Annotated in this window: 173 protein-coding genes, 4 tRNA genes, 1 other RNA gene and 1 pseudogene (1 of these 179 cut by a window edge); 116 read left to right on the forward strand and 63 right to left on the reverse strand. The window is 68.5% G+C overall.

Annotated elements, in window-relative coordinates; genetic code table 11:
- From EOD42_RS14010 to EOD42_RS14245, 46 genes are all read left to right on the forward strand, one after another.
- Positions 1-387: the 3' portion of a hypothetical protein gene (locus EOD42_RS14010; RefSeq protein ID WP_127788157.1), read on the forward strand. 84 nt of this gene lie to the left of the window's left edge; the window shows 387 of its 471 coding nt (coding positions 85-471); its start codon lies off the left edge, out of view; its stop codon occupies positions 385-387.
- Between the two features lie 26 nt (positions 388-413).
- On the forward strand, positions 414-683 hold the full coding sequence (locus EOD42_RS14015; protein WP_127788158.1) for a hypothetical protein: 270 nt from the start codon (positions 414-416) through the stop codon (positions 681-683).
- Positions 684-749: 66 nt separating this feature from the next.
- Positions 750-2,495 carry a phage portal protein gene (locus EOD42_RS14020; protein WP_127788159.1) on the forward strand — a complete coding sequence of 582 codons (1,746 nt, stop codon included), beginning with the start codon at positions 750-752 and terminating at the stop codon, positions 2,493-2,495.
- A gap of 2 nt (positions 2,496-2,497) precedes the next feature.
- A complete protein-coding gene (locus EOD42_RS14025) occupies positions 2,498-2,710 on the forward strand; it encodes a hypothetical protein (protein ID WP_127788160.1) in 213 nt (70 codons plus the stop codon).
- A complete protein-coding gene (locus EOD42_RS14030) occupies positions 2,707-4,278 on the forward strand; it encodes a hypothetical protein (RefSeq protein ID WP_127788161.1) in 1,572 nt (523 codons plus the stop codon). The genes EOD42_RS14025 and EOD42_RS14030 overlap by 4 nt, the downstream gene beginning before the upstream one ends.
- Positions 4,278-6,470: a phage minor head protein gene (locus tag EOD42_RS14035; RefSeq protein WP_127788162.1), complete on the forward strand. Its 2,193-nt coding sequence runs from the start codon at positions 4,278-4,280 to the stop codon at positions 6,468-6,470. The genes EOD42_RS14030 and EOD42_RS14035 overlap by 1 nt, the downstream gene beginning before the upstream one ends.
- Before the next feature lie 26 nt (positions 6,471-6,496).
- Positions 6,497-6,691: a hypothetical protein gene (locus EOD42_RS14040; RefSeq protein ID WP_127788163.1), complete on the forward strand. Its 195-nt coding sequence runs from the start codon at positions 6,497-6,499 to the stop codon at positions 6,689-6,691.
- A 94-nt stretch (positions 6,692-6,785) separates the two neighbouring features.
- Positions 6,786-7,511, forward strand: a complete 726-nt coding sequence (locus EOD42_RS14045) for a hypothetical protein (protein ID WP_127788164.1) — start codon at positions 6,786-6,788, stop codon at positions 7,509-7,511.
- Between the two features lie 11 nt (positions 7,512-7,522).
- The gene (locus EOD42_RS14050; RefSeq protein ID WP_127788165.1) at positions 7,523-8,161 is read left to right on the forward strand and encodes a hypothetical protein; all 639 of its coding nucleotides are present in this window, start codon (positions 7,523-7,525) and stop codon (positions 8,159-8,161) included.
- Positions 8,161-8,340 (forward strand): hypothetical protein, encoded by a 180-nt coding sequence (locus EOD42_RS14055; RefSeq protein WP_127788166.1) that lies wholly within the window; start codon positions 8,161-8,163, stop codon positions 8,338-8,340. The genes EOD42_RS14050 and EOD42_RS14055 overlap by 1 nt, the downstream gene beginning before the upstream one ends.
- A complete protein-coding gene (locus EOD42_RS25980; protein WP_164867942.1) occupies positions 8,340-12,977 on the forward strand; it encodes a hypothetical protein in 4,638 nt (1,545 codons plus the stop codon). Before EOD42_RS14055 ends, EOD42_RS25980 begins: the two co-directional genes overlap by 1 nt.
- Before the next feature lie 167 nt (positions 12,978-13,144).
- On the forward strand, positions 13,145-14,527 hold the full coding sequence (locus EOD42_RS25985; RefSeq protein WP_164867943.1) for a hypothetical protein: 1,383 nt from the start codon (positions 13,145-13,147) through the stop codon (positions 14,525-14,527).
- A gap of 217 nt (positions 14,528-14,744) precedes the next feature.
- Positions 14,745-16,220, forward strand: coding sequence for a hypothetical protein (locus tag EOD42_RS14080; RefSeq protein WP_127788170.1), 1,476 nt, complete (start codon positions 14,745-14,747; stop codon positions 16,218-16,220).
- Between the two features lie 77 nt (positions 16,221-16,297).
- Entirely contained in the window at positions 16,298-16,753 is a 456-nt protein-coding gene (locus EOD42_RS14085; protein ID WP_127788171.1) for a hypothetical protein, read from the forward strand.
- A 3-nt stretch (positions 16,754-16,756) separates the two neighbouring features.
- Positions 16,757-17,299: a hypothetical protein gene (locus EOD42_RS14090; protein WP_127788172.1), complete on the forward strand. Its 543-nt coding sequence runs from the start codon at positions 16,757-16,759 to the stop codon at positions 17,297-17,299.
- A 26-nt stretch (positions 17,300-17,325) separates the two neighbouring features.
- Positions 17,326-17,922, forward strand: a complete 597-nt coding sequence (locus tag EOD42_RS14095; RefSeq protein ID WP_127788173.1) for a hypothetical protein — start codon at positions 17,326-17,328, stop codon at positions 17,920-17,922.
- Positions 17,922-18,419, forward strand: a complete 498-nt coding sequence (locus tag EOD42_RS25990) for a hypothetical protein (RefSeq protein ID WP_164867944.1) — start codon at positions 17,922-17,924, stop codon at positions 18,417-18,419. The genes EOD42_RS14095 and EOD42_RS25990 overlap by 1 nt, the downstream gene beginning before the upstream one ends.
- The gene (locus EOD42_RS14105; RefSeq protein WP_127788174.1) at positions 18,416-18,835 is read left to right on the forward strand and encodes a phage tail terminator-like protein; all 420 of its coding nucleotides are present in this window, start codon (positions 18,416-18,418) and stop codon (positions 18,833-18,835) included. The genes EOD42_RS25990 and EOD42_RS14105 overlap by 4 nt, the downstream gene beginning before the upstream one ends.
- Positions 18,832-19,131: a hypothetical protein gene (locus EOD42_RS14110; RefSeq protein ID WP_127788175.1), complete on the forward strand. Its 300-nt coding sequence runs from the start codon at positions 18,832-18,834 to the stop codon at positions 19,129-19,131. The genes EOD42_RS14105 and EOD42_RS14110 overlap by 4 nt, the downstream gene beginning before the upstream one ends.
- A gap of 29 nt (positions 19,132-19,160) precedes the next feature.
- Positions 19,161-20,381 (forward strand): phage tail tube protein, encoded by a 1,221-nt coding sequence (locus tag EOD42_RS14115; RefSeq protein WP_127788176.1) that lies wholly within the window; start codon positions 19,161-19,163, stop codon positions 20,379-20,381.
- 43 nt (positions 20,382-20,424) lie between these two features.
- Positions 20,425-20,838 carry a hypothetical protein gene (locus EOD42_RS14120; RefSeq protein WP_127788177.1) on the forward strand — a complete coding sequence of 138 codons (414 nt, stop codon included), beginning with the start codon at positions 20,425-20,427 and terminating at the stop codon, positions 20,836-20,838.
- Complete coding sequence (locus EOD42_RS26725; protein ID WP_456308110.1) at positions 20,778-21,185, forward strand: phage tail assembly chaperone; 408 nt, start codon at positions 20,778-20,780, stop codon at positions 21,183-21,185. The genes EOD42_RS14120 and EOD42_RS26725 overlap by 61 nt, the downstream gene beginning before the upstream one ends.
- Positions 21,185-24,985, forward strand: coding sequence for a hypothetical protein (locus tag EOD42_RS14130; RefSeq protein ID WP_127788179.1), 3,801 nt, complete (start codon positions 21,185-21,187; stop codon positions 24,983-24,985). The genes EOD42_RS26725 and EOD42_RS14130 overlap by 1 nt, the downstream gene beginning before the upstream one ends.
- 1,136 nt (positions 24,986-26,121) lie before the next feature.
- Positions 26,122-26,541, forward strand: a complete 420-nt coding sequence (locus tag EOD42_RS14135) for a hypothetical protein (RefSeq protein ID WP_127788180.1) — start codon at positions 26,122-26,124, stop codon at positions 26,539-26,541.
- A complete protein-coding gene (locus tag EOD42_RS14140) occupies positions 26,538-26,759 on the forward strand; it encodes a hypothetical protein (protein ID WP_127788181.1) in 222 nt (73 codons plus the stop codon). The genes EOD42_RS14135 and EOD42_RS14140 overlap by 4 nt, the downstream gene beginning before the upstream one ends.
- Positions 26,760-27,121: 362 nt before the next feature.
- Positions 27,122-27,355 (forward strand): DUF1902 domain-containing protein, encoded by a 234-nt coding sequence (locus EOD42_RS25995; RefSeq protein WP_164867945.1) that lies wholly within the window; start codon positions 27,122-27,124, stop codon positions 27,353-27,355.
- A 13-nt stretch (positions 27,356-27,368) separates the two neighbouring features.
- A complete protein-coding gene (locus tag EOD42_RS14150; protein ID WP_127788183.1) occupies positions 27,369-27,563 on the forward strand; it encodes a type II toxin-antitoxin system HicA family toxin in 195 nt (64 codons plus the stop codon).
- Between the two features lie 128 nt (positions 27,564-27,691).
- Entirely contained in the window at positions 27,692-28,120 is a 429-nt protein-coding gene (locus EOD42_RS14155) for a phage tail protein (protein ID WP_127788184.1), read from the forward strand.
- The gene (locus EOD42_RS14160) at positions 28,120-29,400 is read left to right on the forward strand and encodes a phage minor tail protein L (protein ID WP_127788185.1); all 1,281 of its coding nucleotides are present in this window, start codon (positions 28,120-28,122) and stop codon (positions 29,398-29,400) included. Before EOD42_RS14155 ends, EOD42_RS14160 begins: the two co-directional genes overlap by 1 nt.
- Positions 29,400-30,134, forward strand: coding sequence for an NlpC/P60 family protein (locus EOD42_RS14165; protein WP_127788186.1), 735 nt, complete (start codon positions 29,400-29,402; stop codon positions 30,132-30,134). The genes EOD42_RS14160 and EOD42_RS14165 overlap by 1 nt, the downstream gene beginning before the upstream one ends.
- Positions 30,131-30,838 carry a tail assembly protein gene (locus EOD42_RS14170; protein ID WP_127788187.1) on the forward strand — a complete coding sequence of 236 codons (708 nt, stop codon included), beginning with the start codon at positions 30,131-30,133 and terminating at the stop codon, positions 30,836-30,838. The genes EOD42_RS14165 and EOD42_RS14170 overlap by 4 nt, the downstream gene beginning before the upstream one ends.
- Before the next feature lie 40 nt (positions 30,839-30,878).
- Positions 30,879-34,778, forward strand: a complete 3,900-nt coding sequence (locus EOD42_RS14175) for a host specificity protein J (RefSeq protein WP_127788188.1) — start codon at positions 30,879-30,881, stop codon at positions 34,776-34,778.
- A gap of 11 nt (positions 34,779-34,789) precedes the next feature.
- Entirely contained in the window at positions 34,790-35,047 is a 258-nt protein-coding gene (locus EOD42_RS14180; protein ID WP_127788189.1) for a hypothetical protein, read from the forward strand.
- Between the two features lie 5 nt (positions 35,048-35,052).
- A complete protein-coding gene (locus EOD42_RS14185; RefSeq protein WP_127788190.1) occupies positions 35,053-35,532 on the forward strand; it encodes a hypothetical protein in 480 nt (159 codons plus the stop codon).
- Complete coding sequence (locus EOD42_RS14190; RefSeq protein ID WP_127788191.1) at positions 35,522-35,896, forward strand: hypothetical protein; 375 nt, start codon at positions 35,522-35,524, stop codon at positions 35,894-35,896. Before EOD42_RS14185 ends, EOD42_RS14190 begins: the two co-directional genes overlap by 11 nt.
- A 103-nt stretch (positions 35,897-35,999) precedes the next feature.
- Positions 36,000-36,371, forward strand: coding sequence for a hypothetical protein (locus tag EOD42_RS14195; protein ID WP_127788192.1), 372 nt, complete (start codon positions 36,000-36,002; stop codon positions 36,369-36,371).
- Positions 36,368-39,643 carry a hypothetical protein gene (locus EOD42_RS14200; protein ID WP_127788193.1) on the forward strand — a complete coding sequence of 1,092 codons (3,276 nt, stop codon included), beginning with the start codon at positions 36,368-36,370 and terminating at the stop codon, positions 39,641-39,643. Before EOD42_RS14195 ends, EOD42_RS14200 begins: the two co-directional genes overlap by 4 nt.
- Positions 39,644-39,654: 11 nt before the next feature.
- On the forward strand, positions 39,655-40,035 hold the full coding sequence (locus EOD42_RS14205; protein ID WP_127788194.1) for a hypothetical protein: 381 nt from the start codon (positions 39,655-39,657) through the stop codon (positions 40,033-40,035).
- Positions 40,036-40,158: 123 nt separating this feature from the next.
- Positions 40,159-40,527, forward strand: a complete 369-nt coding sequence (locus EOD42_RS14210) for a hypothetical protein (RefSeq protein ID WP_127788195.1) — start codon at positions 40,159-40,161, stop codon at positions 40,525-40,527.
- On the forward strand, positions 40,524-40,754 hold the full coding sequence (locus EOD42_RS14215) for a hypothetical protein (protein WP_127788196.1): 231 nt from the start codon (positions 40,524-40,526) through the stop codon (positions 40,752-40,754). Before EOD42_RS14210 ends, EOD42_RS14215 begins: the two co-directional genes overlap by 4 nt.
- Positions 40,755-40,918: 164 nt before the next feature.
- On the forward strand, positions 40,919-41,149 hold the full coding sequence (locus tag EOD42_RS14220) for a YgdI/YgdR family lipoprotein (RefSeq protein ID WP_127788197.1): 231 nt from the start codon (positions 40,919-40,921) through the stop codon (positions 41,147-41,149).
- Positions 41,146-42,126 carry a peptidoglycan-binding protein gene (locus EOD42_RS14225; protein WP_127788198.1) on the forward strand — a complete coding sequence of 327 codons (981 nt, stop codon included), beginning with the start codon at positions 41,146-41,148 and terminating at the stop codon, positions 42,124-42,126. Before EOD42_RS14220 ends, EOD42_RS14225 begins: the two co-directional genes overlap by 4 nt.
- Before the next feature lie 10 nt (positions 42,127-42,136).
- Positions 42,137-42,502 carry a hypothetical protein gene (locus EOD42_RS14230; protein ID WP_127788199.1) on the forward strand — a complete coding sequence of 122 codons (366 nt, stop codon included), beginning with the start codon at positions 42,137-42,139 and terminating at the stop codon, positions 42,500-42,502.
- Positions 42,499-43,800 (forward strand): hypothetical protein, encoded by a 1,302-nt coding sequence (locus EOD42_RS14235; protein ID WP_127788200.1) that lies wholly within the window; start codon positions 42,499-42,501, stop codon positions 43,798-43,800. The genes EOD42_RS14230 and EOD42_RS14235 overlap by 4 nt, the downstream gene beginning before the upstream one ends.
- Positions 43,797-44,108 (forward strand): hypothetical protein, encoded by a 312-nt coding sequence (locus EOD42_RS14240; protein WP_127788201.1) that lies wholly within the window; start codon positions 43,797-43,799, stop codon positions 44,106-44,108. The genes EOD42_RS14235 and EOD42_RS14240 overlap by 4 nt, the downstream gene beginning before the upstream one ends.
- A gap of 248 nt (positions 44,109-44,356) precedes the next feature.
- On the forward strand, positions 44,357-45,004 hold the full coding sequence (locus EOD42_RS14245) for a hypothetical protein (protein WP_127788202.1): 648 nt from the start codon (positions 44,357-44,359) through the stop codon (positions 45,002-45,004).
- 12 nt (positions 45,005-45,016) lie between these two features.
- On the opposite strand, the gene thyX is transcribed toward EOD42_RS14245, so the two are convergent.
- From thyX to ssb (EOD42_RS14320), 15 genes are all read right to left on the reverse strand, one after another.
- A complete protein-coding gene (thyX, locus tag EOD42_RS14250) occupies positions 45,017-45,955 on the reverse strand; it encodes an FAD-dependent thymidylate synthase (protein WP_127788203.1) in 939 nt (312 codons plus the stop codon).
- 256 nt (positions 45,956-46,211) lie between these two features.
- Positions 46,212-46,478, reverse strand: coding sequence for a DUF2312 domain-containing protein (locus EOD42_RS14255; protein ID WP_240655171.1), 267 nt, complete (start codon positions 46,476-46,478; stop codon positions 46,212-46,214).
- A gap of 113 nt (positions 46,479-46,591) precedes the next feature.
- Positions 46,592-47,947 carry an RtcB family protein gene (locus tag EOD42_RS14260; protein ID WP_127788205.1) on the reverse strand — a complete coding sequence of 452 codons (1,356 nt, stop codon included), beginning with the start codon at positions 47,945-47,947 and terminating at the stop codon, positions 46,592-46,594.
- A 27-nt stretch (positions 47,948-47,974) separates the two neighbouring features.
- Positions 47,975-48,799 carry a hypothetical protein gene (locus tag EOD42_RS14265; protein ID WP_127788206.1) on the reverse strand — a complete coding sequence of 275 codons (825 nt, stop codon included), beginning with the start codon at positions 48,797-48,799 and terminating at the stop codon, positions 47,975-47,977.
- A complete protein-coding gene (locus EOD42_RS14270; RefSeq protein ID WP_127788207.1) occupies positions 48,796-49,764 on the reverse strand; it encodes a hypothetical protein in 969 nt (322 codons plus the stop codon). Before EOD42_RS14270 ends, EOD42_RS14265 begins: the two co-directional genes overlap by 4 nt.
- A gap of 100 nt (positions 49,765-49,864) precedes the next feature.
- Positions 49,865-50,365: a hypothetical protein gene (locus EOD42_RS14275; RefSeq protein WP_127788208.1), complete on the reverse strand. Its 501-nt coding sequence runs from the start codon at positions 50,363-50,365 to the stop codon at positions 49,865-49,867.
- Positions 50,346-50,591, reverse strand: a complete 246-nt coding sequence (locus tag EOD42_RS14280) for a hypothetical protein (protein WP_127788209.1) — start codon at positions 50,589-50,591, stop codon at positions 50,346-50,348. Before EOD42_RS14280 ends, EOD42_RS14275 begins: the two co-directional genes overlap by 20 nt.
- The gene (locus EOD42_RS14285) at positions 50,591-52,273 is read right to left on the reverse strand and encodes a DNA cytosine methyltransferase (RefSeq protein ID WP_127788210.1); all 1,683 of its coding nucleotides are present in this window, start codon (positions 52,271-52,273) and stop codon (positions 50,591-50,593) included. The genes EOD42_RS14280 and EOD42_RS14285 overlap by 1 nt, the downstream gene beginning before the upstream one ends.
- Entirely contained in the window at positions 52,266-53,216 is a 951-nt protein-coding gene (locus EOD42_RS14290; RefSeq protein ID WP_127788211.1) for a radical SAM protein, read from the reverse strand. Before EOD42_RS14290 ends, EOD42_RS14285 begins: the two co-directional genes overlap by 8 nt.
- A 59-nt stretch (positions 53,217-53,275) precedes the next feature.
- The gene (locus EOD42_RS14295; RefSeq protein WP_127788212.1) at positions 53,276-53,599 is read right to left on the reverse strand and encodes a hypothetical protein; all 324 of its coding nucleotides are present in this window, start codon (positions 53,597-53,599) and stop codon (positions 53,276-53,278) included.
- Entirely contained in the window at positions 53,596-54,357 is a 762-nt protein-coding gene (locus tag EOD42_RS14300) for a dTMP kinase (RefSeq protein WP_127788213.1), read from the reverse strand. Before EOD42_RS14300 ends, EOD42_RS14295 begins: the two co-directional genes overlap by 4 nt.
- A gap of 112 nt (positions 54,358-54,469) precedes the next feature.
- Positions 54,470-54,546, reverse strand: a tRNA-Met gene (locus EOD42_RS14305).
- 130 nt (positions 54,547-54,676) lie between these two features.
- Complete coding sequence (locus EOD42_RS14310) at positions 54,677-54,988, reverse strand: hypothetical protein (protein WP_127788214.1); 312 nt, start codon at positions 54,986-54,988, stop codon at positions 54,677-54,679.
- On the reverse strand, positions 54,985-55,239 hold the full coding sequence (locus tag EOD42_RS14315; protein WP_127788215.1) for a hypothetical protein: 255 nt from the start codon (positions 55,237-55,239) through the stop codon (positions 54,985-54,987). The genes EOD42_RS14310 and EOD42_RS14315 overlap by 4 nt, the downstream gene beginning before the upstream one ends.
- A 4-nt stretch (positions 55,240-55,243) precedes the next feature.
- Complete coding sequence (gene ssb / locus EOD42_RS14320) at positions 55,244-55,750, reverse strand: single-stranded DNA-binding protein (RefSeq protein WP_127788216.1); 507 nt, start codon at positions 55,748-55,750, stop codon at positions 55,244-55,246.
- A gap of 220 nt (positions 55,751-55,970) precedes the next feature.
- On the opposite strand from ssb (EOD42_RS14320), the gene EOD42_RS14325 reads away from it, so the two are divergent.
- From EOD42_RS14325 to EOD42_RS14370, 11 genes are all read left to right on the forward strand, one after another.
- Entirely contained in the window at positions 55,971-57,158 is a 1,188-nt protein-coding gene (locus EOD42_RS14325) for a DUF932 domain-containing protein (RefSeq protein ID WP_206020356.1), read from the forward strand.
- A gap of 103 nt (positions 57,159-57,261) precedes the next feature.
- Positions 57,262-57,597: a hypothetical protein gene (locus EOD42_RS14330; RefSeq protein ID WP_127788217.1), complete on the forward strand. Its 336-nt coding sequence runs from the start codon at positions 57,262-57,264 to the stop codon at positions 57,595-57,597.
- A complete protein-coding gene (locus tag EOD42_RS14335) occupies positions 57,587-57,841 on the forward strand; it encodes a hypothetical protein (RefSeq protein ID WP_127788218.1) in 255 nt (84 codons plus the stop codon). The genes EOD42_RS14330 and EOD42_RS14335 overlap by 11 nt, the downstream gene beginning before the upstream one ends.
- Entirely contained in the window at positions 57,838-58,032 is a 195-nt protein-coding gene (locus EOD42_RS14340; protein ID WP_127788219.1) for a hypothetical protein, read from the forward strand. The genes EOD42_RS14335 and EOD42_RS14340 overlap by 4 nt, the downstream gene beginning before the upstream one ends.
- Positions 58,016-58,231 carry a hypothetical protein gene (locus EOD42_RS14345; RefSeq protein ID WP_127788220.1) on the forward strand — a complete coding sequence of 72 codons (216 nt, stop codon included), beginning with the start codon at positions 58,016-58,018 and terminating at the stop codon, positions 58,229-58,231. Before EOD42_RS14340 ends, EOD42_RS14345 begins: the two co-directional genes overlap by 17 nt.
- A gap of 352 nt (positions 58,232-58,583) precedes the next feature.
- Positions 58,584-59,009, forward strand: coding sequence for a hypothetical protein (locus EOD42_RS14350; RefSeq protein WP_127788221.1), 426 nt, complete (start codon positions 58,584-58,586; stop codon positions 59,007-59,009).
- Between the two features lie 91 nt (positions 59,010-59,100).
- Positions 59,101-60,252, forward strand: a complete 1,152-nt coding sequence (gene dnaN, locus EOD42_RS14355; protein ID WP_127788222.1) for a DNA polymerase III subunit beta — start codon at positions 59,101-59,103, stop codon at positions 60,250-60,252.
- A 93-nt stretch (positions 60,253-60,345) separates the two neighbouring features.
- On the forward strand, positions 60,346-60,849 hold the full coding sequence (locus EOD42_RS14360; RefSeq protein ID WP_127788223.1) for a hypothetical protein: 504 nt from the start codon (positions 60,346-60,348) through the stop codon (positions 60,847-60,849).
- A gap of 96 nt (positions 60,850-60,945) precedes the next feature.
- Entirely contained in the window at positions 60,946-61,173 is a 228-nt protein-coding gene (locus tag EOD42_RS14365) for a hypothetical protein (protein WP_127788224.1), read from the forward strand.
- A 98-nt stretch (positions 61,174-61,271) separates the two neighbouring features.
- Entirely contained in the window at positions 61,272-61,394 is a 123-nt protein-coding gene (locus tag EOD42_RS26520) for a hypothetical protein (protein WP_276318152.1), read from the forward strand.
- Between the two features lie 240 nt (positions 61,395-61,634).
- Complete coding sequence (locus EOD42_RS14370; RefSeq protein ID WP_127788225.1) at positions 61,635-61,925, forward strand: hypothetical protein; 291 nt, start codon at positions 61,635-61,637, stop codon at positions 61,923-61,925.
- A gap of 343 nt (positions 61,926-62,268) precedes the next feature.
- Here the strand turns inward: EOD42_RS14370 and EOD42_RS14375 are convergent, their stop codons facing one another.
- Complete coding sequence (locus tag EOD42_RS14375; protein ID WP_127788226.1) at positions 62,269-63,006, reverse strand: helix-turn-helix domain-containing protein; 738 nt, start codon at positions 63,004-63,006, stop codon at positions 62,269-62,271.
- Positions 63,007-63,059: 53 nt separating this feature from the next.
- Between EOD42_RS14375 and EOD42_RS14380 the strand changes: the two genes are divergently transcribed.
- Together EOD42_RS14380 and EOD42_RS26365 are read left to right on the forward strand one after the other, a co-directional pair.
- Positions 63,060-63,335 (forward strand): hypothetical protein, encoded by a 276-nt coding sequence (locus EOD42_RS14380; RefSeq protein ID WP_127788227.1) that lies wholly within the window; start codon positions 63,060-63,062, stop codon positions 63,333-63,335.
- A 106-nt stretch (positions 63,336-63,441) separates the two neighbouring features.
- The gene (locus EOD42_RS26365) at positions 63,442-63,870 is read left to right on the forward strand and encodes a VRR-NUC domain-containing protein (RefSeq protein ID WP_240655162.1); all 429 of its coding nucleotides are present in this window, start codon (positions 63,442-63,444) and stop codon (positions 63,868-63,870) included.
- A gap of 23 nt (positions 63,871-63,893) precedes the next feature.
- Here EOD42_RS26365 and EOD42_RS26650 read toward each other — a convergent pair.
- The 3 genes and pseudogenes from EOD42_RS26650 to EOD42_RS14395 all read right to left on the reverse strand — a co-directional run.
- Positions 63,894-64,052, reverse strand: a pseudogene (locus tag EOD42_RS26650) (helix-turn-helix domain-containing protein); the annotation flags it as partial.
- Positions 64,049-65,257: a hypothetical protein gene (locus tag EOD42_RS14390; RefSeq protein WP_127788229.1), complete on the reverse strand. Its 1,209-nt coding sequence runs from the start codon at positions 65,255-65,257 to the stop codon at positions 64,049-64,051. The gene EOD42_RS14390 and the pseudogene EOD42_RS26650, both read right to left, overlap by 4 nt.
- Positions 65,257-66,684: a replicative DNA helicase gene (locus EOD42_RS14395; RefSeq protein ID WP_164867946.1), complete on the reverse strand. Its 1,428-nt coding sequence runs from the start codon at positions 66,682-66,684 to the stop codon at positions 65,257-65,259. Before EOD42_RS14395 ends, EOD42_RS14390 begins: the two co-directional genes overlap by 1 nt.
- A 527-nt stretch (positions 66,685-67,211) precedes the next feature.
- On the opposite strand from EOD42_RS14395, the gene EOD42_RS14400 reads away from it, so the two are divergent.
- The 16 genes from EOD42_RS14400 (at position 67,212) to EOD42_RS14475 (ending at position 76,650) form a co-directional block, all read left to right on the forward strand.
- Complete coding sequence (locus EOD42_RS14400) at positions 67,212-67,955, forward strand: methyltransferase (protein WP_127788231.1); 744 nt, start codon at positions 67,212-67,214, stop codon at positions 67,953-67,955.
- Positions 67,956-68,052: 97 nt separating this feature from the next.
- Positions 68,053-68,652 (forward strand): hypothetical protein, encoded by a 600-nt coding sequence (locus EOD42_RS14405; RefSeq protein WP_127788232.1) that lies wholly within the window; start codon positions 68,053-68,055, stop codon positions 68,650-68,652.
- A 357-nt stretch (positions 68,653-69,009) separates the two neighbouring features.
- A complete protein-coding gene (locus tag EOD42_RS14410) occupies positions 69,010-69,903 on the forward strand; it encodes a YqaJ viral recombinase family protein (RefSeq protein WP_127788233.1) in 894 nt (297 codons plus the stop codon).
- Positions 69,900-70,421, forward strand: coding sequence for a hypothetical protein (locus tag EOD42_RS14415; protein WP_127788234.1), 522 nt, complete (start codon positions 69,900-69,902; stop codon positions 70,419-70,421). Before EOD42_RS14410 ends, EOD42_RS14415 begins: the two co-directional genes overlap by 4 nt.
- Positions 70,414-71,184 (forward strand): ERF family protein, encoded by a 771-nt coding sequence (locus EOD42_RS14420; RefSeq protein ID WP_127788235.1) that lies wholly within the window; start codon positions 70,414-70,416, stop codon positions 71,182-71,184. The genes EOD42_RS14415 and EOD42_RS14420 overlap by 8 nt, the downstream gene beginning before the upstream one ends.
- Positions 71,174-71,530, forward strand: coding sequence for a hypothetical protein (locus tag EOD42_RS14425; RefSeq protein WP_127788236.1), 357 nt, complete (start codon positions 71,174-71,176; stop codon positions 71,528-71,530). Before EOD42_RS14420 ends, EOD42_RS14425 begins: the two co-directional genes overlap by 11 nt.
- Complete coding sequence (locus EOD42_RS14430) at positions 71,527-71,772, forward strand: hypothetical protein (protein WP_127788237.1); 246 nt, start codon at positions 71,527-71,529, stop codon at positions 71,770-71,772. The genes EOD42_RS14425 and EOD42_RS14430 overlap by 4 nt, the downstream gene beginning before the upstream one ends.
- Positions 71,769-72,233, forward strand: coding sequence for a hypothetical protein (locus EOD42_RS14435; RefSeq protein ID WP_127788238.1), 465 nt, complete (start codon positions 71,769-71,771; stop codon positions 72,231-72,233). The genes EOD42_RS14430 and EOD42_RS14435 overlap by 4 nt, the downstream gene beginning before the upstream one ends.
- A gap of 3 nt (positions 72,234-72,236) precedes the next feature.
- Positions 72,237-72,563, forward strand: coding sequence for a hypothetical protein (locus EOD42_RS14440; RefSeq protein WP_127788239.1), 327 nt, complete (start codon positions 72,237-72,239; stop codon positions 72,561-72,563).
- Positions 72,563-73,699 carry a DUF5131 family protein gene (locus EOD42_RS14445; protein ID WP_127788240.1) on the forward strand — a complete coding sequence of 379 codons (1,137 nt, stop codon included), beginning with the start codon at positions 72,563-72,565 and terminating at the stop codon, positions 73,697-73,699. Before EOD42_RS14440 ends, EOD42_RS14445 begins: the two co-directional genes overlap by 1 nt.
- Entirely contained in the window at positions 73,696-74,769 is a 1,074-nt protein-coding gene (locus tag EOD42_RS14450) for a hypothetical protein (RefSeq protein WP_127788241.1), read from the forward strand. The genes EOD42_RS14445 and EOD42_RS14450 overlap by 4 nt, the downstream gene beginning before the upstream one ends.
- On the forward strand, positions 74,769-75,407 hold the full coding sequence (locus tag EOD42_RS14455) for a TRM11 family methyltransferase (protein WP_127788242.1): 639 nt from the start codon (positions 74,769-74,771) through the stop codon (positions 75,405-75,407). Before EOD42_RS14450 ends, EOD42_RS14455 begins: the two co-directional genes overlap by 1 nt.
- Positions 75,408-75,430: 23 nt before the next feature.
- On the forward strand, positions 75,431-75,754 hold the full coding sequence (locus EOD42_RS14460; RefSeq protein WP_206020357.1) for a Gp49 family protein: 324 nt from the start codon (positions 75,431-75,433) through the stop codon (positions 75,752-75,754).
- Positions 75,751-76,026 (forward strand): hypothetical protein, encoded by a 276-nt coding sequence (locus tag EOD42_RS14465; RefSeq protein ID WP_127788243.1) that lies wholly within the window; start codon positions 75,751-75,753, stop codon positions 76,024-76,026. Before EOD42_RS14460 ends, EOD42_RS14465 begins: the two co-directional genes overlap by 4 nt.
- Positions 76,007-76,351: an HNH endonuclease gene (locus EOD42_RS14470; protein ID WP_127788244.1), complete on the forward strand. Its 345-nt coding sequence runs from the start codon at positions 76,007-76,009 to the stop codon at positions 76,349-76,351. Before EOD42_RS14465 ends, EOD42_RS14470 begins: the two co-directional genes overlap by 20 nt.
- Positions 76,352-76,410: 59 nt before the next feature.
- Positions 76,411-76,650, forward strand: a complete 240-nt coding sequence (locus EOD42_RS14475) for a hypothetical protein (protein ID WP_127788245.1) — start codon at positions 76,411-76,413, stop codon at positions 76,648-76,650.
- Here the strand turns inward: EOD42_RS14475 and EOD42_RS14480 are convergent.
- From EOD42_RS14480 to parC, 3 genes are all read right to left on the reverse strand, one after another.
- Positions 76,625-78,022, reverse strand: coding sequence for a tyrosine-type recombinase/integrase (locus EOD42_RS14480; protein ID WP_127788246.1), 1,398 nt, complete (start codon positions 78,020-78,022; stop codon positions 76,625-76,627). The two genes, EOD42_RS14475 and EOD42_RS14480, sit on opposite strands and share 26 nt — an antisense overlap.
- Before the next feature lie 134 nt (positions 78,023-78,156).
- A tRNA-Thr gene (locus EOD42_RS14485) sits at positions 78,157-78,231 on the reverse strand.
- A gap of 65 nt (positions 78,232-78,296) precedes the next feature.
- Positions 78,297-80,489: a DNA topoisomerase IV subunit A gene (parC, locus tag EOD42_RS14490; RefSeq protein WP_127788247.1), complete on the reverse strand. Its 2,193-nt coding sequence runs from the start codon at positions 80,487-80,489 to the stop codon at positions 78,297-78,299.
- Positions 80,490-80,690: 201 nt separating this feature from the next.
- On the opposite strand from parC, the gene EOD42_RS14495 reads away from it, so the two are divergent.
- The 6 genes from EOD42_RS14495 (at position 80,691) to EOD42_RS14520 (ending at position 86,489) form a co-directional block, all read left to right on the forward strand.
- Entirely contained in the window at positions 80,691-81,152 is a 462-nt protein-coding gene (locus EOD42_RS14495) for a hypothetical protein (RefSeq protein ID WP_127788248.1), read from the forward strand.
- A gap of 220 nt (positions 81,153-81,372) precedes the next feature.
- Positions 81,373-82,593 carry a pyridoxal phosphate-dependent aminotransferase gene (locus EOD42_RS14500; RefSeq protein WP_240655163.1) on the forward strand — a complete coding sequence of 407 codons (1,221 nt, stop codon included), beginning with the start codon at positions 81,373-81,375 and terminating at the stop codon, positions 82,591-82,593.
- Positions 82,590-83,510, forward strand: coding sequence for an ABC transporter permease (locus tag EOD42_RS14505; protein WP_127788250.1), 921 nt, complete (start codon positions 82,590-82,592; stop codon positions 83,508-83,510). The genes EOD42_RS14500 and EOD42_RS14505 overlap by 4 nt, the downstream gene beginning before the upstream one ends.
- Positions 83,510-84,313: an ABC transporter permease gene (locus EOD42_RS14510; RefSeq protein WP_127788251.1), complete on the forward strand. Its 804-nt coding sequence runs from the start codon at positions 83,510-83,512 to the stop codon at positions 84,311-84,313. The genes EOD42_RS14505 and EOD42_RS14510 overlap by 1 nt, the downstream gene beginning before the upstream one ends.
- 20 nt (positions 84,314-84,333) lie before the next feature.
- The gene (locus tag EOD42_RS14515; RefSeq protein WP_127788252.1) at positions 84,334-85,398 is read left to right on the forward strand and encodes an extracellular solute-binding protein; all 1,065 of its coding nucleotides are present in this window, start codon (positions 84,334-84,336) and stop codon (positions 85,396-85,398) included.
- Positions 85,399-85,400: 2 nt separating this feature from the next.
- A complete protein-coding gene (locus EOD42_RS14520) occupies positions 85,401-86,489 on the forward strand; it encodes an ABC transporter ATP-binding protein (RefSeq protein ID WP_127788253.1) in 1,089 nt (362 codons plus the stop codon).
- A gap of 54 nt (positions 86,490-86,543) precedes the next feature.
- On the opposite strand, the gene tig is transcribed toward EOD42_RS14520, so the two are convergent.
- From tig to uvrA, 3 genes are all read right to left on the reverse strand, one after another.
- Entirely contained in the window at positions 86,544-87,857 is a 1,314-nt protein-coding gene (gene tig, locus EOD42_RS14525) for a trigger factor (RefSeq protein WP_127788254.1), read from the reverse strand.
- A gap of 53 nt (positions 87,858-87,910) precedes the next feature.
- Positions 87,911-87,995: transfer RNA gene (locus tag EOD42_RS14530), tRNA-Leu, on the reverse strand.
- A gap of 141 nt (positions 87,996-88,136) precedes the next feature.
- Complete coding sequence (gene uvrA / locus EOD42_RS14535) at positions 88,137-91,043, reverse strand: excinuclease ABC subunit UvrA (protein WP_127788255.1); 2,907 nt, start codon at positions 91,041-91,043, stop codon at positions 88,137-88,139.
- A 132-nt stretch (positions 91,044-91,175) separates the two neighbouring features.
- Here uvrA and ssb (EOD42_RS14540) point away from each other — a divergent pair, with 132 nt between their 5' ends.
- From ssb (EOD42_RS14540) to EOD42_RS14560, 5 genes are all read left to right on the forward strand, one after another.
- Positions 91,176-91,739 carry a single-stranded DNA-binding protein gene (ssb, locus tag EOD42_RS14540; RefSeq protein ID WP_127788355.1) on the forward strand — a complete coding sequence of 188 codons (564 nt, stop codon included), beginning with the start codon at positions 91,176-91,178 and terminating at the stop codon, positions 91,737-91,739.
- A gap of 5 nt (positions 91,740-91,744) precedes the next feature.
- Positions 91,745-92,848: an alpha/beta hydrolase gene (locus tag EOD42_RS14545; RefSeq protein WP_127788256.1), complete on the forward strand. Its 1,104-nt coding sequence runs from the start codon at positions 91,745-91,747 to the stop codon at positions 92,846-92,848.
- A gap of 88 nt (positions 92,849-92,936) precedes the next feature.
- Positions 92,937-93,353, forward strand: a complete 417-nt coding sequence (locus EOD42_RS14550) for an RHS repeat protein (protein ID WP_127788257.1) — start codon at positions 92,937-92,939, stop codon at positions 93,351-93,353.
- A 76-nt stretch (positions 93,354-93,429) separates the two neighbouring features.
- Positions 93,430-94,419: a Bug family tripartite tricarboxylate transporter substrate binding protein gene (locus EOD42_RS14555; RefSeq protein ID WP_127788258.1), complete on the forward strand. Its 990-nt coding sequence runs from the start codon at positions 93,430-93,432 to the stop codon at positions 94,417-94,419.
- A gap of 61 nt (positions 94,420-94,480) precedes the next feature.
- The gene (locus EOD42_RS14560; RefSeq protein WP_127788259.1) at positions 94,481-95,314 is read left to right on the forward strand and encodes an NADPH-dependent oxidoreductase; all 834 of its coding nucleotides are present in this window, start codon (positions 94,481-94,483) and stop codon (positions 95,312-95,314) included.
- 12 nt (positions 95,315-95,326) lie between these two features.
- On the opposite strand, the gene EOD42_RS26000 is transcribed toward EOD42_RS14560, so the two are convergent.
- Positions 95,327-95,521, reverse strand: coding sequence for a heavy-metal-associated domain-containing protein (locus EOD42_RS26000; protein WP_164867947.1), 195 nt, complete (start codon positions 95,519-95,521; stop codon positions 95,327-95,329).
- 144 nt (positions 95,522-95,665) lie between these two features.
- Here EOD42_RS26000 and EOD42_RS14570 point away from each other — a divergent pair, with 144 nt between their 5' ends.
- On the forward strand, positions 95,666-98,068 hold the full coding sequence (locus tag EOD42_RS14570; protein ID WP_127788261.1) for a heavy metal translocating P-type ATPase: 2,403 nt from the start codon (positions 95,666-95,668) through the stop codon (positions 98,066-98,068).
- Position 98,069: 1 nt separating this feature from the next.
- On the opposite strand, the gene EOD42_RS14575 is transcribed toward EOD42_RS14570, so the two are convergent.
- Positions 98,070-98,603: a hypothetical protein gene (locus EOD42_RS14575; protein WP_127788262.1), complete on the reverse strand. Its 534-nt coding sequence runs from the start codon at positions 98,601-98,603 to the stop codon at positions 98,070-98,072.
- 214 nt (positions 98,604-98,817) lie between these two features.
- Between EOD42_RS14575 and EOD42_RS14580 the strand changes: the two genes are divergently transcribed.
- The 3 genes from EOD42_RS14580 to EOD42_RS14590 are packed head-to-tail and all read left to right on the forward strand — an operon-like array spanning position 98,818 to position 102,715.
- Positions 98,818-99,876 (forward strand): AbrB family transcriptional regulator, encoded by a 1,059-nt coding sequence (locus EOD42_RS14580; protein WP_127788263.1) that lies wholly within the window; start codon positions 98,818-98,820, stop codon positions 99,874-99,876.
- Positions 99,877-99,881: 5 nt separating this feature from the next.
- Positions 99,882-101,420, forward strand: a complete 1,539-nt coding sequence (locus tag EOD42_RS14585) for an amidase (RefSeq protein ID WP_127788264.1) — start codon at positions 99,882-99,884, stop codon at positions 101,418-101,420.
- Positions 101,421-101,431: 11 nt separating this feature from the next.
- A complete protein-coding gene (locus tag EOD42_RS14590; protein ID WP_127788265.1) occupies positions 101,432-102,715 on the forward strand; it encodes an amidase in 1,284 nt (427 codons plus the stop codon).
- On the opposite strand, the gene EOD42_RS14595 is transcribed toward EOD42_RS14590, so the two are convergent.
- Complete coding sequence (locus EOD42_RS14595; protein WP_127788266.1) at positions 102,716-103,291, reverse strand: hypothetical protein; 576 nt, start codon at positions 103,289-103,291, stop codon at positions 102,716-102,718.
- A gap of 267 nt (positions 103,292-103,558) precedes the next feature.
- Here EOD42_RS14595 and EOD42_RS14600 point away from each other — a divergent pair, with 267 nt between their 5' ends.
- Positions 103,559-103,891, forward strand: a complete 333-nt coding sequence (locus tag EOD42_RS14600; protein ID WP_127788267.1) for a hypothetical protein — start codon at positions 103,559-103,561, stop codon at positions 103,889-103,891.
- Positions 103,892-103,894: 3 nt separating this feature from the next.
- Here the strand turns inward: EOD42_RS14600 and EOD42_RS14605 are convergent, their stop codons facing one another.
- From EOD42_RS14605 to EOD42_RS14640, 8 genes are all read right to left on the reverse strand, one after another.
- The gene (locus EOD42_RS14605; RefSeq protein WP_127788268.1) at positions 103,895-104,122 is read right to left on the reverse strand and encodes a hypothetical protein; all 228 of its coding nucleotides are present in this window, start codon (positions 104,120-104,122) and stop codon (positions 103,895-103,897) included.
- A gap of 6 nt (positions 104,123-104,128) precedes the next feature.
- Complete coding sequence (locus EOD42_RS14610; RefSeq protein WP_127788269.1) at positions 104,129-104,317, reverse strand: hypothetical protein; 189 nt, start codon at positions 104,315-104,317, stop codon at positions 104,129-104,131.
- Positions 104,318-104,949: 632 nt separating this feature from the next.
- Positions 104,950-105,025: transfer RNA gene (locus EOD42_RS14615), tRNA-Glu, on the reverse strand.
- 53 nt (positions 105,026-105,078) lie between these two features.
- Positions 105,079-106,854 carry a single-stranded-DNA-specific exonuclease RecJ gene (gene recJ, locus EOD42_RS14620; protein WP_408902160.1) on the reverse strand — a complete coding sequence of 592 codons (1,776 nt, stop codon included), beginning with the start codon at positions 106,852-106,854 and terminating at the stop codon, positions 105,079-105,081.
- Positions 106,847-107,842 carry a class II fructose-bisphosphatase gene (glpX, locus tag EOD42_RS14625; protein ID WP_127788270.1) on the reverse strand — a complete coding sequence of 332 codons (996 nt, stop codon included), beginning with the start codon at positions 107,840-107,842 and terminating at the stop codon, positions 106,847-106,849. The genes recJ and glpX overlap by 8 nt, the downstream gene beginning before the upstream one ends.
- A 17-nt stretch (positions 107,843-107,859) precedes the next feature.
- Positions 107,860-109,152, reverse strand: coding sequence for a homoserine dehydrogenase (locus EOD42_RS14630; protein ID WP_127788271.1), 1,293 nt, complete (start codon positions 109,150-109,152; stop codon positions 107,860-107,862).
- The gene (locus tag EOD42_RS14635) at positions 109,149-110,363 is read right to left on the reverse strand and encodes an LL-diaminopimelate aminotransferase (RefSeq protein ID WP_127788272.1); all 1,215 of its coding nucleotides are present in this window, start codon (positions 110,361-110,363) and stop codon (positions 109,149-109,151) included. The genes EOD42_RS14630 and EOD42_RS14635 overlap by 4 nt, the downstream gene beginning before the upstream one ends.
- 84 nt (positions 110,364-110,447) lie before the next feature.
- Positions 110,448-110,939, reverse strand: a complete 492-nt coding sequence (locus tag EOD42_RS14640) for a hypothetical protein (protein ID WP_127788273.1) — start codon at positions 110,937-110,939, stop codon at positions 110,448-110,450.
- A 173-nt stretch (positions 110,940-111,112) separates the two neighbouring features.
- Between EOD42_RS14640 and EOD42_RS14645 the strand changes: the two genes are divergently transcribed.
- Positions 111,113-112,915, forward strand: a complete 1,803-nt coding sequence (locus EOD42_RS14645) for a PHA/PHB synthase family protein (protein WP_127788274.1) — start codon at positions 111,113-111,115, stop codon at positions 112,913-112,915.
- Between the two features lie 5 nt (positions 112,916-112,920).
- On the opposite strand, the gene EOD42_RS14650 is transcribed toward EOD42_RS14645, so the two are convergent.
- On the reverse strand, positions 112,921-113,280 hold the full coding sequence (locus EOD42_RS14650) for a response regulator (protein ID WP_127788275.1): 360 nt from the start codon (positions 113,278-113,280) through the stop codon (positions 112,921-112,923).
- A gap of 151 nt (positions 113,281-113,431) precedes the next feature.
- On the opposite strand from EOD42_RS14650, the gene gmd reads away from it, so the two are divergent.
- On the forward strand, positions 113,432-114,409 hold the full coding sequence (gene gmd / locus EOD42_RS14655; protein WP_127788276.1) for a GDP-mannose 4,6-dehydratase: 978 nt from the start codon (positions 113,432-113,434) through the stop codon (positions 114,407-114,409).
- On the opposite strand, the gene EOD42_RS14660 is transcribed toward gmd, so the two are convergent.
- The 5 genes from EOD42_RS14660 to EOD42_RS14680 all read right to left on the reverse strand — a co-directional run bounded on the left by EOD42_RS14660 (position 114,406) and on the right by EOD42_RS14680 (position 119,211).
- A complete protein-coding gene (locus EOD42_RS14660; protein ID WP_127788277.1) occupies positions 114,406-116,022 on the reverse strand; it encodes a thiamine pyrophosphate-binding protein in 1,617 nt (538 codons plus the stop codon). The genes gmd and EOD42_RS14660 overlap by 4 nt on opposite strands.
- A 145-nt stretch (positions 116,023-116,167) precedes the next feature.
- A complete protein-coding gene (locus EOD42_RS14665; protein ID WP_127788278.1) occupies positions 116,168-116,584 on the reverse strand; it encodes a hypothetical protein in 417 nt (138 codons plus the stop codon).
- Positions 116,585-116,611: 27 nt separating this feature from the next.
- On the reverse strand, positions 116,612-117,061 hold the full coding sequence (locus tag EOD42_RS14670) for a hypothetical protein (RefSeq protein ID WP_127788279.1): 450 nt from the start codon (positions 117,059-117,061) through the stop codon (positions 116,612-116,614).
- Between the two features lie 246 nt (positions 117,062-117,307).
- On the reverse strand, positions 117,308-117,739 hold the full coding sequence (locus EOD42_RS14675) for a hypothetical protein (protein ID WP_127788280.1): 432 nt from the start codon (positions 117,737-117,739) through the stop codon (positions 117,308-117,310).
- The gene (locus EOD42_RS14680; protein WP_127788281.1) at positions 117,739-119,211 is read right to left on the reverse strand and encodes an N-acyl-D-amino-acid deacylase family protein; all 1,473 of its coding nucleotides are present in this window, start codon (positions 119,209-119,211) and stop codon (positions 117,739-117,741) included. The genes EOD42_RS14675 and EOD42_RS14680 overlap by 1 nt, the downstream gene beginning before the upstream one ends.
- 217 nt (positions 119,212-119,428) lie before the next feature.
- On the opposite strand from EOD42_RS14680, the gene EOD42_RS14685 reads away from it, so the two are divergent.
- From EOD42_RS14685 to EOD42_RS14720, 8 genes are read left to right on the forward strand one after another with little or no spacing between them, the layout of a single operon-like run.
- Positions 119,429-120,460 (forward strand): TRAP transporter substrate-binding protein, encoded by a 1,032-nt coding sequence (locus EOD42_RS14685; protein WP_127788282.1) that lies wholly within the window; start codon positions 119,429-119,431, stop codon positions 120,458-120,460.
- Complete coding sequence (locus tag EOD42_RS14690; RefSeq protein ID WP_127788283.1) at positions 120,460-120,903, forward strand: TRAP transporter small permease; 444 nt, start codon at positions 120,460-120,462, stop codon at positions 120,901-120,903. The genes EOD42_RS14685 and EOD42_RS14690 overlap by 1 nt, the downstream gene beginning before the upstream one ends.
- Positions 120,903-122,225 (forward strand): TRAP transporter large permease, encoded by a 1,323-nt coding sequence (locus tag EOD42_RS14695; protein WP_127788284.1) that lies wholly within the window; start codon positions 120,903-120,905, stop codon positions 122,223-122,225. The genes EOD42_RS14690 and EOD42_RS14695 overlap by 1 nt, the downstream gene beginning before the upstream one ends.
- Positions 122,213-123,346, forward strand: a complete 1,134-nt coding sequence (gene pcaDC / locus EOD42_RS14700; protein WP_240655164.1) for a bifunctional 3-oxoadipate enol-lactonase/4-carboxymuconolactone decarboxylase PcaDC — start codon at positions 122,213-122,215, stop codon at positions 123,344-123,346. Before EOD42_RS14695 ends, pcaDC begins: the two co-directional genes overlap by 13 nt.
- On the forward strand, positions 123,343-124,035 hold the full coding sequence (gene pcaH / locus EOD42_RS14705) for a protocatechuate 3,4-dioxygenase subunit beta (protein WP_127788286.1): 693 nt from the start codon (positions 123,343-123,345) through the stop codon (positions 124,033-124,035). The genes pcaDC and pcaH overlap by 4 nt, the downstream gene beginning before the upstream one ends.
- Positions 124,032-124,565, forward strand: a complete 534-nt coding sequence (gene pcaG / locus EOD42_RS14710) for a protocatechuate 3,4-dioxygenase subunit alpha (protein WP_127788287.1) — start codon at positions 124,032-124,034, stop codon at positions 124,563-124,565. The genes pcaH and pcaG overlap by 4 nt, the downstream gene beginning before the upstream one ends.
- Positions 124,566-124,569: 4 nt before the next feature.
- Positions 124,570-125,919 carry a class-II fumarase/aspartase family protein gene (locus EOD42_RS14715; RefSeq protein ID WP_127788288.1) on the forward strand — a complete coding sequence of 450 codons (1,350 nt, stop codon included), beginning with the start codon at positions 124,570-124,572 and terminating at the stop codon, positions 125,917-125,919.
- 35 nt (positions 125,920-125,954) lie between these two features.
- Positions 125,955-127,451 (forward strand): WD40 repeat domain-containing protein, encoded by a 1,497-nt coding sequence (locus EOD42_RS14720; protein ID WP_127788289.1) that lies wholly within the window; start codon positions 125,955-125,957, stop codon positions 127,449-127,451.
- On the opposite strand, the gene EOD42_RS14725 is transcribed toward EOD42_RS14720, so the two are convergent.
- On the reverse strand, positions 127,442-128,680 hold the full coding sequence (locus EOD42_RS14725) for an amidohydrolase family protein (RefSeq protein WP_127788290.1): 1,239 nt from the start codon (positions 128,678-128,680) through the stop codon (positions 127,442-127,444). The two genes, EOD42_RS14720 and EOD42_RS14725, sit on opposite strands and share 10 nt — an antisense overlap.
- Positions 128,681-128,792: 112 nt before the next feature.
- Here EOD42_RS14725 and EOD42_RS14730 point away from each other — a divergent pair, with 112 nt between their 5' ends.
- Positions 128,793-129,767: a Bug family tripartite tricarboxylate transporter substrate binding protein gene (locus EOD42_RS14730; protein ID WP_240655165.1), complete on the forward strand. Its 975-nt coding sequence runs from the start codon at positions 128,793-128,795 to the stop codon at positions 129,765-129,767.
- A gap of 137 nt (positions 129,768-129,904) precedes the next feature.
- On the opposite strand, the gene EOD42_RS14735 is transcribed toward EOD42_RS14730, so the two are convergent.
- Positions 129,905-131,086, reverse strand: a complete 1,182-nt coding sequence (locus tag EOD42_RS14735; protein ID WP_127788292.1) for an acetyl-CoA acetyltransferase — start codon at positions 131,084-131,086, stop codon at positions 129,905-129,907.
- Between the two features lie 205 nt (positions 131,087-131,291).
- Between EOD42_RS14735 and EOD42_RS14740 the strand changes: the two genes are divergently transcribed.
- Positions 131,292-133,541: an ATP-binding protein gene (locus tag EOD42_RS14740; RefSeq protein ID WP_127788293.1), complete on the forward strand. Its 2,250-nt coding sequence runs from the start codon at positions 131,292-131,294 to the stop codon at positions 133,539-133,541.
- A 95-nt stretch (positions 133,542-133,636) separates the two neighbouring features.
- Here EOD42_RS14740 and EOD42_RS14745 read toward each other — a convergent pair whose 3' ends face one another.
- The gene (locus EOD42_RS14745; RefSeq protein WP_164867948.1) at positions 133,637-134,491 is read right to left on the reverse strand and encodes a response regulator transcription factor; all 855 of its coding nucleotides are present in this window, start codon (positions 134,489-134,491) and stop codon (positions 133,637-133,639) included.
- A gap of 323 nt (positions 134,492-134,814) precedes the next feature.
- Between EOD42_RS14745 and EOD42_RS14750 the strand changes: the two genes are divergently transcribed.
- The gene (locus tag EOD42_RS14750; RefSeq protein WP_164867949.1) at positions 134,815-135,258 is read left to right on the forward strand and encodes a DNA-binding transcriptional response regulator; all 444 of its coding nucleotides are present in this window, start codon (positions 134,815-134,817) and stop codon (positions 135,256-135,258) included.
- On the opposite strand, the gene EOD42_RS14755 is transcribed toward EOD42_RS14750, so the two are convergent.
- From EOD42_RS14755 to EOD42_RS14765, 4 genes are all read right to left on the reverse strand, one after another.
- Positions 135,238-135,807, reverse strand: coding sequence for a 5-formyltetrahydrofolate cyclo-ligase (locus EOD42_RS14755; protein ID WP_206020358.1), 570 nt, complete (start codon positions 135,805-135,807; stop codon positions 135,238-135,240). The two genes, EOD42_RS14750 and EOD42_RS14755, sit on opposite strands and share 21 nt — an antisense overlap.
- 21 nt (positions 135,808-135,828) lie before the next feature.
- A non-coding RNA gene (gene ssrS, locus EOD42_RS26730) (6S RNA) lies at positions 135,829-135,988 on the reverse strand.
- A gap of 10 nt (positions 135,989-135,998) precedes the next feature.
- Positions 135,999-136,334, reverse strand: coding sequence for a cell division protein ZapA (locus EOD42_RS14760; protein ID WP_127788296.1), 336 nt, complete (start codon positions 136,332-136,334; stop codon positions 135,999-136,001).
- Between the two features lie 3 nt (positions 136,335-136,337).
- Complete coding sequence (locus EOD42_RS14765; protein WP_127788297.1) at positions 136,338-136,565, reverse strand: hypothetical protein; 228 nt, start codon at positions 136,563-136,565, stop codon at positions 136,338-136,340.
- A 56-nt stretch (positions 136,566-136,621) separates the two neighbouring features.
- On the opposite strand from EOD42_RS14765, the gene EOD42_RS14770 reads away from it, so the two are divergent.
- Both EOD42_RS14770 and EOD42_RS14775 read left to right on the forward strand, forming a co-directional pair.
- Complete coding sequence (locus tag EOD42_RS14770; protein ID WP_127788298.1) at positions 136,622-137,026, forward strand: hypothetical protein; 405 nt, start codon at positions 136,622-136,624, stop codon at positions 137,024-137,026.
- A 66-nt stretch (positions 137,027-137,092) separates the two neighbouring features.
- Positions 137,093-137,908, forward strand: coding sequence for a TIGR00282 family metallophosphoesterase (locus EOD42_RS14775; RefSeq protein WP_127788299.1), 816 nt, complete (start codon positions 137,093-137,095; stop codon positions 137,906-137,908).
- Positions 137,909-137,912: 4 nt separating this feature from the next.
- Here the strand turns inward: EOD42_RS14775 and EOD42_RS14780 are convergent, their stop codons facing one another.
- The 5 genes from EOD42_RS14780 to EOD42_RS14800 all read right to left on the reverse strand — a co-directional run bounded on the left by EOD42_RS14780 (position 137,913) and on the right by EOD42_RS14800 (position 146,464).
- On the reverse strand, positions 137,913-140,024 hold the full coding sequence (locus EOD42_RS14780) for a putative bifunctional diguanylate cyclase/phosphodiesterase (protein WP_127788300.1): 2,112 nt from the start codon (positions 140,022-140,024) through the stop codon (positions 137,913-137,915).
- Positions 140,025-140,134: 110 nt separating this feature from the next.
- Positions 140,135-142,450: a bifunctional diguanylate cyclase/phosphodiesterase gene (locus EOD42_RS14785; RefSeq protein WP_127788301.1), complete on the reverse strand. Its 2,316-nt coding sequence runs from the start codon at positions 142,448-142,450 to the stop codon at positions 140,135-140,137.
- Positions 142,451-142,604: 154 nt separating this feature from the next.
- On the reverse strand, positions 142,605-143,633 hold the full coding sequence (locus EOD42_RS14790) for an amino acid ABC transporter substrate-binding protein (RefSeq protein WP_127788302.1): 1,029 nt from the start codon (positions 143,631-143,633) through the stop codon (positions 142,605-142,607).
- A gap of 174 nt (positions 143,634-143,807) precedes the next feature.
- A complete protein-coding gene (locus EOD42_RS14795; RefSeq protein WP_127788303.1) occupies positions 143,808-144,824 on the reverse strand; it encodes an amino acid ABC transporter substrate-binding protein in 1,017 nt (338 codons plus the stop codon).
- Between the two features lie 59 nt (positions 144,825-144,883).
- Entirely contained in the window at positions 144,884-146,464 is a 1,581-nt protein-coding gene (locus EOD42_RS14800) for a GMC family oxidoreductase (RefSeq protein WP_127788304.1), read from the reverse strand.
- A gap of 97 nt (positions 146,465-146,561) precedes the next feature.
- On the opposite strand from EOD42_RS14800, the gene EOD42_RS14805 reads away from it, so the two are divergent.
- Together EOD42_RS14805 and EOD42_RS14810 are read left to right on the forward strand one after the other, a co-directional pair.
- The gene (locus EOD42_RS14805) at positions 146,562-147,107 is read left to right on the forward strand and encodes a GNAT family N-acetyltransferase (protein ID WP_127788305.1); all 546 of its coding nucleotides are present in this window, start codon (positions 146,562-146,564) and stop codon (positions 147,105-147,107) included.
- Positions 147,104-147,418: a cold-shock protein gene (locus tag EOD42_RS14810; protein WP_127788306.1), complete on the forward strand. Its 315-nt coding sequence runs from the start codon at positions 147,104-147,106 to the stop codon at positions 147,416-147,418. The genes EOD42_RS14805 and EOD42_RS14810 overlap by 4 nt, the downstream gene beginning before the upstream one ends.
- Positions 147,419-147,428: 10 nt before the next feature.
- On the opposite strand, the gene EOD42_RS14815 is transcribed toward EOD42_RS14810, so the two are convergent.
- From EOD42_RS14815 to EOD42_RS14835, 5 genes are read right to left on the reverse strand one after another with little or no spacing between them, the layout of a single operon-like run.
- A complete protein-coding gene (locus EOD42_RS14815; protein ID WP_127788307.1) occupies positions 147,429-148,079 on the reverse strand; it encodes a hypothetical protein in 651 nt (216 codons plus the stop codon).
- 42 nt (positions 148,080-148,121) lie between these two features.
- Positions 148,122-148,826, reverse strand: a complete 705-nt coding sequence (locus EOD42_RS14820) for an ATP-binding cassette domain-containing protein (RefSeq protein ID WP_127788308.1) — start codon at positions 148,824-148,826, stop codon at positions 148,122-148,124.
- Positions 148,826-150,058: an ABC transporter permease DevC gene (devC, locus tag EOD42_RS14825; RefSeq protein WP_127788309.1), complete on the reverse strand. Its 1,233-nt coding sequence runs from the start codon at positions 150,056-150,058 to the stop codon at positions 148,826-148,828. The genes EOD42_RS14820 and devC overlap by 1 nt, the downstream gene beginning before the upstream one ends.
- Complete coding sequence (locus EOD42_RS14830) at positions 150,058-151,137, reverse strand: HlyD family efflux transporter periplasmic adaptor subunit (protein WP_127788310.1); 1,080 nt, start codon at positions 151,135-151,137, stop codon at positions 150,058-150,060. Before EOD42_RS14830 ends, devC begins: the two co-directional genes overlap by 1 nt.
- 1 nt (position 151,138) lies before the next feature.
- Complete coding sequence (locus EOD42_RS14835) at positions 151,139-151,702, reverse strand: TetR/AcrR family transcriptional regulator (protein WP_127788311.1); 564 nt, start codon at positions 151,700-151,702, stop codon at positions 151,139-151,141.
- A 76-nt stretch (positions 151,703-151,778) separates the two neighbouring features.
- Between EOD42_RS14835 and allE the strand changes: the two genes are divergently transcribed.
- Complete coding sequence (allE, locus tag EOD42_RS14840; RefSeq protein ID WP_127788312.1) at positions 151,779-152,558, forward strand: (S)-ureidoglycine aminohydrolase; 780 nt, start codon at positions 151,779-151,781, stop codon at positions 152,556-152,558.
- Between the two features lie 6 nt (positions 152,559-152,564).
- Here the strand turns inward: allE and EOD42_RS14845 are convergent, their stop codons facing one another.
- Positions 152,565-152,972, reverse strand: a complete 408-nt coding sequence (locus EOD42_RS14845) for a nuclear transport factor 2 family protein (protein WP_127788313.1) — start codon at positions 152,970-152,972, stop codon at positions 152,565-152,567.
- Between the two features lie 61 nt (positions 152,973-153,033).
- On the opposite strand from EOD42_RS14845, the gene EOD42_RS14850 reads away from it, so the two are divergent.
- From EOD42_RS14850 to EOD42_RS14880, 7 genes are all read left to right on the forward strand, one after another.
- Entirely contained in the window at positions 153,034-153,477 is a 444-nt protein-coding gene (locus EOD42_RS14850) for a MarR family winged helix-turn-helix transcriptional regulator (RefSeq protein WP_127788314.1), read from the forward strand.
- A 191-nt stretch (positions 153,478-153,668) separates the two neighbouring features.
- Positions 153,669-154,832 (forward strand): thiolase domain-containing protein, encoded by a 1,164-nt coding sequence (locus tag EOD42_RS14855; protein WP_127788315.1) that lies wholly within the window; start codon positions 153,669-153,671, stop codon positions 154,830-154,832.
- Positions 154,832-155,227, forward strand: a complete 396-nt coding sequence (locus EOD42_RS14860; RefSeq protein ID WP_127788316.1) for a Zn-ribbon domain-containing OB-fold protein — start codon at positions 154,832-154,834, stop codon at positions 155,225-155,227. The genes EOD42_RS14855 and EOD42_RS14860 overlap by 1 nt, the downstream gene beginning before the upstream one ends.
- A gap of 169 nt (positions 155,228-155,396) precedes the next feature.
- A complete protein-coding gene (locus EOD42_RS14865; RefSeq protein ID WP_164867950.1) occupies positions 155,397-158,000 on the forward strand; it encodes a PD40 domain-containing protein in 2,604 nt (867 codons plus the stop codon).
- A 77-nt stretch (positions 158,001-158,077) separates the two neighbouring features.
- Positions 158,078-159,550 carry an efflux transporter outer membrane subunit gene (locus EOD42_RS14870; protein ID WP_127788318.1) on the forward strand — a complete coding sequence of 491 codons (1,473 nt, stop codon included), beginning with the start codon at positions 158,078-158,080 and terminating at the stop codon, positions 159,548-159,550.
- Positions 159,547-160,773, forward strand: coding sequence for an efflux RND transporter periplasmic adaptor subunit (locus tag EOD42_RS14875; RefSeq protein ID WP_127788319.1), 1,227 nt, complete (start codon positions 159,547-159,549; stop codon positions 160,771-160,773). The genes EOD42_RS14870 and EOD42_RS14875 overlap by 4 nt, the downstream gene beginning before the upstream one ends.
- A gap of 1 nt (position 160,774) precedes the next feature.
- Positions 160,775-162,724, forward strand: coding sequence for a MacB family efflux pump subunit (locus tag EOD42_RS14880; protein ID WP_127788320.1), 1,950 nt, complete (start codon positions 160,775-160,777; stop codon positions 162,722-162,724).
- A 70-nt stretch (positions 162,725-162,794) separates the two neighbouring features.
- On the opposite strand, the gene EOD42_RS14885 is transcribed toward EOD42_RS14880, so the two are convergent.
- From EOD42_RS14885 to rfbC, 3 genes are all read right to left on the reverse strand, one after another.
- Positions 162,795-164,108 carry a UDP-glucose dehydrogenase family protein gene (locus EOD42_RS14885; protein ID WP_127788321.1) on the reverse strand — a complete coding sequence of 438 codons (1,314 nt, stop codon included), beginning with the start codon at positions 164,106-164,108 and terminating at the stop codon, positions 162,795-162,797.
- Positions 164,109-164,201: 93 nt separating this feature from the next.
- A complete protein-coding gene (gene rfbD, locus EOD42_RS14890) occupies positions 164,202-165,086 on the reverse strand; it encodes a dTDP-4-dehydrorhamnose reductase (protein WP_127788322.1) in 885 nt (294 codons plus the stop codon).
- Positions 165,086-165,652, reverse strand: a complete 567-nt coding sequence (rfbC, locus tag EOD42_RS14895; RefSeq protein ID WP_127788323.1) for a dTDP-4-dehydrorhamnose 3,5-epimerase — start codon at positions 165,650-165,652, stop codon at positions 165,086-165,088. The genes rfbD and rfbC overlap by 1 nt, the downstream gene beginning before the upstream one ends.
- Between the last annotated feature and the right edge of the window lie 142 nt (positions 165,653-165,794).

Below are 165,794 nucleotides of genomic sequence, written 5' to 3' on the forward strand. Positions count from 1 at the left end.
CTCGCAAGGCGCCGGCTGCCATTGGGCGAGATTGCAAAGCGCATGGGCCGGTCGCTCGAGGATGTTCGCTACATCGCGGACACCAACCGTATCATGGTCGTGCGGGACAACCGCACAGGCGGCCCCCGCACCGTCCTGGCCTCGCACCATAGCCCCGCCGCCCATGCCGCCGACCGGCGCCTGGAATGGCTCTCAGCCGTGGCTCACCGGAGCCGACTTGCATCCGCGCCGCGGTTGAGCGAGCAAGAGCAGGCAGACCTCATCGCGCAGCATCTCGCCAGCAAGGGTGTGACCCATTGCCCCTCCGTGCACCTCGAAGGCTCCGCCGCCAACGAAATCGTGCCCTCGAAGCTGAGGGGCCGAGGATCCTTGCAAGTCGAACTGTAGCCGAGGAAGCCGGCGCCCGCGCCGATATGGCGGCCTTCGACGCCCTGCCGCCTGAAGTGCGCCAGGTGCTGCGGAACCTGCTCTACAAGCCGATCTGCCCCAAGGTGCTGACCGCCGTCTGGAAGATGTCTGGCGTGCCCGCCGAGGTGATCGCCGCGATCATGGCAGGCGAAGCGATCAAGACCGAGGCGAGATTGGTGGCGGAGCTGGACGGCAAGTTCATCTGCCAGGGCTCCCGCTCACCCCACGCCGCGGCCCAGGCCACCATCCTGCGGGCGGAGCCGCTTACCGGCTAGACGCCGCGCCAAACCTCCGACCATGCCAATGAAGCGGCACCTCTGCCGCGTTGGTCGGAGTAAGCCATGGATAAGCAAGTCGGGCCGACCTCGGCGGTGCAGACCCGCAACAGCCCGTTGGCGGTGATGAGCAAGATCCCCTCGGGGTTCATCGCGGCCGCCACCCGTGGCCTGCGTTCCGTCTTCGGCCCCAACTCCACCATCCGCGATGCCCCGCAGAGGCCCGTCTCGGCGCCCCAGGCGGTCGAGCCGACCTTCGATCAGCCCTATGCGTGGATGGACCCCGGCAAGCCGGTGCGGCCGATCCCGATGCCAAATAACGACCTGGTGGGCCTGCGCTTCGCCTACCAGCCTGGCGTCAACAACCTGCAGCAAGGCCGCTCCCTAGAAGGCGTCACCTTCGAGACGCTGCGCAATCTGGCCGAGAACTTCGACCTTCTCCGCCTGGCCATCCAGACCCGCAAGGACCAGCTGCGGAAGCTGGGATGGTCCATCCAGCCGAAGGTGAAGCCCGGTGAGCGCCGGCGCCCCGTCAAGGACGAGAAGCTGATCGCCCGCTGCACCGCGCTGCAGGAATGCATGCTGCGGCCGGATGGCGACCTGACATGGGACCAGTGGATCAGCGCCATCGCCGACGATGCTTTCGTCCTGGACGGCGTTTGCCTGTACCGCCGCCGGCATCCGGATGGCCGGCCCTACGCGCTCGAGATCATCGACCCGGCGACCATCCAGCCCCTTCTCGACGTCACGGGCCGGAAGCCCCTCCATCCCAGCCCGGCCTATGTCCAGATCCGCAATGGCACGGTCGTCAACCACTACACGCGCAACGAGCTGACCTATTGGGCGCGCAACGTCCGCAGCAACAAGATCTACGGCATGTCCGAGGTCGAGCAGGTGGTACGCACTGCCACGCTCGGCATTGCCCGCGTCACCAAGCAGGTGGGACACTACTCCGAGGGCAACATCCCGGACATGCTGCTGAGCACGCCGCAGAACTGGACGCCGCAGCAGATCAGGGATTTCCAGGGCATCTTCGACCAGCTGATGTCGATGCCAGGGTCAAAGCGGAGGGGCTGGTTCGTGCCCGCCGGCACCGGGCAGCCCATCATGCTGAACCAGGAGGCCCAGCTGTTCGGGCCCTTCGACGAGTGGCTCGCCCGCATCATCTGCTACGCCTTCAGCCTACCGCCCTTCCCCTTCGTCAAGGAAACGAACCGGGCCACGGCCGAGACTCAGTACGACGCCGCCATGGCCGAGGGCTTGGGTCCGTTCCTGACCGGCTTCAAGAACATCATGGATATCGAAATCCGGGAGTTCTGGGAGGAAGACGGCCTCGAGCTGGTGTGGGACGACAGCGAGAACCTCTCGGCCGCGGAGAAGACGGCGCGCGAGCAGTCGGACATGCGCTCGGGCATCATCTCCATCGACGACATCCGTGCTCAGCGCGGGCTCGACCCCGTGGGCCTGCCGCCCATGATCTTCGGCCTGGGGCCCATGGGGTTCATGACCTTGGATCAGGTGAAGCAGGCGATCGATGTCGGCACCAACCTGCCGCCGGCGCCAATGGCGTTCGACGCCGCCGCCGGTGACGATCCCCTGGCCGGGGCGCCACCGGAGCTGCTGGCGCAACTCGGAATCCAATCGCCAGCCGCCCCCGGGCAGGCAGGCGGCGCCGGGCCCGGTGGGCCAATGGGGAACGGGGCTGGCCCCCGAGGTCCGGCGCGATCCATGGGGGCGCTCGGCGCCGCGCTGTCCCGCACCAAGCCGGTGCCAGGCGTGAGCGAGCTCCTGCAACGCGCCGGAGGGTATTGAACATGGCGGCTTGTGCGCATCATTGGGTGCAGAGCTGGAAGCACTTCGACCATGCCCATCACCACGAGGAATGCAGCAGATGCGCCACCCGGCGCGTGCTGCGGCAGGCCGACACCAAGGTGATGTGGGACGTGACCTGGCTGGAGCGGCGCGGCGAACCCGAGCATCCGACTGCCGGCGATCCCATTGTCATCCGGCCGGGAGGCTTCGCATGAGCCAGCTTTCTGAGGCCCAGATCGAACAGCGTCGCGAGGCTGCGAAAGCACGCTGGAGCCGTTACGGCAGGCAGGCACAACACGCGGCAATCGCAGGTGCCATCGGCGCGGGTGTAGCAGGACTGGCCTTTCGCCGACCCCGTCCCGCGCTTCTGGGTGCTGCACTTACAGCCGCCATCCCGGCTGGGCGCTTCCTTGCGCGAGAGATCTCAGGCGATCCCGACCTTGAAGGCGCGACGCTTTCCGACAAGCAGACCGCCTCCGTCCTGCGTGACTTTGGCGCCCGCACGATGCGCGAGCGCCTTATCGTCCGCGACAGAAGTGGCCGGGTGACCATGGACAACTTGGGCGGCAAAGAAAGTGTCGCTGCGATCACCCTGCTGGATGTCGTGCGAGGCGAGAGCCGCCGCCCTGATTCCTCCGCATGGCACAACCACCCCCATCCCGCCCTGCCATCGGCCACTGACTTGCTCTTCGGCCAGCGCGGCGTGGTGGTTCAGCCCGACGGAAGCACTGCACGCTTCAAGTGGGTTGGCGGCGATGTGTATCGCGACGGCTTGGGAGAGCTCAGCGACGTAGCCTCTGAAGTCCTCAAATTGTCGGGGGAGGCACAAGGCGCATTGCGGGAGAAAGCGGTGAAGGATTGGAGCCCGGCAGAGGTTGGGCAATACGCTCAGCGGTGGTCTAAGCATCTGGAGGGGCTCAAGCGCCGGAAGCTGATCGAACTTGAGATCAGACCCTCGGCGCTGTCGAAACGCCAGGCGGGCCAGCCGCTTTCCGACGCCGAGCGCAATCAGCGCGTGGAGGCCGCCCGGGCCCGCTGGGCCAATGCCAGCACCCGGGGAGACGGCGAGGCCGCGCCCAAGAAGCCGTGGAGTGGCGAGCGCCTCGGCCTTGCGCGCGGCATGAAGGTGCAGGCCTCCACCACCCTCGCCCCTACTTGGCGCCACAACTATGACGGCAGCGAGTGGGGGCATGACGCGCCACCCGCCCAGGACGGCGGCAGGATGTACCAGGCGCTGTCCCGCCGCCCGCAGGTGCCGGACGGCATGAAGACCGAGGACTTCGTGGCCCTGGGCCGCTGGGCCTCGGCCACCAGCCGCGACATGCGTGACCGCATCGTGGCGGAGGGCGTGGACGGCGACCGGGCTCGTAAGAAGCTGAGCACCATCCCCGCCAGCCGCCGCAACGACGCCGAAGCCATCAAGATGGCCTTCAACCACGCCCGCATGCTGGCCCTGCACGATATCGGCCTGATCCGGGTGAAGGACTTCAAGCTGACGCCCGAGGCGAAGGAAAAGCTGCAGGGGCTCGAGCCATTCATGTGGCGCGCCCGCCGGCAGATCTCGAATCCGCTGCGCGAGCAGCACGCCGAGACCTGGGCCTCCATCCGCCGCCAGTACGGGGAGGCCTTCGCTGACGGCCGCACCCACCGCGTGGCGACGCGCGGCGCAGCGGCGGGCGAGACCAAGCGACGCTTCGAGCGGCACAGCACCCTGGTTAAGGAGGCCCCTGCAGACTGGTGGGCCGGCTCCGGGCTCATCGTGCCGGTGGGCTGGGAGGCCTGATGGAGAAGCGCGCGCCCGGGCTGCCCCTCTCGGAGGCGGAGCTGAAGCAGCGCCGCGAGGCCGCGCGTTCCCGGTGGGAGAAGGCGGCGGCCGGTGCTGGCGCGGTGACCGGGGCCGCGGCCGCCGGTGGCGCTGCGGCAGCCGTGGCCCGCATCGTGGAGCGCAGCCGCGCGGCCAAGGCCGTGCGACAGGGCAATGAGCGCGGCGCTCGGCAGGAGGCCTGGGGCAAGCGCCTGGGTGAGAAGGTCGAGGAACGCGGCCAGCGCCAGGCGGCACGTGCCCGCGCGGGGGACGTGGTGCCGAAGTACCGCGCCTTCCTCGAGCGGCGCAGCGCGGAGGCAGCCCGGGATCTCGCCACCCTGCGCGCTGGCGAGCGCCCTGTCCCGGGCTATCGCAACACCGCAGACCGGCTGGACCCGATCAAGAGCGTGGTGCAGGACGGGCGGAAGCTCACGCGCTTCGAGATGGAGTTCGTCGATGACGGCGCGCCCCTGGGACCGGCCCAGCTGGATGACGCGCTTCAGGCGGCCCGGGAGCGCTGGCGCGGCACCATTGACCGCCTGAAGGCCACGCCCCGCAACAGGCGCGTGAAGGTGGAGGGGTTCGACCGCGCGGCGGCCCGCCCTCATGACCGGAAGATCAAAGCCACCGAGGGATGGGCCTCATCACGTGGCCGGGCCACGCAGGCAGCCGCTGATGGCGCCAGCAGCCCGCGCGTGGAAGCCGCGAAGGCGATCCTGGACAGCCACCGAGAGGCCATGGCCGAGGGGCTCGCATCAAACGACACCATGAGCCGCCGGCAGAAGGTGGATCTGGGCCGGGCGCGGCGCGTCCTCCACGAGGTGGGCCAGTTGCCAGAGGGAGAACCCGTGCCCTCTGTCCGCGGCAAGAAGCGTGGCGTCCGGGTGGAGCCCACGCAGGGCGCTACGGTGCGCAGCCATACCCGCAAGGTGCCGCGCGCCTGGCCGGGAGCGGAGCTGAGCGCTTCCTGGCGGCGCGAGATGGGCGCCGATATCCGAGAGGGCACCGAATACGCGGCGGGCAACCTGCGCGCCCGTGTCGCCCAGCGCGCTGCCGCGAGCCGCGCCGCCGGCATTGGCCGGGCAAAGGCCATCCTGGCCCGGATGCCGGGCCGCGTGAGGGTCACTGGTGCTGCCGCAGGCGCGCTCGGCGCGGCGCTGGGCGGTTTCGCCGCGTGGCGCAAGGCCAATTCGGTGGAAAAACTGGCAAAGGCTGCCCCGCGCGGCACCACGGCGCTGGTCGGCAGCCTGGCCACCCGGCTGGCGAGCCTGTTCCGTGCCTGGGGCCAGGATCCTTCGACGGCGGATGCCAGCGCAGGAATCCAGGAGGCGCTGGAGCCCGCCGCCGATGTCTTCCGGCTGGCAGCCGAGAGCGTGCAGCCGAACATGGACGGCGACAGCACCCAGGCGCCCATGACCGGCGGCGACCCGCGCCGCACCATCGCCTTCAACTTCGACGCCCGGAATCCCCGCGTGGAGCAGTACCTGCGCGGGTACGAGCTGGATCTCATCCGGAACCTGACCGACCAGTCGCGGGAGGCGGTCCGCACCGCGCTGCGCCTGGGCGCTATGACAGGCGCCAGCATCCCCGAGCAGGCCCGGCTGGTGCGCCAGAGCATCGGCCTCGCGCCCGGCCAGGTCGCCTGGGTGCAGTCCTATCGGATGCAGCTGCGCGAGCTGAACCCCAATGCCCTGAACCGGAACCTCCGGGACGCCCGGTTCGACAGCACCCTGCGCCGCGCGATCGCGGACGGCGCCCCCCTGAGCGAGGATCAGGTGGAGCGGATGGTAGACGCCTATTCCAGGCGCACGCTGGCCTACCGCGCCACCAGCATCGCTCGCACCGAGGGGCTGCGCGCCGCGACGGAGGGCAGCCTTGCCCAGGTCAAGGCGATGCTGGAGAGCGACAGCACCCTCGATGTCGAGAAGACGTGGCTGGCCACGGAGGACGGGCGCACGCGCGATGAGCACGTGCACCTGAACGGCCAGAGCGTGACCGGCCTCGAAACTGCCTTCCTTGTGCGGAGCAGCGACGGCCAGATGCACAGCATCCGATACCCGCGCGACCCGATGGCGCCCGCGCACCTCACCATCGGCTGCCGCTGCACCATGGGCTTCCGCCTGGTGCCGCGCGCCGATCTCCGCCGCCCCATGACCGCAGAGGCTGTGTGATGCCGAAGGAATTGACGACGCCGCGCATGAGCATCCGCCTCATGCAGGCAGATCACGGGATCCAGCAGTTCCAGCTGAAGATCGACATCGCGACCCTGGACGTGATCCAGGACCGCAATGAGGTCATCCGGCTGGCGAAGGAAGGCGTGGCCTCGCTGCTGCAGCAGATGGTGTGGCGGGTGCCGCTGGAGGGTGAGCAGCTCGAGGCGGCTGTTCCCTAAGTCGCGCGACGATCCGGCAAGATAGCCCTTCGCAGACCGTTTGCGCTTTCTGAAAACCCGCGACCATGACGGTGGAAGTCAGTCGGGGGCTTCCATGCTGAACTTCAGCGCCGAGGAAATCGCAGGCATCGAGGCGGCCATCACCGCGTACCGGGAAGGCCCGGAGCGCGATGCGGCCATGACGAATGCCTACCGCCAGGTGGAGGCCGCCGGCCGCCGCTGGAACTCGGGGGAGCCCATTGTGCCACCCGAGGGCTGCACGCCGCTGGCCAAGGCCTGCTTCGCCGCCGTGGATGCGTTGGCGAAGCGGGAGGCGATGGAGAAGGCGGTGAAGGCCGGAGAGGCGACCGTCGACGAGACGAGGGCAGCCCGGCGCCTGAAGCCGCTGGGCGCAGCGCTGAGCAAGATGGCGCCGGCGGCGTCGGCGGATGTCGCACCGGCTCACCCCAAAGTCGCGCAACAGCCGAACCACCAGAAGGCCATCGCCGCCCTGCCCCTCGCCCAGCGCGCCCATGCCGAGCAACTCGCGAAGGCCGGCCAGGAAGAGGAGCTGCAGAAGTTCCTGGGCCTGGCCCGGGTGGCCCTGCCCCCCATTGTCCGCGCCGGCACCCGCGTCGCCACCAACCTCCTGCGCGCCTCGGCCACCGTGGCCCCAGGCGCCGCCGCGAAGCCGACTGGCCTGGCCAGCGCTGCGAAGAAGGTCAGCGGCTGGACGGCATGGCGGTCGAAGCAGCCGAGCGCCAAGAGCGCAGGCGTCATGGGCGCGAAGCCGCGCGCCCCCAGTCTCGGCGTGGCCGCCCAGCCCGCAACCCAGAAGTAAGGGAGACCATCATGCTGCTGAGCCTGCTGAAGGTGGATGAGGAGCGCAGGCTGGTTTACGCCCGCGCCGCCACCTCCGAACCCGACCGTTCCGGCGAGATGCTGGACTATGCCACCGCCAAGCCCGCCTTCGAGGAATGGTCGCGCGGCATCGAGGAGGCCTCGGGCGGCCTGTCGAAAGGCAACCTCCGCGTCCAGCACGATCCCAAGAGCGTCGCCGGCAAGATCGTGGACATGAGCTTCGACGACGCCAACGAGGCCGTCGATGTGGTCTGCAAGGTCGTGTCGGACGAGGCCTGGAAGATGTGCCTCGAGGGCTGCTTCACCGGTCTGTCCATCGGAGGCGGCTACGCCAGGAAGTGGAAGGACGAGAGCACCGGCCTGACGAAGTACACGCCGCGCCTCACCGAGATCTCGCTGGTCGACAACCCCTGCATCCCCGGCGCCCGCATCATCCGGCTGGAGAAGGCCGACGGCGCAGTGGCCGACCTGCTGCTGAAGGGCCGCGCGCGGTCGTTCGACGAGATCCTGCCGCTGCCCGCCTTCCGCAGTTTCGAGGAGGTGCTGAAGGCCGCCCCGCGCCCCCGCACCTTCGAGGATGTCCTCCGGAAGGGCGGCACCGCTATCTGCGCGGCGAGGCCGCTGCACTGATGCCGGTCTTCGAGCGCAAGTCCCCGGCGCCACCGGCCACCGATCCCGGCCAGGCCTTCGTGGTCCAGACCCTGGCCAAGGTCGCGGCCGGGCAGAACCTACCCCGCCTGGCGCCCACCCCTGCCGCGCTCAACAGCGCCTTCCGTAACCCGCTGGTGATCCCCCCGGAGGAAACCTGATGGCGCGTTGCCGCTGGACCCCAGAGCTGATTGGCGACCTGCGCATGCGGGTAATGCGCCACAACCAGACGCCCGGCACCCAGAAGGTGCGCCTCGAGGAGCTGAAGAAGGCCTTCGCCGCGCGCGCCAGGGGTGCGGAGCCCATGGCGGCCGGGATGAAGGCGGTGGATCGCCTGCTGCTGGCCAAGGCGGACGACGATCAGCCCCGTGAGTCCAACGGCCGCTTCGCGCGCAGTGGTGCTCCCGACATGTCCGGCCAGGGCCGGTTCTATCGGGATGTCGCCACGCCCTTCCAGCATCGGCAGCTGCGTGAGCAGAACGCCGGCTATGAGGCGGCCAACCAGACCGTCATCCCCGAGACGCGCTATGGCCAGTTCCTTCCTGGCGCGCTGGCGGCAGCGTCGCTGGCGAGTGCCGCGGTCGATGGCGCCACCGCCAAGTTCGGCCGCAAGCCGAAGCTGAACCTGCCGAACAGCCTGGATGCGCTGCGCCTGGCGGCCCGTGCTGCGACCCTCGGCCGCGAGAACATTGCCAGCAAGGGGCTGAAGCAGGCCTCCCGCGCCTATAACGCCCTGTATGAAGACGGGGCCCTGGTGCCGGCAAAGCTTGTTCGGCGCTATTCAGACAAGAAGGTAGCGCGGATCGCGGCCCAGCCTACCAAGACCGCTGCCGAGCGCTTTCTCCGCTCCAGCAAGATCCTCCGCACCAAGATCGGGGGCCGCGTGGGCGCGGCGCTGACGGCCGCCGCCTTCCCTGGCGCCATCTTCGCCCCTCTCGCCTACGGCACCGGCCAGGCTATCGGCCCCGCCATCGACAGCGCGGTGGGCGGCCGCACCGTGAACAAGGCCAACACCGTGGAAGATCTCGCCAAGCGCTGGAAGCTTGCCAGCCTGACCGGCGCCGCGCGCCGCGCCCTGACCGGCTTCTCCCCCAGCGCCTCGCCCCTGGTGCAGGCGCGGCAGGCCATCAGCGGCCCCGCCGGCATCGCCGCGAACCGCGTAAAGCGCCACAACCTCGGCACCTTCGGGCGCGTGGGCACCCAGGCCGCTGCCGCCGCTGCTGGTGCCGGTGCCGCCGGCACGGCCGCCTGGGCTGCGGCCAGCCTCGGCCCACGCGTGTTCTACCGCGACGAGGACGGCAAATTCACCTCGAAGGAGAAGGCCGTCATCACTGGCGTCGCGGGTGTCGCTGGTGCTGCTGCTGGCCTGCTGGCAGGCCGCCGCGCCGTGGGCAATTTCGCCCGGGAGGCCCAGCGCCGCGCCACCGCCGCATTCGAGGCGCCGGCCACCGGGAAGGTGAAGAGTTCGGACGGCGTGTTCGACGCCATGCGCACCCGACTGGAGGGTGTGGACCGCCGCGCGGCCACCGGTCGAGGCACGCCGACGCCCGAGCAGGCTGCCGCCGCCAACCGCGCGCTGGACAGCGGAGCCGGGGATCGCCGCAACCTGTCCGACATGCTGGCCGCGCGCATGGAGGCCCGGACCAAGGGCGCCACCATGACCCGAGCCGAGGCGATCGAGGCGCGCAGCGCGTCGGGTGAGCTGGCGCGGCTGTATGGCAGCAAGGCCAACCGCACGCGGCGCCAAGCCGCGATCGCGGCGGCAACCAAGCCCATCGAGGCGCTGACGGTCGCCGCGCGCCAGGGCCCCGCCGCATGGGGCGCGAAGGCGCTGGACGATGTCGAGCGCAGCCAGATCGAGGGGCTGATGCGCCTGCCGGCGCGCGGGAAGCCCAGCTGGTGGGATGGTGTCGACAACCCGCGTGATGTGCGCCGGGCCTTCTTCGACACATGGAACAGCACCGGCAGCCTGGACCAAGCCATCGGCAAGCTGCCTAAGGCGAAGCAGGGCGACCTCAAGGCCATCCGCAGCGCCGTGGACGAGGAGCGCACCGCGTTCGCAGGCCGGGTGACGGCCTGGGAGACGCAGCGCGTCTCTGCGATCGAGGGCGCCGACAAGGCGGTTGCCAAGGTTCGCGAGCTGGCTGCGAAGAAGACCAAGGCCGCGAAGGCCCTGGACGACCTGAACGCCATCGATGCCGCCACCCACAAGACGAAGGCGGCGCGCGCAGCGCACGCCGACGCCATCACCGCCGCCGAGAATGAGCTGGTGCGCGCCGACAAGGCGCTGGCGGGGGCCAAGGAGGCCAGCGCGCGCGCCGAGCGCACCGCGAACCACGCGTCCCGCCTCGACCCGGCCGGCGGCGGCTTCCACAGCGCCCTGGCCGAGGCCAGCGACGAGGTGCGCGACGCGCTGCGCCCCCGCAACCCCTTCAAGCAGGGCAGCTTCCTCGAGGGGCTGCCCTCCCCAGCCCGGCTGAAGGAGCTGCGCGACGACGCCACGAAGCGCGCGCTGCTGGCGGAGAACACCCGCCTGGTGGACGAGGCCATGAAGCGCGGCGCCCGGGTGCGCCAGCTGGTGGACGATGTCGCCACCGAGACCGCCCGAATCAGCGGCACCCGCACCAGCGGCCCTGTGCAGCGGCAGGTGGAGGCAGTGGCGGCCCGCATCGCTCCCTACATGGAGAGCATGCAGCGCGACGTGCGCATGCTGCGCGGCGGCGCCAGCGCCTATGTGAATCGCCTCCTGGGCGATGGCCCGGCCAATTGGGGCACCGCCGCGCGCAACGCCCGCGCCAAGGTGGAGCGCTGGGTGCTGGGGCAGCAGGTCAAAGGCCCGACGGGCACGACGACGCGCGAAGGCGGCGCCTGGAACTGGGCAAAGCGCAACAAGGGCGCCATTCTGACCGCCGGTGCAGCCGCCGGCGTGCTGGACTACTCGGCCGATGGCCGTGTGAACCTCAACTGGCGTGGCCTGGGCCGCTTCCGGGATGACCCGCTCTCCGCCGCCGACAGCGCGCGCAAGAACACGGGTGCCTTCTTCCGGATCTACAACCCGGGCGCCGCCAACGAGGCGGTGCTGACGGGCATCACCCTGAAGGGCAAGGACGGCAAGGAGACCTTCGTCACCGGGCGCATCACGCGCGCCGATGGCAGCGAGATCCCGATCACCACCGGCGCCGCCGTGGACGACATCACCCGCCAGTTCAATCGCGGCCCCTCCGGAGACGGCGGAGGCGGTGGCGGTGGCAATGCCGGCGGCGAGGGTGGAGCCGCGGCGCGCGCCAGCGCCCTGTTCGGGAAGCTGAAGTCCGGCGACGCCGTGAAGCGCGAGGAGATCGGCGGCGAGACCTTCCAGCATACCGGGGGGCAGAACACCCTCTCGAAGGACGACGCCCGCACGCTCATGGCGACCCGGGACCAGTTCAAGACCTCGATGGAGCGGGTAGCCGAGAAGATCGGCAACAATGTCGGCGCCCATGCCGGCGACTTCTACCGCGCCCTGGGCCAGCTCATGGGTGAGCCGGGCCGGATCCTGACCATCAATCAGATGCGCCAGGCGCTGGTGGGCGATAAGGGGCTGTTCGGCACGGGCAGCCGCCTGAACGACAACCTCGACGCCAAGGCGCTGCAGGACAAGCTGAGCGGGCTCGCCGGCACCCTGCCTGCGCCCCAGGACGCAGAGCAGGCCAAGGCCCTGCGCCGCGCCATGCGGCTGCTGGGCGGCAAGGCCTCCCAGAAGGGGCAGGTCAGCAACTACAGCAGCATCGACAGCATCATCGATCGCCGCATGAGCAAGAGCGCACCGGGCACGCCTCCTGCAACACACGCCCCTGCCCCGAGCCCGCGCACCCACGGCGAGCTTGATGACGAGACCCTCTCGCGCCTCGAGGCGGATCTCCGCCCCCGGTACAGGAATGAGTTGTCGCGGCGCGGCGCGTCCTCGCGCGGGGGCCGCCCTGATGCCGATACCGAGCGGCTCATGGCCTACAACGACCGCCTGACCGAGGAAGCGGCGACGCTGTTCAACAGCTTCCGCGACGAGCTGCGCGGCACCCACAGCGCGGCCGAGGCGCGCCGACTGGCGGCTGAGCAGACCTGGAGCGTGATGACGGCCAGCCTGCCGAACCGCCCCACGAAGAACCCCTTCGCCAAGGCGGCGGGCGGGCCACTGGCCAAGGCCCTGGACGAGGCTCGCGCCGCCGCGCCGCGCCGCTTCGATGAGGCGAAGATCAGCCGCCACGGCAAGGGCGACGGTCAGGGGGGCGAGTTCGCCCCGCGCGGCGGCGGGCGTGCGGCCCGTGAGGAGGCCGACGCAGGCCCGCAGCGCCGCCCTGCGCCCGGCGCCCCGCCGGCCAAGGACGAGCGCGGCTACTTCGAGCCTGTGCGCCTGGGCGCCACGGTCGGCGGCACGGTCGGCAGTCAGGCGGCCTGGGAGCTGTTCAACCGCTACGCCCCCAAGGGCATCAAGCTGGGCGGCACCGCTGGCCGCTTCGTGCTGGGCATGCTGGCCAGCGTGGCGGGTGGCGTGGGTGGCGCGGCAGCGGGCGAGGCCGCTGGCAGGAAGACCTATGACGCCCGGGGCGAGAAGGCACCGGGCTCCTACGAGCAGCCGCAGCGGGACGGCGCCGAGGAAGTCGGCCGGGGTATCGGCGGGTTCCTGGGCGGCTTCGCCGGCCTTGCCACTGCCAGCGTGCCCGGGGCCATCGCCCTCGGCACCGCAGGCAGCCTGGCCGGTGAGGAGCTGTTCGGCCGCGCCGCGAAGATCGCCCGCGAGAGATTCGGAGTGGAGCTGTGACCTTCACGCAATCCGCCGGGGCCTTCTCCGGCCTCACCGCCACTGACCTCGCAGTGCCCGCCACACGGGCACTTGCCAGGAAGAGGCGTCTTTCAACCATGCTGGCAAGGCTCGCGGCGCTGAAGCGGCAATCGGGGCAGAGCGCCCTTCGGAAAGAGGACAGACACATGAACTTCCAGACCCTGATCGGTGCGCTGAAGACGAGCGCGAGCGAGATCGTCGCGAGCGGCGCCACCGATGCCGCCGACCAGCTGGCCAAGAGCATCGACCAGTTCGCCGGCCGCGCCGCCGGCCTGGTGGTCTCGCCCCCCGAGCAGACCGACCATGTCGGCACCCTGGGCCGCACCTTCGACGAGATGGTGAAGGCGGTGGGTGTGGTCGAGGACGGCGGCTACGTCCTGATGAAGGGCGGCGCGAAGCCGGATGACGGCAAGATGGAGCTGCTGAAGTGCGGCCTGAACATCGCGGGCGTGGCGCTGAACCTCATGGCCGCCGAGCAGGCCGCGCCGGCGGGCAGCGAGGACGAAGCCCGCAGCGAGGGCCTGGGCCTGTTCAAGGTGGCCTTCGATGGTGGTGAGCAGCTGCTGAAGCACTCCCTGGCCGAGGACGGCATGCGCTGGCTGCGCGATCCGGTCGAGGCGACCCAGGAGGGTCAGGACGAGGCGCTGGCCGCGCTGGCGCTGCTGGGCGTCGATACCGACCGCCTGCTGAAGGCCTTCGAAGAGGCCGAGGGTGGGGATGGCGGTGGTGAACCGGGCGGCGGCGAAGGTGCTGGCGATGGCGCTGGCGAGGGTGAAGGTGCCGCCGAGGGCGGTGGCGACGACAACCCCATCATGAACATGGCCCGCATGGGCGTGGCCACCATGACCACGGCCGGTGCGGTGCTGGAGGCCGGTGGCCAGGAGCTGCCGGAGGATGTCCAGCAGATGCTTTCCCAGATCGCCGAAGCCGGCGCGCTGATCACGACTCACGCCGACCACCTGGCCCAGCTGCATGCGGCCGAGGAAGGCGAGGACGAGGGTGAGGGTGAGGACAGCGAACTCGAGCCCGAGGATGGTGCGGGTGAGGGCGAGGACGAGGGCGCACCCACTGGCGAGAAGGAACCGCCCGCCAAGGGTGATGAAGGCGACGGCGACAAGCCCGGCGCCGAGGCCGACGCCAAGCCCGGGTCCGCGCCGCCCACCGGCAAGGAGGGAGACGAGGGCAAGAAGAAGCCCAAGGCCCGCGAGCCCGAAATGGCCCTGGCGGCCAAGACCGGCGAACTGGCGAAAACGGCCGCCGCCTTCCTGGCCAAGGCCCGCCCGGCTGCAGCCCCCGCGCCCGCCCCTGCCCCTGTGCTCCAGGCGCCGCCTGTCCTGCCGGCGAATGCGCCCGCTGCCCGGGTCGTGCCTGTCTCCAAGGCGGCCGATGGCGGTGGTGAGCCGCTGGCGAAGACGGCCAACGAAAAGACGCTGGAGGAGCTGGCGAAGATGTCGCCCACCGAACGTGAGCGCGCCGCGGTCTTCCTGGCACTCCGGGCCCCGCCGATCGAGCTGCCCGCCGCGAATTAAATCTCATTTCGCGGTCTGATTTCCTCTAGACCGCGTGCTGATACTCTGAAATGCCCTAGGTAGCAGATGGCTCCTGGGGCATTTTCGCATCCGGTGTCGTGGCCCTTGCGGCCAGCTTACGTCCCGTATTCCACGCCTAGGGACGAGGCGGCGTTGGCCCCCCGAGGGGGCTCGAGCGTCATCGGAAATGAATCCCAATCAGATCTCCGCAGAAGCGATGGACGCTCTGCGCGAAGCCCTGTCCAAGGCGGCCACGGGCGACAACCTGCAGAAGACCTTCGTCCAGAGCGGCAACCAGCTCACGGGCCTGACGGCCTTCAGCCTGGAAGCCCCGGCGAAGCTGTTCTACCCGAAGCTGACCCCCATCCGGAACCGCCTGCCGCGCGTCGGCGGCGGCACCGGCATCCAGGCGAACTGGCGTGCCATCACCGGGGTCAACACCGGCCGTGCCTCCATCGGCGTGTCCGAAGGCAACCGCGGTCAGATCCAGGCCGTGTCGGTCAAGGAGTACATGGCCTCCTTCCGCACGCTGGGCATCGACAGCTACGTGACGGCCGAGGCGCAGCGCGCCGCCAACGGGTTCGATGACCCCGAGGCCCGCGCGGTGCAGTCCAACCTGAATGCCCTGATGATCGGCGAGGAGCGCGTGCTGCTCGGCGGCCTGGGCACCTGGGGCCTGGGTCAGCCGGTCGGTCTGGCGATCGCGCAGACGACGGGCGGCAACATCGCCAACACCACGGTCGTCAATGTGCGCGTCTGCGCGCTTACCCTCGAGGGCTACAACCGCGCCAAGGCGGGTGAAGTCGTGGCGCTGCTGACCCGCACCACGGGCAATGGCGCGACCGACACCTTCGGCGGCGGCTTCTCGATGGCCTCGGCCGCGGTGAACCTGACCGCCAGCGCGGGCAGCACGCTGGTCAGCGCCAGCTGCACGCCCGTGAAGGGCGCCGTGGCCTACGCCTGGTTCATGGGCGCCAACGCCTCGACCATGTACCTCATGGACGTGACGACCAACAGCGCGACGAAGCTGCTGAACTTCCCGGCCGGCACCGAGCCCGCCCTGCCCGCGGACCTGCTGACCAACGACCGCAGCCAGAACCAGCTGGTCCACGACGGCTACTTCGGCCTGGTGGCGGCGAGCGGCAGCGGTGCCTACTGGTACACGATGCCGAACGGCGCCGGCGGCCTGGGCACGCCTCTGACCTCCGATGGTGCCGGTGGCATCAAGGAGATCGACGCGGTGCTGCTGTGGTACTGGAACACGCATCGCATGAGCCCCACGCGCATGCTGGTGAGTGGCCGGGAGCTGAACAGCTTCCGTACCCTGGGCCTGCTGGGCACCAGTTCCAGCACGCAGCGCTTCACCTGGAACAGCGACCAGCGCGGGGTCCTGCTGAGCGCCAAGGTGCGCGGCTACACGAATCCGTTCGCCATGGGCGGGTCCGAGGAGGTCGCGATCGAGCTGCACCCGGACGTGCCCCCGGGCACCATCCTGTTCGAGACGGACAGTCTTCCGTATGAACTGCCGGGCGTCGATCAGTTGAATCGCGTCCTGTGCCGCGCGGACTACCACCAGATCGTGTATCCGCAGATTACGCGCCGGAAAGATTTCGGCGTGTACACGGATCAGGTTCTGCAGTGCTACTTCCCGCCTGCGCAGGCCGTGCTGACCAACATCGGCGCGCCCACCTAATATTTCGTGGCGACTTGAGGCTCCCAGCCTAGCTGGGGGCCTTTTGTCGTTCAAGCCCCAGGACAGGGATCGTCCCAATGCCGAAATTCATCACCAAGCCGCCCATCCGCCAGTTCGCCTGCGATCACGGCCAGATCGAGGTCGGGGAAGATGGCGCGTTCGAGTTCGAGGCCGGCTCCAACATCCACGCCGCGCTCCTGGGCGCCGGCTACCAGACCATCGAGCTTGCTGAGGGCATGACCGCACAGGTGGAGGACAGCCTCCCGCCCGTCGCGCTCGCCAGGATCAAGGCCCTGGAGGCAGAGGTCGTCACCTTCAAGGAGTTCGCCCGCCTCGCGGGTGAACGTGCTGATGCGGCCGAGGCTGTGGCCTTGGCGCTCCGCACCGCCGATGCTGAGCGCCAGGCCAAGGAGGCGACCGAACAACCGCCGCCGGCCCCGCCGCCCGCGCCGTCGGAGGAGCCCGCCAAGGAGCCGCCGGCCACCGAGCAGACGGACGGCAGCAAGCAGACCAAGCAGCCGGCGAAGCGGTAACCCGTGCCCCTCGCGCCCTACGCCACGCTGCAGCAGCTTCAGGACTTCCTGAGTGAGGTATCGCCTGACGCCAGCCGTCAGGCCGATCTGTATGCCGCGCTGCTGCGCGCCAGTAGCGCCGTCGAGGATTTCTGCTGCCGGGACTTCGCGCCCGGCCAGCGCACCGAAAGCAAGTGGGCTGCGGCGCCGATCATGACGCCGCGTGCCACACCCGTGGCGAGCATCATCTCGGCGACCCAGGACGGCGCGCCGATCGAGCTGGTGAAACGCATGGGTGGCTCAGTGCTGGCTCGAAAGGATGGCCTGCCGTTCTCCGGTGAGGTCGAGGTGACCTACACCACCGAAGCTCCGGTGCCGAACAGCGTGCAGATGGCCACGCTGCTGACCGCCCAGGCCATGGCAGACGCGCCCGCCTACGACCAGAACGCGGGCGGCACCCAGTCCGCGGGCCTGTACAGCTTCAGCGCGCATGCGGGCGGTGCGGGATCTCTGCCTCCGGCCGCCAGGGCCCTGCTGGAGCCGCTGCGCGCGGTCTTCCTGGTATGAACCCCCAGGTTCGAATGGCGCGGCGCATGCTGCGACTTCAGCTGGCGCGCCGCGGCATCCCGGTGCTGATCCGCACCGTGACGCAGTCAGGCGGCGGCATGGACCAGCTGCGGCACCCGCCGGCGGTGGATGGCGCCGTCGTCGACGGTGCCCACGCCCAGGGCGCGACGACGCTGCGCCTGCGCGCGGCGCGGCTGGATGGTCGCTTCCTGACCGGGGACGAAATCTGGGTGGGCGGCACGCTGCCCTGGCCCCGCGTCAGCGCGGAGACCCCCATCGAGATCAACGGCCAAGTGGAGCTGCCGCTGAGCGTGCCACTGGCGGGCCCGCTGGCGAACGGTGAGACGGTCGTGGGCTTCGGCTTCACCAGCGACCGCCGCACCAAAGGCAATGTCGAAAGCTACCCCCTCCGCCTCATCGATGGGGAGATGATCCTGGCCAGCGATCGCCAGGTGCTGGTGGCAGCCGAGGACTGCCCCAAGCCTCCCGCCCCACAGGACCAGATCTTTTTCACTGAGGATGCGGCGGCCGGGCAGATGGACGGCGTCATCGTCGCCGTGCGCACCAGCGCTGAGTTCGGCTTTGCCATCGGCTACATCATCCAGGCACGGCGGGCAGGCTGATGGCGGACGACTTCGCCGTCTCTGTCGGTGCCTTCGTGGCCAAGGCCAAGGAGCGCGGCCGCGTCGCTTTCGTGATGATCGGGCTCGAGGGCCTCAGCCGGGTGCAGGAGCTGACACCGGTGGACACTGGCTGGCTGCGCGCCAACTGGCAGATCCAGCGCGACGGCGAGGAAATGCCGGCCATCCGCGAGGCCCTGCCGGCCGACGGCGAGAAGGCCACCAAAATGCTCGAGCGCCTGGCGCAGGAGAAAGCCCAGGGCGCTGGCCCGGCCGGGCAGCAGACCCTCGCCGTGCAGGATGCCCAGCTGGGCGAGACGTTGCGCATCGTGAACCCGGTCATCTACGCGCGCCCGGTCGAATACGGCCGCGAGATCGAACGCCAGGACGGCAACACCACCAGCGTCAGCGGCGCCGGCATGGTGGCCCAGACCGTGGCCGAAATTCCTGCCATCGCCGAGGCGGTCGTGACCGCCATCACCACCGGACAGCGGACATGAGCGATACCCTGCTGCGCATCCAGCGCGCCTTCGAGAACCGCGTGAAGCTGCTGGCTAATGAGCCGCTGGTGCAGTGGGAAGGCATGGCATTCGAGCCTCGCACGGGCAAGCCGTGGATCTCCACCAGGATGACGGGCCGCGACGTCTCGCCCATGGGCAGCTTCCAGGTCACGCCGCACCTCTGGCGCGGCAGCTACACCATCCTGGTCAAGCACCCGGCCGATGAGGGCCTGCGCCCCGCCTATTCTCGGGCACTGGCCATCCGCGACTTCTTCCCGCGTGGCAGCCCGGACATCGCGGACGGCCCGGTGAAGATCACCATCACCAATGTCGGGCTGCCGCCTGACTTCGTCACCGCCGGCTGGCGCACTCAGCCCGTGGCCATCAGCTGGTTTTACGAGGAGCCGCCGCAGTGATCGTCATGATCAAGAGCTATTTCCGTGAGGGTCGCTGGAGCTTCTACGAGGGCGAGACCTTCCACGCCGAGGCGATGTGCGACGAACGTGGCATCGCCATGGACGACTTCCAGAAGCACGTCGCTCTGGGCGAGGTGGAGGTCACCGAGGACAACGATCCGGCGGCCGACCCGCTGGCCGACGACGTGCTGCTGGCCGTGGCCGGCGCGGCGATCCCTGGCGTCGCGCCCGAGCGCGATGAAGGCGCCGAACAGCCCCTTGCCGAGGATGCCCCTCCTTCGACCATGACGGAGTGAGTGGGGCCGCTTAGCCATAGGAGATAGGCATGTCGGGCAGTCTGGGTCGCGGTCTGAACCGCCGGATCAGCATCGGTCGCCAGACCGCTCTCAAGACGCGGGCGGCCACCAATGCGGGCGCGATCCTGCGCCGGATCTCGGCCGAGCCGAACTTCAATATCGACAATTTCACTTCGCCGGAGCTGCTGCTCAGCCAGCAGGTGCGTGAGACGCGCAACGGCCCTGGCCGCGGTTCCTTCGCCTATTCCAGCACGCTCGCGCCCGGCGCGCAGACGCCCTTCTTCGAGGGCATCCTGCGCAGGCAATTCGCCGTGTCGGGCAGCACGACCGCGAACACCGGCGTCACGGCCGCTGCTGGGCCTCCGGGCACCTTCACGCGCGCGGCGGGCTCCTGGATCACCGACGGCTTCCGCATCGGCATGGTGGTGCGCTTCTCGGGCTTCACCACCACGGCCACGGCGAACAACGCCAGGAACTACCGGATCATCGGCCTCACCGCCACGGTGATGACCGTCGCCGGCACGGGGAACGAGACCGTCGCGTCCAAGGCGGCGGGCGACAGCGTGACGGTGGTCGCGGTCGGCAAGAGCACCTTCATCCCGGCCAGCGGTCAGGTGGTGCCCTACTACACGATCGAGGACTATCAGTCGGATCTCGCGACCCCGACCGTGAAGGTCTACGAGGACGGCGTCGTGCAGACGGTGGGCATCAACATGCCCGCCACCGGCATGACCCAGTTCAGCGCGCAGATGCTGACCCGGGAGAAGAAGGACGAGGGGCCGAGCCCCTACTTCACCTCGCCCACGGCCGCCAGCACCGTCGCCAGCGTGGCCGGCAACACCGGCACCGTGCGCCTCAACGGCGCCGATATCGCCATCATCACCTCGCTGAATTTCCAGATTCAGGCCCAGACGGGTGGCGATCCGGTCGTGGGGGACAACCGCCTGCCTGACATCTTCAGCGGCCCCGTGAGCGTGCAGGGTTCCGGATCCATGTACCTGCAGAGCGACGCCCTGGTCGGCATGCAGGCCAATGAGCTGGAGTTCGAGCTGGCGCTCTACCTGAAGAGCGATCCCAGCGTGAACTCGCACTTCATGGCTTTCGTCATGCCGCGCTGTCGCATCACCGGCCTGCAGCAGTCGGATGGCCCGATGCAGCTGATGCAGAGCTTCCGCTTCCAGGCGCTCGAGCAGCTCACCGCCGGCGCCTACGAGGCCACCACCATCCTGGTCCAGGACAGCTCGCTGTAAGGCGAGCTTCCCCCCTTCCCCTGCCCCTACCCCGAGGTTCCTCATGTTCGACCTGAACAAGCTCGACACCCTGACCGCGTCCGAAGAGGGCCGCTGGTGGCACCCCATCAACCCGAAGACCGGCGCCCAGATGAAGCTGCCCGACGGCCAGACCTTCGGCTTCCTGCTGGTCGGCGCCGCCGCCGACATCTTCCGGGATTCCGTGCGCCGCGCCACCGAGGCACGCCTGCTCATCGAGCAGTCCAATGCCCGCGTGAGCACGGAGCAGGAAGACAAACTGATGGCCGAGCATATGGCGCGCTGCACCAAGGCTTGGCCGCCGATGATGGTGGACGGGGTGGAGTTCCCCTGCACCTACGACAACGCGGTGAAGCTCTGGAGCGACCCCCGCTTCGCGTGGCTGCGGCCGGGCGCGCGCGCCTTCATGCAGAGCGATGCCCATTTTTTTCCCGAGTAACATCGGCCGCGCGCCACTGGGGTGAGCGGGCCTTCAAGCTCGAAGCGCCCCAGAAGGCCGGCGGCACCCTGCGCGACCACCTGCTGGCCGCGCAGCGCTCCGGCGCGGCCGTGCCAGAGCTGGATCTGCCGCCGCCGCCGCCCGAGCTGCATTTCGCGCTCCCTGCATTCCGTGACCTCTGCAACCGGCGCCCCTTCTCCCAGGGCGTGCCGTTGCCGCTGCCTGCCACCGAGATTCTGGCGTGGAGCCAGCTGACCGGCCAGCGGATGACGCAGCGCGACTTCACACTGGTCACGGTCCTTGACCATGCATGGCTGAAGGCCATTCGCTCCGAGGAGCCGCACTGATGCAGGACATTGCCGCGCTCGCCTTTGCGATCGACAGCTCCCAGGCCGTCACGGCGACCCAGGAGCTGGACAAGCTCACCCGGGGCGCCGGCAGCACCCAGGCCGCCTTCCGGCAGATGGCCGAGACCAGCAACGACAGCAGCAAGGCTCTCCGGGATCTCGCCAGCCAGGCGCATCTGACCGACAGCATGCTACGCCAGGCGGGCACGGGCCTGGATGCTCTCATCAACCGGATCCAGACGCTCTCCCGCGAGGTCGGCACCTTCCGCACCACCACCACGGAGCTGACCACCGCCCTGGGCCAGCTGCGCGCCGCGGGCGACCTGTTCGGCACCACGGCCTCGGGCATCGATGAGTTCGTGCGGGCCAGCCGCCAAATCGGGCTCAACTCCTACGAGACCGTGTCCAGCCTGCAGCGCATCACCCAGGCGCTGGAAGGCACCTCGGTGGCTGGCGAGCGCGCGCGGCGCGTCCTGCGCGAGTACGGGGTCAATGTGGACGGCCGTTCCCCTGATGACGGAGCGGCGGTGCTGCGCGAATTCGTCCAGGCGATGCGCGGCCGGCGCGCGGACGGGCTTCGGAATGACGAGGTGTTCGCTGTCCTGGGCCCGCAGAGCATCTCGAGCCTGGCCGCCCTGAACAACGACGCCTATGTCACCTCAGAGCAGCGCGCCCGGCGCGCCCAGGAGGGCGTCATCAGCCCGCTGACCCTTCGGGTGCGGGGATCGATCTCCGAGCGGGACGCCACCCTCCGCAACCAGATCGCGGAGCGCGAAGACCTCGAGCGCAACTACGGCGACTTCTGGGAGGATGCGGTCCCGAACTGGCTGGGTGGTGGCGCGGAGCGGCCCTCCGTGCTGCGCCAGCGCCGCGCATCGGGCCAGACCTCCAACGGCGATGCCTTCCGTATGGAAGTTCAGCCGGATGGTACCGTGCGCTGGCGGCAGGGCAGCTGGGGCCAGGCATTCCGCGGCGCGGTGCGCAACCAGCTGGGCCTCGGGTCCCAGGTGCGCGGCCCCGACCAGCTGAACGAGGAGATGGAGGCCTACCGGAACAGCGACCTCTATGGCGCGGCCCAGTCCGACATCCTGCTGCGCTTCCAGCAGGAGGATGAGGCCAGGCGGGACACCGGATGGCTCAACCGGAACTTCAACTTCGGGGCCGAGGGCCGCTACTACTGGAACCGCTTCCAGGCTTATCGGGGGCAGTACGCGCCGCGGACCGACATGCGCCGGAACCCAGATCTCCAGCGCACGGTTAACTGGGATCTCGACAGCGACACCCTGATCGCCCAGGGCGCCATGACCGATGTGCAGCAGCAACTGCAGCGCATGATGATCCCGGCCCTCCAGGGCTTCGGCAACATCGACGTCGCGGGCATGGAGCGCATGTCGCCCAGCGCGATCATGGACCGCCTGCGCAGCCGGGATCAGGGGTGGGCCAGTGAAGCCCTGCAGCGCCGGATCGACGCCCTCAACAGCAACGCCTTTCAGCGCGACGGCCGCGGCTACGACGACCGGGATATGACCCGCCGCGTGACAGCCGGCGCCGGCAGCCGGAGCGACCTCTTCGGCCTGGACCCTGCTCGCCTGGGCATCCAGGGCACAGAGGTGCTCACCGACCAGGAGGCGCAGCAAAAAGCCCAGCTCATCGCCCAGGCCGTGCTGCGCATCCGGCAGCAGTACACTGGTCTGGAGGACCAAGCACGGGCGCTACAAGCGGCAGCCGATGACATCGATCGTGATCAGAGGGCGCGCACCGAGCAGCGGCAGGCCCAGGCCACACGCAATCTGCGTTTTACGGAAGATCAGCGGTCACGGCTTATCGACGTGAACCCGCAGAATCGCCTCTCGAACATCTACGAGAGCACCCGGGACCGGGTGATGAATGACACACGGGATCCGGTTCTGGCCAACACCGAGGCGCTGCGTGCACTGACCTCGGCCGTGACCGATCTCGAGCGTGCCACCAATGAGGCTTTGCGCAACTCCGCTCTGGGTGTCGTGCGAGCCACGAATGCCTCTAACATGCTTCTGACCGATGCGCCGTATGTGCGGCAGCTGGGCCTCAGCATCGAGCAGGCGCAAGCATTCCAAGCCGACGCGCGCCAGCGTTTGAACATCTACGCCCCCGGCGCGCCTGTACCTGGAGTTCTTCCGGCGGCCGGCGCCACAGATGCACTCGGTGACTCAGCCACACGCTACAATGCTATGCCGGGTCGGCCGGCCCTGGGCAGCAGCTATCCCAGGCGGCCAGAAGATGCTGGACCTTACGTGTGGGATCCCGAGAGGGGCCGCATGGTAAGTAACCCGTGGCATGCACTGCGTGGGGCCTTGCCGCCTGCCACGGGCCGAATGGCCGACTTCGGTACCCAAGCTCGGCCGAGTGTAGGGCCACCGCTGCCAACTGCGCCGGGGATGCTCCCGGAAATCAACGTTACCGCCCAAGCAATTGTGCGCCCTGGGGAAGCCGATCCCCGTGGTGATGTGCGGCAGGCTGCGATTGGTGGCTTCATCGACCCCACCCAGCAAGGCCTCGCATGGCTTTACGGGCGTCAGTATGGTGCTCGCGCGATGGACTTCAGCGCACGGTCCCAGGCTGAGCGGCTGTCCCAGAACAGCTTGGAAGGCAGCTTTGACAGTTTCCTGAGGGACGCATCGAGCAGCGAACGCCGTGGCATCATGCAACAGTTCGATCGAACCTTGCTGGACGCCATTCGTGCCTACCGTGAGCAGACTGAGGCACTAACTGCGGCAACTCCCTTGGAGCGCGAGCTCATTCAAGCACGGCAAAGGCAGCTTCGGGAGGAGACGCAGCTGCGTGGCGCGATGCAGGGCGCGAGTCTGGAAGAACAGCGCGCGCTTCGCGCTCGACTGGCAGTGCTGGGCATTGGCAGCGCAGAGGGAGGCGGCCTGTACGAGCGCCAGGCCCAATCACGGTCCCAATTTCAGCTGCGCGCAGACCTCACGATGCAGCAGCGGACCTTGGATAACCGGGAGGAGGATGCTGCCCCGTGGTGGTACACCTCCAACAACCGAGAGGCCTATGCCAACCGATCCCGAGCCGTGCGCACAGCTCGAGAAGCCGGCGGCACCGAGGAAGATATCCTCCGGGCCTCCAACCTCGCCGACCGCGGCTCCGAAATGCAGCGGATGCTGCGCGAGACGGAGCAGCTACGCCAGGCATTCGTGGGAATGGGCCAAGCCGGCGCCCAAGCCCTGGAGCAGCTCATCCTCCGCGGCGGCAATGCCCGCGAGATCTTCGCGCAGCTGACCGCACAGGTGGCCAGCACCTTCTTCCGCCAGGCCAGCAGCAAATGGGGCGAGCAGCTGTTCGAGTATGTGGGGGGCAGCATGTTCGGCAGCGGCTCCTCGGGCAGCCGGGCGCCGGCAGGCGACAGCTCGTCCGGCTCCAGTGGCAGCAGTGGGCTCTGGAGCTTCTTCCGCAGCATCCTGCCCTTCGCCCAGGGCGGCATGACGGACGGCACGGGTCAGGTCGTCGAGCACGCCACCATGTTCGCCCTACCCAGCGGCGGCCGCGCGCTGGCCGGTGAGGCTGGGGACGGTGATGCCATCCTGCCGCTGCGCCGCATGGCCAACGGCAGCCTTGGCGTGGCGTCCTCCGGCGGAGGTGGAGGCGGCGACATCTACGTCAACGTCAACAATCACGGGGCTGGCGCGCAGACCTCCCCCGAGCAGGCACGCATGATCTCGAAGGAGATCCGTCGCGCGGTCGCGGAGCAGCAGACCCAACAGATGCTTGAGGAGCAGCGAGTGGGTGGGATGTTCAACCCGATCTGAGCGGGGGGTAAGGCGGCGCCCCAAACTGAGCGCCGCCTCGGAAGTCCTGCGACCCCTCCGACCGCAGGCAAAGGCACCTTACGGTCTGCTATCTTGATTGCAAGCAAGCAAATGTTTCAGTTTCTGCGCGGCGTGGGTCTGCCTTGGCGTGTCGCGGCACTGGGAGGATCGATTGGCCGGTCCAGCTGAGCGAAAGCTCTGTCATTGGCAGAGGCGGCAGACAGTGCTTCGCTGAAGCCCGCACTGGAAATCGTCCCGTTGTGGGGCCCTACTTCTAGAATGACACTGCCGCCGCCTCGTAATTCGCGGATGGCCGCTACTGTGAAGGGCTGAGGTGCCATGCACAGCGACTCCTCGAAGCACCTGCCCGCAAACACCTCACCAGTGCCGACGATCCGCGCCCTCCAGGTCTCAGGCCACTGAATACTGGTGCCGATCAACGCGCCTCCGGGCCGCAGCACTAAGCTCAGCCAGGCGAAGCCGACATCGCGCACTTCGATCGCGCACGTTTGCCGATCGAGGATGCGATCTTGCCGGCATTCGTGACGCCAAGTTGGGTTTGCGGCACCGGTTCGTGGCATGACAGGTTGCGGGGCAGTGGGAACGCAGCCCATGAGAGCCACACAAAGCAGTAATAGATAACGGACCGTCATTCCAACCCTCTTACAATTCAGATTTATTTGAGATAAACGTTCTATTGAATTGATAAATTAGATTTATTTTGATATATTATTAGTTGGGCCAGTTAGGTAATTGCCACCCAACTGGCCCGTTCCTTCCAACATTACTGAAAGGAGCGTCTCGTGGAGACCCACGAAACGTATACGCGCGCGCGCCCTACGCGCAAGCGCGAAGGCCCGCTCATGCCCGGAGACGAGGCCCTGCTCAGGACCTCTGATGGCAAGACCCTCAAGGTCGCTGTCCTCGAGGAAACTGACCTGGTCATCGCGCGGATGCCGCGCCAGGCCGAGAAGCCGCCCTGCTCCGAAAGGAGACGCGAGACCTCCCGTGAAAACGGGAAGCTCGGCGGCCGCCCCCGCACCGTCAGGGAGCCCACGGCCCCTCTACCCGAGGAGCCAGAGGATGAGCCCGCACCCCGAGCCTTCCGGGCCGCTGACGTGCTGCCGGTAACGGACATGCTCCGTGCCGGCGTCTGGGAGACGGAGGCCCACTCGAACGCGAACTTCGGCGTTCTGGCCATCGTGCCCGGCTTCGACGCCCAGGCCGCCATGCTCGTGACCGACCACCATGTCGGTTCCCGGGCGCGGCCAGGCGCCATGGTCGGCATCTCCCTCGGCCCTGTCGATGACGGGCAGCTGGTGGTGGTCGAGCGCCGAGACGACCTGCACCGCCGCGAGCTCACGCTCCGGCTGCTGACGATCGAGAAGGACACCGTCCGTCTCTCGTTCCTCGGCGATGTGCCGCCCCAGGCGGCGCAGCTGGTCTGGCCCCGTGCCGTGACCAATAACCTGGTAGCTGGCCTGCCCATCCCCCTGGATGGCGGCGAGCTCCGGATCCTCGGCAGGGTGACCATCACCTCGAGGATCGAGGGATGACACGCCCGCCTGCGGCCCGCGAGGGCCTGTGGGCGAGCGCCGCCGGCCCCCGCTTCGTGCAGATGCTGGGCCCACACCCCGACCTTCCCGACATGATCCTGATCTCCTGCGACGAGCAGGAACTCACCGTGCCGGCGTCGGCCGTCCACGCGCTGCCGGAAGGCACGCGTGAACTCGTCCGCTGGGCCATGGAGCCCGCGCCCGACTGGGACCGTTAACTCGGCCCCAGACGACAAGAAGCCCCTCAGCCAGTGATGGCTGGGGGGCTATTTTGTTGACATTTCTGCCTTATCGTTCTATATTTGTTCCGAAACAGTCTGCTCTGTTTTCCTCCCCGGATTGGATTCCAGCTGTCGCCCTCGGACGACGCGGCCCTGCATTTTTCACATCATGAAATTTTGCGTGCCGTCCCAGCGCATCGCGATTTCCGCGATGAATCAACCGCATGCTAACTGCGACATTGAAATGTGAAGGTCGTGCGAGCACATCGCTCGCCCGGCCTCAATTTTGCTGCGTTATGCGAGCATTGATTTTCCAACGCGGGGATGCACACATGCGCCTCAGAAAGGGAAAAACTAGCATGTCTACGGAGACCAAAGCCGCAACCGTCACCTTCAAGGCCGAGTTTGATAGCGAGGCCAACATGTGGTGGGTGTCGGAGTGCTCCTATCCGGGTGTCAACGCCGAGGCGCCCACGCTGGACCGCTTGTATAAGAAGGTCCAGGCCGTGGTCGCTGATCTGCGCGAGATCAATGGCGACACCGCGCCTGCCGGCATGATGCAGATGTCGGCGGAGATGCCGATGGCTGCCTGATAGGCCGCCGCCAATGGCGAGCTATGATCGGCAGATCGAGAAGCTTCTAAAGGACGCTGGATGTCAGTTCGAGCGTCCCGGAAAAGGAAGCCACAGCATTTGGCGTAATCCCGCCACCAACCAGACCTTCGCCGTTTCCCATGACGTCAAAACCAAGGGAACGGCAAACAAGATCCTGAAGGACGCTGGCCTGCCCAAGGCCTTCTGACCCAGAGCCCCGGAGCCTCTTCGCTCCGGGGCTTTTTTGCATTTTCTGCACATAAGTCGGAGCCACCAGCGGGCCTTGCGCCCCCTGATAGCCCGCGACCATGACGGAGACGGAGACCCCGCCCCGCCATGACCGTCAACATTGGCCCCGTTACGATCTACCCGGATGGCACCGCCACCTGGAGCGGGGCCACGCCCAGCTACATCGGCACCCAGCCGGTGTGGCAGCCGCCGCGATCGCCCGACGCTCCGGTGGAGGGCGACGAGGCCCCCGAGCTCGTGAAGCACCGTTTCAACGACGGCTACGTCATGCGGTCGCCCAAGGGCCTGAACCACGTGACGATGAACGTGAACCTCAGCTTCTCGAACATCTACGCCGCGGAGAAGGACGCCATCCTCGGCTTCCTGCGCGGGCGTGGTGGCTACCAGCCCTTCTGGTGGCAACAGCCCAACGAGCTCATGCGGCGATGGATCTGCGAGCGCTGGGCGGGCCGGCAGCTGGGCCCTGACCGCTGGCAGGTCACCGCCGCCCTCACCCGTGATTGGAGCCCCAGCTGATGGCTGTCCGTCATCGCCGCGCCCAGGAGCTGGCCGGCCAGGCCCTCATCGACCTCTACGAGCTGGACATCACCAAGTACGGCGGTGGCGTGCGGCGCTGGACCCCGGGGCCGGTGGGTGGCCCGGGCAGCAATGGCATCTGGAATCCCTCGCCGAAGGCCAATGTCACCGGCTGGTCGTATGGTGCGCCGCCCTACAACCCCGCAATCTTCGACACGGCCACGAATGCCTGGGGCGCCAGCAATCCTGGTTGCGTCCTCGACGAGGGCAACGGCGTCGCCCAGTGGGCGAGCATCCCTGCCGACGAGGAGCGCGGCATCTGGTGGGCGAGCCCGTTCCAGGTCAATTCGGGCTTCTTCTTCCAGGCCCAGGCGCGCCTGCTCGCTTACCGCTGCCGCGCCTGCGTGTCCGTGGAGTTCTGGAATGGCGCCACCCTCCTCACCACCCAGCGCAGCCTCTGGGCTGGCCTGACCGACCTCCCCAATATCGGGCGCGATTTCAAGAATTTCGCCCTGGTGTCAGTCTCGGGCCAGGTGCCGCCGAACACCACCCACATCATCTACGGGATCGTTACCACGCCCTATTCAGCCGGCTCGGCCGCTACCGACAGCGGTGTGTCCTGGGCGCGGACCAGCATTACCTTTGGGGCTCAGGCCTTCTCGGCCACCCCCATCGAGTTTGCGCCTGGCGCCAAGGTGGGCAGCGTCAGCTTCGGCGGGCTCGTCTACTCGCCGCTGCCTCTGCGCCTGGAGGGGATGGAGAAGACCGGGCGCGGCGCCGTGCCGCGCGTCACGGTGGTGATCCCTGACCAGAACGCCCTGATGACCGCCCTGCTCGTCACCTACAAGGATCTGAAGGGATGCAAGGTCAGCCGCAAGCAGGTGTTCCGCGGCGCGCTGGATGACGGGCCAGACGCCGACCCCACCGACTTCTATGGGCCCGAGGAATTCTACATCGACCGGGTATCCCGGCACTCGCCCGGCATCGAGGCTGCCCTCGAATGCGTCTCGCCGCTGGACATCCAGGGCCAGCGCCTGCCCGCGCGCCAGGTGATCCGCGACGTATGCGATTTCGACTACCGGTACTGGAACGGCAGCAGCTTCGAATACGGCTCCTGCCCCTACGCGGGCTCGGAGATGTTCGACTCTGCTAACCAGCCGACGACCACCGCGGCCCAGGACAAGTGCTCCCGCTCCCTGCTCGGCTGCCGAGCGCGCTACGGCACATCCACCCCGCTGCCGATGAGCGCCTTCCCCGGGGTGGGTAAGGTGAGGTTCTGATGTTCTCGGCCGACATCATCGCAGCCATCAAGGCTGACGCCGCCACGCGCTACCCGAAGGAGAGCTGCGGCATCGTGACCGCCCGCGGCTATGAGCCGCAGCCCAACCTCAGCGATGAGCCGGAGGCGTTCTTCGTCATGCCGCGCTGCGTCGCCGCGCGCGCCGCCGCCGGCGAGGTGTTGGCCGTGGTCCATAGCCACAACGAGAACGGCTTCGACCACCCCTCCCGCGCCGATCAAGAACAGTGCCTCGCCATGGGCATTCCCTGGGGCCTGGTGCTGGTGGTCAATGGCAAGCCGGGTGAGCCCTTCTTCTGGGGCGAGGGTGTGGCGCGCCCGCCGATCATGCCCCGCGACTTCCGGTGGGGCCCGAGCGGCACGGACGGCTGCGGGGACTGCTTCGCCCTGGTGCGGGACTGGTACGCACTGGAGATGGGCCTCGAGATTCCGGACGTGGCGCGCGACCAGGATTGGGAGCTGGACGACAAGATGGCCTATGTCGACGGCTATAAGCGGGCCGGCTTCACCCATGTGGGCGAGGAGCAGATCCAGCGCGGCGACGGCCTGTTGTTCTCCTTCGGCAGCCCGAAGCGGACCCCCAACCATGCGGGCGTCTACCTGGGCGACGGCACCATCCTTCACCACAAGCGCAACTGCCTTGTGCAGCGGGAGAGCCTGGGCTTCCTGCGCGCCTCGCTGGTGGCAGTGCTGCGGCCGCCGGCGGTGCCCGCATGAACACCATCCACCTGCACGGGCCCATGCGGAAGCAGTTCGGCGGTCCCTTCACCCTCGCGGTGCGCACGCCGGCCGAGGCCATCCACGCGCTGAACATGCAGCTTCCGGGCTTCGAGGAGGCCATCCGCAGCCGCAGCTGGCGCGTCGTGCGCGGCTCCCTGAAGAAGGGCCGATCCCTGCCCAGCGAGCAGCTGGGCGTGAACCTGGGCGGCGAGATGCACCTCGTGGCGGCAGCTGAGGGCGCGGGCGGGCGCGGCACTGGCAAGATCATCATCGGCGCCCTGCTGCTGGTGACTGCTGCAGTCCTGACCGCAGGCTTTGGCGGCGCGGCGGGTGGCGCGGCGGCTGGCGCGGGTGAAGCAGCAGGCGCGGGCGCGGCGACCGCTACCCAGAGTGCAACTGCGGCCGCGTTTGGCACCGTGACCGGGAGCGGCCTTGGGACCACGCTCAACCTCGGCTCAGTCCTGGGCACATCGCTCTCCGTCTCCGCCGGCAAACTGGCCTTGTTCGGGGCTGCCATGCTGTTCGGCGGTATCTCCCAGGCCCTGTCCTCCACGCCTAAGGCTGGGGACACGAAGCGCAGCTTCCTGTTCAACGGCTCGGTGAACCCGGCCGAACAGGGCGTGCCGGTGCCGCTGGCATTCGGAAAGCCCCGCACCGGTGGCGTCATCATTGCAGTGGCCATGGAGACGACTGACTTCTGACCGCTGGACGCCGCCGGAAACCGGCGACCATGCAGGATGAATGCCAGACGGTTTCTCGTCCCATTCCCCGATTCATGGTGCTGGCGGCCTTGGCGGCGGCGGCTCGTCGGGTGGCCGCGAGGCCGAGAACACGCTGCGCGCGCGCAATATTCTGCGCGTCCTGTATCTCATCTCCGAGGGCCCGATCGCGGGCTGGCAGACCGACGAGGCGAGGAAGTCGATCTTCCTCACCGAAAACCAGACCCCGATCATCGCGGCCGACGGCAGCACCAATTTCGAGATGGTGGATGTCCAGTGGCGCCTGGGCGATGCGGGGGCGTCCTACATTGAGGGGTTCCCAAGTGCTGAGGACACCTTCGCCGGGCCTGGCCGTGTCACCGCCGACAACACCCCGCAGATCCGGACCGTCGATCTCACCAGCCGCGATAGGCTGAAGGTCGGCATCCAGCTGCCCGCGATGTACCACCAGGACGACAAGGGCAACGTCGATCCAACCTCCGTCAGCCTGCGCATCGAGTGGCGCCCGAGCAGCGGCGGACCCTGGCAGAGCCTGCAGAGCGACACCATCAGCGGCAAGTGCGTCTCGCCCTATTCGAAAGTCTACTCCTGGGCGAAGCCCTACAACGGCATCATCGACATCAGGGTCGTGCGGGAAACCCCCGATCCAGCTGACACGAAGACCGGCAACCTGATCGATTGGGTCAGCTACTCGGCCGTCCTCGACCAGAAGATGCTCTACCCGGGCTGCGCCTATGTCGCGCTGGCCTTCGACGCCGAGAAGTTCAACGGTCAGATCCCGCAGGTCACCTTCGCGCCGCTCGGGCTCTATTGCGACGTCCCGACCAACTACGACGCGGAGACGCGCACCTACAGCGGGCTGTGGAACGGCACCTTCAAGCAGGCCTGGACCCGCAACCCGGCGTGGATCTTCTGGACACTGGCGACGAACCCGCGCTGGGGCGCAGGCCGCGCGCTGGCGGCTGGCCTGGTGAACCCCACCGCCGCCTACCAGGCCGCGGCGTCGCTGGTCGACCGCTGGACCCTCTACTCGATCGCCCAATACTGCGACGAGACCGTGCCGGACGGCTTCGGCGGCATGGAGCCGCGGTACCAGACCGACCTTTGGATCAACAGCGACGACGAGGCCTACCGCGTCCTGCAGTCCATCGCCTCCTCCTTCCGGGCGATGATCTACTGGGGCGGGGGCAAGATCGTGCCCGTGGCCGACAGGCCCAGCGAGCCGAAGAAGCTCGTCACCCGCTCCAACATCATCGGCGACTTCCTCTACGAGGGTGCCTCGCAGCGGTCGCAGCACTCCCTGGTGCGTGTGCGCTGGCGCGATCCCGTCACTGGCTACCGCGAGGCGGTGGAACTGGTGGACGACCCCGAGCTCATGCGGGCGGTCGGCTATCGCCCCATCGACTACGAGGCCGTGGGCTGCACCAGCCGAAGCCAGGCGCGCCGCATGGGCCGGTGGATCCTGTTCACCGAGAAGTACGAGGACCGTATGGTCCGGTGGACGGCGTCCCGCGACCACGCGAACGTTGTGCCCGGCGATATCGTCCTCATCCAGGATTCCAAGCTGGCCGGGCTGCAGCTGAGCGGCCGGCTGGCCTGCACGCCGACCTCGAACTCTCAACTGCAGCTTGATCGTTCGGTCACCTTCGAAGCCGGCAAGACCTACTCCTTCGCCGTGGTCTTGCCCTCGGGCGACCTCAGCGCGCTGACGCCCCTCACGAACGGCCCGGGCACCACCGACCTGGTGCTGCTGCAGACGCCACTCGGTCAGGTGCCCATCGCGGAAGCGGTGTGGGTCATCACCGCCAGCGACCTGGCGCCGGTCCATTACCGGGTGCTGCACGTCAAGGAAGACGCCGAGGAAGGCACCTACGAGATCTCGGCCGCCCGCCACTACCCGGGCAAGTACGACATGATCGAGCAGGGCCTCGCACTCGAGGACACCCCCTTCTCGATCGAGCGTGACCCCTATCGCGCCGTCCCGGTGCCGACGAACCTCCAGGTTGAGGAATATGTCGGCGGCCAAGCCAACACCGCGCTGCTGCGCGTCATCTTCTCCTGGACCTCGGTGCAGGACACGTGGGTCACGGGCTATGAGGCCGAGGCCATCCGCGAGGGCGCGCTGCAGGCGGCGCAGCTGGTGGCCGGGGCCACCGTCGAATTCGCGGACCTCCAGCCGGGCAACTACACCTTCCGGGTGCGCTCGCTCGGCCGACAGGGCGCCACCTCCGCCTGGGCATACATCGATGCGGTCAATGTCGACGGCCGTGCCGACCCGCCGGCGCCGCCCACGGGCCTGACCGCCGAGGGCGGCATCCGGGCGAACGTCATCCGCTGGAACAGCGCAGCGTCGCGCCACCTGCGCGGCACGCAGGTGTGGGCCAGTTCCAACGCCACCTTCTCGGCCGGCGGCCAGGTAGGCGAGGCCCCCTTCGGCAGCTTCATCCACAGCGGCCTGCTCCCGAACCAGACCTGGTTCTACTGGATCCGCTCCGTCGACACCTTCGGCCAGACCTCGGGGTGGGTGGGGCCGGTCCAGGCCACCACCAGCCTGCTGGTAGCTGCCGACCTGACGCAGGGCATCATCGACACGGCGGCGTTCGCCGCTGGCATCGCGCCTGTGATGCTGATCGATGACCTCACGGCCAGCGCCGCAAACGACACAGTCGCCTTCAACAAGGCGGACGGCCAGCTATACCGGCGAAACGGGGGCACCTGGGTCAACAGCGTGCCAGCGGTCGCCATCACCGGCTCGCTGAGCAGCGACCAGATCGAGGGCCTCGACGCCGCCAAACTGGCCGGCGAGATTGGCGAAACGCAGATCTCCGACGGGGCAATCTCCACGCCGAAGCTGGCGGCCGGCGCGGTCACGGCAGCCAACCTCGCCGCCGGATCAGTCACCACCTCAGCGCTCGCCGTCGGCAGCAGCAACGTCATCTGGAACTCCTGCAGCACGCTCACCATCGATGGCTGGTCGGTCTACGGTGAAAGCGGGCTCGTTGCCGCGCTCACCAGCCCGGCCAAACTTTCGTGGCCCGCCTATGACCTGGCGGGTCATGGTGCCGCAGGGACATATATCTCTGGTGCACCGAATGGCCCGAAGCTGTTCGTGCAGTGGGACCAAGAGATGGCGGTGGCGGCCGATCAGCGGGTCCAAGTCTCCGCCTTGGTCATCACGCATCGAAGCGAAGGGGCCTCCCTAGAGGTCATGTGGCTCGACATCTCAGGAAATCTCCTCGCGAGCAGCGTCACCAGCGTCCTGGCCAATACGACCTTCGAAGGCCGAAGCCTCGCCAACTGGCAGCGCATCGGCGGAATTTTCACTGCTCCCTCTGGCGCAACCGGCGCTCGACTGCGGCTGCGGCTCCATACCGATGGAGGCACCGACCCCTACCTGTTCTGGACGCAGGCCATGCTGGCCCCGGCGCCGGCAAACGCGACGGAACTCGGAACATGGACCCCGGGAGGGGTAACCGCCATCAGCGGCGGTCAGATCCTGGCCGCGACGATCCAGGCGGCAGCCCTCGCCGCTGGTAGCGTCACGACCGACAAGCTGGCGGCCAACAGTATCGTTGCCGGCAAAATCGCCGCCGGCGCCATCAGTGCGACAGAGATCGCGGCGAATGCCATCAACGCCACGCATCTTGCAGCCACGACCCTTATCACCGCTACGGCCCAGATCGGGGACCTGACCGTCAGCACCCTCAAGGTCGTCGGGGAGGGCGTCACCAGCAACAGCTACACGGAGCAGACGCCCAGCGTCAGCGTCTCCCGAGGAACCCCTTACAACCACACCCAGATCGCGGATCTGTGGGTGGATGTGGCCGCGGACGGCCGAGTGCTCATTTTCGCCTCGGCCGGAGCCGCCTTCATTGCTGATTCGGGCGGCGGCGGTGGAGATGGCGGTGGTGGCAGTGAATAAGGGGAACCCGAGTGGCGATCGACGCTGAATACTATCGCTATTGTGCCGGCATCGCCCTCGTGCGCTGGAACGGCACGGGATGGTCCCACGTCAGATGGATCCACGGGGGCTACCTGGGCGGCGGCGGACAGCGGCCAGTGGTGTTCGACAACCCCGGATCTGGAGCGAAGAACTACGCGCTGTGGGTAGTGAACGGCCAACTCTCCACGATGAGTTCTGTGACCGTTAACAAGCCGATTCAGCTCGGCACCCAGTTGAATAAGCGGTGAGCCCCATGAGCGAGGAATCTGGTTTGGAGATGCTCGGCCCACCGTCGCCCGACGCATTAGCCGCATACCACGTCATCCACGACAGCGGCGTGATCCTCTCGCTCGGCTGCTCAGCGGCGCACCTGGTGCCGCTGTACATCTCCGGCACGCCGTATGAGCTGCTGCTGATCGACCATGCGACCTTCAACGCGGTGCGCGGGCGGCTCGAGGCCTTTCATGTGGCGGGAGGCGCGGTGCTGCAGCGTGTGGCGGCCCCGATAGCCTTGAGCGCCAGCTCCATAGCGGCGGACGGGGAGGCCCAGGCCGTCATCAGCGGAATCCCGGATGGGGCGGAGATCTCTGTCCGCGGGGCGGCTTCGGTGCCTTGGACACCGGTCATCGGCACCGCCGTAACTCTGACGAGCACCGAGCCTGGCCAAATGCTCGTCACCGTGCGCCTGCCGCCGCCATATCTCGAATGGAGGGACGTGATCCATGCGGTTTGAGTTGGGTCGGCCCGCGGCCGATCTCCGTGTGGCCGAGGAGGCCAGAATCGACGCCGAGGCACACGCAGCCGCGGAGGCTGTGCGTCCCGCGATCAGTACCCGCATGGATGCGGCCAGGCTGGAACAGGCTCGAACCGCCGCGCTGTTGGCAGACGACTATGCCTCGACGGTGCCGCTGATCGCCGCGGTGCAGCTTTCGGGCACCCTCGCGCAAAAGGCAGCAGCGGTGCTGGCCGCCGCCGCGGATACCAACCGGCGTCTCACCATCATCGAAACCGCGCGGCTGGCGGCGAAGGCCCGACTGCGTGCGGCCGTGACCCCCGCGGAAATGCGCCTGGTGCGCCTCGAGATCTCCGTTGACTGATCTTGATCCCGGCCTGACGAGGCGGAAATCGCCTCGGCCACGGTGATCTTCTGGTCCTAAGGGAGCCACTTGCGGAAATTGTGAGCCGGCGACCATGCCAGAGATGACGCAGCAGGTGCGTCCGGCATGGGGTGCTACAGTGAGCCAGCCCGCAACCTACGATCTCGTGTTCGATCCGGAGAGAGGCCTCACCGAAAGCTTCTTCCTTCATGACCAGGAAGGGCGGCCTCTCGATCTCGAGGGCGCTTCGGCGGAGATGAGGATTTCCGACCAAGCCGGCATCCCCCTGCTTACCCTGACAGTTGGAGGCGGCCTGACCATCGAGACGGGAAGGTCTCGACTGTCGATCGGCCTGGGCCCCTCCGCAGCATCTGGATTGCGCCCGGGCATCCAGCGGTACGAATTGAATCTCGCACTGCGGTCTGGCGACCGGCCGCTCCTGGCTGGGCGCCTTCTGGTTCGGGAGGGGGCATGAGCGACATTTATGTCGTACCCGACCGCCCGGATGCGACCCTGGCGACGCCGGGCGAGCGCGCAGACGCTTTGGTGGCGCTGAAGGCACGCGAGGCCGCCCAGAAAGCCGCCGTCACGGCGCAGTCGTCCGCAGCCACCGCTCTGGACGCCCAAGCGCAGACGGAAGCAGCTCTGCCCGGGGAGGTAGCCGCCCGTGCTGCCGGCGACGCCGCGCTCGGCGCCTCGATCTTCGATCTGGCGTCGGCGGTGCCAAGCATGGCGCCGGTGCAGTCCGTGGCGGGCCAGATGGGCGCCATCGACGACCAGACACTGCGCGTCGCACTCGGCATCGGCACTTTCCGCACGAGGCTTGCCGCTATTGTCGCCGCCATCCCCTTGGTGGTCACGTCGATCACCACGCTTGGCTTCAGCCAGATGGATGACCGAGGGGGGGCCGCATATCAGCGGGTTTCGAGCGCCACCCCTGGCGGTTTCACGGATGCTACTGGCGGGACCTGGGCGATTGTCGGGGAGAAGCTCACTCCCTATCAGTTTGGCGCCCTGGGCAACGGCGGGAATGACCGCACGGCGCTGCTGGACTGGTGGGCGGCCATTCATGTCGCGTCCACGCAATTCGGAGCACAGTACCCGGCCTCTCAGGCGCGCGTTGGCATCGTTCCGCCGGCGAGGTTCCGTGCCAGCCCTGTCCTGCAATTGAGTTCCGAAAGCACAGGCACCACGATCATCGGCAGCGGCCCGGCCAGCATGCTCGACGGCGTCGAACTGCATGTGGGCGGAAACCGCGCGCGCGTCAGCAACGTCGGCCTGACCGGTGCCTCCGCCTGGGGGCTCCGCCTCTACGGGCGATATCGCCGTCAAGCTCAGATCGACAACGTCTGGGTACGCGACAAGCTGTATGCGTACTCCATCGAGGGGCCCGGGAGCGGCGACCTCTGGATCAATGTCAAGGCCGAGAAGTCGACCTGCGGCCTGCTCTGCGTCGACACGCTGAATAGTCAATTCGTCAACTGCGAGTTCGACCAGCCGGTGGCGACCGTGGCGGGGCTGACCGGCGGCCTCGGCGGCGTCGGAATCAGGCAGTTGGCCGGTGGGCAGCTCAAGCTGTCCAACTGCTCGGCGGCCGGCATTCGCGCCTCGATGCTCATCACCTCCCAGACGAGGCGACAGAGCTACGAGTGCTATTACTCACAGCTGACCCTGGCGGGGGTAGGGCGCTCGCGGATCCTGCCTATCCTCGGAGTGACCGATAACGGCAGCGGGCTAGCGAGGCTGCAGACCAGTCAGGCCTGGGCCGTAAGCAGCATCGCTGATCGGGGCGCCCGCTTCATCGGCCGATCGCCGCAGGGCGCGCGGCTGACCATTACCGGAAGCGGTGGCTCCATCACGAGCCTGAAGGCCGGCTTCTCCGAGCTGCTGCCCCTCGTGGGCGATGTTCCGACTTCAATTGCATGGCAGGGCAGCGCCGCGGCAACGGCGCAGGCGATCGCGGCGGCCATCACCACCGGTACCGCTACGCACTGTTGGGCCGCCCTGGCGGTGGGCGACGATCTGATCGTCGTTGCTGTCGACCAGTACCGGCCCATGGACAACCTGACGCTGACCATTTCCGGGATCGGAGGGGCAGGCAGCGCTTCGGCCGCCTTCTCGACCATGGCGCACGCCGACATCGGCTTCTCCGTGTCGCAGAACAGCGCCGCTGGATCGATTACCTCGCTTCTGGCGGGCACCACCCAGCTGCTGAGCGCCCCGGTCTCCTGGGTCGAGGATGGGGTCACGCTGCCACCGACATCAGCGGTTCAGACGGCGATCAATATCGCGGCCTCCATCAACGCCGGCCAGGCGGTCCATGGATACTTCGCATACGCGATTAGCGGGCGTGTCTGGCTTATGGCCCCAGTTGCTGATGGCTTGGCGGCACACTGGCGCAGCCTCACGCCGACGATCAGCGGCGGCTTGTCCATCTCTTTCCCCACCTACGCCGCGGTACAGACCACGGCCGCCGCGGATTTCGTGAAGGGCGACAGCCTCGGGATCAGCGGCAGCACGGGGTACGACGGCATCGCCGAGGTCCTGCAGCGCGAGGATGCCAGTACCTTCGGCATCTTCCTGACCGTTGCCGGCACCATGACGCCTGGCGGTTCCGCCTGGCACCCCAACCGGCTGATCGATGGCGACCGCAGCCTTCTCGTGACGTCGGGCCTGAGCGCCTACGACGGGACAGTGGACATCGTCGGCGCAGGCGACACATGGGTCGACATCAACCGCGCCTACACCGCCGATGCGACTGGCACCTTGGCCGCTTGGGGCAACGATCTCGAGGTCCTCGTCGACGACGGCGCGCTCAGGTGCAACGACCTGTTCTGGCACGGCGGGAACATCAACTACACTTTCATCGCCTCGGGCTACAATTTCCGCTTCAAAGGAACGCGGCTCAAGTCGCACATTTGGTTTGATCCGCAGATCTCAACGATCCTCCACATTGCTCGCATCTCGATCGAGGGCGACATGCGGGGCCGGGACGCGGACGCCCTGACCGACACAAAGATCGGAGGCGCGATCAAAGGCTGGAGTGCCTTCGGGCACCGTGACGACAGCGGGGCAGCATCCGCAGGCACCGGCTATCTGCTCTTTGCTGTGCCCGACGCGACGGCCGGACGGCAGAACAATCGGGCTGCCTCCTTCAACGCCCAGCGCATTCGTGAAAACGGCACCATCGAATGGACCGTAGGCGGCTTCAGCCAGACGCTTAACTATGCCCAGCTGAGTGTCTTTGGTCACCGACTGAGAAGGCCAACAAACCTCCCGACGCCCACGAACACTATCGACGCCGTGGCAGCGGGCGCTGGTAGTCCAGCCCTGATAGCCGCTGTGGGGGAATCGAACGCCGGCCTGGCCCTGGCTGCAGCCGGCGCGGGCGATCTCGACCTGCGGTCGGGCGGAGGCACCAGCCGCATTGCGCGGTTCAGATCTGCGCCCGGGGCGCCCGCCGGACCGAACTACCTCCAGGTCACGGCCGGCGCCAGCGGCAGCCCGGTGGTCGTCACCGCAAATGGCACCGACGCCAATCCGGCCCTCCACCTGGGAACCGTCGGCAATGAGGTGCGCTTCCTCGGCATCCCGCGCCTGCCGCTCTACCTTCGGTCAACGCTGCCGAGCCCGACTGGGGCTCCGCGCATCGTGGCCATCAGTGACCCGGCCGCCGGCAAGTCGCGCGTCGTCTTCGACGCTGGCAGTTGGCGCTACTTCGACGACAGCGTCGTCGCCCTGACCTGATTGGAGCCATCATGAACCCGACCCGCGTCGCTGAAGAACTGCTCATCCGCTTTGACGATGTCGGCGCGGTTCGGGGCGTGCACTTCAAGGAGATCGACGTCTACTGGAAGGCGGACGGGACCGTCGATTTCCGCCGTGATGTTGACCCGCGTCCCATTTCGTTGATGGAGGCCGTTGACCTGCTGGGAGAAGCCTCGGGGCCACTTGTGGCGCTGGCAACCGCGCAGAGAGCCGAGATTGAAGGTCAGCAGGCAGAAATCTTCGCGGTTCGCCAGGCGCTGACAGCCGAGCAGAGCCGCTCTCTTGGTTTGGAAGAGCAGATCGATTTTCTGATGCGGGAGCGAGAGGCATTGCAGGAGCGCCTGAGCTTGCTGTCGCCTGCGGCCGGGTAGCATGCGAGGGGAAGCCACTCGACAACCTGCGCAGAGAGCCGAGATTGACCGCTTGCGGAAATTTCGGACCGACGACCATGCCGGAGGTGACGCAGCAGTTGCGTCGGGCATGGAGTACTTGCCTTGACGAAAACCGCAGAAACGCTGCTCGGCTGGGCCATCGACAAGGCAGTGCCGCTCCTGATCACAGGCTTGATCGCGGGCGTCAGCTGGGTCGGCAACTCCGTGCTGGAGCAGCGGGCCCGGGCGAGCCTGTTCGACGCTCGCATGACGGCCTTCGAACGGCGCCTGGACTCCGAACTCCGCGCCGAGGTGGCGGCCACCAGGGCAAGGTCCGACGAGAACGATGTACGTCACGAGGCCCGCCTCAACGCGGTGGAAACGGCGCAGCGAGCGTCGGACCTGCTGGGTGCCGAGCTGAAGACCGAAATCCGAAACCTCAGCGCCGGGATCAACCGTGTCGAGGTGCTCATCAGGGAGACGCGGCGATGAACCCCGAACTGACGGGCGTGCTGCTCTGGGCCGTCCGAATGGGCCTGGTGGCGCTGGGCTCTGCCCTGGCGGCACACGGCGTGGGCGACAAGGACCTTTGGGAGCAGGTCGCCACCCAGGTTGCGGGGCCGGCCGTAGCCATGATCGGCATCGTGCTGTCCTACCGTGCGCGCAAGAAGCAGATCGCTGCCCCGCCGCCGCCTCGAGTGCGCGAGTGGCGGGAGTAAGCCGATGCCGACCGTAGTCAGCGCCATCTTCGGCACCACTCTGGGCCGATATGCCCTGGCCATCGTGGCCTTGGTCGCGGTCCTCACCTGGGCCCGCTGGGACGCGGCGCGCGACGCCGTGACCCAGCAGACCGCCACCTCCCTCCAACGCCAGGAGACCACCCGTGAAGGTGCTGATGCTGCTGCTCGCGATGCCGAGCGCACTGGCGCTGGCCGGCTGCTCGACGCCGGTCGTTTCTGAGCGGCCCTGCCCGCGCCTGACGGAGTTCCCGCTCGAGGTGCAACAGGCCGCTGCCGCTGAGCTGGCCGCGCCGCCGGCCAAACCCGCGTTGGATCGGATGATGGCCTCCATGGCCGCCGACCGCGCCTTCAATCGGAGCGTCTGCAAGCGATGAGCCTGCTGTCTCGTATCGCCCTCGCCCTGCCGGCGATCTTCTACACGCCCACGATCGCGCCCGCCGCGCCGCAGCCGGACCCGGTGCCTATCGTCGCACCGCCGTCCGAGGCCGGCATCCGCACTGTGCGCATGGGTAGCAGCGGCACCGATGTCGCGTGGCTGCAGACGGCCCTGGGCGAGAAGCCCGACGGCATCTTCGGCTTCCGCACCCGCGACGCGCTGCTCGAATGGCAGGTCGAACAGAAGCTGGTCGCTGATGGTATCGCTGGACCGGCCACCTGGCGCGCGCTGGGGATCAAGGGCACCTCGGCGCCGGCGGTGTTCGAGCGCCCCATCGCGGCCAGCACCTCCGAGCTGCTGCTGCAGACCTCGATCGCCCGGGCGCTGCGCGCCGTGGGCACCGTGGATCCTGCTGGCTGGGCCGCCGTCATCGCGAAGGAGATCCAGGGCGAGGGCATGCCGCGCGACGGCGAGCTCGCCGCCTGGCTGGCGAATGTGGTCAACGAGACAGGCGGCCTGTCGGTGCTGGTGGAGAACCTCTTCTACACCAAGCCCGAGCGCATCCGGGAGAATTGGCCGAAGCGCTTTCCGACCCTGGCCGATGCCGAGCCCTTCGCGCGCAACGCCTATGGCCTAGCCGAGAAGGTCTATGGCGGGCGCATGGGCAACCGCCCGGCGGGCAGCGGCGACGGCTACGCGAACCGCGGCCACGGCCTGTTCCAGACCACGGGCTACGACAACCTGTCCGCGCTGGCCAAGGCCCGGGGCATCACCCTCGACGAACTCCGACCGCAGCTGACGGAGCGGCAGGGCGCCGCCCACAGCGCCGTCTTCTACTGGCGGAGCAACAACTTCGGCGCCGTCTACCGCAGCGGCGGGGTCGAGGCCGCGCGCCGCCTCGCCAACGGCGGCACCATCGGCCTCGAGCACGTCCTCGAGCTCTACCCCACCATCAAGGCCGCGCTGGCGGGCTGAGGAGATCACCATGCAGCAAGGTCGTCTGGGCAAGCCGCAGAGCCGCCTGAATGTCTCGGTCCCGGTGAACGGCGACACGTCCGATGCGGTCAACTGTGATGCCCAGCAGGGCGTGCTGCGCGGGCTGGTGACGCCTGGCGGCTTCACCGGCAACATCACCTTCGAGGCCGGGCCGCCGACAACCAATGGCGCGCCGCCTGCCAGCGACTGGGTTCCGATCTATGACGCGGCCGGCAACCAGGTGACGGTCACGGCCGGCGCCAGCCGCTTCATCGGCTTCTTCGGCGACGTGATGGCGGGTGTGGCCTGGATCCGGGTCAAGTGCAGCGCTGCGCAGGCAGCCGGCGCCAGCATCCGCTTGGTATTCGCGAGATGAGCGTCAGCCTCCTGGGGCCGAACACGGGCTTCGGCCTGGGTAACTGGGCTGCCGCTGGCGGGCTCCTGGGGCCGAGCGGGCTGTGCACACTCGTGTCACCAGGCTGGATCGCTGGCGGCACCTTCTCCCGCGTTGGGTCGAAATGGGACGTCAGCCCAGCCGGTGTGCTGACAGAGTACGGCTCCAACGTGCCGGTGTTCGGTGGGGCCAACAACTGGCTGTCGATCGAAGGGCAGCGCACGAATTCTGTGCGGAACCCGCGCCACGAGGGCGCCGTGGCCGGTACGCCAGGAACGTCGCCGGCCAATGGAGCGGTTCTCACCGTCGCGGGCATCGCCTACTCGATCGTCGGAACAGGCGTAGAATACGGCTACCCGTATCTGGACATTGAGTGGGGCGGAACCGCGACGGCGGCCGGTTACCTGGGGTATCAGCCGGAGCCGAATAGCGGCGGCATCACAGCCTCACAGGGCCAGACTTGGACTGCGTCGTCGGGCATGCGCGTCGTCGGCGGCAGCCTCACCAATGTGACCAATACTCGCTTCCGCCTGCAGGAGCGTACCCCCAGCGCCGGATCCGCGATCGATACATTGTTCGCGCCGTCTTCCAGCATGCAGTTGGTATCGGCCAGCCGAACGCTGACCGATGCCGGAACCGTTGCCATCATCGCGGCCACTCTGTTCCAGGTCGCCATTGGGGCGACGATCGCTCTCCGGGCGCGCTTTTTCTACTTCGGTGCAGAGCAGGCTCTATTCGCTTCCTCGCCCGCCTTTCCTGCAGTGGGATCACCCGCACAGTCCACTCGAAATGCAGATCAGCTTGCGTTCACATTGGCCCAAGCCGGGTTGCAATCCGATCGAGGCACAGTCCTTTTCAGCGGCGTGCTGCCTCAACTGGCCACTTCAGCTGCCAATCAAGGCCTATTCATCCTCCACGCCGGCGGGGACAGCAATCGCATCGCGGTGCAGAACCAGGCGAACACGAGCAACATTCGTCTGTTTAAGACGCTGGGCGGCACGACCACCAACCTGGATGTAGTGGCCGGGTTGGCGGCAGGTGCGCCGTTCAGCGTCGGCATGACCTTCGATGCCAACTCGATGCGGATCGTCGCTCGCAATGGGGCGGTGCAGACCTTGGCCGGCCCGATCCCGTCCGGGCTGACCACGGCGGTCATCGGAATGTCGAACGCCGCACTCACCACGGCGATGTTCGGCCGCGTCGGCTATGTCCGGACCCTGCCCTACGCGGTGTCTGATGGGCAGCTGCAGTCTCACGTCAACGGGATGCCACTCACATGATCAAGCCGATCGCGGTGGATGTTGTCGGTGTCATCCACCGCCTAGGTGCCCACATCGGCGTCGATGCCGAGACGGGCGCGCCAGTCTACGCCGTCACGGTGCGTCCCGGCTGGCACGTCAATGCGTCCTGGCCGGTCGACACGGTATTGCCCGCCGCCTGGGCGGACGCTCGCATCGATCCGGAGCCTGCAACGCCCACACGGCGCACCGCCGGACTGCCGGACGCGATGTTCTTCGAGACCTTCCACCGCTTCGCCGACGAGGTGGCCTTCCTGGCTGTCATCGGCGCCGACGACGGAGCCGCCTGATGAGCGCACAAGTCACCAAGGCACTTCTGCTGATACTGGCGCTTCTCGGGTGTGGCGTCATGCTCGGTGCCAACCCGCCGCCGCCCAGCTCCACGACGCTGTCAGACGCGGCGCGCTACTTGGTGCAGCACAACTGCCCCGATGGCCGCCCTGCCCTTTCGGACTGTGCGGCGACCCCGGCGCGCCCTGGCCCCCAGCCCTACCGCCGCGTGGACTGGTCAGGAGCCCAGATCAGCGACGCGGTGCTCATGCCTGATGGCACCGTGGTTCAGACCTTCGACTTCGCCAGCTCCTTCGAGGCCTTCGATGTCCGAGACCCCGGCGATGGCGGCGACGCCATCCGCGTGGGCCCCTGGGGAGTGGCCATCTACCTCACCCAAGATCCTGGTGGCGGTCGCCAGTACATGCAGGGGGTGGACTGCCCCGCCGGCGGTGGCTGGCTCCTGTGGCGCGATACGCCGCGCGGCAACTGGATGGAGGCCGAGGTCCAGGTCGCAATCACCCGCGCTGCCGACGAATGCCCACAGCGCTGGAACTGGAGTGCGACCCGATGGCGCCTCGCCGACATGGCCTGGTCGTGGCGGGATAACCGCGGCGGCACCGGCGAGGTGACCCGGGCCACCATAGTCTCCGAGCACTACGGCGGCCGGTATCGCGAGACGGCCGATCACATGGAGCGGTTCTTCTTCGCGGAACGCCTGGGCAAGGTGCGGTGGGAACGCTGGGAGCAGCGCGGCCGTAGCACGCGCGGCGACCTCGATGCCATGGCCGCGCAGACCGCCACCCGCTGCCCCGCTGGGCCAGAACCAGCCCCTGGCCCCACTTGGCTACGGGTGGACTGCCGGCACTGGCTCAGCTTCGATCTGAGGCCAGGCCAGAGCATTCCCTGGCCGTAGCCGGGGTGGCCGTCAGGCGGCCCGGCCGAGGGTCGCCATCAGCTCCCCCCATTCCCGCTTCGACAACCCGGAAGCGGGTTGCTCCACCGCCTCGCCCGCCAGCAGGCGCCGCAGCACCGCCAGCATCTGCGCCGAGAGCGTGACGGCGCCGAGGCGGTAATCCCGGAAGGCCTCGGCGCACAGGGGCACCCAGGCCTCCAGCACCTCCAGCATCGCCTCCGCATAGACGCGGATCTCGTACTGGGCATGCGCGTCCGCGCGCAGCGCCAGGAAGTGCATCAGGTTGTGGAGGTCGGTCTTCCAGTACCACTGCGTGTAGGTGTTGAGGGTCAGGTTCATGCGGGCCAGCTCGCGCGCCAGGCCGGCGCGGTCGGGGTCGATGGAGTTCCCCTCAGCATCCTCGTTCAGCATGTCCTGGTAGTGGTCGAAGTTGCGGCCGGCGTCCTCACGCAGCAGGCGCAGAACATCGTCTGCCTCCTCGCCCTCCAGCACCGCACCACGGCCCTGCCGGTTCACGCTGCTCTGGGCGGCCAGCTGGGCAGGCGCCGGGATGTAGAATTCCCGGTCCAGCATGGAATACCGGGCCGAGTATTCGTTCACATTGGCGGTGCGGTGCCGGATCCACTGCCGGGCGACGAAGATCGGCAGCTTGATGTGAAGCTTGATCTCGCACATCTCGAACGGCGTGCTGTGCCGGTGGCGCATGAGGTAGCGGATGAGCCCGCGATCCTCATTGGCCGCCTTGGTGCCGCGCCCGTAGGAGACCCGGGCCGCCTGCACCACCGCCGCGTCGTCGCCCATGTAGTCGATGACCCGGATGAAGCCGTGGTCCAGCACCGGCCTGGGCAGGTGCAGCTGGTCGTCCAGGGCCCGGGCCACCGGGCGCGTAGTCATCATGCCGACGCCGCGGGCGTCCATGATCTCATGCTGTTGGTCGTCGCTCAGAGGCATGCTTCCTCCTCCGGAGGTAAGATCTGGATCTCACCGTGCCTGCGCAGGGTGACGAGCTCGCCGTTCTCTTGCCGCATGGGCTGGGGGTAGATCTCAGCCCACCCCTCGTCCGCGTCGGCTTCGATCACGTGGCTCAGCGGTTCCCCACCCAGCAGCACCCGGGCGTGGAAGGACCAATACGGATGCCAGTGCGGGGAATTCTTCCGGGCAGACACCCGCCGTGGTGCCTCGCCGGCCCAGGGTGGCGGGGCCATGCTCACATCCCCAGCGCGCGGCGGTACAGGTCGAGGAGCGTTTCCTGTTCCTCCACCTCCGCCGGTTCTTTTTTCCGCAGCGCAATGATCTGCCGAATCACCTTCGGCTCGAAACCGGCCGACTTGCTCTCGGCGTAGATGTCCTTGACGTCGCTGCCGATCGCCTTGCGCTCTTCCTCCAGCCGCTCGATCCTCTCCACGATACTGCGGAGACGGTCAGCGGCAACGCCGCCAACATCGCGCTCGCGGTCTTCCTGTTCCTTGGGCACGCCGGTGAACTCCTCGAGATCGGTTTGGGGTTTGCCCGCAGCCGCCTGGCGCGCCGCTTTCGCGCCCAGGACGTCACGGATGTGATTGGGGTCGGTGTTCCTGGGCATGCGCCTCAGTCCTTGTAGGGGTCGCTGTCGCCCCTGCCGGCCATGGCCACGGCAAAGGGCGTCAGCTGGTGGGTGACCCGGATGCTGCCCGTGTGATGAGCGAGCACCTCGGGCAGGCGCCGGTAGGCCATGGGGCTCTCGTCGACATCACCGCCGTGGACGAGCACGTCACGCTCGCGCAGCCAGTCCAGCATCTGCTCGCGGGTGAAGCGGCGGTGCGCCTCGCGGCGGCCATGGACGCGCCCGGCGCCATGGATCGTGGAGCGCAGCGCTGCCTGGGAGGCGGGGCCATCAACGCCTTCGATGATGACGGCGTTGTCGCCCATGCTGCCACCGACGAAGCCTTCCTGCCCCGGCCAGGCAGGAGTGGCGCCCTTGCGGACCACCCACATCTCGCGCCCGTGGTGGATCTCCTTCCAGGCGAAGTTGTGGTGGTTGTGCACGACCTTGGTGACAACAGCGCCGATGATCCGCCGGACGCGGTCCACCACCCACTCACGCCCGGCATAGGCGTACTCGCCCGCCAGATGCATGGCGGCGAGGTAGCGCTGGCCCAGCTCCGAGTTCTCGTCCACCACCGCCGGGGGCACGAACATACCGTCCTGGCCGCCGGCCGCCTTGAGGTACTTGGTGGCAGAGGTGTGGCCGAGGCCCCGGCTGCCGAAATGAACGCCGATCCAGACGAAGCCCAACTCGTCGCGGAACAGGTCGACATAGTGGTTGCCGCTGCCCACGGTGCCGAGCTGCTCGGCCGCCTTCGTCCGGAATCTCTCAACATCGGCCGCGCGCCAGTGGTCGTCGTTGTCCAGCACCGGGTGCTGCACGCGCTCGGCGTTCGTGCGCCCGACCCCGAAGGAGACGGCCTTCACGATGTCGCCCAGGATCTCGGCGCGGCGCTCCGCGATGTCGCTGTACCGGGTGTCCAGGCGCACGGCCATGTTGCCGCAGCCGATGTCATAGCCCACGCCGGAGATCGAGATCTGGCCCTCATAGGCGATGACCCCGCCAACCGGCTGAGCATAGCCCAGGTGCCCGTCGGCGCAGAGGGCGCCCGCCAGAACGTTGCCCACGCTCATGCAGGTGCGCATCTGCTCGATGGTGCCCTGCTCATGGTCGCCGCACACCAGCAAAGGCGCGCTGGCGTAGCGCTCATCCTGCCCGGAGACGCCGCGCGCCTCCTGGGCGGCAGCGGCGACGACCTCGGCGCGGGCGGTCGCGCGGAAGGTGCACCAGGCCGGCATGGAACGGCCTTCCTTGGTCTCGTGCGGGACGCGGGCGTCCGGTTCCAGGCCAGCTGCGATCGCGAGTTCGCGGGCGCGGGCCTCGAAGGCGTCCGGGCGTCGTATGATGGGGTCGCTCATGACGAGGGGCCTTTCAGGATGGAAGGGTCAGTTGGCCCGGCGGCGCGCCTTGGGGCGCTCAGCATCGGGAAGGAAGTAGGAGGGCACTTGAGGGGCTTCCTGCCCCGTGGCGCCGAGGAAACTGGTCATCACGCCAATGGCGCTGCGCGAGTGGGCTTCAGCGGCCACAAGGTGCTTGAAGATCTCCGGCGCGCTGTCCTGCAGGGCCATGGCCGCCTTGATCGCGGCAGCGGCATGCTCGGGCGAGGCCTTCCAGCCGTCGAGCTCTATCCCGGAATCCGCCAGAAGCGCGGCCACACGCGCCGCGCCGCCGGCAGCCCGCTCAATGCGGCCCTTCTCATACTCGAGCTTGTCGGCGACCCGGGCCTCAACCCGTTCGTTCACCGCAGCCTCGAACGCGCTGCTGTACAGCTTGACCTGCGCGCCTTGGGCCGCGCGCAGGAGAGCCGCGACGAAGTGCTTCGGCAGCACCGATGCCCGATCGTGGCGGGGCGCCTGGCGGGCGACGGTGATCTTCAGATCCCCGGCGACCGTCATCAGGCCCCAGCCCACGGGGATCGTGCTCACATCGACCTTCAGATACTCAGGGACGATGATCCACCAGCAGTCGCAGTGCTGCGCGATGGCCTCGGCCTTCTCGGGGTTCAGCAGCTCGCGCTTCAGGTCGGACATGCTCACCTTGATCTCGAAGCCCTCGATGGCCAGCCCGCGGCTTGGCCACATGTTCATCATCACGGCGTCGGCATGGCGTTTCGTATGAGCGCCGGTGCCGTCCGCGACCTCGAACATGAGGACGCATTCCTGGCTGGGGTAGCGGCGGCGCAGCGCGTCGCGGATCATCTCGGCGTTCATGCCGCCGCCTCAGTCTTGGCGGCGCGATCAGCCTTCACCTTCTCCACCCAGGCCCGGATGGCCTGATAATGGACGCGGCACGAGAACGGGTATTCGTGGGTGCCGTAGTAGTCCTCCATCCCCAGCCGGTAGCAGAGGTCCGCCGCGTTCTCGGGGCCGCCATCGCTCAGGTGGCGTTCCAGAGCCTCCTTGATCTCCCGGCGCCCGGCGGCAGTGAAGATGCTCTCGGCGTCGTTGTAATCGAACTCCTGCCAGAGCCGCGCCCAGAGCTCCCACCCGTCCGGCACCTCGAAGAGGTCGGTCACGCCTTGCTTGCGCGCATCGAAGTCGCCAAAGCGCCGTTCCCTGCGCGGGATAGCGAGCGCCTGCGGCGGCTCGGGCAGGAAGTCGTCCTTGTTGGGGATGCCGACATCCTCTCCCGCCAGGCGTGCGCGTATTGCGGCCCTGGCTTCGTCTCGCCACTCCATCAGCGCCGGCGCGCGCTCCCGACGATATTCCTGCAGCTCTTGCCGGTAGCCGGAGGTTCGTCGACCGATGCCGTACCGCGGCCGGTGGCCATCCAGCATCTCCAGGGCGGGCTCATTGGCGGCCTGAATGATGAAGGCAGTCGTCGCCTCGGCCGAGAACTCCCGCTTGGCGCTGGACTTCTCCATGAGGTAGCTGAACTCAATGCCATCAAGCCACTTCAGCGTGCTCTCCAGCGTCCTCATGGCCTGGTAATGCGTGACATTGAAGGTGCCGAGATCACCGGCAATGGCCAGCGAGCCGGGCGTCCAAGTCACGCTGAAGGCGTAGTTGCTGTCCGCAAAGGTCTTCACCTTGGCCAGCTTCTGGGGGCCTTGCTGGCGGAACTGCACCGCCCGGTAGCGGGAGGCCATGTGCCAGGAAATGGACTGGCGCTCCGTCATCTCGTGGTTCTCGAACCAGGAGGCGATGCGCTTGTCGTCGGGGTCGGTCTTGGACATCGGATGAGGGTTCCGAAAGTTCAGGGTGTCAGGCCGAGGGCCAGCAGCAAGCCCGCGACGGCGCCAAGCGCCATGCAGGCACGAAAGGCCAGGAGAACCATCAGGCGGCCATCGCGGCGCGCGAGGTGGCGTTGATCTGGCGTCTGGCGCGGGAGGCGAAGTAGGAGCGCATGCCGGCCATGGCGCGGGTCTCGCTCTCGCCCCTCTCGCGAAGGGAGAGGAACACCCGTTCCTCCTCGAGGCTGAGGGGGCGGATGGCAGGATGCTGCACATCGTCGGCGCCGCCGTCTTCGGGTAACGGCAAGTCCCCTGTCAGCCGGAAGCTCTGGATCATCTCTTCGACATAGCTCGGGTTCAGGCCGATCTCGCGAGAGATGGTGGTCGGCCCCTTCCCGGCCTTGGCCCGCTCGACAATCCAGCCCTTCAGCTGATGGTCTTCCTTCGCCTTGGGCAGAACCTTGGCGTTGCGCAGGGCGCCGAGGCAGCGGGAGACAAGGGCCTGGGCGATGCAGAGGTCCTTGGCGATCTGGGATGGCAGGCGGCCCATCTCATACAGGTCGAGAACTTGGTCCCGAGTGACATCAAGAGGGGATCTGGGCATGGGGCGTCTCCTCGCCGTACACGACGGCGTCGATTTCGGTGGGGCTGGCGCCCTGGCGCAGGCCATTGACGCGAAGGGCGGTGCGAAGGCGGCCGAGTTCGGCCAGCAGCACCGCAAGGTCGGTCTTCTCGACCATGACCGTGCCGCCTCCCAGCATGGGCGGCAGGAAGGGGGACGAGAGGCGCTGGATCGCCGCCTGGACGACATCCCGGGTGGCGGCGGCCATCACGCCACCCGCGCACCGCGCAGCGCGGCCAGGCGGTGAACCACATTACGCTCGGCCAGGAGGCGGGCCATTCGCTTCGGCACGCTGTTGCCGATGAGCCGCATGGATTCCGTCTTGGACAGCGCGCGGGCGACGCCGTCGATGACGATCTGCTTCGGCAGCTCCAGCTCGTGCGCGGCGGCGGCCTCATGGGGCTCGAGCATCCGCATGCCGATGTCGTGCAGGATGTACTGCTCGCCGGCGAAGCTGGCCGTGACCACCCCGAAGCGGGCCTTGGTCGTGACCGTATCCAGCGCCTGGGTGCAGGACTGCGAGACGCCGCCCTCGCCGTAGTATTTGGTCATGAAGGCGGCGACGGCGGCGATGTGGTTGCCGCCAGCGGTCAGGGTCGGCAGCGGATCCTGGGCCGAGAGCGAGGTACCGGTGCCGCGCAGGTGGGCGAAGTATGCCGCGCAGACCTGCTGCTGCGTCCCCCGGGTGGTCAGGGTCGAGAGCGGCTTGCTGACCGGGTTCCCGATGTTCCCCAGGTTGTGCTGCGCCATCCAGGCGGCCACGACCGCGTGCTTGCTGCTGCTGGCCACGACCGTGCCCAGAGGGGCCTGAATGTCGAGCGCGCGGGGCGCCTGGCCCGGCCGCTCGCCATAGCCCGTCTGGATCATCGTGGCGGCCGCCAGCTTCGGCGCGATGACGGCGAACTCTCCGCGCTGCGCCGTGGTCAGTGTCGGCAGCGGCCCCGTGCTGGGATAGGACCGCGGGGGCCCGCTGTGGGTCAGCGGGATAAAGAACGGCTGCGGGTGGTCCAGCACCTCGCGCCGCAGGCCGAAGGCGATGCGCTGGTGCGTGGCGTCCACCAGGGGCTTCGGGCGCTCGAAGATGCTGGGGATCGGGAGCGACCAGTCAATGATGCTGTAGGCCGGCACCCAGGGCAGCAGACCACCCTTCCCTTCCTCCGCATGGCTCTGCACCGGCCAGGCCGGCGAGCTGCCGTCGAAGCTGAGCACGGCGAACCACCGGCGCCGCGTCGTGGGCACGCCGAAATCGGCACAGCACAGGTCGCGGTCCTGATAGGTGGCGCCCAGGCGCTCGAGGTGCTTTACGAAGGCCCGGAAGCTGCGGCCGAGCCGCCGCTTGTCGCGGACCAGCTGCTGCTGCTGGCGGGGCACGTGCTCGCCCTTCGCCGCTACGGTGTCGTCCAGCTTCAGGACGCGGCCGGTGGCCTTGTCGCGCTTGGCGATCAGCGGGCCCCAGCCCCGGATCTCGCGGACATTCTCCATCAGGACGATTTCCGGCCTGGTCTTCCCGACCCAGCGGCAGACCTGCCAGGCCAGCGACCGGACACGGGGGCTGCGCGGCGCGCCGCCCTTCGCCACGGAGTGGTCCCGGCAGTCTGGGCTTGCCCAGAGCACCTTCACCCGCCGCCCGCCAGTCGCCGCCACCGGGTCGATGTCGAAGATGTCGCCCTTCAGGTGCTTCGTGTGCGGGTGCAGCGCCTGGTGAGCGGCGATAGCCACTGCGTCATGGTTGACCGCCACATGCACCGGGCAGCCAGCCTCCTCGAGCCCCGCGCAAGCGCCGCCCAGCCCCGCGAACAGGACGACCGTGATCCCCTCGTCCAGCGGCCACTGGGCGGGGTTCGGTGCCGGCGGCCGACGGCGCCTGCGGAAGGACCCACCATCAGGCATGGGCGGTGGCCACCGGAGCGTGGACCTCAGGCCGGCCGAACCCAATGGAGCGGCGCGCTTGGTCAGGGTTCTGGTTGGCCCATTCCTGGACGAACCAGAGCTGGCCACAGCCGCCGCCGATCGTGTCCTGGCCGGCGGGGTCGAAGACCCGGACATCAAAGCCGAGGCCCAGCAGCTTGTCGCCGAACCCGGTGGCCAGCCGGCGCTGGTGCTCATTCGTCGCGGGCAGGCCTTCCGACCTCTCGCAGACCACCGAGACCGTGGCGTTCCACACCGTGGGGTGGAAGAGCTTGGCAAGACGCTCGGCGTCGATGTCAGCGCTGTTCTCGTCGTGAGCGCAGTAGTTGAAGAACGGCCGGCGGCCGGTGGCCTGCGCCCACTCCGCGCCGCGCAGCGCGATGTCCCAGAGGCCCAGCTTGCGCTGGAAAGGGATCAGCTTGTCCCGGGCTTCATCGGTGCTCTCGTGCACGGAGAACTGCAGCCCGACGGTAGGCACCCGGACGCTAATATCCACGACATCGGCGAAAGCCTTGCCGATATCGGGCGCCGAGGTCGAGATCAGCAGCGCCGCGCTGGGATACATGGCGTACAGCCGCTCGATGGCCGGGATCAGGCCGGCCAGGTTCAGCAACGGCTCGCCCATGGACATGAACATGATCTGCAGGCGCTTCATTTCGGCCGGCGCGACGCCCGTCTCGGCGATGCAGTGCTCGACCTGCGCCACGATCTCCTCGGCGCTGAGCGAGCGCGCGAAGAAATCGCCCGCGCCGCAGAAGCGGCAGCCCATCGGGCAGCCGCTCATGGTCGAGCAGCAGATGACGGTCCGGGTGGCATAGTCCGGGTAGCGGTAGAGTACCGCTTCGGCGACCGCCGTATCCTTGGTGAAGACGAACTTCGAGACGTTCTGCGCGGGATCCTGGATCTCGCGGATGCTGTTCCACATGGGGGGGCCTCGGGGGCAGGAAGGTTGCGTATGGGCTGAGTGACGCCGGCATGGGCCGGCTACAGGTTGTCCTGCAGCCGCCCGGTGCAGTGGGCGAGCCGCTCTGCCAGGCTCTTCAGCGCCTCGATCTCGCATGACAGCTGATCCAGGAGGCTTTCCTCGCTGCTGCGCTTCTGGAGATCGCCAGCACCGCCGACAGGGGCGGGGCCGAAGGTCCTGTCCAGCTTGCGCTCCTGCTCGCTGACGTTGCTGCCAATGCGAGAGCTGATCTGGGAAAGCTCGCCGATGAGCGTGGCGAGACGCCCGGGCGGCCGGGGGGATTCATCTCCAGCGCCGGCGGAATAGCCGCCGAAGCCGCGCGGGAGGGTGCCCATGCCGCTCATGCTGCCACTCCCTGCCGGCGCGGGGGCACGCCGAGCATCGCCCCCGCCCGCTCCCTCCGCTCATCAGACGCGGCCTGGAAGGCGCGCATCACCGCGAGGTGGGTCTGGGCCGCATCCAGGTTCGTCACGTCGATGGTCCGCACCACGCGGCCGTCGATCTGGAGGGGCGCGCGAAACGCATTGACGATGCGGCGGCGCTCCGACGCGAACTTCTCATCGAGCTGGTCGCTGAGCCGGTTCTCCGAGGAAAGTGACCAATTCGGCATCGCCGCCTTCCGCGCCCGCAGCCGAGCCTCAATGGCCTGCTCGTCGGCATCGAGGATGATGGTCAGGTCCGGCATGTGCCAGTCGCGGGAAGCGGCCAGGAAGACCTGCTCCACCACCCTGCCCTTGCCCGCCACCTGGTAGGCGAAGGTCGTGTCGATGTAGCGGTCACAGACTACGACGGGAGCCTGGAGCCCGGTCGGCAGCCGCCCATCCAGGAAGCCAGTCACGATGCGGTCCACCAGTGCCTTGTTGAGCAGGTGGGGCATGATCACGGAGCGCAGGTGCTCGCTGCGCGCCGCGGCCAGCAGATGCAGGGCCTCGAGCGGGGTGGCGGTCAGCAGGGCCTGCCGGGCGACGGCGCCCAGCCCGTCGTGACGCGGCTCGCCCGTCAGGAGCACGTTGAAGTTGGCGTTCTCCCGCAGCTTGTCGGCGAGCAGCTTCGCCTGCGTGGTTTTCCCGACGCCATCGGCGCCCTCGATCGTGATGAACATTCGCGCCTCGCGGATGTGATTTCGGACAAGAAGGGTCGCGCCGCGGCAGTCTGTTTTGCGGCAGATAACTGCCGCGGCGCCTTGCCGCGCTGGAGGAGCGCGACGTTCGATCTGGATGCGGAAGTTGGATTTGAACCAACGACCTCCTGGTTATGAGCCAGGCGCGCTACCGGACTGCGCTATCCCGCAATGGCCCCCGGACGGCGTTTCGATCCCGCCCTCCAGGGTCCTGAGGCACCGGCCGGCTGACCCTCCGACCACCGACCCGCTCCTCATGAACGCAGTCGTAGAACACATTAAAATGTGCCGTCAATGTGATTTATGTGTTTCGACTGCGAAAAACACATGCTGGGAGATGACGCCGGTACTTGGCGGCCAAGCGGTCGATCTGCTGGATCTGGGCGGCCGAGAAGCGGGCCTCTCGGGCGCGCGCCAGCATGGCCATGCCGCGGATGAAGGGCCGATCAGTGGCGGCGAGGCGCCGCTCCACCTCACCCAAGGCGCGGGCCTTCGCGACGGCCTCTGGCGGAGCCAGGAAGGTGCGCTGAGGCGAGGCTGCCGTCGCCTTTGGCTTGTCGCGATGGTCCCTCGGGCGCGCCTGCAGCGGCAGGACGCCGAACAGGCCGGTCACGCGCGCAGGTGGCTGTTGAGCTTCGCCACCGAGGCTTCGAGGTTGTAGCTGATCAGCACCGCGCCAGGCGCCAGCTTCGCGGCGAACTGGCAGGCGGCTTCGGTGGCCGGGAGGATGATGGAGTGGACGCCGGGCACCATCAGCGCCAGGCGAGGGATGCCCCAGGCTTGATCCGTGGCGTCGTGGATAGCGATGGTTTTCGCGGCGCCGGCGCTGAAGATCTGACGCAAGGCGTGGGGAAGGAATTCCAAGCAATCAGAACGGGATGTCGTCGTCCCGGTAATCCTTCTTGCCGTTGACGTAGTCCTGGTTGCTTTGGCGCTGGCGCCCTGCGTCAGGCTGCCTGCCTCCGGTTCCCCGGCCTCGATCCTCGCCTCCGTTGCCATGGCCTCCATCACCATCCCCCTCCTGACGCAGGTTGCCGCCGACGAGGGCCACCTGCCCCCGAAATTGGCGCAGCACGATTTCGGTGGTGTAGCGCTCGACACCATCCTTGTCGGACCATTTACGGGTCTCGAGCTGGCCTTCGATGAAGACCTCATTGCCTTTTCGCAGGTAGCGCTCGGCCACGTCGCATAAGTGCTCGTTGAAGATCGCGACGGAGTGCCACTCCGTGCGCTCCTGCAGATTGCCCTCGCGATCCTTGAACTTTTCGCTTGTCGCCAATCGCAGGTTCACGACCCGGTTGCCGTTTTGAAGGGTCCGCGTCTCTGGGTCGCGACCAAGGCGCCCCAGGATCATGACCTTGTTGACGCCCGCCATCAGATCACCCTGTCCATGGCCCTGCGGGTAGCATGCGGCGGCACGCGCCGCCTAGTGTAAAACACATCTAAATGTGTTTTTACACGGTTTTGACCTTGCAATAATTCCTACGTTCTGTTACTTTGGAGGGGTTCGGAGGGCATTGCCCGACCTCAGCCGCGCCATCTCGGTGCGGCGCGCCCAGCCGGCGGCGTGTTTCGCCGGCGAAGAGGACATACCAATGCCCGACACCAACATCATGGACACGAACACCGGCCGCATCGGCGCACGCAGCGTCGATGTCAGCAGGGGCGCCCTGGACGGCTCTGTGAGCAGCCAGTGGTTCGCCCGGCCCGATGACCAGCGCTTCCTGACCCTCGAAGGCCTCTTGGCCTCCGTGGAGCAGCGCAGAGAGCGCAGCATCGTGAACACCCTCGACACCCGTTCCATCGGGGTGCGGGGCAGCAGGGAGGATGAAACCCTCCTGCAGCTCATCACCCCGGACGGGATGATCGCCCCCAACAACTGGTCCTTCGGCCAACTCTGCTCCCGCGTTGGCGCGCCTGCGGGCTTCCTGCGCACGCTTCGGCTGGCGCCGGCGGTCCTGCAGGAGCGTCTCGAGCGCTCGGATGCCGAGCAGCTGAAGTTCATGCGCACCATCAATCCCGACGGGACCGAGGTCGCTGAACTCCGCGCCGTCACCGGCGTGGATTATGGCCGGGTGTGGGACGAGGAGGTGGTTCGCGCTGTCATGGGCATCGCCAGCGATGGCACCTGGAAGGTTCCGGGCGTCATCAACTGGGGTAAGGGCACCTACGACCCTTCGGCGCCGGTCAGCAGCGAGAGCACCACGCTCTACGCCTCGGACCGCGACGTGTTCATGTTCCTGTGCCGCGACGAGTACCCGATCGAGGTCGGGAAGCTCCGCAACGGCGACCCTGACTACATGTTCCCGGGCTTCATCGTCTCCAACTCGGAGACGGGATCCCGGGCGCTGACCATCGAGACGATGTATCTCCGCGCCGTCTGCATGAACCGCAACCTCTGGGGTGTGGAGAACAAGCAGACCGTCCGGATGCGTCACTCCAAGGGGCTGCCCTCCCGCTTCGCGGCGGAGGCCGGCCCCACCCTGCGCCAGTTCAGCCAGGCCTCCGCGTCCGCGGTCGCACAGAAGGTGATCGCGGCGAAGGGCACCATCATCGGCAAGGACGATGATGAGGTGAAGGATTTCATCCGGAAGCAGGACTTCAGCATCAAGTCGACCGAGCAAATCATGGCCTCGGTCTACGGTGAGGAAGGCCATCCGGCCCGGTCCGTGTGGGATGTCGTCCAAGGCATCACCGCGAAGGCCCGGGAGATCCGGCACCAGGATGAACGCGTGGACATGGAGCGCAAGGCCGGCGCGCTGATGAACAGGATCAAGGTCTGACACCCGGGCCCGGGGGCTTCACAGCTCCCGGGCCTTTCTCGTCACCCCATCACGGGGTGGCCCGCCGAGCGCCCCCGGATCGGGGCGCGAAAGGAATGCGACAATGCAAACCGAACAGGAAACACCCGCGGCACCGGCAGAGCCGGAGACCGAGGCGAACCCCTACCGGTTCGAAATGAGCTTCCAGCCCGCACAGGCAGCCATCTATCTGCTCGCTCGGGTCGCCGATGGCGATTTCGTCGATTGCATCGAGGCCCGCGAGGCTCTCGCCCGCTGGAAGAGCTGTCTCGCCACGGAAGCCAACGCCGACGCCATCGAACAGCTGTCCTCCGACGAGGTGGAGTTCGACGACCATGGCGTTGCCGTGGTCGAGGCCGACGGCGGCTACTGGATACAGGGCTGGCTGTGGGTTGAGCAGGAGGCTGAGAATGCCGACTGACCTCACCGCCGAATGCCTGGCTGGCTACGACGCCCCGAAGGGCGCGGCCTGCCCCTATATGTTCAGCAGTTCATCCTGGCTCGCCTGGATGGCTGGCAGGCGGGTTGCCGGAATGTCCCGACCCACCGCGTGCCGATCCAGCCGCGGTTACTCCGTCCGCATTAAAACCGCTGGCGGCTCTCAGGTACTCGTCGCCTTCGCGGGCCCGGACCTCACCGAGATCACGATGGACCGGGCGCCATGAAACGCGCCGACGCCCTCAATGCGATCCGCGCCGCCGGCGCACAAGGCGACCAGCAAGCGTTCATGCGGCTCTACGTCGAGAACCGCGTCAGCAAAAGTGCGGCTGACGCTGCCTGGCGGGAGGGCCAGAATCTGGCCCGCTTCGTCAAACAGCGCGACGCCAAGGAGGTGTCTCGTGACCCAGTCGCCTGACCTCTCCACCGTCGCCACCCGCACCCCGGCCACGACCTGGGACGGGAAGCACGACGTGCTCCCCTCCGCCCGGGCCCAGTTCCGGGGCAGCGATGTCCCGCCTGAGGCCTTCCGCGCTCCTGCCAACTTTGCGGCCAACGCCGCACTGGTCGGCCTGTGGAAGATCATCGGCGACTTCACGGTCCGGCACCGCCGCTGACGTGAAATGACGAGGCCCCCTATAGAGGTGCGCGTCACCCCATGGGTCAACGTCGAAGGAAACCCGCTCTGGCATGGCTCGCGTATCGCGGCTTACCGGATCTGGATCGAGTTCGACGGACGCCACTGGTACCAGTGCCATGAGTGGGAAAACCGCCACGGCAACCGGGAGCGGTGGACCGACAGCTGGATCAACGGTCTCCGTGGCTTTCCGCCACATGCGACCGTCCCAGCCGCCAGCGATCCCCCGCCACCATAACCGCCGCCCCTCCGGGGGCGGCTCCTCCGTCGCCCCATCCTGGGGCGGCGCGCCCAGCCGGCGGCGTGTCTCGCCGGCGAAGAGGAACACCACCATGCCGATCGCGAAGCGGTGCAGAAAATGCACAGGTTCGAATTGCGGTGCGGAAGCCACAGCAAATTGGGATGTCGAGAGCCAAAGCTGGGTCCTGGGCACGCTCCACACCAACACCTGGTGTGACGCCTGCGAATACGATGACCCCGGTCTGGTCGATGTCGAAGTCAGCGAGAACCTGGTCGAGGACTTCCAGCTCGAGATCTGGCGCGGCGACGACAACGAAGGGCCCATCACCCGCATCGTTGTTGCCTGCGTGCTGTTCGACCCGGAGGAAGCTGGCATCTCCTGCCCGAAGCACGTCTTCGAGGAGGAAGCCGACATCACCCGGCTGCTGACCATCGCCCGACAGAGCGAGCGCAGCGACCCGTTCGACGACAAGCTCCCCAGCGACGAAGCCATCATCACGGCCGCGCTGAACCTCTGACCTGGGGCGGCCCTGCGCCGCCCCCCTCGTCGCCCCATCATGGGGTGGCCCGCCGAGCACCCCCGGATTGGGGTGCGAAAGGACCGAACCTATGTTCGACAACGCTTTCAAGGACAATATCGTCGGCGCCGTGAGCTGCGATGCGCAGTTCCTCCGGGCGGCCTTGGATAAGGCCTTCCTGGCGGTGAATGCGAAGCTGAAGGTCCCTGCCCTGCACCATGTGCTGGTCAGGAACGACAAGCTCTACGCCACCGACATGGAGATGATGATCTTCGTCGATCTGCCCCCGGGCAGCTGCTCCGGCTCCGCGTTCCTGACTGACCCCGAGCGCCTCCTCGCCATCCTCAAGACTGCGGATGGCCGCATCACGGTCGAGGGCCGACGCCAGGATGTGAAGGACGGCGACGCCATCTGCTCCATCTTGGTGCGGGCCGGCGATGCGTCGATCTGGTCACCCAGTTGCCCGGTGGAAGACTTCCCGGCGCTCGATCGTCTCAAGGAGGCGAAGGAGCGACTTACCCTCACGGCCGAGCAACTCGCGCTCGCCTTCAGCTGCGTCGCCCCGGCGATCAGCACTGAGGCAACCCGCTACTATCTGAACGGCATCTGCTTCGACATGAGGAGCGAGCCGGCGGGATTCACGATGGCGGCCACCGATGGCCACCGTCTCGCGACCTTCGACTTCCCTGTCGAGCCCAAGGTCGCCATGAAGCCCATCATCCCGAAGCTGGCCATCACGTCGCTGCAGAAGCTGCTCAAGGGCAGCCGCAGCGACGTGCTGCTGAAGATCGGCGACACAAGGGCAGAGTTCTCCTCTGCCGACTGGGCGCTGACGACGAAGCTCATCGACGGCAGCTTCCCCGAATACGGTCGGGTGGCTGCCACCAGCTTGGAAAGCAAGGGCACGGCCAATTGGGTCGTGTCCGCTGACAAGGCGGCCTTCGCCAGCACGCTGGCAAGGGTCCATATCCAGGGAAAAAGCGCCCCGGTGAAGCTCACCTCGTCCGGCGAGCTGGTCAGCGGCAATCAGGTTGATGGCCAGGCCAGCGCGCCCATCTCCGGCGCTCTTATCACGGGCGTCCCTCAGGATGTGGGCTTCAATGGGAAGTACTTCGCCGAGGCGCTGAAGAGCGCCCCGGGCGACCGTATCTCCCTTTTCTTCCAGGATCCGGGTGGGCCCTTCTTGCTGAAGGTGCCCGGCCGGGATGACTGGAGCACTACGCTCATGCCCCTGCGGTTGTGAGCAACCGGCCGAGGGTCATCCCTCGGCCTCTCGTCGCCCCATCGCGGGGCGGCCCGCCGAGCGCCCCCGGATGGGGCGCGAAAGGACAACCCCATGCATCTTTCCGATGCCATCGCACTTGCGGTCGCGCAGCTGAAGGCTGAGCGCGAAATCGCGGTGGGCTGCTACTTCGCCCCCGGCGCATCCAGGGACGACCTGAGCAGCCTCGACGACACGGAGCGCGAGCATCTGGCCGGTCTCAATGCCGCTATCAGCGCGCTGGAAACGGCGTGGCCGGTGGCGGTCGAGAAGATCTCGGCCGGCGCCCACGCCATTGCTAGCCTGGCCGAGAGCCGGCTGGAGGACATGCACGCCGACGCCGAAAGCCGCCACGAGAAGCAGATTTTCCGCTGCACGAACTATGTGGCCGCAATCGACCGCGTGCGCGAGTTTCGCGCGGGGCTGGAGCACGTCATGCCCGACCCGCCGCTCTGGGACTACGATGTCCGGGACAGCCTTCGGCACCATGCCGAGGAACACGGCGTCGACCTGGAAGCAGCGATGACCGCTCACAGCGACACGGGTGAATGCCCGTGCTGCGCCAATCCATCAAAATAGGATCAAGAACCTATTTATAGTTGCAATCGTAGGTATTTATTGGTAATATTACTTTGTTGGTGAGGAATTAACTTCATCGACATTGGAGAAATACCAATGAAGATCGCACTTCCGGCCATTGTGGTATTGGTCGTGGCGGCTTCCCCGCCGGTCGCGCCGGCTCCGATCAAGAGCCTGGACGCGCTGATGGACGAGTTTTCCTCCGAGTTGGAGAAGCTCGCCCAGATCGAGGACGACGATGCCTTCATGCAAGCCGTCCTCAGCTACCTCTCCCCGCTGCCCGGTCCGCCGGCCAGCTTGGGGGTGCCCATCTACCCGATGTAGCGCCCCACCGCCCAGCTACTGGGCGGTCCTCCGTCACCCATCATGGGTGGCGCGCTCAGCCGGCGGCGCGTTTCGTCGGCGAAGAGGAACCCCACCCTATGGCACCCATCGCCATCCGCCTGGCCGGCATTGTCGGCCGTGCTGTCTGCGCCGCGGCCATCGCCGTCATTGTGACCCGCAGCAGCCCCGCCCGCCGGCTGGCGCGGCGCGACAACACCTGATCGAAGCCGCCTCGGGCGGCTGCCGCCCTCCCCCAGGGTGGCCCGTTGAGACAGGGCCTGGGCACTTCCCTACCCCAACCCAGGATAGACCCATCAGCGGCAACTGAGGGCCTTGCCGGCGCATGCACCCCCGTGCGCCTGGTAGGGCCCTCCCCGTCCGCGGCGCTCACGACGAGCGCCGCCCGCCGACGCCCCCGGTTGAGGGGCAGAAGACGCCCCGATCCGGGGATGGAGACATTCATGGAACTCGTTCATGACCTGATCGACCCTCGAGAGGTATATTCTCACATCGAGGATGACCGGGTTCGAGAAGCGTGCATCTACGGCCGCCGCAGTGATTACATCACCGTGCACCGGCAGCGCACGCGCCTGTATGACGCCAGCATCGCCCATCAGAGGCGGCTGGCGAACGATCCGAGAGTTACGGTTGAGGAGCGGCGCATGCTCCTGGAATACACCCACTTCCTGCGGAATAATCTGCATGATCCGGACCTGTTCCTGCAGTTCTTGCGCCTCTTCTGGTTGACCTGACTACCCCGCCCGGCCCCCTCCACCGGGCGGCCTCAGCCACCCCCACGGGTGGCGCGTTCAGCGCGGACCACTGCGCGAAGAGGCCTACCAGCGAACTCGAGCTGGCGTCGCTCCCCTATACTATTCCATCACCAGGGTGAGTTCGGAGCCACCGGCCCCCTGCCCCAGCGAGGCAGGCGCCGCCGCGCACCGTAGCGCGCGGAGAAGGAAAGTCGCCTCGTTCTGGGCAGCCCGCATCCGTCGTGGACGGTCGCTCTGCAGAAAGCCCTGGAACCGCCGCTTGGCCGCGGCGCGCGAACGAGATCAATTGCCATAGCCCCTGAGACCAGCCCGGTCTCAGGGGCTATTTGTCTTCCAGGATGCTCGCCATGACGACGCGGCCCCGGATCTGGACGCGCATGCCCTCGCTGTCCCACCAGCCGCCGTCATAGGGCCACTGCTTCATGGCGATCTGGCCGACATGCGCCTTGTTGTGGGAAGCGAAGACCAGCTTAACGCCGCCGTCGTCTTCCACCTGGATCTGGCGCACCGTGACCTCGTGCTTCCCGCTGTCGTTCTTGCGGTGGACCAGCACCCGGTCGCCGTTGGCCAGCGGCCTGACGCCGGGCGTGCCGAAGCCCACGATCGCGACCACCGTGCCCGGGTGGTAGAAGCCGTTGGCGTGGTCGTCGGTGACGAGGACTGCCTCATCGATCTCGAGCGGCGGCGGGATGGCGAAGTTCTCGTCGGCACGGCCTGGCACCTCATAGCGCGGCCGCCACTGGCCCGAGGCGGCCTGCACCGTGACGGGAATCACCAGCGCCTGGCGCGAGCTGATGGGCGCCTCGCCCATGATCTCCGCGACCGTGGCGTTTGCGGCCTTGGCAAGCCGATCCAGCGTGCTGAGGCTCAGCATGCGGGTGTGGCCGTTCAGGAAGTTGTAGATGGCATTGGGCGTCGGAAGCCCGGCCTCCGTAGCCCAAGATGTTGGTGTGCGATCAGTTTCCGCCATGAAGGTTCGGAGAGCTTTCCGCTTCGCATCGCTGCGGTCCTCACGCTCCACGCGCGCCGCCGCCTTGCCGCGGGGTTGACGCCCGCTCATCTCGCCGCCAATTGCCATGTGTTTTCCACATAAAAATGTGATAGACCGGTGTGATGCGACGCAATACCCCGACCGTCAGCGCCCTGCTGAAGCAGCTGGAGGACGAAGCCCTTGCAAGGGGCCTGTCCCGAGCCGAGCTCGCCGCCCAGGCCAACCTGCACGTCAACACCCTGCGGGGCTTCGGCCAGCAGAACGAGCCGCGACGGGGCGCGGGACGCACTCGCGTCAGGGAGCATCACTGGAATCCCACGCTGTCTACCATCCTGGCCATCGAGTCCGTATTGGTCCGAAAAGTGGTTCCGTCCTCTAAACCTGTGGTTAAAGCATAACTCTGTGTCGGGTCCAGTCCGATTCAAGACAGGAGCCACTTTTCAGCCGCCCGGCGCGCCCGCGGCGCCGCGCCGGAAGCGTTCCTGGAACCGCCATCCTGAATCGGTGATGCAGTCGAACTGCGTGGAGATCTTCGACCGCGCGGTGCCGGCCGGCACTGCCTTCCTCTACGCGGTGCCGAACGGCGGGCGCCGCGACGGCCTCACAGGCGCCATCCTGAAGGCCGAGGGTGTGCGGGCCGGCGTGGCCGACCTGGTGCTGATGCTGCCCCGTGGCCGCAGCGTCTACATCGAGATGAAGGTGGGCGGCGGCCAGAGCATCAGCGGCGTGAAGGTGGCCAAGGGCTACCAGAGCGATACCCAGCAGGGCTTCCAGGCCACCGTGGAAGCCCTGGGCTTCCGCTACGTCATCTGCCGCTCGGAGGCGGAGTTCGAGGCGCTGCTGATCGAGGAGGGCGTGCCGCTGCGGTTCCGCACGCATGTCGCGGCACGCTCCTCGGCCAAGCCGAGAAGCTCATCGGCCGAGATGTCGTAGATCTCGCACAGGCGCCGGGTCTGCCAGGCGCTGGGCATGGTGCGTCCATCCTCCACCTTCCACATGGCGACATAGCTGATCCCCAGGGCGGAGCCGACCTCCTTGAGGGACAGACCGCGCTTCTCGCGCAGCGCCCGTATCCTCGCGGCCAGTTCCGGCCAGGGGCTGCGTTTCGTGCTCATGCCGCGTCTCCTTCGTCTGCTGCTGGTGCCGCCGCCGCGCGCGCCATGAAGCGCTCGAAGCTGGCCATGTCCGGGAAGCCGTAGGGGAGAACCTCGGTGCCAAGGTGAGGCTGCAGCACCTTGGCGACGCGCCGCAAGACGGCCGGGTCACGCTCCCCATCGAGATCCTTCGGCCACCACCCCTCGTACTCGGCCGCCGCGGCGACCTTCATGGCCTTCTGGATCGCCGCCCGCTGCTTGGGGGTCACGTCCCAGTTGCCGGTCTGCTTGGGCGCACCAGGCGGCAGCGCCTTCTCGGCTGCATGGGCGGCGAGCACTGCCCTCCGGAAGTAGCTGAAGCTCCCAGGGGCATCGCCGCCGAATGCGAGCTTCGACGCCGTCAACTCGCGGACAACCCGCTCAGCCGTGACCTCGCTGACGCCCTGGCTGAGCCAGTTGATGACCTCCCGGAAATTGTAGCCACCTGTGCCAGGGAAGCCCGCAATCCTCGCCAGCTTCTCCCCCAACACCGCTCCCCTTGCGGCCATCGCAGCAGCGGATTCAGGCTCCGGCCCTGGTGCCTCGCGCGCGGATAGTGATTCCCCTTCGGAGTCCTGAGGGGGTTGGTTAGGAGTTATCTTAAGGGGAGATATACCTACGCGCGCGTTGGAGCCCCGGTGGGCTTCTCCGTGGGATACGTTTTGGGTTTCGGTGGCTTTTCGGTGGGTATCGCCGTGGGATACGTTTTGGGTATCCGTGGGAATTGATTGGGTATCGGTGGGTTTCCCGTTTGGGTATCGGTGGGTTTCCGCTGTGTGAGCCACCGCCACCGTCCGATCTGACACGAGCCGCAACGCCGGCCGCGCGGGCGATCCATCTTTGCGAGGCCTCCCGCCCAGTTTGGCATTCGCACGCTGGGCGGCGAGCTTCCGCTCGCTGATGCCGTGGAACACCTCCACGCGATAGCGGCCGCCCTCGTCTCGGTGCAGCACCTCGGCATCCCAAAGCACCTTGCCAGCGGCATGCACTTCCGAGAGCAGGCACCCTGCCAGTTTGGCCATCGCCTCACGCGGCTCGGCGCCTTCCGGCAGCGGCAGCCAGCCGTCACCATCGGCAGCCAGGGCCAGCGACAGCCAGAGGCTGCGCGCCGCCAGCGGCAGCGCCCGCAGCGCGGCCTCCGAAGACAGCCGGGCTACCAAGGCCTGAGGGGAATTCGCGCGGGCCATCAGCCATCATCCTCTGGCAGGTCGAAGAAGGCTGTCGTCGTGTCCTCGAAGCCGACGGTCTGCTCGAAGGTCTTGCCCTGGCGGCTTTTCGGGCAGGAGATCAGGGCCTTGCCCTTCGCATCATCCCGCCGGATGCGCCATTCCGAATGGCGTAGCTGAAAGGCCGCATCGTCCTCGTTCAGCTTCCGGAGCGGCTCATTCCGCAGCAGGTAGTAGTGCTCGCGGTACAAGAACATGATGACGTCGGCGTCCTGCTCGATGGTCCCGGATTCACGCAGGTCCGACATCTGGAGGCGCTTCTCCTCGCGGCTGTCGACGCCACGGTTGACCTGGCTCAGGGCGACCACGGGCACTTTCAGATCCTTGGCCAGCCGCTTGATGGCCCGGGTGATCTCGCCGATCGCTTCCGTGCGGCTGGCGGCCTTCTTTCCACCGATCGAAGGCGGCTCGGCCAGCTGCAGGTAGTCGATGAAAATGGCGTCGAGGCCGCCAGCCCGCTGAAACTGCCTGGCGCGTGAACGGATAGCCGCGATGGAGGAGCCCGCCTGCTGGTCCCAGTGGATTCCCATTGCGCGGAGCCGCCGGGCAGCATCCTCGACTGCGATTTGATCCTTCCGGCTGCTCTTGAGGCTGCGTCGGCTCCCATCCTGGAACTCGATATAGCCGTCGATGATGAGCTCCGCCGGCAGCCCGGATTCCTGCGCGACCATGCGCTGGTATGTCTCGATCGCGTCCATTTCCAGGTTCGCGAAGTAAACTCGCTTTCCAGCGAGGCCGAGATTGCGCGCCATCGTCGCGCCAAGCGCGCTCTTACCAGCGCTGGATGGGGCCGCGATCACGTAAACCCGGGTCGGCCGCAGCCCACCGAGCCTCCGGTCCAGAGAGCGGATGCCAGTCGAGAGCCCGACTACCTCCCCGGGCTCGAGCCTCATTACCGCGGCAATGTGGCTCATGAACTGGTCATAGACCTGCGAATTGGTCAGCTGGTTCTCCGCGCCCGCTTGCTGCGCGCCCAGCTGAACCACGGACGTGTCGAGCCCATCCAGGATCTCGCGCGCGGTGGGCCCATGGGGGTCATAGGCCGCCGCCGCGGCCAACTCGCACGCCTCGATGGTCTCTCGCCGAAGCGCCATGTCGACCACGATGCCAGCGTATTCTCGGATGTTCACCGCGCCCACCGTCGCGCTCAGCAGCGTGGCGAGGTAGCGGGCGCCACCGACATCCTCCAGGCCCTGCTCCGCCTCGAACAGACCCTTCAAAGTGATCGCGTCGGCAGCCTTTCCGGCGCGGATGCGGTCAGCGATGGCTGCGTAGATCCGCGCGTGGGCGGCGTCGGCGAAGTGGTGGGCCTCCAGGATGTCGCCCACCCGGTCGAAGGCCCGGTTGTTCTGGAGAAGACCGCCCAGGACGGCCTGTTCGGCCTCCATACTGGCTGGCGGAAGGCGTAGCCCAAGCGTTGAGCCCGTAGGCTGGGAGGCATTTCCGAGAAGCGCGGCCCCAGGTCGCTGCTGCAGTGACATGCGATTGAAATTCCCCGAAATCCAAGCGCTTTTGTTGGACAGCCGAGGTCGTCGCGGCTAAGGTTTGAGCGCGCCATCCCCGTTGGCGCCCACGCTGGCGGCACCACTGCCGCCGGATCGAACGCCTCCGCCGGCCAGGGCGGGGGCGTTTTCGCTTCCGACCCCCAGACCATACGCACCGCCTCTGATCGTCACAAGGCGAATCTCGAAATGCTGTGCATTCCGTGTGTTAACTCGTGGTATTTCACATTGTAATGTGTTATTGTTTTCTCAAGCCCTGGTAGGCTGACCGCACCTAGATCGCAAAATCTTGTGCCTGGAAGGCGTACCAAGGGCCGGGGCGGGAAGTTTGCCCTCCACCACTCCTCCGTCACCCCATCGCGGGGTGGCGCGCTCAGCCGGCGGCGCGTCTCGCCGGCGAAGAGGACCGAATCATGAACTCCGATTCAATCCGTGACGTGCTGGAAACCAGCTCCTTCAACGGGGCCAACCTGGTCCTGCCCGGCACGCTCACGCGTTCGGAATACCAGGCGGTAAACAAGGCCATCGAGGCCGCTGGCGGCAAGTGGGATAAGAAGGCCCGGGCGCACGTCTTCCCGAGGGATGCGCGCCAGGCTCTGGCGCCGGTACTCGCCGGGAGCGACCTGACCAAGCCACCGTCCCGGAAGAAAGAGCTTCAAGCCTTCTTCTCACCGCCCGGCGTGGTGGAGCGCGTTATCTCCCGCGCCGCCATCGGCCGGAGGGATCTGGTGCTGGAGCCCTCTGCCGGCCACGGCGCCTTGGCGCTTGCCGCGCAGGCAGCCGGCGGCCGGGTCGAGTGTTGCGACATCGACAGCGACCACGTCGACGAGCTCCGCCGTCTCGGGCTCAACGCCAGGATCTACGACTTCCTGAAACTGGCCCCGAACCCCGCTTATGACCGGGTGGTGATGAACCCTCCGTTCCGCAACCTGCAGGACGTGGATCACGTCACCCATGCCCTCGGGTTTCTGAAGACCGGCTGCAGCCGCCTGGTGGCGGTGATGTCGCCAGGCTTCCAGTATCGGCAGACCAGGAAGGCGAAGGCCTTCAGAGAACTGCTGGCGAGCCGTAACAGCCTCGTGGAGACCTTGCCCGAGCAAAGCTTCAAGATCGCAGGCACCAGTGTTTCAACGCTGCTCGTGACCATCACGGGCTGAACTTCCGCCCGGCCTTGGCCGGGCGGCCCTCCGTCGCCCCGATGCGGGCGGCGCGCTCAGCCGGCGGCGCGTTTCGTCGGCGAAGAGGGAATACCCAATGAACACCGCAACCGCCCTGGGCGACGACATCGTCGTCTACCGAAGCGACCGGATGGTTGGCAGCAGGATGTCGCTGGACGACGCCCGCGCCAATCTCCGGAGCGGCCTGCCAGGCGTCCTGGCGAGCCATATCGCGGCCTTTCACCCCGGCGCCGTCGTCGAATTCTGGACGGCACAGGGCGGCCGCCGATGGGTCGCCAACCTCACAGCCGACCTGGAGGGCTCGCCTCTGGAGCATTTCCAGAAACGAGCCCGGCCGATCACCACCTACATCCCAGATGCACCATGCGGCGACTGCCGCGGCCCGGATCGCGAGGATATCGACCCCGACGACGATGACCCCGACGATGACGAGGATGGCCGCATGACTTTCTTCGATGTGCACATCAACGCGCAGGACATCATAGCCCCGCGCGCCATCCTCCGGATACGAGCCTACGACCATGACGACGCCAAGCGCCGCGTGCTCGAGAATTGGGGCGACTACGAGGAGGAGTGCTACGAGAACGCCATGGAGAGCGTCGAAATCCAATGCCAGGACGTCGAGTTCTCGGGTGACGAGGACATGATCGACGACATCCTCATGTCGGAGCACTGAAACGCCGCCGGGCCAGCCCCGGCGGCATAGCCGCCCCACTACCTGCCAAGGCGGCCCGTCGATACGGCAGGACAGGAGACAATCCATCTCCATCACAGAACCAGGCCTCTCCGGCCTGCAGAGCCTTCTTCCCGCCATCTGGGATGAGGCCATCGCCTGGGTCGCGCTCGCGGCCAGCCTTGGGATCGACATCGTCTTGCTGACGATCATCCCCTGGCTCCTGGGCCTGATCCGGTAACCATGTGCCCCTGGGACGCGCTAACGCTGCGTCCTAGGGGCACATTTCTATTTGCAATCCACATTTCAATGTGTTTTTGTCCGCTCCGTTCCCTGTAACCCCTGTGGTTGGAATCGGATATGGACCCCTCCACCTGCCGTGCCCTCGGCTTCCGCACCGATGGCATTTATGACCTCTCGCTGCTGGGCCTGCGGCCGGACGCCATCGAGCGCCGCCGAAGCTTCATCGGTGGCTCCGACGCCACGATTATTGCCAGCGGCGATGCCGAGAAGATCAACACGCTGGCGCGCTTCAAGCGCGGTCTGGAACCGGCGGTAGATCTCTCCGACCTCATCCACGTGATGCTGGGCAATGTCACTGAGCCCTTCATCCTGGCGTGGGCGGAGCGGCAGCTGGGCATTTCCATGTCGCGCCGCGGCGAGGAGGCGGTCCACGCCCGCTTCGACTTCCTCCGCTGTACGCTGGACAGCTGGACGACCTTCCAGGGGCGTCAGATGTCGGTCCAGGTCAAGCACGTGAATGCCTTCTCCAGCGAGGAGCAGGCGCTCGCCTACTATACCCCCCAGCTGCAGCACGAGCTGATGGTGACCCAGGCCGACGCCGCGCTGATGCTGGTCATGGTCGGCACCCTGAAGTTCGGCTGGGCCGTGGTCGAGCCTGACCCGGTGTTCCAGGCGCGCCTCCGCAATTCCGAGATGGCCTTCTGGCAGGCGGTCCGCGAAGGCCGGGACCCGGAAGTGGTCGTTCCGCAGCTCACCAAGGCCGAGAAGGCCGCCGGTCGCTTCGAGTTCGTCGACATGACGACCCACGCGGTCGGGAACGAGTGGGGCGATGCTGCCGCGCGCTTCCTGAAGCACAAGGAGGCGGCCGAGAGCTTCGAGAAGGCCAAGACCGACCTGAAGGCTCTGGTGCCGGCTACCGCGAAGCAGGCCACCGGCAGCGGCGTGAAGGTCACCGTCGACAAGAAGAACGCCATGAAGGTCGAGGCATTCCCGGCCCAGGTGGCGGCATGAGCGTCATGATCCGAACCGCCGCCGTCGAGGCCATGATCGGGCGCGCCGCCGCCCGCATGTCCGGTGCCGCTCAGGTGGCGCGTGAGCTGGGCAGCGACGCCATGGCCGCTGGCTACGAGAACAGTATGGCCTTCATCCAGGCCGAGATGGCGGCGCTGCTGGACAGCATCGCCCCTCTCGCCCGGACCACGGAGCTGCCCCTGCTCGCGGCGCCGGATGGCACGCCGGCCCACTCTGCGGACGCGGTCGCGCCTGGCTCCCGCAAGCCGCATGTGCGCACCGACGTCGGGAATGCCGGCTGCCACTGGCAGGACGGCGAGCGAGAGCAGCTGCGCGAGGGTTGGCTGGCTGGCAAGTCGATCCCCGCCCTGGGCGTCGAGCTGAAGCGCAGCGAGCGCGCCATCCTGCACGAGGCCACGAAGGTGCTGGGCCTTGAGCGCCGGCCCGGCGACCGCGAGGCCATGCGCGCCTTCCGCGCCAGGCTGGCCGAGCCTACAGCGGAGGCCGCCCATGGCTGAGGATACGCCCGCCCCTGCGCTTTCGCCTTTCCCTCGCCAGTCCGATGCCCAGCATCTGCTGCTGCCCGCACTGTTCGCGGCCAAGGCCAAGTTCCGCCCCGTGACCAAGCGCAACATCGCGATCGTCCAGGAAGCGGAAGGCCAGCGCAGCTACAACTATGCGGATCTGGCCGCCTACATCGACGCGGTCTCTGAGGCCCTGCTCGAGCAGGACATCCTGATCGAGCAGGAGCCACGCACGACGCCGGGCGGGCGGCACTTCATGTGCACCACGCTGCTCCACGTCTCTGGCCAGTGGAAGGCGTCCTACCTTCCCATGTACTCGGTCACCGACGCCAACCCCCATGTCGCTGGCAGCCGTCTCACCTATGCTCGCCGCCACGGGCTGGCCCTGATGCTGGGCCTGTCGGTGCGCGACGATGACGACGATGGCGCCACGGCCAGCGCCCTGGCGCGTGAAGAGCAGCCGCAGCGCGCTCGGCGCCAGGCCGCGCAGCAGCAGAAGGCGGCCGAGGAGGCGCCGGCAGCTTCGCCCCCTGCCCTGCGCGAGCCCCAGGGCATCAACGAGCAGATCGCCCGCATCAAGGAAGATCTGAAGGCCGCGTTCGCCGCCGGCGGCCGCGATGCGGCGGACATCGCTTGGCAGAAGCATGCCCGCTTCATCCTGGCCCAGTCCGATGATCTGCAGGAGATCATCAAGGACGGCTACCACGCGGTGGTCAACGATGATCCGCCGGTGCCGGAGGCCCTCGATGCCTCGTGATGCGCCCCTGCAGCGCGCGATGCTCGTGGACGAGGCCGATATCGAGGAGAGCCTCGCCTATCTGCGCGACACCGCCGTTGAGTTCGGCGCCCTGAAGTCGCGCAAGCTGGTGCTGGAGCTCAAGCTGAAACGGGCCCGCGCCGCGCGCGTCGCCGCCTCGCAAGCCTCTTCGACCGATCGCCGCGAGGCGGAGGGCTGGTCCTCCAGCAAGGTGGACGAGATCATCGAGGAATCCGCCCAGGCCGAGGCGCGTTTCACCGAGATCGGCGCCATGCGGCAGTACCACGAGCTGCGCATCGAGGTCTGGCGGAGCCTGAACGCCAACAATCGGCGGGGGAACATATGACCCCAATCGCCGACGTCATGCGCCGGGCCTGCGAGGCTGTGACCGGCCGCCACGACCTGCCCGATCCCCTGCCCCCGGATCTGTCCCGCTCCATGCGCACCGCCGTGACGCTCGGCGAGACCGCCGCGCTGGCTGGCACCGCGGGCGAACACTTCGACGCCGTCCTGGCCGCCGCGCGCGAGGCCTTCCGCCTTAAGGCCGCCGAGATGTCGCTGACCCAGGCCGCACAGGAGAGCCTATGAAGAAGCCCAATCCGAAGGCGAAGGTGGCGACGCCGGTTGCTGGTAGCATGCGCCAGACGGAGCCCACGCCAGAAGCCCCGCCGCCCGCGCCGGTCGCCGCCGAGCCGTCGAGCGCTGAGGCCGTGCTGGCCGCGATCCATCGGAACGCCACCCAGACCCAGAAGGTGCTGGAGTCCTACCAGGCCTTCAACGACGTGATGCTGGCCAAGCAGCCGGGAGCCCCGGAAGGCGCTCTCTGGGTGCAGCTGCCTGGCGCGCCGGCTTTCGAGGTCAGCATCACTCTGCCGGTCGATGTGCGAGGTCGCTTCTCCGAGCGTGAAGTGCAGCTGATCGAGGCCATGCTGGAGGACGTCACGCGCAACAGCATGCCGGTCATCGTTGAGCGTGTCCGTGACGACCTGAGGGGTGCGGTCGACGCCATGCTGCAGCAGGCCGGGCATCCGGTCGCGGGCAACGCCTGACCCATGGCCGCCGCCGGCCGCCGCGCCGCCTCTCCCGACGCCCCCACGAGCCCCGTCGTGCTGCTGTTCCAGCGCGCGGCCGAGACCATGCGGCGGCCGTCCACCTGCCAGTTTCCCCTGTGGGGAGACGAGGAACGCCCGGAGAAGCGCGAGTTCTGCGGCAAGCCCCTGCGGCCGATCGAGGCCGGCGGCGGCCCGTACTGCCCTGCCTGCGCGCGGCGTTGCTACACCGTCCGCGCCTTCATCACGCTGCCCAAGCTGCGGGACTACCGCCAGGTCACAGCCGAGAGCGGCCCCATCGGGGTCGATGGAAAGAAGGAAAATGCCTGATGGCTGAAAGCTCTGCCATCTCCTGGACCGACGCGACGTGGAACCCCTGGATCGGCTGCACTCGGATCTCGCCCGCCTGCGACCACTGCTATGCGGCCGACTGGGCGAAGCGGCACAAGAAGGAAGACCTCTGGGAAGGGCGGCTGCATCGCACCTCCGTCCAGACCTGGACTCTGCCCCGGCGCCTCGAGCGCCAGGCGGTGAAGGACGGACGTCGCATCCGGTGCTTCGTGGCCTCGCTCTCCGACTTCTTCGACAACCAGGCCGACCCGGCGTGGCGCGAGGAAGCCTGGGCCGTCATGCGCGCGACGCCGCATGTGGACTTCCTCGTGCTGACGAAGCGCGCCCAGAACATCGCCAAGATGCTGCCTCCCGACTGGGGGCAGGGCTACCCCAATGTCGCTCTCGGCACGACGGTCGAGAATCAGGCGGAGGCAGACAGGCGCGTGCCGCAGCTGCTGGCGGTGCCGGCCCGGCTGCGTTTCCTGTCGTGCGAGCCATTGCTGGGGCCGGTGACGCTCGACGGCTGGTTGCCCGGGGAAAACGGATGCCAGAGCTGCGATGACGGCGAAGGCTATGGCAACCGTTGCTCACGGGGGGATATTCCGCGGGAGGAGCAGTGCCCGTGGCGCTGGGCGGTCCAGACCGTCACCGAGCACGGGCCGATGGATGAGCACGGCTGCCCTGCCAGCGTCAGCTGCGAAATCCAGACCATCGACTGGGTGATCGTCGGCGGCGAAAGCGGTCCGCAGGCACGCCCGATGCACCTCGACTGGGCGCGCAGCCTTCGCGACCAATGCGCGGCTGCCGGCGTACCTTTCCACTTCAAGCAGTGGGGTACTTGGTCGCCCGCTGCCTGGAAGCCTGAGCGCCTCACCGCCATGAACGACGAGGAATACAAGGCCCACGCGACCGTATGCGGCGCGACCCATGTCCTGACCTACGGGACCGGTGTGCCGTCGTTCATCCGCGCCCTGGGCCATGCGCCCTGGAGCTGCGAGCGCGCTGACGAGGCGCCCGACGATCTCCGCCATCTGCCGCTGCAGCGCACCCATGAGCGGGCTCAGCAACTGCTCGATGGCGTCAGGCACCTCGCGGTGCCTTCCCTCAACCCGACCGGAGCCCCCCTCCCATGAGCGAAGCGACCACCCCTGCCGTCATCCAGTTGACGGAGCCCAAGGACATCATCCTCGACGCGAAGAAGCGCGAGGATTTCTACAAGCAGATCACGGCGACCATCGCCGGCCAGGATGCCGATCTCGCCACCGAGAAGGGGCGGAAGGCCGTGGCCTCACTCGCGCACCAGGTCGCCAAGGCCAAGGTGGCCGTGGACAACGCTGGCAAGGCGCTGACCGAGGACGCCCGGAAGCAGGTCCAGGCCATCAACACCGACCGCAACGCGGTCGTCGCCAAGCTGGAGGATCTGCAGAAGCTCGCCCGCCGTCCTCTGGACGAGTGGGAGGCCGCGGCGGCCAAGCGCAAGGCCGAGCGGGAGAGCATCCTCACGCAGCTCGCCCAGGCCACCCAGGTCGGTGCGCTGGATACTGCCGAGGTCCTGCGCCGCCGGCTGGCGATCGTCGAGGGCATCGGCCTGGACGCCACTGTCCTCGAGGATGCGACCGCTTTCGCCTCGAAGCTGAAGCAGGACGCTATCGACACGCTGACCGTCGCTATCACGCGCGCCGAAGCAGCCGAGAAGGCCCAGGCCGAGCTGGAGGAGCTGCGCCGCGTCCAGGCCGAGCGCGATGCGGCTGACCGGCAGCGGGAGCAGGAGGCGGCCGCCCAGGCCGCCGAAGCCGAGCGCCTGCGCGTGGAGCAGGAGCGTGAGGAGCTGGCCAAGCTGCGGCGGGCCGATGAGGAGCGGAAGGCCGCCGAGGCCGCCAATGCGCCGCCGGTGGCCGACGCGAAGCCCGGTTCTGAGCCGCCGGCCGCCGCGCCGGCTCCTAGTGTGGCGCCTCCTATCGCGGGCTGCTACGCGCCGGGCTTCGCGTCGGCCTATGTGCGCCCGCAGGCCCCGATCCCCCTGCCCCCGGCCAGCGGCCTCGGCGCCGTCGGCACGCTCGACCTGTCCGCACCGATCGCGGCCGAGATGGCGGAGACCGCCGCCAGGGCCCTGCAGCGCGAGGTGGGATTCAGCCCCGCCGCATGCCTGCGGGTCGTCACCCTCATCCGGGACGGGAAGATCCCGCACCTGACCTTCGGCTGATGGCTGCTCTGTTCCCAGACCTGCCGCACGACGCCGGCGCCGATGGCGCGAGCCCCGCAGTGCAGCGGCTCGCCGGGCGCTCGCCCAACAAGGCCGCGCGCGAGCGTCGCCATGCTGACGGCGTCGATGGCGACTTCTTCCGCACCCCGGCCATCGCCACCCGCGCGCTGCTGGAGCGGGAGGTGTTCCCGCGTGGCATCTGGGAGCCCGCCTGTGGTGATGGCGCCATCAGCCAGGTGCTGGAGGCCCTGGGCCACGACGTCATCAGCACCGACCTCTTCGCCCGCGGCTACGGCGTGGCGGGATGGGACTTCCTGCAGCAGCGGGCCCTGCCGCACGGCGTGGAGGCCATCATCACGAACCCGCCCTTCAAGCTGGGCACCAGGTTCGTCCAGCACGCGCTCGGCCTGGGCGCCAGGAAGATCGCCATGCTGTGCCGCGTCGCCTTCCTGGAAGGCCAGGAGCGCCGCGACACCATCTTCGCCCACCAGCAGCTGAGCCGGGTCTGGATCTTCTCCAGCCGGATCACGCTCTGGCGGGGCGACGACCCCAATCCCCAGGAGAAGGGCGGCGCCATGGCGTTTGCCTGGTTCGTCCTGGAGCGACACCACCACGGTGGGACCGTGGGCTTCATCTGACCATCAACCGAAAGCCAGCCCCCATGAACGCTACCACCCCGAGCCTCTCCCTCCTGGAAGCCCAGGCCCTGGCCTCCAACATGGCCCACCCCCGGGTCACGAAGGAGCACATCGAGGCCCAGATCATGACGGTCGACTATATCTACGAGGGCCAGCTCACGATCTGCATCATCTCGATGAAGAACGGCTTCAGGCTCGTCGGCAAATCCGCGCCCGCCGATCCGGCCAACTTCAATGCCGAGGTGGGTCAGCGCTACGCCTACGAGGACGCCTTCCGGCAGGCCTGGCCCTTGGAGGGCTACCTTCTCTGCACCGTTCTGCAGACCCAGAAGGAAGCTGGCCAGTGAACCGCCAGCAGCGCCGCGCCGCCTCCACGAAGCGCCGCACCGCCGAGAATCGCACCGACACGCTGGCCAGGCAGGTCGCGGAGATCATGCAGGCTGCCAATGTCCCCGATGAGGGCCGGATCGCCGTCATGGTCTCCCTGCTCTCCGCCCTGGTCCGTGCCCGCTCTGGCTCCCTGACGCAGCGCTGGGAGATGCTGGAAATGGTGACGAAGGCCCTGAGCGAAGCGGTGCTGGCGCCCGAGGAACAGAGCGATGAGCCTCTCGCAGCCTGACAGCGCGACACTGGCCCGGCTCGATCCCGAGGTTCGCAAGGCCCTCGAGATCGACTTCGCCTGGCGGCAGCATCGCGAGGAGACCGGCACCAAGCTCTATGGGCGGACGGGGCGCGCCCTGTTCGACCGGATCTGCGGTGAACAGAACTGGCGCTGCTGCCATTGCGGGTTCCGCACCAACCTCGACGTGCCCGGGCGTCAGCCGACACGCGAGCACATCATCCCCCGCTCCCTCGGCGGGCCGAACACCTACGACAACCTCGCGCTCGCCTGCGCCCGGTGCAATGGCGAGCGTGGGTCGAACATGGACTGGCAGAAGCAATGAGAGCCCAGACCCAGCGAAAGCCCAACGCCGCGCCGCCGGTCGAGCCCATAGGCACGCACATGACGCGCGAGGCCGCGGCCGCATACTTCGCCTCGCTCGGCTTCACGCATATCACCGTGGCCTCACTGCACGCGCTGGCGTCCAAGCCGGCGGCCGATGGCCCGCGCTACTTCAGGTTCGGCCGGCTGACCTATTATTCGAAAGCGAGCCTGGACAGCTGGCTTCAAGGGCAGATCGAGAAGGCCGAGCAGAAGGCGGCCGAGAAGAATGCGCCTAAGAAGCGGGACCGGGCGGCTTAGCGGCCCAGGTGGCACGCCGCGCCAACGGCACATCCTTCAGCGGCTCATTCAGGCCCCAGGCCTCTGGTAAGGGCAGTTTCGTCTGTCTCGCGACCGCTTCGCCGAGAACCTCGGCCCATTTCTCCATCGCCGCCACGCGGCGATCCCACAGCTCCGACCGCTGATAGATACCCACGACGCCCGGCAAGGTTGCAGACGAGGCGTGGTTCAGGATCTTGTCGGCCACCACCACCTCGATGCCAGCATCCGCCATAGCCGTGGCGACGGAGCGGCGGAGGTCGTGAAGATGGCCCTCCTTCACCTTGCCTGTGGCAACCAGTGCCGCCTTGAGCGCAGGCCAGCCAGTGAACGGCTTCCCTGACCGCCCAGCGAAAACCAGCGGCGATACCTCCTGCTCGTCAGGCCTCTTGCTGGGCCCGGCCAGGCGCGGCGATATCGTGGCAATCAGGGCGACTGCAGGTGAGCTGAGGGGGACAAGGTGCTCGCGCCTGGCCTTTGTGCTGGTGGGCGGCTGAGCCCAATGGGGCCCCAGGGTGCTGCTGGTCAGGCGGAGATGCTCCCACAGCACGCGCGCGGCCTCATTCTCGCGGCATCCGGTGATGATCATCAGCCGAGCCAGGGCGCCGGGCCGACCGAATGCGCCGCAGGCCACCCACAGCGAGGCCACCTCCTCAACCGACCAGTGCTGCCACCGCTTGGTAGGCTTGCCCGGCAGCTCGAACTTCGTCGGCCATCGCGCGGGTGAGGCCCAGGCCCGGGTCTCCAGATTGATGTGCTTGGCGATGCGCACGATCGCCGCCCGGATGTTGTTCGCCGCGCTCCATGAGCCCTGGCGGTCCAGGAGGGCCTGAAGCTCCGAGCCGGCGTCATACTCGGAGATCGCCAATGCTCCGAAGGTGGGGCGCAGGAGCCGCGCCTCGATCAGGAGCATCTCCTTCTCGTGTCGGGCCAGCTCGCCGCCGGCGATCTTCGTGTCCCGCTCCTGCTCGGTGCGGGAACGCCAGCTGTCCAGGAGAGTGCTGATGGGAATCGCGGCGGCCAGGCGCTTCGCCTCGGCATCGGCTTCGTCCTGGCGCCGCTTCTTCTCGGCCGCCAGCTCGTACTTTTCCTCTTCGCCCAGGTCCCGGCCCTTGGCGGCGGCGCGTCGAATATCCTCCGCCTGCTCGCGGGCCAGCTCGGGGTGCAGCTCTGGGTAGGATCCCAGGGTCTGGAACCGCTGCTTGCCTTCTCCGCGGACACGGAACTTCACGATGTAGGAGATGCCTCGGCCGAGCCTGACCCCGAATCCGGGGGTCTTATCGTCCCAGAAGATCTCCCTGGCATCGCCCGGCCGCTTCAGCAGCTCCTCGAGGGTGCGGACGCCGATTCTCATTTCCAAGGCCCCCGGGCTACCACTGGCTACCAATTGGCTACCACGCGGGGCCGAAAATCGGCAAACCCTGGACAGCCTCGGACGATCCTGGAAAGTCCCGAACGCCGCTAAGTGGCTGATATTTGAAGGGGAAATGGTGCCGACTCGGGGAATTGAACCCCGGACCTACTGATTACGAATCAGTTGCTCTACCCCTGAGCTAAGTCGGCTCACGCGGCGGCCTTCTACCGCCCCCGCGCCCGGGCCGCAACCGCCCCCCGGCGAGAATTTCGGATCAGAATTTTCCATTCTTCGGGAAGCCGTGCGGCAAGGCCTTGCCCGCACCCGCCCGATTGCCGCGCCAGGGCGTCAGATCGGCCTCGGTACGGGTGCGCCCGCCCTGCTGCTGCCAGGACAGGCCGTCGGCCGCCAGGAACACCTTCGCATCCATCAGCCCGCCGTCCTTGTAGCTCTGCAGCTGCACGCCACGGCCGCGGCCCAGCACCGGCACCTGCTCCAGCGGGAAGACCAGCAGCTTGCGGTTCTCGCCCACCACGGCCACCACATCGCCGCGCGCGGGCACGCAGGCGATGGCACGGGCCGCGCCCTCCAGGTTCATCACCTGCTTGCCGGTGCGCTTCTCGGCCATCAGCTCCTCGCTCTCGACGACGAAGCCCTTGCCGTCGCTGGCGGCCAGCAGATAGCGCCCATCGGCCTTGAACAGCGCGATCGGCGCGTCCTCATTGGCCATGTCCACCATCAGGCGCAGCGGCTGGCCGTCGCCACGCCCGCGCGGAATGGTATCGGCCTTCAGCGTGAAGGCACGCCCCGCCGAGGTGAACACCACCACCCGGTCCACCGTCTCGGCATGCAGGGCGAAGGCCAGGCTGTCGCCCTCCTTGAAGCGAAGCTCGGCATCGGCAGGCAGATGGCCCTTCTGCGCGCGCAGCCAGCCCTTCTCGGAGAGGATGATCGTGATCGGCTCGCGCTCGACGAAGGCCATCTCGTCCACCACCACGGTGGGCGCGGCACCCTCGACGGTCGTGCGGCGGGGCTCGTCGAACTTGGCCGCCGTCTCGCCGATCTCCTTGGCCAGCGCCGCCCAGCGCTTGCTCTCGCTGCCCAGCAGCGCCTCCAGGCCACGCTTCTCCTTGCTCAGCTTATCGTGCTCGCGCCGGATCTCCATCTCCTCGAGCTTGCGCAAGGAGCGCAGGCGCATGTTGAGGATGGCCTCGGCCTGCACCTCGGTCAGGCTGAAGGTCCGCATCAGCGCGGCGCGGGGCTCGTCCTCCTCGCGCACGATGCGGATCACCTCATCGAGGTTGAGGTAGACGATCAGGTAGCCTTCGAGGATCTCCAGCCGGCGCGCGATCGCGGCCAGGCGGTGGTCGCTGCGCCTGACCAGCACCTCATGCCGGTGGTCCAGCCAGCAGCGCAGCGCCTCGCGCAGGCCCATTACGCGCGGGGTGCGCGTCGCGTCCAGCACGTTCATGTTCATGGAGAACCGGCTTTCGAGCGAGGTCGCCCGGAAGATCGTCTCCATCAGCACGGCGGGCTCGACGTTGCGGTTCTTGGGCTCCAGCACCACGCGGATCACGTCGGTGCTCTCGTCGCGCACATCGCCCAGCAGGGGCAGCTTCTTCTCGTCCAGCAGCAGGGCCATCTGCTCGATCAGGCGGGCCTTCTGGATCTGATACGGGATCTCGGTGACCACGACCTGCCAGGTGCCGTTCTTGCCCTTCTCCACCTCCCAGCGGGCGCGGGTGCGGAAACTGCCGCGGCCGGTCTCATAGGCCTCGCGGATCGTCTCCGGGCTTTCCATCAGCACGCCGCCGGTGGGGAAGTCGGGCCCCTGGACATGGGCCATCAGGTCCGCGTTCGGGTCCTCGATCAGCGCGATGGCGGCCCGGCACAGCTCGGCCGCATTGTGCGGCGGGATGTTGGTCGCCATGCCGACCGCGATGCCCGAGGCGCCATTGGCCAGCAGGTTCGGGAAGGCCGCCGGCAGCACCATCGGCTCCCGGTCCTCGCCATCATAGGTGGCGCGGAAATCGACCGTGTCTTCCTCGATATTGGCCAGCATGGCGGCGGCCACGGCGGTCAGCCGGCTTTCGGTGTATCGCATGGCGGCGGCGTTATCGCCGTCGATATTGCCGAAATTGCCCTGGCCCTCGACCAGCGGATAACGCGAGGCGAAATCCTGCGCGAGCCGCACCAGCGCCTCATAGATCGAGGCATCGCCATGCGGGTGGAACTTGCCCATCACGTCGCCGACCACGCGGGCGCATTTCTTGAAGCCGCTGCCGGGGTCGAGCTTCAGCTGCTGCATGGCCCACAGCACGCGCCGGTGCACGGGCTTCATGCCGTCGCGCACATCCGGTAGCGACCGCGCCGTGATGGTGGACAGCGCATAGGCGAGGTAGCGCTCGGACAGCGCCTCGGCGAGCGTGGTATCGGCGGTGGCGCCGCCGGTCAGGTCATCGGGCATGGCGTGATTCGTGAAATGTTCCTGTCGGTGGGGGTACACCAGCCGGCGCCCGCAGGCCAGTGCGACATTGTTATTTGCGACTCATTCGCATTTGCATTAAAACGACGCCATCGCAGACGGAGGTTCCCATGCGTTGCGCTCCGCTTTCGCCCTTCCTGCTGATGCGGCCCACCCTCCAGAAGATCGAACAGGCCAAGCCCGATGACGCCACAACCGACCGAACCCACGCTCGAAACCCTGGGGCCGGACGCGCTGTTCACCGTGGGCGTGCTGCGCGCCTGGGTGGCGCCGCTGATGCAGCCGGGAAAGGCGAACCCGGACTGGCGCGACATCTGCCGGATGATCCATCTGTGCAGCGAGGGCATCCGCGCCTTCGACCGCATGATGGCGCTGCTGACCAACCACGCCCGGCGCCCCATCGAGGTGCGTTGCTGCGACTGCCCGCAGGTGGGCATCGATGAGCGGCACATGCTGCGCCTGATCGGCGCGCTGCAGATCGGCGACCGGGTGGAGGCGCTGGAGGTGCTGGTCGGCTGGATGCCCACCCAGATCGCGCAGATCGCGCTGCTCTATGCGGCGGGCTTCGCGGATTCGGTGGCCGAGGCCGGTCTGCGCCTGCCGCCGCCGATCATGCGGCCCGCGATCGGTGTGACGCTTCACTGAACCCGGGCGCCAGCCGGCCATGTGGGCCCGGTCACATGGCCCGGCCACATGGAATGTCCGACAAGGCACGTTAGCCAGAACTTATCGCCACCCCCTTGCTTCAAATAGCCCTGGCCATGCCGCGCCGCAGCATGCTCAGATGAACGAGGACAAGCCAGCAGGCCCGCAAACGGGTTGCGCACACGGCCATACGGAACTGTATCCGAAGGGCTGTGCCAGAGTGACGAAACTGATCGCCGATCGCCTGGAGGGGGTGAAACCCTCCGCATCCGGCAAGGCTTCCCAGCGTGCGCGCGAGTTGCTGGCCGCGGGAATCGACGTGATCTCCCTTGCCACCGGCGAACCCGATTTCGACACGCCCGAACACGTGATCGAGGCCGCGATCGCGGCCATGCGCGCGGGCGACACGCGCTACACCAGCGTCGGCGGCACGCCCGCCCTGCTGCGCGCCGTGCGCACCAAGTTCCAGCGCGACAACGCCATCGACTACGCGCCCAACGAGGTGATGTGCGCCCCCGGCACCAAGAACCTGATCTTCCTGGCGCTGATGGCCACCCTGAACGAGGGCGACGAGGTGATCGTGCCCGCGCCGCACTGGGTCTCCTACACCGACATGACCAGGCTGGTCGGCGGCAACCCGGTGGTCGTGCCGTGCTCGCACAACAACGGCTACAAGCTGGACGGCGCGAGCCTGGAGGCCGCCATCACCCCGCGTACCCGCTGGCTGATGCTGAATACCCCCAGCAACCCCACGGGCGCCGTCTACACGCCCGAGGATCTGCTGGAGATCGCCGAGGTGCTGCGCCGCCATCCGCAGGTGATGCTGATGTCGGACGAGATCTACGAGCACATCCTGTTCGATGGCGTGAAGTTCCACAGCTTCGCGGCCGTGGCGCCCGACCTGAAGGAGCGCACGCTGACGCTCTCGGGCGTGTCCAAGGGCTATGCCATGACCGGCTGGCGCGTGGGCTTCGCCGGCGGCACCGCGCCGCTGATCGCCGCCATGAAGGAAGTGCTGTCGCAGAGCAGCGGCAGCCTGTGCTCCATCAGCCAGGCGGCCTCGGTGGCAGCTCTTGAGGGGCCGCAGGATTACCTGGCGGAACGCTCGGCCTCCTTCCAGGCGCGGCGCGACCGGCTGATCCCGCTGCTGGATGCCATCCCCGGCCTGCGCTGCCACCGGCCGCAGGGTGCCTTCTACCTATTCGTGGAATGCGGCGGGCTGTTCGGCCTGCGCACGCCCGCCGGCACCGTGCTGGAGAAGGATGCCGATGTCGCGGCCTTCTTCCTGGATGAAGCGCGCGTGGTGGTGGTGGCCGGTGCCGCCTACGGCCTGTCGCCGCATGTGCGGCTGTCCATCGCGACCTCGATGGAGAAGCTGGAGGAAGCAGCCGCCCGCATGGCGGCCGCCGTGGCGAAATTGTCGCCCGCGATGGCGGCATGAGCGCCACGGCGCTCCCTCAGCCGCGCGGCATCGCCTGGCCGGGCCGGAGCAGCTACGTCTCGCTGGCCATGCTGCTGCCGGGGCTGGCCTTTCTGTTCGCCTTCCTGGTGCTGCCGTCGCTGGTGCTGCTGGCCAACGGCTTCATGACGCAGCACCAGACCGGCGAGGTGGCGCCGCCCTTCACGCTCGCGAATTTCGACCGGCTGCTGTTCAGCCCCGCCTATCAGCGCACGCTGCTGCTGACGCTGAAGGTGGCCTTCGTCACTTCCTTCGTCACCGTGGTGCTGGCCTATCCGCTGGCGATGGCCATCGCCTATGCCAAGCCTTGGTTCAGCCGGCTGGTGATGGTGCTGGTCGTCGCCCCGCTGGTCGTCAGCGTGCTGGTGCGCAGCTATGGCTGGCAGCTGCTGCTGGGCAACAGCCGCACCGGGGTGCTGAACTGGCTGCTGGAGGCGGTGGGCTTCGGCGTGACCCCGGTGAAGATCATGTTCACCGAATGGGCGGTGGTGGTCGCCTCGGTGCATGTGTTCCTGCCGCTGATGGTGCTGCCGCTCGCCACCTCCCTCACGCGGATCAACCCCGCCGTGATCGAGGCCGCGCGCATGCTGGGCGCAGCCCCCTGGCGCGCCTTCCTGCGCGTCACGCTGCCGCTCAGCATCCCGGGCCTGACGGCGGGCATCAGCGTGGTGTTCTCGCTCACGGCCGCGTCCTACATCACGCCCGCCATGCTGGGCGGCACGCGGGGCGCCATGCTGGGCAACCTGCTCGAACAGCAGGTGACCACCGCCTATGACTGGGCCATGGGCGGGGCCATCGCCTTCGTCATGGTCGCCATCGCGCTGGGCGCCAATATCGGCGCGACCTGGCTGATCGAATACCGGCAACGCGCACGGCTGCGCGCCTCGGGGGCACGCTGATGCGCGGGCGGCTTTCCACCTCGGGCGCCGTGCTGGTCTACGGCTTCGGCGCGCTGATCCTGCTGTTCATCCTGGCGCCGCTGCTGGTGGTGATCTCGCTGTCGGTCAGCCAGGCGCCCTTCGCGACCTTCCCGCCACGCGGCTTCACCTTCGACTGGTTCGGCCGGGTGATCGCGGATGAGGAGTTCCGGCACGCCTTCATGGTCAGCGTGGTGCTGGCGGTGGCGGCCACCGCCGCCTCCTTCGCATTGGGCCTGCCGGCCGCCTATGCGCTGAACCGCTGGAAGGTGCCCGGGGCGGCGGCGATGGAAGCCATCCTGCTCTCGCCGCAGATCTTCCCGATCCTGATCACCGGCCTCGCTCTGCTGCAATTCATGGCCAGCCGCGGGCTGCGCGATGCGGAGATGAACCTGTTCATCGGCCATGTGCTGATCACCCTGCCCTATCTGGTGCGCACCATCACCGCCAGCCTGAAGCTGGTGGACCGCACGCTGGAGGAAGCGGCCCGCACCCTTGGCGCGCCCCCCTGGCGCGTGTTCTGGCTGGTGACGGTGCCGCAGATCATCCCCGGGATCGCGGCCGGCTGCCTGTTCTCCTTCATGATCTCCTTCGACGACTTCCCCATCTCCCTTTGGCTGGCCGATGCGCAGACGGTGCCGCTGCCGATCTTCCTGCATTCCAGCATGTCCCGAGTCTTCGACCCGTCCATCGCCGCCATGTCCACGCTCATGATCCTGACGGGCGCGCTGGCGGTGATCGGCCTGGAAAAGCTCGTGGGCCTGCGCCGCGCCATGGGCATCTGACCTTCATGAGAGAAGCACACATGACCGAACACTCATTGTCCCGCCGCACGCTTGCTCTCGGTGCGTTGGCCGCCCCCACGGTGGTGGTGAAGAATGCCTGGGCGCAGGGAAAGTCGCTCTATGTCGGCACTTATTCCGGCGTGCAGGGCGAATACATCCGCCGCAGCGTGATCCCGCGCTTCCAGTCCGATTTCGGCTGCCGCGTGTTCCAGCGTGAGGGCGTGACGCTGGGCCAGATCGCCATCCTGCGCACGGAAAAGGCCCGGCCTACCTATTCCGTCATGATGATGGACGACCTCGGCATCCCCATCGCCAAGACCGAGGGGCTGATCGACAAGTTGCCGGCCGACAAGATCCCGAACCTGGCCAAGGTGTTCCCGAACTTCCGCTACGCCGAGGATTACGGCGCGGCCTTCGCCATCTCGGTCGTGACGCCCTTCACCAACACCTCCGTCCCCCCGCTCGAAAGCTTCGCCCAGCTGTGGGATGCGCGCTTCCGCGGCCGCTTCATCATGATCAGCCCGCGCCTGACGCAGAGCGTTCACCTGTTGGCCATTGCGACCTCCATGGTGACCGGCAAGCCGGTGCTGGAGGCGCAGTACGAGATGGACAAGGGCTGGGCCAAGATGGCCGAGCTGAAGCCCAATGTGCAGACGCTGTACGACAACACCGGCGCCACCATCCTGCAGGTCAGCCAGGGCCAGGCCGATGTGGCGGGGCCGGAATTCTCCAAGGGGCTGGTGCCCTACATCATGCGCGGCGCGCCGGTGGTGCAGAGCCGCCCGAGCGAGGGCTCCTTCGCGGGCGTGAATTGCGTGACGCTGGTGAAGAACGCGCCCGAGCCTGAACTCGGCGCCGCCTTCATCGACCGCATCCTGTCGCCGGCCGTGCAGAAAGGCATGGCCGAGGCCACCTATGCCGCGCCGTCGGTCAGCGACATCCAGCTCTCGGCCGAGGTGTCCAACCTGGTGCCCTATCCCGAGAGCCGCATGCGCGACCTGCGCCTGTATGTGCTGGACTGGGCGCATATCAACCCGCTGCGCCCGGCCATCCTGGAGCGCTTCAACCAGGTGTTCGGCAGCTGAGCATGGCCAAGCCCGTCGACCTGGCGCTGTCCGGCCTGAGCAAGCATTACGGCCGCAACGTCGCGGTGGAGGGCGTGACCCTGCGCATCGCGGCGGGGGAGCTGGTGGCCCTGCTCGGTCCCTCGGGCTGCGGCAAGACCACCACGCTGCGCATGGTCGCGGGTCTGGTGGAACCCTCCGCCGGCGAGATCCTGATCGGCGGCATGCAGGTGACCAAGGTGCCGGTGCACAAGCGCAACATCGGCATGCTGTTCCAGAACTACGCGCTGTTCCCGCACCTCTCGATCGCGCAGAACGTGGCCTTCGGCTTGCAGATGCGCGGCGTGGGCAAGGCCGAGACCGCGAAGCGCGTGGCCGATGCCCTGGCCCTGGTGCAGCTAGGCAGTTTCGCCGATCGGCTGCCGGCGGCACTCTCGGGCGGGCAGCAGCAGCGCGTGGCACTCGCCCGCGCCCTGGTGATCGAGCCGAGCCTGCTGCTGCTGGACGAGCCGCTGGGCGCGCTGGACAAGAACCTGCGCGAAAGCATGCAGGTGGAGCTGCGCCAGATCCAGCGGCGCCTGGGCATCACCGCCGTCCTGGTCACCCATGACCAGGAGGAGGCGATGACGCTGGCCGACCGCATCGTGATCATGCGCGACGGCAAGCTGGAACAGGTGGGCACCCCCGAGGAAATCTACAGCCAGCCCGCCACCCGCTTCGTCGCGGGCTTCATCGGCGCAGCCAACTTCCTGAAGGGCACCGTGGCGTCCCGCGGGGCGGAGGGGCTGGCCATCGCCCTGCCGGGCGGCGGGCGGCTTCTGCTGCCGACGGAGACCCAGGAAGCGCCGCTGGTCGCGGTCCGGCCGGAGGCCATCGCCATCGGCCCCGCCGATGGTCCGCTGCCCGGGAACGGCACGCCGGCCACTGTCGAGCAGGTGGTCTATCGCGGCCAGATGACCCATCTCTACATGCGACTGGATGATGGGGAGCCGCTGCTGGCCTATCTGGCCAATCGCGACGGCGCCGCACCGGATGGCGCCGGCATGCGCGTGGGCGAACGCGTGATGGCCCACTGGCCAGCTTCCGCCAACAAGGTGGTACGCGACAACTGAGCACGAAAAAGGGGGCCTTTCGGCCCCCTTTCCAGTTCCGGGCTTTGGCCTCGATTACTCGGCGGCCGCCAGCTCTTCCGGCGTCACGGTCTTCTCTTCGACCTTGGCCAGTTCCAGCATGAAGTCCACCACCTTCTCCTCGAAGATGGGGCTGCGCAGGTTGTTGATGGCGTCCGGGTTCTTGGTGAAGAACTCGATCACCTGGCGCTCCTGGCCCGGGTAGCGCTGGGCCTCGGCCATCATGGCGCGGTTCAGCTCTTCCGGGGTGACCTGGATGTTGTTGGTGCGGCCGATCTCGGCCAGCAGCAGGCCCAGGCGGATGCGGCGCTCGGCGATCTTGCGATAGTCGGCCCGCAGCGTCTCCTCGTCCTTGCCCTTGTCGTCGGCATCCAGGCGGTCGGCCTTCATGTCGGCTTCCACGCGCGGCCAGATCTGGCCGAACTCGGCCTCCACCAGGCCCTCGGGCACCTCGAAGCTCGCCTGCTCGGCCAGCGCGTCCAGCAGGGCGCGCTTCACCTTGGCGCGGGCCATGCCGTCGTACTCGTTCTGCAGGACGTTGTTGATCGTCTCGTTCAGCTTCTCGAGGCTCTCGAGGCCGAGCTTCTTCGCCAGCTCATCGTCCACCGCGGGCTTGGTGTAGACCTTCAGGGTCTTGGCGGTGATCGTGAAGTCGGCGGTCTTACCGGCCAGATCCTTGGCCTGGTAGTCCTCGGGGAAGGGCACGGTGATCACGCGGGTCTCGCCCGGGACCATGCCTTCCATCTGCTCGGAGAAGCCGGGGATGAAGCCGGGGCCCGCGATCTCGACCGGCATGTCGGTGCCCGTGCCGCCCTCGAAGGCCACGTCGCCGATCTTGCCCATGAAGTCCACGATCAGGACTTCACCCTTGGCAGCGGCGCGGGCCTCGGTTTCCTCGAGCGAGGAGTTGCGGCGGGAGATGTTCTCGATGGCCTTGGCCACCTCGGCCTCGCCCGGGGTCGCCTTCAGGCGCGTCAGGCTGATGGCGGAGAAGTCGGGCATCGGCACTTCCGGCAGCACTTCCATGCTGATCTCGAAAGACAGGTCCTCGCCTTCCTTGAATTCCTTCAGGTCGATCTTGGGCTGGGTGGCCGGGCGCAGGCTGCGCTCGGTCAGCAGCTTGTCGGTCGCTTCCTGGATGGAGGCGTCCAGCACTTCGCCGGTCACGGCCTTGCCGTAGCGGCTGGCGACGAGAGAGGCGGGCACCTTGCCGGGGCGGAAGCCCGGCACCTTCAGGTCGCGGCCCAGCTCGGCCAGCTTCTTGTCCTTCTGCGCCGCGAGGGTGGCGGCAGGCACCACCACGCTATAGGACCGCTTCAGCCCCTCGTTCGACAGTTCCGTCACGTTCATCGCGCGCAAACCTTCAAAATCTCTGCCCTATCAAGGGCTGTGTGTCCGGCCTGTGGTGCGGGCGGAGGGACTTGAACCCCCACGACTTTCGCCACCAGAACCTAAATCTGGCGTGTCTGCCAATTCCACCACGCCCGCCCTTCGGTGCCGTTACGGCAGCCGCAAGACTGGCCACAGATGCTCCATCAAGGCCCGGGCGTGTAAACCATGGGGCGCCTTACGCCAAGTGCGAGAGGGCCGGAAAAGCCCGCACTGGCGCCATAGAGTATCGGGATACCGCTACCCCGCCTTCTTGCGCTTCTTCGCCGCCGGCTTGGCCACCGGAGCATGCCGGGCCAGGATAGGCGCCAGGAAGTGCCCGGTGTGGCTGCCCGGGGTCCGGGCCACATCCTCGGGCGTGCCCTCGGCCACGATGCGGCCGCCGCCGTCGCCGCCCTCCGGCCCCAGGTCGAGAATCCAGTCGGCCGTCTTGATGACCTCCAGATTGTGCTCGATCACCAGCACGGTGTTGCCCTGCTCGACCAGCGCATGCAGCACTTCCAGCAGCTTGCGCACATCCTCGAAATGCAGCCCGGTCGTGGGCTCATCCAGGATATACAGCGTGCGGCCGGTGGCGCGGCGCGACAGTTCCTTGGCCAGCTTGATGCGCTGCGCCTCGCCGCCCGACAGCGTCGTCGCCTGCTGGCCGAGGCCGATATAGCCGAGCCCCACCTCCTCCAGCGTGCGCAGCTTGTCGTGGATGGCGGGCACGGCGGAGAAGAACTCGCGCCCCTCGGTCACGGTCATGTCCAGCACATCGGCGATGGACTTGCCGCGGAACTTCACCTCCAGCGTCTCTCGGTTGTACCGCTTGCCCTTGCAGCTGTCGCAGGTGACGTAGACGTCGGGCAGGAAGTGCATCTCGATCTTGATGACGCCATCGCCCTGGCAGGCCTCGCAGCGGCCGCCCTTCACGTTGAAGCTGAAGCGGCCGGGCTTGTAGCCGCGGGTACGGCTGTCCGGCAGCTCCGCGAACCAGTCGCGGATCGGCGCGAACAGGCCGGTGTAGGTGGCGGGGTTGGAGCGCGGGGTGCGGCCGATCGGCGACTGGTCGATGTCGATGATCTTGTCGAGGAACTCGAGGCCCTCCAGCTTCTCATAGGGGCTGGGCACCGTGCCCGCGCCCATCAGCCGGCGCGCGGTCGCGTTGTACAGCGTCTCGATGATGAGCGTGGACTTGCCGCCGCCGGACACGCCGGTGACGCAGGTGAAGGTGCCAAGCGGGATGCTGGCCGTGACGTTCTTCAGGTTGTTGCCGGTGGCACCCACCAGCCGCAGCATCCGCTTGGGGTCGAATTCGCGGCGCGCGGCCGGCAGCGGCACCTCGCGACGGCCCGACAGATAGGCGCCGGTGATGCTGTTCTCGTCGGCGATGACTTCCTCGGGCGTGCCCTGGGAAATGATGCGCCCGCCGGCCTTGCCCGCTGCCGGGCCGATATCCAGCAGATGGTCGGCGGCGCGGATCGCATCCTCGTCGTGCTCCACCACCAGTACCGTGTTGCCGATGTCCCGCAGGCGCCGCAGCGTGCCCAGCAGGCGCTCATTGTCGCGCTGGTGCAGGCCGATGCTGGGTTCGTCCAGCACGTACAGCACGCCGGTCAAGCCGCTGCCGATCTGGCTCGCCAGGCGGATGCGCTGCGATTCGCCGCCCGACAGCGTGGCCGAGCCGCGCCCGAGGGTCAGATAATCCAGCCCCACATCGACCAGGAACTGCAGCCGCTCCTCGATCTCCTTGAGGATACGGCGCGCGATCTCCTGGCGCTGCGGGGTCAGGGTCTCGGCCACGCCCGCGAACCAGTCCCGCGCGCGGCGGATGGGCTGGGAGCCGACCTCGCCGATGTGGCTGCCAGCGACCTTCACCGCCAGCGCCTCGGGCTTCAGGCGATTGCCGTTGCAGACCGCGCAGGCCTTATGCGCCTGGTAGCGGGTCAGGTCCTCGCGCACCCAGGGGTTGTCGGTTTCGCGGTAGCGGCGCTGCAGGTTCGGGATCACGCCCTCGAAAGGCTTCTGCACCTCATAGGCGCGCAGCCCGTCCTTGTATTTCAGCGTGATCACTTCCTTGGCGGTGCCGTTCAGCAGCGCCTCGCGGAATTCGCCGGGCAGCTCGGACCACGCCACATCCATGCGCTGGCGATAGTGCCGCGCCAGGCTCTCCAGCGTCTGCTGATAGTAGGGGGAATTGGCGTTCACCCAGGCAGCGACCGCGCCCTCCTGCAGGCTCTTCTTCTCATCCGGCACCACCAGGGCGGGGTCGAAGAAGGTCTCGGTGCCGAGCCCGTCGCAGGACGGGCAGGCGCCCTGCGGCGAGTTGAAGGAGAACAGCCGGGGCTCGATCTCCTCGATGGTGAAGCCGCTGACCGGGCAGGCGAATTTCTGGCTGAACACGGTGCGCTCGCCGGTATCCGCGTTCTCGGCATAGGCGATGCCCTCCGCGAGCCCCAGCGCGGTCTCGAAACTGTCGGCCAGGCGCTGGGCCATGCCGTCCCGCACCACCACGCGGTCCACCACCACCTCGATGTCGTGCTTCAGCTTCTTGTCGAGCTTGGGTGCCTCGGCGATCAGGGTCAGGGTGCCGTTGACCTTCACGCGCTCGAAGCCGCGGCGCTGGAACTCGGCCAGCTCCTTCTTGTATTCGCCCTTCTTGCCGCGCACGACGGGGGCCAGGATCAGCAGGCGTGTGCCCTCGGGCATGGCCGCCACCCGGTCCACCATCTGGGACACGCTCTGCGCCTCGATCGGCAGGCCGGTGGCCGGCGAGTAAGGCACACCCACCCGCGCCCACAGCAGGCGCATGTAGTCATAGATCTCGGTGACAGTGCCCACGGTGGAGCGCGGGTTGTTGCTGGTCGTCTTCTGCTCGATGGAGATCGCGGGCGAGAGGCCCTCGATGCTGTCCACATCGGGCTTCTGCATCAGCTGCAGGAACTGCCGCGCATAGGCCGAGAGCGATTCGACATAGCGCCGCTGCCCCTCGGCGTAGATCGTGTCGAAGGCCAGCGAGGATTTCCCCGAACCCGACAGGCCGGTGATGACCGTCAGCGTGTCCTTCGGGATATCGACGTCCAGATTCTTCAGATTGTGCTCGCGCGCCCCGCGAATGCGGATGAAACGGCTTTCCTGGCCCGCAGGAGCATGGTCACGCGGCATGGGGGTATTCCGAATGTTCTGTATGTGTTCACATATGCCACCGGACGCTGCAACGCGCAATGGCGACGGGCGGGGCTGGCTTGGCCCCGTGCCAATCAGGTAAGATCGCTGCCTCATTTCAAGGTGGACGACATGGCCGGCGTGAACAAGGTCATCATCCTGGGGCGGCTCGGCCGCGACCCGGAGGTGCGCAACTTCCAGAATGGCGGCAAGGTCGTGAACCTGCGCGTGGCCACCAGCGAACGCTTCAAGGACCGCGAAGGCAACCAGCAGGAGCGCACCGAGTGGCACTCCGTGGCGATCTTCAACGAGCGCCTGGGCGATGTGGCCGAGCGCTTCCTGCGCAAGGGCAGCGAGGTCTATCTCGAAGGCCAGCTGGAAACCCGCAAGTGGCAGGATAAGGAAGGCCAGGAGCGCTACACGACCGAGATCGTGCTGCGCCAGTTCCGCGGCGAGCTGACGCTGGTCGGCGGGCGTGGCCAGGGCGGCGGCGGGTCCGACGACGATGAAGGCGGTGGCTACAGCGGCGGCGGCGGCGGCGGTGGGTACGGCGGCGGCCGCTCCTCCGGCGGCGGCGGTGGCGGCGGCTATGGCGGCGGCCGCTCTTCCGGCGGCGGTGGCGGTGGTGGCGGCCAGTCGCGCGGCGGCTGGGAAGCCCCCAAGAAGTCCGACCTGGACGACGACATCCCGTTCTGATTGCCATGCGGCGCCATTGGCTCGCCCTGGTCCTGCTGTTGTCCGGCTGCGCCACGCGGCCGGACATGGCGGCATTGGCGCCCGTCAGCGCGGCGCCAGGCACGCCCATCACGGTGCATGTCGCGACCTCCCGTGCGCGCCGGTCGGCCGATGCCAATGACTTCACGAACGGCCGCTCACCGCGGCTGAACCTCGCGGCCTACACGGTCTCCGTGCCGCCGGCGCATGAAGCAGGCCGCATCGAGTGGCCGTCGCGTGTGCCCGACCCCACCCGCAGCTTCGTCACCCTGGACAGCCGCGTGCTGGATCTGGCGGGGTTCGAGGCCGGGGTCTCCGCCCGGCGCTGCGCCGCGAATGCGGGCAACACCGCCATCTTCGTGCATGGCTACAACACGAACTTCCCCGAGGCGCTGTTCCGCCTGGTGCAGATGACCGCCGACACGGAGCCGGGCGGTGTGCCGATCCTGTTCTCCTGGCCCTCGGACGCGCTGCCGCTGGCCTATGTCGCGGACCGCGACGCGGCCATCTTCTCCCGCGATCACCTGGTGGAGCTGCTGTCCCGTGTGACGGCCATGTGCCCCGGGCGGCCGGTGATGCTGGTGGCCCACAGCATGGGCGGCTGGCTGACCATGGAGGCGCTGCGCCAGCTGCGCCTGATGGGCCGCAACGAGGTGATCGCCGCGCTGCGCGTCATCCTCGCCTCACCCGACATCGACATGGACGTGTTCCGCAGCCAGACCCGCGTGATCGGCCCGCTGGACCCGCCGCTGACCGTCCTCGTCTCCCGCGATGACCGCGCGCTGTCGGCCTCCTCGCGCATCGCGGGCGCGCGCAACCGGCTGGGCAACCTCAGCGTGGATGATGAGGCCGTGCAGCAGGCCGCCCGCGAATCCGGCATGGCCATCGTGGATATCAGCGCGGTTTCCGCCAGCAATTCCCTGAACCACGACCGCTATGTGGGCTTCGCGCGGGACTATGCGCGGATGATCGACAGCGGCGCCGCGGAACCAGGCGGCGTCAGGCGCGCCGGGGCCTTCGTGTTCAATGCCATCGGTAACACCGTCTCCAGCCCCTTCAGGCTTGTCGGCCGCGCGCTGTCACCTGAATGACGGCGCCCGAATAGGGCCACAGTCGCGCTCCACCATGCTCCCTCATCCCGGCGATGCCGCAACAGCCGGGGAACGATAAGAGGGCGCCATGAGGAAACTGATGCTGACCTTGGGCTGGCTCTGCCTGGCCCTGCCCGCCTCGGCCCAGCCGGCCGGGCGCGACTATGACGCTTCCGGCCGCTATCAGGGCCGGGTGGAGATGCAGGGCGACACCAGCCGCCGCTATGACGGTTCCGGCAGGATGATCGGCCGCACCGAGCGCAGCGGAGACACGACCCGCCAGTATGATTCGTCCGGCCGCCTGCAGGGGCGCATCGAGACCAATGGCGGCATGGCCCGGCAATATGACAGTTCCGGCCGCCTGACCGGGCGCACCGAAACCAGCGGCGATGTCTCCCGCCATTACGATTCCTCGGGGCGGATGACCGGCCGCACGGAACGCAGCGGCGACACGCTGCGGCATTACGACAGTTCCGGCCGGCTGACGGGCACCACTCGCCGCTGACTGCTTCGTGAAGATTGCATTTCCGTTATGCGGCGTGGCACAAATCCGTGCCGCACCGCATCGAGGAAATTCTTTCTTGTTCAAGCCTTTCATGTCGCGCCGTGCTGCCCTGGCGGGCGCTGCGCTGCTTTCGACCCCTGCCCTGGCCCCTGCCTCCCTGGCACAGGGCGCCTGGCCCCAGCGCAGCATCCGGCTGGTGGTGCCCTTCGCACCGGGCGGGTCGGTCGATGTGCTGGCACGCATCCTGGCCCCTGCCCTGACCGAGAAGCTCGGCCAGACCGTCCAGGTGGAAAACCGCAGCGGCGCCAATGGCGCGGTGGGCGGGCAGGCCGTCGCGCAATCGGCCACCGACGGGCACGCGCTACTGTTCTCGGCCAGCCTGCAGACGCTGGCGAAGCTGGTCATGCGCAGCCCGGGCTATGACCCGCTGACCGAGCTCGCGCCCATCGCCCGGGTGGGCGAGGGCCCGGTGGTGATGGCCATCAGCAAGGACCGACCGCAGACGACCCTGGCCCAGGTGATCGAGGCCGCCCGCCAGAAGCCCGAGGACTGGTCCTTCGGCGTCGGCGCGCTGGGCGCCGCCGGCCATCTGGCGACCATCGACGTGATCCGCACCATCGGCAAGGACATCACCGTGGTGCCCTATCGCGGCACGACCCCTGCCCTGGCGGACCTGATGGGCGGGCGCATCGGCGCGCATATCGACCCGGCCCCCGCCATGCTGCCCCAGGTGCGCGGCGGCAACCTGCGCGGCATCATGATCACCTCTGCCCAGCGCAGCCCGCTGGCGCCGGACCTGCAGACCACGGCCGAGGCGGGCTTCCCCAACCTGGACGTGCGTTCCTGGTGGGGCTTCTGGGGTCCGGCCGCCATGCCGGCCGAGGTGAAGGCCAAGGTGGCGCAGGCGGTCTCGGCGGCGCTCGCCGAACCCGCCATCGTGGAGCGCTTCGTGGCCAGCGGTGCCATCGCGGGCTTCATGGGCAGCGCGGATTTCGCGGCCTTCATCCGCCAGGACTATGCCAAGGCAGAAGAATTGTTCCGCATCGGGCGCGTGCAACCCGAATAACCCTCTTGCGGGTTGCGAATTCGGGGGCACCTTTGCGGCAACGCACATAAGGTGACCCCCGATGCCCAAGGACAATCCCTCCCCGGCCGCCGCCCTGCTGGCGGAGCGCTACCAGGGCCAAGGCCCTTCGGTGCCGCCGCAGGTGAACGATGTGGTGGAGCATCTGCTCAGCCACCGTTCGGTCCGCGCCTATCTGCCCGATGCCCTGCCCGAGGGCGCGCTGGAGACGGCGATCGTGGCGGCGCAGTCCGCCGCCTCCTCCTCCAACCTGCAGGTCTGGAGCGTGGTCGCGGTCGAGGACAAGGAGCGCAAGGCGCGGCTGGCGGCGGTGACCGGCAACCAGAAGCACATCCTGGATGCCCCCCTGCTGCTGGTGTGGCTGGCCGATCTGTCGCGCCTGGCGCGCGTGGCCGAGGCGCGCGGCATCGAGACGCAGGGTCTCGACTATACCGAGATGCTGCTGGTGGGCGTGGTGGATGCGGCACTCGCCGCGCAGAACGCGGTGGTGGCGCTGGAATCGCTCGGGCTCGGCACCGTCTATATCGGCGCGCTGCGCAACGACATCACGACCGTCGCCAAGGAGCTGGGCCTGCCGCCGCATGTGATGCCCGTGTTCGGCCTGGTGGTCGGCAAGCCCGACCCGGCACGCCCGGCCGCCATCAAGCCCCGCCTGCCCGTGCGCACCATCCTGTCGCGTGAGCAGTATTCGAGCGACGCCGAGGCCGAGGCGGTCGAGACCTATGACGCGCTGTTCAAGGAGTTCCAGCGCGGCCAGTCCCTGCCGGAGGAAGGCTGGGTGGCACGCTCCGCCGAGCGCGTGGCAACCCCCAAGGCCCTGACCGGCCGGCATGTGATGAAGGAGGCCATCATCGGACTGGGCTTCAAGCTGAAGTAAGCGGCGCGGGTGTCAGGCGGCCTTCGCCTGCCACCCGTCCTTCTCCAGCGCGGCCAGCAGCGGCGCCACGTCGTCCATGGCCACCGTCACTTCCTTCTTCTCCAGGTCCAGTGCGACGAGCTTGCCCGGGGCAGCCTCCTTCAGCGTCGCGGTCACCCCCTTGGCGCAGCCGCCGCAGGTCATGTTCTCCACCTTGATGCGCACCATGGCGTCGGATCCTCGTCTTTCCAGGGGAGCCTCCCGCATCGCTGGCCCGCATGCCTTGATGTGGCGCAAGGCGGGATGCTCCCTTGCAACCATAGTTAAGACGCCACTTATCGACATCCAAGGCCAGACCGGGACTGCAACATCATGTCACAGACCACACTGTCGCTGCCTGTCGAGGGCATGACCTGCGCAAGCTGCGTGGGCCGTGTGGAACGTGCGATCGCGGCCGTGCCCGGCGTGCATGATGCCAGCGTGAATCTGGCCAGCAACCGCGCCAGCTTCAGCGTGGACAGCCCCGAGGCCGCGCGGGCGGCGGCGGCCGCCATCGAACGCGCTGGATACGAGCCCGTGGCGGAGAGCCGGGATTATTCGATCACCGGCATGACCTGCGCCAGCTGCGTGGCACGGGTGGAACGCGCCATCCTGGCCGTGCCTGGCGTCACGGCGGCCAGCGTGAACCTCGCGACCGAGCGCGCGAGCGTGAGGGGCCTCGGCGTGGCGCCCGCGGCCATCATCGCGGCGGTGGAACGCGCGGGCTATGAGGCCGCCCCGGCCGAAGGCGCCTCCGCGGCCCGGCTGGCCGAGGAGACCGCGCGGCGCGAAGCCGAGGAAGCGGGGCTGCGGCGCGACACGCTGCTGGCGGTGCTGCTCAGCGCGCCGTTGTTCGTGGTGGAGATGGGCGGGCACCTGTTCCCGGCGCTGCACCACGCGCTGGACCACGCGATCGGCATGCAGACGCTGTGGGTGGTGGAGTTCCTGCTGGCCAGCGCGGTGCTGTTCTTCCCCGGCCTGCGCTTCCAGCGCCATGGCTGGCCTGCCCTGCTGCGCGCCGCACCCGACATGAACACGCTGGTCGCCGTGGGTGCGGGTGCGGCCTGGGCCTATTCCTCGGTCACCACCTTCCTGCCCTTCCTGCTGCCCGAGGACGCACGCCACGTCTATTTCGAGGCAGCGGCCGTGATCGTGGCGCTCATCCTGCTCGGCCGCCTGCTGGAGGCCCGCAGCAAGGGCCAGGCCTCGGAAGCGATCCGTCGGCTGATGCGGCTGCAGTCGCGCACCGCCCGCGTGGAGCGCGACGGCACCACCAGCGAGATCGCGATCGAGGCGCTGGCCGCCGGCGACGTGGTGGTGCTGCGCCCCGGTGAGCGCGTGCCCACCGATGGCGAGGTGATCGACGGTTCCGCCCTGCTGGATGAGAGCATGCTGACCGGCGAGCCGGTGCCCGTGCGCAAGCAGGCGGGCGACCGCGTGACGGGCGGCACGCTGGCCACCGATGGCGGCCTGCGCTTCCGCGCCACCGCCGTGGGCGGCGAGACGGTGCTGGCCCAGATCCTGGCCATGGTCGAGGGCGCGCAGGCCGCCAAGCTGCCGATCCAGGCGGTGGTGGACCGCATTACCCTGTGGTTCGTGCCGGCGGTCATGGCGATAGCGACCCTGACCGCGCTGATCTGGCTGTTCGTCGGCGGCGACATTTCCCAGGCGCTGGTGAACGGCGTGGCGGTGCTGATCATCGCCTGCCCCTGCGCGATGGGGCTGGCCACGCCCACCTCCATCATGGTGGGCACCGGGCGCGCGGCGGAGCTGGGCGTGATCTTCCGGCGCGGCGACGCGCTGCAGCGCCTGGGCGAGACCGCGATCCTGGCCGTCGACAAGACCGGCACCCTGACCGAGGGCCACCCGAAGCTGACCGACATGCTGGGCGACGACACGCTGCTGCCGCTGATCGCCGCCGCCGAGAGCCGCTCCGAGCATCCGCTGGCGGCCGCCATCGTGGGTGCGGCGCGCGAACGCGGCCTCACCCTGCCCGAGGTGGAGCAGTTCGAGCCCCTGCCCGGCCGTGGCCTGGTGGCGCGCGTGGCGGGCCGGGAAGTCGCCATCGGCTCCGCCCGGATGATGGCCGAGCGCGGGGTGGATTTCTCGGCGCTGGAGGGCGAGGCGGCGCGGCTCGCGGGGTTGGGGCGCACCCCCTTCCTGGTGGCGCTGGACGGCCAGGCGGCCAGCGTGATCGCGGTGGCGGACCCGATCCGTGAATCGACGCCTGCCGCCGTCGCGGCCCTGAAGGAGCAGGGCCTGCGCGTGGTCATGGTCTCGGGCGACAATCGCCGCACGGCGGAGGCGATCGCCGCCCAGCTCGGCATCGCGGAGGTGCGCGCGGAGGTGCTGCCGGCCGACAAGCTGGCCATCGTCGAGGAGTTGCGCGGCCAGGCACCCACGGCGTTCCTGGGCGACGGCATCAATGATGCCCCAGCGCTGGCGGCGGCCGATGTGGGCATCGCCATCGGCACCGGCACGGATGTGGCGCTGGAAAGCGCCGAGGTCGTGCTGATGGGCGGGGACCTGTCGGGCGTGGCGCGGGCGGTGGGCTTGTCGCGCGCGACGATGCGCAACATCCGGCAGAACCTGTTCTGGGCCTTCGCCTACAATGCCGCGCTGATCCCGGTGGCGGCGGCGGGGCTGCTCTCGCCCATGCTGGCGGCGGCGGCCATGGGCGTTTCCAGCGTCTTCGTCGTCACCAACGCGCTCCGGCTGCGGCGCTTCGCGGGCTAGCTCAGGGGATCGCGGCCATCACCCGGTCCAGGCAGCCGTCGGTCAGCCCCCGCACGCCCAGGTTGCCGTAGGGGAATTCACTGATCGGCGCCCTGGCGGCAGGCAGCATCTGCCAGCCGGCGCGCGGCACGGCCTCCATCTCCATGCCCTGCCTCTCATCGGTCATGACCAGGCACAGGCCCTTCAGCGGTGGGCGGCCGCCTGCGGCCCTGCGGCGGTTCTCCGTGGCGAAGCGCAGATATTGTTGCATGCATTCGCGGCTCGTCAGCCAGGCGGGGCTGCCTGCGAGGATCATGATCCGCGCCTGGGCCATCGCCGCCTCGTGATAGCCGCGCTCATTGTCCGCCGCATCCAGTTCGCAGCAGGCGGCATAATCCACCCGCACCGCGTCCGCCGCCAGCCAGCCGCGCCGGCCCATGATCCTGCCGCGCAGCCACTGCGCGAACAGCATGCCCTGTTCCGCCGTGGGAAAGGTCAGCAGAACCTCGATCTTCTGGGTGGTTTCGGGCCGGTTCTCCGGCCTTTTCTTCCACATGTAGAACATGTTCCGGAGCCTCCACTCCTTGGCTGAGGCCAAGAAGGCCAGAGGTGCGTCACTGAAACCATACTTCTTAAGTCAGGAATTTTCTGCATGTTTCGTGGTCATCCTGCGCCACGGCATGCCGTCGCGGCCCGGCCGGCGCCCTTGCGGCACCTGTCCGACAATGCTGCACTGCGTCCATGCCATGTGACCGATTGCGCAGCGCCTGATGCCGAAGCTCTCCCATTTCTACCGCCTGCTGTTCGGCACGGCGCTCGGCGCAGTCGGCGGCAGCGTCTTCGCCTATCTTCACCTGCCCCTGCCCTGGCTCATCGGCTCCCTGGTGTTCGTGGCCGCCGCCCGGGTGGCAGGGCTGCCCGCCGGGGCCTCGCGCCGGGCCCGCCAGGGCGCCTTCGGCGTGGTGGGCATCGCGCTCGGGCTGTATTTCACGCCGGCCACCGCCGCATTGCTGGCGCGCGAGGCACCGCTGCTGATCGGCGCCGCCTTCGCGACCCTGCTGGTGGGCGCTGCCCTGGCGCCGGTGCTGGCCAAGGTCGCGAAGCTGGACATCGCCACGGCCTGGTTCGCCTCCCTGCCCGGCGGCGCCGCCGACATGGCCATGCTGGCCGAGGCCCATGGCGGAGAGCCCGCCCCGGTCGCGGTCGCGCAGATCCTGCGGGTATGTTTCGTGGTCATCATCACGCCCAACCTGATGGTCCTCAGCGGGCTGCACGGCGACCACCAGACCTTGTCCACCGTCATCCCCTTCGATCCGCTGGCCTTCGGGCTGGTCTATCTGGCCAGCCTGATCGCGGCCGTGCTGCTGGTGCGCATGGGCGTGCGCGCGGGCTGGCTGCTGGCGCCGCTCGCGGTCAGCGCGACACTGACCGCGTGCGGCGTGCAGACCTCGGGCGTGCCGGGCTGGCTCTCCGCCACGGCGCAGATCTTCCTGGGCTCCAACCTCGGCGCCGGCATCGACCGCAATGCCCTGTCGCGCCTGCGCCGCTTCGTGCCCTTCGCGGTGCTGGAGATCGTGGCGCTGATGGTGCTGTGCGCCCTGGTGGGCGTGGGGCTGGCCTGGCTGACGGGCAAGCCGCTGGGGGACATGCTGCTCGGCACCTCGCCGGGCGGCGTGACCGAGATGAGCCTGACCGGCAAGGGGCTGGGCCTGGATGTCGCGATCATCGTGACGCTGCACATCACCCGCATCTTCCTGGTCACGATGCTGACGCCGCCGATCTTCCGGCTGCTGCATGCCCACCGGCCGCACCCGGCCCCCGGAGAATAGTCCCGATGGAACCCTGCTTCCTGTCCGTCACCGAGGCCTCGGAACGGATCGCGGCCCGCAGCCTCACGGCCACCGCCTATCTTGAATCGGTGCTGGGTCGGATCGCGGCGGTGGACGGGCGCGTGCGCGCCTACATCACCCCGATGTTCGAGGAAGCCCGCCTGGCCGCGGCGCAAGCCGATGCCGAGATCGCGGCCGGGCGCAGGCGGGGACCGCTGCACGGCATCCCCTTCGCCGTGAAGGACAATTACCACGTGGCGGGGGTGCGCACCTCCGGCGGGTCGCGGCTGATGCTGGACCATGTGGCGGACCAGACATCGACGATCGTGGCGCGGCTGCAGGCGGCGGGCGCCATCCTGCTGGGCAAGCTGAACACCTGGGAATACGGCACCGGCAATGGCGGCGTGTATTTCGACCTGCCCTTCGATGTGGCGCGCAACCCGTGGGACCTGGACCGTTTCACCGGGGGCTCCTCCACCGGCAGCGGGGCGGCCGTGGCGGCGGGCCTCGCGCCCTTCGCGCTGGGTTCCGACACGGGCGGCTCCATCCGCCTGCCGGCGGCGGCCTGCGGGCTGATGGGGCTCAAGCCCACCTATGGCCGCACCAGCCGGGCGGGCTGCCTGCCCAATTGCTGGTCGCTGGATGTGACGGGTGCGCTGTGCTGGACGGTGGCCGACAGCGCGCTGGTGCTGAACACCATCGCGGGCTTCGACGCGTCGGACCCCGCCAGCGCCGATCGCCCCGTGCCCGATTACCGCGCCGGGCTGCGGGACGGCGTGCGGCACATGGTCATCGGGCTGGTGACGGGGATGGAGGAGGAGCCGATCTCCCCCGACATCCTGGCCGGGCTGGAGGCCGCCCGGGCCGCGCTGGAGGCCGCCGGCGCCCGCATCATCGACATCGCCCTGCCGGAGCCGCTCGCGCGGTATCGCCAGCCCGCCGGGCTGATCAACCAGTCCGAATCCCATTCCATCCATGAGGCCGACTACCGCGACCGGCCGGAGCTGATGGGCCAGGCGCTGTGGGAGAAGATGACCAGCGGCAGCCTGGTGCGGGCGGCCGACTACATCGCCGCCCAGCGCATGCGCCGCCACCTGGCCGAGGGCACGGAGCGCCTGTTCTCCACCTGTGACCTGCTGCTGATGCCGGGCGCCTTCCGCGTGGCGCCGCGCTTCGACGACGCGGCGGGCACCATGGCCTTCACCCGCGAAAGCGCCATGAACATCGCCAGCATGACCGGTCACCCGGCCATGAGCGTGGTCTCGGGCTTCGACGCCGCCGGCATGCCGCTGAACATCCAGCTGATGGGCCCGTATTTCGAGGAGGCGCGCGTGCTGCGCGCGGCACTGGTGCTGGAGGCCGCGCTGGCCGACCGGGACCGCAGGCCGGCCCTGATGGGCGGCGAAGGCCCCGCCGGCACGCCCGTGCCCGCCGACCGCGAGGCCCGGCGCACCGCCATTGCCGCCGCCGTGCGCGCGGCGGGCGAGGCCCTGCCCCGCCTGCCCGCCAAGGACGACGAACCCGCCAACTGCTTCAGGCCATAAAGGAAACGCCCATGGAACCCTGGCAACTCTCCGCCGCCGAGGCCGCCGGCCGGATCAAGGCCGGAACCCTCACCGCCGAGGCGTTGACCCGCTCCTGCCTGGAACGCATCGCGGAGCGCGAGCCGGTGGTGAAGGCGTTCACCTACCTGGACCCGCTGCTGGCGCTGAACAGCGCGCGGCGCGTCGACAAGGGCTATGAGCCCGGGATCCTGCATGGCCTGCCCTTCGCGGTGAAGGACATGATCGACACCGCCGACATGCCGACCAGCCACAACTCCCCGCTGTATGAGGGGCTGCGCCAGGGCCGGGATGCCGCCTGCGTGGGCGTGGCCCGCGCCGAGGGCGCGGTGATCATCGGCAAGACTGACACGGTGGAATTTGCGGCGGCCGGGCGCCGTGCCCTGACGCGCAACCCGCATGACCCGACGCGCACGCCGGGCGGCTCCTCATCCGGCTCGGCGGCGGCGGTGGCCGACGGCATGGTGCCCCTGGCCTTCGGCACCCAGACCGGCGGCAGCACCATCCGCCCCGCCAGCTTCTGCGGCGTGCACGGCATGAAGCCCACCCATGGCGTGGTGAACACCGAGGGCGCCAAGCGCTACTCCCACACGCTGGACACCATCGGCTGGTATGGCCGCACCCCGGCCGACCTGCGGCTGGTGGCCCAGGCCTTCCGCTTCTACGGCATCGACAACCCGCGTGCGCTGACGCCCACGGGCCTGCGCATCGCGCTGTGCCCCGGCCCCAACTGGGCGCTGGCCGCCCCCGAGGCGCGGGAGGCCCTGGCCACCGCCGGCAAGCGCCTGGAAGCGGCGGGTGCCATCGTCGAGGATTTCACCCTGCCCCCCCCCTTCGGCGAGGTGACGGAGGCCCAGCTCGCCGTGCTGTATGGCGAGGGCCGTGGCGCCTTCCTGGCCGAGGCGCTGACCGACCCGGGCCGCCTGCATGACGACTTCCATGACCGGGTGAACAATTTCCAGGGCGTGTCGCCCCAGCGGATGCTCTGGGCCTATGACCTGGCCGCCGAGTGCCGGAAGCTGTTCGACGGCTTCTTCCCGCGCTTCGACGCGGTGCTGACGCCTGCCGCCGCCGGCGAGGCGCCGGTGGGCCGCCAGGACACCGGCAACCCGGTGTTCAACTCGATGTGGACGCTGCTGCACGTGCCCTGCATCGGCATTCCCTGCATCAAGGGGCCGAACGGCATGCCGGTGGGCGTGCAGATCGTGGGCCCGCGCTTCGGTGATGCCGAACTGCTGGACGTGGCGGAGGCTGTCTCGCCCGTCATCATGGGCTGATCAGCGTACCGAAGCCCAGCCATTGGCGCCCAGCCAGGTCGTCAATGTCTTGGGCAATGCGTGGGCGCCGTCCAGCCTGATGAAGAAGGGCGCCTCGCCCAGCGGGAAAGCCAGCTGGTAGCAGACGATTACGGCCTCGGAGCAGGTGACGGTCTTGATGACCTCATGCCCCGGGTTGCGGAAATTGGCGGGCGTCGCCTTGTTCGCCTCGTAGCGGGCCCGGTACTTCATCCAGCGCGCATAGGCATCGGGCCCGAAGGCGGAGGAACCGATGGCCAGACGGATGGCGCGGTAGATGCCGTAGGTGGCGCCGGCCGCGACGGCATCGGCCACACGCTGCAGTTCCGCCTTGCGGGCATCGGCATTGCCGATCCGGTCCCAGGGCGGGCAGAACATCAGCACGCCGCGGCTGGAGGAGATGTAGGTGATGTTCCCCCCATCCATCTGCATGTCCGCTTCCTTGTGGAAGTTCTTGCTGTTCTGGGCATGGATGACGGTTCGCTCGTCATAGGCCATGCCGATATGGCCGGCCGGACCGCCGGGCATGAAGATGATGTCGCCTGTCTGCATCGCCATGAACGTCGCCCCCGGATGTTTTTCTGTACGCCAAAGCAGAATTGAGACGAAGGCTTAGGCGTATTTCGTGCCTTGTGTAAGGGCGGCGTGTCGATCGCAGCGATGGGTGTTGCCGATGGCGGCAGGACAAGGTGGGCGCCCCTCATGTCCCCTCCTAAGATTTTTCATGCTGCGATGCATCCAAAAGCCCGCTCGCGCGTAATCGTCTGTGCTGGGGAAGAAGAACGGCCGGGATCGACGTGTCCGCCGCATCAGGAATTGGATTTCATGAGGATCATCTACGTTCACGAGCGCCGCCGGGGCTTGGCCGGCCGATGCGCGCTCGCCGGGTTCCTGGCATTCCAGGTCTTCTTCATCACCCTCGCCATGGCGGGCGGCAGCTGGGCCGCCCCGATGCATGAGGCCGCCAGCCAGATCTCGCAGATCACGGAGTTCCCGTGGCTAGACCTGCCGGGCAGCGATCAGCTGTGGAGCTGGGTGGCGGGCAGCCTGATTCTGGCGGCGCTGGCGCTGATGACGCGCGGCAGGGTGAAGGCACACCGGACCGTCGCGCCGGACGTGTCGCTGCAGACGCTGTTCCGCCTGCGCACGGGTGGCTGACGGCTAGATCCGGCGGCTGACATCAATGGTCGCCGCCCGGCGCCCGCACCAGATGCAGCGCAGCCTGGCCTGCAATTCGTAGAATGCCATCTCCCGCCGCAGGCGCCTGGCCTTGATCCAGAGCGCGACCGGCTTGGAGACCGCGTGCCCGCATTCGCAGCTGACACGCAGCCAATAGCCGTCCTCGCGATACCAGAGCGGGTCGACGGGCCTGGGTGCCGCATAATCCATCGGCCATCACCGCAGCCCCACGGCCCAGCGGGCGGCTTCCTCGATCATGGGCCAGGGCGCGGCCGGCATGATGGCGATCGCGGCGTCCCTGGCGGCGGCATGGGCATCCTGTCCCTTGTCGCGCGCGAGCAGCACGGCCGCAGCCAGATATTCCGCCACGCCGGGCGTCAGCCAACTGGGGAGCACAAGGGTCACGGCCGCCGTCATTCATGGAACATAACAGGAACAACGACGGAGGCAATCAAGCCCTCGGACTACTCAGCCAGGCATTTCCATCGGGGTCAGGACGCGTCCCCTAGCGCCACCCGCGCATGGGGTCGGACACTGTTCCACCAGCTGCGGGAAAATAGCCGCGCCTTCCTCTTGCCAAGGCATGCGCCCCTGGACAGTTCATCGATGAGCCGATGAACGAGGACTGCCTCATATTCCATTTCATCATAGCGTAGCCTGGCCTCGACATACTGAAGTATGTCCTGGGTCGGAACGCCATTCAGAGGCTCAAAGGGCGACGGGGCTGCTTCTTGAGACTTGCCAGACATTTTCTTGCTCTTCACGTCTCGGTGATTTTACGGAAGCGAATCAATCGGAGCGAATGCAAGCATCTAGGTGATTCATAACTAACTTTTAAGAAATATGGCAGTCCAGGCGCGGCACTATTGATCCACCTCAACTGCGAGAAAAATAAATCCATTCAATCGCTTGTATCAGCTGGCGGAACGCTTTCGATCGCCCATTGGGATCGATATCGCAACAATACCGGCAAGACGAGGCGTGCGGGGCAAGTCGCCCGCCACTGAACCGACGCCATGACATGTTGGAAAACTGACTGGTGACCCCTACGGGATTCGAACCCGTGTCGCCGCCGTGAAAGGGCGGTGTCCTAGGCCTCTAGACGAAGGGGCCGGTCAGTGGCGCGGAGATATAGGGCGCGCCGGGGGCGGTCAACCCCACCCCCGTCACGCGCGTGCGCCATCCACGATCTGGAACGCCGCGGAGACCTGGTCATTCCACTTCTCCGCCCGCAGATGACCCGCCAAATGCAGCGGAGAACCGCCGGAATTCAGCAGAAGGCCGGCCAGCGGCCCCTCCTTCGCGCGGAAGCACACGGCCTTCAGGCGGCCACCGTCCTCGCCCTCCAGAAAGGCGCGAATCACCTGCCCCTCGGCGCCCACGCGGTCGGCCTTCACGATTCGGCACCGCCGCAGCACAAAGACCGGCTCCTCGTTTCCCGCACCGAAGGGCGACAGCCGCGTGACATGGTTGGCCATCTCCACCGTGGCCCCGCGCACCGTCAGCGCGCCGTCCAGCACCAGCTCGCTCGCGGCAGGCAGGGCGGCGGCACCCGACAGCCGCTCCTCCAGCAGGGTGTGGAAGGCCTCCAGCCGGTCCGCCTGGATGGTGAAGCCCGCGGCCATGGCGTGCCCGCCGCCCGCGATCAGCATGCCGCTGGAACGCGCCCAGATGACGGCGGAACCGAGGTCGAGCCCGCTGACGCTGCGCCCTGATCCCTTGGCGATGCCCTCATCGATGCCGGCCACGCAGGCGGGGCGGTTGAACTTCTCCTTCAGGCGGCTGGCGACGATGCCCACCACGCCCGGGTGCCAGCCCTCGCCCCGCACCAGCAGCACGCCGCGGCCGGCGGCCATCTGGGCCTCGCCCTGGGCCATGGCGTCGGACAGCACGCCGGCCTCCACTTCCTGCCGCCTGCGGTTCACCGCATCCAGCTTCTCGGCCATGGCGCGCGCCTCGGCCGGCAGGTCGCACAGCAGCAGGCGCAGGCCCAGATCGGGTTCGGCAATACGCCCGCCGGCATTGATGCGCGGCCCGAGCGTGAAGCCCAGCGTATGGGCCGAGACCTCGCCCCGCGCGCCCGCCACCTCCATCAGCGCCGCGAGCCCCGGGCGGGCCCGGCGCGCCAGCACCTTGATGCCTTGGGTCACCAGGGCACGGTTCACGCCCTGCAGCGGCATCACGTCGCAGACGGTGGCCAGCGCCACGATGTCCAGCTCTGCCATCAGGTCCAGCTCGGCGGGGCCGGTCTGGAAGAAGCCCGTGCGGCGCAGCTCCCGCTGGGTCGCCACCAGCGCCAGGAAGGCCACGCCCGCCGCGCACAGGCCCTTGAGGCCCGAGGTGCAGTCCAGCCGGTTCGGGTTCACCGCCGCGCGCACCACGGGCGGCGGGCCCTCCGCCTTGTGATGGTCCAGGATGACCACATCCGCCCTGCCCCGCGCGGGTTCCAGCGCCGCATGGGCCGCGATGCCGCAATCCACGCAGACGATCAGCGTGGCCCCCGCCTCGCACAGGGCCGCGATGGCCGCCGGGTTGGGGCCGTAGCCCTCCTTCAGCCGATCGGGCACGTAATGCGTGACCTCGCAGCCGAAGCGGCGCAGCGCGCCCACCATCAGCGCGCCCGAACAGGCGCCGTCCACGTCATAATCGGCGAAGACAGCCAGTTTTTCCCGTGCACGCACGGCCTGGGCCAGCCGCGCGGCCGCCGCATCCATGTCGATCATCACCGACGGATCGGGCAGGAACACCCGCAGGCGCGGGTCCAGGAAATCCGCCGCCGTCTCGGCCGTGATGCCGCGCGCGGCCAGCAACCGCCCGAGCATCTCGGGCAGTTCCAGCCGCTGGGCCAGCATCAGGCTGGCGCGGTCATCGCTCGCGCGCCAGGACCAGCGCCGGCCGGTGACGCTGGCGGAGACCTCCAGCGCAGCCGCTTCCTCAGGCAATGAAGGCGGCGGGCTTGGTGGCGAAGTTGTGCTTCGCCTCGACGAAGCGCACCGAGCCGGAGGCGGAGCGCATCACCACCGAATGGGTATAGGCCCCGCCCGGGAAGCGGCGCACGCCCTTCAGCATGGAGCCATGGGTGACGCCGGTGGCCGCGAACATCACGTCGCCGCTCGCCATTTCCTCCAGCCGGAAGATCTTGTTGGGCTCGGTGATGCCCATTTCCCGGGCGCGGGCGATCTGCGTGTCGTCCTCATAGATCAGGCGGCCATACATCTGCCCGCCGATGCAGCGCAGGGCGGCCGCGGCCAGCACGCCCTCGGGCGCGCCGCCCCAGCCCACATACATGTCCACGCCCGTCTCGGGCTGGCTCACGGCCACCACGCCGGCCACGTCGCCGTCGGGGATGAGCATGACGCGCGCGCCGGCGGCACGGCAGGCCTTCAGCAGTTCCTTGTGACGGTCACGGTCCAGCATGCAGACGTTCAGGTCGCTGACGGAGCAGCCCTTCGCCTTGGCCAGTTCCTTCAGGTTCTGCTCCATGCTGGCGTCCAGGCTGACGACATCCTTGGGCAGGCCCGGGCCCACGGCCAGCTTGTCCATGTAGATGTCGGGCGCGTGCAGGAAGCCGCCCTTGGGGGCGATCGCCAGGGTGGCCATGGCGTTCGGGCCGTTCTTGGCCGTCAGCGTCGTGCCCTCCAGCGGGTCCACCGCGATGTCCACCGAGGTGCCACCGCCGGACTTGGCGAAGATGCCCACCTTCTCACCGATGTAGAGCATCGGCGCCTCGTCCATCTCGCCCTCGCCGATCACGACTGTGCCGTCGATGGCCAGCGTGTCGAAGGCGCGGCGCATCGCCTCCACGGCCGCGCCGTCGGCGGCATTCTTGTCGCCCAGGCCGATCCAGTTGCTGGCGGCCAGGGCCGCCGCCTCCGTGACGCGGACGATGTCGAGGGTAAGGGTGCGGTTCAGACCAGCTTCGGCGGACATGTTCGGGCTCCGGTGGATCAGAGGGTTTCGATACGGATCAGGGCGGGCTTTTCCAGCACCGCGTCCAGGCCCGACAGTCGGCGGATGGCGGCCTGCATGGCCGCTTCCTCGCATTCATGGGTGGTCATCACCACGGGCACCGCCTCACCGGGCGCGCGCCCGCGCTGCAGCAGCGATTCCATGGAAATCTTGGCATCGCGCAGCACGGCGGTGACGTCGGCCACCACGCCCGGGCGGTCCACCACCATCAGGCGCAGGTAATAGGCGCCGCGATGGCTGGACATGGGCCTGGCCGGCGCGGCGGACAGCGCATCGGCCGAGGCACCCCAGACCGGGGTGGTGCGGCCGCGGGCGATGTCCACCAGGTCGGCCACCACGGCACTCGCGGTGGGGCCGGCGCCCGCGCCACGGCCCTGCAGGACAACGCGGCCCACCGCATCGCCCTCGGCGACCACGGCGTTGAACACGCCCTCCACATGGGCGATGGGCGCATCAAGCGGCACCATGCAGGGATGCACGCGGGCCGAGACGCCGGCCTCCGTGCGGGTCGCGATGCCGAGCAGCTTGATGCGGAAGCCCAGCGCCGCCGCCATCTCGATATCCACGGCCGACACGTCGCGGATGCCCTCGACATGCAGCTCGGAGAAATCGACCGGGCGGTTGAAGGCGAGGGCTGCCAGGATGGCTAGCTTATGCGCCGCGTCCACGCCGTCGATGTCGAAGCTGGGGTCGGCCTCGGCGTAGCCGAGCTTCTGCGCCTCGGCCAGCACCTCGGCGAATTGCAGCCCGCGCAGGCGCATTTCGGTCAGGATGTAGTTGCAGGTGCCGTTCAGGATGCCGGCCACACGACGGATGTCGTTGCCGGCCAGGCCTTCGCGCACCGCCTTGATGGCGGGAATGCCGCCGGCCACCGCAGCCTCGAAGGCGAGCGGCGCGTTGTGGGCCTCGGCCAGCTGGGCCAGCTTGCGGCCATGCAGGGCCAGCAGCGCCTTGTTGGCGGTGACGACCGGCTTGCCGGCGGCCAGCGCCGCCTCGACCAGCGCGCGGGCCGGACCCTCGCTGCCGCCGATGGTCTCCACGATCACGTCCACGCCCGGATCGGCGACGAGCGCCACCGGGTCCTCGTACCAGCGCAGGCCGGTCACGGGCACGCCGCGATCCTTGTGGCGATCGCGGGAGGAAACGGCGGTCACGGCAATGGGGCGGCCCGCGCGGGCGGAAATCAGCCCGGCATTGTCACGCAGCACCTTCAGCACCCCGGCACCGACAGTGCCGAGGCCAGCAACTCCGACGGAAAGAGGTCGGCTCATCCTTCGTTCAACTCCTCAACCGGGGCCGCATTGTCCCCCTGCAGAAAATGGCGGATGCCGCGCAGCGCCTGGCGGATGCGCTGGTTGTTCTCCACGAGCGCGATGCGGACATGGCCGTCGCCGTGCTCGCCGAAGCCCAGGCCCGGGGCCACGGCCACCTTCGCCTTCTCCAGCAGCAGCTTGGAGAAGCCGACGCTGCCCAGATGGCGGAACTTCTCGGGGATGGGTGCCCAGAGGAACATGGAGGCCTCGGGCGCCGGCACGTCCCAGCCCGCGGCATGCAGCCCCTTCACCAGCACGTCGCGGCGATCCTTATAAAGGGCGCGCATCTCGGCCACGCAGTCCTGCGGGCCGTTCAGCGCGGCGACGGCCGCGACCTGGATCGGCGTGAACGCGCCGTAGTCCAGATAGGACTTCACCCGCGCCAGCGCCGAGATCAGCCGCGGGTTGCCCGCCGCGAAGCCCATGCGCCAGCCGGGCATGTTGTAGGTCTTGGACATCGAGGTGAACTCGACGGTGCAGTCCTTGGCACCCGGCACTTCGAGCACCGAGGAGGGGCGGTTGTTTTCGTCGAAATAGATCTCGGCGTAGGCGAGGTCGGACAGGATGAACAGCTCGTGCTTGAGCGCGAGCGCCACCAGCTCCTTGTAGAACTCCCGGCTGGCCAGCAGCGCGGTGGGGTTCGAGGGGAAGTTCACGATCAGCGCGGTGGGCTTGGGCACCGAATGCCGCACGGCGCGGTCGATCGCCTCCAGCATCGTGTCGTCGGGCGTGTAGGGAATGCTGCGCGCGCTGGCACCCGCGATGATGAAGCCGAACTGATGGATCGGGTAGGACGGGTTCGGCACCAGGATGGTGTCGCCGGGCGAGGAGATCGCCTGGGCGAGGTTCGCCAGCCCTTCCTTGGAGCCGAGCGTGGCGACCACCTCGGTCTCGGGGTTCAGCTTCACGCCGAAGCGGCGGTCGTAATAATTCGCCAGCGCCTTGCGCAGGCCCGGGATGCCCTTGGACTGCGAATAGCGATGGGTGCGCGGGTCCTGCACCGCCTCGACCAGCTTGGCCACGATATGCGGGGGCGTCGCGGTATCGGGGTTGCCCATGCCGAGGTCCACGATGTCCTCTGCTGCTGCGCGTGCCTTTGCCTTGGCGGTGTTCACCTCGGCGAAGACATAGGGCGGCAGGCGGCGGATACGGTGGAACTCTTCGGGCATTTCTCTGGCCTTGTTGGGGTGTTACCCGCCCATTCTAGCGGGTTTGCCGCCGGGCGACCATCGCACGGCGGGGTGAAGGCTTGGTCATGGCTGGCGCAGCGAGGGCACCGGCGGGGGCGCGGTCGGCGGCCCCAGCATGTCGGGGGTGGGCAGGCTGGGCACGGCGCCCGGGGCGGGCGGCGCGGTCTCTCCGGGCGAGACGACGCCGGGCTGCAGCGGGATGCCGGGGGCGACCCAGGGCACGGGCTCGGCCCGGGCCAGGGCCGGGGGCGGCGGCGGCGCGCCCGGGATGGGAGGGCGGCCCGGCGCCTCGGTCGGGAAGGTGGCGGCAGCCCCGGTACGGGCGGGCAGCGGCTCGGCCGAGGAGGAACGATCGGCGCGCAGCGAAGCCTCCAGGCTGCTGCGATAGGCCGGGTCCGGGCGCGCGGGCCGTTCCGGCACCGTGCCCAGATTGGGCAGCGGCCGGTCCAGCCCCGGCGGCGGCAGGCGGTTTTCCAGGCTGCTGCCCGTGATGTCGCCCACCAGCCTGCCGGGCGACAGCTGCGCGCTGCAGCCGGCCAGCAACAGAACGGACATGACGCGGCACGCTTGCGCCGCCCCCCTGCCCTTCCTACCCTTCGATTCCAGCACTGTCGCCATGCCCGCCTCGCTCTCGGGGATTGTCTTTGCCCTGTGGGGGCGCGGGGTGGAAGGGGGCAATGCCGACAGGGAATACAGGCAAGGGCCTTTCGAGCCCGGAGGACGCCGCGATGAACGACAAGCCCGGGCCGGAAGCGCCGAACTTCCACCTGCCCGACCCCGCCCTGGTGACACGCACCATGGCCGAGGTCGCCGAGCGCGGGCAGCGTATCGTGGGCGATTTCCTGAAACGGCAATCGGAGGAATCGAGCAGCCTCGACCCGCTGAACCTCGGCCAGGCCTTCATGGAGATGACGGCCAAGCTGATGACCAACCCCGCGCAACTGATGCAGGCGCAGCTGGGCTTCTGGCAGGATTACCTGACCCTGTGGTCCAACACCGCCCGCCGCATGCTGGGCGGCGAGGCCGAACCCGTGATCGCCGAGCCCAAGGGGGATCGCCGCTTCAAGGACGACGCCTGGCGCGAGAATGAGGTCTTCGATTTCATCCGCCAGTCCTACCTGCTGACCAGCAAGTACTTCACCAACGTGGTGCACAGCGCCGACGGGCTGGACCCCAAGACCGCGCAGAAGGTCGATTTCTACACGCGCCAGTTCGTGGACGCGATGAGCCCCTCGAACTTCGTCATGACCAACCCCGAGGTGCTGCGCCGCACCGCGGAGACCGGCGGCGCGAACCTGCTGAAGGGCCTGACCAACCTGCTGGCCGACATGGAACGCGGCAAGGGCAAGCTGCGCATCCGCATGACGGATGACAGCAAGTTCCGCGTGGGCGAGAACATCGCCGTCACCCCGGGCAAGGTCGTGTTTCAGAACGACCTGATCCAGCTGATCCAGTACACGCCCACCACCGAGAAGGTGTTCAAGCGCCCGCTGGTGATCTTTCCGCCCTGGATCAACAAGTTCTACATCCTGGACCTGCGCCCCAAGAACAGCTTCATCCGCTGGGCCATCGAGCAGGGCCACACCGTGTTCTGCGTCAGCTGGGTGAACCCGGGCGAGGATTGCGCGGACAAGGGCTTCGACGACTACATGAAGGAAGGCGTGCTGGCCGCGCTGGACGCCATCGAGGCCGCGACCGGCGAGCGCCAGGTGAACGCCATCGGCTATTGCCTGGGCGGCACGCTGCTGGCCACCACCCTGGCCTATATGGCGGCCAGGAAGGACAACCGGATCAAGACCGCCACCTATTTCGTGACGCTGACCGATTTCGAACAGCCCGGGGAGCTCGGCGTCTTCATCGACGAGGAGCAGCTGCAGGGGCTGGAGGAGAAGATGAACCGGCGCGGCTATCTCGAAGGCACCGAGATGGCGACCACCTTCAACATGCTGCGCGCCAATGACCTGATCTGGTCCTTCGTGGTCAACAACTACCTGCTGGGCCAGGACCCCTTCCCGTTCGACCTGCTGTACTGGAACGACGACAGCACCCGCATGCCGGCCAAGATGCACAGCTTCTATCTGCGGCGCATGTACCAGGCGAATGACCTGGTGAAGCCCGGCGAGATCGAGCTGATGGGCACGAAGATCGACCTGCGCAAGATCAAGGTGCCGAGCTACCTGATCTCGACGCGTGAGGACCACATCGCGCCGTGGAAGAGCACGTATCGCGCGACGCAGATCTATGGCGGGCCGGTGCGCTTCGTGCTGGCGGCTTCCGGCCATATCGCGGGGGTGGTGAACCCGCCCGACAGCGGCAAGTACAGCCACTGGATCAATGAGGAACTGCCGGAAAGCCCCGATGACTGGTTCGCCGGCGCCACGGAGCTCGCGGGCAGCTGGTGGCCGGACTGGCATCGCTGGGTCAGCGGCCAGGATCGCACCCAGGTGCCGGCCCGCACCCCGGGCACGGGCCAATTGCCGGCCCTGGAGGAAGCGCCGGGCAGCTACGTCAAGGTGACGGCGACCGATTGAAGCCCTCAGGCCCTGGCGACGATGCTTTCCAGCAGGCGGATCGCCTCATCGGGGGAGAAGGGCTTGGCCAGGGCCGGTGCCGGGTGATGCCGCACCGGCAGGTTGCCGCCCACATCGCCGCTCATGACCGCGAAGGGAATGCCGCGCACGACCATGTCGTCCGCCACCGGCACGGCGCTGTCGCGGCCCAGCCGCAGGTCCAGCAGCGCGACATCGGGCAGCTGCTCCAGCATCGCCAACGCATCGGCCACGGTGCCCACCGGGCCCAGCACCTCCGCCCCGGCATCCAGCAGCGCGTCCTCCAGCAGCATCGCCACCAGCGGTTCGTCCTCGACGACCAGAACTCGTATGGCGTTCAATGACATGCACGTGCCCCCAACGGCGCGACAGTAGGCGAGTGCCGCGCCCCGGGAAAGTCGCATCACTGCGAGCAGGCGCCTCATCATGCGTCGCTCTATGGTCGTGCGGCGGTCCCCGGGCTACAGGTAGACAGGCAGGATTGAGGATAGCGAGCGGATGAAGCGTGCGTTGATCACGGGTGTCACCGGCCAGGACGGTGCTTATCTGTCCCAGTTCCTGCTTGGCCGCGGCTATGAGGTGTATGGCCTGCTGCGGCGCTCCGCGTCGTCCGATGTGGTGGCGGAACGGCTGCGCTGGCTCGGCATCCAGGGCGATGTCCAGCTGATCGACGGCAATCTGACCGACATGTCCTCGCTGATCCGCGCCTTGCAGGAGGTGAAGCCGGACGAGGTGTATAATCTCGGCGCGCAAAGCTTCGTGAAGGCCAGCTGGAACCAGCCCCTGCTGACCGGCGGCGTCACGGCACTGGGCGCGGGCAACCTGCTGGAGGCCGTGCGCCTGATCTGCCCGCAGGCCCGCTTCTACCAGGCCTCCTCCTCCGAGATGTACGGCAAGATCCAGGAGAAGGTGCAGGACGAGAACACTCCCTTCTACCCCCGCAGCCCCTATGCGGTGGCCAAGCTCTACGCCCATTGGCTGACGGTGAACTACCGCGAGAGCTTCGGCCTGCACGCCAGCAGCGGCATCCTGTTCAACCACGAGAGCCCGCTGCGCGGCATCGAGTTCGTGACCCGCAAGATCACGGACGGCGTGGCGCGCATCAAGCTGGGCAAGGCGACCGAGCTGCGGATGGGCAATCTGGAGGCCACCCGCGACTGGGGCCATGCGCGCGACTATGTGCAGGGCATGTGGCTGATGCTGCAGCAGGAGGAGCCGGACGACTATGTGCTGTGCACCGGCCGCACCACCTCCGTGCGGGATTTCTGCCGGATGGCCTTCGCGCATGTCGGGCTCGACTGGGAGCAGTACGTCATCACCGATGCCAGCTTCCTGCGCCCGGCCGAGGTCGATGTGCTGATCGGCAGCGCGGCCAAGGCGAAGCGGAAGCTGGGCTGGGTGCCCGAGACCAGCCTGGAGCAGATGGTGGCGGAGATGGTGGAAGCCGATCTCAAGCGCCACACCGACAGGCCCTAGGGCAGGATCGCCTTCAGGCTGCTGCGCACGACGGCGGCGAAGGGGCCGGGGGCCGCCAGCCCCTGCTCCAGCGCCGCATAGTCGGCCCGCGTCGTCACCTCCAGCACCGGCATGCCGAAGGCGCGGCACCAGCCCAGGATATCCGGGTTCGACAGGTCCGTGCCGCTGACCGCGCCCGGATGCGCACGTTCCTGATGGATGCGGATCGATCCGTAGGAACCGTTGTCGCTGACGATCAGCTTGATCGCCGCCCCCCGCGCCTGCGCCACGGCCAGTTCCTGGCCGGTCATCAGCAGCCCGCCATCGCCCACGGCGCAAATCACCTGCCGGCCCGGGAATCGCAGCGCGGCGGCCACCGCGCCCGGCATGCCGCAGCCCATGGCACCTGACTGGCTGGGCAGCAGCAATTGCCCGGGCTTCCACATCACCTTGCGGTAGAAGGGCGCGGCGAAGCTGCCCGCATCGACGCTGACGATGGCATCGGGCGCAGCCACGCGGCCGATCAACTGCGCGACCTCGGCGAAGGGCAGCCCGTCGGGCCAGTCGCGCGCGGGCACCTGGCAATCGGCCACATGCAGCGCGCGCAGCCGCGCATTCCAGGCCGCGCGGCCGGCGGGCGGCCTGGGCGCGGCGGGCATGGCGGCCAGCAGCGCATGGGCGTCGGCAGCCACGGCGATCTCGGCCGCGAAGCGCCAGTTCAGCCAGGAGGCATCAGGGCAGACATGGATCAGGCGCTGGCCGGGCGCGGGCCAGGAATAGCCCTGGGTCGTGATGTCCGTCAGCCGCGTGCCCAGCGCCAGCACGAGGTCCGCCTGCGCGAAGGCCTCGCGCTGGGCGTCGGGGTTCCGCAGCCCCAGGTCGCCCGCATACAGGGGATGGTCGTTGGGAAACAGCGACTGCCGGCGGAAGCTCACGGCCACCGGCACCTGCCAGGCCTCGGCAAAGGCCAGCAGCGCCGCCTGTCGCGCGCCCGTCACGTCCTCGAAGCCATGGCCGGCCAGGATGATGGGGCGTTCCGCGCGGGCCAAGGCCTCTGCGATGGGCGAGACGTCCGGCAGGCTGGGCAGCGGCGGGTTCCAGGCGGGCGCCTCGGCGGCGCAGGGCTCGGCGATCACTTCCTCGGGCAGCACCAGCACCACGGGGCCGGGCACGCCCTGCATGGCCATGGACCAGGCGCGGGCGATCAGCTCGGGCACTTCCTCGGGCCCATGCGCCTCACCCACCCATTTCGCGACGCCGCCGAACATGCGGTGGTAGTCGATCTCCTGGAAGGCACGGCGGCGCAGGTCCCGGGCCTCCACCTGGCCGATCAGCAGAATCAGCGGAACGGCATCCTGCTCGGCGGCATGCAGGCCGATGGCGGCGTTGCAGGCCCCGGGCCCGCGGGACACCAGCACCACGCCGGGCTTGCCGGAGAGCTTGGCATCGGCCATCGCGGAAAAGGCGGCGCCGCCCTCCTGGCGGCAGACCACCAGGTCGATCTGCTCCTCTTGCTCCGGGTGCAGCGCGTGCAGCAGGGCGATGTAGCTTTCCCCGGGGACGCACCAGGCGCGGCGCACCCCATGGCGGGAAAGGAATTGGACGATCCGGTCAGCGGCTGTTTTCGTGCTCATTGAGCGGCATGCTGGCCTGGAACGGTGCATGGGGCGAGCCCCCAACCCATGCGTGGCTTGCATGTAAGGTGCCCGGCCGGTTGATCAGACCGGCCGGGCGCGCGGCGCGCCCGGGGTAGTAGGGGGAGAGGCGCGCCGATCTGGTTCAGCGGACCGGAGAGCTGACCGCGGGGGTCAGGCTGTCCACCACGCGGCCGCCGTTGCGGGTCGTGATGTCCACCTCGATCGAGGCCACGCTGCGATAGTCGCGCGGCTGGCGATAGGTGCAGGCGTACTGCTCCGTGGTGCCGGGCTGGATCATGCAGTCCATGCCCGAGGCACGCAGCCGGCTGAGCAGCGCGGGTGCATCGGAGCCCTGCGGATGCATGCGGGCCAGGTCGCGCTCCAGCTGCCAGGTGCCCTGGCTGCTGCCGATGTCGATGTAGCGGTCGAAGGGCGCCTGCACCGGCCAGGGGCTCTGCCCGCCCGAGGCATAGGCGAAGACCGCGACGCCCAGGAACATGATGCCGAGCGTGGTCAGGGCCAGCTTCAGCGTGTTCATGATCTCACCTTGGCGGAACATGCTCATTCCTTTCCCTGTCATCGGGGCTTACAGCGACGCGAACTGGAAGCGCGGCGGCGGGGGCGGCGCGGGCTCAACCCGGACCGAGGGCCGGATGCCGCGCACCTGGGCACCTTCGGTCTCGACCACCGTCGTGACCCGGGCGACGCGCTGGAAGGCCAGCGGGCGGTTGAACACACAGGCGTAGTTGCCGGGCGCCGCCAGATCAGCCTGGCACTCGAAGCCCGAACGCGTCAGCCGGGCCAGCAGGCCGCCGGCATCGCTGCCCGCCGGGAACTGGGCGCTGAGTTCGGCCACCAGCCGGGCCTCGGTGTTGTCCAGGCCATGCGACATGAAGCGCTTGGCCTCGGGCTCCATCCGCACGGGCTCCAGCCCCCCGGTGATCGAGGCATAGGCGCCGAGCACCGAGAACATCATCGCGGCGGCGAAGCAGGCGTTGCGGAAGGTCCGCAGCGTGTCCATCGAAATCTTCATCATGGTATCTCCCCAGTCCATGAGCCGCGATCATTCGCGGTAAGGAAGAATTAACCGGGGAGCTGTCGGGCAGGGTGTCGGGTGATGTCGGGCTGTGTCCCTCGCCACCTCACCATGTCGTGAGAGGCGCTCACTGCGTCGTGATTCACGTCACGGATGTCATGGGGATTGTCGCCGGGGCGCGGAACCCGCGCGACACGACAAACCAAGCTGCTGATATTTATGGATTGTCGTGTCGCCGCAGGGGCGTCACATCGTGGTCTGGATGCTCGCGCGGGTCGTCACGGCGCGCACAATGCCGCGATCGGTGTCGAGTTTGGCCTCGAAGGTAATGAGACGTCGGTCAGGGTCGGGGATCCGCGCGGTGCAGGTCCAGGCCCCCACCGCCTCGGCCGGGGCGATGCAGGAAAACCCCATGGAGGACAGGCGCTGCACGGCGGGCCCCGGGTCCCCCCCGATGGGCGACAGCGCCAGAAGATCCTGGCGCAGCCGCTCGGGCGCCACGCGCTCACCCAGCCGCACCAGTTCCTGCAGGGGCGAGCGGCGGGTCTGGCTGGTCAGCAGATTGGCGACGAAGCCCAGCACGATGAGCATCATCACCGCCAGCAGCCCCGCGCGCCGCAGCGTGCCGGGCTGATAGCGCGACCCTCGGACGGGTGCGGTGTCGCCCGGCGCGGCCATCAGGCGGCCGCCATGCGCGGGTTGCGGATGAAGCGGCCGGGCGCCGCACCCGTCAGCCCCTCGGCGGTATAGGTCGTCTCGCCATTGGCCCAGACGCGCGCGATGCCGGCCGACGGGCGCTTCGGGTCCTCGAAGGTCGCGAGGTCGATCACCGTCGCGGGGTCGAACAGCACGAGGTCCGCGTAGCCGCCCGGGCGGATCGTGCCGCGATCGGGGATGCCGAACACGCTGGCGGTGCGGCCCGTCATCTTGTGGATGGCGGTCTCCAGGCTGAACAGCTGCAGCTCACGCGCATAATGGCCCAGCACGCGCGGGAAGGTGCCCCACAGGCGCGGATGCGGGAAATCATCATGCGGCAGGCCGTCGGAACCGATCATGCTGCGCGGGTGCTTCATGATGCGCCGCACGTCCGCCTCGTCCATCTGGAAGGTGATGGCGCCGGCGGGCAGCAGCTTCTCGGCCGCGGCCCGGCGCGTCATGCCCCAGTCGCGCGCCACGTCGTCCAGGTTGCGGCCGGACTGCTCGGGGTGCGGCACCGACCAGGTGACGATCACGGGCGTGTCCTGGCGCAGCTTGTCGGGCATCAGCACGGTGGAGCCGGCGGGATACGGGTACACGTCGAAGGCCACGGGCTGGTCCTGGGCCAGGCTGTCCATCAGCGCGAGGGTCTCGCGTGAGCGGCCGAAATTCTCGGGCATCGAGCACTTATGGTGGCTGATCACCACATCCACCGGCGCATCCACACCGACCTCGCGCCCGATGCGCAGGGTTTCGCGGATGCTGTCCAGCACATGGTCGGCCTCGTCGCGCATGTGCGTCATGTACATGCCGCCCACGTCGCGCAGCGCTTCACCCACCGCGATCACCTCATCGGTGGGGGCGGGGTTGTTGGGCGGGTAGTACAGGCCGGTGGAGAAGCCGGTGGCACCTTCCTTGAGCGCGCCGCGCAGGCGGTTCTGCATCTGCGCGATCTCGCGGTCGGTGGCGGGGCGGTACACGTCGTCGCCCATCGCCTCGACACGCAGTGACATGTGGCCGCAGAAGGCCACCGTGTTCACGTTGGTCGGGTTCTTCGTCAGCGCCTCGCCATATTCGGCGAAGCTGCCGTAGTGGAACCAGCTCTCGTCGCCCAGCAGGTCCATCGGCGGCGGCGGGCGCTTGCCCATGCGCAGGGGCGCGAGCGAGATGCCGCAATTGCCGACCACCACGGTGGTCACGCCCTGGCTCACCTTGCAGTGCATGCAGCTGGGCCCGCACAACACGGCGCGGTCGTCATGGGTATGGGCGTCGATGAAGCCCGGCGCGACCGCCAGGCCATTGGCCTGCACTTCCTCGGTGGCGGAAGCGGCGCCCAGGTCGCCCACCGCCACGATTCGGTCGTTGCTGACCGCGACGTCGCCCTGGAAACGGGGGGCGCCCGTGCCGTCGAAGACGGTCGCATCGCGGATGATGAGGTCGCAGCGGAAGCTCATGCCGGTAATCCCTGGTGCTCGGTCGGCGGAGAATGGCCCCGTGCCTGCCGGGCGGGAAGCCCGTGGGCGACGGTAAAGCGCGTGCTGCGACGCACCCTGCCGCATCCTTGGGCCCCCGCAGCGACAACGCGACCCCTGGATGCGCCCCGCGATAGTCCTTGAGCCCGGATGCGCGACGGGGCACATCTTGCGCAAGAAATCCGGAGGGAACCACGCCATGACCATCTCGCGCCGCCGCATGGCGCTGCTCGCGGCCCCTGCCCTGTTGCCGGTCTCGGCGCTGGGCCAGGAACAGGTGACGCTCAGGCTGCATCACTTCCTGCCCGCGGTCTCCAACGTGCATCGCCACTTCCTGCAGCCCTGGGCGCAGAAGGTGGCCGCCGATTCGCAGAACCGGCTGCGGGTGCAGATCTTCCCCGCCATGCAGTTGGGCGGCGCGCCGCCGCAGCTCTACGACCAGGCGCGCGACGGGGTGGTGGACATCGTCTGGACCCTGCCCGGCTATACCCCCGGCCGCTTCCCCCGGCTGGAGGCCTTCGAGCTGCCCTTCATCGGCCACCCCCGCGCGGCGGTGAATGTGCAGGCGGTGCAGAAGTTCAGCGAGGCCGCCGCCGCCGAGGAGCTGCGCGAAACCCATGTCATCGCGGCCTGGGGCCATGATGCGGGCGTGATCCACACCAAGCGCGAGGTGAAGCGGATGGAGGACCTGCAGGGCCTGCGCCTGCGCTTCCCCACCCGCCAGGCCGGCGAGGCGCTGCGGGCGCTGGGCGCCGCCCCCGTCGGCATGCCCGTGCCCCAGGTGCCGGAGGCCCTGGCCCAGGGCGTGATCGACGGCGCGGTGGTGCCTTGGGAGGTGGTGCCCAGCATCCGCCTGCATGAGGCCGTGCGCTTCCACACCGAGATCAACCACAACCCCACCTTCTACATCGCCACCATGCTGCTGGTGATGAACCGCGCGAAGTACGCGGGCCTGCCCGCCGACCTGCGCGCCATCCTGGATGCCAACAGCGGCATGGTGGCGGCGCGCATGGCCGCCCCCGCCTGGGATGTGGAGGGCCCGAAGGTGGAGGAGACCGCGCGCCGGCGCGGCAACACCATCTTCGAGCTGCCGGCCGAGGAATCCGCCCGCTGGGCGCAGGCCACCCAGCCCGTGCATCAGGCCTGGATCGGCGCCATGCGGGAACGCAACATCGACGGCGGCGCGCTGGTGGAACAGGCCAAGGCCCTGATCGCGGAATTCAGCCGCTGATGCAGGCGCTGGCGCGCTGGCTCGCGATCCTGGGCGGCGTCGTGCTGATCGCGGCCTCGGTGCTGACCGTGGTCTCGGGCCTGTCGCGCTGGTGGACCAGCCAGCCGGTGCGCGGCGACGTGGAACTGGTCTCCGTCGCGGCGGGCATCGCCGTGATGGCGGCCATGCCCTGGGGCACGGCGCGCGGCAGCCACATCATGGTGGACAGCTTCACCGGCTGGCTGCCGGCATCGGTCACGGGCTTCATCGACCGTTTCTGGCGCTTCATCTGGATCCAGGCCTTCGCCCTGCTGGCCTGGCGCATGGCGCTCGGCGCGCAGGAAGCGATCCGCAACGGTGAGCAGACGATGGGGTTGCTCGGCGTGCCCTATGGCTATGCGGTGGCCTTCGGGGCGTTCTGCTTCGGGCTGTCCGCGCTGCTGTCCTTCAAGGATTCCCAATAGTGGCGCCTGAATTCCTCACGGCCGCCTGGGGCTTCGCGGCCCTGCTGCTGCTGATCGCGCTGCGCTGCCCCATCGCGCTGGCCATGCTGGTGGTGGGGGCTGCGGGCTATGTGCATATCCTCGATCACTGGGCGCTGCTGAACTATCTGAAGCAATCGCCCTGGCACCTGTTCGCCAACTACACGCTCAGCGTCATTCCGCTGTTCATCCTGATGGGGGCCTTGGCCGAGCGCGGGGGTCTGGCGCGGGACCTGTTCACCGCGGCGCAGGTGCTGGTGGGGCGCAGGCCCGGCGGGATGCCGATGGGGGTGATCGCGGCCTCTGCAGCATTTGGGGCGGTGTGCGGTTCCTCGGTCGCCACCACCGCGACCTTCGCGCGCGCCGCCCTGCCCGAATTGCTGCGCACCGGCACCGCACCGGGCTTCGCCACCGCCACCATCGCGGCGGGCGGAACGCTCGGCATCCTGATCCCGCCCTCGGTGATCCTGGTCGTCTATGCCATCAGCACCGAGCAGAACATCGCCAAGCTGTTCATGGCCGCGGCCATACCGGGGCTGATCGCGACGGTGTTCTACCTGATCGCCGTGTGGCTGACGGCAAGGCTGCGCCCTGAACTGTCGCCCCCTGCCCCCGCCCTGTCGCCCACCGAGCGTTCGGCCGCGCTGCGTGCCGTGCTGCCGGTGCTGGGCATCGCGTTGCTCGTGGTGGGCGGGATCTATGGCGGGGTGTTCACGCCCACGGAATCGGCGGCCGTGGGCTGCGTGCTGGTGCTGGCCCTGGGCCTCGCCCGCCGTACCCTGCCCTGGCCCGAGATCCGCGCGGCGCTGCTCGCCACCGCCGAGACCACGGCGATGATCTTCGCCATCCTGCTGGGTGCGGAGGTGTTCAACGCCTTCCTCGCGCTCAGCCAGGCGCCCGACCTCCTGGCCGTCTGGGTGACGGAGCAGAACTTCCCCCCCTATGGCGTGATGGTGGCACTCCTCGTCACCTACCTGATCCTGGGTGCCGTGATGGACGAGCTGGCGATGATCCTGCTGACCCTGCCGGTGTTCTTCCCGGTCATCACCGCGCTGGACTTCGGCTTGCCGACCGAGGAGTTGGCGATCTGGTTCGGCATGCTGGTGCTGGTGGTGGTGGGTGTGGGGCTGACGGCCCCGCCAATCGGGCTCAACGTGTTCGTCGTCTCGGCCATCGCGCGGCAGGTGCCGATCTCGGCCACCTATCGCGGCGTGCTGCCCTTTCTGGCGATGGACCTCTTGCGGCTTGCCCTGGTGCTGGCCTTCCCTTCGCTTTCCCTGATCCTCGTGAGGTGGCTGACGTGAGTTTTCTGCGCATCAACGGTGCCGTGCTGCATGTCGAGGAAGCGGGGCCGCCGGGCGGCGTGCCGGTGCTGCTGATCCATAGCCTGGGGGCGGCCACCGCCATGTGGGCGCCGCAGATCGCGCTGCTTTCCCGCACGCATCGCGTTATCGCCATGGACCTGCCGGGGCATGGGTTGTCCGAGGCGCGGCCGGGCGAATACAGCATGGCCGGCCTCGCCGCCGATGCGCTGGGCGTGCTGGATGCGCTGGGTATCGCGGCCGCCCATGTCGCGGGCGTTTCCATCGGCGGGCGCATCGCGATGGAGATGGCCGCCACCGCCCCCGGCCGCGTGCTGTCGCTGATGCTGTGCGACACCGCACTCGACTTCCAGCCGCCCAGCCGCTGGGCGGGCCGGATCGAGGCGGTGCTGAAGGACGGCATGGCCCCCATCGTGGATGCCGTGGTGGCCAATTGGGCGGTCGATCAGACCCTGGCCTCCACCGCCGGGCTACGCGCCATGGTGGGGCGCACCAACCCGCTGGGCTATGCCGGCTGCGCGGCGGCGCTGCGCGACTGCGCCGCCCCGGGGCACATTCATCTGCCCACCACCGTCATTTGCGGCGAGCAGGACCCCTCCACGCCGCCCGCCCGCAGCGAGGAGATCGTGGCGCATATCCCCGGTGCCACGCTGGTGCTGATCGAGGGTGCGGCGCACATCCCCAACCTGGAACGCGCGGATGCGATGAACCGCGCGCTGATGGCGCATCTGACGGCCCTCGCGCCCAAGGGGCCGGAGGCGGGCATGGCCGTGCGCCGCGCCGTGCTGGGCGATGCGCATGTCGATCGCTCCGAAGCCAACATGACGGAAGTGGACCTGCCCTTCCGCGAGCTGATCCTGGAAGGCGTGTGGGGGCGGGTCTGGACCCGGCCGGGCCTGTCGCGCCACCAGCGCAGCCTGATCACCCTGACGATGCTGGCGGCCCTTGGCCTGGATGAGGAATTCCGCCTTCATGTCCGCGCCACCGCCAATACCGGCGTGACGCGCGAGGAAGTGGCCGAGGCGATGCTGCATGTTGCGAGCTATGCGGGCATCCCGCGCGGCAACCACGCGCTGAAGATCGTGAAGGAGATGCTGGGATGAGCTTCCGCCCGATCCCGCCCGGGGTGTTCCCGCCCATGGACCTGCCGAGCTACGGCAGCACCCACAAGCGCCACCCGGACCAGGCGCCGGTCCGCATCCCGCACACGCTGACCGAGACCTCGGCACCGCGCTTCACCTCCTCGGCCTATCCCGAGCATCTGGACATGTCCCGCCACAACGGGCGCGAGGCGATGGGCGAGCGCATCATCATCGCGGGCCGCGTGACCGACGAGGATGGCCGCCCGCAGCCCGGCGTGATGCTGGAGGTGTGGCAGGCCAATGCCGCAGGCCGCTACCAGCTGGACCGCGACCAGCACGACGCGCCGCTCGACCCGAATTTCTCCGGCCAGGCGCGGGTTTTCACCGATGCGGACGGGAATTGGTCGATCACCACCATCCGCCCCGGTGCCTATCCCTGGCGCAACCACCACAACGCCTGGCGGCCGGTGCATGTGCATTTCGGCCTGCACGGGGCGGGCTTCGCCCAGCGGCTGGTGACGCAGATGTATTTTCCGGGCGACCCGCTCCTGGCGCTGGACCCCATCTATCAGGGCGTGCCCGAGGGCGCCCGCGAGAGGCTGGTCGCGAAGTTCGACCTGGACGTGACCAGGCCCGAATATGCGCTGGGCTACCGCTTCGACATGGTGCTGCGCGGCAGGCTGGCCACGCCGATGGAGAACCCGGCATGATCACCGCCTCCCAGACCTCCGGCCCGTTCTGGCACCTGATCGACTTTCCGGAATGGGCCGACCTGCTGCGCGCCGGCGGGCCGAATGACGGCGTGGCGGGCAGCCGCATCACCCTGACCGGCACCGTGACCGACGGCGACGGCGCCGTCTGCCCGGACGCGATGATCGAGATCTGGCAGGCCGGCCCCGATGGCGCCTATGAGGCCGGCTTCCATGGCTTCGGCCGCTGCGCGACGGATGCCCAGGGGCGGTTCCGCTTCGCCACCCTGAAGCCCGGACCGGTGCCCGGCCCCGGCAACTCCCTCCAGGCCCCGCACATCACGCTGGCCATCTTCGCCCGCGGGCTGATGCACCACCTGACCACCCGCGCCTATTTCGCGGGCGAGGCCCTGAACGAGACCGACCCCATCCTGGCCCTGGTGCCTGAGGGCCGGCGCGGCACGCTGATCGCGCGCGAGGCCTCGCCCGGCCATTGGAACCTCGACATCCGCCTGCAGGGCGACCACGAAACCGTATTCCTGGATATCTGACCGCATGACCGTGAATCCCGCCGACGCCCCGGTGCTGGGCGCCCTCTATGGTTCCGACGCGATGCGCGCCGCGATGGGCGAGCGCGCCTTCCTGGCCCGCATGCTGGATGTCGAGGTGGGCCTCGCCCGCGCCCAGGCGCGGCTGAACATCATCCCCGCCGAGGCCGCCGAGGCCATCGCGGTGGCCGCCGACGTGGACAAGCTGGACCTGCCGGCGCTGGCCGCCGCCACCCGCAACACCGGCTATCCGGTGGTGGGGCTGGTGAAGCAGCTCTCCGCCCTGGCCGGGCCCGACGCCGGGCGCTGGACCCATTGGGGTGCCACGACGCAGGACATCATGGACAGCGCCATCGTGCTGCAGATGCGCCAGGGCCTGGCGCTGATCCGCATGGACTTGGTCTATCTCAACACCGCGCTGGCGGGCCTCGCGCAGCGCTGGCGCGACACGCCGATGGCCGGCCGCACCCATCTGCAGCACGCCCTGCCCGTCACCTTCGGCTACAAGGCGGCGGTGTGGCTCTCGCCGCTGATCTCGATGAAGGAACGGCTGGACCAGCTGCGCCCGCGCGTGGAGCGCCTGCAGTTCGGCGGCGCCGCCGGCACGCTGGCCAGCCTCGGCGACCAGGCGCTGATGGTGCAGGAGGAGCTGGGCCGTGAGCTGGGCCTGCCGGTGCCCGACATCACCTGGCATGTCGCCCGCGACGGCTTCACGGAGGCGGTGAACTTCCTCGGCCTGCTGACCGGGTCCCTGGCCAAGATCGCACTGGACGTGATGCTGATGAGCCAGACCGAGCTGGGCGAGGTCTCGGAGGCCCATGCCCCCGGGCGCGGCGGCAGCTCCACCATGCCGCAGAAGCGCAACCCGATTTCCTGCGAATACGTCCAGGCCCAGGCGCGCGGCGTGCAGGCGCTGGCCGGGCAGATGATGGGCGCCATGGCGCAGGATTTCGAGCGCGGCACCGGCAATTGGCAGACCGAGCTTCTGGCCATCGGCCAGGCCTTCAACCTGACCCATGGCGCGCTGCAGGCCAGCCGCGACATCATCGAGGGGCTGGTGGTCGACCCCGCGCGGATGGCCAGGAACCTGGACGCCACCCACGGGCTGATCGTGGGCGAGCAGGTGATGATGGGGCTGGCCCCGGTGCTGGGGCGCGGCACGGCGCACCACCTGGTGAACCACGCCTGCGACAAGGCGCTGGCCGAGGGCCGCCCGCTGGCCGAGGTGCTGCTGGCGGAACCCGCGGTCGCCACCAGCATGACACCAGAGGCGGTACTGCGCCTGACCGACCCCAAGACCTATCTGGGGCAGTGCGGGGCGTTCGTGGATAAGGTGCTGGCGCGGCTGGCGGGGTGAAGGGCGTCATGGCTCGCGGGTGGCTGCTGTGCGCGGTGCTGCTGGCATCCGCCTGCTCGAACCTCGTCGAGCCCCGCATTCCCGAGCCATGGGTGGCCCCGGCAGAAGTCGCTGCAGAGTATGGCGGCACGCCATCGCTCCTCGCCATCTCGCCGGATGGCAGCCGGCTGGCGATCGCGATCCGCACGCTGATTTCAGGTGGAGAGGACCATTGGAGTTCTTCGGTCGCAGTTGTCGATGCCGACAGCGGCCGCATCCTCGTGCGCACCTCGGCGGAGCCTGGTCAGATCGACTCCATGGCCATTTCGGCCGACAACGGCCGGCTGCTTCTATCGAGACGGTGCAATCCCTACCCAAACCCATCCTGCGCGTCGGCGGCCGAGTATGATGTGAACAGCGGGCAGGTGATAACCCGTCATCAGCTTCCCATCCTCGGAAGCTCTGAAGTCGGCTTTTCGGCCAACGGACGGCCGTTGGTCCTGTTTCATGGCTATATGCTCTCGTACGCGACGCTGCACGCGTTGAACGGCAATCATCCAACGCGGGTTGGTACGTGGTCCGGTTATCAGGTTAACCGCGTCAGTTTCGGCGGGTTCGATAGCAACGGCTCGGTACGTATTATTACGGATACTGGCCAGATGATCCTGGATCCCGAAGCCAGGCCGAGTACCAGCCGCCCCCCGTCCCCCGGCGTGCCCAGACTGGGCAACGCGGTCCCGGCAATCGGCACTCCCCGGCCCTACCTTCAGTTTGCGACGAGATCGGCAGAAGGTTGGGAGAATGGGCCGCCCTACATCAACCTGGCCGACGAGGTTGCACACGTCAGATACACGCCGATCGGGATGCCGGCCCGCGTCATTGAGTTGCCCGACAATGTGCAGGTCATGTCTCATGCCATGACCATCGACGGACACCGTGCCGCTTATATCGGGGCACCAGCCGGCGCATCGCCTGCACTGTATATGATGGAGTTGGCGGGCGGGTCGGCGCCTGTCATTCGGCGCCTGCAGTCCCTCTCGGAACTGCGCCTGGGTCGCACGGCCCTGAATGCGCGTTTCGAAGCCACAGACCTTCTTGCCAGGCTTCACGCGGCCACGTTGCGAGGTGTCGCCGTGAATCCTGCGCGGATGCTTGCCTTGTTGGGGCTGCGGTCAGCCGGACTTCCAGCGCCGCGGGGCCATCCCGGCCGCGAGTGGTTGACGGGCGAGCTTTCTCCCACCGGATACCTCGCCTATGCCGGCAGCGGCCGCGGCCATGGTCTTGAGAGGTTTGCCGTCGCGCTCCTGCTCGGCCCCAATATCGGCCCCTGCATCACTGCGGACGCCGTCAGTGACCTGTTTGGTGTGCCTGATCCAGACCGCTTTATGCCGCGGTGGAGAACGTTCCGTCAGGCACGAAACGAGATGGAATATCGCTACGGTAACGGCGCCTGGATACGATTCACCTTCGGTCATCAATCCTGCGTCCTGGGCGTTGAGCTCGGCCGAGCCTTCTCGGCCGAACTGGCAAGCCAGGCACGCCTTCAACCATGAAGCACCGCAGGCGCACGGCTGACCGTGCGCCTGCCATTCTTGAACACATGCAGCACCGGCGCCACGGTCCGGATCGCCTCGATCTCGCTTACCGCATCCAGCACCACCAGATCGGCCGGCCCGCCCACTGCCACGCCGAAATCCTCCTGCCGCAGGATCTTCGCGCCATTCCCGCCTGACATCTCCCAGATCTGCGCGATCTCGTCGTCGCGCCCGCGCTGAATGATGTTGGCGTACAGGTTGGCCATGCGGATCATCTGCCCGTCGCCCAGCGGGGTGAACGGGTTCAGGATGTTGTTGCTGGCAATGTTGCACAGCACGCCGGCGTCCATCAGCGCATTGGCGTCGGCCACGCTGCGCGGCACATTGTGGTCCTTGTGCCGCCCGCCCAGGAACAGGTCGGTGGCCGGCAGCACGGTCAGCGCCACGCCAGCGTCCTTCAGCCGCTGCGCGGCCTTCAGCACCTCGGCGGGCGGGATGGTGGACAGCTTGCTGACATGGCCGATGGTCACGCGGCCGCCATAGCCGAACTTCTCCGCCAGGTCGCAGACCAGCCACAGATCCAGGTGATCGGCCGAGGCACCGCTGTCCAGGTGCATGTCGATGTCCACGTCGAACTCGCGCGCCATCTCGAACACGCGGTGGATCTGCGCCGCCGGGTCGCTGTCATAGCTGGGGGCGGCGCCGACCACGGTCGCGCCGTTCCTCAGCGCCTGCACCATCAGCTCATCGGTGCCGGGGTAGTTGGTCAGCCCCTCCTGCGGCATCACGCAGATCTCGAGGTCGATGGCCCAGGCATAGCGGCGCTTCACCTCCAGGATGCCTTCGATGGCCCGCATGCCGAGCTTGGGGTCCACCTCCACATGGCTGCGCATGCGGGTGCAGCCATGGCTGATGCACTTCTCCAGCGTGCGGCTCGCGCGTTCGGTCACGTCCTCGACCGTGAAACTCGGCTTGACGGCGGAAACCCGCTCCATCGCGCCATGCGGGAAGCGCTGCGCCTCACAGGCGCAGCGGTCCAGGATGCAGGTCTTGTCCAGGTGGATATGGGTCTCGACGAAGCCGGGGCCCACGATGCGGCCGCCGGCCTGCACCACCTCGGCGGCGGCACCGCCCAGTTGCGGCGCGATGGCCGCGATGCGGCCCTTGCTCACGCCTATATCCATCGCCGGTGCATCAGGCGCGGAATTGGGCAGGCGCACTTCGCGCAGCAGCAGGTCGAAGTCCATTCCGGGGCGCTCCTGTGATTGTCTGACATTATACTGGACCCAGCCCAGCCCGCGCGAAAGCCGCCGATCAAGGCAGTTCGCCGGGCCCTACGTCCAGGACTGGAGAACACCTGTGCATCCTGCCCAGCCCGCAAGCATCGCCCGCCGAACCCTGCTGGGGTCCATGCTGGCCACCCCCGCGCTGGCGCAGGCCAACTGGCCCGACCGCCCGATCCGCTGGATCATCAACTTCCCGCCCGGCGGCGCTGCGGACATCCTCAGCCGTATCCTGGCCGAGCATTTCGGCGCCCGCTTCGGCCAGCCCATCGTGGTGGAGAACCGGCCCGGCGCCGGCGGCATGGTGGGGGCGGACATCGTGGCCAAGGCGCGCGGGGATGCGCATACGGTTATGATCTCCTCCGCCTCCTCGCATGGGATCGGGCCCGTGCTGTATCGCAGCGTGCCCTATGACCCGCTGGCGGATTTCACCCATGTGCATCTGGTGGGCAGCTTCCCGTCGGTGCTGGCGGTGAACGGCAGCTCTCCCATCCAGGATTTCGCGGGCTTCATGGCCGCCGCCCGGCCGGGCGGCATGACCTATGCCACCGGCGGCAACGGCACGATGAACCATCTGGTGGGCCAGTTGCTGAAGCAGGAAGGCCGCGTCGAGCTGACCCATGTGCCCTATCGCGGTTCCGCCGCCGCCATGACGGATGTGATGGCGGGCCAGGTGCCTGCGGTGATGGAGAGCCTGCCCACCGCCATGGGCCATTTCCGCGGCGGCCGGCTGAAGCCCATCGCGCAGTCCGAGGAAGCCCGCGACTCCACCCTGCCCGAGGTGCCGACCTTCCGGGAACTGGGCCTGCCCGGCGTGACCAGCAGCAACTGGTTCGGCTTCAGCATCGCGTCAGGCGTGCCGGCCGCGGTGGTGGAGCGCTGGGAGGGCGCGATGAAGGAGGCGCTGGCCGCCCCCATGGTGCAGCAGCGCTTCGCGGCCATCGGCGTGCGCCCCGGCACGCTGGGCCCCGCTGCCTACACCGCGCTCATCACCTCGGAGCTGGACCGCTGGCGCCAGGTGATCCGGGCCAACAACATCCAGGCCGACTGAGCACGCAAAAAAAGACCGCCCCATGGGTCTTAGGGGCGGCCTTCAAGTCCAAGGTTGAGGAAGGCAAAGCTGCCAGGCGGTCAAATCCGGCCTGACAGCGGGAATCTGGCGCGCCAGGAGACGGTTTCAAGAGGCCGTCACACGCGCTCCAGAATAGAGACATAATTGGCGACCGCGGCACCGCCCATGTTGAACACGCCCGCCACATCGGCGCGCGGCAACTGCATGTCGCCCGCCTCTCCGCACAGCTGCATCGCGGTGATCGCGTGCATGGAAACCCCGGTGGCCCCGATCGGGTGGCCCTTGGATTTCAGCCCGCCGGAGCGGTTGAGCGGAAGGCGTCCGCCCTTCGCGGTCACGCCCTCCAGCACCGGCCGCGCGCCCTGCCCTTCGGGCGCCAGGCCCATCGCCTCGCCGATCAGCAATTCCGCGATGGTGAAGCAGTCATGCACCTCGGCGAAGGACAGGTCGCCGAGCGCGAGCCCCGCCGCCGAGAGCGCCCGCGCCCAGGCCTCACGCGGGCCCTCGAAGCGGATGATGTCGCGGCTGGCCATGGGCAGGAAGTCCTGCACATGGGCGGTGGCGCGGAAGCGCACGGCACGCGGCGCGCCCTCCGCCGCATCGCCCGAGGCAATGACCAGCGCCGCCGCCCCGTCGCTGACCAGGGAGCAGTCCGTGCGCTTCAAGGGCGGGGCGACGAAGGGATTCTTCTCGCTCTCGGCACGGCAGAAGGCGAAGCCCAGATCCTTGCGCATCTGCGCATAGGGGTTGTCGACGCCATTGGCGTGGTTCTTGGCGGCGATGGTGGCCAGCGCGTCGGACTGGTCGCCATGGCGCTGGAAATAGGCATCGGCGATGCGGCCGAACACGCCCGCGAAGCCGCCCGTGATGTCGCTCTCCTGCTTCATGTAGCTGGCCTTGAGCAGGATCTCCCCGATCTCGGGGCCGGGTGTGGAGGTCATCTTCTCCACCCCCACCACCAGCACGCGCTTTCCGCGCCGCGCGCCCAGGAAATCCAGCGCGCCATGAATGGCGGCGCTGCCGGTGGCGCAGGCATTCTCATAGCGGGTGACGGGGCGGAAGCGCAGTTCCGGCACCGCCTGCAGAACCAGGGAGGCGGTGAAGTCCTGCTTCTGGAAGCCGCCGTTGAAATGGCCGAGGAACACCGCGTCGATGTCGCCGGGCTCCAGCCCCGCATGCTCGATGGCCTGGCGCGCGACGAGGCCGATCAGCGCCTCGGTATCGGGCGCCTCCTCCAGCCGGCCGAAGCGGCTGTGGGCCCAGCCCACGATGCAGGGATTATCCGCCGAATGGTCCATTTCTTCATTCCTCCCATACATTCCGGCCCGGAACGCCTTGTAACCTCATGCGCGCGGTAGCGAATCAGTGGTGCTTGCATCACTTTACAGCGATGGTTGCAGGCGGCAGGGGATTTGCTCGCGACCAGACGCCCGTTTCCTGGAGCCGGAGCCCGCACCGGGCGCGGCCATGGTGCAACGGTGCGGCGCAGGAGAAAAGGTTTAGATGCGGATGGCGGGGGACCCGCAGGGGCTGACGGAGGGTGATTCCTCCCGCACCGGAAGGGATGGGGCCGGCCGCCGCTTCCTGAGCCGCGCGACGCTGCTGCTCGCCAGCCTGCTGGGCGCCACCCTCATCATCTTCACCTGGTCCACCACGCTGGATTATCTGCGCGGCGAGAACGGCCAGCAGAACGCGCAGGCCGAATCAGAAGTGCTGGCCGCCGCACGCGCGGGGCGTGATGCCATTCCCCGCGCGCTGGAGCCGGCGGACCGCGCACTGGCATTGCTGCAGCAGCGCGCGGGCGCCCTGGGCCGCGGCGACCGCCGCGAGGCCGACGTGCTGGAGCAGACCCTGTCCAACCTGGCGCGCCGTGCCCAGGACGGCATCCGCGCCCTGGCCGTGACCGACGCGCAGGGCAACGTCACCTGGCAGGCGGGCTCCCCCATGCCGGGCTGGCTCGGCAATGCGGAAAACGTGCTCGCCCACCGATACGGCCGCATGGCCCCGGTGCTGTCCCGCCCCGGCGCCTCCCAGGCCGGCCTCGTCATCTCCTATCCCATCCTGGGCCTCGGCGGGCGCTTCGACGGCGTGGCCCTCGCGCTGCTGGAGCCGACCCGGCTGGGCCAGGCCCTGCCCGCGGCGCAGGGCAACGGAGACCCCCAGACCCTGCTGTTCCACAATGACGGCAGCCTGCTGGCCCGCGGTCGGAACGCCCAGGTCACCGGTGAACTGTCCAGGCTCGATCCCGGACTGATGCCGGAACCCGCCGCCGGTGGTGTCGGGGAGCGGGTACTGACCCGGATATTCCCCGGAACCGACCGCAGGGCCAGCTACGCCTCGGCACAGGTTCCCGGATACGACCTGATTGTTCTCGCGATGCTGGAGGCGCCCGTCGGGGGCGCCTTCTCGCGTGGGGCGCTGGTCGTCATCGGCCTGGCGGGCGCCATCACCTGCTTCGCCGTACTGGGCCTGCTGTGGGTGTTCGGCCGCGCCTTCCGCCAGACGGGCCGCCCCGACCAGGCGCTGGACGAGGAAGCGCCGAACCCGGCCCCGATGCGCCAGCACGCCGAGCATGGCCGCAAGCCCGTCATCCCCGCCCGCACCGCCGCCGCGCTGATCGAGGCCTTGCCCGCCGGGGCCTATGCGGCGCGCGTGCTGTATTCGGGCGGCGGCGCCGAGGTGCATATCACCGCCGTGAACCCGGCCATCCGCGAGATCACCGGCTGGGACCCCGCGCATTTCCAGGACAGCGAGCAGTGGAACCGCAGCATCGACTGGAGCAGCTATCCGGCCGGTGAACCGCTGCTGGAGCGACTGGCGGACTCCGCCGGCACCGCCGAGGAAGCGATCGTCGAATACCGGCTGCGCCGCCCCGACGGCAGCTGGATGTGGCTGCGCGACGTGGCGCGCATCGTGGCCCGCCACGGCACCACCGTGGACCTGCTGGGCTGCCTGACCGACGTGACGCGTGAGCGCGAACTCTCGGCCCAGGCCGACAGCGCGAGCCGTGTGGCCGCGCGCGGCGCCATGGCGGCGGGGCTGGCCCATGAGCTGAACCAGCCGCTGGCCGTCATGTCGCTGGCCGCCGAGAACGCGCTGGACGCGCTGGAGGAAGGGGCCGCCGGCATCCCGGAAGCGCTGGCCAGGCTGCGCCGCATCGCCACCCAGGCCGAGCGCGCCAAGGCCATCGCCGCCCAGCTGCGCAGCTTCGCCCGGCTGGAGGCCGCGGTGCTGGAGCCCGTTTCCCTGCCGCATGCCGTGCAGGGCGCGCTCAGCCTCGTCTCGGGCAACCTCAAGGACGCGAATGTCGAGGTGGAGGTGAAGCTGCCGCCCTCCCTGCCCGCCGTGCGCGGCCAGAAGGTGCTGGTGGAACAGGTGCTGATGAACCTGTGCCTGAACGCCAAGGATGCGATGCTGTCGCGTGAGGGTGTCGCGCACCGGCTGATCATCACCGCCGAGCCCGGCTTCGAGCCGCATGAGATCAGGCTGATCATCCGCGATACCGGCACGGGCCTGCCGCCCGAGGTGCTGGAGCGTGTCTTCGACCCCTTCTTCTCGACCAAGCCCGCCACGAAGGGGACCGGGCTGGGGCTGCCGCTGTGCAGGTCGATCATGCTGCGCTTCGGCGGCGGCATCTCACTGGACAACCGCCCGGGCGGCGGCGGGGCCGAGGCCATCCTGACCTTCCAGCGCGCCCGCCCGCCCAGCAGCGAGACGCCCGAGCCCTCTCCCATCCTGCGCACCGTCAAGTAGAGCCGGTCAAATAGACCGGCCCCGCCGCGGCATCTCCCGGACAGGGAGGCGCGACGGGGCCGGAGCCGCCGGGGGGGCGAACTGGTGGGGATGGGTTAGGCGGCGTTGCCGAAGCCGGTGAACACGTAGCCGAGCTGGCGCACCGTCGCGATGCAGCCCTCACCCATGTCCGGCGCCAGCTTCTGGCGCAGGTGCAGGATGGCGTTGTCCACCGAACGGTCACCCGGGCGCCAGGTGCGGCGGAAGACCATGCGGGTCAGATCCTCGCGTGAGCGGACCTCGCCGGGCTTGGAGGCCAGGGCCACCAGCGTGTCGAATTCCGCCGTGGTCAGGCGCACGACGCTGCCGTCGGGGCGATAGACGCGGCGTTCGCTGGGCACCACGCGCCAGCCGGTGCTTTCCATCACCGGGGCGCTCGGCGCCATCAGGGGTGCCGCGGGCACCGTGTTGGCCACCAGAGGCTGCGGCGCGGGCGCCACGGCTGCCGGGGCCGGCATGTTGGCGGGCCTGGGCGGCGCGCTGCGCAGGCGCGCCCGCAGCCGGGCCACCAGCTCACGGCCCGAGACCGGCTTCAGCACGAAGTCATCGGCACCCAGCTCCAGCCCCAGCACGCGGTCGGTTTCCTCGCGGTTGCCGGTGTGGATCAGGATCGGCGCCTGGGTCAGCCCGCGCAGCGTCGGCAGCAGCGGCAGCGTGTCCACCGGGCCGAAGCGCTGGTCGAGCACGATGGCGTCCACGCTGCGCGTGGTCAGCACCTTCATGCAGTCGGCGAAGCTGTTCACCGGAACGGGCTGCAGACCATAGCGCGACAGATAGTCGCAGATCTCGTCCGTCAGCTCGGTCTCGTCGTCGGCGACGAGAATGACCGGGCCGATCGCCGCGTCATTGGCGGCGGCAGGTGCGTCATTACCGGTCAGGGCGACCGGCGCCTGCTGCTGGGCAGCAGACATTTGTAGCGAAACCATCCCTCTATCCCCCAGAGGTTAAGATCCCGGATGAAGTTCACTGTTACTGCTCCGGCCCCCCAGCCATCGCGGTAACAATCTTCAACGACATGTGAGCTGTCGTGTCGCGGACTATCAACAAAACACGGCACCACCCGCAACCCGATTTCAGCCATCACTGTGTCGGGAAGCGCATTTTGTGGGTTTTTTCAGGAAGGCCCCGGAATGCTTCTTCAAGTGATTTCTCAAGAGACGGGTAGTGCCAGATGAATATCGTTCCGAAGAAAACGGGGTTTTCCAAGCCGATACCGGCGCTTGTTTCCACCAACGTGAAGCACCCGATCCTGCGTCGCGATCTCTCCGTCCTGGTGCTGGACAGCGAGGTGGACGTGCTGGACGAGGTGGCGGCCCTGCTCCGCCGCCGCGATGTGACCGTCCATCTCGCCACCTCGACCCATGAGGCGGCGGAGCTGCTGCAGGATCACCCCGACATCGGCGTGGTGCTGGCCGACATCACGATGCTGGAGGGCGAGGGCCTGCACATCGCCGCCGACATCCTGAACGGGGTGGGCCCCGCGATCGAACTGGTGCTGATCTGCTCCAGCTTCGCGCATGACGAGCGCTCGCCGGCGATGATGTCCCAGATGGGCCTGCTGCAGGAGCCGCTGAAGCTGCGCGACGTGGCGATCAGCGTGGGCCGCGGCCTGGCCCGTGCCGCCTCCCGGCGTCAGCTGCCGGGCTCGATGAGCCTGTCAGCCTTCGACCGGCACTGAGAGGCCGGCCTCGGTCGCCACGGCATGCAGCGGCATGTCGTGCGCGCCGACCGGCACGCTCTCCACCTGCTGCCCGGCATAGGCGACGCCGATACGGCGCGCATGCCCTGCCCGCGCCAGGGTACGGTCGTAATAGCCGCCGCCGTAGCCCAGCCGGTAGCCGCGCGCATCGAAGGCCAGCAGCGGCACCAGGAACCAGTCCGGTTCGCCCGCCGCGCCATGGGCCGGGAAATGCGTGCCGAAGCGCCCTGCCTCCATCACCGCGCCGGGATGCCATTCGCGGAACTCCAGCGGCTGGCCGCGCGGCGTGGTGCGCGGCAGCAGGATGGTGCATCCGCGCGCATGCAGCGCCTGCATCAGCGGGCGGATGTCGATCTCCTCGCCCATCGGCCAGAAGCCGCCGACGCGCGCGCCCGGCGGCGGCGGCATGCGGTGCAGCAGCGCCCGGGCCAGCGCCTCTCCGGCGCCCGCCGATACCAGGGATGGCCGCAGGGCCAGCATGCGCTCGCGCATCGCCTGCTTGGCGGCCTTCAGCGCCGGGTCATCCATGATCGAACCTGTATGGAAAAGCGCGAAGCCAACCAGCCGCTGGCGTGTGCATGCTCCCGATGGCCCTGTCCAAGACAAGGTGGGCGCCGGAATACCAGGACCACGGTCCTGATAGAGCCAGCTCCCGGGAGATGCTGGTAGGCCCCGGGCATGTCTTGCCTGGCGTGATGGCCAGCCTCGCGGGGAATGACTTAAGGGCGCTCGAGGCTCGTTGCAATGCCCTCGATCCGCTCGGCGATGCGGGCCAGGCGTTCGGCCAGGCGCGGATCGGCCGTGGGCGCGGGCACCGGGGGCGGTTCGCCGTTCTCGCGCCGCATCATGTCGATCTTCAGGTCGCCCAGTTCATCGGCCAGCAGCAGCGCCACATGCAGCAGCATCCGCGCCTCGCTGAACTGGCCGCCCATCTGGCGGATCAGCCCCACCTTGGCGTCGATGCTGGCCACGAGGTCGCGCACATGCTGCTCCTCGCCGTCCTTGCAGCCGATGGTGTGGGTGTAGCCGTTCACCCGGACGGTTACCTGACCCATGGGCTAGCCCTCATCCTCGTTGTCCTGGCCCATCAGGGCCTGGCGCAGCTGTGCCATGGCGGCATCCAGCCGCGCGGAAAGTGCCGCCACCTCGGCGCGCGGCACGCTGTCGGCCGCGGCCTGGGCGGCGGCGGCCTGCATCGCTGCCAGGCGGCCCTCGATGGCCCCCACCAGCTTCTCCACCGCGATCTCAAGCCGCTGGGCGGCCTGGAAGGCAGGATCGGTCGTCATCTCCACCGTGCGGCCCCCCTTGGCGTAAAGTGTCGTAACGTGTCACGAGGGTTCGCATGCGCGAAAGCCCCGTGCAAGGCCCACCCGCCGTCACCGTCCATGGCATGGACCATGTGCGGGCCGTCCTGCAACTCCAAAGGCCTGCGACGCTGCTCTCAGCGGGCGCTGCAGCATCGGCGATCGGCGCGCCCGGCTTCCTGGCGATGCTGCGTGCCGGCGGCTGGGATGGGCGGCTGCCCGCCATTCTGGACTGCGGCACGGCCCCGGGCCACGCGCTGGGCGCGCTGCTGGCGGGCGTGCCGCAGGTGGTGCTGGCCCCCTGCCCCGCCCGGGCCGGGCTGATGGCGCTGCATCCGGGTCGCATATTGGCCGAGGCGCCGCCCAGCCTGGACATGGCGACGTGGAATCCGCGCCGGGGCACGGGCTGGATCGAAGCCTGGCTCGCGAATCGGGGCGGCTGATTCCCTCTTTCCCCCCGGCCCCCGGGGCGCTATCCCGCGCAACTTCGATCGGTGGGGCTTGCGGCGTTGCGTATTCTTTTCCTGGGCGATGTGGTGGGCCGGTCCGGCCGGGATGCGCTGACGGCGCGCCTGCCGGAGCTGCGCACGGCGCTGCGCGCCGACCTGGTGGTGGTGAACGGCGAGAATGCGAGCCACGGCTTCGGCCTCGCGCCCGACATGGCGCGCGCCTTCTTCACCGCGGGCGCGGATGTCGTCACCCTCGGCAACCATTCCTGGGACCGCAAGGAGATCATCCCCTGGATCGACCAGGAACCCCGGGTGATCCGCCCCGCCAATTACCCGCCGGGCACGCCCGGCAAGGGCAGCTTCGTCGCCGTGCTGGACGACGGCCGCAAGGTGCTGGTGGTGAATGTGCTGGGCCGGCTGTTCATGGAACCGGTGGACGACCCCTTCCGCGCCGTGCAGGCCGAGGTGCAGGCCCATCCGCTGGGCCGCGCCGTCCAGGCCGCCATCATCGACGTGCATGCCGAGGCCAGCAGCGAGAAGGCCGCCATGGGCCACAGCTTCGACGGGCTGGTCAGCCTGGTGGTGGGCACCCACACCCATACCCCCAGCGCCGACCACCAGATCCTGGCCGGCGGCACCGCCTTCCAGTCCGATGCCGGCATGTGCGGCGACTATGACAGCGTGATCGGCATGCAGAAGGCGCCTGCCTCCATGCGGTTCTGGCGCAAGGTGCCGGCCGAGAAGCTGGCCCCGGCCGAGGGCGAGGCCACGCTGTGCGGCATCTTCGTGGTGACCGATGACGCGACGGGCCTGGCCACCGGCGTGGCACCGCTGCGCCTCGGCGGGCGGCTGTCGCAGGCGATGCCCGCGATCTGATCCCTCAGCCCGCCGCCGCGCGCGAAATCTCGGCCGGCGGGCCGAACAGGAAGCCCTGCGCCTCGTCGCATCCTTCACGCCGCAGCAGCTCCAGCTGCTCCCGCGTTTCCACGCCCTCCGCCACCACCTTCAGCCCCAGGCTCTTGCCCAGCGCGATCAGCGCCCGGATCGTGGCCAGCGCCTGCGGCCCGTCCTCCAGCCCCTGCATCAGCGTGTGGTCCAGCTTCAGGCAGTCCAGCGGCAGCTCACGCAGCGCCGTCAGCGACATGCTGCCCCGCCCATAGTCATCCATCGCGATGGAGACGCCGATGGCGCGCAACTTCTCCAGCAGGCGGGCGGTGCGCTCCGGGTCACGGCTGACGGAGGCCTCCGTGATCTCCAGCTCCAGCCGGTCAGGCGGCAGCCCGGCCTCGGCCAGCGCGTCGGCCACGGCCCGGTGCAGATCGGGCACCAGCTGCATGACGGACAGGTTGACCGACACATGCTCCCGCCCCGGCCATTGCGCGGCCTGGCGGCAGGCCTCGATCAGCACCCATTCGCCCAGGCGCGGCATCAGGCCGCTTTCCTCGGCCAGGGCGATGAAATCGGCGGGCGGTATCGGGCCGCGAACGGGATGTTCCCAGCGCAGCAATGCCTCCCGCCCCACGATCCTGCCCGACTGGGTCGAGACCTGGGATTGCCAGACCAGCCTGAATTGCCCGCGCGCCAAGGCATCGCGCAGTTCCTGCGTCATCCGGCGGCGCTCCCGCACCGCGTCCTCGGTCGCTTCCTCATAGAAGCGGATGCGTCGGGCGGGATTGGCCTTGGCCAGATGCATGGCCAGATCGGCGCAGGTGACGAGCGCGGTCGGCCCCTCGGCATCCTGGGGCATCAGCGCCACGCCGATGCTGCCGTCACAGACGATCTCGGTATCGCCGAGCTGAACCCGGGCCTGCAGCTGGCGGCGCAGCCTCTCGGCGAATTCGCGCGCCTCCTCGCGGTCAGGCACGACCGCGACGGCCGCGAACTCCCCGCCGCCGAAGCGCGCCAGGAACTCGCCCTCCCGCAGGGATTGGGCCATGCCGCGCGCCAGCGCGGCCAGCATGGTGTCGCCCGCGGCATGGCCATGCAGGCCGTTCACCTCCTTCAGCCGGTCGGCCTCGATCGCCAGCACCGCAATCTGGCTGCCGGGCCGCAGCTGAGAGGCGAGCTCATCCAGCCGCTCGAAGAAGGCCGCGTGCCGGGGCAGGCCGGTCAGCGTGTCGCGCTGGACCTCCAGCGGCTGCGGCGGCGGGGCGGGAGGCGGTGCCGGTGGCCGTTCCTCCAGCACGCGCAGGGGCGGAACCGCGGGCCCGGCCGCCGGCACCGGCATGGGCAGCCCGCCCAGCCCGAAGCCGCCCGCGGGCAGGCCACGCGCGACGCGTTGGCGCGCCTCCTCCTCCAGCAGCCGGTTGGCGCCGCCCACGCCGAACAGCAGCAGCGCAAGCCCGGTGATGGCCATGGCGAGCGTCAGGTGGCCCTCGCCGGCCGGGGCCGGCACGGCGGCCGCCAGCGGCAGCACCTCCATGGCCGCCATGCCGGTGAAGTGCAGGGAAACGATGGTCAGGATCACCAAGGCGACCGCCCAGCCCATCTGCCGCGTCGCGGCGGCGTGGAAGGCGGCGGCCCCGAACAGCAGCGCCATGACCACCGAAGCCACGACATAGGCCTGCGCCCACAGGATGATCCCCTGCACGGCGAAGGCCATCATCCCGATATAGTGCATGGCGACCACCGCCAGGCCGAACAGCGCCCCGCCCACCGCCGGCGCCCAGGCCAGGTCCCGGCGCATCGCGAGCGCCATGGAGGCCCCCGCCCCCACCACCGCGATCATGAAGGACACCCCGGTCAGCCTGGGTTCATAGGCGACGTCGAGTTCCGGCCGGTAGGCCAGCATCGCGACGAAATGGGTGCACCAGATGGTCGGCCCCGCCGCCATTGCGCCCAGCAGGCGCCAGGCGTCGCGCGCCTTGCCCTCGGCCTCCCGCATCTGCTGAAAGAGCCGGACCGTGACATAGGCTCCCAGCGCGCAGATCAGCGCGGCCAGTGCGACGACACGCAGGTCGTGTTCCTGCGTCAGGCATGTGAGTATCCGCATCGACGTCTCCCGGCCAACCGGATATCCGCGGGTTAATCCCGTCTGTCGTGAGTATTATCCAAGATACAACCTGCGGTCGAGCAATAACGACGCCTACCCGTTATTCCGCCCTACCCGGCCGCGAGAGTGAGGGAGGCTGCCGTCGGACGCTGCTGATTCATCGGCGCGGGCTGGCCGAACAGATAGCCCTGGACCTCGGTGCAGCCCTCCTGGCGCAGGAAGTCCAGCTGGGCCGGCGTCTCCACGCCTTCGGCCAGGATGTGGATGTTCAGGCTCTCACCCAGGGCCAGAACCGCCCGGATGATCGCCCGCGCATCCGGGCTCGCTTCCAGCTCCGCCATGAAGGAACGGTCGAGCTTGATCTTGTCGAAGGGGAAGGCCCGCAGGGTGGAGAGCGAGGAATAACCGGTTCCGAAATCATCCATCGCGATGCTGACGCCGAGCGCCTTCAGCTCCTCCAGCAGGCGCGTCGTGCGCCTCGGGTCGCGGATCATGGCGGTCTCGGTGATCTCCAGCTCCAGCCGGTCGGCCGACAGGCCGGAATCCGCAAGGGCGCGCGCCACCACGCGCGGCAGGTCGGCCACCAGCTGCACGGCGGAGAGATTGACCGCCACGCGGTGCTTCTGCTGCCAGGTCGCGGCCTCGCGGCAGGCCTCGCGCAGCACCCACTCGCCGATCGGCAGGATCAGCCCCGTCTCCTCCGCCATCGGGATGAACTCGCTGGGCGGGACGGCGCCGCGTTCCGGGTGCTGCCAGCGCAGCAGCACCTCATAGCCCGTGATGGCGCCGCCGCCGATGTCCACCTGCGGCTGGTAGTGAAGGCTGAACTGGCGCCTGGCCAGCGCGTCGCGCAGCTCCTGCATGGTCTTGCGGCGCTCCCGCACCGCCTGGTCCATCGTCTCCTCATAGAAGCAGATGCGCTTGGCCGGGTTGGCCTTGGCCCGGTACATGGCCAGGTCCGCGTTGCTCATCAGCACCGCGGAGGTGCGGGCATCCTGCGGCATCAGCGCAATGCCGATGCTGCCGCCGCACACCACCTCGACATGGCCGAGCGCCACGGGGGTGTTGAGCTGGCGGTGCAGGCGCTGCGCGAATTCATGCGCTTCGTCACGCCCGGCGACCGGCGCCAGGGCCACGAACTCATCCCCGCCCAGCCGGGCCAGGAACTCCTCACCCTGCAGGGCCTGGCGCATGCGCGTCGAGAGGGTGGTCAGCACCGTGTCGCCGGCGGCATGGCCGTGCAGGTCGTTCACTTCCTTGAAGCGGTCGAGGTCGATGGCCAGAAGCGCCATCTGCTGGCCCGGCCGCACGGTCGCCGGCATCACCTCGATCTTCTCCAGGAAGGAGGTGCGGTTGGGCAGGCCGGTCAGGCTGTCGTTGCGCGCCAGATGGGCGATGCGGCGCTCCTGCGCCAGGCGCGGCCGCACATCGCGCACGGAACGCACCACCAGCCCCTCCTCGGTCCGGGAGGCGAGCTCCACCGGGATGGGCTTGCCCTCGATCGGCAGCAGCGATGCGCGGATCAGGCGGTCCACCGGCAACTCGCCCTCATGCTCCAGATACTGGCGCAGCGGGGTGCCGATCAGCGCCTCCCGCGGGGTGTCCAGCAGGGTGCAGAGCGCGGCATTGACCTCAAGCATGCGCCCGTCGCGCTCGACCGCCATGCCGTCCACCGAGCCCTCGACGAGGGTGCGCAGGCGGCGCTGCGCGCGGAAGCGCGCCTCCTGGTCCAGCAGGCGGCTGGCGACGCCGGTGCCGAGCATGAGGAAGGCCACGCCCGCCACGCCCATGGCCAGCGCCCAGGTGGCCGAATCGTCGCTCTCCGTGCCGGCGGGGCCGAAGGGGATCACCTCCAGCGCGGCCATGCCCGTGAAGTGCAGGCTGACAATGGCCAGGACCAGCAGCACCGCCGCGCCCATCAGCCTGCCGCGCGCCGCTTCCCGGAAGGCCCAGGCGCCGAAGCCCGATGCCGCCGCGATCGAGAGCGCGACATAGGTCTCGGACCACAGCATGAGGCCCTGCACGCCGAAGGCGAGCATGCCCGTGTAATGCATCAGCGAGATCGCGAGGCCGAACATCGCACCCCCGAGCGTGGGGGCCGGCGCCCAGCCGCGCTGCACGCCCAGCACCAAGGCGAAGGCGGAGCCCAGAACCGCCACCGCGAAGGAGGCACCGGTCAGGCGCGGATCGAAGGAGACCGGGATGCCGGGACGATAAGCCAGCATCGCGACGAAATGCGTGCACCAGATGGTGGAACCGGAAGCGACCGCCCCCAGGAACAGCCAGGCACGCTGTGCCGGGCCCTCCGCATCACGCGTCTGCTGGTAGAGCCGGGCGGTGACCAGCGCGCCGAGGCCACAAATCAGCGCCGCGACCGCGACAAGCCACAGATCGTGCTCCTGCACCAGACAGGTGACGATGCGCATGGACAACTCCACAGTCCCCGCCACTGCCTAAGCACAACGCCCTGGCCGCCGCCACAGGGCACACATCACAACTACGCGTGGAAAGTTTCCGGCCCCTGAACGAAAAAGGGCGCCCCCGAGGAGGCGCCCCTGACATGTCACTGAAAGCGGAGGCTCAACGCATCGGCAGCGCGTAGAGCAGGCCGCCCTGGGTCCAGAGGCGGTTCGGGCCGCGCGGCAGGTTCACCGGCGTGCTCTCGCCCATGTGGCGCTCGTACATCTCGCCATAGTTACCCAGCGCCCGGACGATGTTGTACGCCCAGTTGCGGTCGATCTTGAGGCTCTCACCCAGCTCCGGCGTCACGCCCAGCAGGCGGCGGACATTGGCGTTGGTGCTGCTGCGGCGCAGTTCCTCGGCATTGGCGCGGGTCACGCCCAGTTCCTCGGCCTCGATCAGCGCGGTGGTGGTCCACCGGACCAGATCGTACCAGTCGTCGTCGCCGCGGCGGATATAGGCGCCGTAGGGCTCCTTGCTGAAGCGCTCGTCCAGGATGTTCCAGTCGCGGGGGTTGGGCATCACGGAACGGGTCGCGGCCAGCTGGGAGGCATCGGTGCCGAAGGCGTCGCAGCGGCCGGCCTGCAGGGCGGGAATGATCTGGTCCAGGCGCTCATACAGCACCGGGCGGAACGGCACGTTGATCGAGCGGAAGTAGTCCGCCGTCACCTGCTCGTTCGTCGTGCCCTGGGTCAGGCAGATGGTCGCGTCGCGCAGATCGCGCGCCTGGCGCACGCCGCTGTCGGCCCGCACCATGAAGCCATGGCCATCGTAGAAATAGGTGGTGATGTGACGCAGGCCGAGCGTGGTGTCGCGCAGCATGGTCTGGGTGGACGTGCGGAACAGCACATCCACCTCACCGGCGCCGAGTGCCGTGAAGCGCGTGGAGGAGGACAGCGGGACGAAACGCACCTTGGTGGGGTCGTTGAAGATGGCGACCGCCACCGCGCGGCACATGTCCACGTCCAGCCCCTGCCAGGCGCCGCGGCTGTCAGGCTGCGCGAAGCCCGCCACACCGGTGTGAATGCCGCAGACGAGCTGGCCGCGCTGACGCACCGCATCCAGCGTTGCCCCGGCGAAGGCGGGGGCGGCGGTGCCGAGAAGCGCGCACATCATCGCGCCGGCAGCCATGAGGCTCCGTTTGAGCATGAATATCTCCCTGTTGTTCCAGTCTCGACCGAGGACCGGCGTTTTCCCGCAAGTAGTGAACGCGGTCGCGCCATGGCGGGTCAAGCGTTCAGCCGGTGCGGGCGCGTGAAGTTAAGGCGGCAACGCCCGGACTGCTGCCGGGCGTTGCCTATTGTGCTGAAATAATATGCGATTTCAGCGGAAGGGCGGTGCGTACATCAGCCCGCCGCGGGTCCAGATCTCATTCTGGCCGCGCGGCATCGCCACGCTGGTGCTGGGGCCGAAATGGCGGTCGTACAACTCGCCGTAATTGCCGATCGCGCGGATGGCGTTCAGCGCCCAGGCGGGGTCGAGGCGCAGTGCCTGGCCCACCTCGGGCACCGCGCCCAGCAGGCGTCGGATGTTGGGGTCGGTCGCGGTGGTGCGCATCTGCTGCGCGTTGGCCGAGGTCACGCCGTTCTCCTCGGCCTCGATCAGCGCGAAGGTGAACCAGCGCACGATGTCGAACCAGTTCTCGTCGCCCCGGCGCACCACGATCGTGTAGGGCTCCTTGCTGAAGCGCTCGGGCAGGATCACCCAGTCATCGGGCTTGGTCAGGCCGGCGCGGGCGGCGGCCAGGCCCGAGGCGTCCATGCCATAGGCATCGCAGCGCCCGGCCTCCAGCGCGCGCACCACCTGCTCCTGCTCGGCGAACAGCACCGGGCTGATCTGCAGGTTCAGGCTGCGGAAGTATTCGGTGGTGATCTGCTCGTTGGTGGTGCCCTGCAGGATGCAGATGCTGGCGCCGGCGAGGTCGCGCACACGCTGCGCATTGGTGCTACGGCGGACCATGAAGCCGTGGCCGTCATAGAAATAGTTGGTGGTGAAGCGGATGCCGAGCGTGGTGTCGCGCAGCACCGTGTGGGTGCTGGTCAGGGTCAGCACATCCACCTCACCCGAGCCCAGCGCCGTGAAGCGCGTGGCGAAGGTCAGCGGCACGAAGCGCACCTTGGTGGCGTCGCCGAAGATGGCGGCCGCCATGCCGCGGCACAGGTCGGCCACCATGCCCACCCACTGGCCGCGCGAATCGATGGTGGCAAAGCCCGGGGTGGTGGTGTTCACCCCGCAATTGAGCGTGCCGCGCGCGCGCACGGCATCCAGCGTGCTCTGCGCGCGTGCCGGCGCCGCCAGCATGCCGAGGCCGAGCGCGGCCACTGCCAGAATCCTGAACATCCTGAATCTCCCGTTGTGGTTGCAGCATCGCGGAGCGGCGCGGCAACCGGCAAGGGGATTCACGCAGCCAGGATGAGATCGGACGCCTTCTCACCGATCATGATCGAGGCAGCATTGGTGTTACCGTTGATATGCATGGGCATGATGGAGGCATCGGCCACCCGCAGCCCGCCGATGCCGCGCACGCGCAATGCGGGGTCCACCACGCTCGCCTCATCCCCGCCCATGCGGCAGGTGCCGATGAAGTGGTGGGTGGTGCTGGAGATGGCGCGGATGCTGGCGACCAGCCCCGCGTCATCCGTCACCGCCGGGCCGGGCAGCAGTTCTTCCGTCACGTACCGCCGGATGGCCGGGTTGGCCATGATGTGCCGGATCCGCTTCGTGCCGCGCAGCAGCACCGTCAGGTCATGCGGGTCACTGAGGTAGCGCGGCCGGATGACCGGCGCATCGGCCAGGTCACGCGACCGCAGCGTGACCTCGCCCGTGCTGCTCGGCCGGCCCTGCCGGACAGTGAGGGTGAAACCCTCGCGCTGCGGCAGGTTGCCGGTATCGGGCATCAGTCCGATGGCCATGCCCATCTGCATGTCGGGCACCTCCATCCCCGGCTCCGAGGCGAAGAAGCCGCCGGTCGAGAAGGGCGTGTTGGTCAGGATGCCCTTGCGCTGGAAGATGAACTTCAGCACCGCCATGGCGCCCCGGATGGGCCGCGTATGGGCATAGGCCGTGGTGCCCGGGCGGCAGGCATAGTTCATCCGGTAAGACAGGTGATCCTGCAGGTTCCGCCCCACGGAGGGCCGGTCCAGCAGCGGCGTGATGCCGAGCGCCGACAGGGCGTCTGCATCGCCGATGCCCGACAGCATCAGCAGCTTGGGCGAATTGAATACGCCGGCGCTGACCACCGTCTCCCGCGCCGCGCGGATCTCGATGGCCTGCCCGTCCTGGCGCACCCGCGCGCCGGTGCAGCGCAGCCCGTCGAAGGTGAGGGCTTCGGCCTCGGCACGGGTCAGGATGGTGAGGTTCGGGCGCGACCGCGCGCTGTCCAGGAAGGCGCGCGCCGTGGACCAGCGCAACCCGTTGCGGGTGGTGGTGTCGTAGTGGCCGAAGCCTTCCTGGCTTTCGCCGTTGAAGTCGACGGGCGCGCGGAAACCCTCGGCGCGGGCGGCCTCCAGAAAGGCCTCGCAGACCGGCGGCACCGGGCGGCCGAGCGTGACCGTCAGCGGGCCGTCGCCGCCGTGATACGCGTCGGCGCCGCGCTCGCTGCCCTCGGATTTCCGGAAATAGGGCAGCACGTCGTCATAGCTCCAGCCGACGCAGCCCGCCTGGCGCCAATAGTCGTAATCGCGGGCATGGCCGCGGATATAGATCATGCCGTTGATGCTGCTGGACCCGCCGAGTGTCTTGCCGCGCGCGCAGAAGATGCGGCGGCCGTCGAGCTCGGGCTCGGGTTCCGAGAAGTAGTTCCAGTTATGCTGCGGCGCCTTCACGTTGCGCGCCACGGCACCGGGCACGCGCAGCAGCGGGTCACGGTCCGGGCCGCCTGCCTCCAGCAGCACCACGCGGTTCGCGGGGTCGGCCGAGAGCCGGTTGGCCAGCACCGCCCCGGCCGAACCCGCGCCGATCACCAGGAAATCGCACTCCATGCGCCCACTCCGTCCGTTGGGGGCATGATGCCCCTGCCCTGCCCCCGCACAAGCCGGGGCATGGCCGGAACCGCCCGGGCCGGGTTAGCCTGTGCCCATGATCGAGACAGAGCGCCTGCGCCTGCGCCCCTGGCGGCGGGATGACCGCCCGGCCTTCGCCGCCATGTGCGCCGACCCGGAGGTGATGCGGCATTTCGCCAAGACGCTGAACCGCGCCGAAGCCGACGAGTTTCTGGACCGGATGGAGCTGCGCCAGGCGGAAACCGGGTTGTCCTTCTGGGCAGTGGAACGGCTGGCCGCGCCGGGGATGATCGGCATGTGCGGCCTCGGGCGCATCCAATGGGCCGCCATTCCCTTCCCTGCCCTGACGGAGCCGCCGGTGGAGATCGGCTGGCGCTTCGCCACGGCGCATCAGGGCCAGGGCTATGCGCTGGAGGCCGCGCGCGCGGCCCTGGCCTATGGGTTCTCGCTTGGCCTGCCGGAGATCGTGGCCTTCACCATCCCGCCCAACACCCGCTCCTGGGGCCTGATGGAGAAGCTCGGCATGCGGCCCGACGGGCGCTTCGAGCACCCGCGCCTGCCGGAGGGCCACCCGATGCGCGAACACCTGCTGTACCGGCTGCGGAGGGAGGACAGGCCATGACGCGCGATCACGGGCTGGAGGAACTGCTGCGCGAGGAGCTGGGCGACGACCCCGCCGTTTCCGAGAAGGCGATGTTCGGCGGCCTCGCCTTCCTGTGGCATGGGCGGCTGCTGTGCGCGGCCCGGCATGACGGCATGCTGGTCAGGCTGGGCAAGGGGCAGGATGGCTGGGCGCTGGAGCAGCCCGACATCCGCCCCATGGCCGCGCGCATGCCCGGCTGGATCAAGGCCGGCCCCGATGCCTATGGCGACGACGCGCTGCGCGCGAAGCTGCTGGCCCAGGCCTTCGAGGTGGTGCGCGGGCTGGAATGAGCCTTACCGCTCAGCCTTCCCGCCTGCGGTAGCCTCCGGCCAGCGGCCGCGGCCATATGGGGGCGGGGATCAGCTCCGGCAGGTTTTCCGATGTCAGCCCCGTGGCGCCTCCGGCCGCCAGCAGCTCGGCCATCGCCCATTCCCAGGCGAAGGCGCCGGCATCCTCGGCCGCCGCGTGGCTGTGGGCGGGGCGCCAGCGCGCCATCGCCGGGCGCACCGTCATCGGGTCCAGCCCGGCCGCGCGCAGGCGCCGGGCCACCAGTCCTCCGGATTTGGGCTCGCCCAGGAACCAGCCCCGGGGTGACCGCCCTGCGGCTTCATAGAGGATGTACAGCCAGTCGGCGTCCCATCCGTTGGCCCCGGTGTCACTGGCCACCTCCAGCCCCGCCAGCGCGCCGTCCAGCACATCGCAGGCCTCATCGGGGGGCAGGCCCTCCTGGAGCAGCACTTCACGCGTCAGGCCATGGACGGGCTCGGCCGCTCTGTCCCAGCGCAGCGGCTCATCCAGCCAGGGCTGGATGGGGCGGATCAGGATGCTGCGCAGCGCCAGCGCCCAGCCGCCCTCGGCCTGCACCGGCTGCGCCCAGCCGATCTCGATCGGGAAGGAGCCCCCGGTAATGCCCGAGGCCTCGATATCCAGGAAAACCGGCGCTTCGCTCATGGCGCGATCATGGGCACGGGATGCACGCCCCGGCCACTGACATCAATGCGACGCGGGCGATGACGCGGCCGAGGTATCGATGATCCGCCCATCCTCCATCGCCACGATCCGGTCCGCGATGTCCAGGATGCGCGGGTCATGCGTGACCAGCAGGATGGGGGTGCCGCGCCGACGCGCGAGGTCGGACAGCAGGCGCACCACCTCCTGGCCCGAGGCGCGGTCGAGTGCCGCCGTGGGCTCATCGGCCAGCACCAGCCCGGGTTCGGCCACCAGGGCGCGCGCCACCGCCACGCGCTGGCGCTGCCCGCCCGAGAGCTGGGCGGGGCGCTTGTCCGCGTGCTCCGCGAGGCCCACGGCGGCCAGCATCTCCCCTGCCCGCTTCAGCCGGTCCGCGTCGTTCATGCCGCCATGCAGTTCCAGCGACATGGCCACGTTCTGCCGCGCCGACAGGAAGCCCAGCAGGTTGTGGTTCTGGAAGATGAAGCCGATGCGACGGCGCAGGGCCACGCGCGCGGCCTCCGAGGCGCCGCGCATCTCCTGGCCCAGCACCAGGCAGCTGCCCTCCTGCATGCCGCGCAGCGCGCCGATCAGCGTCAGCAGCGTGGTCTTGCCGGAGCCCGAGGGGCCGGTGAGGATCACGATCTCACCCGGTGCCACCGATAGCGAGACATCCTTCAGCACCGCCCGGCGCAACTCGCCGTCGCCGTAGCTGAAAGTGATGTTGGACAGTTCGAGGGGCTGATCCATCAGAACATGTCCGCGGGGTTCGCATCGCGCAGCTTGCGCATGGCCAGCAGCCCCGCCACGAAGCACATGCCGAAGATGAGCGAGAACACGCCCAGCGCCCGGTCGAGCGGCATGTGCAGCGGCAGGAAGGTGCCCTTGGCCACCACGTCATACAGCAGCAGCGAGGTGACGAGGCCTGGGATGAAGCCCACCACCGCCAGGATCACGGCCGCCCCCAGCACCACGCCCGAGAGATAGGCGTTGGAATAGCCCATGGCCTTCAGCGTGGCGTATTCGCTGAGGTGCCCCGCCACATCGGCGAACAGGATCTGGTAGACGATGACCATGCCCACCACGAGGCCCATGATGGAGCCGAAGACGAAGATGAAGCCGATGGGCGTGCCGTTCTCCCAATAGGCGCGCTCGGCGGCCACCAGCTCCTGATGGGTCAGCACCAGCACATCGTCGGGCAACAGGGTGCGCAGGCGCTGCTGCACGGTGGGAATGTCCGCGCCCGGGCGCAGGCGCAGCGCCACCAGGTCCGTCTGCGAGGCCTGGCGCGAGAAGATGCGGCGGAAGTTCAGCTCGTTCATCACCGCATTGCCGTCGGCGCCGAAGCTGGGTCCGATATCGACCAGCCCCACCAGCTCCAGCATCTTGGTGCCGAGCTGGACCTGGAAGGGGCCGTGGCGCTGGAACATCTCGTCCACCGGGCCGAATTCGGGGCGTGAGCGACGGTCGAAGGCGAAGGTGTCGGGGCGCGTCAGCGCGGGGGCCAGCGGGGCCAGCCCCTCGAACTGCACGGCGTTGGCCGTCACGTCCAGGCCGATGACCTGCACCATGCGGCGCTTGCCCGTCTCCGGGTTCCGCATGGAGGCCTGGGCCATGTAGATCGGCACCGCCCGCGCCACATCAGCATCCGCCAGCGCCTGAAAGGCCCGCGCGCGGGGAATGTGCTCCGGCCGGAAGCTCGCCTCCGTCATCGGGTGCATCAGGAACAGGTCGGAGCGCATGGAGTTCAGCAGGTTGGTGGCGCTGTCGAACAGCGCGCCCTTGAAGCCCAGCTGCATGAACACCAGCACGCAGGCGAACATCACCCCCGCCACGGCGGTCGCCAGCCGCGCACGGTCCGCCCGCAGCTGCCGCCAGGACAGCCGGACCGACAGGCCCAGCGCATCCAGCCGCCCGGCACGCGGCCGGATGACGGCGGCCTGCGCATCGGCCGGCCTCTCGTGGCGGGCGAAGCTGTCCATCAATCGGCCCGCTCGGGCGGGCGGATCGCGACCTGAACCTGCATGTTGCTGCGCCGGGCCAGCGCCACCCGCGCTTCCTCGGAAAGCGTCAGCCTGACTTCGAGCGTGCGCGCATCGACAGCCGCCACCGGGTCCGTGCCCGACTGCGCGGTGCGGCGCACCTGCCAGCCGATCTCACGCAGGGTCGCGGCATAGCGGCGGCTTTCGCCCGGCACCACGATCTCGGCGGGCAGGCCGACCGAGAGGCGAGGCACATCCGTCTCGTACACCTCGGCCACCACGTCGATGCGCGTCAGGTCCGCCATTTCCAGCACGCCGTCATTGCCCACCGCATCGCCCGTGCGGGCATGGATGCGCAGGATGGTGCCGGCGATGGGGGCGTAGACGCGCGACAGGGCCGCGTCGGCGATGGCCTTGGCCAGCGTCGCCTCGGCATTGGCCACCCGCGATTCGGCCAGCTGAACATCCTCGCGCCGGGCGCTCGAGAGGGTTTCGAGCGCTGCCTGGGCCTCGGATTGTTCGGCGGCCGCGCGCTGGGCCGCGAAGCGGTTGCGCTCGGCCACCGCCTCGGCCCCGGCACCCGAGGGAACCAGCCTGTCCGTGCGGCTCGCATCGCGGCGGGCGATCTCGGCGGCCGAGGTCAGGGCCTGGATGCGGGCGCGCTGGGCCGCGATCTCACTGGGGCGGCCGGCGGCCACGGTGCGGTCCAGGCTCGCGCGCTGCTCGGCCAGGGCGGCCTCGGCGCGCAGCACCTCGGCATCCTTCAGGGGTGCGTCGGCGAATTCGGCCAGCAGCTGGCCCTCGGTGACGACATCGCCCTCCGCCACCAACAGCTTCGAGAGGCGGTTCACGTTCATGCCGCCCGGCGCGGCCAGGCGGCGGATGCGGCTGGCGGGCTCCACCCGCCCCAGCGCGCCGACGCCCACCCCTGCCAGGGAGCGCGGCAGCGAGGCCACCACCGGGGGTGCCGGCGGCGGGCCCGGTGGCCGCGCCTCCTGCGCCGTCAGCTTCCAGGTGGCGCCGGCGGCCACGGCCACCCCGGCCACGGCGAGGACGATCATCAGCTTCGAGCGCTTCATCTCAGGCGGGCTCCAGCAGGCTCAGCAGGGTCTCGTGCAGGGCGGCGAGATCGGCCGCGTCGGGACGATACATGCCGAAAACATGGTTCATGAACAGCCCGTCGCAGGCCGCCATCACGGCCAGGCCACGGCCAGGCTTCAGGCCATCGGCCCGCAGGCGGGCGCGGATGTCATCGGTGAAGAGGCGCACGGGCTCCAGCAGCTCCGGGAAATGGTGGTGGGCCGCGAGCAGGATGGCGGCCGAACGTTCGGCATCCTCGGCCTCATGGCATTCGGTCGCGAATTGCCAGGCGATGACGGCCCGGGCGACGCGGCCCGTGCCTTCGGGAACACTGGCGAGGGTCGCCTCGAACTGGCCGCGGATGTTGTCCGTCAGCCGCTCGATCATGCCGCGCAGCAGGGCTTCCTTGCTGGCGAAGTGGTAAAGCAGCCCGCCCTTGGAGACCCCGGCCTCACGCGCCGCGGCGGCAAGCGTCAGGGCGGGCACGCCCTGCTGCTGCACGATGCGCTCCGCGGCATCCAGGACGCGGGTGCGGGTGTCCGTTTCTGGTGGGCGGTCGGGCATGCGATGTCGATATACCGTCCAGCCGGTACAGTTCAAGGGACTCGCAAGCCGCGCGCCTTCACGGCATAGGGAGAAGATGAGCCAAGCCCCTGTTCCGCCTCCCGTCCCGCCCGGCGTCATCGGCCACAACCGGTCGAACCTGACGCCGCATTACGCCATCTTCCCGCCGATCGGGATCATGGATTCCTTCCTGCCGGGGCTGGAGCGCTGCATCCTGCGCTTCATGACCTCCCCGCGCATGGGCGCGCATTTCGCGGAGGCCATGGTGATCGTGGCGCCGGGCGGCGGCACGATGGAGCCGATCGACGACGGGCTGCAGCACTTCCTCTATGTGCTGTCCGGTGAGCTGGAAGTCGGGCTCGGCAAGAAGAAGCGCAGCCTGGTGCCCGGCGCCTATGCCTTCGCGCCCGAGGGCACGAAGCTCTCCTTCTCCAACAAGGGCGATGCCGAGGCGCGCGCCCTGTGGGTGAAGAAGCCCTATGCCGCGCTGAAGGGCGTGAACCCGCCCAAGCCCAAATTCGCCCATCGCGACGACGCCCCGCGCCAGGACGTGAACGGCCGCTATCGCTATTTCCTGCTGGGCACGCCCGGCGAGATGGCCTTCGACTTCGAGATGAACGTGATGGGCTTCGGCACCGGCACGCATTTCCACTGCGTCGAGACCCACATCATGGAGCACGGCCTGTACATGCTGACGGGCCAGGGCCTTCAGCTGCTGGGCCGCGACTGGCACGAGATCTGGGAAGGCGACTTCATCTGGATGGGCCCCTATGTGCCGCAGCAGTTCTACGCCACCGGCTGGGCGCCGGCGGAGTACCTGCTTTACAAGGACGTGAACCGCGACGTGGAATTCTGAGGCGCGTCAGGCGGCGGCATCCAGCCGCCGCCAGCCCTCATAGACCACCTCACGCGCGATGAGCCCGGCGCGCATGTGAAAGACATGCAGCAGGCTGAGCTCCACCCGCGCGCCCACCGGGAACGGCGCGTTGACCATGCCGGGGCCCGTCAGCGTCAGCCGCACCAGGCATTCATCCACCACCCTGTCCTCGGTCGCGAAGCGGTCGCGGGGCTCGATCTCGATGTCGGCCATCGAGGCGAACATCGCGCGGTAATTCGCCTCGATCTCCGCGTGGCTGGCGAAGCGCAGGCCGCGGGTCGGCACCTCCAGCACGACATCATCCGTGTACAGGCCCATCACGGAGGCCGGGTCCTGGGCCTCGCCGCGGATATGCGCGTCCACGGTGGCGATGTTGCGTTCGATCGGGGTCATGGGATCCTCTGGTTAGTCAGATTGCCTGACTTCTATTTTAGTCAGATAATCTGTCAATACCATGAATGAACCATCCCCCCCTTCCCTGGGCTTCCTGCTCCGCAACGCCTATGCCGCGCTTGCCGAGCATGTGTATGGCCAGTTGCCGGATCGTGGCTTCCCCGAGATCCGGCGCGCCCATTCCTCCCTGCTGCGCCATATCGCGCCGGGCGGGTCGCGGCTGACGGAGCTGGCCGCCGCCGCCGGCATGGCCAAGCAGAGCATGGCCTATCTGGCGGACGACCTGACGGCGCTGGGCATGCTGGAGGCCGTGCCCGACCCGCGTGACGGGCGCGCCCGCCTGCTGCGGCTGACCGCGCGCGGCCGCAAGCTGTACGAAACGCTGGTCGCCCTCAGCGCCGAGGCCGAAAGCAGGCTGGAGGCGGAGTTGGGCGCGACCGGGATCGCTGCCCTGCGCCATGGCCTGACGCAGACCATCGCGCGCTTCCCGCCCGGGCTGGGCTGACCCTACCGCACGGTCGGACCACGGGCGTCTACCGCCCGGGGCGCAACACTTAGCCGCCGCCGACCGGCCGGTAGGTCGAAGTTTTTGCGCAAACCTGTGCGCATCCCCCTTCCCCCGGTTGACGCGCGCCCGCACTCGGACAAGGCTGCACCACCCACCAAGGAGGAAATCATGCCAATGAGGAGTGCACGATGACCAACGCGTTCATCGTGGGTGCCTATGAGCACCCCACCCGCAAGGCCGAGACCAAGTCCACCGCCCAGCTTCATGCCGAGGTCGCCTTCGGCGCCCTGCAGGACGCCGGCCTGACCGTCGACGACATCGACGGCTACATGTGCGCGGGCGATGCCCCCGGCATGGGCCCGCTGTCCATGGTCGAGTACATGAACCTGCGCAAGCTGCGCTATGTGGACAGCACCGACACCGGCGGTTCCTCCTACGTGATCCACGTCGGCCACGCTGCCGACATGATCAAGGCCGGCAAGGCCGACTGCATCCTGATCACGCTGGCCGGCCGGCCGCGCGCCGAAGGCATGCAGACCGGCACCGCCGTGCGCAGCGCCGGCTCGGGCGTGCCCGATGAGCCCTTCGAGCTGCCCTTCGGCCGCACCATCGCCACCATGCATGCCATGGTCGCGCAGCGGCACATGTACCAGTTCGGCACCACCTCCGAGCAGATGGCCTGGGTGAAGGTCGCGGCCAGCACCCACGCGCAGTACAACCCGCACGCGATGCTGCCGAAGGTCGTCACGGTCGAGGACGTGGTGAACTCGCCCATGATCGCCGACCCGCTGCACCGGCTGGACTGCTGCGTCATCTCCGACGGCGGCGGCGCCGTGATCGTGGCGCGTGAGGAAATCGCCCGCAAGCTGAAGCGCCCCCTGGTCAAGGTGAAGGGCTATGGCGAGCACGTGAAGCACCAGATGGCCGGCCAGGTGGACCTGACCTATTCGGCCAGCGTGCAGTCCGGCAAGACCGCCTTCTCGATGGCCGGCTGCAAGCCGTCGGACATCAAGTACGCCTCCATCTACGACAGCTTCACCATCTCCGTGATCGTGCAGCTGGAAGACCTGGGCTTCTGCGAGAAGGGCCAGGGCGGCCGCTTCGTCATGGACGGCAACCTGATCTCGGGCGTCGGCAAACTGCCGTTCAACACCGATGGCGGCGGGCTGTGCAACAACCACCCGTCCAACCGCGGCGGCATGACCAAGGTGATCGAGGCCGTCCGCCAGGCGCGCGGCGAAGCCCACCCGGCCGTGCAGGTCAAGGACCACTCGCTGACGCTGGCCAACGGCAAGGGTGGCAGCCTCTGCACCCGCCACGGCTGCGGCACCGTCATCCTGGAGGCTCTGTGATGCCCACTCCCGCATTCGACCGCGTCCCGGCCGCCCCCAACGAGGATCCGGACAACAAGCCGTTCTTCGATGCGGCGCGTGAAGGCAAGCTGCTGCTGGGCCTGTGCAAGGACACCGGCAAGCACTTCTTCTACCCGCGCGGCGTCTCCCCCTACACCCTGTCCTCGAACGTCGAGTTCGTGGAGAGCAAGGGCGTGGGCGAGATCTATTCCTGGTCCGTCCAGCGCGGCAAGGAGCCCTACTGCCTGGCCTATGTCACGCTGACCGAGGGCGTGACCATCATGACCAACATCGTCGACACCGACCTGGACGCCGTGAAGGTCGGCCAGAAGGTGAAGCTGGTGTTCAAGCCCACGAATGGCGGCGCCCCGGTGCCGATGTTCACGCCGGCCTGAAGCTGATGCTTCGATGAAGGGGGCGGGAACGATCCCGCCCTTTTCTTTTGCGTCGCATTACAAACAAAACAAGAACAATACCCTTCCAAAAAAGCGAAAATCCCCTCATTATGCACGCATAGGTGGTAAGGCCAGGCAGGACGCACGGCAGCCACGCAGGATGCAGTGCATGACGGTCACGCTCGCCCGCCGATCCCTCGCCTCCGCCGGGCAGCAGCTGAACGATACCAGCGACTACGCGGATCTCTCGGCGGACGGGCTGTATCTGGTCTTTCAGTCCGATGCGACGAACCCGTCGCTGGCCGACACCAACGGCGTGACGGATATCTGGCGACAGAACCGCGGCACGGGCGTGCTGGAACGTGTCTCGGTCTCCGCCTCCGGCGTCGAGGCGAACGGTGCCTCCTATGGCGCGGCCATCAGCGCGGACGGGCGCTATGTCGTCTTCACCTCGATGGCGACCAACCTCGTCACCGGCGACACCAACGGCTTCGCCGACATCTTCCGCAAGGACATGCAGACGGGCGCCGTGCTGCTCGTCTCCCTGAACACCGTCGGGGCCGCGGCCAATTCCGTGTCGTATGGCGCGGCCGTCAACAGCGACGGGCGCTATGTCGCCTTCCTCTCGGCCGCCTCCGACCTGGTGGCGGGCGACACCAACGGTCTGATCGACGTCTTCCTGCGGGACATGGTGACGGGCCAGGTCCGGCTCGTTTCCCTGACGGCGGATGGCCGCCAGGCCAATGGCAGCGCGCTCAACCGCGTCTCCATCTCGGCGGATGGCCGCTATGTCGTGTTCGACAGCAATGCGGGCAATCTGGTCGGCACCGACACCAACGGCCGCGACGACGTGTTCGTGAAGGACATGCAGACCGGCACCGTCACCCGCGTGACGGAGGGCGCCAACGGCGAGCAGATGGGCGGCGGCTTCGAGGGCACGCTCAAGCCCGTCATCTCCGCCGATGGGCGCTATGTCGTCTTCGCGACCAAGGCCGCGCTGCTGGGGGCCGACACCAACGGGGTGATGGATGTCTACCGCAAGGACCTGCTGACAGGTGCGGTCGCGCTGGTCAGCACCGGCTCCAGCGGGGTGGCGGGCAATGGCGACAGCTATGACGCCGATATCTCGGGCGACGGGCGCTATGTGACCTTCACCTCGCTCTCAAGCACCTTCGCCGCGGATGACCGACCCGTCTCGGCCGACATCTTCCGCAAGGATCTGCTGACGGGCGAACTGCTGCTGATCTCCATCGCGACCACCGGGGCCACGGCCTTCGGTGAATCGACCCATTCGGTGATCAGCAATGATGGGCTGACGGTCGCCTTCGCCTCCACGGCGCCCGATCTCGTCAGCGGCGACAGCAACGCGGTGCAGGATGTGTTCGGCGCCGAGATCGGCGCGCCGCGCGGCACCCAGAACGGGACAGCGGGCAACGACACGCTGCATGGCGGCAGCGATGCCGACAATCTGTACGGCTTGGGCGGCGACGACGCGCTCTATGGCCATGACGGGAATGACTGGCTCGAAGGTGGCGCGGGCGACGACCTGCTGGATGGCGGCGCGGGCGCCGACGTGATGATCGGCGGCACCGGCAACGACCAGTATCTGGTCGACTCTCCCGCCGACCGCGTCATCGAATATGAGGACGAGGGCACCGACACCGTCTGGTCCACGGCCGACGACTACACCCTGCCCTCTCATATCGAGATCGGACGGCTGTTCGGCACCGGCGCCTCGCTGGGCGGCGGCTCCACCCCGGTGCAGCTGGTGGCCAACCCGCTGCTGGCCAGCACCCTGCGCGGGGGCACCGCCGATGACGTGCTGTGGGGCGGCCCGCAGGACGACACGCTGGATGGCGGCGCGGGTGACGACATCCTGCGCGGCGGTGCCGGCAACGACACCATGATCGGCGGCACCGGCAACGACCAGGCCGTGATCGACGACCTGGGTGACCGCTTCGTCGAATACGCGGATGAGGGCATCGACACCGCCTGGGTGACGGTCGATGGCTGGACCCTGCCCGTGAATGTGGAGATCGGCCGGCTGGCGGGCACCGCCACCTTCCTCAAGGCCAGCGAGGGCTATCAGCAGCTGGTCGCGAACCCGCTTTACGCCAGCCGGCTGGAAGGCGGCACCGGCGACGACGTGCTGTGGGGCAGCGAGTTCGACGACACGCTGATCGGCCATGACGGCAACGACATCCTGCGCGGGGGGCCGGGCAACGACACCATGGTCGGCGGCAAGGGCCACGACCACTACATCGTGGACGACCTGGGCGACGTGATCTGGGAGGAGGCGGACGAGGGCTATGACACGGCCTGGGTGTCGGTCACCGGCTACTGGGTCTCCCCCAACATCGAGGTCGTCTATCTGGCCGGCACCGCCACCCTGGTGCATGGCAGCCCGACAGGTGAGAACCTGGTGGCCAACCCGCTCCTCGGCAGCACGCTGGACGGGCGCGGCGGCAACGACATCCTCTGGGGCTCGAACTTCGCCGATGTGCTGGATGGCGGCGAGGGCGACGACATCATGTACGGCTATGGCGGGGCGGACATCTTCGCCTTCAACATCCCGAACTGGGGCCGCGACCAGATCTCGGACTTCCGCCGCGCGGAGGGTGACAAGCTCTATATGGTGGGCAGCGGCGTCACCGCGCTCAGCCAGTTCAGCGTGACCGTGGCAGGCGGCAACACCTCCCTGCGCTACGGCGACAACGAGATCTTCCTCTACAACGTCACCGACATCCAAGCCTCGGACTTCGTGTTCCATTAGCCACATTACGGTTTGTTGCAATTCGTTCGCATCCGGAGCGACCACAAGCCGGGCCGAGCCGCTATGTAGGCGGCCACATGACATTGCAGCCATTCTTGGCGGCGCCCACGATTCGCCGCCGGCTTACCCTCCTCGCCCCGCTCGCGCTTGCCGCCTGCTCCGTCGGGCCGGACTACGCCCTGCCTCGCCTGGGCCTGCCCGCCCGCTGGGCCGGCGCCCCGCCGCAGCCGCCCACCGAGGCCGAGCAGCCGCTGGGCCATTGGTGGCGCCTGCTGGATGACCCGCTGCTCGACACGCTGATCGAGGAAGCGGTGCGCGGCAATCTGGATGTCGCCTCAGCCGCCGCCAGCATCCGCGAGGCCCGGGCGGCGCGCGCGAGCAGCCAGGGCGCGCTGCTGCCCAGCGTCTCGGGCGGTGCCTCGGCCAGCCGCAGCCGTTCCTCCGCCCGCACCGCCAGCCAGTTCCAGGCCGGGCTCGACGCCGCGTGGGAGCTCGACCTGTTCGGCGGCAACCGCCGCGCGCTTGAGGCCTCGACCGCGGCCCTGGACGCCGCCGAATACAGCCTGCGCTCCGTGCTGCTGACGCTGGTGGGCGAGGTGGCCACCACCTATGTCGAGCTGCGCGGTTATCAGGCGCGGCTGGATCTCACGCGGCGCACCGCGGCGTCCCAGCGGCAGACGGCGGCGATGACGCAGGGCCTCTATCGCGCCGGCTCCTCCTCGGCGCTGGATGTGGCGCGCGCCAACGCCACCGCCGCCTCGACCGAGGCCCAGATCCCGGTGCTGGAGATCAGCTACGCCTCCTCGCTGTTCAGCCTGGGGCTGCTGCTGGGCCAGCCGCCCGCCGCGCTGGCACCCAGGCTCGAGACCGCGCGCCCCATCCCCGAACCCCGCCGCATGACCGGCGTAGGCGTGCCGGGCGACCTGCTGCGGGCACGCCCTGACCTGCGCGCCGCAGAGCGCCAGCTGGCCCAGGCCACGGCGCTGATCGGCCAGGCGGAGGCAAACCGCTACCCCTCCATCAGCGTCAGCGGCACGCTCTCCATCTCGGCCGCGCGCATGGGTGACCTCGCGCGCAACTCGGCGCTCGCCTGGTCCTTCGGTCCCAGCCTGAACATCCCGATCTTCCAGGGCGGGCAGCTGGCCGCCGCCGTGCGCCAGGCGGAGGCCCAGCGCGACCAGTATTACATCGCCTTCCGCGCCGCCGTGCTGACCGCCCTGCAGGAGGTGGAGACGGCCCTCGTCACCCTGACGCAGCAGCGCGAGCGGGTGGCGCGGCTGACCGAGACGGTGACCGCCCAGCGCGAGGCCGCCCGCCTCTCCCGCACCCTGTACCAGACCGGCGCCAGCGGCTTCCTGGATGTGCTGGATGCCGACCGCACCCTGTTCTCCGCCGAGGATTCCCTGCTGCAGAGCCGCATCGCCACCGTCACCGCCTTCGTGGCGCTGAACAAGGCGCTGGGCGGTGGCTGGGACGGCGAGATCGATACCCGGAGCCCCGCCGTGCAAGACACCGGCACCGGCCCCCGGCTGAGGACCACCACGCCATGAAGAAAGCCTATCGCCGCGGCATTGCCGCGCTGGTCCTGCTGGCCGCCATGGGCGGCGGGGCCTGGTATTTCCAGGACATGCTGCGCCCGGCCGAGGCGCCACAGCTGCTGACGGCGGCCGCCACGCTGGGCGATATCGAGCAGACGGTGCTGGCCAACGGCCAGCTGAAGCCCGCGCGTCTGGTGGCCGTGGGCGCCCAGGCCTCCGGGCGGGTCACCTCCCTGCCCGTCCAGCTGGGCCAGGTGGTGAAGCAGGGCGACCTGATCGCCGAGATCGACAGCATGACGCAGCAGAACTCCCTGCGCACCGCCGAGGCCAACCTGGCCAATATCCGTGCCCAGCGCGACCAAGCCGCCGCCAACCTGGTGCTGGCCGAGCAGACCCTGGCGCGCCAGCGCATGACGCTGTCGCAGCGCGCGACCAGCCAGGCGGACTATGACAGCGCCCAGGCCTCGCTCATGGCCACCCGGGCGCAGATCGCCTCGCTGGACGCGCAGATCGCGGCCGCCCAGGTGGCGGTGGAAACCGCGCGGGTGAACCTCAGCTATACCCGCATCACCGCGCCCATCGACGGCACGGTTCTGGCCATCGTCACCCAGCAGGGCCAGACGGTGAACGCCAACACCACGACCCCCACCATGGTGGTGCTGGGCGACGTGTCGACAATGACCATCATCGCCGAGATCTCGGAAGCCGATGTGGTGAACGTGCGCCCGGGCCAGGACATCTTCTTCAACATCCTGGGTGAGCCGCGCCGGCGCATCCCGGCCCGGCTGGCCAGCATCGACCCCGCGCCGCAATCCATCACCAGCGACAGCAGCATCTCCTCGACCTCCTCTTCCAGCAGCTCCAGCTCCTCCTCCTCGTCCAGCACCTCCTCCAGCCAAGCGATCTACTATTACGGACGCTTCGACGTGCCGAACCCCGAGGGCCGGCTGCGGACCTACATGACCGCGCAGGTCAACATCGTGCTGGGCCGCGCGCAGGGGGTGGTGACCATCCCCTCCTCGGCCCTCGTCCGTGGGCAGGGCGGGCAGCAGGCGGTGCGGGTGCAGGCGGATGACGGCAGCGTCTCCGTCCGGCAGGTGCAGGTGGGGCTGAACAACCGCATCCGGGCCGAGATCCGCTCGGGGCTTGCCGAGGGCGAGCGCGTGGTGACGGGCGACCGCTCGGCCTCCGGCGCCTCGGGCGGCTTCCGGCCCCCGCCGCGCATGGGGCTTTGACGTGGCGGAGGCACTGATCGAGCTGCGCGGCCTGCGCCAGCAGTTCCAGGCCGGCGAGGAAACCCTCACGGTGCTGAAGGACATCGACCTGACCATCGAGCGCGGGGAGATGGTGGCCATCGTCGGCACCTCGGGCTCGGGCAAGTCCACGCTGATGAACATACTGGGCTGCCTGATGCGGCCCTCGGGCGGCAGCTACCGCCTCGGCGGCAAGGAGGTCTCGACGCGGGAACCCGATGAGCTGGCGGCGCTCAGGCGCGAGTATTTCGGCTTCATCTTCCAGCGTTACCACCTGCTGGGAGACCTGTCGGCGCTGGGCAATGTCGAGGTTCCCGCCGTCTATGCCGGGGTGGACCGCGACGAGCGGCGCGAACGCGCGGCCGGCCTGCTGAAGCGCCTGAACATGGCGGACCGGCTGGACCACCGGCCGGGCCAGCTCTCGGGCGGGCAGCAGCAGCGCGTCTCGATCGCGCGCGCCCTGATGAACGGCGGCGAGGTGATCCTGGCCGACGAGCCGACCGGCGCGCTCGACCGCCACACCGGCGAGGAAGTGCTGGGCATCCTGGAGCAGCTGAACGCCGAGGGCCGCACCGTCATCATCGTGACGCACGACATGGCGGTGGCCGAACGCGCCAACCGGATCATCGAGCTGTCGGACGGCGAGATCATCGCCGACCGGCGCAAGCCCGCACGCCCCGCCCCCGGCACGCCGCGCGGCCAGGCCGCGGCCGGCGGGCGCCTGGGCATGATGGCCGACCGCGCGCGAGAGGCGCTGCGCATGGCGCTCATCTCGATGAACGCGCACCGGATGCGCAGCTTCCTGACCATGCTGGGCATCATCATCGGCATCGCCTCCGTCGTCTGCGTGGTGGCGTTGGGCGAGGGTTCGCGCAGGCGCGTGCTGGAGAACATCGCCTCGCTCGGCACCAACACGCTGGAGGTGTTTCCCGGCACGGGCTTCGGCGACATCCGGTCCAGCCGCATCCGCACCCTCGTGATCGGGGATGTGGAGGCGCTGCGGGAACAGGACTACGTCGCCGCCATCACGCCCACCGTCTCCACCAGCTCGAGCCTGCGCTTCCAGGCGACCGAGGCGACGGCGCTGGTGAACGGGGTCAGCGAAAGCTATTTCGAGGTGCGCGGCAGCCGGCTGGTCGAAGGCAGCCTGTTCGATGCGGAAAGCGTGGCGGGCTTCGCCCAGGATGCCGTGATCGACCAGAACGCCCGCACCGCGCTGTTCGGCAATTTCGAGGGATCGCCCATCGGCCAGGTGGTGCTGGCCGGGCGCGTGCCGGTGCGGGTGGTGGGCGTCATCGCCCAGCAGCAGGGCGGCTTCGGGGGCGCGCAGAACCCGCAGGTGTTCCTGCCCTATACCACCGTGCAGACGCGCTTCATCGGCAGCACTTCCCTGCGCAGCGTGACCATCCGCGTGGCCGACGACACGCCCACGGCGCTCGCGCAGCGCGCGGTGACGCAGCTGCTGACCCAGCGCCACGGGCGCGAGGATTTCTTCATCCTCAACACCGACGACATCCGCCAGACCATCACCAGCACGACCGAGACGCTGACATTGCTGATCGCGGCGATCGCGCTGATCTCGCTGCTGGTCGGCGGAATCGGGGTGATGAACATCATGCTCGTCTCGGTGTCGGAGCGCGTGGGCGAGATCGGCGTGCGCATGGCCGTCGGCGCCCGGCACGGGGATATCCTGCAGCAGTTCCTGATCGAGGCCGTGCTGGTCTGCCTGATCGGCGGGTTGCTGGGCGTGGCGCTCGCGCTCGGCTTCGGCTGGGCCTTCGCCCAGGCCGGCTCCAGCTTCCGGCTGATCTACACGCCGGGGTCGATCGCGCTGGCCTGCCTGTGTTCCAGCGCGATCGGCGTGGGCTTCGGCTATCTGCCGGCGCGAAGCGCCGCGCGGCTGGATCCGGTGGTGGCACTCAGCCGGGATTGAGCGCGCCCTCGGGATGCGGCCCACGGCCGATCAGGCCGGGGGCGCCTTTCCCGTCCGCGCATCGGCGGGCTCAGGGCCGGCCGATGCTCGTGTACTTGAACCCCGCCTCGATCATGCTCTTGCGGTCATAGACGTTGCGGAAATCGCAGAACACGTCGCCGCGCATGACGGCCTTCAGCCGGTCAGGCGGCAGGGCCCTGAACTCGTTCCACTCCGTCAGCAGCACCGCCGCATCGGCATCCGCCAGGGCCGCCATGGCGCTGGGCGCGAACTCCGTGGATGCGGGATACGCCTGCCGCGCGAAACCCATGCTCTGGGGATCATAGGCGACGACCGAGGCACCGGCCGCGGCCAGCGCCGGCAGCACGACCAGCGACGGCGCATCGCGGATGTCGTCGGTCTCGGGCTTGAAGGCCAGGCCCAGCACCGCGATGCGCTTGCCGCGCACATCCCCGCCCATCGCCGCGATCACGCGCCGGGCCATGTCCTCCTTGCGGGCATCGTTGACGGCGATGGTCGTCTCGACCAGCCTGAGCGGCGTGCCGAGGTCGACCGCCGTGCGCGCGAAGGCCAGCGTGTCCTTGGGGAAGCAGCTGCCGCCATAGCCGGGGCCCGGGTGCAGGAACTTCCGCCCGATACGGCCGTCCAGGCCGATGCCGCGCGCCACGTCGTGCACATCCGCACCCGCCGCCTCGCAGAGGTCCGCCACTTCGTTGATGAAGCTGATCTTCATCGCCAGGAAGCTGTTGGCGGCGTATTTGATGATCTCGGCCGTTTCCAGGCTGGTGGCGACGATCGGCGTCTCGATCAGGTACAGTGGGCGATACAGCCGGCGCAGCGTTTCCAGCGCGCGCTGCCCGTGCTCATTGTCCTCCGTGCCCAGCACCACGCGGTCCGGGCGCATGAAGTCGCCGATGGCCGCGCCCTCGCGCAGGAATTCGGGGTTGGAGGCGACCGTGATGTCGGGGTTGATCGGCCGCACCAGCTCGATGAGGCGCCGGCCCGTGCCCACGGGCACGGTGGATTTGGTCACCAGCGTCAGCGGCCGGGTGGCCGCCCGTGCCACCTGCTCGGCGGCGGTGAACACATAGGTCAGGTCCGCATGGCCGTCGCCGCGGCGCGAGGGGGTGCCGACGGCGAGGAACACCGCCTCCACACCCTCCATCGCGTCTTCCAGCGTATCGGGGAAGGTCAGGCGGCCATCGCGCACGTTGTCGGCGACCAGTTTGTCGAGGCCTGGCTCATAGATCGGAATCCGGCCCTCGCGCAGGGCCGCGATCTTGGAGGCATCCTTGTCGACCAGGGCGACCTGCACGCCGAACTCGGCAAAGCAGGCGCCGGAGACAAGGCCGACATAGCCGGCACCCAGAATGGCAATCTTCATGGAAGCGGAACCTGAAAGGGACGGTCGGCGGCACCGTAGCAAAAAGCCGGCCCGGGGGATGCCCCCTCCCGCGGATGGGGAGGGGTGACGATCCTATGAAAGCAGCTTGTCGAGCACGCGGTTAAGGCCCTGCTGCCAGCTCGGCATCTCGATGCCGAAGGTGTCGCGCAGCTTGTCCAGGACCAGCTGGCTGTTGGCGGGGCGCACCGCCTTGGTGGGGTATTCGGCCGTGGTGATCGCGTGAACGACGGGTTTCGGGCCGCCACGGGCCGAGGCCGCCTCGAAAATCGCCTCGGCGAAGCCGTGCCACGAGACATGGCCGGCGTTGGTGGCGTGGAAAACGCCGCGATACCGTTCCTGCCAGCCGGTTTCCCGCAGCCTGGCGAGCACCTTGGCGATCGCGTCCGCAAGGTCGGGTGCGGCGGTCGGGTTGCCCCACTGGTCCGCCACCACCTTCAGCTCGGGCCTGCTGGCCCCCACGGCCAGCATGGTCTTCACGAAGTTCTTACCCACCGGGCTGACGACCCAGGCGGTGCGCATGATGACGGTCTGCGGATTGGCCGCCAGCGCCGCCCATTCGCCCGCCAGCTTGGTGCGGCCATAGGCGCCGACCGGACGCGGCTCGTCGGTCTCGACATAGGGCGTGGGCTTCTGCCCGTCATAGACGTAGTCGGTGCTGATCTGGATGAGCGGGATGCCTGCCTCAGCCGTCAGCCGGCCCAGCAGGGCGGGGCCCAGAGCATTGGCGCGAAACGCGCCGGGCTCGTCCTCCTCGGCCGCATCCACGGCGGTCCAGGCCGCGCAGTTCACCACGGCATCCGGCCTGAGGGTCCGGAAGGCGGCCTCCACGGTCTCAGGCTTGTCGAACTCAAACTCGGGCTGGCCCACGGCCATCGGCTCGAAGCCCATCGCCGGCAGGGCATCCAGCAGGCCGGTGGCGAGCTGCCCGCCCTTCCCCGTCACCAGGATCCGCTTCATCAGACGCTTCCCTCGGGGAACACGGGCGCGAGATCCGCCAGCTTCGGCGCCACCCGGTCCTTGTCGGACAGCACGGGCCCGCCGGGCGGCAGCGGCCAGTCGATGCCCAGCGCCGGGTCGTTCCACAGGATGCCGCCATCGGCTTCCCGGTTGTACTCGGCGTCTACCTTGTAGAGCACCTCGGTATCGGGCTCGAGCGTGATGAAACCGTGCGCGAAGCCGCGCGGCACCCACAGCTGCTGCCAGTTCTCGGCAGAGAGCTCCTGCGCCACATGGCGGCCGTAGGTGGGCGAGCCCTCGCGGATATCCACGGCCACATCCAGGATGCGACCGCGCACCACGCGCACCAGCTTGCCCTGGGCATGCGGCGCGCGCTGGAAGTGCAGGCCGCGCAGGACGCCGACTTCGCGCGAGAGGGAATGATTGTCCTGCACGAAGGCCACGTCGAAGCCCTGGGCGGCCAGGGCGGAGCGTTTCCAGACCTCGCTGAAGAAGCCCCGGTCATCGCCGAAACGCTTGGGTTCGATCAGCAGAACTTCGGGGATGGCCTGCGGCGTGATCAGCATCAGCGTGCGCCTCCGGCCACTTCGATCATATACTGCCCATAGGCTGTCTTTCCGAGAGCCCTTCCCTGCTGGGCGAGTTGCTCGGCGTTCAGCCAGCCCTGGTTGAACCCGATCTCCTCAGGGCAGGCCACCACCAGCCCCT

Origin of the sequence: Rhodovarius crocodyli, assembly GCF_004005855.1 — a bacterium.
Lineage (GTDB): Bacteria > Pseudomonadota > Alphaproteobacteria > Acetobacterales > Acetobacteraceae > Rhodovarius > Rhodovarius crocodyli.

Excerpts from the sequence above, each read along its gene's own strand:
- EOD42_RS14015 (WP_127788158.1), top strand. The coding sequence starts at position 414 with ATGGCGGCCTTCGACGCCCTGCCGCCTGAAGTGCGCCAGGTGCTGCGG.
- EOD42_RS14020 (WP_127788159.1), top strand. The coding sequence starts at position 750 with ATGGATAAGCAAGTCGGGCCGACCTCGGCGGTGCAGACCCGCAACAGC.
- EOD42_RS14025 (WP_127788160.1), top strand. The coding sequence starts at position 2,498 with ATGGCGGCTTGTGCGCATCATTGGGTGCAGAGCTGGAAGCACTTCGAC.
- EOD42_RS14030 (WP_127788161.1), top strand. The coding sequence starts at position 2,707 with ATGAGCCAGCTTTCTGAGGCCCAGATCGAACAGCGTCGCGAGGCTGCG.
- EOD42_RS14035 (WP_127788162.1), top strand. The coding sequence starts at position 4,278 with ATGGAGAAGCGCGCGCCCGGGCTGCCCCTCTCGGAGGCGGAGCTGAAG.
- EOD42_RS14040 (WP_127788163.1), top strand. The coding sequence starts at position 6,497 with ATGAGCATCCGCCTCATGCAGGCAGATCACGGGATCCAGCAGTTCCAG.
- EOD42_RS14045 (WP_127788164.1), top strand. The coding sequence starts at position 6,786 with ATGCTGAACTTCAGCGCCGAGGAAATCGCAGGCATCGAGGCGGCCATC.
- EOD42_RS14050 (WP_127788165.1), top strand. The coding sequence starts at position 7,523 with ATGCTGCTGAGCCTGCTGAAGGTGGATGAGGAGCGCAGGCTGGTTTAC.
- EOD42_RS14055 (WP_127788166.1), top strand. The coding sequence starts at position 8,161 with ATGCCGGTCTTCGAGCGCAAGTCCCCGGCGCCACCGGCCACCGATCCC.
- EOD42_RS25980 (WP_164867942.1), top strand. The coding sequence starts at position 8,340 with ATGGCGCGTTGCCGCTGGACCCCAGAGCTGATTGGCGACCTGCGCATG.
- EOD42_RS25985 (WP_164867943.1), top strand. The coding sequence starts at position 13,145 with ATGAACTTCCAGACCCTGATCGGTGCGCTGAAGACGAGCGCGAGCGAG.
- EOD42_RS14080 (WP_127788170.1), top strand. The coding sequence starts at position 14,745 with ATGGACGCTCTGCGCGAAGCCCTGTCCAAGGCGGCCACGGGCGACAAC.
- EOD42_RS14085 (WP_127788171.1), top strand. The coding sequence starts at position 16,298 with ATGCCGAAATTCATCACCAAGCCGCCCATCCGCCAGTTCGCCTGCGAT.
- EOD42_RS14095 (WP_127788173.1), top strand. The coding sequence starts at position 17,326 with ATGCTGCGACTTCAGCTGGCGCGCCGCGGCATCCCGGTGCTGATCCGC.
- EOD42_RS25990 (WP_164867944.1), top strand. The coding sequence starts at position 17,922 with ATGGCGGACGACTTCGCCGTCTCTGTCGGTGCCTTCGTGGCCAAGGCC.
- EOD42_RS14105 (WP_127788174.1), top strand. The coding sequence starts at position 18,416 with ATGAGCGATACCCTGCTGCGCATCCAGCGCGCCTTCGAGAACCGCGTG.
- EOD42_RS14115 (WP_127788176.1), top strand. The coding sequence starts at position 19,161 with ATGTCGGGCAGTCTGGGTCGCGGTCTGAACCGCCGGATCAGCATCGGT.
- EOD42_RS14120 (WP_127788177.1), top strand. The coding sequence starts at position 20,425 with ATGTTCGACCTGAACAAGCTCGACACCCTGACCGCGTCCGAAGAGGGC.
- EOD42_RS14130 (WP_127788179.1), top strand. The coding sequence starts at position 21,185 with ATGCAGGACATTGCCGCGCTCGCCTTTGCGATCGACAGCTCCCAGGCC.
- EOD42_RS14135 (WP_127788180.1), top strand. The coding sequence starts at position 26,122 with ATGCTCCGTGCCGGCGTCTGGGAGACGGAGGCCCACTCGAACGCGAAC.
- EOD42_RS14140 (WP_127788181.1), top strand. The coding sequence starts at position 26,538 with ATGACACGCCCGCCTGCGGCCCGCGAGGGCCTGTGGGCGAGCGCCGCC.
- EOD42_RS25995 (WP_164867945.1), top strand. The coding sequence starts at position 27,122 with ATGTCTACGGAGACCAAAGCCGCAACCGTCACCTTCAAGGCCGAGTTT.
- EOD42_RS14150 (WP_127788183.1), top strand. The coding sequence starts at position 27,369 with ATGGCGAGCTATGATCGGCAGATCGAGAAGCTTCTAAAGGACGCTGGA.
- EOD42_RS14155 (WP_127788184.1), top strand. The coding sequence starts at position 27,692 with ATGACCGTCAACATTGGCCCCGTTACGATCTACCCGGATGGCACCGCC.
- EOD42_RS14160 (WP_127788185.1), top strand. The coding sequence starts at position 28,120 with ATGGCTGTCCGTCATCGCCGCGCCCAGGAGCTGGCCGGCCAGGCCCTC.
- EOD42_RS14165 (WP_127788186.1), top strand. The coding sequence starts at position 29,400 with ATGTTCTCGGCCGACATCATCGCAGCCATCAAGGCTGACGCCGCCACG.
- EOD42_RS14170 (WP_127788187.1), top strand. The coding sequence starts at position 30,131 with ATGAACACCATCCACCTGCACGGGCCCATGCGGAAGCAGTTCGGCGGT.
- EOD42_RS14175 (WP_127788188.1), top strand. The coding sequence starts at position 30,879 with ATGCCAGACGGTTTCTCGTCCCATTCCCCGATTCATGGTGCTGGCGGC.
- EOD42_RS14185 (WP_127788190.1), top strand. The coding sequence starts at position 35,053 with ATGAGCGAGGAATCTGGTTTGGAGATGCTCGGCCCACCGTCGCCCGAC.
- EOD42_RS14190 (WP_127788191.1), top strand. The coding sequence starts at position 35,522 with ATGCGGTTTGAGTTGGGTCGGCCCGCGGCCGATCTCCGTGTGGCCGAG.
- EOD42_RS14195 (WP_127788192.1), top strand. The coding sequence starts at position 36,000 with ATGACGCAGCAGGTGCGTCCGGCATGGGGTGCTACAGTGAGCCAGCCC.
- EOD42_RS14200 (WP_127788193.1), top strand. The coding sequence starts at position 36,368 with ATGAGCGACATTTATGTCGTACCCGACCGCCCGGATGCGACCCTGGCG.
- EOD42_RS14205 (WP_127788194.1), top strand. The coding sequence starts at position 39,655 with ATGAACCCGACCCGCGTCGCTGAAGAACTGCTCATCCGCTTTGACGAT.
- EOD42_RS14215 (WP_127788196.1), top strand. The coding sequence starts at position 40,524 with ATGAACCCCGAACTGACGGGCGTGCTGCTCTGGGCCGTCCGAATGGGC.
- EOD42_RS14225 (WP_127788198.1), top strand. The coding sequence starts at position 41,146 with ATGAGCCTGCTGTCTCGTATCGCCCTCGCCCTGCCGGCGATCTTCTAC.
- EOD42_RS14230 (WP_127788199.1), top strand. The coding sequence starts at position 42,137 with ATGCAGCAAGGTCGTCTGGGCAAGCCGCAGAGCCGCCTGAATGTCTCG.
- EOD42_RS14235 (WP_127788200.1), top strand. The coding sequence starts at position 42,499 with ATGAGCGTCAGCCTCCTGGGGCCGAACACGGGCTTCGGCCTGGGTAAC.
- EOD42_RS14240 (WP_127788201.1), top strand. The coding sequence starts at position 43,797 with ATGATCAAGCCGATCGCGGTGGATGTTGTCGGTGTCATCCACCGCCTA.
- EOD42_RS14245 (WP_127788202.1), top strand. The coding sequence starts at position 44,357 with ATGCCTGATGGCACCGTGGTTCAGACCTTCGACTTCGCCAGCTCCTTC.
- thyX (WP_127788203.1), bottom strand. The coding sequence starts at position 45,955 with ATGCCTCTGAGCGACGACCAACAGCATGAGATCATGGACGCCCGCGGC.
- EOD42_RS14260 (WP_127788205.1), bottom strand. The coding sequence starts at position 47,947 with ATGAGCGACCCCATCATACGACGCCCGGACGCCTTCGAGGCCCGCGCC.
- EOD42_RS14265 (WP_127788206.1), bottom strand. The coding sequence starts at position 48,799 with ATGAACGCCGAGATGATCCGCGACGCGCTGCGCCGCCGCTACCCCAGC.
- EOD42_RS14270 (WP_127788207.1), bottom strand. The coding sequence starts at position 49,764 with ATGTCCAAGACCGACCCCGACGACAAGCGCATCGCCTCCTGGTTCGAG.
- EOD42_RS14275 (WP_127788208.1), bottom strand. The coding sequence starts at position 50,365 with ATGCCCAGATCCCCTCTTGATGTCACTCGGGACCAAGTTCTCGACCTG.
- EOD42_RS14280 (WP_127788209.1), bottom strand. The coding sequence starts at position 50,591 with ATGGCCGCCGCCACCCGGGATGTCGTCCAGGCGGCGATCCAGCGCCTC.
- EOD42_RS14285 (WP_127788210.1), bottom strand. The coding sequence starts at position 52,273 with ATGCCTGATGGTGGGTCCTTCCGCAGGCGCCGTCGGCCGCCGGCACCG.
- EOD42_RS14290 (WP_127788211.1), bottom strand. The coding sequence starts at position 53,216 with ATGTGGAACAGCATCCGCGAGATCCAGGATCCCGCGCAGAACGTCTCG.
- EOD42_RS14295 (WP_127788212.1), bottom strand. The coding sequence starts at position 53,599 with ATGAGCGGCATGGGCACCCTCCCGCGCGGCTTCGGCGGCTATTCCGCC.
- EOD42_RS14300 (WP_127788213.1), bottom strand. The coding sequence starts at position 54,357 with ATGTTCATCACGATCGAGGGCGCCGATGGCGTCGGGAAAACCACGCAG.
- ssb (WP_127788216.1), bottom strand. The coding sequence starts at position 55,750 with ATGGCGGGCGTCAACAAGGTCATGATCCTGGGGCGCCTTGGTCGCGAC.
- EOD42_RS14325 (WP_206020356.1), top strand. The coding sequence starts at position 55,971 with ATGCCCGACACCAACATCATGGACACGAACACCGGCCGCATCGGCGCA.
- EOD42_RS14330 (WP_127788217.1), top strand. The coding sequence starts at position 57,262 with ATGCAAACCGAACAGGAAACACCCGCGGCACCGGCAGAGCCGGAGACC.
- EOD42_RS14335 (WP_127788218.1), top strand. The coding sequence starts at position 57,587 with ATGCCGACTGACCTCACCGCCGAATGCCTGGCTGGCTACGACGCCCCG.
- EOD42_RS14340 (WP_127788219.1), top strand. The coding sequence starts at position 57,838 with ATGAAACGCGCCGACGCCCTCAATGCGATCCGCGCCGCCGGCGCACAA.
- EOD42_RS14350 (WP_127788221.1), top strand. The coding sequence starts at position 58,584 with ATGCCGATCGCGAAGCGGTGCAGAAAATGCACAGGTTCGAATTGCGGT.
- dnaN (WP_127788222.1), top strand. The coding sequence starts at position 59,101 with ATGTTCGACAACGCTTTCAAGGACAATATCGTCGGCGCCGTGAGCTGC.
- EOD42_RS14360 (WP_127788223.1), top strand. The coding sequence starts at position 60,346 with ATGCATCTTTCCGATGCCATCGCACTTGCGGTCGCGCAGCTGAAGGCT.
- EOD42_RS14365 (WP_127788224.1), top strand. The coding sequence starts at position 60,946 with ATGAAGATCGCACTTCCGGCCATTGTGGTATTGGTCGTGGCGGCTTCC.
- EOD42_RS26520 (WP_276318152.1), top strand. The coding sequence starts at position 61,272 with ATGGCACCCATCGCCATCCGCCTGGCCGGCATTGTCGGCCGTGCTGTC.
- EOD42_RS14370 (WP_127788225.1), top strand. The coding sequence starts at position 61,635 with ATGGAACTCGTTCATGACCTGATCGACCCTCGAGAGGTATATTCTCAC.
- EOD42_RS14375 (WP_127788226.1), bottom strand. The coding sequence starts at position 63,006 with ATGAGCGGGCGTCAACCCCGCGGCAAGGCGGCGGCGCGCGTGGAGCGT.
- EOD42_RS14380 (WP_127788227.1), top strand. The coding sequence starts at position 63,060 with ATGCGACGCAATACCCCGACCGTCAGCGCCCTGCTGAAGCAGCTGGAG.
- EOD42_RS14390 (WP_127788229.1), bottom strand. The coding sequence starts at position 65,257 with ATGGCCCGCGCGAATTCCCCTCAGGCCTTGGTAGCCCGGCTGTCTTCG.
- EOD42_RS14395 (WP_164867946.1), bottom strand. The coding sequence starts at position 66,684 with ATGGAGGCCGAACAGGCCGTCCTGGGCGGTCTTCTCCAGAACAACCGG.
- EOD42_RS14400 (WP_127788231.1), top strand. The coding sequence starts at position 67,212 with ATGAACTCCGATTCAATCCGTGACGTGCTGGAAACCAGCTCCTTCAAC.
- EOD42_RS14405 (WP_127788232.1), top strand. The coding sequence starts at position 68,053 with ATGAACACCGCAACCGCCCTGGGCGACGACATCGTCGTCTACCGAAGC.
- EOD42_RS14410 (WP_127788233.1), top strand. The coding sequence starts at position 69,010 with ATGGACCCCTCCACCTGCCGTGCCCTCGGCTTCCGCACCGATGGCATT.
- EOD42_RS14415 (WP_127788234.1), top strand. The coding sequence starts at position 69,900 with ATGAGCGTCATGATCCGAACCGCCGCCGTCGAGGCCATGATCGGGCGC.
- EOD42_RS14420 (WP_127788235.1), top strand. The coding sequence starts at position 70,414 with ATGGCTGAGGATACGCCCGCCCCTGCGCTTTCGCCTTTCCCTCGCCAG.
- EOD42_RS14425 (WP_127788236.1), top strand. The coding sequence starts at position 71,174 with ATGCCTCGTGATGCGCCCCTGCAGCGCGCGATGCTCGTGGACGAGGCC.
- EOD42_RS14430 (WP_127788237.1), top strand. The coding sequence starts at position 71,527 with ATGACCCCAATCGCCGACGTCATGCGCCGGGCCTGCGAGGCTGTGACC.
- EOD42_RS14435 (WP_127788238.1), top strand. The coding sequence starts at position 71,769 with ATGAAGAAGCCCAATCCGAAGGCGAAGGTGGCGACGCCGGTTGCTGGT.
- EOD42_RS14440 (WP_127788239.1), top strand. The coding sequence starts at position 72,237 with ATGGCCGCCGCCGGCCGCCGCGCCGCCTCTCCCGACGCCCCCACGAGC.
- EOD42_RS14445 (WP_127788240.1), top strand. The coding sequence starts at position 72,563 with ATGGCTGAAAGCTCTGCCATCTCCTGGACCGACGCGACGTGGAACCCC.
- EOD42_RS14450 (WP_127788241.1), top strand. The coding sequence starts at position 73,696 with ATGAGCGAAGCGACCACCCCTGCCGTCATCCAGTTGACGGAGCCCAAG.
- EOD42_RS14455 (WP_127788242.1), top strand. The coding sequence starts at position 74,769 with ATGGCTGCTCTGTTCCCAGACCTGCCGCACGACGCCGGCGCCGATGGC.
- EOD42_RS14460 (WP_206020357.1), top strand. The coding sequence starts at position 75,431 with ATGAACGCTACCACCCCGAGCCTCTCCCTCCTGGAAGCCCAGGCCCTG.
- EOD42_RS14470 (WP_127788244.1), top strand. The coding sequence starts at position 76,007 with ATGAGCCTCTCGCAGCCTGACAGCGCGACACTGGCCCGGCTCGATCCC.
- EOD42_RS14475 (WP_127788245.1), top strand. The coding sequence starts at position 76,411 with ATGACGCGCGAGGCCGCGGCCGCATACTTCGCCTCGCTCGGCTTCACG.
- EOD42_RS14480 (WP_127788246.1), bottom strand. The coding sequence starts at position 78,022 with ATGAGAATCGGCGTCCGCACCCTCGAGGAGCTGCTGAAGCGGCCGGGC.
- parC (WP_127788247.1), bottom strand. The coding sequence starts at position 80,489 with ATGCCCGATGACCTGACCGGCGGCGCCACCGCCGATACCACGCTCGCC.
- EOD42_RS14495 (WP_127788248.1), top strand. The coding sequence starts at position 80,691 with ATGACGCCACAACCGACCGAACCCACGCTCGAAACCCTGGGGCCGGAC.
- EOD42_RS14505 (WP_127788250.1), top strand. The coding sequence starts at position 82,590 with ATGAGCGCCACGGCGCTCCCTCAGCCGCGCGGCATCGCCTGGCCGGGC.
- EOD42_RS14510 (WP_127788251.1), top strand. The coding sequence starts at position 83,510 with ATGCGCGGGCGGCTTTCCACCTCGGGCGCCGTGCTGGTCTACGGCTTC.
- EOD42_RS14515 (WP_127788252.1), top strand. The coding sequence starts at position 84,334 with ATGACCGAACACTCATTGTCCCGCCGCACGCTTGCTCTCGGTGCGTTG.
- EOD42_RS14520 (WP_127788253.1), top strand. The coding sequence starts at position 85,401 with ATGGCCAAGCCCGTCGACCTGGCGCTGTCCGGCCTGAGCAAGCATTAC.
- tig (WP_127788254.1), bottom strand. The coding sequence starts at position 87,857 with ATGAACGTGACGGAACTGTCGAACGAGGGGCTGAAGCGGTCCTATAGC.
- uvrA (WP_127788255.1), bottom strand. The coding sequence starts at position 91,043 with ATGCCGCGTGACCATGCTCCTGCGGGCCAGGAAAGCCGTTTCATCCGC.
- ssb (WP_127788355.1), top strand. The coding sequence starts at position 91,176 with ATGGCCGGCGTGAACAAGGTCATCATCCTGGGGCGGCTCGGCCGCGAC.
- EOD42_RS14545 (WP_127788256.1), top strand. The coding sequence starts at position 91,745 with ATGCGGCGCCATTGGCTCGCCCTGGTCCTGCTGTTGTCCGGCTGCGCC.
- EOD42_RS14550 (WP_127788257.1), top strand. The coding sequence starts at position 92,937 with ATGAGGAAACTGATGCTGACCTTGGGCTGGCTCTGCCTGGCCCTGCCC.
- EOD42_RS14560 (WP_127788259.1), top strand. The coding sequence starts at position 94,481 with ATGCCCAAGGACAATCCCTCCCCGGCCGCCGCCCTGCTGGCGGAGCGC.
- EOD42_RS26000 (WP_164867947.1), bottom strand. The coding sequence starts at position 95,521 with ATGGTGCGCATCAAGGTGGAGAACATGACCTGCGGCGGCTGCGCCAAG.
- EOD42_RS14570 (WP_127788261.1), top strand. The coding sequence starts at position 95,666 with ATGTCACAGACCACACTGTCGCTGCCTGTCGAGGGCATGACCTGCGCA.
- EOD42_RS14575 (WP_127788262.1), bottom strand. The coding sequence starts at position 98,603 with ATGTGGAAGAAAAGGCCGGAGAACCGGCCCGAAACCACCCAGAAGATC.
- EOD42_RS14580 (WP_127788263.1), top strand. The coding sequence starts at position 98,818 with ATGCCGAAGCTCTCCCATTTCTACCGCCTGCTGTTCGGCACGGCGCTC.
- EOD42_RS14585 (WP_127788264.1), top strand. The coding sequence starts at position 99,882 with ATGGAACCCTGCTTCCTGTCCGTCACCGAGGCCTCGGAACGGATCGCG.
- EOD42_RS14590 (WP_127788265.1), top strand. The coding sequence starts at position 101,432 with ATGGAACCCTGGCAACTCTCCGCCGCCGAGGCCGCCGGCCGGATCAAG.
- EOD42_RS14595 (WP_127788266.1), bottom strand. The coding sequence starts at position 103,291 with ATGGCGATGCAGACAGGCGACATCATCTTCATGCCCGGCGGTCCGGCC.
- EOD42_RS14600 (WP_127788267.1), top strand. The coding sequence starts at position 103,559 with ATGAGGATCATCTACGTTCACGAGCGCCGCCGGGGCTTGGCCGGCCGA.
- EOD42_RS14605 (WP_127788268.1), bottom strand. The coding sequence starts at position 104,122 with ATGGATTATGCGGCACCCAGGCCCGTCGACCCGCTCTGGTATCGCGAG.
- glpX (WP_127788270.1), bottom strand. The coding sequence starts at position 107,842 with ATGTCCGCCGAAGCTGGTCTGAACCGCACCCTTACCCTCGACATCGTC.
- EOD42_RS14630 (WP_127788271.1), bottom strand. The coding sequence starts at position 109,152 with ATGAGCCGACCTCTTTCCGTCGGAGTTGCTGGCCTCGGCACTGTCGGT.
- EOD42_RS14635 (WP_127788272.1), bottom strand. The coding sequence starts at position 110,363 with ATGCCCGAAGAGTTCCACCGTATCCGCCGCCTGCCGCCCTATGTCTTC.
- EOD42_RS14640 (WP_127788273.1), bottom strand. The coding sequence starts at position 110,939 with ATGTCCGTTCTGTTGCTGGCCGGCTGCAGCGCGCAGCTGTCGCCCGGC.
- EOD42_RS14645 (WP_127788274.1), top strand. The coding sequence starts at position 111,113 with ATGAACGACAAGCCCGGGCCGGAAGCGCCGAACTTCCACCTGCCCGAC.
- EOD42_RS14650 (WP_127788275.1), bottom strand. The coding sequence starts at position 113,280 with ATGTCATTGAACGCCATACGAGTTCTGGTCGTCGAGGACGAACCGCTG.
- gmd (WP_127788276.1), top strand. The coding sequence starts at position 113,432 with ATGAAGCGTGCGTTGATCACGGGTGTCACCGGCCAGGACGGTGCTTAT.
- EOD42_RS14660 (WP_127788277.1), bottom strand. The coding sequence starts at position 116,022 with ATGAGCACGAAAACAGCCGCTGACCGGATCGTCCAATTCCTTTCCCGC.
- EOD42_RS14665 (WP_127788278.1), bottom strand. The coding sequence starts at position 116,584 with ATGTTCCGCCAAGGTGAGATCATGAACACGCTGAAGCTGGCCCTGACC.
- EOD42_RS14670 (WP_127788279.1), bottom strand. The coding sequence starts at position 117,061 with ATGATGAAGATTTCGATGGACACGCTGCGGACCTTCCGCAACGCCTGC.
- EOD42_RS14675 (WP_127788280.1), bottom strand. The coding sequence starts at position 117,739 with ATGGCCGCGCCGGGCGACACCGCACCCGTCCGAGGGTCGCGCTATCAG.
- EOD42_RS14680 (WP_127788281.1), bottom strand. The coding sequence starts at position 119,211 with ATGAGCTTCCGCTGCGACCTCATCATCCGCGATGCGACCGTCTTCGAC.
- EOD42_RS14685 (WP_127788282.1), top strand. The coding sequence starts at position 119,429 with ATGACCATCTCGCGCCGCCGCATGGCGCTGCTCGCGGCCCCTGCCCTG.
- EOD42_RS14690 (WP_127788283.1), top strand. The coding sequence starts at position 120,460 with ATGCAGGCGCTGGCGCGCTGGCTCGCGATCCTGGGCGGCGTCGTGCTG.
- pcaH (WP_127788286.1), top strand. The coding sequence starts at position 123,343 with ATGAGCTTCCGCCCGATCCCGCCCGGGGTGTTCCCGCCCATGGACCTG.
- pcaG (WP_127788287.1), top strand. The coding sequence starts at position 124,032 with ATGATCACCGCCTCCCAGACCTCCGGCCCGTTCTGGCACCTGATCGAC.
- EOD42_RS14715 (WP_127788288.1), top strand. The coding sequence starts at position 124,570 with ATGACCGTGAATCCCGCCGACGCCCCGGTGCTGGGCGCCCTCTATGGT.
- EOD42_RS14725 (WP_127788290.1), bottom strand. The coding sequence starts at position 128,680 with ATGGACTTCGACCTGCTGCTGCGCGAAGTGCGCCTGCCCAATTCCGCG.
- EOD42_RS14735 (WP_127788292.1), bottom strand. The coding sequence starts at position 131,086 with ATGGACCATTCGGCGGATAATCCCTGCATCGTGGGCTGGGCCCACAGC.
- EOD42_RS14740 (WP_127788293.1), top strand. The coding sequence starts at position 131,292 with ATGCGGATGGCGGGGGACCCGCAGGGGCTGACGGAGGGTGATTCCTCC.
- EOD42_RS14745 (WP_164867948.1), bottom strand. The coding sequence starts at position 134,491 with ATGTCTGCTGCCCAGCAGCAGGCGCCGGTCGCCCTGACCGGTAATGAC.
- EOD42_RS14755 (WP_206020358.1), bottom strand. The coding sequence starts at position 135,807 with ATGGATGACCCGGCGCTGAAGGCCGCCAAGCAGGCGATGCGCGAGCGC.
- EOD42_RS14760 (WP_127788296.1), bottom strand. The coding sequence starts at position 136,334 with ATGGGTCAGGTAACCGTCCGGGTGAACGGCTACACCCACACCATCGGC.
- EOD42_RS14765 (WP_127788297.1), bottom strand. The coding sequence starts at position 136,565 with ATGACGACCGATCCTGCCTTCCAGGCCGCCCAGCGGCTTGAGATCGCG.
- EOD42_RS14770 (WP_127788298.1), top strand. The coding sequence starts at position 136,622 with ATGCGCGAAAGCCCCGTGCAAGGCCCACCCGCCGTCACCGTCCATGGC.
- EOD42_RS14780 (WP_127788300.1), bottom strand. The coding sequence starts at position 140,024 with ATGCGGATACTCACATGCCTGACGCAGGAACACGACCTGCGTGTCGTC.
- EOD42_RS14785 (WP_127788301.1), bottom strand. The coding sequence starts at position 142,450 with ATGCGCATCGTCACCTGTCTGGTGCAGGAGCACGATCTGTGGCTTGTC.
- EOD42_RS14790 (WP_127788302.1), bottom strand. The coding sequence starts at position 143,633 with ATGCTCAAACGGAGCCTCATGGCTGCCGGCGCGATGATGTGCGCGCTT.
- EOD42_RS14795 (WP_127788303.1), bottom strand. The coding sequence starts at position 144,824 with ATGTTCAGGATTCTGGCAGTGGCCGCGCTCGGCCTCGGCATGCTGGCG.
- EOD42_RS14800 (WP_127788304.1), bottom strand. The coding sequence starts at position 146,464 with ATGGAGTGCGATTTCCTGGTGATCGGCGCGGGTTCGGCCGGGGCGGTG.
- EOD42_RS14805 (WP_127788305.1), top strand. The coding sequence starts at position 146,562 with ATGATCGAGACAGAGCGCCTGCGCCTGCGCCCCTGGCGGCGGGATGAC.
- EOD42_RS14810 (WP_127788306.1), top strand. The coding sequence starts at position 147,104 with ATGACGCGCGATCACGGGCTGGAGGAACTGCTGCGCGAGGAGCTGGGC.
- EOD42_RS14815 (WP_127788307.1), bottom strand. The coding sequence starts at position 148,079 with ATGAGCGAAGCGCCGGTTTTCCTGGATATCGAGGCCTCGGGCATTACC.
- EOD42_RS14820 (WP_127788308.1), bottom strand. The coding sequence starts at position 148,826 with ATGGATCAGCCCCTCGAACTGTCCAACATCACTTTCAGCTACGGCGAC.
- devC (WP_127788309.1), bottom strand. The coding sequence starts at position 150,058 with ATGGACAGCTTCGCCCGCCACGAGAGGCCGGCCGATGCGCAGGCCGCC.
- EOD42_RS14830 (WP_127788310.1), bottom strand. The coding sequence starts at position 151,137 with ATGAAGCGCTCGAAGCTGATGATCGTCCTCGCCGTGGCCGGGGTGGCC.
- EOD42_RS14835 (WP_127788311.1), bottom strand. The coding sequence starts at position 151,702 with ATGCCCGACCGCCCACCAGAAACGGACACCCGCACCCGCGTCCTGGAT.
- allE (WP_127788312.1), top strand. The coding sequence starts at position 151,779 with ATGAGCCAAGCCCCTGTTCCGCCTCCCGTCCCGCCCGGCGTCATCGGC.
- EOD42_RS14845 (WP_127788313.1), bottom strand. The coding sequence starts at position 152,972 with ATGACCCCGATCGAACGCAACATCGCCACCGTGGACGCGCATATCCGC.
- EOD42_RS14850 (WP_127788314.1), top strand. The coding sequence starts at position 153,034 with ATGAATGAACCATCCCCCCCTTCCCTGGGCTTCCTGCTCCGCAACGCC.
- EOD42_RS14855 (WP_127788315.1), top strand. The coding sequence starts at position 153,669 with ATGACCAACGCGTTCATCGTGGGTGCCTATGAGCACCCCACCCGCAAG.
- EOD42_RS14860 (WP_127788316.1), top strand. The coding sequence starts at position 154,832 with ATGCCCACTCCCGCATTCGACCGCGTCCCGGCCGCCCCCAACGAGGAT.
- EOD42_RS14865 (WP_164867950.1), top strand. The coding sequence starts at position 155,397 with ATGACGGTCACGCTCGCCCGCCGATCCCTCGCCTCCGCCGGGCAGCAG.
- EOD42_RS14870 (WP_127788318.1), top strand. The coding sequence starts at position 158,078 with ATGACATTGCAGCCATTCTTGGCGGCGCCCACGATTCGCCGCCGGCTT.
- EOD42_RS14875 (WP_127788319.1), top strand. The coding sequence starts at position 159,547 with ATGAAGAAAGCCTATCGCCGCGGCATTGCCGCGCTGGTCCTGCTGGCC.
- EOD42_RS14885 (WP_127788321.1), bottom strand. The coding sequence starts at position 164,108 with ATGAAGATTGCCATTCTGGGTGCCGGCTATGTCGGCCTTGTCTCCGGC.
- rfbD (WP_127788322.1), bottom strand. The coding sequence starts at position 165,086 with ATGAAGCGGATCCTGGTGACGGGGAAGGGCGGGCAGCTCGCCACCGGC.
- rfbC (WP_127788323.1), bottom strand. The coding sequence starts at position 165,652 with ATGCTGATCACGCCGCAGGCCATCCCCGAAGTTCTGCTGATCGAACCC.